At 70.8% G+C, this 228,683-nt stretch carries 199 protein-coding genes and 2 pseudogenes (1 of these 201 running past the window's edge); 93 read left to right on the top strand and 108 right to left on the bottom strand.

The window, feature by feature from the left end; translation table 11 throughout:
• The 4 genes from ACIHFD_RS29605 to ACIHFD_RS29620 form a co-directional block, all read right to left on the bottom strand.
• On the bottom strand, positions 1–1,448 hold a 1,448-nt coding region (locus tag ACIHFD_RS29605), incomplete at its 3' end, for a DNRLRE domain-containing protein (RefSeq protein ID WP_397369818.1).
• A 235-nt stretch (positions 1,449–1,683) separates the two neighbouring features.
• On the bottom strand, positions 1,684–2,388 hold the full coding sequence (locus ACIHFD_RS29610) for an alpha/beta fold hydrolase (RefSeq protein WP_350730048.1): 705 nt from the start codon (positions 2,386–2,388) through the stop codon (positions 1,684–1,686).
• Positions 2,389–2,402: 14 nt separating this feature from the next.
• The gene (locus ACIHFD_RS29615; protein ID WP_319720101.1) at positions 2,403–2,693 is read right to left on the bottom strand and encodes an ATP/GTP-binding protein; all 291 of its coding nucleotides are present in this window, start codon (positions 2,691–2,693) and stop codon (positions 2,403–2,405) included.
• A complete protein-coding gene (locus ACIHFD_RS29620; RefSeq protein WP_397369666.1) occupies positions 2,690–4,135 on the bottom strand; it encodes a 3-hydroxybutyryl-CoA dehydrogenase in 1,446 nt (481 codons plus the stop codon). The genes ACIHFD_RS29615 and ACIHFD_RS29620 overlap by 4 nt, the downstream gene beginning before the upstream one ends.
• 36 nt (positions 4,136–4,171) lie before the next feature.
• Here ACIHFD_RS29620 and nucS point away from each other — a divergent pair, with 36 nt between their 5' ends.
• The 4 genes from nucS to ACIHFD_RS29640 all read left to right on the top strand — a co-directional run bounded on the left by nucS (position 4,172) and on the right by ACIHFD_RS29640 (position 7,169).
• Positions 4,172–4,834, top strand: a complete 663-nt coding sequence (gene nucS, locus ACIHFD_RS29625; protein WP_350730045.1) for an endonuclease NucS — start codon at positions 4,172–4,174, stop codon at positions 4,832–4,834.
• Positions 4,835–4,941: 107 nt separating this feature from the next.
• Positions 4,942–5,145, top strand: coding sequence for a hypothetical protein (locus ACIHFD_RS29630; RefSeq protein WP_397369667.1), 204 nt, complete (start codon positions 4,942–4,944; stop codon positions 5,143–5,145).
• Between the two features lie 28 nt (positions 5,146–5,173).
• Positions 5,174–5,908 carry a hypothetical protein gene (locus ACIHFD_RS29635; RefSeq protein ID WP_397369668.1) on the top strand — a complete coding sequence of 245 codons (735 nt, stop codon included), beginning with the start codon at positions 5,174–5,176 and terminating at the stop codon, positions 5,906–5,908.
• 46 nt (positions 5,909–5,954) lie between these two features.
• Positions 5,955–7,169, top strand: coding sequence for a GNAT family N-acetyltransferase (locus ACIHFD_RS29640; protein WP_397369669.1), 1,215 nt, complete (start codon positions 5,955–5,957; stop codon positions 7,167–7,169).
• A 111-nt stretch (positions 7,170–7,280) separates the two neighbouring features.
• On the opposite strand, the gene ACIHFD_RS29645 is transcribed toward ACIHFD_RS29640, so the two are convergent.
• The 7 genes from ACIHFD_RS29645 to ACIHFD_RS29675 form a co-directional block, all read right to left on the bottom strand.
• Positions 7,281–8,453 carry a nucleotide disphospho-sugar-binding domain-containing protein gene (locus tag ACIHFD_RS29645; protein ID WP_397369670.1) on the bottom strand — a complete coding sequence of 391 codons (1,173 nt, stop codon included), beginning with the start codon at positions 8,451–8,453 and terminating at the stop codon, positions 7,281–7,283.
• Between the two features lie 35 nt (positions 8,454–8,488).
• The gene (locus ACIHFD_RS29650; protein WP_397369671.1) at positions 8,489–9,100 is read right to left on the bottom strand and encodes a dTDP-4-dehydrorhamnose 3,5-epimerase family protein; all 612 of its coding nucleotides are present in this window, start codon (positions 9,098–9,100) and stop codon (positions 8,489–8,491) included.
• A 27-nt stretch (positions 9,101–9,127) separates the two neighbouring features.
• On the bottom strand, positions 9,128–10,522 hold the full coding sequence (locus ACIHFD_RS29655; protein WP_397369672.1) for an NDP-hexose 2,3-dehydratase family protein: 1,395 nt from the start codon (positions 10,520–10,522) through the stop codon (positions 9,128–9,130).
• Between the two features lie 15 nt (positions 10,523–10,537).
• Positions 10,538–11,647: a DegT/DnrJ/EryC1/StrS family aminotransferase gene (locus ACIHFD_RS29660; RefSeq protein ID WP_397369673.1), complete on the bottom strand. Its 1,110-nt coding sequence runs from the start codon at positions 11,645–11,647 to the stop codon at positions 10,538–10,540.
• A 27-nt stretch (positions 11,648–11,674) separates the two neighbouring features.
• Positions 11,675–12,208, bottom strand: coding sequence for a hypothetical protein (locus tag ACIHFD_RS29665; RefSeq protein WP_397369674.1), 534 nt, complete (start codon positions 12,206–12,208; stop codon positions 11,675–11,677).
• A gap of 78 nt (positions 12,209–12,286) precedes the next feature.
• Positions 12,287–12,673 (bottom strand): flavin reductase family protein, encoded by a 387-nt coding sequence (locus tag ACIHFD_RS29670; protein WP_397369819.1) that lies wholly within the window; start codon positions 12,671–12,673, stop codon positions 12,287–12,289.
• 18 nt (positions 12,674–12,691) lie between these two features.
• Positions 12,692–13,714, bottom strand: coding sequence for a class I SAM-dependent methyltransferase (locus ACIHFD_RS29675; RefSeq protein WP_397369675.1), 1,023 nt, complete (start codon positions 13,712–13,714; stop codon positions 12,692–12,694).
• Between the two features lie 200 nt (positions 13,715–13,914).
• On the opposite strand from ACIHFD_RS29675, the gene ACIHFD_RS29680 reads away from it, so the two are divergent.
• From ACIHFD_RS29680 to ACIHFD_RS29715, 8 genes are all read left to right on the top strand, one after another.
• Positions 13,915–15,144, top strand: coding sequence for a methyltransferase domain-containing protein (locus ACIHFD_RS29680; RefSeq protein WP_397369676.1), 1,230 nt, complete (start codon positions 13,915–13,917; stop codon positions 15,142–15,144).
• Positions 15,145–15,245: 101 nt separating this feature from the next.
• Positions 15,246–15,536, top strand: a complete 291-nt coding sequence (locus ACIHFD_RS29685) for a hypothetical protein (protein WP_397369677.1) — start codon at positions 15,246–15,248, stop codon at positions 15,534–15,536.
• Positions 15,537–15,558: 22 nt separating this feature from the next.
• The gene (sbnA, locus tag ACIHFD_RS29690; protein ID WP_397369678.1) at positions 15,559–16,560 is read left to right on the top strand and encodes a 2,3-diaminopropionate biosynthesis protein SbnA; all 1,002 of its coding nucleotides are present in this window, start codon (positions 15,559–15,561) and stop codon (positions 16,558–16,560) included.
• Positions 16,554–17,537 (top strand): 2,3-diaminopropionate biosynthesis protein SbnB, encoded by a 984-nt coding sequence (gene sbnB, locus ACIHFD_RS29695; RefSeq protein WP_397369679.1) that lies wholly within the window; start codon positions 16,554–16,556, stop codon positions 17,535–17,537. Before sbnA ends, sbnB begins: the two co-directional genes overlap by 7 nt.
• A 17-nt stretch (positions 17,538–17,554) precedes the next feature.
• Positions 17,555–17,758: an MbtH family protein gene (locus ACIHFD_RS29700; protein WP_397369680.1), complete on the top strand. Its 204-nt coding sequence runs from the start codon at positions 17,555–17,557 to the stop codon at positions 17,756–17,758.
• A gap of 22 nt (positions 17,759–17,780) precedes the next feature.
• Positions 17,781–30,122: an amino acid adenylation domain-containing protein gene (locus ACIHFD_RS29705; RefSeq protein WP_397369681.1), complete on the top strand. Its 12,342-nt coding sequence runs from the start codon at positions 17,781–17,783 to the stop codon at positions 30,120–30,122.
• On the top strand, positions 30,119–37,333 hold the full coding sequence (locus ACIHFD_RS29710) for an amino acid adenylation domain-containing protein (RefSeq protein ID WP_397369682.1): 7,215 nt from the start codon (positions 30,119–30,121) through the stop codon (positions 37,331–37,333). The genes ACIHFD_RS29705 and ACIHFD_RS29710 overlap by 4 nt, the downstream gene beginning before the upstream one ends.
• Positions 37,330–38,256, top strand: a complete 927-nt coding sequence (locus tag ACIHFD_RS29715) for an ornithine carbamoyltransferase (protein WP_397369683.1) — start codon at positions 37,330–37,332, stop codon at positions 38,254–38,256. The genes ACIHFD_RS29710 and ACIHFD_RS29715 overlap by 4 nt, the downstream gene beginning before the upstream one ends.
• On the opposite strand, the gene ACIHFD_RS29720 is transcribed toward ACIHFD_RS29715, so the two are convergent.
• The 13 genes from ACIHFD_RS29720 to ACIHFD_RS29780 all read right to left on the bottom strand — a co-directional run bounded on the left by ACIHFD_RS29720 (position 38,257) and on the right by ACIHFD_RS29780 (position 49,984).
• Positions 38,257–39,612: an alkaline phosphatase family protein gene (locus ACIHFD_RS29720; RefSeq protein WP_397369684.1), complete on the bottom strand. Its 1,356-nt coding sequence runs from the start codon at positions 39,610–39,612 to the stop codon at positions 38,257–38,259.
• Positions 39,613–39,690: 78 nt separating this feature from the next.
• Entirely contained in the window at positions 39,691–40,560 is an 870-nt protein-coding gene (locus ACIHFD_RS29725; RefSeq protein WP_397369685.1) for a TatD family hydrolase, read from the bottom strand.
• Positions 40,511–41,209: an EboA domain-containing protein gene (locus ACIHFD_RS29730; RefSeq protein WP_397369686.1), complete on the bottom strand. Its 699-nt coding sequence runs from the start codon at positions 41,207–41,209 to the stop codon at positions 40,511–40,513. The genes ACIHFD_RS29725 and ACIHFD_RS29730 overlap by 50 nt, the downstream gene beginning before the upstream one ends.
• Complete coding sequence (locus ACIHFD_RS29735) at positions 41,206–42,036, bottom strand: sugar phosphate isomerase/epimerase family protein (protein WP_397369687.1); 831 nt, start codon at positions 42,034–42,036, stop codon at positions 41,206–41,208. The genes ACIHFD_RS29730 and ACIHFD_RS29735 overlap by 4 nt, the downstream gene beginning before the upstream one ends.
• Positions 42,033–42,203: a hypothetical protein gene (locus ACIHFD_RS29740; protein WP_397369688.1), complete on the bottom strand. Its 171-nt coding sequence runs from the start codon at positions 42,201–42,203 to the stop codon at positions 42,033–42,035. Before ACIHFD_RS29740 ends, ACIHFD_RS29735 begins: the two co-directional genes overlap by 4 nt.
• Positions 42,200–43,342, bottom strand: coding sequence for an inositol-3-phosphate synthase (locus ACIHFD_RS29745; protein WP_397369689.1), 1,143 nt, complete (start codon positions 43,340–43,342; stop codon positions 42,200–42,202). Before ACIHFD_RS29745 ends, ACIHFD_RS29740 begins: the two co-directional genes overlap by 4 nt.
• Complete coding sequence (locus ACIHFD_RS29750; protein WP_397369690.1) at positions 43,339–44,835, bottom strand: aromatic amino acid lyase; 1,497 nt, start codon at positions 44,833–44,835, stop codon at positions 43,339–43,341. The genes ACIHFD_RS29745 and ACIHFD_RS29750 overlap by 4 nt, the downstream gene beginning before the upstream one ends.
• Positions 44,832–45,980 carry an AMP-binding protein gene (locus ACIHFD_RS29755; RefSeq protein ID WP_397369691.1) on the bottom strand — a complete coding sequence of 383 codons (1,149 nt, stop codon included), beginning with the start codon at positions 45,978–45,980 and terminating at the stop codon, positions 44,832–44,834. The genes ACIHFD_RS29750 and ACIHFD_RS29755 overlap by 4 nt, the downstream gene beginning before the upstream one ends.
• A gap of 42 nt (positions 45,981–46,022) precedes the next feature.
• Positions 46,023–46,895: a glucose-1-phosphate thymidylyltransferase RfbA gene (rfbA, locus tag ACIHFD_RS29760; RefSeq protein WP_397369820.1), complete on the bottom strand. Its 873-nt coding sequence runs from the start codon at positions 46,893–46,895 to the stop codon at positions 46,023–46,025.
• A 264-nt stretch (positions 46,896–47,159) separates the two neighbouring features.
• Positions 47,160–47,897, bottom strand: coding sequence for an LmbU family transcriptional regulator (locus ACIHFD_RS29765; RefSeq protein ID WP_397369692.1), 738 nt, complete (start codon positions 47,895–47,897; stop codon positions 47,160–47,162).
• Between the two features lie 37 nt (positions 47,898–47,934).
• A complete protein-coding gene (locus ACIHFD_RS29770; RefSeq protein ID WP_397369693.1) occupies positions 47,935–48,921 on the bottom strand; it encodes a sporulation-delaying protein SdpB family protein in 987 nt (328 codons plus the stop codon).
• Positions 48,915–49,469 carry an SdpA family antimicrobial peptide system protein gene (locus ACIHFD_RS29775; RefSeq protein WP_397369695.1) on the bottom strand — a complete coding sequence of 185 codons (555 nt, stop codon included), beginning with the start codon at positions 49,467–49,469 and terminating at the stop codon, positions 48,915–48,917. Before ACIHFD_RS29775 ends, ACIHFD_RS29770 begins: the two co-directional genes overlap by 7 nt.
• Complete coding sequence (locus ACIHFD_RS29780; RefSeq protein WP_397369696.1) at positions 49,466–49,984, bottom strand: hypothetical protein; 519 nt, start codon at positions 49,982–49,984, stop codon at positions 49,466–49,468. The genes ACIHFD_RS29775 and ACIHFD_RS29780 overlap by 4 nt, the downstream gene beginning before the upstream one ends.
• Positions 49,985–50,128: 144 nt before the next feature.
• Here ACIHFD_RS29780 and ACIHFD_RS29785 point away from each other — a divergent pair, with 144 nt between their 5' ends.
• Together ACIHFD_RS29785 and ACIHFD_RS29790 are read left to right on the top strand one after the other, a co-directional pair.
• Positions 50,129–50,518 (top strand): GntR family transcriptional regulator, encoded by a 390-nt coding sequence (locus ACIHFD_RS29785; RefSeq protein ID WP_397369697.1) that lies wholly within the window; start codon positions 50,129–50,131, stop codon positions 50,516–50,518.
• A gap of 48 nt (positions 50,519–50,566) precedes the next feature.
• On the top strand, positions 50,567–51,613 hold the full coding sequence (locus ACIHFD_RS29790; protein ID WP_397369698.1) for a hypothetical protein: 1,047 nt from the start codon (positions 50,567–50,569) through the stop codon (positions 51,611–51,613).
• Between the two features lie 52 nt (positions 51,614–51,665).
• Here the strand turns inward: ACIHFD_RS29790 and ACIHFD_RS29795 are convergent, their stop codons facing one another.
• Positions 51,666–52,025 (bottom strand): hypothetical protein, encoded by a 360-nt coding sequence (locus ACIHFD_RS29795; RefSeq protein WP_397369699.1) that lies wholly within the window; start codon positions 52,023–52,025, stop codon positions 51,666–51,668.
• A 78-nt stretch (positions 52,026–52,103) separates the two neighbouring features.
• Positions 52,104–53,075: a dTDP-glucose 4,6-dehydratase gene (rfbB, locus tag ACIHFD_RS29800; protein WP_397369700.1), complete on the bottom strand. Its 972-nt coding sequence runs from the start codon at positions 53,073–53,075 to the stop codon at positions 52,104–52,106.
• A 177-nt stretch (positions 53,076–53,252) separates the two neighbouring features.
• On the opposite strand from rfbB, the gene ACIHFD_RS29805 reads away from it, so the two are divergent.
• The 15 genes from ACIHFD_RS29805 to ACIHFD_RS29875 all read left to right on the top strand — a co-directional run bounded on the left by ACIHFD_RS29805 (position 53,253) and on the right by ACIHFD_RS29875 (position 70,761).
• Positions 53,253–53,777, top strand: coding sequence for a PH domain-containing protein (locus tag ACIHFD_RS29805; protein WP_397369701.1), 525 nt, complete (start codon positions 53,253–53,255; stop codon positions 53,775–53,777).
• Positions 53,774–55,345, top strand: a complete 1,572-nt coding sequence (locus ACIHFD_RS29810) for a PH domain-containing protein (protein ID WP_397369702.1) — start codon at positions 53,774–53,776, stop codon at positions 55,343–55,345. Before ACIHFD_RS29805 ends, ACIHFD_RS29810 begins: the two co-directional genes overlap by 4 nt.
• A 68-nt stretch (positions 55,346–55,413) precedes the next feature.
• On the top strand, positions 55,414–56,415 hold the full coding sequence (locus ACIHFD_RS29815) for an aldo/keto reductase (RefSeq protein WP_397369703.1): 1,002 nt from the start codon (positions 55,414–55,416) through the stop codon (positions 56,413–56,415).
• Positions 56,416–56,518: 103 nt separating this feature from the next.
• The gene (locus ACIHFD_RS29820) at positions 56,519–57,064 is read left to right on the top strand and encodes a GNAT family N-acetyltransferase (protein WP_397369704.1); all 546 of its coding nucleotides are present in this window, start codon (positions 56,519–56,521) and stop codon (positions 57,062–57,064) included.
• A 41-nt stretch (positions 57,065–57,105) separates the two neighbouring features.
• Positions 57,106–58,101, top strand: coding sequence for an NAD-dependent epimerase/dehydratase family protein (locus tag ACIHFD_RS29825; protein ID WP_397369705.1), 996 nt, complete (start codon positions 57,106–57,108; stop codon positions 58,099–58,101).
• Positions 58,102–58,105: 4 nt separating this feature from the next.
• Positions 58,106–59,344, top strand: coding sequence for an activator-dependent family glycosyltransferase (locus ACIHFD_RS29830; RefSeq protein WP_397369706.1), 1,239 nt, complete (start codon positions 58,106–58,108; stop codon positions 59,342–59,344).
• Positions 59,345–59,356: 12 nt separating this feature from the next.
• The gene (locus ACIHFD_RS29835; protein ID WP_397369707.1) at positions 59,357–60,598 is read left to right on the top strand and encodes an activator-dependent family glycosyltransferase; all 1,242 of its coding nucleotides are present in this window, start codon (positions 59,357–59,359) and stop codon (positions 60,596–60,598) included.
• Positions 60,599–60,610: 12 nt separating this feature from the next.
• The gene (locus ACIHFD_RS29840; RefSeq protein WP_397369708.1) at positions 60,611–61,831 is read left to right on the top strand and encodes a nucleotide disphospho-sugar-binding domain-containing protein; all 1,221 of its coding nucleotides are present in this window, start codon (positions 60,611–60,613) and stop codon (positions 61,829–61,831) included.
• Positions 61,832–61,844: 13 nt separating this feature from the next.
• Positions 61,845–63,116, top strand: coding sequence for an activator-dependent family glycosyltransferase (locus ACIHFD_RS29845; RefSeq protein WP_397369709.1), 1,272 nt, complete (start codon positions 61,845–61,847; stop codon positions 63,114–63,116).
• A gap of 24 nt (positions 63,117–63,140) precedes the next feature.
• Complete coding sequence (locus ACIHFD_RS29850; RefSeq protein ID WP_397369710.1) at positions 63,141–64,370, top strand: nucleotide disphospho-sugar-binding domain-containing protein; 1,230 nt, start codon at positions 63,141–63,143, stop codon at positions 64,368–64,370.
• A gap of 25 nt (positions 64,371–64,395) precedes the next feature.
• Positions 64,396–65,676, top strand: coding sequence for an activator-dependent family glycosyltransferase (locus tag ACIHFD_RS29855; protein ID WP_397369711.1), 1,281 nt, complete (start codon positions 64,396–64,398; stop codon positions 65,674–65,676).
• Positions 65,677–66,939, top strand: coding sequence for an activator-dependent family glycosyltransferase (locus tag ACIHFD_RS29860; RefSeq protein WP_397369712.1), 1,263 nt, complete (start codon positions 65,677–65,679; stop codon positions 66,937–66,939).
• Between the two features lie 4 nt (positions 66,940–66,943).
• Entirely contained in the window at positions 66,944–68,218 is a 1,275-nt protein-coding gene (locus ACIHFD_RS29865; RefSeq protein ID WP_397369713.1) for an activator-dependent family glycosyltransferase, read from the top strand.
• Positions 68,219–68,232: 14 nt separating this feature from the next.
• Positions 68,233–69,498 (top strand): activator-dependent family glycosyltransferase, encoded by a 1,266-nt coding sequence (locus tag ACIHFD_RS29870; protein WP_397369714.1) that lies wholly within the window; start codon positions 68,233–68,235, stop codon positions 69,496–69,498.
• Between the two features lie 18 nt (positions 69,499–69,516).
• Positions 69,517–70,761, top strand: a complete 1,245-nt coding sequence (locus ACIHFD_RS29875) for an activator-dependent family glycosyltransferase (protein ID WP_397369715.1) — start codon at positions 69,517–69,519, stop codon at positions 70,759–70,761.
• An 18-nt stretch (positions 70,762–70,779) separates the two neighbouring features.
• Here the strand turns inward: ACIHFD_RS29875 and ACIHFD_RS29880 are convergent, their stop codons facing one another.
• Positions 70,780–71,637, bottom strand: a complete 858-nt coding sequence (locus tag ACIHFD_RS29880; RefSeq protein ID WP_397369716.1) for an SAM-dependent methyltransferase — start codon at positions 71,635–71,637, stop codon at positions 70,780–70,782.
• 171 nt (positions 71,638–71,808) lie between these two features.
• Between ACIHFD_RS29880 and ACIHFD_RS29885 the strand changes: the two genes are divergently transcribed.
• Positions 71,809–73,050 (top strand): cytochrome P450, encoded by a 1,242-nt coding sequence (locus ACIHFD_RS29885; protein WP_397369717.1) that lies wholly within the window; start codon positions 71,809–71,811, stop codon positions 73,048–73,050.
• 64 nt (positions 73,051–73,114) lie between these two features.
• On the opposite strand, the gene ACIHFD_RS29890 is transcribed toward ACIHFD_RS29885, so the two are convergent.
• The 4 genes from ACIHFD_RS29890 to ACIHFD_RS29905 are packed head-to-tail and all read right to left on the bottom strand — an operon-like array spanning position 73,115 to position 77,498.
• The gene (locus ACIHFD_RS29890; protein ID WP_397369718.1) at positions 73,115–74,080 is read right to left on the bottom strand and encodes an aldo/keto reductase; all 966 of its coding nucleotides are present in this window, start codon (positions 74,078–74,080) and stop codon (positions 73,115–73,117) included.
• 10 nt (positions 74,081–74,090) lie between these two features.
• Positions 74,091–74,912: a hypothetical protein gene (locus tag ACIHFD_RS29895; RefSeq protein ID WP_397369719.1), complete on the bottom strand. Its 822-nt coding sequence runs from the start codon at positions 74,910–74,912 to the stop codon at positions 74,091–74,093.
• The gene (locus ACIHFD_RS29900; protein ID WP_397369721.1) at positions 74,902–76,197 is read right to left on the bottom strand and encodes a ferritin-like domain-containing protein; all 1,296 of its coding nucleotides are present in this window, start codon (positions 76,195–76,197) and stop codon (positions 74,902–74,904) included. Before ACIHFD_RS29900 ends, ACIHFD_RS29895 begins: the two co-directional genes overlap by 11 nt.
• Complete coding sequence (locus ACIHFD_RS29905) at positions 76,194–77,498, bottom strand: activator-dependent family glycosyltransferase (RefSeq protein WP_397369722.1); 1,305 nt, start codon at positions 77,496–77,498, stop codon at positions 76,194–76,196. The genes ACIHFD_RS29900 and ACIHFD_RS29905 overlap by 4 nt, the downstream gene beginning before the upstream one ends.
• Positions 77,499–77,675: 177 nt before the next feature.
• Between ACIHFD_RS29905 and ACIHFD_RS29910 the strand changes: the two genes are divergently transcribed.
• Both ACIHFD_RS29910 and ACIHFD_RS29915 read left to right on the top strand, forming a co-directional pair.
• Positions 77,676–79,148, top strand: coding sequence for an aldehyde dehydrogenase family protein (locus tag ACIHFD_RS29910; RefSeq protein ID WP_397369723.1), 1,473 nt, complete (start codon positions 77,676–77,678; stop codon positions 79,146–79,148).
• A 144-nt stretch (positions 79,149–79,292) separates the two neighbouring features.
• A complete protein-coding gene (locus ACIHFD_RS29915; protein WP_350730041.1) occupies positions 79,293–79,835 on the top strand; it encodes a TetR/AcrR family transcriptional regulator in 543 nt (180 codons plus the stop codon).
• Between the two features lie 104 nt (positions 79,836–79,939).
• Here ACIHFD_RS29915 and ACIHFD_RS29920 read toward each other — a convergent pair whose 3' ends face one another.
• The 4 genes from ACIHFD_RS29920 to ACIHFD_RS29935 all read right to left on the bottom strand — a co-directional run bounded on the left by ACIHFD_RS29920 (position 79,940) and on the right by ACIHFD_RS29935 (position 83,503).
• Positions 79,940–80,257, bottom strand: coding sequence for an STAS domain-containing protein (locus tag ACIHFD_RS29920; RefSeq protein ID WP_350730039.1), 318 nt, complete (start codon positions 80,255–80,257; stop codon positions 79,940–79,942).
• 76 nt (positions 80,258–80,333) lie between these two features.
• A complete protein-coding gene (locus ACIHFD_RS29925) occupies positions 80,334–81,500 on the bottom strand; it encodes a sensor histidine kinase (RefSeq protein WP_397369724.1) in 1,167 nt (388 codons plus the stop codon).
• Entirely contained in the window at positions 81,501–82,610 is a 1,110-nt protein-coding gene (locus tag ACIHFD_RS29930) for an ABC transporter permease (RefSeq protein WP_350730036.1), read from the bottom strand.
• Positions 82,607–83,503: an ABC transporter ATP-binding protein gene (locus tag ACIHFD_RS29935; protein ID WP_397369725.1), complete on the bottom strand. Its 897-nt coding sequence runs from the start codon at positions 83,501–83,503 to the stop codon at positions 82,607–82,609. Before ACIHFD_RS29935 ends, ACIHFD_RS29930 begins: the two co-directional genes overlap by 4 nt.
• A 127-nt stretch (positions 83,504–83,630) precedes the next feature.
• On the opposite strand from ACIHFD_RS29935, the gene ACIHFD_RS29940 reads away from it, so the two are divergent.
• Positions 83,631–84,221 carry a cob(I)yrinic acid a,c-diamide adenosyltransferase gene (locus tag ACIHFD_RS29940; RefSeq protein WP_357727568.1) on the top strand — a complete coding sequence of 197 codons (591 nt, stop codon included), beginning with the start codon at positions 83,631–83,633 and terminating at the stop codon, positions 84,219–84,221.
• A gap of 25 nt (positions 84,222–84,246) precedes the next feature.
• Here the strand turns inward: ACIHFD_RS29940 and ACIHFD_RS29945 are convergent, their stop codons facing one another.
• The 24 genes from ACIHFD_RS29945 to thrC form a co-directional block, all read right to left on the bottom strand.
• Entirely contained in the window at positions 84,247–84,624 is a 378-nt protein-coding gene (locus tag ACIHFD_RS29945; RefSeq protein WP_350730030.1) for a DUF2550 domain-containing protein, read from the bottom strand.
• Between the two features lie 23 nt (positions 84,625–84,647).
• Positions 84,648–85,049, bottom strand: a complete 402-nt coding sequence (locus ACIHFD_RS29950) for a F0F1 ATP synthase subunit epsilon (protein WP_350730028.1) — start codon at positions 85,047–85,049, stop codon at positions 84,648–84,650.
• Between the two features lie 101 nt (positions 85,050–85,150).
• Positions 85,151–86,599 carry a F0F1 ATP synthase subunit beta gene (atpD, locus tag ACIHFD_RS29955; RefSeq protein WP_319717043.1) on the bottom strand — a complete coding sequence of 483 codons (1,449 nt, stop codon included), beginning with the start codon at positions 86,597–86,599 and terminating at the stop codon, positions 85,151–85,153.
• Between the two features lies 1 nt (position 86,600).
• Complete coding sequence (locus ACIHFD_RS29960; protein WP_364244773.1) at positions 86,601–87,503, bottom strand: F0F1 ATP synthase subunit gamma; 903 nt, start codon at positions 87,501–87,503, stop codon at positions 86,601–86,603.
• Positions 87,504–87,506: 3 nt separating this feature from the next.
• Complete coding sequence (gene atpA, locus ACIHFD_RS29965) at positions 87,507–89,156, bottom strand: F0F1 ATP synthase subunit alpha (RefSeq protein WP_355191420.1); 1,650 nt, start codon at positions 89,154–89,156, stop codon at positions 87,507–87,509.
• A 23-nt stretch (positions 89,157–89,179) separates the two neighbouring features.
• Complete coding sequence (locus ACIHFD_RS29970; RefSeq protein ID WP_397369726.1) at positions 89,180–89,989, bottom strand: F0F1 ATP synthase subunit delta; 810 nt, start codon at positions 89,987–89,989, stop codon at positions 89,180–89,182.
• Positions 89,989–90,537, bottom strand: coding sequence for a F0F1 ATP synthase subunit B (locus ACIHFD_RS29975; RefSeq protein ID WP_397369727.1), 549 nt, complete (start codon positions 90,535–90,537; stop codon positions 89,989–89,991). Before ACIHFD_RS29975 ends, ACIHFD_RS29970 begins: the two co-directional genes overlap by 1 nt.
• 34 nt (positions 90,538–90,571) lie before the next feature.
• Entirely contained in the window at positions 90,572–90,802 is a 231-nt protein-coding gene (gene atpE, locus ACIHFD_RS29980) for an ATP synthase F0 subunit C (protein WP_344876161.1), read from the bottom strand.
• A 71-nt stretch (positions 90,803–90,873) separates the two neighbouring features.
• Positions 90,874–91,674, bottom strand: a complete 801-nt coding sequence (gene atpB, locus ACIHFD_RS29985) for a F0F1 ATP synthase subunit A (RefSeq protein WP_350730018.1) — start codon at positions 91,672–91,674, stop codon at positions 90,874–90,876.
• A gap of 73 nt (positions 91,675–91,747) precedes the next feature.
• Positions 91,748–91,963 (bottom strand): AtpZ/AtpI family protein, encoded by a 216-nt coding sequence (locus ACIHFD_RS29990; protein WP_397369728.1) that lies wholly within the window; start codon positions 91,961–91,963, stop codon positions 91,748–91,750.
• 67 nt (positions 91,964–92,030) lie between these two features.
• The gene (locus tag ACIHFD_RS29995) at positions 92,031–92,453 is read right to left on the bottom strand and encodes a hypothetical protein (RefSeq protein ID WP_397369729.1); all 423 of its coding nucleotides are present in this window, start codon (positions 92,451–92,453) and stop codon (positions 92,031–92,033) included.
• Positions 92,454–92,583: 130 nt separating this feature from the next.
• Positions 92,584–93,864: an MraY family glycosyltransferase gene (locus ACIHFD_RS30000; protein ID WP_350730014.1), complete on the bottom strand. Its 1,281-nt coding sequence runs from the start codon at positions 93,862–93,864 to the stop codon at positions 92,584–92,586.
• A 57-nt stretch (positions 93,865–93,921) separates the two neighbouring features.
• Positions 93,922–95,187, bottom strand: a complete 1,266-nt coding sequence (gene glyA, locus ACIHFD_RS30005) for a serine hydroxymethyltransferase (protein ID WP_350730012.1) — start codon at positions 95,185–95,187, stop codon at positions 93,922–93,924.
• Between the two features lie 459 nt (positions 95,188–95,646).
• Complete coding sequence (locus tag ACIHFD_RS30010; protein WP_350730010.1) at positions 95,647–96,021, bottom strand: hypothetical protein; 375 nt, start codon at positions 96,019–96,021, stop codon at positions 95,647–95,649.
• Positions 96,021–97,904, bottom strand: a complete 1,884-nt coding sequence (locus ACIHFD_RS30015; RefSeq protein WP_397369730.1) for a hypothetical protein — start codon at positions 97,902–97,904, stop codon at positions 96,021–96,023. Before ACIHFD_RS30015 ends, ACIHFD_RS30010 begins: the two co-directional genes overlap by 1 nt.
• Before the next feature lie 90 nt (positions 97,905–97,994).
• A complete protein-coding gene (locus ACIHFD_RS30020) occupies positions 97,995–98,642 on the bottom strand; it encodes an L-threonylcarbamoyladenylate synthase (RefSeq protein WP_355191410.1) in 648 nt (215 codons plus the stop codon).
• Positions 98,643–98,670: 28 nt separating this feature from the next.
• Entirely contained in the window at positions 98,671–99,525 is an 855-nt protein-coding gene (gene prmC, locus ACIHFD_RS30025) for a peptide chain release factor N(5)-glutamine methyltransferase (RefSeq protein ID WP_185071361.1), read from the bottom strand.
• On the bottom strand, positions 99,522–100,574 hold the full coding sequence (gene prfA / locus ACIHFD_RS30030) for a peptide chain release factor 1 (RefSeq protein ID WP_397369731.1): 1,053 nt from the start codon (positions 100,572–100,574) through the stop codon (positions 99,522–99,524). The genes prmC and prfA overlap by 4 nt, the downstream gene beginning before the upstream one ends.
• Before the next feature lie 80 nt (positions 100,575–100,654).
• The gene (rpmE, locus tag ACIHFD_RS30035) at positions 100,655–100,873 is read right to left on the bottom strand and encodes a 50S ribosomal protein L31 (protein ID WP_106248153.1); all 219 of its coding nucleotides are present in this window, start codon (positions 100,871–100,873) and stop codon (positions 100,655–100,657) included.
• Between the two features lie 122 nt (positions 100,874–100,995).
• Positions 100,996–101,631 carry a response regulator transcription factor gene (locus ACIHFD_RS30040; protein ID WP_185071359.1) on the bottom strand — a complete coding sequence of 212 codons (636 nt, stop codon included), beginning with the start codon at positions 101,629–101,631 and terminating at the stop codon, positions 100,996–100,998.
• A 57-nt stretch (positions 101,632–101,688) separates the two neighbouring features.
• Positions 101,689–102,954: a sensor histidine kinase gene (locus tag ACIHFD_RS30045; protein WP_397369732.1), complete on the bottom strand. Its 1,266-nt coding sequence runs from the start codon at positions 102,952–102,954 to the stop codon at positions 101,689–101,691.
• A gap of 141 nt (positions 102,955–103,095) precedes the next feature.
• Positions 103,096–105,183 carry a transcription termination factor Rho gene (gene rho, locus ACIHFD_RS30050; RefSeq protein ID WP_397369733.1) on the bottom strand — a complete coding sequence of 696 codons (2,088 nt, stop codon included), beginning with the start codon at positions 105,181–105,183 and terminating at the stop codon, positions 103,096–103,098.
• A gap of 457 nt (positions 105,184–105,640) precedes the next feature.
• Positions 105,641–106,567 (bottom strand): homoserine kinase, encoded by a 927-nt coding sequence (gene thrB / locus ACIHFD_RS30055; protein WP_350730003.1) that lies wholly within the window; start codon positions 106,565–106,567, stop codon positions 105,641–105,643.
• Positions 106,568–106,579: 12 nt separating this feature from the next.
• Positions 106,580–107,638 (bottom strand): threonine synthase, encoded by a 1,059-nt coding sequence (gene thrC / locus ACIHFD_RS30060; RefSeq protein WP_350730001.1) that lies wholly within the window; start codon positions 107,636–107,638, stop codon positions 106,580–106,582.
• 158 nt (positions 107,639–107,796) lie between these two features.
• On the opposite strand from thrC, the gene ACIHFD_RS30065 reads away from it, so the two are divergent.
• Complete coding sequence (locus tag ACIHFD_RS30065) at positions 107,797–109,293, top strand: glycosyltransferase (protein ID WP_397369734.1); 1,497 nt, start codon at positions 107,797–107,799, stop codon at positions 109,291–109,293.
• A gap of 29 nt (positions 109,294–109,322) precedes the next feature.
• Here the strand turns inward: ACIHFD_RS30065 and ACIHFD_RS30070 are convergent, their stop codons facing one another.
• Together ACIHFD_RS30070 and ACIHFD_RS30075 are read right to left on the bottom strand one after the other, a co-directional pair.
• A complete protein-coding gene (locus tag ACIHFD_RS30070) occupies positions 109,323–110,969 on the bottom strand; it encodes a glycosyltransferase (protein ID WP_397369735.1) in 1,647 nt (548 codons plus the stop codon).
• The gene (locus ACIHFD_RS30075; protein ID WP_397369736.1) at positions 110,966–112,051 is read right to left on the bottom strand and encodes a glycosyltransferase family 2 protein; all 1,086 of its coding nucleotides are present in this window, start codon (positions 112,049–112,051) and stop codon (positions 110,966–110,968) included. Before ACIHFD_RS30075 ends, ACIHFD_RS30070 begins: the two co-directional genes overlap by 4 nt.
• 223 nt (positions 112,052–112,274) lie before the next feature.
• Between ACIHFD_RS30075 and ACIHFD_RS30080 the strand changes: the two genes are divergently transcribed.
• Genes ACIHFD_RS30080 through ACIHFD_RS30095 form a run of 4 tightly spaced genes read left to right on the top strand, consistent with a single transcriptional unit; the run spans position 112,275 to position 117,908 of the window.
• Positions 112,275–112,712 (top strand): hypothetical protein, encoded by a 438-nt coding sequence (locus ACIHFD_RS30080; protein ID WP_350729995.1) that lies wholly within the window; start codon positions 112,275–112,277, stop codon positions 112,710–112,712.
• The gene (locus ACIHFD_RS30085; RefSeq protein WP_397369737.1) at positions 112,709–114,208 is read left to right on the top strand and encodes a glycosyltransferase; all 1,500 of its coding nucleotides are present in this window, start codon (positions 112,709–112,711) and stop codon (positions 114,206–114,208) included. Before ACIHFD_RS30080 ends, ACIHFD_RS30085 begins: the two co-directional genes overlap by 4 nt.
• Positions 114,205–116,220 carry a glycosyltransferase gene (locus ACIHFD_RS30090; protein ID WP_397369738.1) on the top strand — a complete coding sequence of 672 codons (2,016 nt, stop codon included), beginning with the start codon at positions 114,205–114,207 and terminating at the stop codon, positions 116,218–116,220. The genes ACIHFD_RS30085 and ACIHFD_RS30090 overlap by 4 nt, the downstream gene beginning before the upstream one ends.
• The gene (locus tag ACIHFD_RS30095; protein ID WP_397369739.1) at positions 116,217–117,908 is read left to right on the top strand and encodes a glycosyltransferase; all 1,692 of its coding nucleotides are present in this window, start codon (positions 116,217–116,219) and stop codon (positions 117,906–117,908) included. The genes ACIHFD_RS30090 and ACIHFD_RS30095 overlap by 4 nt, the downstream gene beginning before the upstream one ends.
• On the opposite strand, the gene ACIHFD_RS30100 is transcribed toward ACIHFD_RS30095, so the two are convergent.
• From ACIHFD_RS30100 to ACIHFD_RS30115, 4 genes are all read right to left on the bottom strand, one after another.
• Positions 117,905–119,194, bottom strand: a complete 1,290-nt coding sequence (locus tag ACIHFD_RS30100) for a homoserine dehydrogenase (RefSeq protein WP_397369740.1) — start codon at positions 119,192–119,194, stop codon at positions 117,905–117,907. The genes ACIHFD_RS30095 and ACIHFD_RS30100 overlap by 4 nt on opposite strands.
• Complete coding sequence (lysA, locus tag ACIHFD_RS30105; protein ID WP_350729989.1) at positions 119,191–120,573, bottom strand: diaminopimelate decarboxylase; 1,383 nt, start codon at positions 120,571–120,573, stop codon at positions 119,191–119,193. Before lysA ends, ACIHFD_RS30100 begins: the two co-directional genes overlap by 4 nt.
• 124 nt (positions 120,574–120,697) lie before the next feature.
• A complete protein-coding gene (locus tag ACIHFD_RS30110) occupies positions 120,698–121,321 on the bottom strand; it encodes an anticodon-binding protein (RefSeq protein WP_397369741.1) in 624 nt (207 codons plus the stop codon).
• Positions 121,322–121,343: 22 nt separating this feature from the next.
• Positions 121,344–123,188, bottom strand: a complete 1,845-nt coding sequence (locus tag ACIHFD_RS30115) for a hypothetical protein (RefSeq protein WP_397369743.1) — start codon at positions 123,186–123,188, stop codon at positions 121,344–121,346.
• Between the two features lie 139 nt (positions 123,189–123,327).
• On the opposite strand from ACIHFD_RS30115, the gene ACIHFD_RS30120 reads away from it, so the two are divergent.
• Positions 123,328–124,974 (top strand): asparagine synthetase B family protein, encoded by a 1,647-nt coding sequence (locus ACIHFD_RS30120; RefSeq protein WP_397369744.1) that lies wholly within the window; start codon positions 123,328–123,330, stop codon positions 124,972–124,974.
• A 263-nt stretch (positions 124,975–125,237) separates the two neighbouring features.
• Entirely contained in the window at positions 125,238–126,953 is a 1,716-nt protein-coding gene (gene treS, locus ACIHFD_RS30125; protein WP_364244700.1) for a maltose alpha-D-glucosyltransferase, read from the top strand.
• Here treS and ACIHFD_RS30130 read toward each other — a convergent pair.
• From ACIHFD_RS30130 to ACIHFD_RS30140, 3 genes are read right to left on the bottom strand one after another with little or no spacing between them, the layout of a single operon-like run.
• Positions 126,940–129,207, bottom strand: coding sequence for an FtsX-like permease family protein (locus ACIHFD_RS30130; RefSeq protein WP_397369745.1), 2,268 nt, complete (start codon positions 129,205–129,207; stop codon positions 126,940–126,942). The two genes, treS and ACIHFD_RS30130, sit on opposite strands and share 14 nt — an antisense overlap.
• Positions 129,204–129,932, bottom strand: a complete 729-nt coding sequence (locus tag ACIHFD_RS30135) for an ABC transporter ATP-binding protein (RefSeq protein WP_350729980.1) — start codon at positions 129,930–129,932, stop codon at positions 129,204–129,206. The genes ACIHFD_RS30130 and ACIHFD_RS30135 overlap by 4 nt, the downstream gene beginning before the upstream one ends.
• Complete coding sequence (locus ACIHFD_RS30140) at positions 129,929–130,435, bottom strand: PadR family transcriptional regulator (RefSeq protein ID WP_350729978.1); 507 nt, start codon at positions 130,433–130,435, stop codon at positions 129,929–129,931. The genes ACIHFD_RS30135 and ACIHFD_RS30140 overlap by 4 nt, the downstream gene beginning before the upstream one ends.
• Positions 130,436–130,565: 130 nt before the next feature.
• On the opposite strand from ACIHFD_RS30140, the gene ACIHFD_RS30145 reads away from it, so the two are divergent.
• From ACIHFD_RS30145 to ACIHFD_RS30190, 10 genes are all read left to right on the top strand, one after another.
• Positions 130,566–131,813 carry an ABC transporter substrate-binding protein gene (locus ACIHFD_RS30145; protein ID WP_355191377.1) on the top strand — a complete coding sequence of 416 codons (1,248 nt, stop codon included), beginning with the start codon at positions 130,566–130,568 and terminating at the stop codon, positions 131,811–131,813.
• A 7-nt stretch (positions 131,814–131,820) separates the two neighbouring features.
• The gene (locus ACIHFD_RS30150) at positions 131,821–133,155 is read left to right on the top strand and encodes an ABC transporter substrate-binding protein (RefSeq protein ID WP_363962772.1); all 1,335 of its coding nucleotides are present in this window, start codon (positions 131,821–131,823) and stop codon (positions 133,153–133,155) included.
• A gap of 12 nt (positions 133,156–133,167) precedes the next feature.
• A complete protein-coding gene (locus ACIHFD_RS30155; RefSeq protein WP_397369746.1) occupies positions 133,168–134,544 on the top strand; it encodes an ABC transporter permease subunit in 1,377 nt (458 codons plus the stop codon).
• On the top strand, positions 134,541–135,440 hold the full coding sequence (locus tag ACIHFD_RS30160) for a carbohydrate ABC transporter permease (protein WP_350729971.1): 900 nt from the start codon (positions 134,541–134,543) through the stop codon (positions 135,438–135,440). Before ACIHFD_RS30155 ends, ACIHFD_RS30160 begins: the two co-directional genes overlap by 4 nt.
• Positions 135,441–135,546: 106 nt before the next feature.
• Entirely contained in the window at positions 135,547–136,224 is a 678-nt protein-coding gene (locus ACIHFD_RS30165) for a uracil-DNA glycosylase (protein ID WP_350729969.1), read from the top strand.
• A gap of 10 nt (positions 136,225–136,234) precedes the next feature.
• Positions 136,235–136,558 (top strand): hypothetical protein, encoded by a 324-nt coding sequence (locus tag ACIHFD_RS30170; RefSeq protein WP_350729967.1) that lies wholly within the window; start codon positions 136,235–136,237, stop codon positions 136,556–136,558.
• Positions 136,559–136,693: 135 nt separating this feature from the next.
• Positions 136,694–136,987, top strand: a complete 294-nt coding sequence (locus tag ACIHFD_RS30175) for an MTH1187 family thiamine-binding protein (RefSeq protein ID WP_192790536.1) — start codon at positions 136,694–136,696, stop codon at positions 136,985–136,987.
• Between the two features lie 43 nt (positions 136,988–137,030).
• A complete protein-coding gene (locus tag ACIHFD_RS30180; protein ID WP_350729965.1) occupies positions 137,031–137,525 on the top strand; it encodes a SigE family RNA polymerase sigma factor in 495 nt (164 codons plus the stop codon).
• Positions 137,522–138,616: a hypothetical protein gene (locus ACIHFD_RS30185; protein ID WP_397369747.1), complete on the top strand. Its 1,095-nt coding sequence runs from the start codon at positions 137,522–137,524 to the stop codon at positions 138,614–138,616. Before ACIHFD_RS30180 ends, ACIHFD_RS30185 begins: the two co-directional genes overlap by 4 nt.
• A gap of 590 nt (positions 138,617–139,206) precedes the next feature.
• Positions 139,207–140,802 carry an FAD-dependent monooxygenase gene (locus ACIHFD_RS30190; protein WP_397369748.1) on the top strand — a complete coding sequence of 532 codons (1,596 nt, stop codon included), beginning with the start codon at positions 139,207–139,209 and terminating at the stop codon, positions 140,800–140,802.
• Positions 140,803–141,740: 938 nt separating this feature from the next.
• Here ACIHFD_RS30190 and ACIHFD_RS30195 read toward each other — a convergent pair.
• Positions 141,741–142,373 carry a hypothetical protein gene (locus tag ACIHFD_RS30195; RefSeq protein WP_397369749.1) on the bottom strand — a complete coding sequence of 211 codons (633 nt, stop codon included), beginning with the start codon at positions 142,371–142,373 and terminating at the stop codon, positions 141,741–141,743.
• A 143-nt stretch (positions 142,374–142,516) separates the two neighbouring features.
• Positions 142,517–143,662 (bottom strand): hypothetical protein, encoded by a 1,146-nt coding sequence (locus tag ACIHFD_RS30200; RefSeq protein ID WP_397369750.1) that lies wholly within the window; start codon positions 143,660–143,662, stop codon positions 142,517–142,519.
• Positions 143,663–144,581: 919 nt separating this feature from the next.
• Between ACIHFD_RS30200 and ACIHFD_RS30205 the strand changes: the two genes are divergently transcribed.
• A complete protein-coding gene (locus ACIHFD_RS30205; protein WP_397369751.1) occupies positions 144,582–145,901 on the top strand; it encodes a serine hydrolase in 1,320 nt (439 codons plus the stop codon).
• Positions 145,902–146,178: 277 nt separating this feature from the next.
• Here ACIHFD_RS30205 and treZ read toward each other — a convergent pair whose 3' ends face one another.
• Genes treZ through glgX form a run of 3 tightly spaced genes read right to left on the bottom strand, consistent with a single transcriptional unit; the run spans position 146,179 to position 152,099 of the window.
• Positions 146,179–147,894, bottom strand: coding sequence for a malto-oligosyltrehalose trehalohydrolase (gene treZ / locus ACIHFD_RS30210; protein ID WP_397369752.1), 1,716 nt, complete (start codon positions 147,892–147,894; stop codon positions 146,179–146,181).
• On the bottom strand, positions 147,884–150,013 hold the full coding sequence (treY, locus tag ACIHFD_RS30215) for a malto-oligosyltrehalose synthase (RefSeq protein WP_397369753.1): 2,130 nt from the start codon (positions 150,011–150,013) through the stop codon (positions 147,884–147,886). The genes treZ and treY overlap by 11 nt, the downstream gene beginning before the upstream one ends.
• A complete protein-coding gene (gene glgX, locus ACIHFD_RS30220) occupies positions 150,006–152,099 on the bottom strand; it encodes a glycogen debranching protein GlgX (RefSeq protein WP_397369754.1) in 2,094 nt (697 codons plus the stop codon). The genes treY and glgX overlap by 8 nt, the downstream gene beginning before the upstream one ends.
• A 193-nt stretch (positions 152,100–152,292) precedes the next feature.
• On the opposite strand from glgX, the gene mscL reads away from it, so the two are divergent.
• Together mscL and ACIHFD_RS30230 are read left to right on the top strand one after the other, a co-directional pair.
• Positions 152,293–152,712, top strand: coding sequence for a large conductance mechanosensitive channel protein MscL (gene mscL, locus ACIHFD_RS30225; protein WP_350729947.1), 420 nt, complete (start codon positions 152,293–152,295; stop codon positions 152,710–152,712).
• Positions 152,713–152,787: 75 nt separating this feature from the next.
• Complete coding sequence (locus ACIHFD_RS30230; protein WP_397369755.1) at positions 152,788–153,363, top strand: hypothetical protein; 576 nt, start codon at positions 152,788–152,790, stop codon at positions 153,361–153,363.
• A 5-nt stretch (positions 153,364–153,368) separates the two neighbouring features.
• Here the strand turns inward: ACIHFD_RS30230 and ACIHFD_RS30235 are convergent, their stop codons facing one another.
• Positions 153,369–154,271, bottom strand: a complete 903-nt coding sequence (locus ACIHFD_RS30235; RefSeq protein ID WP_397369756.1) for a threonine/serine dehydratase — start codon at positions 154,269–154,271, stop codon at positions 153,369–153,371.
• Between the two features lie 44 nt (positions 154,272–154,315).
• On the opposite strand from ACIHFD_RS30235, the gene pip reads away from it, so the two are divergent.
• Entirely contained in the window at positions 154,316–155,281 is a 966-nt protein-coding gene (gene pip / locus ACIHFD_RS30240; RefSeq protein ID WP_397369757.1) for a prolyl aminopeptidase, read from the top strand.
• Between the two features lie 82 nt (positions 155,282–155,363).
• Here the strand turns inward: pip and ACIHFD_RS30245 are convergent, their stop codons facing one another.
• Entirely contained in the window at positions 155,364–155,924 is a 561-nt protein-coding gene (locus tag ACIHFD_RS30245; RefSeq protein ID WP_363962758.1) for a phosphatase PAP2 family protein, read from the bottom strand.
• A 92-nt stretch (positions 155,925–156,016) separates the two neighbouring features.
• Positions 156,017–156,319, bottom strand: a complete 303-nt coding sequence (locus ACIHFD_RS30250) for a hypothetical protein (RefSeq protein ID WP_397369758.1) — start codon at positions 156,317–156,319, stop codon at positions 156,017–156,019.
• Between the two features lie 78 nt (positions 156,320–156,397).
• On the opposite strand from ACIHFD_RS30250, the gene ACIHFD_RS30255 reads away from it, so the two are divergent.
• Positions 156,398–157,192 carry a universal stress protein gene (locus tag ACIHFD_RS30255; RefSeq protein ID WP_397369759.1) on the top strand — a complete coding sequence of 265 codons (795 nt, stop codon included), beginning with the start codon at positions 156,398–156,400 and terminating at the stop codon, positions 157,190–157,192.
• A gap of 105 nt (positions 157,193–157,297) precedes the next feature.
• Here ACIHFD_RS30255 and ACIHFD_RS30260 read toward each other — a convergent pair whose 3' ends face one another.
• Genes ACIHFD_RS30260 through ACIHFD_RS30270 form a run of 3 tightly spaced genes read right to left on the bottom strand, consistent with a single transcriptional unit; the run spans position 157,298 to position 159,600 of the window.
• Entirely contained in the window at positions 157,298–158,413 is a 1,116-nt protein-coding gene (locus ACIHFD_RS30260; protein ID WP_397369760.1) for a glycosyltransferase, read from the bottom strand.
• Complete coding sequence (locus ACIHFD_RS30265; protein WP_350729931.1) at positions 158,410–159,381, bottom strand: glucosyl-3-phosphoglycerate synthase; 972 nt, start codon at positions 159,379–159,381, stop codon at positions 158,410–158,412. The genes ACIHFD_RS30260 and ACIHFD_RS30265 overlap by 4 nt, the downstream gene beginning before the upstream one ends.
• A 42-nt stretch (positions 159,382–159,423) precedes the next feature.
• Positions 159,424–159,600 carry a hypothetical protein gene (locus tag ACIHFD_RS30270; RefSeq protein WP_364244826.1) on the bottom strand — a complete coding sequence of 59 codons (177 nt, stop codon included), beginning with the start codon at positions 159,598–159,600 and terminating at the stop codon, positions 159,424–159,426.
• On the opposite strand from ACIHFD_RS30270, the gene ACIHFD_RS30275 reads away from it, so the two are divergent.
• Together ACIHFD_RS30275 and ACIHFD_RS30280 are read left to right on the top strand one after the other, a co-directional pair.
• Positions 159,547–160,467: a Gfo/Idh/MocA family protein gene (locus ACIHFD_RS30275; RefSeq protein WP_397369821.1), complete on the top strand. Its 921-nt coding sequence runs from the start codon at positions 159,547–159,549 to the stop codon at positions 160,465–160,467. The two genes, ACIHFD_RS30270 and ACIHFD_RS30275, sit on opposite strands and share 54 nt — an antisense overlap.
• Before the next feature lie 4 nt (positions 160,468–160,471).
• Positions 160,472–161,575, top strand: a complete 1,104-nt coding sequence (locus tag ACIHFD_RS30280; protein ID WP_397369761.1) for a zinc-binding alcohol dehydrogenase — start codon at positions 160,472–160,474, stop codon at positions 161,573–161,575.
• Between the two features lie 9 nt (positions 161,576–161,584).
• Here ACIHFD_RS30280 and ACIHFD_RS30285 read toward each other — a convergent pair.
• The 3 genes and pseudogenes from ACIHFD_RS30285 to ACIHFD_RS30295 all read right to left on the bottom strand — a co-directional run.
• Positions 161,585–162,829: pseudogene (locus tag ACIHFD_RS30285) on the bottom strand (MGH1-like glycoside hydrolase domain-containing protein); the annotation flags it as partial.
• A complete protein-coding gene (locus ACIHFD_RS30290) occupies positions 162,760–163,545 on the bottom strand; it encodes a sugar phosphate isomerase/epimerase family protein (protein ID WP_350729927.1) in 786 nt (261 codons plus the stop codon). The gene ACIHFD_RS30290 and the pseudogene ACIHFD_RS30285, both read right to left, overlap by 70 nt.
• 2 nt (positions 163,546–163,547) lie before the next feature.
• A complete protein-coding gene (locus tag ACIHFD_RS30295; protein ID WP_397369762.1) occupies positions 163,548–164,576 on the bottom strand; it encodes a zinc-binding alcohol dehydrogenase in 1,029 nt (342 codons plus the stop codon).
• Between the two features lie 377 nt (positions 164,577–164,953).
• Between ACIHFD_RS30295 and ACIHFD_RS30300 the strand changes: the two genes are divergently transcribed.
• The 4 genes from ACIHFD_RS30300 to ACIHFD_RS30315 are packed head-to-tail and all read left to right on the top strand — an operon-like array spanning position 164,954 to position 169,234.
• Positions 164,954–166,333: an ABC transporter substrate-binding protein gene (locus ACIHFD_RS30300; RefSeq protein ID WP_397369763.1), complete on the top strand. Its 1,380-nt coding sequence runs from the start codon at positions 164,954–164,956 to the stop codon at positions 166,331–166,333.
• Positions 166,330–167,238: a sugar ABC transporter permease gene (locus tag ACIHFD_RS30305; protein WP_350729921.1), complete on the top strand. Its 909-nt coding sequence runs from the start codon at positions 166,330–166,332 to the stop codon at positions 167,236–167,238. Before ACIHFD_RS30300 ends, ACIHFD_RS30305 begins: the two co-directional genes overlap by 4 nt.
• Positions 167,225–168,070: a carbohydrate ABC transporter permease gene (locus ACIHFD_RS30310; RefSeq protein ID WP_397369764.1), complete on the top strand. Its 846-nt coding sequence runs from the start codon at positions 167,225–167,227 to the stop codon at positions 168,068–168,070. The genes ACIHFD_RS30305 and ACIHFD_RS30310 overlap by 14 nt, the downstream gene beginning before the upstream one ends.
• A 3-nt stretch (positions 168,071–168,073) precedes the next feature.
• Positions 168,074–169,234 carry an ROK family transcriptional regulator gene (locus ACIHFD_RS30315; RefSeq protein ID WP_350729917.1) on the top strand — a complete coding sequence of 387 codons (1,161 nt, stop codon included), beginning with the start codon at positions 168,074–168,076 and terminating at the stop codon, positions 169,232–169,234.
• Positions 169,235–169,257: 23 nt separating this feature from the next.
• Here ACIHFD_RS30315 and ACIHFD_RS30320 read toward each other — a convergent pair whose 3' ends face one another.
• On the bottom strand, positions 169,258–170,004 hold the full coding sequence (locus ACIHFD_RS30320) for a helical backbone metal receptor (protein WP_397369765.1): 747 nt from the start codon (positions 170,002–170,004) through the stop codon (positions 169,258–169,260).
• A 100-nt stretch (positions 170,005–170,104) separates the two neighbouring features.
• On the opposite strand from ACIHFD_RS30320, the gene ACIHFD_RS30325 reads away from it, so the two are divergent.
• Positions 170,105–170,908, top strand: a complete 804-nt coding sequence (locus ACIHFD_RS30325; protein WP_397369766.1) for an SAM-dependent methyltransferase — start codon at positions 170,105–170,107, stop codon at positions 170,906–170,908.
• A gap of 34 nt (positions 170,909–170,942) precedes the next feature.
• On the opposite strand, the gene tpx is transcribed toward ACIHFD_RS30325, so the two are convergent.
• Both tpx and icmF read right to left on the bottom strand, forming a co-directional pair.
• Positions 170,943–171,443 carry a thiol peroxidase gene (tpx, locus tag ACIHFD_RS30330; protein ID WP_350729912.1) on the bottom strand — a complete coding sequence of 167 codons (501 nt, stop codon included), beginning with the start codon at positions 171,441–171,443 and terminating at the stop codon, positions 170,943–170,945.
• An 83-nt stretch (positions 171,444–171,526) separates the two neighbouring features.
• The gene (gene icmF / locus ACIHFD_RS30335) at positions 171,527–174,718 is read right to left on the bottom strand and encodes a fused isobutyryl-CoA mutase/GTPase IcmF (RefSeq protein ID WP_397369767.1); all 3,192 of its coding nucleotides are present in this window, start codon (positions 174,716–174,718) and stop codon (positions 171,527–171,529) included.
• A gap of 125 nt (positions 174,719–174,843) precedes the next feature.
• Here icmF and ACIHFD_RS30340 point away from each other — a divergent pair, with 125 nt between their 5' ends.
• Entirely contained in the window at positions 174,844–175,893 is a 1,050-nt protein-coding gene (locus tag ACIHFD_RS30340) for a glucose 1-dehydrogenase (RefSeq protein WP_397369768.1), read from the top strand.
• 23 nt (positions 175,894–175,916) lie between these two features.
• On the opposite strand, the gene ACIHFD_RS30345 is transcribed toward ACIHFD_RS30340, so the two are convergent.
• Both ACIHFD_RS30345 and ACIHFD_RS30350 read right to left on the bottom strand, forming a co-directional pair.
• On the bottom strand, positions 175,917–176,777 hold the full coding sequence (locus tag ACIHFD_RS30345) for a CHAP domain-containing protein (protein ID WP_397369769.1): 861 nt from the start codon (positions 176,775–176,777) through the stop codon (positions 175,917–175,919).
• A gap of 181 nt (positions 176,778–176,958) precedes the next feature.
• Positions 176,959–177,729 carry a protein phosphatase 2C domain-containing protein gene (locus tag ACIHFD_RS30350; RefSeq protein ID WP_363962741.1) on the bottom strand — a complete coding sequence of 257 codons (771 nt, stop codon included), beginning with the start codon at positions 177,727–177,729 and terminating at the stop codon, positions 176,959–176,961.
• A 76-nt stretch (positions 177,730–177,805) separates the two neighbouring features.
• On the opposite strand from ACIHFD_RS30350, the gene ACIHFD_RS30355 reads away from it, so the two are divergent.
• From ACIHFD_RS30355 to ACIHFD_RS30390, 8 genes are all read left to right on the top strand, one after another.
• The gene (locus ACIHFD_RS30355; protein WP_397369770.1) at positions 177,806–179,635 is read left to right on the top strand and encodes a class I SAM-dependent DNA methyltransferase; all 1,830 of its coding nucleotides are present in this window, start codon (positions 177,806–177,808) and stop codon (positions 179,633–179,635) included.
• Between the two features lie 62 nt (positions 179,636–179,697).
• A complete protein-coding gene (locus tag ACIHFD_RS30360) occupies positions 179,698–180,588 on the top strand; it encodes a serine/threonine-protein kinase (protein WP_397369771.1) in 891 nt (296 codons plus the stop codon).
• Between the two features lie 123 nt (positions 180,589–180,711).
• Positions 180,712–182,010 (top strand): extracellular solute-binding protein, encoded by a 1,299-nt coding sequence (locus ACIHFD_RS30365; protein ID WP_350729903.1) that lies wholly within the window; start codon positions 180,712–180,714, stop codon positions 182,008–182,010.
• Positions 182,007–182,969 (top strand): sugar ABC transporter permease, encoded by a 963-nt coding sequence (locus tag ACIHFD_RS30370; protein ID WP_350729901.1) that lies wholly within the window; start codon positions 182,007–182,009, stop codon positions 182,967–182,969. Before ACIHFD_RS30365 ends, ACIHFD_RS30370 begins: the two co-directional genes overlap by 4 nt.
• Positions 182,966–183,769, top strand: coding sequence for a carbohydrate ABC transporter permease (locus ACIHFD_RS30375; protein WP_350729899.1), 804 nt, complete (start codon positions 182,966–182,968; stop codon positions 183,767–183,769). The genes ACIHFD_RS30370 and ACIHFD_RS30375 overlap by 4 nt, the downstream gene beginning before the upstream one ends.
• Positions 183,766–185,136, top strand: a complete 1,371-nt coding sequence (locus ACIHFD_RS30380; RefSeq protein ID WP_397369773.1) for a GH1 family beta-glucosidase — start codon at positions 183,766–183,768, stop codon at positions 185,134–185,136. Before ACIHFD_RS30375 ends, ACIHFD_RS30380 begins: the two co-directional genes overlap by 4 nt.
• Before the next feature lie 32 nt (positions 185,137–185,168).
• Positions 185,169–186,164 (top strand): LacI family DNA-binding transcriptional regulator, encoded by a 996-nt coding sequence (locus ACIHFD_RS30385; RefSeq protein WP_397369774.1) that lies wholly within the window; start codon positions 185,169–185,171, stop codon positions 186,162–186,164.
• On the top strand, positions 186,165–187,022 hold the full coding sequence (locus ACIHFD_RS30390; protein WP_397369776.1) for a phosphotransferase: 858 nt from the start codon (positions 186,165–186,167) through the stop codon (positions 187,020–187,022).
• Positions 187,023–187,034: 12 nt separating this feature from the next.
• Here ACIHFD_RS30390 and ACIHFD_RS30395 read toward each other — a convergent pair whose 3' ends face one another.
• Entirely contained in the window at positions 187,035–187,793 is a 759-nt protein-coding gene (locus ACIHFD_RS30395) for an SDR family oxidoreductase (RefSeq protein ID WP_397369777.1), read from the bottom strand.
• Between the two features lie 62 nt (positions 187,794–187,855).
• Between ACIHFD_RS30395 and ACIHFD_RS30400 the strand changes: the two genes are divergently transcribed.
• The gene (locus ACIHFD_RS30400) at positions 187,856–188,728 is read left to right on the top strand and encodes a LysR family transcriptional regulator (protein WP_397369778.1); all 873 of its coding nucleotides are present in this window, start codon (positions 187,856–187,858) and stop codon (positions 188,726–188,728) included.
• 81 nt (positions 188,729–188,809) lie between these two features.
• Positions 188,810–190,249, top strand: coding sequence for a nitrilase-related carbon-nitrogen hydrolase (locus ACIHFD_RS30405; protein WP_397369779.1), 1,440 nt, complete (start codon positions 188,810–188,812; stop codon positions 190,247–190,249).
• Here ACIHFD_RS30405 and ACIHFD_RS30410 read toward each other — a convergent pair.
• The 5 genes from ACIHFD_RS30410 to ACIHFD_RS30430 form a co-directional block, all read right to left on the bottom strand.
• Entirely contained in the window at positions 190,160–191,674 is a 1,515-nt protein-coding gene (locus ACIHFD_RS30410) for a glycoside hydrolase family 13 protein (protein ID WP_397369781.1), read from the bottom strand. The genes ACIHFD_RS30405 and ACIHFD_RS30410 overlap by 90 nt on opposite strands.
• Before the next feature lie 4 nt (positions 191,675–191,678).
• Positions 191,679–192,632 carry a carbohydrate ABC transporter permease gene (locus ACIHFD_RS30415; protein ID WP_397369783.1) on the bottom strand — a complete coding sequence of 318 codons (954 nt, stop codon included), beginning with the start codon at positions 192,630–192,632 and terminating at the stop codon, positions 191,679–191,681.
• The gene (locus tag ACIHFD_RS30420) at positions 192,629–193,495 is read right to left on the bottom strand and encodes a sugar ABC transporter permease (protein WP_355191312.1); all 867 of its coding nucleotides are present in this window, start codon (positions 193,493–193,495) and stop codon (positions 192,629–192,631) included. The genes ACIHFD_RS30415 and ACIHFD_RS30420 overlap by 4 nt, the downstream gene beginning before the upstream one ends.
• Before the next feature lie 5 nt (positions 193,496–193,500).
• Positions 193,501–194,859, bottom strand: coding sequence for an ABC transporter substrate-binding protein (locus ACIHFD_RS30425; RefSeq protein WP_397369784.1), 1,359 nt, complete (start codon positions 194,857–194,859; stop codon positions 193,501–193,503).
• 209 nt (positions 194,860–195,068) lie between these two features.
• The gene (locus ACIHFD_RS30430) at positions 195,069–196,064 is read right to left on the bottom strand and encodes a LacI family DNA-binding transcriptional regulator (protein WP_397369785.1); all 996 of its coding nucleotides are present in this window, start codon (positions 196,062–196,064) and stop codon (positions 195,069–195,071) included.
• Positions 196,065–196,302: 238 nt separating this feature from the next.
• On the opposite strand from ACIHFD_RS30430, the gene ACIHFD_RS30435 reads away from it, so the two are divergent.
• A complete protein-coding gene (locus ACIHFD_RS30435) occupies positions 196,303–199,566 on the top strand; it encodes a discoidin domain-containing protein (protein ID WP_397369786.1) in 3,264 nt (1,087 codons plus the stop codon).
• Here ACIHFD_RS30435 and ACIHFD_RS30440 read toward each other — a convergent pair.
• A complete protein-coding gene (locus tag ACIHFD_RS30440) occupies positions 199,563–200,435 on the bottom strand; it encodes a sugar kinase (protein ID WP_350729877.1) in 873 nt (290 codons plus the stop codon). The genes ACIHFD_RS30435 and ACIHFD_RS30440 overlap by 4 nt on opposite strands.
• 176 nt (positions 200,436–200,611) lie before the next feature.
• Here ACIHFD_RS30440 and ACIHFD_RS30445 point away from each other — a divergent pair, with 176 nt between their 5' ends.
• The 4 genes from ACIHFD_RS30445 (at position 200,612) to ACIHFD_RS30460 (ending at position 203,163) form a co-directional block, all read left to right on the top strand.
• Complete coding sequence (locus ACIHFD_RS30445; protein WP_397369787.1) at positions 200,612–201,346, top strand: hypothetical protein; 735 nt, start codon at positions 200,612–200,614, stop codon at positions 201,344–201,346.
• Positions 201,347–201,483: 137 nt separating this feature from the next.
• Complete coding sequence (locus ACIHFD_RS30450) at positions 201,484–202,188, top strand: DUF4344 domain-containing metallopeptidase (protein WP_397369788.1); 705 nt, start codon at positions 201,484–201,486, stop codon at positions 202,186–202,188.
• Between the two features lie 17 nt (positions 202,189–202,205).
• Entirely contained in the window at positions 202,206–202,910 is a 705-nt protein-coding gene (locus tag ACIHFD_RS30455; RefSeq protein ID WP_397369789.1) for a maleylpyruvate isomerase family mycothiol-dependent enzyme, read from the top strand.
• 22 nt (positions 202,911–202,932) lie between these two features.
• The gene (locus tag ACIHFD_RS30460; protein WP_350729871.1) at positions 202,933–203,163 is read left to right on the top strand and encodes a DUF6343 family protein; all 231 of its coding nucleotides are present in this window, start codon (positions 202,933–202,935) and stop codon (positions 203,161–203,163) included.
• A gap of 8 nt (positions 203,164–203,171) precedes the next feature.
• Here ACIHFD_RS30460 and ACIHFD_RS30465 read toward each other — a convergent pair whose 3' ends face one another.
• From ACIHFD_RS30465 to ACIHFD_RS30475, 3 genes are all read right to left on the bottom strand, one after another.
• Positions 203,172–203,408, bottom strand: a complete 237-nt coding sequence (locus ACIHFD_RS30465) for a DUF3040 domain-containing protein (RefSeq protein WP_350729870.1) — start codon at positions 203,406–203,408, stop codon at positions 203,172–203,174.
• A gap of 112 nt (positions 203,409–203,520) precedes the next feature.
• Positions 203,521–203,772, bottom strand: coding sequence for a type B 50S ribosomal protein L31 (locus ACIHFD_RS30470; protein ID WP_350729869.1), 252 nt, complete (start codon positions 203,770–203,772; stop codon positions 203,521–203,523).
• Between the two features lie 28 nt (positions 203,773–203,800).
• Positions 203,801–204,574, bottom strand: a complete 774-nt coding sequence (locus ACIHFD_RS30475; protein ID WP_397369790.1) for an SDR family NAD(P)-dependent oxidoreductase — start codon at positions 204,572–204,574, stop codon at positions 203,801–203,803.
• Between the two features lie 98 nt (positions 204,575–204,672).
• Between ACIHFD_RS30475 and ACIHFD_RS30480 the strand changes: the two genes are divergently transcribed.
• Together ACIHFD_RS30480 and recQ are read left to right on the top strand one after the other, a co-directional pair.
• Positions 204,673–205,869, top strand: a complete 1,197-nt coding sequence (locus ACIHFD_RS30480; protein ID WP_397369791.1) for an MFS transporter — start codon at positions 204,673–204,675, stop codon at positions 205,867–205,869.
• Positions 205,870–206,142: 273 nt separating this feature from the next.
• Positions 206,143–207,954, top strand: coding sequence for a DNA helicase RecQ (recQ, locus tag ACIHFD_RS30485; protein WP_397369792.1), 1,812 nt, complete (start codon positions 206,143–206,145; stop codon positions 207,952–207,954).
• Positions 207,955–208,249: 295 nt separating this feature from the next.
• On the opposite strand, the gene ACIHFD_RS30490 is transcribed toward recQ, so the two are convergent.
• On the bottom strand, positions 208,250–208,558 hold the full coding sequence (locus ACIHFD_RS30490; RefSeq protein WP_350730364.1) for a hypothetical protein: 309 nt from the start codon (positions 208,556–208,558) through the stop codon (positions 208,250–208,252).
• Positions 208,559–209,068: 510 nt separating this feature from the next.
• Positions 209,069–209,284 (bottom strand): annotated as a pseudogene (locus ACIHFD_RS30495) (maleylpyruvate isomerase N-terminal domain-containing protein); the annotation flags it as partial.
• Positions 209,285–209,602: 318 nt separating this feature from the next.
• Between ACIHFD_RS30495 and ACIHFD_RS30500 the strand changes: the two are divergent.
• The gene (locus ACIHFD_RS30500) at positions 209,603–210,034 is read left to right on the top strand and encodes a CocE/NonD family hydrolase (protein ID WP_397369822.1); all 432 of its coding nucleotides are present in this window, start codon (positions 209,603–209,605) and stop codon (positions 210,032–210,034) included.
• A gap of 130 nt (positions 210,035–210,164) precedes the next feature.
• On the opposite strand, the gene ACIHFD_RS30505 is transcribed toward ACIHFD_RS30500, so the two are convergent.
• Entirely contained in the window at positions 210,165–210,632 is a 468-nt protein-coding gene (locus tag ACIHFD_RS30505; RefSeq protein WP_397369793.1) for a nuclear transport factor 2 family protein, read from the bottom strand.
• A gap of 136 nt (positions 210,633–210,768) precedes the next feature.
• Here ACIHFD_RS30505 and ACIHFD_RS30510 point away from each other — a divergent pair, with 136 nt between their 5' ends.
• From ACIHFD_RS30510 to ACIHFD_RS30520, 3 genes are all read left to right on the top strand, one after another.
• Entirely contained in the window at positions 210,769–211,839 is a 1,071-nt protein-coding gene (locus ACIHFD_RS30510; protein WP_397369794.1) for a helix-turn-helix domain-containing protein, read from the top strand.
• 240 nt (positions 211,840–212,079) lie between these two features.
• Positions 212,080–212,865 carry an FAD-dependent thymidylate synthase gene (thyX, locus tag ACIHFD_RS30515; RefSeq protein ID WP_397369795.1) on the top strand — a complete coding sequence of 262 codons (786 nt, stop codon included), beginning with the start codon at positions 212,080–212,082 and terminating at the stop codon, positions 212,863–212,865.
• 321 nt (positions 212,866–213,186) lie between these two features.
• Positions 213,187–213,486, top strand: coding sequence for a hypothetical protein (locus ACIHFD_RS30520; protein ID WP_350729856.1), 300 nt, complete (start codon positions 213,187–213,189; stop codon positions 213,484–213,486).
• Here the strand turns inward: ACIHFD_RS30520 and ACIHFD_RS30525 are convergent.
• On the bottom strand, positions 213,479–214,282 hold the full coding sequence (locus tag ACIHFD_RS30525) for a lysophospholipase (RefSeq protein WP_397369823.1): 804 nt from the start codon (positions 214,280–214,282) through the stop codon (positions 213,479–213,481). The two genes, ACIHFD_RS30520 and ACIHFD_RS30525, sit on opposite strands and share 8 nt — an antisense overlap.
• A gap of 189 nt (positions 214,283–214,471) precedes the next feature.
• Between ACIHFD_RS30525 and ACIHFD_RS30530 the strand changes: the two genes are divergently transcribed.
• From ACIHFD_RS30530 to ACIHFD_RS30545, 4 genes are read left to right on the top strand one after another with little or no spacing between them, the layout of a single operon-like run.
• Positions 214,472–214,960, top strand: a complete 489-nt coding sequence (locus ACIHFD_RS30530) for a methylated-DNA--[protein]-cysteine S-methyltransferase (protein ID WP_397369796.1) — start codon at positions 214,472–214,474, stop codon at positions 214,958–214,960.
• Positions 214,957–215,670, top strand: a complete 714-nt coding sequence (locus ACIHFD_RS30535; RefSeq protein WP_397369797.1) for a 2OG-Fe(II) oxygenase — start codon at positions 214,957–214,959, stop codon at positions 215,668–215,670. Before ACIHFD_RS30530 ends, ACIHFD_RS30535 begins: the two co-directional genes overlap by 4 nt.
• Entirely contained in the window at positions 215,667–215,924 is a 258-nt protein-coding gene (locus tag ACIHFD_RS30540; RefSeq protein ID WP_350729851.1) for an Ada metal-binding domain-containing protein, read from the top strand. Before ACIHFD_RS30535 ends, ACIHFD_RS30540 begins: the two co-directional genes overlap by 4 nt.
• Positions 215,924–216,550 carry an alpha-ketoglutarate-dependent dioxygenase AlkB gene (locus ACIHFD_RS30545; RefSeq protein ID WP_355191462.1) on the top strand — a complete coding sequence of 209 codons (627 nt, stop codon included), beginning with the start codon at positions 215,924–215,926 and terminating at the stop codon, positions 216,548–216,550. The genes ACIHFD_RS30540 and ACIHFD_RS30545 overlap by 1 nt, the downstream gene beginning before the upstream one ends.
• On the opposite strand, the gene ACIHFD_RS30550 is transcribed toward ACIHFD_RS30545, so the two are convergent.
• The 4 genes from ACIHFD_RS30550 to ACIHFD_RS30565 form a co-directional block, all read right to left on the bottom strand.
• Positions 216,534–217,211, bottom strand: coding sequence for a helix-turn-helix domain-containing protein (locus ACIHFD_RS30550; RefSeq protein WP_350729849.1), 678 nt, complete (start codon positions 217,209–217,211; stop codon positions 216,534–216,536). The two genes, ACIHFD_RS30545 and ACIHFD_RS30550, sit on opposite strands and share 17 nt — an antisense overlap.
• 81 nt (positions 217,212–217,292) lie before the next feature.
• Positions 217,293–218,888, bottom strand: a complete 1,596-nt coding sequence (locus tag ACIHFD_RS30555; protein ID WP_397369798.1) for a serine/threonine-protein kinase — start codon at positions 218,886–218,888, stop codon at positions 217,293–217,295.
• A 48-nt stretch (positions 218,889–218,936) separates the two neighbouring features.
• The gene (locus tag ACIHFD_RS30560) at positions 218,937–219,740 is read right to left on the bottom strand and encodes an alpha/beta fold hydrolase (protein WP_397369800.1); all 804 of its coding nucleotides are present in this window, start codon (positions 219,738–219,740) and stop codon (positions 218,937–218,939) included.
• A gap of 32 nt (positions 219,741–219,772) precedes the next feature.
• On the bottom strand, positions 219,773–220,219 hold the full coding sequence (locus ACIHFD_RS30565) for a MarR family transcriptional regulator (RefSeq protein WP_397369802.1): 447 nt from the start codon (positions 220,217–220,219) through the stop codon (positions 219,773–219,775).
• 41 nt (positions 220,220–220,260) lie between these two features.
• On the opposite strand from ACIHFD_RS30565, the gene ACIHFD_RS30570 reads away from it, so the two are divergent.
• Both ACIHFD_RS30570 and ACIHFD_RS30575 read left to right on the top strand, forming a co-directional pair.
• Positions 220,261–220,623, top strand: coding sequence for a nucleotide pyrophosphohydrolase (locus ACIHFD_RS30570; protein WP_397369803.1), 363 nt, complete (start codon positions 220,261–220,263; stop codon positions 220,621–220,623).
• Positions 220,624–220,941: 318 nt separating this feature from the next.
• Positions 220,942–221,982: a trypsin-like serine peptidase gene (locus ACIHFD_RS30575; protein WP_397369804.1), complete on the top strand. Its 1,041-nt coding sequence runs from the start codon at positions 220,942–220,944 to the stop codon at positions 221,980–221,982.
• Positions 221,983–222,032: 50 nt separating this feature from the next.
• Here the strand turns inward: ACIHFD_RS30575 and ACIHFD_RS30580 are convergent, their stop codons facing one another.
• Positions 222,033–222,626, bottom strand: a complete 594-nt coding sequence (locus tag ACIHFD_RS30580; RefSeq protein WP_397369805.1) for a TetR/AcrR family transcriptional regulator — start codon at positions 222,624–222,626, stop codon at positions 222,033–222,035.
• 50 nt (positions 222,627–222,676) lie between these two features.
• Between ACIHFD_RS30580 and ACIHFD_RS30585 the strand changes: the two genes are divergently transcribed.
• Positions 222,677–223,123, top strand: coding sequence for a hypothetical protein (locus tag ACIHFD_RS30585; protein ID WP_397369806.1), 447 nt, complete (start codon positions 222,677–222,679; stop codon positions 223,121–223,123).
• A gap of 16 nt (positions 223,124–223,139) precedes the next feature.
• Here ACIHFD_RS30585 and ACIHFD_RS30590 read toward each other — a convergent pair whose 3' ends face one another.
• Complete coding sequence (locus ACIHFD_RS30590) at positions 223,140–224,636, bottom strand: MFS transporter (protein WP_397369807.1); 1,497 nt, start codon at positions 224,634–224,636, stop codon at positions 223,140–223,142.
• 89 nt (positions 224,637–224,725) lie between these two features.
• On the opposite strand from ACIHFD_RS30590, the gene ACIHFD_RS30595 reads away from it, so the two are divergent.
• The gene (locus tag ACIHFD_RS30595; protein ID WP_397369808.1) at positions 224,726–227,881 is read left to right on the top strand and encodes a BTAD domain-containing putative transcriptional regulator; all 3,156 of its coding nucleotides are present in this window, start codon (positions 224,726–224,728) and stop codon (positions 227,879–227,881) included.
• Between the two features lie 3 nt (positions 227,882–227,884).
• On the opposite strand, the gene ACIHFD_RS30600 is transcribed toward ACIHFD_RS30595, so the two are convergent.
• Positions 227,885–228,328 (bottom strand): SRPBCC domain-containing protein, encoded by a 444-nt coding sequence (locus tag ACIHFD_RS30600; protein ID WP_397369809.1) that lies wholly within the window; start codon positions 228,326–228,328, stop codon positions 227,885–227,887.
• A 97-nt stretch (positions 228,329–228,425) separates the two neighbouring features.
• On the opposite strand from ACIHFD_RS30600, the gene ACIHFD_RS30605 reads away from it, so the two are divergent.
• Positions 228,426–228,683: the start of an amidohydrolase family protein gene (locus ACIHFD_RS30605; protein ID WP_397369810.1), read on the top strand. 957 nt of this gene lie beyond the right edge of the window; the window shows 258 of its 1,215 coding nt (coding positions 1–258); it begins with the start codon at positions 228,426–228,428; its stop codon lies off the right edge, out of view.

Raw genomic sequence — 228,683 nt, forward strand, 5'->3', positions numbered from 1 at the left:
CGGCCCTTGACCGAGTTGTCGGTGTCCTTGAGCTTGGCCCACAGCTTGGGAGTGGCCGTGCTGATGACCGGCCGCCCGTCACCGGAGACGCAGGGGCCGCCCGGGTCCGACCAGGCGTCGGCGGCCACCGGGTCGGTCGGGATCGAGTTGTACTCGATGACGGCGACCGGGTTGTTCTTGAACTTCTTCCAGGCCCAGAGGTCGGTCTCGCTGGTGGCATAGAGACCGATGGTCATGGTGTTCCACTTCTTGGCGGCGGCGTCGGCGGCCCACGACGTGACGTCGAACTCCACACCGCCGGGCGCGCAGGACCCCGTGCCATAGCCCTTGGCCACGTTCACCGTGGAGAGCAACCTGGTCTTCGCCGGCGGGTTCTTCCAGGTGGTGCTCTTGCTGATCGCGCCGGTCCCCCAGGCCTCCACCTTGCGGGCGCTGCAGGAGTACGACCACGTCTCATACGTACGCAGCGTCGCCTTGATGATCTGCTTGCCGTGGATGGTCGCGCCGGTGGCCATCTGGAAGAACGAGCGGTTCGTCTGGGTGGAGCTGATGTGGCCGACCCGGGCGATGTCACTGGAGTTGAGATAGTTGGAGGTGGGCCAGTTGCTCCAGACCGCCGTCCACGAGCCTCGCGAGGCCGAGAAGTACGGGTCCAGGTAGACGGGGAACTTGGTCTTCGGATCCGCCAGCATCTTCCTGTCCGGCTTCAGCCGCAGCTGCCTGCCCGCCAGCTCCACGCCCATCGCGGACTCGCGGGCCTCCGGGGAACGGCCTTCCCTGAGCGCCTTCAGACCGGCGATGCCCTCGGAGTCCCACATCTTCGGCGTGGGCGCGATGAAGATCGTCCCTCCGCTCTCGTCGACGGCCTCCAGGTTGCCCGCCTTGTCCGTTTTCACCGACAGGCCGGTGACCGAGAGGGGGTAGGCGAGCTCGGTCAGGCCCGCCGCGGCGTCCCGGGACTTGACCACCAGGATGTGGGAGAAGCCGTCCACGTCCGCGGTGACCTGGAGATCCACGCCGGGCATGACCTCGGGATAGGTGGCGGTGTCGCCGTTCAGCGTGGGCTTGGGCAGGGTGCCCTGCCAGCCCAGCTCCAGGGACTTGGCGCCGCGCGCCATGCGGGCGAGCGGCCCGGAACCGCCGCCGGAGAACGTCAGGTCGGCCGCCGTGGCGACCGTCTCGACCGCACCGTCCGGGCGCAGGCGGAGCGTGGTGTCCACCGGGACCCAGCCGCCGGACTTGCGCACGCGCACCGGGCGGACGTACTGCTCCAGGGTGAACGTGCCGTCGGGCTTGGCCCAGACCTGGCGGGTCTCGCTGCGCTGTGTTTCCACCTCGACGGGCTTGCCGGTGCTGCGGGCGAGGGTGAGCGCGGAGTCCTCGGGTGGTTGGACGGTCTGCGGTGGTGCCACTGTCTTCGCCGCGACGGCGGGCACCGGATCAGGCACCGCCAAGATCGAGAAAGCTAACGCCGCCGCAACCAACCCACGAACTGCCCGCATACGTCCTCACCCATGGTGAGCAGGGGTTACGCGCGAGAAGGCATACCCGCCCGGCGTCTCCACGATCTTCGGTTGACGATCGGATTTTCACTCTGACAACACGAGAGGTCTAGAGTTTTGCTCATTCTGCTCAAATTTCCTTCATAAACCTGATTTGTCCGGAAATTTCCGTCATGGCACATCAGACGTCCGTGGGCAGCGGCGACGCGGCCGGGTTGACCCGCTTGACGATCTCGTTCAGCACGATGCGGACGTACGGCTCCCCCACCCACAGGTGCTTGGCCCCGTCCACCCCGATGACCTCCGCCTGCGGCACCCTCGCGAACCTCGCGCGGGCCTCCTCGGGCCGCAGGTAGTCGTCGAACTCGGGCACCAGCACCGTCAGCGGCCGGCCGAACCGCGCCCAGGCGTCCAGGTCGTGGTCGGTGGCCCGGTGCAGCGGGGGCGAGAGCAGGATCGCGCCCTCCACCAGCGGGTCGTGCGCCCACTTCAGCGTCAGCTCCGTGCCGAACGACCAGCCGACCACCCACACCTGGGGCAGGTCGTGGTACTCGGCGTACTCCAGCGCCGCCGCCACGTCGAACCGCTCGCCCTCTCCCCCGTCGAACGTCCCCTCCGAGGTGCCGCGCTCGGAGGACGTGCCCCGGGTGTTGAAGCGCAGCACGGCCAGGTCGGCGAGGGCGGGCAGCCGGTTGGCGGCCTTCTTGTAGACGTGGCTGTCCATGAACCCGCCGTGGGTGGGCAGCGGGTGCAGCGTCACCAGCGTCGCGACGGGGGGACGGTCGAGGGGCAGTGCCAGCTCGCCGACCAGGGTCAGGCCGTCGCCCGTCTCCAGCTCGATCGGCTCGCGCCGGGCGGGCAGCACGGTGGCCGCGCGAATCTCCACTTCGGGGGTTCCCTTCAATAACGGGTGCGGCCGGGGCCGCGGTCGAGTCTCTTGCGCCAGCAGGCGGTGTGCCAGTGACGGCGCTCCTCGTCGCCTCCCGGCCAGTTGGGCCAGGCGACGAGGTGCGACTGGCCGCTGCGGATCTCCTGGTCGCAGCCCGGACATCGGTAGTCCTTGGTCGAGGAGGCGCCGGTGAGCATGCGCACCTTCCACTCGCCGTCGGGCCATTCCTCCACTTTGTCGAGCCCGGTCGGGAAGCCGAAGGGACGGGAGGACTCCCTGCGGCGGGCGCGGCGTGGGCTCATGGACGCGGGAATCGGCTGACACCGGCGGTGACGAGCTGGTCGAGCAGAGGGGCGGGCGCGAAGGCGGGCTCGCGGTATTCGGCGTAGAGGGCTCTCAGCCCGTCGCGGACCTTCGCCAGGCCCAGCGACTCCAGCATCTCGAACGGCCCGGCGGGATAGCCGCAGCCCAGGCGCATGGCCGCGTCGATGTCGTCGATCGAGGCGTACCCGGAGTCGTGCATCCGCACGGCGTCGTTGAGGTAGGGGAACAGCAGGGCGTCGACCACGAACCCCGCCCGGTCCTTGCACGGCACGGGCGTCAGCCCGGCGATCTTCACCAGGTCCCTGGCGGCGCTCGCGGCCTCCTCCGAGGTCAGCACCGTGGCGGCCAGCTCGGCCACCTGGTCGCCGGCGAGGTGCACGCCGACCATCCTGGCGGGGTCGGGGAGGCGTACGGCGTGCTCGATCACGGGACGGTCGGCCAGGTGCAGCACGACGTCGGGGTCCTCGGACTCCTTGAACCCGGCCGCCCGCAGCCGCTCCGCCAGCCCGTCGCCGCCGGCCCCGGCCACGCCGAACGTGCCCAGCCTCGACTTCGCCGGCTCCTCCTGCGGCGAGTCACCGTAGAAGCCCCGGCCCGACTTGCGGCCCAGCAGCCCGGCCGTGACCAGCTCGCGCAGCAGCGGCGCGGGCGCGTGCCGCCGGTCGCGCGTCTCGTCGAACAGCACCTCCATCACCCCGTACGCGGTGTCGAGGCCGATCAGGTCGAGCAGCGTGAACGGCCCCATCGGCAGCCCCACGCCCAGCTTCATCGCGGCGTCGATGTCGTCGCGCCCGGCCACGCCCAGCTCCATGAGCACCGCTGCCTGGTTGAGGTAGGGCAGCAGCAACCGGTTGACCACGAACCCGGCCCGGTCGCCCACCGGCACGGCCGTCTTGCCCAGCCTGCCCGCCAGCGCCGCGACGTCCGCCACGAGGCCGGGCGCGGTCACCACCGTCCCCACGACCTCGACCAGCTTCATCACCGGCGCCGGGTTGAAGAAGTGCATCCCCACGACCTGCCCCGGGCGGCCGGTCGCGGCGGCGATGGCGGTGACGGACAGCGAGGAGGAGTTGGTGGCCAGGACGGTCCCGGGCTCGCAGATCCGGTCGAGGTCCTTGAACAGCGCGATCTTGTAGTCGAGGATCTCGGGGATCGCCTCCACCACCAGATCGACGTCCCGCAGGTCCTCGCGCGAGGTGGTCAGCGTGATGCGGCCGAGGATCTCGTCGCGCTGCCCCGGGGCCAGCTTGCCCTTGTCGACGGCCCTGCCGGTGGAGCGCTCGAGATGCCCGCGACCCCTGGCCAGCGCCTCGGCGTCGGCCTCGACCCCGATCACGCGCAGGCCGGCCCGCGCGAACACCTCGGCGATCCCGGCTCCCATCGTGCCGAGCCCGACCACTCCCACCCGTTCGAACGCCATGCGTCCAGTTTTCCAGAGCCGCTAAGGTGGGGCGTCATGCGGCTGGTCATCGCGCGATGCAGCGTGGATTACATCGGACGACTCACGGCGCACCTCCCCATGGCGCCCCGACTCGTGTTGATCAAGGCGGACGGGAGCGTGAGCATTCACGCCGACGACCGCGCCTTCAAGCCGCTCAACTGGATGAACCCGCCGTGCAAGCTCAAGGAGGACGACGGCACCTGGACCGTCACCCACGGCAAGACCGGCGAGAAGCTGGTCCTGACGATGGAGGAGATCCTCCACGACTCCAGCCACGAGCTGGGCGTCGATCCCGGGCTGATCAAGGACGGCGTGGAGGCTCACCTGCAGGAGCTGCTCGCCGAGCACATCACGACGCTGGGGGACGGCTACTCGCTGATCCGGCGCGAGTACATGACGGCGATCGGGCCGGTGGACATCCTGTGCCGGGACGCCCTGGGGGCGACCGTGGCGGTGGAGATCAAGCGGCGGGGGGAGATCGACGGCGTCGAGCAGCTCACGCGCTATCTGGAGCTGCTCAACCGCGACCCGCTGCTGGCGCCCGTGCGCGGCGTCTTCGCGGCACAGGAGATCAAGCCGCAGGCGCGCGTGCTCGCCACGGACCGCGGCATCGACTGCGTCACCCTCGACTACGACGGGCTGCGCGGCATCGAGCCGGAGAATCCGACTCTGTTCTAGCGCCGAACTCAGCCCTTGACAAGCTGTCAGACGCCGCCGTTTTAACGGCGGCGTCCGTGCGCCGTTGAGTTGCGCACGGCACGAACTCCTGGGCTAGCCTTTGGGCCATGAGAAAACTGGTCGAAATCCTGGGTGCGTTACTCGTCATTCAAGGCGCGGCCGGGCTGGTGCACGAATGGATCGGCTGGTTCCGCTTCTGGGTGCTCGTGCCGTACCTGGAATTCCTCAAGGGCTATGAAATCTGGGCCAACATCGGCCTCCTCGTGCTCGGCCTCATCGTGTTGACGGTGGCGGGCGCCATGAAGAAGTGAGCTTCTGGATCCTGCGGAGGGATACCGAATGGCACCGGAGACGGCCGAGACTTCCGGGTCCGACGTTGTCACGGTCGTGGGTGAGCCACCCTGGCTGACCGCGCTGGCCTGGACCGTGCTGCCCGTCGCCGGGTTCGGCCTGGCGTGGCTGGTGAAGATCGTCGCGGTCTGGGCGGATGACCTGCCCTGGGCGCCCTACCAGGAGATCATCACGTTCGTGCTGAAGGTCGTGCCGGAGCCGTACCTCACGGTCGCGGTGTGCGCGATCGGCGCGGTCGCGGGGCTGGTCGCGGCCGTGCTGCTGCGCCGGGCCGGGCTCGGCGTCACCCTGTCCGGCGACGTGGTGACGCTGCGCAGAGGCGGCCACCACCAGGAGGTGGACCGGGCCGAGGTCGAGTCGGTCTTCTGCGCCGGCAACCAGCTCGTGCTGCTGCGGCCCGACGGCGGCGAGGCCGCGCGCGAGCCCTGGGACCTGCGCGTGGAGCCGGTCGCCGGCGCCTTCCGCAAGCACGGCTACACCTGGCTGGAGGACGATCCGCACGACGCGGACTTCCGGGTGTGGCGGCCGGACGAGCCGGAGCTGCCCGCCGCCGCCAACGCCGTGCTACGGGCGCGGGAGCTCCTGCGGGAGAAGCTCGGCGACGGCGGCCCGGTCCGGGAGCTGCGCCGCGAACTGGCCAAGATGGGCATCGTGGTTCGCGACGAGGAGAAGACCCAGCAATGGCGCCGGGCCGATCCGCCCATTCACAAGTCCGGGAGCTGACCCCGATTTCTTCGGCCCGCCGATAAATGCCCGCAGAATTGTCGGCATGGCGGAAATCGAGATCCGGGAACTGTCAGACGGATATCCGGCCGTTCGCGAGCTGCTCAGCCTGTCGTTCGGCTTCGAATGGCCGGACGGGCCCGGCGACCCCTTCAGCCGATTGTTCGAGTCACGGCGCAGCCTGGCCGCTTATGACGGCCGGGACCTCGTCGGGCACGCCGGCATCCTGTCCGTGGAGCAGCGCGTGCCCGGCGGCGAGGTGCCCACCGCCGGCGTGGCGCTCTGCGCCGTGCTGCCCACCCATCGGCGGCGCGGGATCCTGGGCGGGCTGATGCGCCGCCAGCTCGCCGGCCTCTGGGAGGCCGGTGCCGAGCCGGTCGCCGCGCTCACCACCAGCAGCGCGGGGATCTACGGCCGGTTCGGGTACGGGCCGGCCGGCCGGCAGATCGCCGTGGACATCCCCCGGGGTGCCGCGCTGCCGCCGGTCGAGGGGGCCGACGACGTGCGGCTGCGGTACGCGGCGGCGGAGACCGTACGGGCGGTGTGCGCGGACGTCCACGACGCGGCCACCGCCGGCCGGCCGGGGACCATCCGCTACACCAGCCTGTGGCGGCGGCAACTGGAGAACGACCCGTCCACGATGACGCCGGGCTGGCGCTCGCCGGTGCGATGCGTGCTGGCCGAGCGCGGCGGGGCGGTCACCGGGTTCGCCTACTACCGCGCCGAGACCGCGGGCGACGGGGACGGCGCCGTGGAGGTGGACCGCGTGCACGCCACCGACCTGGCGTCGTACGTGGCGTTGTGGCGGCTGCTGATCGACCAGGACCTGATGGCGACGACCAGGCACGGCGGGCTGGCCGTGGACGATCCGCTGCTCGTCCTGCTGTCGGAGGCCGAGCCGACCGCGATGTGCCTGTCCGACTACCGGATCCGGCTGGTCGACGTGGGCAGGGGGCTGGCGGCGCGGACGTACACGGTCCCGGTGGACGTGGTGCTGGAGGTGCGTGACGAGGTCTGCCCGTGGAACGGCCGGCGCTGGCGGCTGAGCGGCGATGTCGGGGGCGCCACCTGCGAGCCGACCACCTCCTCCCCGGACCTGGCGCTCGACGTGCGCGAGCTCGGGTCGGCGTACCTGGGTGGCCACTCGCTGGCCGCGCTGGCGCGGGCGGGCCTGGTGCGGGAGCTCCGCAAGGGGGCGCTCGAAACCACGTCCCTGGCCATGACCCATGCCGTCCCGCCGTGGCGGGACACCATGTTCTGAGCCCGGGGGTCGCGGCGGCTCCCACCCCGAGCGCCGCTCGCCCGTACCCGCCACCTGGGAAAGGCGCGGGATGCCCAGCGCGGGGCGCTCGATCGGGCGGGCGCGGCGGGATCAGGCGGCGAGCTTGTGCAGGATGTCGGCGATTTCCTGGGGGTCGGGCAGGGCGGCCATTTCGGCGGCGGCGGCCGAGGCGGCGCGGCCGTACCCGGGGTCGGAGAGGAGCGCGCGGCAGCGGTCCGCCACCGCCTCCGCCGTGAGCTCCTCCGGCGGCAGGCTCAGCCCCGCGCCCGCCCGGACGACCGCGTCCGCGTTGTCGAACTGGTCGTCGAACTGCGGCAGGACGAGCTGCGGGCAGCCGGTGGCGAGCGCCGTGAGGTTGCTGCCCTGCCCGCCGTGGTTGATCGCGACCGCGCAGCCGGGCAGCACGTGGGCCAGTGGCATCCGCCCGGCGGCCAGGACGGCCGGGGGCAGCGGCGGCCAGCCGGCCACGACAGCGTCGTCCACCGCCACCAGCAGCTCCACGTCCAGCTCCGCCAGGCGCTCCAACATCGGGAGCACGAGCTCGCGCACGCCGCGCGGGCCGAGCCGGGGGATGAGCGTGCCCATGGTGACGCAGACCCGCGGCCTGCGCCCCTGCTCGAACGCCCACGCCGGCACGTGCGCGTCCCCGTTGTACGGGATGTAACGCAGGCTCTGGTGCCCGGCGGCATGCGGCAGCCGCAGGCTCGGCGGCCAGGGGTTCAGCACCTCGTCCGGCTCGGGGAGGGCGGCCAGGCCGGCTGCCGCGAGCTCGTCGCGCAGCGCCTCCGCCGCGCCCGCCCGGTACGCGTCCAGCGGCGCCACGCCCCACTGGTACTCGACGAGCGGCACCCCGTGCGCCGCCGCCGCAAGGGGACCGGCGAACTCCGCCCGCTCGCTCACCACGAGGTCCGGCCGCCAGGCCGCCACCAGCGCCCGCATGCCGGGCAGGCCGCTGGCGGCGAGCCGGCCGAAGCGCCGCCCGTGCCCGCGCGCGCCCTCCTCGCCCTGCGGAATGCCGCCTGCGCCGGGAGCTCCGGCGCCCTGCGAGATGCCGTCGGCGCCCCGTTCCTCGGCCGCCAGCGTCACGAAGTCGGCGGCCGGGCCGCAGGTGGCGACCGGGAGGCCGGAGCGGCAGACGGCAGGCACGAAGTTCTCGGCGGCGGCCACCAGGACCTCGTGGCCGAGCGAGCGCAACGACCAGGCCAGGGGCACCAGCGGGAAGAAGTGGCCCGGCAGGGCGACGGTCGTGAACAGGATGCGCATCGGTCTCCCCCATTGGACGGCACAGGTCAGCACGGCTAGCCCGCGGGCAGGCTCAGCCCGGACTCGATCTCCCTGCAGGTGGCGTAGTCGGGCAACAGACCGGCCGCCGCGGCCTCGGCCAGCGTAGGGGCGGCCAGGTCGCGCTGCGACATGATCGGCTCGATGTCGGCGGGGATGGGCAGCCCGAGCGCCGGGTCGAGCGGGTCCACCGCGAGCTCGTGGTCCGGCTCGTACGGCTCCGACAGCAGGTAGGTCATCATGGTCTCGTCCTCCAGCGCGACGAACGCGTGCCCCACCCCCACCGGCAGGTAGAGCGACCGGTACGAGACCCCGTTGAGGACGGAGGAGTCCCAGCGGCCGTAAGTGGGCGAGCCGACCCTGATGTCCACCACGATGTCGATCGCCTTCCCCCGCACACAGCAGGTGTACTTCGCCGTGCCCGGCGGGGTGAGCGTGTAGTGGACGCCGCGCAGCACCCCGCGCCGCGAGGTGCTGACGTTGGTCTGCGTCACCGGGAACAGCGGCCTGCCGACGGCCTCGACGAAGGCGCGGTGCTGGTGCGGCGAGACGAAGGACCCGCGGTCGTCGGGGAAGACCTTGGGTGTGAACTCGAAGGCGCCCTCAACGGCCAGCGCGCGAGCATGCATGGAAATCAGCCTCCTCGGTCCGCGCCGTCAAAGCGCGCTCTGCAGGCACGCCAGCAGACTCCGGGCCTCGATGTTGAGATAGTGACCGTGCCGGAGCAGGTCGGTGAGCTGGCGGACGGTCATCCAGCAGAAGTCCTGGGGGACCTCGACCGGGAAGGCGTCGTCCACCTCGACGATCCGGTAGCGGGTGAGCGCGTGGTGGAAGCGCCCGCCCTCCTCCGAGAGCACCGCGTCGTACCGCACCCGGCCCGCGTCGGCGGAGACCAGCTCCTTGAGCAGCGGCTCCTTGACGTCGGTGAGGCTCTCGCCCGGCAGCAGGTGGATGGTCGGCGCCATCTCCACCAGGTCCATGAGGCCGAACTCGATACGGGCGCGGACCAGCGCGTGCAGGACCCCGTCGATGGCCCGGGTGACGAGCCACGCCTCCCCCTGGCCGCGCGGCGCCAGCAGCGGCTGGCTCCACCGGGTGACCTCCCGGGTGACGGCCTCGACGCGGACGCCGATGATCCGGAAGAGGCGGCGCTCGTCGTCGGCGAGTTCGTGGTCGTCACGCGACCAGCGCCGCACCCGCGAGAGGGGGATCAGGCGGGCCGTCCAGTCGCAGCGCGTCTTCGCCTCGGTGAACCAGCTCAGGATCTCGCCCGCCGTGTGCAGTCCGGCGCCGGACCCGTGCTCGTAGGAGCGGGCGAGGGCGTCGGTGAACTCGTCGCCGTACGGCTGCGACGGCTCCCGCGGCAGCTCGAACGGCATGCACGACAGCACGGTGCGCGCGTCCATGTTCACCAGGTTGTCCACGCGGAGCAGCGCCCGGACGTCGCGCAGGCTCAGCCAGCGGAAGTCCTCGTGCACCGGGATGTCCTCGGTCACCAGCACGACGATGTTGCGGTTGCGCTTGCGCCAGAACCACGCGCCCTGCTCGGACTGGAGCACGTCCACCACGACCTGGCCGCGGCCCGGGCCGACGAAGTGCTCCAGGTAGCGGGTGGTGCCGCCGCGGTGGACCTGCGTGTAGTTGCTCCTGGTGGCCTGCACCGTGGGCGAGAGCTGGAGGGTGTTGACGTTGCCCGGCTCCATCTTGGCCTGCATGAGGCAGTGGAGTACCCCGTCGAACTCCTTGACCACGATGCCGAGGATGCCGATCTCCGGCTGGTTGATGATCGGCTGCGACCAGGCGTCCACCCCGGCCTCGCGGGCCTGGAGCCCCTCGACGGTGAAGAAGCGGCCGCTGCGGTGCGCCAGGTTGCCGGTCTCCGGCTGGAAGTCCCACTCGCCGAGCTCCCGGAAGGGGACCTGGACCACCTCGAACCGGTTGGCCCGGCTCCGCTCGTCCCACCAGGACCAGAACTCGTCGAGAGAGGCCACTGGCCGGGCCGGTGGGTACGTCGTGGCGATGCCGTCGCCTGCGGAGTGTCGCTCAGTCATATCGCCGCTTCCTCGTCAGAGCGTCGCCAGCACGTCCCGCAACGTGTCGATGAACTTGTCCAGCTCCGAGTCCGACAGCGACGGGTACATCGGCAGCGAGAAGATCTCGTCCGCGAGCTTCTCCGTGACCGGCAGCGAGCCCTGCTGGTAGCCCAGGTGGAGGAAGCCCTTCTGCCGGTGCACGGGCCACGGGTAGCTGACGTTCAGGAAGATGTCGTGGGTTTTGAGCGCCTCGAGCACCTTGTCGCGCTCCGGGTGCCGGACGACGTGCACGTAGTAGACATGCTCGTTCCCGGGAGTGGTGGCGGGCAGCACGAGCTCGGTGTCGCTCAGCGCCTCGCGGTAGTGCTGGGCGATCTCGCGGCGCCTGGCGACGTAGGCGTCCAGCCGCCGCAGCTTGCGGCGCAGGATCTCCGCCTGCACCTCGTCGAGGCGGCTGTTGTGGCCGGGCGTCTCGACCACGTGGTAGACGGACTCCATGCCGTAGTAGCGCAGGCGGCGCAGGGCCGCGTCCACGCCGGCGTCGCTGGTGATCGTCGCGCCCCCGTCGCCGTACGCGCCGAGAACCTTGGTCGGGTAGAAGGAGAACGCGGCGGCCAGTCCCATCGAGCCGGCGATCTCGCCGTGATGGCGAGAGCCGTGCGCCTGCGCGCAGTCCTCCAGGATGGGGATGCCGTGCTTGGCCGACAGCGCCCGCAGCGGCGCCATGTCCACGCACTGGCCGTAGAGGTGCACCGGCAGCAGGCACCTGGTCCGCTCGGTGATCACGGCCTCGACCTGCGAGACGTCCATGAGGTAGTCGTCCTCGTGAACGTCGACGAAGACCGGGGTGGCGCCCACCGCGTCGATGGCCACGACGGTCGGCGCCGCGGTGTTGGACACCGTGATCACCTCGTCGCCCGGCTTGACGCCGAGGGCCTGGAGGCCGAGCACGATCGCGTTGGTGCCGTTGTCGACTCCCGCGCAGTGCGCGACGCCGTGGTAGCCGGCGAACTCCTCCTCGAACCGCCGCACGCTCGGGCCGAGGATCAGGCTCCCCGAGCGGAAGACGCTGTCGACGGCGTCGAGGAGGTCGTCCCGCTCGTCCTCGTACTCCTGCAGGTAACCCCATACGTACTGGCTCATGTTGCGACGCACCTCCGGGACGCGTGATCAGACGATCTCTTTGACGAGCGGCACACCCTGCTCATCCCATTGCTCACGCCGGATCGAATGGATGTGCATATCCCAGGTCCGGCCCTGGAAATACAGGTGGTCGGCGAGAGTCGCCTCCTGGCGGACCAGCAGAGCACGTTCACCGGAGAAACCCAAACTTTCCAGGCCCTCCTCGTGCGTCTGGAAATATACTTTCCGGATCCGCCACATGGCGAAGGCGAAATTAACGGTGAGCACGGCGGCGTCCGCCGCGATTTTCTCGTCCTGTCCCCGGCGGATGTTCACGGCGGCCTGCACGTGCCCCGCGGGGGTCGCCTCGGACAGCTCGGTGAACCCGGCGACCTCGCCGGATCCCTTGTTCACGACGAGGAACTGGGCCGCGACTCCCCTGGTGAAGACGTCGAGGTAGGCGTCGACGGTGGGCAGCGTGACCCGGCCGAGCTCGAACAGCACGTCATAGATCGCGCGGCCGTCCGCGACGGTCGCCGGTTTCAGCTGAATTAGCGCGGACTCGGCATGAGGAAAGAGCACGAGATGCCTTCCTTGGTGAGCGGAGAATGGGGGGGCGTTACTCGGCCTGTCTCGCCGGCGAGACGAACTTATTTCCCGTCATTGGAATGGGGCGGCGGAATTCTGGCAAGAATCGGGGCCGGCTCGCACTCGGCCGTCGCGTACGCGTCCTCGACCGGCAGCGGCAGCCCGGTGCGCGGCGACCCGCGTGAAGGGGCCCGGCGTCGCCGAGGAGAAGAGCTCCGCCGCGCGCGGGCCGCCGTCGTGGAGGAGGTTCACCGCGAACGCCCTCCGGCTGAGCACCGCCTCCAGGGTCCCGCTGCCGCCACCCACAGAGACCAGGAGCGTCGGCGGCGACAGCGTGATGCTGGTGAGCGAGTCGCACGTGAGCCCGTGCGGCCGCCCCTCGCCGTCGACCGAGGCGACCAGCGCCTCGGCGTCCGCCCTGACCCTGGCGAACTCGGCCCTGGCCGCGGCGGGGTCGATGTGATCGGACGCCGGCGGTCAGCTCAGCTCGTAGATCACCGAATCCGTCGGCACCTCGACGTGGTGGACCTGGTCCAGCTTCCAGCCGCTCTCGGTGAACACGCCCTCCCACTCCTCGAGCGTGGGCAGGTAGACGCCCATCAGGTCGTGGGCCACCTCGAAGGCCAGGGTGAACACCGGCATCTCGGCCTCCGGGATCCCGCGGGTGCGGGCGGTGTCGCCGAGCAGGAACTTGCGGGCGTTCGGGAAGGCTTCGCGCAGCCGCCGCAGCGAGGCCACGCACTGCTCGCGGGGCCAGAAGTCGTGGCCCATCATGAAGCAGGTCAGCAGTTCCACCTCGGCGAAGCGCGGGTCGGGGTCCAGCGCGGTGGCGTCCGCCTCGATGAGCTCCACCCGGTCCCCGAGGCCGAGCCCGGCCAGATAGCCCTGCGCGTCGGTCAGCGCGGACGGCGCGATGTCGAGGCCGACCCCGCGGGCCCCCGGATAGCGGTCGAGCAGCTGCACCAGCCGCTCCCCGCTGCCCGTGCCCAGGTCCGCGACGGCCGCCGGGGTGAAGCCGATCTTGTCGAGGGCGGTGAAGAAGACCGGCTCGAACGACAACCGGTTGATGTCGCGGCAGGCGTAGCCGATGGCCGGGGCGTTGCGGCTGTAGAAGCGGCCGACCCGGTTGTCGGTCCGCGCCACGTTCGCCATGTCGGCGAACAGGCTGACCGATCCGACGGTCAGCCAGTGGAAGAACGCCTTGTGCCGGTAGACCTCGTCGAGATGCGGCCCGGCGAGGACCTTCGCGTCCTGGCGCGTCACCACGTCCGCCGCGGCCAGCGCGGCGAACATCGCCCTGGCGGCGTTGTCGTCCAGGCCGTGCTCGGCGGCGAACTCCAGCGGGTCGATCACGCCGCGCTCGCGCAGCGCGTCCAGCGCGCCGATCTCCCAGGCGGCGCTGATGGCGAAAGCCGCGACCGCCGAGTTGTAGATTCCGGCGACGGCGGCACCGGCCGGGCGGGGCTCCTGCCGGGGCGGATCGTGTTCGATTATTCGCACCGCTAGCTCCCTTTTTGAAATGGGTGGCTTTTCGCGCTGGCAGCATACGCGCACATCCGGTCGGCGGCGCGAATCAGGAGCGGTCCCGTGTCTCGCCAGCGGTACAGGGGACGGCTTTTGGCAGACCCGGTTTTTTGCCTGCCGGGGGCCGCCGTACTTTACTCGGCGGCATCCCCCGGAATCCGAATCGAGGAGACCTCATGCCCGCGACGACTCATTGCCGAATTTGCGGCGGCACCGTGCGTGAATTCATCGACTTCGGCCGCCAGCCGCTGTCCGACGCGTTCGTCGACCCGGACCGCGGCGGCGAGCAGGAGTTCTTCTACCGGCTCGCGACGGGGGTCTGCCAGTCCTGCCGCATGGTGCAGCTCATGGAGGAGGTGCCGCGGGAGCGCATGTTCCACGAGAGCTACCCGTACCTGTCGTCGGGCTCGTCGTACATGCGGGCGCACTTCGAGGGCGTCGCCAAGCACTTCCTGACCGCCGAGCTCACCGGCGAGGACCCGTTCATCGTGGAGCTCGGCTGCAACGACGGCGTCATGCTCAAGGCGGTGGCCGACGCGGGCGTGCGCCACCTCGGCGTCGAGCCGTCCGGCGGCGTGGCCGACCGCGCCGCCGAGAAGGGCATCCGGGTGCGCAAGGACTTCTTCGAGCAGGCCACGGCCGCCGACGTCAAGCGGACCGAGGGTCCCGCGGACGTCATCTACGCGGCCAACACGCTGTGCCACATCCCCTACATGGACTCGATCCTCAACGGGGTCACCGAGCTGCTCAAGCCCGGCGGGGTGTTCGTCTTCGAGGACCCGTACCTGGGCGACATCGTCGATCTGACCTCCTTCGACCAGATCTACGACGAGCACTTCTTCCTCTTCAGCGCCCAGTCGGTGCAGGCGATGGCCGCGCGCCACGGCCTGGAGCTCGTGGACGTCGAGCGCATCGGCGTGCACGGCGGCGAGGTCCGCTACACACTGGCCCGCCAGGGCGCGCGCACGCCCTCCGCCGCGGTCGCCGAGCTGCTGGCCGAGGAGGAGGCTCGCGATCTGGCGGGCCTGGCCACGCTGGAGCGCTTCGCCGGCAACGTCCGCAAGATCCGCGACGACCTGGTGGCGCTGCTGACCCGGCTGCGTGCGGAGGGCAAGCGGGTGGCCGCCTACGGGGCGACCGCGAAGAGCGCCACCGTGACGAACTTCTGCGGCCTCGGCCCGGAGCTGGTGCCGTTCGTCTGCGACACGACCCCGGCCAAGCAGAACCGGCTCACCCCGGGGACGCACATTCCGGTGCGCGCGCCCGAGGCGTTCTCCAGCCCTTATCCGGACTACGCGCTGCTGTTCGCGTGGAACCACGCCGACGAGATCATGGCGAAAGAGCAGGCGTTCAAGGAGGCCGGCGGCCGCTGGATCCTCTATGTGCCGGAGGTCCGCATCGTCTGAGCGCGGCCCGAATCCTGTCCCGCTGGCGGGACCACGCCTTTACGAGCCGGCGTTGACGCCGCACCGGACGCTGATTACGGTCGGCCGACGGAAATAACCGAATGAAAGGCACGGCAAATATGCGCGACAAAGCACAACTGACCGAGCTGGTCCGGGAGACCGCGCGAATGATCTGCGCGGAACAACCGGACATGCCGGAGCCGCAGAACCTCAAGGACCTCGACTCGTTCTCCTTCGTACAGGTCGCGCTGGAGCTGGAGAACAGCCTGAACATCAAAATCCTGGAAAAGCTGGAGAACTTCAAGGGGGAGCAATTCGAGGATCTCGCCGCGTTCATCGTCGAATGCCAGGAGTCCTCCGGCGGCCCGGACGAATCGCCGGCCGGCGCGTAGCCGGCCTGGAGGACGAGGCGCCGTGACCACGCACCTGGCCGCGACAGGCGGTGTCCTGTCCGCGATCGGCGGAACCCCGCTCGTTCCGCTCGACCGGCTCTTCCCCGACTCCCCCGTCAGGTTCTTCGGCAAGCTGGAAGGACTGAACCCCGGCGGCAGCAGCAAGGACCGCGCCGCGCTCAGCATGATCCTGCACGCCGTGGAGACCGGCGAGATCGTCCCCGGCCGTACCGTTCTCGTGGAGTCGAGCTCCGGCAATCTCGGCATCGCGCTGGCGCAGATCTGCCGGCGCCTGCGCATCCGCTTCATCTGTGTCGTCGATCCCAAGACCACCGCGCAGAACGTCGCCCTCCTGCGTACGTACGGCGCCGAGGTGGACCTCGTCACCGAGGCCGGCAACGACAACGGCGACTACCTGACCGCCCGGCTGCGCAGGGTGCGGCAGCTGCGCGACGAGCTGCCGAACACCTACTGGACCAACCAGTACGCCAACCCGCTCAACGCGCACGCCCAGGAGAGCATCATGCGGGAGGTCGTCACCGAGCTGGGCGGCCCTCCCGACCACATGTTCATCGCGGCCGGCACCTGCGGAACACTCCACGGTTGCCGCAACTACGCCCGGCGCAACGCTCTGCCCACCCGGGTCGTGGCCGTCGACGCCGAGGGCAGCGCCATCTTCGGACACAGCGCGCGCCGCCGGCTCATCCCGGGCCACGGCGCCGCGATCCGCCCGCCGCTGTGGCACGACGACCTCGCCGACGAGGTCGTGCACGTCAACGACCAGGACTGCGTCGTCGGCTGCCGGGTGCTGGCCGCCACGGAGGCCATCCTGTGCGGCGGCTCCTCCGGCGCGGTCGTCAGCGCGGTCGAGCAGCTGCGGACGCGGATCCCCGACGGCTCCACCTGCGTGCTCGTCCTGCCGGACCGCGGCGAGCGCTACCTGGACACCATCTACTCCGACGCCTGGGTCCACGACCACTTTGGGGAGATCATGCATCTGTGGAAGAGGAGGACTCCATGTTGATCCTCCGCAGGAAGGACGTCCTCGACCTCCTCGACGGCGCCGAGGAAGCGCTGATCCGGACAGTCTCCCGCACGTACGTCGCGCACGCCGCCAAGGACACCTCGGTGCCGCACGCCGCTTTCCTGCGCTTCCCCGACGAGGCGCGCAACCGCATCATCGCGCTTCCCGCGTACGTGGGCGGGGAGCGGCCGGTCGCCTCGGTGAAGTGGATCGCCTCCTTCCCCGGCAACATCGACCAGGGACTCGAACGCGCCTCCGCCACCATCGTGGTCAACTCCACGCGCACCGGCCGGCCCGTGGCGATGGTCGAGGGCTCGGTGATCTCCGCTCGCCGTACCGCCGCCAGTGCCGCGCTCGCCGCGGACACGCTCACGGCCGGCGCCCCCGGCGGGGTGCGGGACGGCGTGACACTCATCGGCTGCGGGGTCATCAACTTCGAGATCCTGCGTTTCCTGCGCTCCCGGCTGCCCGAGCTGGCCGCGGTCACCCTCTTCGACACCGACCCGGCACGGGCCGAGGCTTTCGCGGCCCGCCTCGCGGGTCTCCACGTGGAGATCGCGGACGACGTCGAGAGCGCGCTGGCCGCGCACCGGCTGGTCTCCGTCGCGACCACGGCCGCGGCCCCGCACCTGTCCACGGCGTCCTGCCGGCCGGGCACGGTCCTGCTCCACATCTCCCTGCGTGACCTGGACGTCCCGTCGATCCTCGCCGCCAGGAACGTGGTCGACGACACCGATCACGTCTGCAAGGCCGCGACCTCGCTGGACCTGGCGCAGCAGACGACCGGCGACCGCGCCTTCGTGCACGCCGAACTGGGCGACGTCCTGTCCGGGAAGGTCGCGGTCCCCTACGACGCCGCGTCCGTCACCGTCTTCTCCCCCTTCGGGCTCGGCGCGCTGGACGCCGCCGTCGCCGCGTACGTCCTCGACTCGGCGGCCGGCAAGGAGCTCGGAATCCGGGTTCCCGACTTCTTCTGACGCATTGAGGAGGATCCATGCCCGCTCGGGATCACTACCTGGTCGTGGTGAACCACGAAGAGCAGTACTCGATCTGGTTCGCCGACCGTGACCTCCCCGCCGGGTGGCGGAGCGAGGGCACGTCCGGGACCCGCGACGAGTGCCTGAGCCACATCGAGAAGGTCTGGACAGACATGCGCCCGCTCAGCCTGCGACGGCGGATGGCCGCCGACGCGGACTGATCACCTACCGCACGAGGTATTCATGACCGGGTCCTCCCCGCCCAGCATCACCCCTTTCGCCGTAAGGCTGCGCGGCGCACTGGACGAGACCGCGCTGGCCGAGGCGCTCGACGAGCTCGCGGCACGCCGTCCCGCGCTGGGCACGCCGACCCTGACGCGGCCGGACGCGACCGCCCCCGCGCCGAACACGGCGACCCTGACGCGGCCGGAAGCGGCCCGCCCCGACGACCTGGCGCGGCTGTGCGCGGATCTGGGTCGCGACCCGCGCGGGCCGCTGGCGGTCACCCTGGCGGCGGCGGGACCGGACGACCACGTCCTGCTGCTCGGCCTGGACCGGGCCGTCGGCGGCCCCGCGACCGTCGCCCGCCTGGCCGCCGACCTCGGTGCCCTCTACGCGGGCCGGGTTCACGGCCCTGTACGCCCGCCCACGGCCGATCCGCCGCTCCCGGCGGGGCCGGACGCGTGGGCGGACGGGCCCGGCAGCTGGCCGGCCGACCTCCACGCGGACGGTCTCCCGCCGAAGCACTGGCCCGCCGCTGGGTTCGCCGTCCCCTTCACGCTGCCCGCCGTCCCCTTCGCCCCGCCCGAGCCCGCAGCGGGGTACGCCGTTCCCTTCGCCCTGCCCGAGCCCGGGGCGGAGTCCGTCGTTCCCTTCGCGGGGCCCGGACCCGGCGAGGACCTCGGCGCGGGCTTCCTGGTGGTCGTGCACACCTTGCTGGCCCGGCACAGCGGGCGGTGGGCCGGTGGGCTCGTCCTGGCCCTCGGCGGTGCCACCACGCCGGTCCTGCTGGACCTGCCGTCGAGCCTGCCCTTCGACGAGGCGGTGGCCCGCGTACGGTCGCTGCTCGGCGAGACCCCCGTCACCAGCCGGGAGCCCGGTCCGCTGGTGGAGGTCGTGGACGAACCGCCACTGGACTTCGGCCCGCTCGCCGCCGAGCTGGTATTCCTCCGTGACAGGACCGCGCACCGCGCCCTGACGGTGCGCTTCATCAGGCGGAACGGCGGCTGGACGGGCGAGATCGAGCTCCCCGCCGCGCTCCTGGACAGGCGGGCCGCCGAGCGCATGGCCGCGCGGCTGAGGCTGCTGTGCGAGAGCGCCGCGACCGATCCGACCGTCCCCCTCGGCCGGTTGGAGCTGCTGCCGGCCGAGGAGCGGGCCGCCGCACTGCCGGCACTCCCCGAACGCCGACCGGCCCCGCCGCTCGTACCGGACCTGATCGCGCGCCAGGCACGCAGGACCCCCGGCGCCGCGGCGGTCGAAGGGCAGGACGCGCGGCTGACCTACGCCCAGCTGGCGGCCGCCGCGGACGCGCTCGCCGGGCACCTGCGGCGGCTCGGCGTGCGCACCGGCGACCTCGTCGGCGTCGCCGTGCCGCGCGGCACCCGGCTGGTCAGCGCGCTGCTCGGAGTGATGCGGTCCGGTGCCGCGTACGTGCCGATCGACCCCGAGCATCCGAAGCGGCGGCTCGCGCACATCCTCGCCGACGCCGGCGTCCGCGTCCTGCTGACGACGCGCGAGGCCCGGGCGGCGCTGCCCGCCCTGCCGGGCGAGGTCGCGGTCGTCGAGCTCGACGACCTGCCCGCCGGCGGCGGGGTGACGCCGCCGAACCCGCTGCATGACGACGGCGCAGTGACACCACCGAGCCCGCTGCCGGGCGATCCCGCGTACGTGATCTACACCTCGGGGTCCACCGGGCGGCCCAAAGGAGTGATGGTGTCGCACGGGGCGCTGGCCAACTTCATGGCGTCGATGGGCGAGCGCCCGGGCCTGGCCGAGGGCGCGGTCTTCCCGGCGATCACCACCGTCTCGTTCGACATCGCCGCGCTGGAGTTGTTCCTGCCGCTGATCCGCGGCGGCCGGGTCGTCGTGATCGGCCGTGCCGACGCCCGCGACCCCGAGCGGCTGGCCGCGGCGCTCGCCCGCGCGGACGCGCGGGTCATGCAGGCCACCCCGGCGACCTGGCGCATGCTGCTGGACGCGGGCTGGCGTCCGCCGGCGGGATTCGTCGCGCTCTGCGGTGGCGAGAAGCTGCCCGGCGAGCTCGCCGACCGGCTCTGCGCGAGCGGTGTGCGGCTCTGGGACCTGTACGGGCCCACGGAGACGACCATCTGGTCCTCCGTCGCCGCGCTGGCCGAGGGCGAGGTACGGGAGTTCGCCCCGGTGGCCGACACCACTCTTTACGTGCTCGACGAGGGCCTGGCGCCCGTGCCGATCGGCGGGAAGGGCGAGCTCTACATCGGCGGCTCGGGCCTCGCGCTGGGCTACCTGTCCCGGTCAAAGCTGACGGCCGAGCGCTTCGTCCCCGACCCGTACGGCGGGCGGCCCGGCGAACGCCTCTACCGGACGGGTGACGTGGCCCGCCGCCACCCGGGAGGCAGGATCGAGATCCTCGGCCGGTCCGACGACCAGATCAAGATCCGCGGATTCCGCGTCGAGCCGGGCGAGATCGAGAACGTCCTGGCCGAACACCCCCGGGTGCGGGCCGCGGTGGTCCACGCGGTGGGTGCCGGTCCCCGGCTGGTCGGCTACCTCCGTGTGGAAGGCGAGGAGCCCACGGCGGCGGAGCTGCGGTCGCACTGCGCGGAGCGGCTGCCCCCGTACATGGTCCCCGCCCAGTTCGTGGTGATGGCGGCGTTCCCCATCACGCCCAACGGCAAGCTCGACCGCGCGGCCCTGCCCGTCCCCGCCGCGCCGCCCGCCACCCCGGCAGGCGGACTCCGCACCGGCGGGGGGACGATCGCGCGGATCTTCGCCGACGTCCTGGAGTTGCCCGAGGTCGGGGCGGGCGACGACTTCTTCGCGCTCGGCGGCCACTCGCTGCTCGCGGCCAGGGCCACGAACCGGGTCCGCGCCGAGTTCGACGTGGATCTGCCGGTGTCCGCGCTGTTCGAGTCGCCCACGGCCGAGGCGCTGAGCCGCAGGGTCACGGCCGCCCGCCGTCCGGTGCCGATCACGGCCGTCCCGCGCGGTGGGCCGCTGCCGCTGTCCTTCGCGCAGCGGGCGCTGTGGTTCCTGGACCAGCTGGAGCCGGGCGGGCGGGAGTACCTGGAGCACTTCGCCGTACGCCTGACCGGCCCGCTCGACCTCGCGAGGCTGAACGACGCGCTCACCCTCCTGGTCGAACGCCACGAGATCCTGCGGACCCGGTACGGGAGCGGCCCCGGCGGGGATCCCGTGCAGGTCGTGGACCCGCCCGTGCGGGTGCAGGTGCCGGCCGAGCGGGCCGACCCGCGCGAGGTGCTGGCCGAGGAGCTGGCGCGGCCCGTCGACCTGGCGGCGGGGCCGCCGTTCCGGCTCAGGCTGGTCGAGCTGGGGGCGGAGGACCACGTGCTGCTGTTCGTGCTGCACCACATCGCCACCGACGATCGCTCGCAGGAGATCCTCGCGGAGGAGCTGCGCGCGGCCTACGACGGTCACCCGCTGCCGCCGCTGCCCGTCCAGTACGCCGACTTCGCGGCCTGGCAACGCGCGCGGCTGAGCGGGGAGGGGCTGGAGCGCGGGCTGCGGTTCTGGCGCGCACGGCTGGCCGGCGCCACGCCCACCGAGCTCCCCCCGGACCACCCCCGCCCTGCCGGCGCGGGGCGGGACCGGGCGGGCGGGAGCGTGCGTTTCGAGGTGCCCGGCGCGCTCGCCGGCAAGCTGGCCGAGGTCGGTGGCGGGCAGGACGCGACCCCGTTCATGACCCACCTGGCGGCCTTCTTCGGGCTGCTCTTCCGCGTGACCGGCCAGAGCGACCTGTCCGTCGGCGTCCCCCTGTCGAACCGTGGCCGCCCGGAGACCGAGCGGCTCGCCGGGCTGTTCGTCAACCCGGTCGTGATGCGGGCGGACCTGTCCGGCGCGCCACCGTTCACGCGGCTGCTCCGCGACGTCCGCGACAGCGCCGTCTCCGCCTACGACCACGACGACGTCCCGTTCGAGCTGCTGGTCGAGGAGCTGGCCCCGGCGCGCGAGCTGGGCCGCAACCCGCTCTTCCAGATCATGTTCACCATGCACGGCAGGCAGGAGTCGCCGGGCTTCGACCCGCCCGGAGTGCCGGGCGCCAAGTTCGACCTGAGCTGGCACCTCACCGAGCGGGCGGACGGCGGGTTCGACGGGCGGGTGGACTACGCGGCGGCGCTGTTCGAGGCCGGGACGGTGGAGCGGTTCGCCGCGTGGTACGTCAGGGTGTTGCGGGCCGTCGCGGCCGAGCCGGAGGTACCGGTCGACCGGATCCCGCTCCTGTCGGCGGCGGAGGCGGAGGGCCTGGCCGGGACGGGCCGCGCCGCCGCGCCGGCGGTCCTGGGACCGGCCGTGCACGAGATGATCGAGCGGCGGGCCGCCGCGGACCCCGACGCCGTGGCGGTGGCCGGGGCGTTCACCTACGCCGAGCTGGAGCGGGAGGCCAACCGGCTGGCGCACCGGCTGCGGGAGCTCGGCGCGGGCCTGGGCACGCTGGTCGCCGTACGGCTGCCGCGCACGCCCGAGCTGATCGTGGCGCTGCTGGCCGTGTTGAAGTCCGGCGCCGCCTACGTCCCCCTGGATCCCGCGTACCCCGCCGACCGGCTGCACGGCTCCCCCGCCGCGCTGCTCGTCACGAGCGGAGCCGGGGACGGGTCCGCCGCCGCGGTGCTCGTCACGCGAGCCGGGTCGGGGTGGCTGGTGGCGATGGACGATCCAGCCGAGCGCGAGCGGATCGCCCGGCAGCCGGACACCCCTCCCGGTGTCACGCCGAGCCCGGACGACCTCGCGTACGTCGTCCACACCTCCGGCTCCACCGGCCGACCCAAGGGCGTCATGATCACCCACGGCGGGCTGGCGAACTACGTGGCCTGGGCGGTCGCCGAGCTCCGCCCGCGCGGCGTCGTCCCGCTGCACACGTCCCTCGCCTTCGACCTCGCGCTGACCTCCCTGTATCCCACGCTCGCCGCCGGCGCCACGCTCGCCCTGGCCGACGAGTCGGCCGCCGGGGTGGACGGGCTCGTCGAGGTGCCGGGACGGCCGTTCGGGATGGTCAAGGTGACCCCGACGCACCTGGACCTGCTCGCGGCCACGCTCGCGGAGCAGGAGCTGCCCGGCTTCACGCGCTGCCTCGTCGTCGGCGGCGAGCAGCTGCGGGGCGGGCAACTGGCCCGATGGGCCCCGGACACCCTGGTCGTCAACAGCTACGGCCCCTCCGAGATCACCGTCGCGTGCTCGGTGAACGTGCTGCGGGCCGGTGACGCGCGGCCGGGGCCGGTGCCGATCGGGCGCCCGCTGCCCGGCGTGACGCTGCACGTCCTGGACGCGGCCATGCGTCCCGTCCCCGCGGGCGTCTGCGGCGAGCTGTACGTGGGCGGCGCCGGGGTCGGGCGCGGCTACCTCGACCGCCCGGCGCTGACCGCGGCGAGCTTCGTCCCGGACCCGTACGGCCCCGCCGGCTCGCGGTTGTACCGCACCGGCGACCTCGTGCGGCGGCGGGCGGACGGCGAGCTGGAGTTCGTCGGCCGGGTGGATCAGCAGGTCAAGGTGCGCGGCCACCGCGTGGAGCCGGGCGAGGTCGAGCACGTGCTGACCGGGCATCCCGGGGTGCGGGCCGCCGCGGTCGTGCTGTCCGGGCCGGACGGCGACAGGCTGAGCGTGTACGTCGTGCCCGAGGGGCCGGAAACGCCCGACTTCGGGGAGCTGCGCGCGTTCCTGGCGCGGCGGCTGCCCGCCCACATGGTCCCGGAGCTGTGGGGGATGCTGGCGGAGCTGCCGCTGACCGGCAACGGGAAGCTGGACCGCAGGGCGCTCCCGCCGCTCGCCCCGATGGCGAGTGCCCGGCCGCACGTCGCCCCCCGTACCCCCGCCGAGCAGGCGATCGCCACGATCTGGGCGGACCTGCTGGGCGTGGCGCGGGTCGGGACGGACGACGACTTCTTCGAGCTCGGCGGGCAGTCGGCGCTGGCCACGAAGGTGGCGGCCCGGCTCAGGGAGCGGTTCGGGGTCCAGGTCCCGGTCCGGGACGTGTTCGCCACCCGGACCGTCGCGGCGCTGGCCGAGGTCGTCGCCGCGCGGGTGATGGCCGGATTCACCGAGACCTTCGGCGAGACGTCCCGCCAAGAGGAGCCGGAGGCTCCGGTGCCCGCCGTCACGCGGACCGGCCGATCCGCACCCCTGCCGTTGTCGTACGCGCAGCGGCGGCTGTGGTTCCTCGACCAGCTGGTGCCGGGCCGGACCGACTACCTCGTCGTCACCGCGCTGCGCCTGCGGGGCCCGCTCAACGTGACCGCCCTGTCCAGCGCGCTGGCCGCGGTCACCGGCCGGCACGAGGTGCTGCGCACCCGGTACGTCACCGGCCGCGACGGCGACCCGGTCCAGGTGGTCGACCCGCTGCCCGCCCCGCGGCTGGAGGTCCAGCGCCGCGACCCGGACGAGGTGCTGGCCGAGCGGCTGTCGGAGCCGGTCGACCTCGCCACGGGGCCGGTGTTCCGCGCCGACCTCGTCCGCGCCGGCGCCGACGACCACGTGCTGATCCTGCGTACCCACCACATCGCGACCGACGGCTGGTCGAGCGGCGTGCTCGCCGCGGACCTGGCCGCCGCCTACCGTGGCGAACGCCTGCCCGACCCGCCCGTCCAGTACGCGGACTACGCGCACTGGCAGCACCGGACGTACTCGGGCCCGCACCTGGCCCGCGAGCTGGACTACTGGTCCGGCCGCCTGTCCGGCCTCGAACCCACCGAGCTGCCCGCCGACCGGCCCCGCCCCGCGGTGCACCACCCACGCGGTGCCGCCCACGGGTTCACCGTGCCGCCGGCGCTGGCCGCGCGCCTGGCCGAGCTGGGCCGCCGCCACGGCGCGACGCCGTTCATGACGTTCCTGACCGGCTTCTTCGCGCTGCTCGCCCGCCACACCGGGGGCACGGACCTCTCCGTCGGCACCCCCGTCTCGGGCCGCGACACCCCCGAGACCCACGACCTCGTGGGCTTCTTCGTCAACACGATCGTGCTGCGCGCCGACCTGTCGGCCGACCCGACGTTCGAGGCGCTGCTCCAGCAGGTGCGCGAGCGCGCCACCGAGGCGTACGCCCACGCGGGGCTGCCGTTCGAGCGGCTGGTCGAGGAGCTGGTCCCGGACCGCGACCTGTCGCGCAACCCGCTGTTCCAGATCCTGTTCGCCTACCGTGACGAGGGCGAGGAGCGCTTCCGGCTGCCCGGCCTGGAGGTGACGCCATGGCCGGTGCCGGGCCGGACGTCCAAGTTCGACCTGACGATGGAGCTCACCCGCCGCGCCGACGGGGGGCTGGACGGTCTCGTCGAGTACGCGACGGCGCTGTTCGACCCGGCCGGCGTCGAGCGGCTCGTCACGAGCTTCCTGCGCCTGCTGAACAGCGCCGCCGCGAACCCCGGCGGCCCGGTCGCGGACCTGGCGATCCTCGACGAGGCCGACTCCCGCGCGCTGGCGCGCCTCGCCGAGGGACCGGCGAGGCCCCGGGGGGCGGCCGGGATCCCCGAGCTGATCGCGGCGCAGGCCGGGAGGACCCCGGACGCGGTGGCCGTGCTCAGCGGGTTCGGGCGGCTGACGTACCGGGAGCTGGACGCCCGCGCCGAGCGGCTGGCCCGCCGGCTGCGCGCGGCGGGGCTGCGCCGGGACGACGTGGTCGGCGTCTGCCTGCCGCGCCGTCCCGACCTGGTGGTCGCGATGCTGGCGGTGCACCGGGCCGGGGCCGCGGTCCTGCCGCTCGACCCCGAGCACCCCGCCGACCGCTCGAACTGGATGCTCGCCGATTCCGGCGCGCGCCTGCTGATCGCCGACCCCGGGTCGCCCCTCACCGGCCCGCCGCTGGTCACGCCCGCCGCCGAAGAGGGGGACGACGCGCCGGAGGCGGCCGCCCGGCCCACCGATCCGGACACGCTCGCGTACGTCATCTACACCTCGGGCTCCACCGGCCGCCCCAAGGGGGTCGGCGTCCCGCACCGGGGCATCCTGAACCGGGTCCTGTGGGCGGTCGAGACGTTCGGCTTCTCCGCCGCCGACAGGATGTTGCAGAAGACGGCCATCACCTTCGACGCCGCGATGTGGGAGGTGTTCGCGCCGCTGGTGTCCGGCGGCGCGGTCGTCCTGGCCCCGCCGGGCGTCGAGCGCGATCCTGCCGCCATGGTCGAGGCCGTGCGCGCCGACGCGGTCACGATCCTGCAGGCCGTGCCGTCGATGTGGCGGCCCCTGGCCGACGAGCCCGGCCTGCGGGACCGCGGTTCGCTGCGGCTGCTGCTCTCCGCCGGCGAACCGCTCCCCGGCGAGCTGGCCGACCGGCTGCCCGCCCAGGTCGTCAACACCTACGGGCCCACCGAGTGCTCGATCGACGTGACCGCGTGGCCGTACGCGCGCGGCACCGCCGAGGGGACCGTGCCGATCGGGCTGCCGCTGGACAACACCCGCGTCCACGTGCTGGGGCCCAGGAGCGAGCCGGTGCCGCTCGGGGTCCCTGGAGAGCTGTGCGTCGCCGGGGACGGGCTGGCGCGCGGCTACCTGGGGCAGCCGCGCCGGACCGCCGAGTCGTTCGTGCCCGACCCGTATGGCCCGCCCGGTTCGCGGCTGTACCGCACGGGCGACGTCGTACGGCGCGACGCCGACGGCGTGCTGCACTTCCTCGGCCGCAAGGACCACCAGGTGAAGATCCGCGGCGTGCGGGTCGAACCGGGCGAGGTCGAGGCCGTGCTGTCGGAGCACGACGCGGTGGCGGCGGCGGTGGTCGTGGCCGGGCCGGGAGCGGACGGGCAGCCCCGCCTGATCGGATACGTGGTGCCGAAGGGCGCCATGCCGGCCGAGCCGGAGCTGCGCGCGCACCTGCTGGCCAGGCTGCCCGCGCCGTACGTGCCCTCGGTCTTCGTCGAGCTCGACCGGATCCCGCTGACCTCGACGGGCAAGACCGACAGGAACGCGCTCCCCGCGCCGGACGAGTCCCGCCAGGGCCGCACGCTCGTCCCGCCGGCCACCGAGGCCGAGAAGGCCGTCGCCCGCGTCTGGGCGGACGTCCTGAACCTGGACGAGATCGGCGCCACCGAGGACTTCTTCGCCCTCGGCGGCCACTCGCTGCTGGCGGCCCGGGTCACGGCCGGCCTGCTCGCCGAGTGCGGCGTGCGACTGCCGGTGCGGGCGGTGTTCGAGGCCCGGACGGTGGCCGAGCTCGCCGGGCGGCTGGAGAGCGCGGGAGAGAGTGCGGGGGGCGACGACGGGCCGGCGCTCGGGCCGCGGGCGCGCACCGGGCCGGTGCCGCTCTCGTACGCCCAGCGCCGCCTGTGGTTCCTCGACCGGCTGGCGCCGGGCAGCACCGAGTACCACGTGACGTGGGCGTTCCGGCTCACCGGAGAGCTCGACGTGGCCGCGCTGTCCGGCGCGCTGGCCGGCCTGTTCGGCCGCCACGAGGCGCTCAGGACCCGCTACCCCAAGGGGCCGGACGGCGATCCCGAGCAGATCGTGGAGCCCGCCGGGCCGATCACGCTCCCCGTCGAGAACCTGCGACCGGGCGAGCGGGTCGACGACCGGCTGCGGGCGTTCGCCGGCGAGCCGTTCGACCTGGCCGAGCGCCCGCCGGTGCGGGCCCGGCTGTTCCGGGTGGCTTCTGCCGAACATGTCCTGGCCGTGGTGCTCCACCACATCGCCTGCGACGGCCGGTCCGAGGAGATCATGGCTGCGGAGCTGCGGGAGCTGTACGAGGCGGAGATCGAGGGCCGGGACGCGCGGCTCGCCCCGCCGCCCCTGCAGTACGCCGACTACACGCTCTGGCAGCGGGAGAGCCTCGCGGGCGAGAGCCTGGAACGTGAACTCGGCCACTGGCGCGAGCGGCTGTCCGGCCTGCCCCGGCTCGAACTCCCCACCGACCGGCCCCGGCCGCCGATCAGGGACGGCCGCGGCGCGACCGCGGGGTTCCGCGTGCCCGCCGAGGTCGCCGACGCGCTGGTCACCCTCGGGCGCCGCCACGGCGCGACGCCGTTCATGACCTTCCTCGCCGTCTTCGCCGCCCTGGTGCACCGCTACACGGGCGGGGTGGACCTGCCGATCGGCACGCCCGTCGCCGGGCGGGGCCACCGGGAGCTCGACGGCACCGTGGGCTTCTTCGTCAACACCCTGGTGCTGCGCTGCGATCTCGCCGGCGATCCGACGTTCACCGAGGTGCTCGAACGGGTCAGGGACGTAGCGCTCGACGCGTTCGGCCATGACGAGGTGCCGTTCGACCTGCTCGTCGAGGACCTGGCCCCGCAGCGGGACCTCGCCCGCACGCCGCTGTTCGACGTGATGTTCGAGCTGCGCGAGACGCCTGGGAGCACGCCGCGCCTGGCGGGCCTGGACGTGCGGCGGGTGGCGGCCGAGCCGGCGACGGCCAAGTTCGAGCTGACCCTCGCGCTCACCGCGGATGCCGCGGGTGGCTACCGGGCCGAGCTCGAATACGCGACGGCGCTGTTCGACCGGGCGACCATAGACCGGCTGGCCGGGCACTTCACCCGCCTCGCGGAATGCGCGGCCCGCCGCCCGGACTCCCCGATCGGCCGGCTGGACCTGCTGGATCCCGCAGAACGCCGCCGGCTCGTGAGCGAGTGGAACGAGGAGAGCGCACCGGCGGCGACTCCCGAGTGCCTGCACGAGGCGTTCGAGGCGCAGGCCGCCCGCACCCCGGACGCCGTGGCCGTGGACGGGCCCGGCGGCCCGATCGGCTACCGCGAGCTGTCCGAACGGGCCGCCGGGCTGGCGGGGCGGTTGCGGGCCGCCGGGGTCGGGCCCGAGCGGCCGGTGGCGGTGCTGCTGGAGAGGTCGAGCCGGGCGGTGGTCACGCTGCTGGCCGTGCTGCGCGCCGGGGGCGTGTACGCGCCGCTGGACCCGGCGCAGCCCGCCGAGCGCCTGGCGCTGCTGCTCGACGACCTCGCACCGGCCGCCGTCGTCACCGCCTCCCACCTCCTGGACCGGCTCGGCCCCATCCCCGCGCCGGTGCTGACCGTGGACGACGACGAAAGGCCAGGTGAAGGCTCGCGGTCCCCGGCGGCCGACCCGGAGCAGCTGGCGTACCTCATCTACACCTCGGGCTCCACCGGGCGCCCCAAGGCGGTCATGGTGCCGCACCGGGCCTACACCCACCACTGCCGGGTCATCGCCGACGCCTACGACATCCGCGCGGGCGACCGCGTGCTGCTGCTCGCCGCGCTGACGTTCGACGTCGCGATGGACCAGATCGCGGCAACGCTGCTGGCCGGCGCCACGGTGGTGATCGGCGAGCCGCGCTTCTGGACGCCCGCCGAGCTGCCCGACCGGCTCGGCGAACGGCGGGTGACCCACATGGAGATCACCCCGGCCTACTACCGCGAGATGATGGCCGGCGTCCGCCCCGGAGACCCGCGGCTCACCGGTCTCCGGCTGATGAACGTCGGCAGCGACGTGATCACCCACGACGACGCCCGCCGCTGGACGGAGACCGGCCTCCCGGGCCGGTTCCTGTGCACCTACGGCCCCACCGAGGCCACCATCACCTCGGTCGTCCACCCGGTGACCAGCCAGGACACGGCCGCGTCCGCCCCCGACGCGGTCCTGCCCATCGGCCGGCCCGTCCCGGGCACCCGCTGCTACGTGCTGGACGCCGCGATGAACCCGGTGCCGATCGGCGTCCCCGGCGAGCTGTACCTCGGCGGCGCCCGCGTCAGCCGCGGCTACCTGGGACGGCCCCGCATGACGGCCGACCGGTTCGTCCCCGACCCGTTCGGCGGCGTCCCGGGCGACCGGCTCTACCGCACCGGCGACCTCGTCCGCTACCGCCCGGACGGCGTGATCGAGTTCCTGGGCCGGATCGACGACCAGGTGAAGGTCCGCGGCTTCCGCATCGAGCTGGGCGAGATCGAGGCCGCGCTGGCCGAGCACCCCGGCGTGCGCGCCTGCGCCGTGACCGCGCAGCCGGTCTCCACCGGTGAGCGCCGGCTGGTGGGCTACGTGGTGCCGCGCGACGGTGTGAGCTGCTCCGCCGCCGGGCTGCGCGCCCACCTGAGCGACCGGCTGCCCGGCTACATGGTGCCAGGCCTGTGGGTGACGCTGGACGAGCTGCCGCTGACCGCGAGCAAGAAGGTAGACCGCCGCGCGCTGCCCGCGCCCGGCCCCGGCCTGGCCGAGGCCGGCCGCGAACGGGTGGCGCCGCGCAACGAGATCGAGGCGGCGATCGCCGAGGTCTGGTCCGGCGTGCTCGGCACCCCCGACGTGGGGGTGCACGACGACTTCTTCGAGATCGGCGGGCACTCGTTGCTCGCCACCAGGGTCATGACCCGGCTGGAGGACCTGTTCGGCATCGAGCTGCCGCTGCGCGTGCTGTTCGAGGCGACGACGGTCGCGGCGCAGGCCACAGCACTGGAACGGATCGCCGAGACGGAAGCGGAGAGTGACTCATGAATTCTGGTCCCGACACGACGGGTGCCGGCGCGAGGCTGCTGCGGGACCGGCTGCGCAACCGCCCCGCAGCCGCCGCTGGGCGCGGCGGCATCGCGCCGGCGCCCCGGGACACCCCGCCGCCGCTGTCCTTCTCCCAGCAGCGGCTGTGGGTGCTGGACCGGCTCCGCCCCGGCGGCACCGACTACCTGGTGCCCATCGTGCTGCGCCTGACGGGCGAGCCCCGGCTGCCGGACCTGGTCCGCGCACTCACCGCCGTCGTCGCGCGGCACGAGATCCTGCGTACGCGCTACCGCACCGACGCCGGTGGGAACCCGGTGCAGGTGATCGACGAACCCGGCGAGGTGCCGATCGAGTTCGTGGACCTGTCGGGGCGGCCGCACGAGCTGGAGTCGCTGCTCGCCGAGGAGGGCACCCGGCCCTTCGACCTCGAGTCCGGCCCCGTGCTGCGGGCCAGGCTGATCAGGCTCGCGCCCGGCGACCACGTGCTGGCCGTGATCGTGCATCACATCGCCGTGGACGGCTGGTCGACGAGCGTGCTCGTACGCGACCTCGCGCGCTTCCACGCCGCCGAGGGGCCCGCCCCGCTCCCCCTGCAGTACGCCGACTTCGCCGCCTGGCAGCGCGAGCACGTGTCGGGGCCGCGGCTGGAGAGCGGGCTCGCGCACTGGGTGGAGCGGCTCGATGGGCTGCCGCCGCTGGAGCTGCCGGCCGACCACCAGCGGCCCGCGGTGTGGAGCTCGCTCGGCGACACGGTGACCTTCGAGATCCCCGCGGAGACGGCCCGGCGCATCGTCGCGCTCGGCCGCGAGCACCGGGCCACGCCGTTCATGGCGTACCTGGCGGCGTTGTGGGCGCTGCTGTCGCGCTACAGCGGCCAGGAGGACTTCGCCGTCGGCACGCCCGTGGCGGGCCGGACCCGTACGGAGGTCGAGGACCTCGTCGGCGTGTTCATCAACATGCTGGTGCTGCGGGCCGACGTGAGCGGCGAGCCGTCCTTCCGCGAGCTGCTCGACCGCGCCAGGGCCACCGCCGTCGACGCGTACGGCGGCCAGGAGGTCCCCTTCGAGCGGCTGGTGAGCGCGCTGGCCGTGGACCACGACCTGTCCACGCACCCGCTGTTCCAGGTCAACTTCGTGATGCAGAACACCGAGCCGGTGACCTTCGAGTCGGGTGGTCTGAGCGGCACCGAGCTGCCGGTGATCTCGCAGGGCGCGAAGTTCGACCTCACCTGGACGCTGGAGGAGCGGCCGGACGGCTCGGTCGCCGGCGAGGCGACCTTCGCGATCGCGCTGTTCGATCGCGCCACCGTCGAGCGGATGGCCGGGCACTACCTGCGGCTGCTCGACGCGGTCGCCGCCGAGCCGGACCGGCGGCTGGCCGACCTGGCCCTGCTGAGCCCTGCCGAGCACGCCGAGCTGGTCCGCGGACCCGCCGGGACCGCACCGGACGGGCCGTGCCTGCACGAGCGCTTCGCCGAGCGGGCCAGGAGGGCCCCGGGGGCGATCGCGCTGCGCGCCGGCGGGGAGAGCGTCACGTACGCCGAACTCGACGCGCGGGCGAACCGGCTGGCCCACCGCCTGCGCCGGCTCGGGCTCGGCCGGGAGGACCTGGCCGGCATCTGCCTGCGGCGGGGGCCGGAGGTGGTGGTGGCGCTGCTGGCCGCGCTGAAGGCGGGGTGCGCGTACCTGCCGGTCGACCCCGACCACCCGGCGGAGCGGATCGAGTACATGCTGGCGGACGCCGGAGCCCGGGTCGTGATCACCGAGCGGGAGCTGGCGGACCGGCTCCCGCCGGCGCTGGAGACGGTCGCGCTGGACACCCCGGAGGAGTCCGGGCGGCTGGCGGGGCTGCCGGCGACCGCGCCGGAGATCGCCTCGCACCCCGGCGACCTGGCCTACGTCATCTACACCTCGGGCTCCACCGGCCGCCCCAAGGGCGTGCAGGTGACCCACGCGAACGTGGTGCGGCTGCTCACGGCCAACGAGGAGACGTACGGGTTCGGGCCGGACGACCGGTGGGCGCTGTTCCACTCGTACGCCTTCGACGTGTCCGTGTGGGAGATCTGGGGCGCCTTCCTCTACGGCGGGCGGCTCGTGGTCGTGCCGTCGGCGGTGACGCGCTCCCCGTGGGACCTCGTGGAGCTGCTGGCCGACGAGGGCGTCACCGTGCTCAACCAGACCCCGTCGGCCTTCCACGGCCTGGTCGAGCTGGCCGAACGCGGCGAGCGGGCGCTCGACCGGCTCCGGCTGCGCCTGGTGATCCTGGCCGGCGAGCCCGTGGACGTCACGGCCCTGGCGCCCTGGTGGAACCGCTTCGGCGACACCTCGCCGCAGATCGTCAACAAGTACGGCATCACCGAGACCACGGTGCACGTGACCTACCGCGCGCTGGGCAAGGCCGACCTGGGCGGCGACCGCAGCCCGATCGGGCGGCCGATGCGCGACCTGACGATGCACATCCTGGACGCCCGGATGAACCCGGTCCCCGTCGGCGTGCCCGGCGAGATCTACGTCGGCGGCCCCGGCGTGGCCCGCGGCTACCTGGGCCGGCCGGAGCTGACCGCGGCCCGCTTCGTGCCCGACCCGTTCGGGCCGCCGGGCGCACGCCTGTACCGGTCGGGCGACAAGGCCCGCGTGCTGCCGAACGGCGACATCGGCTTCCTCGGCCGCTTCGACCACCAGGTGAAGATCCGCGGCTTCCGGATCGAGCTGGGCGAGGTGGAGTCGTTCCTGGCCGCGCATCCCGACATCGAGACCGCCGTGGCCGTCGCCCACCAGCCCGCCTCCGGCGAGCGGCGGCTGGTGGCCTACGTCCGGCCCAAGGACGGCGCCGCGCTGACGCCGTCCCAGCTGCGGGCGTACGCCGCCGAGCGGATGCCCGCCTACATGGTGCCGTCGCTGTTCGTCTCGCTGCCCGAGCTGCCGCTGACGGTCAACGGCAAGGTGGACCGCAGGGCGCTGCCCGACCCCGGCGAGGTCCGCCCCGACCGGGAGGAGGCGTACGTCGCGCCGCGGACCCCGGCGGAGCGGGCGGTGGCGGAGGTGTGGTCCCGGGTCCTCCAGGTGGACCGAGTCGGGGCACACGACAACTTCTTCGCGCTGGGCGGCGACTCGATCCGCGCCGTACGGCTGGTCGGTCTGCTCCGCGACGCCGGCCACGACGTGTCGGTCCAGGACCTCTTCCGGCACCCGACGGTCGCCGAGCTCAGTGGGGACGGCGTCGGCGGCGCGGACTCCGGCGAGCGGGCGGGGGTGGCCCCGTTCGCGCTGGTCAGTGCGACAGACCGCGCGCGGCTGCCGGACGGGCTGTCCGACGCCTACCCCATGGCGGTCGGGCAGGCCGGGATGGTGTACGAGCTGCTCGCCGACCCCGAGCTGAACCTCTACCACAACGTGACGAGCTACCTCATCCGCGACAACGGCCCGTTCGACCCCGCGGCCCTGCGGCGGGCGGCCCAGGCCGTGGTGGACCGGCACGAGGTGCTGCGCACGTCCTTCGACCTCGGGACGTACGAGCAGCCGATGCAGCTGGTGCACCCGCGGGCCACCGTACGGGTCGGCCACGAGGACCTGCGCGGGCTGCCCGCCGAGAAGCGCGACGAACGGCTGGCGGCCTTCCGCGCCCACGAGCGGGCCGAACCCTTCGACCTGGCCGAGCCGCCGCTCGTGCGGATCAGCGGCCACCAGATCTCCGGGGACCGCTGGTTCCTGAGCTTCACCGAATGCCACGCCGTCCTCGACGGCTGGAGCCACAACTCGATCATCTCCGAGCTGCTGGCCTGCTACCGCGCGGCCCGGGCCGGCCAGCCGCTGCCCGCCGAGCCGATCTCCCCCTCGGTCCGCTACGCCGACTTCATCGCCCAGGAGCAGAGCAGCCTGCGCGATGAAGTCCACGCCGCGTTCTGGGCGGACCGGCTGTCCGGCGCCGAGCCGCTGGCCATCCCGTCGGCGTGGGCCGATCCGGCGGACCCCGGCCTGTACGAGCTGCCGGTCCCGCTGGCCGACCTCGACCCGGGGCTGCGGCGGCTGGCCAAGAGCGCCGGTGCCTCCTTGAAGAGCGTGCTGCTGGCCGCCCATCTCACGGTGTGGCGCTCGGTCACCAGGCAGCGGAGCTTCCACTGCGGGCTGGTGTGCAACGGCCGGACCGAGGTCAAGGACGGCGACCGGGTCAGGGGCATGTTCCTGAACCCGGTGCCCTTCCTCGCCCCGCCGGCCGCCGCCACGTGGACGGATCTGGTGCGCGCGGTGTTCGCCGAGGAGGTGGAGCTCTGGCCGTACCGCCGGTTCCCGCTGGCCGAGATGCAGCGCCGGCACGGCGACGGCGCCCGCCTGTTGGAGGTGGTCTTCAACTACCTCGACTTCCACGTGCTGGACCGTGAGGCGGTGGACACGGCCGGGAGCAGCGAGATCAGCCCCAACGAGTTTCCGCTGGCGGTGTCCACCGAGGGCGACTCGCTGGTGATCACCGCACGGGCCGAGCGGGTGGGGCGGCCGTACGGGGAGTTGCTGGCCCGGATGTACCGCACAGTGCTGCGGGCGATGGCCGCCGACCCCGGCGGCGACGCCCTGGCGCCCGTGCTCCCCGCTGAGGACCGCCGGCGGCTGCTGGAGCAGGGCGTGGGGCCGCGTGCTGACGGGCCGGGGCTCTCGGTGCACGAGCTGTTCGCCGCGCAGGCGGCCCGGACGCCGCACCAGGTCGCCGTACGGGCCTCGGCGGGCTCCGCCACCTACGGCGAGCTGGCGGAGCGGGCCCGCGGCTGGGCGGCGCGGCTGCACGACATGGGCGTGGACGGCGGCGTGGTCGCGGTCTGCCTGCCGCGCACGGCCGACCTGGTGGCGGCCCTCATCGCGACGCTGAGCGTGGGCGCGGCGTACGTGCCGCTCGACCCCCGCGATCCGGCGGGCCGGCTGGCCTCGCTCGCGCGCGACGCCGGCGCCCGGGCGATGATCACCCTCCCCGAGGTCGCCGACCGCCTGCCCGGCGACCTCCCCGCGGCGGTGGCCCCGCTGAGCGGCGGCGCCGCTCCCCCGCCGGTCTCGCCGCACCCCGACGAGCTCGCGTGCGTGATCTACACCTCCGGCTCCACCGGCCGGCCCAAGGGCGTGATGGTACGGCACGGCGCGCTGGCCGGCCGGGTGGCGTCGAACGCGCTGACCCCCGGCCTCGGCGCGGACGACGTCCTGGGAGCCGTGGTGCCGATCGTCACGGACGTGGCGCAGCTGGACCTGTTCGGCGCGCTGACCTGCGGCGCGACCGTCGTGCTCGCGGAGGAGGACTTCGCCCGCGACCCCCTGTCGCTGGCGGCCCTGCTGGAGGCGGAGCGGGTCACCTGGATGCAGGCCACCCCCACCACCTGGCGCATGCTGGCGGAGTCGGGCTGGTCGCCGCCGCCGGGGTTCCGGCTCGTGTCGGGCGGCGAGGCCATGACGCGGGCGCTCACCCGGCGGCTGGCCGCCACCCCGGCCCAGGTCTGGGACTTCTACGGCCCCAACGAGGCGACGGTCTTCTGCTTCGGCACCGCGATCTCCGGCGACGGGTCGCCCCTGCGCTGGGCCGTGGCCCACGGCGCCACCGCCCACGTGCTCAACAGCGCGCTGGAGCCGGTCCCGCCCGGCGTGCCGGGTGAGATCCACATCGGCGGCGACGGCCTGGCGCTCGGCTACCTCGGCATGCCGGGCCACACCGCGGGCTCCTTCCGCCCCGACCCGCACGCCGCGACGCCGGGCGCCCGGCTGTACGCCACCGGCGACCTCGGCCGCAGGCACCCGGACGGCCGGATCGAGATCATCGGCCGCATCGACCACCAGCTGAAGGTCCGCGGCTTCCGCGTGGAGCTGGGCGAGATCGAGAACACGCTGGTCTCGCACCCCGGGGTGCGGGCGGCCGTCGCCCATCCGGTGCCGGGGCCCGACGGCCTGCCGAACCTGGTGGCGTACGTGATCCCCGAGGGCACCGGGCCGGCCCTGGACGACCTGCGGGCCTTCGTCACCCGGACGCTGCCCGGCCACATGGTGCCGTCGTTCTTCCTGCTCATGGAGTCCTTCCCCAGGCTGGCGAACGGCAAGGTGGACCGGGCCGCGCTGCCCGCCCCCGACGGCGCGCGCCGGGCCGTCACCGGCTACGCCGCGCCGCGCGGTCCGAGAGAGGAGGCGCTGGCCGCCCTCTGGGCCGAGGTGCTCGATCTCGACCGGGTGGGGCGTGACGACGACTTCTTCGCGATCGGCGGCCATTCGCTGCTGATGATGCGGATCATCGTCCGGCTGCGCGAGGAGCACGGGATCGACCTCACCTTCCGTGACTTCCTGGAGCACCGGACCGTGCGGGGCCTGGCCGCGGCCGGGCCGGACCGGGCGCCGCGCTCGCCGCTGCTCTGGCTGGGCCGCTCCGGCACGGAGATCCCGCTGTTCTGCGTGCATCCCGGGGGCGGCAGCGGGCACTGGTACCGGGCTCTGGCCGAGGAGCTCGCGCCCGACCGGCCGCTGGCCGCGTTCGAGTGGCCGGGGCTGCACGGCGGGCACGAGCCGGCGGGCGGCGTGCCGGACATCGCGGGCGGATACCTCGCGGCGCTGCGCGTGGCCCGCCCGGCGGGGCCGTACCACCTGCTCGGGTGGTGCGGGTCCAGCGGCATCGCGTGGGAGATGGCGCGCAGGCTCCGCGCGGACGGCGAGCAGGTCGAGCTGATGCTGCTCGACCCGGTGCTCGACGTCTCCGAACGGGACAACCAGGCGCACCTGGCCAAGCTGGAGGTGTTCCGGCGGGCGGAGCGGCTGTTCGCCGCGTTGCGCTCGGACCTGCCCGAGCGCGAGGCGGGCGCGATCAGGGCCGAGCTGGTCACCGTGCTCGGCGACGTGGTCGACGGGGAGGACGGCGAGATCCGCGCCGAGGAGATCGGCCCGGAGTGGGGCCACCGGCTGCGGTCCTGGCGCGAGCTGCTCGAGGCGCGGCTGTCCTACCCGTTCCGGCCCTACGAGGGCAGCGTGCATCTGATCCTCTGCGACGAGCTGGTGCGGGAGAAGCACGAATCCATCCGGGGCCAGACGTACGCGGCCTACCTCGAGCACTGGGTGCGGCTGGCCGACCGGCTGCGGCTCCACCTGGTTCCCGGCGACCACCTCGGCGTGCTGCGCCGACCCCACGTGACCGAGCTGGCCAAGGCGGTGGCGCGGGCCATCGGGCAGGAGACCACTCAACGGCTGGAGGCCGACTCATGACCGACGTCCGACACCTGATCTCCCTCAACGACCTCACCGACGACGAGCTGGAGCACGTCGTGCTGCGCGGGGTGAAGCTCGCCGAGGACGTCACTGCCTCCGGCGACGTGCTGCACGGCAGGGTCATCGGGATCTACTTCAGCAAGACCTCGACCCGTACCCGCACGGCGTTCACCTCGGGCGCGCTGCGACTGGGCGCGCGGGTCATCGCGTACGGGCCGGGCGACCTGCAGCTCAACACCGGCGAGACCGTCGAGGACACCGGGCACGTGCTGTCGGGGATGCTCGACGGCCTGGTGCTGCGCACCGCCGGGCCGCCCGAGGAGATGCGCGCGCTCGCGGCCCACACGATGCCGGTGGTGAACGCGATGAGCGCGGAGGAGCACCCCACGCAGGCCCTCGCCGACCTCACCACCATGATGACCAGGTTCGGGCGGATCGAGGGGCTGCGCGTGTTGTACGTCGGCGAAGGCAACAACACCGCCGCCGCGCTCGCCCGGGCCCTGCCCCGCTTCCCCGGGGTGGAGCTGGACTTCCGCACCCCGCCCGGCTACGGCCTGCGACCCGGCATCCTGGCCGAGGCCGTGGCCCTGGCCGGACGGTCGGGCGGCGTGGTGCGCGAGCGGCACGACATGGCCGGCCTGCCCGAGGCGTGCGACGTCGTCTATACCACCCGCTGGCAGACCACCGGCACCTCCAAGCCGGACCCGGACTGGCGGACGGTCTTCGAGCCGTTCCGGGTGGACGCCTCGGTGATGGCGGGCTGGCCGCGGGCCGTCTTCATGCACGACCTGCCCGCGCACCGCGGCGAGGAGGTCACCGCCGACGTGCTGGACGGCCCGCGGAGCATCGCCTTCGACCAGGCGCGGCACAAGCTGCACAGCGCGATGGCGGTGCTGGAGTGGACCCAGGGAGCGTCCTGATCAAGTCCGGACGAGTCTGAGCATGAGGTCCTTGATGTCCGTGGCGGCGTACTTCTCGCGCGCCTCCGCGGGCTCGGAGCAGATCAGCAGCGGGCCGTCCGCCTCCGTGTCCGGCAGGCGGCCGTGGCTGCCGCGGACGGCCGACGGGTCCAGGCCGACGACGTTCATCGTGTAGCGCAGGCCGGCCTTCTTGCGCAGCAGCGCGCCGGCCGCCCGCAGGCGCGCGGCCCGCGGCGCGGCCGGGTCGAAGAACAGCTCTGCCGGGTCGTAGCCGGGCTTGCGGTGGATGTCGACGGTACGCGCGAAGTCGGGGGCGCGCTCGTCGTCGAGCCAGTAGTAGTAGGTGAACCACGCATCCGGCTCCGCGATCGCGACCAGGTCGCCGGCACGCGGGTGGTCGATGCCGTACGCGGCCTGCTCGGCGCGGTCCAGCACCGCGTCCACGCCGGGCAGCTCGGCCACCACCGCGCGCACCCGAGCCAGCTCGGCGGGGTCGGCGACGTAGAGGTGCGCGCACTGGTGGTCGGAGACCGCGAAGGCCCTGGAGGTCCAGGGGTCGAGGTACTCCATGCCGGCCTGGGTGTGCACGCCGAGCAGCCCGGCCCGGCGCAGCGCCCGGTTGACGTCCACCGGTCTGGAGGCGGGTGTGATGCCGTACTCGGAGACCACGAGCACGCGGCCGAGCTCGCCCGACAGCTCCAGCAGGGGCCGCAGCTCGGCGTCCACCGCGCGGGCCGCGGCGGCGGCCTCCGGCCCGTCCGGGCCGAAGCGCTGCAGGTCGTAGTCGAGGTGGGGAATGTAGACCAGCAGCAGGTCCGGCCGGTGGCGCTTGAGCACCCGCCCGGCCGCGGCGATGATCCAGCGGCTGGAGCCGAGCGCGGCCGTCGGGCCCCAGTACTCGAAGAGCGGGAACGTCCCCAGCCGGGCGGTCAGGTCGTCGCGCAGCCCGGGCGGCCAGGTGTAGCAGTCGGGGTCCTTCCTGCCGTCCGCCCGGTAGACGGGGCGCGGGGTGACCGTCCAGTCGACGCGGGCGCCCATGGCGTACCACCAGCAGATATTGCCGGTCGTGGCGCCTGGGGGCAGCTCCTCCCAGACCTTCGGGCCGGCGACCAGGGCGTTGTGCTGGCGCCACAGCAGGACCTCGCCCAGGTCCCGGAAGTACCAGCCGTTGCCCACCACGCCGTGCTCGCGCGGCTGCAGGCCGGTGAGCATCGACGACTGCACCGAGCAGGTCACGGCGGGGAACACCGGCGCGAGCGGTGCCCGGAAGCCGCCGTCGGCCAGCGCGCGCAGGTTCGGCATGTGCCTCAGCAGGCGAGGGGTGAGCCCGACCACGTTGAGCACGACGAGCGTCATGCGATCTCCTTCGGTCCGGTCGCCGGCAGGGCCTCGCGCAAAACGTTGGTGCAGTAGGCGAGGTGCACCAACGTCCCGTCAGCGTGCCGGAATCCCATCGTCCACCCCGCCTCTCAGGATCGAGTTGCCGGCGAAGGCGGGCTCGGGGCTCTCTCCGGACAGCTCCAGGCGCCCGCTCTGACGGTAGAAGTCCACCGGGTTGCGCCAGAGCACCCGGTCCACCTCGTCCTCGCCGAACCCGGCCGCCAGCAGGTGCAGGCCCGTGGCGCGGGTCTTCAGCGGGTCGCTGCGGCCCCAGTCGGCGGCGGAGTTCACCAGCATCCTGGCCGTCCCGTGCTCGCGCAGGACGACCGCCATCCGCCGCTCGCTCATCTTGGTGTCGGGGTAGATCGAGAACCCCATCCAGCAGCCGGAGTCGGCCACCATGCGGACGGTCAGCTCGTTGAGGTGGTCGACGACCACGCGCTCGGGCGGGACACCCGACTCCCTGATCACGTCGAGGGTGCGGCGCGTGCCCTCGACCTTGTCGCGGTGCGGCGTGTGGACCAGCACCGGCAGCTCGAACTCGGCGGCCAGCTCCAGCTGCGCCGCGAACGCCGTGTCCTCCTCCGGCGTCATGGAGTCGTAGCCGACCTCGCCGACGGCGACCACCCGGTCCTTGCCCAGGTAGCGGGGCAGCACGTCGAGGACGGGACGGCAGCGGGGGTCGTTGGCCTCCTTGGGGTTGAGCGCGATCGCGCAGTGGTGGGCGATGCCGAACTGGCCGGCCCGGTAACGCTCCCAGCCGATCAGCGCGTCGAAGTAGTCGACGAAGCTGCCCACGTTCGTGCGCGGCTGGCCGAGCCAGAAGGCCGGCTCGACGAGGGCCCGCACCCCGGCGGCCGCCATCCTCTCGTAGTCATCGGTCGTCCGTGACGTCATGTGGATGTGCGGATCGAAGATACGCATCAAGGCTCCCTGAGGCCTCGGGAAAGCGGTCGATGTACTCGCGGACGTCTTCGGGCACGTCCCGCCCGGCGACCGTCCGCTCCGCGGCGAACCCGGCCAGGTCGCGGGCCAGCTCGCCGTCTCCCCTGCGCTGCAGGCCCGCGACGCGCGCCAGCGGCACGCCGGCGAACACGCACTTGAGCACCCCGTGCCGGTAGGCGTCGTCCGGCAGGTACGCGGCCCCGTACAGGCCGAGCGCCGTCTCGGCGAGGCGGGGGTCGTTGGTGCGCAGCGCGTCGTGGACCATCGGCAGGCCGTGCTCGCCGACGAGGACCAGGTCCAGCGCGCGCAGCACGGCCCGCTTCTCGGCGGTGTCGCCGTCGCGGTAGAGCCGTTCCATGTCGCCGGCCAGCGCTTGACCGGTGGCCGGGAGCGCGGTGACGAGCAGGGCGCGCGTCGCGTCCTCGACCAGCCAGCCGGTCTCGCCCAGCGGCCCGCGGCCCCAGCGCCGCCCGGCAGCCGGGAAGAGCGTCCGGATGGCCTCGGGCCGCCGCCGTACCTCCGCCATGGCCGCGCGCACGGCGGCCGCGGCGGGAACGGCCGCCAGCAACTCCGCCGGCGTCACCAGCCGCCGCTCCCGGCCGGGGTCCGGCGGGTCCGCCCGGGTCACGGGACGCCTGCCGGGGTGTGCGCCCGCAGGAACGCCAGCGACCTGCGGGCCACGTCGACCGCCGCGTGCGAGTGCCTGGGCAGCTCGACCGAGACCAGCCCGCCGTAACCGCCGTCGCTCAGCGCCGCGAGCACCGGCCCGAACTCGATCTCCCCCTCGCCGAACTCCAGATGCTCGTGCACGCCACGGCGCATGTCCTCGATCTGCACGTTCACCAGGTACGGCGCGGCGGCACGCACGCATTCGGGCACCGGCCGCGGCTCCAGGCACCGGCAGTGCCCGATGTCCAGCGTCAGGCCGAACTCCTCGGGCCCGCCCAGCCTGGCCCGCAACTCCAGGTAACGCTCCAGCGTGTCGACGAACATGCCCGGCTCGGGCTCGAAGCCGAGGCGCACGCCGCGCCGCCCGGCCTCCTCGACGACCTCGGCGCACGCGTCCTGGAGCCGCCGCCACGCCTCGTCGTCCCCCATGCCCTGGGGCGGGACGCCGCTCCAGAACGACATCGCCTCGGCGCCCAGGTCGGCGGCGACCGCGACGGCCCGCTTGAGCAGGTCCACCCGCCGCCCGTCCTCGAACAACGTGGGCCGGTGCTTGCGCCAGGGGTTCAGCAGGTAGCGCGCGCCGGTCTCGACCACCCGGTCCAGCCCGAGCCGGTCGAGCCGGGCCGCGACCCGGGCGACCTCGGCCGCCAGCCCGGGGGCGAACGGGTCCAGGTGGTGGTGGTCGAGCGTGATGGCCACACCGTCGTAGCCGAGGTCGGCCAGCACGGTGAGCGCGTCGTCGAGCCGGTGGTTGTCGAACCCGTTGGTGCCGTATCCGAACCTCATGTGGTCGACACCCGTGCGGACAGGCGCTTGGCCAGCGGGTGGGCGACCGCGACGGCCAGCGCGGCCCGCGGCCGGCGGACGGCCCCCGCCGCCGTCGCCCCGGCCAGCACGTCGCCGGGGACCGTCAGCGCCGCGGGCGCCCGCACCAGCTCCACGAGCGCCCTCACAGGCCCTCCGCCCAGGCGTGCAGCCTCGCGTACTGCTCCGCGAGGGAGTGCTGGTCGGTGGCCACCGGGTCCTTGAAGAAGAAGCCCAGCTCGGCGATCGCCCCGGAGCGGCCCGCGCGGCCCGCCGCCGCCATGAGCCTGGCCAGGTCCAGCACCAGCGGCGCGGCCAGCGCCGAGTCGCACCCCTGCCAGGTGAACTGGAGCGTCATGCCCGCCCCCAGGAACCCCTCGAACGCGACGTGGTCCCAGGCCGTCTTCCACTCCCCCAGCCCGGGGACGTAGTCGATGTGTGTCACGCCGTCCACGGGGTGGCCGAACGTCTCGCCGAGCAGGCGGGACTTGGAGCCGGTCTTGCTGCTGGCCGGGCCCGCGGCCGCGAGCGTGGCCCCATCGCCGCCGCCCAGCAGGTTGCTGCCCGACCACGAGCGCACCCGGAGCGCCCGCTGGACGAACATGGGCGCGAGCGCCGACCTGACCAGCGTCTCGCCGGTCTTGGCGTCGCTGCCCGCGTACGGCGCCCCGGCCTGCTCGGCGAGCTCCTGCAGCGCGGGCAGCCGGCCGCCGGGCGAGGGCGTGAAGTCCACGTACGGATGTCCCGCGCCGAGCGCCGCGTAGGCGTAGACGGAGCTGGGCGGCAGCACGTCCGGCCCGCCCGCCAGGGCCGCCCGGAGCTCGGCGAGCGAGGCGTGCGCGGGATGCGCGACCGCCGGCGGCTCGGTCGACGCGAGGTTGACCACGACGACCCGTTCGAGGCGGTTGCGTTCCCGGAAGAGGGCGATGTCGGCGGCCAGCCCGGCCGCGGCCTGCGCCTGCCCGCCCGCGTGCCCGTGCCCGCCGTACCCCGGCCTGATCCGGGACTCGGCGCGTTCGAGCGGCTCGCGTACCGGTTCGAGGAGGCGGCCGGGCAGCACGCCCGCGCCCGCCAGCTCCTCCGCCCGCTTCACCAGGGGGACGGTGCCCAGGTCGTGGCCGCCGAAGACCAGCTCCCCCACGTCGGGCAGGCCGAGCCCGGCGAAGCCGGGCAGCTCGGTGACCAGGCCCACCGGATCGGTGAGCCCGGCCTGCAGGGCGGCGGCGCCCACGATCGTGGTCGTCGCCACCGACCCGCGGGCGCCGATCAGCCAGACGCCGGTGCTCACTGGCGCCCTGCCCGGTCCAGCAGTTCCCGCGCGGCCCGCACCTCGGCGCCCATCGGCCGGTCGGCGTCCAGCGGCGGCGAGATCTCCGCGAGCTCGGCCCAGACCCCCTCGGGCCGCTCGCCGGTCATCACCGCGAGCTGGGCGACGCCCAGGCCCAGCGAGGCGACCGTGAGCCAGGCCAGTTCGAGCGCGTCGGAGACGCCGTTGGCGCCGTTGAGCGCCATGGGGACGTGGTCCTGGTTCCAGCCGTTGGTCGGCAGCGTGGTGAGCGAGGCCGGGTAGACCAGCTGCCTGATCCTGGAGACGAACGAGGTGGCACTGATCTGCACGCCGGCCAGCCCGCAGCCGCGGCCGGCCCGCGGGGTGAGCATCATCGGCAGGTCGCCGTTGGTGGCCGGGTTGAGGAGCAGGTTGAGCTGCCGTTCGGCGAGGTAGGCGGCCATGTGGACGGCGAGCCCGATCTGGTCGGAGGCCAGGCCCACCGGCATGGCGTGGAAGTTGCCGCCGTGCATGACCTGGTCGTCGAACGTGATCGGGTTGTCCTGGCAGCCGCCGGCCTCCCTGGCGAGCACGTCCCCCGCGGCCGTGAGCTGGTCGAGCACCGCGCCGAGCACCTGCGGGGCGCAGCGCAGGCTGTAAGGCTCCTGAAGCGGCCTGCGCTCGTCGCGGGTCAGGCCGGCGGGCAGCTCGCGCCTGATCCACCGGGCCGCGGTGAGCTGCCCGGCCTGGCCCCTGGCGAAGGCGTGGGCGTCCTCGTAGTGCTCGGGGTTGGCGCGCAGGAGCGTGGCCAGCCGCCCGGTGAGCATCGCACCCGCTTTGACCAGGCGCAGGGCGGACTGCTGGTTGAGAATGGAGACCGCGAGGCTGGCGCCGGTGCCGTTGACGAAGGCCAGCGCTTCGCGTACGGGCCACTCGAACGGCTCGGTGCCGAGAGAGGCGAGCACCTCCGTGGCCGGGCGCCGCTGCCATTGCCCTTCGCCGTCGCGCCGCCACGCCTCCCCGAACCCGGTGAAGGTCAGCGCCGCGTGGGCCAGGGGCTGCAGGTCGCCGCTGGCGCTGACAGTGCCGTCCCTGGGGATCACCGGCGCGTAGCCGGCGTTCCACAGGTCGGCCAGGGTCTGCCAGAAATCGGGCGAGACGGCCGAATATCCCTTGCGCATGCTGTTCAGGCGCAGCCAGAGGATCAGCCGGGAGACGTCAGGCGCCAGCGGCGCGCCCTGCCCGGTGCCCAGGTGGGAGATCAGCGAGCTGCCCTGCTCCATCTCCGACTCGGCCGAGTACAGCACCAGCGGGCCGAAGCCCTGGGTGAGCCCGTAGATGGGCTTCTGCTCGGCGAGGTGCTTGGCGATGGTCGCCGCGCTGGCCTCCATGCGTTCCACGTCGACCGCGGTGCAGGGCTCGATCGTGGCGTCCCAGGCGGCGCTGCTGACGATCTCGGCCAGGCGGTCGGAGCCGGTGGTCTCGCTGTCGGGTCTGTCGTCGATCAGTGTCACGTCGCTACCTCTGCGTCGATGGGTGATGCGGGGTCGATAGGTGCCGCGGGGTCGATGGGTGCTGTGGGAAGGTGCCGCAGCTTGCCCAGCTCGGACCGTTCGATCCGGGGTACGGCATGCACGCGCCGGGGCCGCACGCCCAGCCGGGCGAAGGCCGTGGACAGGTCGAGGCCGGCCAGCTCCGTGCCGGGCCTGAGCACGACCAGCAGGTCCAGGTGCTCGCCGATCATCCGGTCGGTGACCGGCACGACGGCCAGGTCGGCGCAGTCGAGGACGCCGCGGAGCGTGTGCTCCGCCTGGTCCAGGTTGATCCGGCGGCCGTTGACCTTGACCAGGCGGCTGCGGCGCCCGGCCAGCAGGAACGTGCGGTCGCCGATCACCCGCACGTGATCGTCGGCCTCCCAGAGGGGAGGCGGCTGCCCGCCCGGCCGGTAGGCCAGACGGGGGCTGGTGACGGTGAGCGGGGCCTCCTCGCTGGTGGTGGGGCCGGCGAAGGTCACGTCGCGGAAGAGCGACCACGCGGGCGGCTCGCCCTCCCGCCAGCGCCGGGTGGCGATGCCGCCGGCCTCGGTCGAGCCCATGACCTCGACGACCATCGCCTTGTCCGGGCCCGCGGCCTTCAGGAACTGCCCGGCGGTGTCGGGCAGCATGGCGCCGCCGTACAGGACGGTGACGTGGTCCAGTTCGCGGACCCACGGCATGTGCTGCAGCAGGAGCGTGAAGATCCACGGGGTGGCGACCACGACGACCCGCCGCCGGCCCGTGTCCGGCATCGCGCCGAAGAAACTCGGCCGGTACCACGCGGGCACGCCGAGCCTGGCGGGCACGAGGACACTCGTCAACGCCCCGTACAGGTGGACGGTGGGCACGAAGGAGACGACCGCCTCCGGCTGTTCCTGCTCGACCAGCTCGGCGAGCAGGCCGGCCTCGTACCAGACCTTCTCCCTGGTACGCCGCCAGGTCTGGCTCGGCCCGGTGCTGCCCGAGGTGTGGAAGTCGATCTCCGGGGGCAGCGAGTCCAGCACCAGCGCGCCGGGGTCGGCGCCGTGTTCCTCCCAGCGCACGCTCCACGCCCGCTCGGCCAGCTCGGGCGCGGCGAAGTCGTGGGACAGCAGTGTCGCCGGGGTCAGATCCTGGTTTTCCACGCAAGGCTCCTCACCCTGGTCCCGCCAGCGGGACAGCGTCTGTCAGCCCAGCGTCTGGGCGATTTCCATGAGGTAGCAGCCGTACTCGGAGCTCTTCATCCCGGCGCCGAGCCGGTGGCAGGTGTCCGCGTCGATGTAGCCCATCCGCAGGGCGATCTCCTCCAGACAGGCCACCCGCACGCCCTGCCGCTTCTCGATGACCTGCACGTACTGGCTGGCGGCCAGCAGCGAGTCGTGGGTGCCGGTGTCGAGCCAGGTGAAGCCGCGGCCGAGCCGGATCAGCTGGGCCCGGCCCTGCTTGAGGTACGCCTGGTTCACGTCGGTGATCTCCAGCTCGCCCCGGTCGGACGGCGACAGCCCCTTGGCGATCTCCACCACGTCCGAGTCGTAGAAGTAGAGCCCGGTGATCGCGTTGTCGGAACGCGGTCGCAGTGGTTTCTCCTCGATCGACACCAAGGCGCCGTTGCTGTCGGTCTCGCCGATGCCGTACCGCTCGGGGTCCGAGACGGGGTAGCCGAAGAGCACGCAGCCGTCGAGCCGGTCGCGGCAGGCGCGCAGGATCCTGGGGAAGCCGGCGCCGTGGAAGAAGTTGTCCCCGAGGATCAGCGCCACCTGGTCGTCCCCGACGTGGTCGGCGCCGATGAGGAACGCCTCCGCGATGCCCCGCGGCTCCAGCTGCTCGGCGTAGGTGATGTTCAGCCCGATGTGGGAGCCGTCGTTCAGCAGGTTCCGCAGTCCGGGCAGGCTGTCGGGGGTGGAGATCACCAGGATGTCGCGCAGTCCGGCCAGCATCAGCACGGAGAGCGGGTAGTAGATCACCGGTTTGTTGTAGATGCCCAGCAGTTGCTTGGACGTGCCGAATGTAAGGGGATACATCCGTGTGCCGCTGCCACCGGCAAGTACGATTCCCTTCATCATTTCGTCCGTTCTTCGGTTTCGCCGATTCGCTGATTTCGCCGGAAGACTAATCACACGGCGGGCGTGGGCGCCAAACACTGGGAAATGGCATTGATTTCGCGCGGGCGGCATTGTCCGCCGGGGACCCGCGGGCGCGGCGGATCAGGCACGCGCGGGAAAGGGCGCGGTGGAGGGGGGGGGGGGGGGGGGGGGGGGGGGGGGGGGGCGGGCGGGGCGCCCCCCCCCCCCCCCCCCCCCCCCCCCCCCCCGATTCTCCGGGGGTCAGCCGCGGGCGGGCGCCATGATCTCGGCGGTGGTCGCCGGCTGGTCGCCGATCACTTCCGCGGCGATGTTCTCCAGCGACTCGACCATCCAGTTGGCCAGGTCGCTGTTCTGCAGGCGAGCGGCGAGCTTCCAGCGTTCGAGCTGCTCGCGGGAGGCCAGCTGCACGTTGACGTCCACGGCGGCCTTGGCGGCCGCCTCGCCGCCCGACCGCCGGCCCGTGGAGCGGCCTTCGAGCTCCGGGGCGCCCTCGGCCATCCGCGCGATCCTGGTCGCGCCGCGCAGCTCCCTGCGCAGCCGGTTACGCGACCAGCCGTTCTGCTCGGCGCGGCGCAGCCACAGGTCCTGCTCCTCCTCCGGGAGCGCGGCCACCTCCGCGTGGTGGGCGAAGCTCAGCTTGTCCCGGCGCCTGGTCAGGCTGAAGCGGCGCGCGACCCAGGCGTAGTTGCGCAGCGTCTGGTAGTCGAGCGAGGTCTGCTCGATGGCCATCCGGTAACGGTCCGCATAGGCCTGCTCGCCATAGATGAGCCAATCTCCCAGCCACCACGCGGAGGAGTCGCAAATGAGCGAGATTTGCTTGCCGATGCGCTCCCAGATGGGGTATGAGAGCTGATTAGGAAATTGGAGGCCAGTTCTTCTCGTGACGACGGATCGGTCCAGTCCGAGCCGCTGGCGGGGCTCGGCCGGCCCGCTGCCGTCATTCTTCGCTAAGCCGTTCACTGAGCGGGCATTCATCATGCACCTCCGTTTGCCCCGACACCTGGTAAAGGAGAGATCAGGGACTTCGGTTTTCTTCGAGCGCCCTCCGGGTGGCGACGGTTCGTCGGCGTCCCCAGAAGGGTTGCGGCACTACGGAAAGGTGGCTCCGCAGTGACTTGACTGTGCGCATCAGAGAGTCGGGGAGCGGCCACGGCTGGTCGAGCGGCCGCAGGTAGAGCACCAGCGAAGCGATCATCGCCAGTGCGAAGCTGCCAAGGCCCATGAGCAGGGCGATCGACACGTGCAGGAGCACACCCGCCCCCAGCAGGTACGGCCTGGCCGCGCGCCGCGCGAACAGCCCGAACACCAGGGCGAACTCGACGGCCACGGCCCCCCACGTCAGGATCGTGACCCCGGCGGCGTCGGCGAGCACGGGCCGTAGCAGCGGCGCCGCCCAGCCGGGCGCGCCGAACAGCGGATCGCTCAGCCAGTAGTACATGGCCGTGCCGTTCGCCCATTCCTCCCGGCCGAGCTTGGCCATGGAGGCCTGGAGATAGATGCCGGCGACCTGGACCCGGATGACCACGAGCGCCGACCAGGCGACGAGCGAGGCGGTGACGTCGCCCACCGGGCGCGTGCGCTGCCAGTGCCAGGCCCGCCCGTCGGTCAGGGCGATGGGCAGCAGCAACAGTGTCAGCACGGCGGCCACTTGGTCGCCGCCGTCGGGGATGGTGGACGAGGCCTGGAAGCTCACCGTCGCCCACCAGTGCGGCAGCGCGGTCAGGCGCGGCCGCCAGCCGGAGGCGGCCACCAGCAGGACGACGATCGCGATCCGGTGCGCCCAGGCGGGCTCGGCGACGCAGAACAGCCCGTAGGCGGCCGCGCCGTCGCAGTAGGGGAAGCCGGGGTCGCCCGCGGCCGGGCGGAAGAGTGTCGAGGTCTCGCTGGCCAGCAGCGTGACGAGGGTGCTGAGGGCGATCAGGGTCCTGGCCAGCCCGTACACGTTGGTCCAGGGGCTCGTCTCGGCGACGGCCCGTACGGACGCCCCGAGTCTGCTCAGCATGCGACCTCCAGTCGCACGGCCGAGATCGGCATCCGGGTGGTGCCCGCCGCGTCCGCCCAGGCCCACGGAAGGGGTTCCTGCTTGGTCAGCGCCAGCTCGCCGCAGAGCAGCGGCTCGGGCGCGGGATTCCTGATCGGTACGGGTGCTCCGGCCACGTCCAGGCACTGGGCCGGTACTCCGGCCGCGCATTTCGACCAGCGTTCGGCCGGCACGGCAGCGGTGAGAACGCCGAGGTCGACGGCCTGAGCACGGGAGCGGCGGTCGAGGCCCCACAGGTTGCGGGCCTCGGAGTGCGGACCGAGCAGCGCCGGCTGCCAGGTACCGTCCGCGCCGCGCCGCCAGGCGAGCTCGCGAGGCGTCCGCGCGGACTTGGTGAAGAACGCCCACCCCTGGGGGGCGATCAGCCGGGCCTGGTCGGTCACCGAACGCTGGGCGGGCAGCTCGACCGCCGTGGTCGGCAGCTGGCCGATCACCGTGTAGCCGATCACCACGGCCCAGCCGAGACCGAGGGCCACAGCCGTCGCGCCGAGGCGGCTGTTGGAGCTCACCTGGCCAGTTGCTCCGCCACGTCGTCGGCCCATCGCTCCTGGGCGAGCTCGCTGCTGCCCGGGTCGGGGCCGTGCCAGTACTTGTTCTTGTTGACGACGACGTGGGACTGCTTCATGACCGTCCTGTCCACGACGATGAAGGCGCCTTGGGGACTGTTCGCCCCTCCGGTGCCCCCGGTGGAGGCACGGGCCGCCAGCTGACCGGCGGCGTCGGAGGCCCGGCTGACCCGGATCCGGTCCCCGCTGGTGATGTCCGTCTTGAAGGTGGCGAAGAAGTTGGGATCCAGGTGCTGCATCCGCGCGGTGAGGTCCCGCGCCTCCCCCGGCGTCCAGCGGACGCCCGAGTGTGGACCCTTGAGGTCGGGGAACGCCTGCGCCACCGGTCCCTGGTCCAAAAAGAGCCCCATGAACAGCTCTTCCCCGCCGAATTCCGGTGGTCGTGAGGCGGCCCCCGCGGTGGAGGCGGTGGAGGCGACACTCAGGGCAAGGATGGTTCCGACGATCGCAGGTCGCATGCCAACTCCAAGTCAGTGACCGTCTCGATCCGACTCGAGTTGTTATATAACTACTCGAATAATCTTGTAAATAGGGACTAACCTTGACGGCATGCGCCGTCGTCTCACCCCCCACACGGCCAGGCCTCTGGCCAGGAGCCACGCATGCGCTTGAGCATCGATCCGAGCTCTGCGGAACCTTTGTTCGACCAGATCGCCAACGGACTGAGATACGCCCTGGCAACGGGAGTACTCGGCCCCGGTGATCGGCTGCCGCCCGCCAAGGATCTGGCGAATGACCTCGGGGTGAATCTTCACACCGTGCTGCGGGCGTACGCGCTGCTCAGGGACGAGGGGCTGCTGGAGGTCCGCAGGGGAAAAGGCACGGTCGTGGTCGCGCACTCACCGGGAACGGGGGATCCCAGATTGGCACGGTCCGCGGCTCATCTCGCCATGGAGGCACACCGCGTCGGCATCTCGGAAAGGGAGCTGATCGATCTGGTGGTTCTGGCCTTCCGAAACCATCTGCCCTATGGCAGGATCTCGGACCGGTGATGACCATTTCTTGTCACGGAAGCGGATAGCACAATGGGGTCACGCTTCGTGCGGATCGTGATACTCATCCCGGCCCTCTCTCACCTGGCGGCGATCGCGGTCCCGTTCGCGTTACAGCACCGCTTGCCCGACCCGGTGGCCGTTCATTTCGTCGACGGACGCCCGGACGCGTCGGCGCCCCTGTGGGCCACGATCATGGAGGACCTGGCGCTCGGCAGCCTCGGCTGGTTGATCCTCGGCCTGGTCGCCTGGTTGCGGCCCATCGGATCCATCGGGCGCAGGTCCGGCGCCGGCGGCGCCCTGGGCGTGGTCGTCCTGCTCGACATGGCCGTGATCATGGGGACGGTGGCGAGCAACCTGGACGCCGAGATCTGGCAGGAGGCCTACTCCCCCTCCTACGCGTCGACCGTCGTGATCGGCTCGGCCGTGGTCGCCATGCTCTTCGGCGCCCTGGCCGTCAGCCCGCTGGTCCGCTCCGCCGACGACGGCGACGTCCTGCCCGAAGACCCCGTCACCGGTCCCCCGCGCACGGGGCAGACCGTCTGGCTGGGCAGCGCGCGCAATCCCGCCTTCTACCGCAAGACCCTGGCCGCCACCTGCATCATGGTCGTGCTGGCCGTGGTGGGCACCTGGTGGATGGCCGTGCCGGCGCTCCTCTCGCTGCTGACGCTCCACCTGTGGTCCGGGGTCATCGCGGTCTTCAACGGGCGCACCCTCGCCGTACGCGGGCGCCTGCCGTTCATGCCCAACCGGCGCATCAGCCTGTCGCGCATCGAGACCGCGGAGGTGGTCCAGGTCAATCCGCGCGAATGGGGCTGGGGTTGGCGCTTGCGCAGCCTGCGCAAGCACTCCGTCGTCATCAGAAAGGGCGAGGGTCTCCTGGTGGCGCTGCGCGACGGCGGCGAGTTCGTCGTGACGGTGGACGACGCGGCGCTGGGCGCCGAGGAGATCAGGCGCGCGCTGCGCGCCGAGACCGCCGTCGACGGCCGCAGCCCCGCCAGGGGCAACGGTCCGGCCCTCCCCCCTGCCACCGGCGGCGGCCCGGCCCGCCCTCCCGCGGGCGGCGGCCCGGCCCTGCCACCCGCCACGACCTGAGGCGCGGCCCTCCCACTCGGCACGACCTGAGGCGCGGCCCTCGCGGCGCCCGTCACCTGGCCCACCTGCCGGACGTTCCGGAAGGTCCCGCGCAGGTGGTCACCGTCGGCGCCGACGAGCAGCACGCCGCCCATCTCCCCGGCGAGCGGCACGCCCGCCCCCGGCACGAAGACGTCGGGAAGGCGCCGGGCGCGAGGGCGGCCAGGGGCCGTTCGTGCCCCTGGCCGGCATATCCCCGATCCGGGAACCGGCCCGCCGCCACGAAATAGAGCTCCTCCTCGGTGCGGCAGAATTCCCCGACGGCCGGCACCAAGGGCACGGCCACCGCCGCGCCAATCGGCGACAAATCCTTCCAGGCGCGGGGCGCGTATGCGCCGACCGGCGTCAACCGGCCATTCTCGAGCACGCTCAAGCGGAGCTCCATTTCTGGTTCATAGCATTCGGCGGGTCCCGCTGGCGAGACATTCAGGGGCCGCCTTCACCGTCATTGTCAAGGCTTCAGCGGCTCCCACCAGGCGCGATTTTCGGCGTACCACTTCACGGTCTGCGCCAGCCCCTCGTCGAAGTCGACCTCGGGGCGGAATTCGAGCTCCTCGCGTGCCTTGGTGAAATCGAGCGCGTATCGGCGGTCGTGTCCTTTGCGGTCGTCGACCTGACGCACCATCTCGGGCCCCGCGCCCACCACGTCCAGCAGCCGCCGGGTCAGCTCCAGGTTGGTCAGCTCGACGCCGCCGCCGATGTTGTAGACCTCGCCCGGCCTGCCGCGCTCGGCGGCCAGCTGCACCGCGCGGCAGTGGTCGTCCACGTGCAGCCATTCGCGCACGTTCAGCCCGTCGCCGTAGAGCGGCACCGGCCTGCCGTCGAGCAGGTTGGTCACGAACAGCGGGATGACCTTCTCCGGGTACTGGAAATGTCCGTAGTTGTTCGAGCATCTGGTGATGACGACCGGCAGGCCGTGCGTGCGATGGAAGGCCCGTACCAGGAGGTCCGAGGCGGCCTTGGAGGCCGCGTACGGCGAGTTGGGGGCCAGCGGGAAGTCCTCGGTCCAGGCGCCCTCGTCGATGGAGCCGTACACCTCGTCCGTCGAGACGTGCACGAAGCGCCGGACGCCCGTCTCCAGCGCGGCCTGCAGCAAGGTCTGCGTGCCGGCGACGTTGGTGAGCACGAACTCCGCCGAGCCGGCGATCGAGCGGTCCACGTGGGACTCCGCGGCGAAGTGCACCACAAGGTCCGCGCCGCGCATCGACTCCAGCACGGCGGCCCGGTCGCGGATATCGCCTTTGACGAACCTGAGCCGCGAATGGCCATTCACCATGGCGAGATTCTGCTCGTTTCCGGCATAAGTCAGGGCGTCCAGGACCACGATCTCGGCGTCCGCCAAGCCGGGATAGGCCCCCGACAAAGCTTTACGCACGTAGTTCGACCCGATAAACCCCGCCCCGCCGGTCACCAGAACGCGCATGGGTGTCCCCTCTCATTATCACGGACGGCTGTGCCGACCCCATCGGACCGGAAACCGGGCGGCCGGATCAACGAATCCCGCCGCCTCTGTCCCGCCATGGCGAGACAGCCCGGACGGCGATTCCACGGGTCAGCTCCCATTGGCTGATTTTCCGGATACTGCGGCAAGCTCCTGCCCATGAGCGAAACCCGAATCCAGCGCGAGGAGGCTCCCCCGGACCTGCTGCCGCGCCCTCCGCGGCACCGGGTCGAGCGGCGCTCCGTGACCTGGTGGACGCTCCGGGCGTTGATCGGCAGCGGCCTCCTGCTGGGCCTGCTCGCGTTCCTGACCTCGCAGCTGGAGCCGGCCCGGCCCTGGCTGGAGCCGGTCATGGTCGTGGTCGCGGCGCTGAGCGTGCTCCGCATAGCGATCATGCCGACCTGGCGCTACCGGATCCACCGGTGGGAGACGACCGACGAGGCCGTGTACGCCCTGTCGGGCTGGCTCGTACGGGAGTGGCGGGTGGCGCCCATCTCCCGGATCCAGACCGTGGACACCAAGCGCGGCCCGCTGCAGCAGCTGCTCGGGCTGGCCACCGTCACGGTGACGACCGGCTCGGCGCACGGCCCGGTGCAGCTCGCCGGCCTCGACCGCGAGACCGCCACCCGGGTGGCCGGGCGGCTCACCGAGATCACCCAGCACACGCCCGGAGACGCCACGTGAGCACCGCGCCCCCTTCGCTGCCCCGCCCCGAGGCGGAACCGGCGGCCGGCAGTCCCCCGGTGGAGCCGCTGCGGCGGCTGGACCGGCGGATGATCTGGGTGGACGCCATCCAGATGGTCATCTCGCTCGTCCCGACCTTCGTCGCCGTCGTGATCTTCGACATCGAGCCCCGGCCGTCGGTGATCTGGCCCGCCGCGGTCGTCGCCGTCATCGGCTTCCTCACGGCGGGCCACGACCTGTTCCGCTGGCTGAAGACGCGCTACCGCGTCACTGGTCACCGGGTCGAACGGCACAGCGGCTTCCTGGTCAGGAGCACCCTGTCGGTCCCGCGCGACCGGATCCGCAGCGTCGACACGACCGCCAACCTCAAGCAGCGCCTGGCCGGGCTGCGCGTGGTCACGATCGGCACCGGCCAGAACGCCTCCACCGGCGAGGGCATGATCGAGCTCAACGCCGTCTCCAAGGCCACCGCGGCCGAGCTCCGCCGCGTCCTGCTGGCCGACCGGCTCGGGGCCGAGGCCGGTCAGGAGGCCCCCGCCGACGACGGGCGCGAGACGCTCATAGCCGGGCTGAAGCGGCACTGGCTGCTCTACAACATGTTCAACATCTGGGCGTTCGTGACGGCGATGTTCGTCATCTGGAGCGCGTACTGGCTGCTCAACAACGTCGGCGTCGACCTGAACAAGATCGTCCTGGACCTGGTCGACTGGGAGGCGCTGGGACCGGGGTGGACGATCGCCATCGCGACCGCGGCGGTCGCGCTGGTCGGCGCCGCCGGCCTCACGATGGGCTTCGTCTCGGAGTTCTGGAACTTCCGCCTGACCCGCGTGCGGACCGAGCGCGGCACCACGCTGCGCACCTCGAACGGCCTGCTGAAGACCCGGGAGGTGAACCGCGACGATCATCGCCTGCGCGGCGTCCACCTCGCGGAGCCGCTGTTCTGGCGGTGGATCGGCGCGGCCGACACGGCCGTGATCTCCACCGGGCTGGCCAAGGCCGGGCTGGGCTCGGAGCCGGCCTCCACGATCCTGCCGAGGTGCCCCGTCGGAGAGGCGCGGCGGGTGGCGGCGGCCGTGCTCGACGACGGGGACCTGCCCTTCGAGGCGCCGCTGCGCGCGCACCCGCGCGCGGCGCTGCGGCGGCGGGTCGTGTGGGCGGTCAACACGAGCCTGGTGCTGACCGGGCTGCTGCTGTGGTTCGGGCTGACCATGGAGCCGCTGCCCGACTGGCTCTGGCTGGCCGGCGTGGCAACGCTGCCGGTGACGGTGTTCCTTGCCGTGGTGGCCTACCGCTCGCTCGGGCACACCATCGTCGGCCGCTACCTGGTCACCCGGTGCGGCCTGCTCACCCGCTCCACCGACGCCCTGCAGCGGCGTGCGGTGATCGGCTGGAAGCTGCGTCAGTCGCTGCTGCAACGGCGGCTCGGGCTGATCACCGTCATCGCCACCACCGCCGCCGGTTACGGCCGCTACCGGGCGCCCGACATGGACGTGCGCACCGGCCTCGCATTTGCCGACGAAGCGGCGCCGGGTATGCTGTCGCCATTTCTCCGGGAAAACACGGATTAGCCGCATTTCCACATCTTCGGCCATTTCCTCGTATCCGCGAAGACCGCTCCGATGAATGTGCAGGAAAAATGCAGAAGATCTCTCTGGCAACCAATCTCAAGGTGAGTTCGCTCGGCCTCGGATGCAGCTCCATGTCGCACGGGTACGGCCCGCGCCAGCGCGACGAGGAGACCTCGAAAAAAGTGCTCCTGCGCGCCGTCGAGCTCGGCATCGACCTGTTCGACACCGCCGACGTCTACGGCCCCTGGAGCAATGAGGAGCTCATCGGCGAAACGCTGCGGGACCATCGCGACGAGGTGCTGATCGCCACCAAGTGCGGGCTGGTCCCCGGCCCCGACGGAAAGTTCAGCCGCAACGGCCGGCCGGAATATCTGCGGGCCGCCTGCGAGGGCTCGTTACGCCGGCTGCGCACGGACGTCATCGACCTTTACCAGCTGCACCGGGTGGATCCCGAGGTGCCCATCGAGGAGACCTGGGGCGCGCTGGCGGAACTGGTCACGGAAGGAAAGGTCCGGGCCCTCGGAATTTCGCACGCCACGGTCGAGGAGCTCGCTCTCGTGCACCAGGTGTTCCCCATCGCGGCCGTGCAGTACGAGCTCTCTGTGTGGGCGAAACACAACCGCGACGACATATTGCCGTGGTGCCGGGAGAACGGCGTGGGCTTTCTGGCGTTCGCGCCGATCGGCCGCGGGTATCTGACCGGCCGGCTGACCAACTCGGCGCTGGACCGGCACGACTCCCGCTCGGGCGACCCCCGCTTCAGCGCCATCGCCATGGCTGCCAACCACGACATCGTCGCAGGTCTCACGGCCGTCGCCGCCCGCCACGACGCGACGCCCGCCCAGGTGGCGATCGCCTGGACGCTGGCGCAGGGCGACGACATCGTGCCCATCCCCGGCACCAAGACCCGCCGCTGGCTGGAGGAGAACGTGGCCGCCACCCAGTTGCGGCTGACCGAGCGGGATATGCGGGAAATCGAGGAACTGCCCGCCTCCGTGGGACACATGAGCTGGGACAGGGCGCGAATCGGGGCTCGCTTGCCGGAACGCGTGGGCAAAGAGCAGGGTTGAGGCCGCTCGCCCTTTCCGTCCCGCCAGCGAGACACTCCGGCTATCGCGATATCGAACAGATGGGGAAGTCGTCGTGCTTTTTCCGCATACCCGTTCCCGGCGCGTGGAGCTCCGCCCGGCGTCCGCCTCCGACGGCGCCGTCTTCCTGCAGACGCTGCTCGAGGCCGGACTGGAGAGTTTCCGGTTCGCGGCGAACACCGCGGAGGGCTTCAAACGGCTCAACGCGATGTTCCTGGTGGTGCACAGAAACAGCGGCGACGTGCTCGGGTTCAGCACGCTGCACGGAATCAGCCAGGCCGGGCACATTCGCAACGGCGTTTATCTCGACCCGCGCCGCGCCAAGCTCGGAATCGGCTCCGAGGCGGTGCAGCTGACCATCAATTACGCGTTCGCGATGTTCGACATCGCCGCCATGATCGTGCAGACCACGGAGGCCAGTTTCGCCGGTTTCGGGCTGACCGACGACGACAGCCAGAAAGAGGGCGTGCTGGCGGATCATCTTTACTTCCGGGGGCGGCTCTGGGACCTCCACAGCTATCGCGTCCGCCGGGCGGACTGGGAGAGCTACGTGGACTGGTCGCCGGACCGCCTCTCGCCGCTGGACGCGGTGCTGCCCGCTCCGCTTTCCTGGCGCGAGGCGCCGAATTAGTTGGAAATTTGCCCTTAAGAATCTGCGTATTGGGGAATCCAATGACGAACAGCATCGCAAAGCCCTCGATCGTGGTGCTCGGCGCCTCGGGTCTCCTCGGAACCGCGGTGACGAGGCTTCTGTCGGAGCGTCCCGTCCGGCTCCGCGTGGTAGGGCGGCGGCCCACCGCCGTGCCCGCGAACTGCCGGGCCGAGGTGGAGGTGCGCACCGCGGACCTCACGGAAGGCACCCACCTGGCCGACGCGGTCGCCGACGCGGACGCGGTCATCCACCTGGTCGCGCACATCGCCGGGCCCGGCACCTGGCGGGTGGCGAGCGGCGACCGCACCGCGGAACGCGTCAACGTCGGCCTGGTGCACGACCTCATCGCCGCCGTCGAGGCCCACCGCAAGCCGGAGCCTCCCGTGGTGCTGTTCGCCGGCTCGATGTCGCAGGCCGGCAAGGCGCTCGCCACGCGGATCGACGGGAGCATCCCCGACGAGCCGCTGACCGAGTACGACCGGCAGAAGCTGGCGGCGGAGCAAGCGCTGGAGGCGGCGACCGGACGGGGCGTCCTGCGCGGGGCGACGCTGCGGCTGGCGACGCTGTTCGGCCAGGGCACCGACTCCACCCTGCTGGACCGGGGCGTGGTGGCCGCGATGATGCGCCGGGCGTACGCCGGCCAGCCGCTCACCATGTGGCACGACGGCACGGTCAAGCGCGACCTGCTCTGCATCGACGACGCGGCGCGGGCGTTCCTCGCGGCGCTGGACCACGCGGACGTGGTCACCGGCAAGCACTGGCTCGTGGGCAGCGGCCAGGTCGTCAGCATCGCCGAGCTGTTCGCCACCATCGCCAAGCTGGTCTCGGCCTGCTCCCGCAGGCCGCCGGTGCCGGTGATCTCGGTGCCGCCCGCGGAGCACGCGATGCCGACGGACCTGCTCGACTTCGCCCTCGACCCGTCGCACTTCCAGCGGGCGACCGGCTGGCAGCCGCAGGAGACGCTGCTCGGCGCGCTGGAGCGGGCGGCCGTGGCCTACGCGAAGGAGCAGGCGTAGCGCCATGCGGGTCCTGCTGGTCAGCTATCCCGAGAAGACGCATTTCCTGGCGATGGCGCCGCTGGCCTGGGCGCTGCGCACGGCCGGCCACGAAGCGGTCTTCGCCGGCCAGCCCCGCTTCGCCCAGGTGATCAACCAGGCGGGCCTGACCGCCGTACCCGTCGGCCGGGACAGCGACCAGGCGCGGATGATGGAGCTGGACCGGAACGTTGCCGCGTCGGGCAGGACGGGCCTGCCGGAGCCCTACGACGCGGCGGAGGCCCCGGAGCGGGCGACGTGGGAGTACCTCAGCGCGGCCTACCGGCAGGCCACCACGTGGTGGCACAAGATGGAGAACCTGCCGCTGATCCCCGACCTGGTCGAGTTCGCCCGCGGCTGGCGCCCCGACCTGGTCGTCTGGGAGCCCACCACGTTCGCCGGTGCGATCGCCGCCCGGGCCTGCGGCGCCGCCCACGCCCGGCTGCTCTTCGGCCCCGACGTGTACGGCGTCACCCGCGCGCACTTCCTGCGCCTCAAGGGAGAGCGCGGCGAGGACCCCCTGGCGGAGTGGCTCGGCTCCTACGTCGAGTTCAGCGAGGACCTGGTCACCGGCCATTTCACCATCGACCAGCTCCCGCCCTCCCTCGCCCTGCGTGCCGACGGCCTGCGGTACGTCCCCCTGCGCTACACCCCGTACGGCGGCCCCTCGGTCATCCCCGGCTGGCTCCGCGAACCGGCCGGCAAACCCCGGATCGCCCTCACCCTCGGTCTGGTCGCCACCGAACGCTTCGACGGCTACGCCCTCGACCCCCAAGACGTCCTCACCGCCCTGGACGGCCTGGACATCGAGCTCGTCGCCACCCTCCCCGAGCACGAGCAGCGCAAGCTCACCCACGTCCCGGCCAACACCCGCCTGGTGCCGTACGTGCCGCTGCAGGCCCTGGCCCCCACCCTGGCCGCCGTCATCCACCACGCCGGCTTCGGCACCCTCGCCACCACCGCGCAGCACTCGATCCCGCAGCTCGTGGTGCCCGGCGACACCGACAGCCCCGCCATCGCCCGGCGGCTGGCCCGGCAGGGCTCCGCCATCACGCTCCCCCACCCCACCCCGGCCGCCATCCGGGAGCGGCTCCAGCGGCTGCTGACCGACCCCGCCTACACGGAGCGGGCAGGCAGCCTCGCCGCCGAGATCCACGCCGCCCCCACCCCCAACGACCTGATCCCGCACCTCGAAGACCTCACCGCCCACTACCGAGCCCAGTGACAGGGGACCGCGATGCGCGTGCTGTTCACCACCTACGCCGAGAAGACCCACTTCTTGGCCATGGCGCCGCTGGCCTGGGCACTGCGCACGGCCGGGCACGAGGTGGTCTTCGCGAGCCAGCGCAAGTTCGCCGGGACGATCAACCAGGCCGGCCTGACGGCGGTGCCGGTCGGCAGCGACCGGGATCCCTGGCGCCTGCTGGAGGCCAACCCCGGCTGGCTCGACGGCGGGCACCTCACCGTGACCCCGCCGTACGACGTGGCCCAGCAACCGGAGAAGGCGACCTGGGACCACCTGCTGACCGGCTACCGGGAGGCCGTCACCTGGTGGCACAAGCTGATCAACGTGCCGATGATCCCCGACCTCGTGGAGTTCGCCCGGCACTGGCGGCCCGACCTGGTCATCTGGGAGCCGCTCACGTACGCGGGCGCCGTCGCCGCCAAGACCGTCGGGGCGGCGCACGCCCGGCTGATGTGGGGGCTGGACGTCTTCGGCGTCACCCGCGACCACTTCCTGCGGCTCAAGGGCGAGCGCGACGAGGATCCCCTGGCGGAATGGCTCGGCTCCTACGTCGAGTTCAGTGAGGACCTGGCCACCGGCCACTTCACCATCGACCGGCTGCCCGGATCGCTGCGGATCGAGGCCGATCTGCGCTACGTGCCCATGCGCTTCGTCCCGTACGGCGGCGCGGCCGTCGTGCCGGACTGGCTGCGGACGCCGCCGAGCCGGCCCAGGGTCGCGATCACCATGGGGTTCAGCGCCACCGACCACTTCGGCGGCTACCTGTTCGGGATGCAGGACATCCTCGACGCCATCGGCGACCTGGACATCGACATCGTCGCGACCATCCCGGACGAGGAGCGGCGCAAGCTCACCCGCGTGCCGCCCGGCGCCCGGCTCGTCCCGTACGTGCCGCTGCACGCCCTCGCCCCGACCTGCGCCGCGGCGATCCACCACGCGGGGCCGGGCACCCTGGCCACCTTCGCGCTCGACGCCGTCCCGCAGCTCGCGCTCCCGATGCACTACGACGAGCCGCCGCTGGCCCGCATGCTCGCCGAGCAGGGTGCCGCGCTCGCGGTGGACCCGCGCGAGGCGACCGGCGAGATCGTCAGGGACGCCCTGCTGCGGCTGCTGAAGGAGCCGTCGTTCACCGAGGGCGCCGAGCGGCTGCGCGCCGAGATCCTCGACCTGCCCTCGCCCGGCCGGCTCGTCCCGCGGCTCGAAGAGCTGACCGCCGAGCACCGCGCCGCCTGAGGGGAGGTCCGCATGCGTGTGCTGTTCACCTGCTACGCCGAGAAGACGCACTTCATGGCGATGGCGCCGCTGGCCTGGGCGCTGCGTACGGCCGGGCACGAGGTGGTCTTCGCCGGCCAGCCCCGCTTCGCCCAGGTGATCAACCAGGCGGGCCTGACCGCCGTGCCCGTGGGCAGCGACCGCGAGCCCTGGCGGGCGATGAGCTGGCGGCCGGAGACCAGGGCGGCGATCAGGAACGGGCTGCCGGAGCCGTACGACGTGGCGGACGCGCCGGAGAGGGCGACCTGGGACCACCTCGTCAACGGCTACGCCAAGGCGGTCGCCGGCTGGCACCGGGTCATCAACGTGCCGCTGATCCCGGAGCTGGTGGAGTTCGCCCGGCACTGGCGGCCGGACCTCGTCATCTGGGAGCCCACCACCTACGCCGGCGCCGTCGCCGCCAAGACCGTCGGGGCGGCCCACGCCCGCATCCTGTTCAGCCCCGACGTCTCCGGCGTCACCCGCGAGCACTTCCTGCGCCTCAAGGGCGAGCGCGGCGAGGACCCCCTGGCGGAGTGGCTCGGCTCCTACGTCGAGTTCAGCGAGGACCTGGCCACCGGCCACTTCACCATCGACCAGTTCCCGCCCTCCCTCGCGATGCGCGCCGGCAACCTGCACTACGTCGCGATGCGCTACACGCCCTACGGCGGGCCGGCCGTCGTGCCCGGCTGGCTCCGGACGCCGCCGCGCAGGCCGCGCGTCGCCCTCACCCTCGGCCTCGTGGCCACCGAACGCTTCGACGGCTACGCGCTCGACCTGCAGGACGTCCTCACGGCGCTGGACCGCCTGGACATCGAGCTCGTCGCCACCCTGCCGGAGCACGAGCAGCGCAAGCTCACCCACGTCCCGGCCAACACCCGCCTGGTGCCGTACGTGCCGCTGCAGGCGCTCGTCCCGACCCTGAGCGCGATCATCCACCACGCCGGCTTCGGCACCCTCGCCACCACCGCGCAGCACTCGATCCCGCAGCTCGTGGTGCCCGGCGACACCGACGGCCCCGCCATCGCCGGCCGGCTCACCCGGCAGGGCTGCGCCCTGGCCCTCCAGAGCGCCGGCACCGTCCGTCAGCGCCTGACGCGGCTGCTCACCGACCCGTTCCACCGGCACCGGGCCCGCGCGCTCGCCACCGACGTCCACTCCATGCCCACCGCCAACGAGCTGGTCCCGCACCTCGAACAGCTCGCCGCCCACTGAGAGAAACCACGAAATGCGCGTTCTTTTCGCGAGTTATCCAGAAAAGCCCGTCTTCCAGTACCTCGTGACACTGGCCTGGGCGCTGCGGACCGCCGGTCACGAGGTGCGCTTCGCCAGCCAGGCGAACTTCGCCGGGGTGATCAACCAGGCCGGGCTCACCGCCCAGCCCGCGGGCGACAACCCCGAGCCGTGGCGGCTCACCCATCTGTCCGCCGAGCAGCGGGAGGAGGAACGCCCCGGCCTGCCGGCGCCGTACGACGTCGTGGACAATCCCGGGAACATCACGTGGCCGTACCTGCGGGACGGTTACGCGGGCCCGGTGGTGGGCCGGTACGTGATGGAGAGCCTGCCGATGATCCCCGACCTCCTGGAGTTCGCCCGCGCCTGGCGGCCCGATCTGGTCGTCTGGGAGCCCAACTGCTACGCCGGCCCGCTCGCCGCCAAGGTCAGCGGCGCCGCCCACGCCAGGCTGCTGTTCGGCCTGGACATCTTCGGGCTGGCGAGGACGCACTTCCTGCGCCTCAGGGCGGACCAGCCGGCCGAGGAGCGGGTCGATCCGCTGGCCCAGTGGTTCGACAAGCAGCTCGCGCCGTACGGCGAGGAGTTCACCGAGGACCTGGCCACCGGCCACTTCACCGTCGACCAGTTCCCCGCGTCGCTTGCGGAGCCGGCCGCGGACCTGCGCTATCTCCGTATGCAGTACATCCCGTACGGCGGCCCGGCCATCGTGCCCGGCTGGCTGCAGGACCCGCCCAGGAAGCCCCGCGTCGGCCTCACCATGGGGCTCAGCGCCACCGACCACTTCGGCGGCTACACCATCGGGCTCCAGGACGTCCTCGACGCCCTGGCCGGGCTCGACATCGAGGTCGTCGCGACCGTCGCCGACAAGGAGAAGGCCAAGCTCGCCCGCATCCCGGCGAACACGCGCGTCATCCCGTATGTGCCGCTGCACGCGCTCGCCCCCACCTGCAGCGCGGTCATCCACCACGCCGGCGCCGCGACGATGGCCACGGTCTCCCGGTACGGCGTGCCGCAGCTCGCCCTCCACCTGCACTTCGACCAGCCCGCGCTGGCCAGGAGGCTGGCCGGGCAGGGCGCGGGCCTGGCCATCGCCAACGACGAGGCCACCGGCGACGCGGTGGCGGCCGCCGTGCGGCGCCTGCTCACCGAGCCGGCCTTCACCGAGCGGGCCACGGCACTGGCGGAGGAGATCCGGCGGCTCCCCAGCCCGAACCAGCTCGTCACCGAGATCGAGCAGCTCACCGCGGAACACCGCAACTCCTGACCGGCACGACCCCAGGAAGAGGCCATGCGAATCCTTTTCACCATTCATCCGAACAAGACGCTCTTCGAGTACCTGGTGCCGCTCGCCTGGGCCCTGCGTACGGCGGGGCACGAGGTGCGCGTCGCGAGCCAGCCGGCCTTCGCCGACGTCATCACGCAGGCCGGGCTGACCGCGCAGCCCATCGGCAAGGACCACGACCCGTGGGACGTCCCCGACCCCGACCAGCCCCTGGCCGGGCGCGCGGGCCTGCCGCGGCCGTACGACGTGGCGGCCGACCCGGGCGCGGCGGACTGGGAGCACCTCCGGGACGGCTACGCCGGCGCGATCGACACCTGGCACAAGCTCGAGACCTTCTCCTCCGTCCCCGACCTGGTCACCTTCGCCCGGTTCTGGCGGCCCGACCTGGTCGTCTGGGAGGCCACCACGTACGCCGGCGCCATCGCCGCCAAGGCCTGCGGCGCCGCCCACGCCCGCTTCATCTTCGGCCTGGACCTCTTCGGCGTCACCCGCGAGCACTTCCTGCGGCTCAAGGGCGACCGCCCTGAAGATCCGCTGGCGGAATGGCTGGGCAAGTACGCCACCAAGTACGGGCTCAGGTACTCGGAGGACCTGGCCACCGGCCAGTTCACCATCGACCAGTTCCCCGGCTCGCTGCGGCTGTCGGCCGACCTGCAGTACGTGTCGGCGCGCTTCACCCCCTACGAAGGGCCGGCGCTGGTGGCCAAGTGGCTGTGGGGCAGCCCCGAGCGCACGCGGGTCGCCCTGGTGCGCCCGATCGAGGGCTACCCCGTCGCCCCCCGGGAGCTGGTGGCGTCCCTTGCGGAGCTGGACGCCGAGATCGTGGTCAGCACGTCGCAGGAGTGGGGGCCGGTCCCCGACAACGTCCGCGTCGTGGGCGACGCCCCGCTGCACGCGCTGATCCCGACGTGCTCGGCGGTCGTGCACCACGCGGACTTCGGCAGCACGGCTCTCGCCGCCGCGTACGGCGTGCCGCAGGTGACCCTGCCCTGGCACTTCGACCAGCCGATCTACGCCGGACGCCTGGCGGCGCAGGGGGCCGGGCTGAGCATCGCCCCCGAGGACGCCGGCGCGGCGGCCGTGGCCGGAGCCGTGCGCCGGGCGCTGACCGACCCGTCCGTCCGCGACGGCGCCGCGCGGCTGCGCGCGGAGATGCAGGCGCTGCCGACGGCCAACCAGGTGGTCGGCCGGCTGGAGGAGCTGACCGTCAAGCATCGTGTCCCCTCCGTCGGCTGACCGGACCGCCCGCGAGGAGAGAACCATGCGTGTGCTGTTCGTCAGCTACCCGGAGAAGACCATCTTCCAGTACCTGGTGCCGATGGTGTGGGCCATGCGCACGGCGGGGCACGACGTGCGCTTCGCCAGCCAGCCGGGCTTCGCCGACGTGATCACCCAGGCCGGGCTGACCGCGCAGCCGGTGGGCCGCAACCACGACCCGTGGCGGATGGCCGACATGGACCGCGACGCGGTCGAGGCCGAGCGCGCCGGGCTGCCCGCGCCCTACGACGCGGCCGACGACCCCGAGAAGGCGACGTGGGAGTGGCTGCTGAAGGGCTACACGCAGGCGGTCGCCATGTGGCACAAGATGGAGAACTTCCCGATGATCGCCGATCTGGTGGAGTTCGCCCGCGGGTGGCGGCCGGACCTGGTGATCTGGGAGCCCACCACGTTCGCCGGTGCCATCGCCGCCAAGGCCTGCGGCGCCGCGCACGCCCGGCTGCTCTACAGCCTGGACGTCTTCGGTGTCACCCGCGGGCACTTCCTGCGGCTCAAGCAGGAGCGCGGCGAGAGCGAGGACCCCCTCGCCGACTGGCTCGGCTCGTACGCCCGCAAGTACGGCGGCGAGTACACCGAGGACCTGGCCACCGGCCAGTTCACCATCGACCAGTTCCCCGCATCCCTCACCATGCGGGCCGACCTGCACTACCTGCGCACCCAGTACATCCCCTACGGCGGCCCCGCCGTCGTCCCCGCCTGGCTCAGACCCCGGCCCGAAAAACCCCGCGTGGCCCTCACCATGGGCCTCAGCGCGACCGAGAGGTACAACGGCTACACGATCAGGCTCCAGGACATCTTCGACGCCCTGGCCGACCTCGACGTCGAGCTCGTCGCAACCATCGCGGACAAGGAGAAGGCCAAGCTCGACCGCGTCCCGGCCAACGCCAGGATCGTCCCGTACGTGCCGCTGCACGCGCTCGCCCCCACCTGCAGCGCGGTCATCCACCACGCCGGGCTGGCCACGCTGGCCACCGTGTCCAGGTACGCGCTGCCGCAGCTGGCGCTGCACTGGCACTTCGACCAGCCCGCGCTGGCCGGGAACCTGGCGCGGCAGGGCGCGGGCATCTCCGTGGGCTGCGGCGAGGCGACCGGCGAGATCGTCAGGGAGAGCGTGCTGCGGCTGCTCAACGAGCCGCTCTTCACGGAACGCGCGCGCCTGCTCCGCGACGAGATCGAGAGCGTGCCGACCCCGAACCAGCTCGTGCCCCGGATCGAGGAGCTCGTCGCCCGGCTCCGCACCACCCAGAGCATCCAGGAAGGCTAGATGCGCGTCCTCTTCACCACGGTCCCGGAAAAGACCATCTTCCAGTACCTGGCGCCGTTCGCCTGGGCCATGCGCACGGCCGGCCACGACGTGCGCTTCGCCAGCCAGCCCAAGTTCGCCGACGTGATCACCCAGGCGGGACTCACCGCGCAGCCCGTCGGCAGCGACCGGGACCTCTGGCGGATCGCGAACATGTTCCCCGAGCAGCGCGAGGAGGAGCGCGTCGGCCTGCCGGTGCCCTACGACGTCGCCGACGACCCGGAGAAAGCCGTCTGGGAGTCCATGCTGGACGGCTACCGGGAGGCGGTCGCCGACTGGCACAAGATGTGCAATTTCCCGATGATGGCGGACCTGGTGGCCTTCGCCCGTGAGTGGCAGCCGGACCTGGTCATCTGGGAGCCGCTCACCTTCGCCGGGGCGATCGCCGCCAAGGCCTGCAGCGCCGCGCACGCCCGCCTGCTCTACAGCCTCGACGTCTTCGGCGTGGCCAGGGAGCAGTTCCTGCGGCTCAAGCAGGAGCGCGGCGAGAGCGAGGACCCCCTCGCCGACTGGCTCGCCCCCTACGCCCGCAAGTACGGCAGCGACTACACCGAGGACCTGGCCACCGGCCAGTTCACCATCGACCAGTTCCCCGCCTCGATCACCATGCAGGCCGACCTGCACTACCTGCGCACCCAGTACATCCCCTACGGCGGCCCCGCCGTCGTCCCCGCCTGGCTCAGACCCCGGCCCGAAAAACCCCGCGTGGCCCTCACCATGGGCCTCAGCGCCACCGACCACTACGGCGGATACACCATCAAGCTCCAGGACATCCTCGACGCCCTGGCCGACCTCGACATCGAGCTCGTCGCCACCATCGCCGGCGACGCGTCGTCGGTGCTCGACGTGCCGGACAACGCGCGGATCGTGCCCTTCGTCCCGCTGCACGCGCTCGCCCCCACCTGCAGCGCGGTCATCCACCACGCCGGGCTGGCCACGCTGGCCACCGTCTCGCGCTACGGCGTGCCGCAGCTCGCCGTGCCCCTGCACTTCGACCAGCCCGCGCTGGCCAGGAACCTCGCCGAGCAGGGCGCCGGCCTGGCCATCCCCAACGGCGAGGCCACCGGGGAGAGCGTGCGGGCGGCCGTGCGGCGGCTGCTGACCGAGCCCGCGTTCGCGCGCGCGGCGGGCAGGCTGCGCGAGGAGATCGAGAGCGTGCCGGCCCCGAACCAGCTCGTGCCGCGGATCGAGGAGCTCGTCGCCGAGCACCGGGAAAGGGGATGAGCGCATGCGGGTCCTGTTCACGACGCGGCCGGAGAAGACCCCCTTCCTGACGATGGCGCCGCTGGCCTGGGCGCTGGTCGCCGGCGGGCACGAGGTGCGGTTCGCCTGCCAGCCCAGGTTCGCCGGGGTGATCACGCAGGCCGGGCTCACCGCCGTGCCGGTCGGCAGCGACCGCGACCTCTTCCAGCTCCTGGAGGCCGACCCGGAGTCGCTGGAGGAGGGGCGCTCCGGGGTCCCGGAGCCGTACGACGCGGCGGTGGAGCGGGCGAAGGCGACCTGGGACCACCTGGTGAACGGCTACGACGTCGCGGTCACGTGGTGGCACAAGCTGGAGAACCTGCCGATGATCGCCGATCTGGTGGCCTTCGCCCGCGCGTGGCGGCCGGACCTGGTCATCTGGGAGCCCACCACGTACGCCGGGGCGATCGCCGCCAAGGCCAGCGGCGCCGTCCACGCCCGCCTGCTCCACAGCCTCGACGTCTTCGGCGTCACTCGCGAGCTCTTCCTGCGGCTCAAGGGCGACCGCCCTGAAGATCCCCTCGCCGACTGGCTCGGCTCGTACGCCGCCAGATACGGCGCCGACTACACCGAAGACCTGGCCACTGGCCACTTCACCATCGACCAGCTCCCCGGGTCGCTGGCGCTGCGGCCCGGCCCGAGCCACCTGCGCATGCGCTACGTCCCGTACGGCGGGCCGGCCGTGGTCCCGGACTGGTTGACGCGGCCCCCGGACAGGCCCCGCGTCGCACTCACCCCCGGGCTCGTCTACCACGAGTCCGACGAGGAGGACGAACGCTTCGACGACTACGTGGGCGAGCTCCAGGGGCTGCTCGACACGATCAGCGCGCTCGACATCGAGATCGTCGCGACCCTCGCGGACAAGGAACGGCGCAAGCTCGCCCGGGTGCCGCCCAACCTCCGCATCGTGCCGTACGTGCCGCTCCAGCCGCTGCTGTCCACCTGCGTCGCCGCCGTGCACCACGCCGGCCCCGGCACGCTGGCCACGGTGTCCCTGATGGGCGTCCCCCAGCTGGCGCTCCCCTGGGAGGTGGACGAGCCGGCGCTGGCCGAGCGGCTGGCGCGGCACGGCGCCGGGCTGGCGCTGGACTCCGGTGAGGCGACCGACGAGCTGGTCCGCGACAGCCTGGCCCGGCTCCTCGACGAGCCCTCCTTCCGCGAGCGCGCGGCCGACCTGCGCGAGGAGATGCTGGAGCTCCCGTCCCCGAACCAGCTCGTACGGCGGCTCGAAGAGCTGGTCGGCGAGCACCGAGTCCGCTGAGCCAGAGGGAACCCATGCGCGTCCTCTTCACCACATATCCGCAAAAGACGCACTTCCTGATGATGGCGCCGCTGGCCTGGGCCCTGCGCACCGCCGGGCACGAGGTCCGCGTCGCCAGCCAGGCGCACTTCGCCGACGTGATCACCCAGGCCGGTCACACGGCCGTGCCGGTCGGCCGGGACCACGGGTTCTGGCGGCTGATCGACCTGCATCCCGACTGGCTGGGCGGGAGCGAGCACGGGTTGCCCGACCCCTACGACAGCGCGGTGCTCGACCCGGACGAGATCACCTGGGAGCACGTGAAGGCCGGGCTGCGCCGCCAGATCCAGCGCTGGCACAAGGTCGTCAACTTCCCGATGATCTCCGACCTGGTGGCGTTCGCACGGAGCTGGGAGCCGGACCTGGTGATCTGGGAGCCGACCACGTACGCCGGGGCCATCGCCGCCCGGGCCTGCGGCGCCGCGCACGCCCGCCTGATGTGGAGCCTGGACGTCTTCGGCGTCACCAGGGACCACTTCCTGCGGCTGAGACGGCTGCGCGGCGAGACGGGCGACCCCCTCGCGGAATGGCTCGGCCCGTACGCCGCCGCGCACGGCGCCGGCTTCGCGGAGGACCTGGCCTTGGGCCAGTTCACCATAGACCAGCTCCCGGACTCCATGCGGCTGGAGGCGCGGACGACGTACGTCCCGATGCGCTACGTGCCGTACGGCGGGCCGGCGGTCGTCCCCGACTGGCTACGCGAGCCGCCGGCGCGGCCGCGGGTCGCGCTCACCCTCGGCCTGAGCCTCACCGACCACGAGGACGGCGGCTACGCCGCCGGCGTGCAGGACATCCTCGACTCGCTGGCCGATCTGGACGTCGAGATCGTGGCCACGATCGCCGAGCACGAGCAGAAGCGGCTCGAACGCGTGCCGGGCAACACCAGGCTGGTGTCCTTCGTCCCCCTGCACGCCCTGGTCCCGACGTGCTCGGCGGTCATCCACCACGCCGGTCCGGGAACCCTCAGCACGACCGCCCTGCACGGAGTGCCGCAGCTGGCGCTGCCGCACGACTTCGACGAGCCGGCGCTGGCCGCCAGGATGGCGGCCCAGGGCGCCGGGCTCAGCATGCTCGCCGGCGAGGCCACCGGCGCCCAGGTGCGCGACGGCCTGCTCCGCCTGCTCGAAGAGCCGGGCTTCCGCGCACGCGCGCTCGACCTGCGTGCCGAGATGCTCGCCCTGCCCACACCGAACGAGCTCGTCCCCCGGCTCGAGGAGCTGGCCGGACGGCACCGCCGCTGACCCCCAGGAGAAGTGTCCATGCGCGTCCTGTTCGCCACCTATCCCGCCAAGACGCACTTCCACGCCATGGTGCCGCTGGCCTGGGCGCTGCGCGGCGCCGGCCACGAGGTGACCGTGGCCGCCCAGCCCGGCTTCGCCTCGGAGATCAACCAGGCGGGTCTCACCGCCGTCCCGGTGGGAGCCGACCGCAGCCTCGGGAGGATGCTGGAGGCCAACCCGGCGCTGCTGGAGGAGCTGCGCGCGGAGGGCGACGCGCCCGCGGCCGAGCTGACCTGGGAGGACGTCAAGGACGAGTACAGCGAGAGCGTCACCTGGTGGTACAAGATGGAGAACGTCCCGATGGTCCACTCGCTGGTGACGTTCGCCCAGCGGTGGCGGCCCGACCTGGTCGTCTGGGAGCCCACCACCAGCGCCGGGGCCATCGCCGCCAAGGCCTGCGGCGCCGCGCACGCCCGCCTGATGTACACCCCGGACAGCTTCGGCCTCACCCGCGCGAACTACCTCCGCCTGCGCCCGCCGAACCCGGCCCCCGGCGAGAGCGACACCCTCGCCGAATGGCTGGCCTCCTACGCCGGCAAGTACGGGGCGCGCTTCTCGGAGGACATGGTCACGGGGCAGTTCACCATCGACCACTTCCCGGACTCGCTCCGCCTGGACGCCGGGCTGACCTACCTCCGCACGCGGTACGTGCCCTACGGCGGAGCCGCGGTGGTGCCGGACTGGCTCACCACGCCGCCGCGGCGGCCGCGGATCGCGATCACGCTCGGGATGGACGCCTTCGCGGCCGAGCTGCGCGAGATCCTGGGCTCGCTGGCCGAGCTCGACGTCGAGGTGGTGGCCACCGTTCCGGACGACCGGCGCGCCGCCCTGGGCCCGGTCCCCGGCAACGTCCGGCTGGTGTCCTACGTGCCGCTGCTGGCGCTGGTGCCCACCTGCTCCGTGGTGATCCACCACGCCGGCGCGGGCACGCTGGCGACCACCTCCCTGTACGGCGTGCCGCAGCTCGTCCTGCGGCTGTCGCTGGAGGGGGACTTCGACGAGCCGGAGTTGGTCGACGGGCTGACCGGGCAGGGCGCGGGGGTGGCCGTGCGACCGGGTGCCGGGATCGGCACCGCGGTCAGGGACGACGTCGTGCGGCTGCTGGCGGACCCGCGCTTCCGCGAGCGGGCCGCCGCGCTGCGGGCGGAGATGCTGGCACTGCCGTCGCCCAGCGAGAGCGTGGGAGAGCTGGAGCGGCTGGCGGCCGAGCACCGCGGCCGCTGACCGCCCGCAGCGCCCCGGTCATTCCGGCAGGTGGGCCACCACGATGATGACGCCCTCGGTGGGCTCCTCCTCCAGCACCCACTTCATCGCCTCCTCGCCGGGGGCGGCCTCCAGCAGGCGCGCCATCTCCGGGGGGATGTCGTCGTGGGTGCGGGCATAGTCGTACATCGGCTGGTACGTCTTCGGATAGGTGTACTTCGTGTGCTCGGTGACGTCGACGATCTCGTCGATCACCAGGCCGGCCGCCTCGGCGAACCCCGGGTAGTCGGCGACGTCGACGAGCGGCGCCGAGCACCAGGAGGCGAGCGCGTCGACCAGCGCCTGCCGCTCCTCCGGGTCCTCGGGAGGCGCGCCCTTGGTGATGAAGTCGGTCAGCGCGACCCGCCCGCCCGGCTTGAGCACCCGGGCGATCTCCTTGAGCACGGCCGCCCGGTCGGGGATGTGCACGATCGACTCGAAGGCCATGACGTGGTCGAAGGAGTCGTCCTCGAACGGCATCTCCAGCATGTTGGCGTGCCGGAACCTGACCCGGTCCTGCAGCCCCTCGGCCCTGGCCCGGGCGTTGGCCAGCTCGACGTCTCCGGTGCTGATCGAGATGCCGATCACCTCGGCGCCCGTGGCCTTGGCGAGCTGCACGCCCGGTTTGCCCGGCCCGCACCCGCAGTCGAGGACCCGGTCCCCGGCCCGCGCCCCGACCTTGCCGATCATGATGTCGGTGAACCGGTCGGACGCCTGCTCGAAATCGCTGTCGTCGTCGGGGCCCGTCCAGTATCCGTAATGCATGCTGCCACCCTGAAATCGGATGATCAGTCGGTTGGCCTGGTTGTAGAAATCGCCGACCTCTTCCGGGGTCGGGATCACGAAATCAGCGGTCATGTGCTCTCCCGGGGATTTTCACAGAAGTCGATTGATAATTATCCGGCAGGCGTCCTCGAGTGCCAACGAAAAAGGCTGTCCCGCCGGGCGAGACGGGCATATTAGTTGCACCGCGCGGGCGTTCTCCGATTAATTGGGAATGCCATTCTCCGCACTCCGAGGAGCCGCCGTATGACCCCGGATCTGCCCGACCCGATCGCCCTGCCGACCAGGCGTGCCTCCGGCGCCGTGTTCGACCCGCCGCCGGAGCTCGGCACGCTGCGCGAGAAGCATCCGGTCACGCCGCTGGCCTATCCCGACGGGCACCTCGGCTGGCTGGTCACCGGGCACGCCGCGGCGCGCAAGGTGCTGTCGGACCCGCGTTTCAGCAACCGGCCCGAGCTGCGCCACATCCCGGTGCTCGAATACACGCCGGAGGCCGAGTCGAACACCGAGCCGATCGCGGAGCACGAGAGCGACGAGGCGCTGCCCGGCTGGTTCGTCAACATGGACCGCCCGGAGCACACCAGATACCGGCGGCTGCTCACCAGGTTCTTCACGGCGGGCCGGCTGACCGCGCTCGAGCCGCGCATCGAGGAGATCACCGACCGGCAGCTGGACGTGCTGGCCGCCGCCGATCCCCCGGCGGACCTCATGTCGCTGCTCGCCACGCCGGTCTCCTCCGTCGTCACCTGCGAGCTGCTCGGCGTGCCGTACGAGGACCACGAGCTCTTCCAGGAGAACACGCGGATCGTCGTGGACCTGGAGTCGCCCCGGCCGGCCGCCGAGCAGGCGTTCAAGACCCTGACCGGCTACCTCGGCGAGCTGGTCGAGCGCAAGCGCGCCGAGGAGCCCGCCGAGCTGCTCGGCGAGCTGGCCGCGACCGGGGAGCTGGGCACGGAGGAGCTGGCCAACATCGCGCTGCTGCTCCTGGTGGCCGGGCACGAGCCGACCGCCAACATGATCGGACTGGGCGTGTTCGCGCTGCTGGAGCACCCCGATCAGCTCGCCGCGCTGCGCGCCGACCCGGGCCTGGCGGACGGCGCGGTCGACGAGCTGATGCGGTACGCGACCCTCGCCCACCAGGGCGCGCCCAACCGCTCGGCGCTGGAGGACGTCGAGGTGGAAGGCGTGCTGATCCGCGCCGGGCAGACCGTCACGGTGTCGCTGCCGGCCGCCAACCGCGATCCGAAGGTCTTCGGTGACCCCGACGCCCTGCGGCTGGCGCGTGATGACGCCCGGCACCACGTCGGCTTCGGCCACGGGCTGCATCTGTGCCTCGGGCAGCAGCTGGCGAAGATCGAGATGCGGATCGTGCTCCGCAAGCTGCTGGCCGCCCTGCCGGGTCTGCGCCTCGCGGTCCCCGCCGCCGACGTCCCGCTCCGGGAGCACTCCACCAACCGCGGCGTCCGCGAACTCCTCGTCACCTGGTGACCCACCCGGCCCCTGCCCGCGTCCGGCGGCCACCGGAAGCGGGACGGGCGGGGCGCGGGCCCGGTCACTCGTGGCCGAGGACCGGGTGGGGACGGTAGGGCGCCTCCAGGCGGGCCAGCTCCTCCTCGTCCAGCTTGACGCCGAGGGCCCCGACCGCGTCATCGACGTGCTCCACCCTGGTCGCCCCCACGATGGGCGCCACCACGCCGGACCGGCTCAACAGCCACGCCAGCGCGATCTGCGCCGGAGGCACCCCCCGCTCGCCGGCGACCGCGCGCACCGCGTCCACCACCTGCTCCTGGTCCGCCTCGCCGTACAGCATCGCGGCGAGGCGGTCGCTGCCCGCGCGGGCCGTCTCCCGCCTGCCCGTGAGGCGCCCGCGAGCCAGCGGGCTCCACGGCAGCACGCCGACCCCCTCGTCCAGGCAGAGCGGGAGCATCTCCCGCTCCTCCTCCCTGTAGAGCAGGTTGTAGTGGTTCTGCATGGCCGTGAAGCCCGTCAGGCGGCCGGCCCGCGCCGTGTGCTGCGCCTTGGCGAACTGCCAGGCGAACATGCTCGACGCCCCGAGATAGCGCACCTTGCCCACGCGCACCAGGTCGTGCAGGGCCTCCAGGGTCTCCTCGATCGGCGTCTCGTAGTCCCAGCGGTGGATCTGGTACAGGTCGATGTAGTCCGTGCCGAGCCGGCGCAGGGAGTCGTCGGCGGCGGCCATGATGTGCTTGCGCGACAGGCCCCGGTCGTTGGCCCCCTCCCCCACGGGGAAGAAGACCTTGGTGGCCAGCGCGTAGTCGTCCCGCCGGCGGAACAACCCGCGCAGCAGCCGGCCGGTGATCTCCTCGCTGGCGCCGCCGTCGTACATGTCGGCGGTGTCGAAGAAGGTCACGCCCGACTCCACGGCCCGCCGCACGATCGGCTCGGCCCGCCCCTCGTCGAGGTGCCAGGGGGTCTTGGCGGGGTCGCCGAAGCTCATCATGCCCAGGCAGATCCGCGAGACCCGCAGCCCCGAACGGCCCAGGCGGAGGTGTTCCACAGCTCGTCTCCTAGTCTTGTCCCGGCGCAGGGCCCGGCCCTGCGGTCAAGGTGCCCTGGACGAATCCGCACAGGGAGTCGAAGTCCCAGCCGCCCATCCAGAACCGGATCGGCCAGGGCCGCTCCGCGTCCGCCCGGGACAGCTCGGGGACCAGGTCCAGCCCTTCCACCGGGCCGTGCAGGTCCGTCGCGTAGGACGAGCGCAGGCCGTAGTCGCCGACCAGGTAGTCGTTCTCGCGCATGAAGTCGATCCGGCACCGGCAGGCCTCGGCCAGCGCCTCGTCCTCGGTGGCCGCGATGACCTCCGCCAGGCGGCGCTGCCGCTCCTGCCAGAGGAGGCCGAGGTCGGCGATGCCGGTCGCCTTGGCGACGTCGGCCCTGGCCTCGTCGCTGAAGTCGATGCCCTTGCCGCGCAGGTCGGCGTACGGGAACTCGTACCGGTCGGCGTAGGAGCGGCCGAACCAGCGGCCGTCGCGCTGGAAGAGCAGCCGGAAGGGCACGATCGGCTCGAACCCGGCCTCGGCCACGATCCCGTTGCGGCCCTCGAACTTGGGCTCGCCGGCCAGGTTGACGGCCGCCCCGGTGAGGGGGTGGCCGGCGGCGACCTCGCCGTCCACCCTGACCTCCGTCACGGACACGCCGATGCGGATCTCGGGGTCGCAGGCCACCCGCGGGTACGCGCCCGCGGGCTGGAAGCGTACGGTCCGGTCGAAGTCGGGCTCGCCCGGGTAGGCCCAGGTGAATCCGGAGACCCCGCGCGGCTCGTCATGAGGGTCGGGGTCGGTGGCCAGCCGCAGCTGGAACCATCCGCCGAAGTCCAGCTCAACGGGCACCGCCGGCTCCTTCCGTGAGATTCTGCCGCAGCCAGCCGGCGTGTTCGGCGAGGACGCCGAGCCGGGCGATGCCGGTCTCGCCGGCCAGCTGCTTGCAGTCGTGCTCCAGCGCGGTGAGCGCCTCCATCACGATCGTGAAGCGCGGCTCGTGCCGTGGCGAGAGCCGGACCTCCTCGTAGACCTCGAACGGGATGCCCGCCACGCCGTCCGCCGGGTCGTCACGGACGGGCAGCTCGGTGAGGATCTCCCCGATCGCGCGCAGGAACGACGACATCAGCTGTTTGGCGGTGGCCTTGACCAGGTCGCGGTCCGTCAGCATGGGCGGGCCCGAGGGCGGCGGCGGGTCGTAGCTGAACATCTGGAGCATCAGCAGCATCAGGATGCGGTAGGCGTCGTTGGCCACGGCCGCGACCCGGCGGGTCAGCTCGTTCTCGATGTACGTGCCGGGCAGCGGGGTGTCGCGATGGCTGGCCCAGGTACGCGGGTTGTCCACGACGTTCCTGGTCGGCACGAAGCCCTTCGGCAGGTCGGCGAGCTCGCGCCGCAGCCGCCGGAAGCGCTCGTAGTGGGAGTCCTCGCGGTTCTCCGGGGCGCCTTCGCCCTGCTCCACCACGAGGTCCAGGGCCTTGAGCGCGGAGGTCAGGTCGGTCACCGCCGGGATCGCGCGTACCTGGAGTCCCCAGCGGGTCTCCTTGTCGAGCCCCGTCGGCACCAGGAACGCCTCCTCCCCGAGGCGCACGAAACCGGCCCTGATGATGTCGTACAGCTCGCCCAGGTAGTCGAACTCGATCACGGTGCGCAGGGCGCCCGCCGGCCGCGCGTTCGCGGGCTCGGGCGGCAGCGGCTCCCCCTGCGGCAGTTCCATCCGGACATAGCGCCACAAGGTGTGGTCGTCCCATTTGGTGAGGCTCAGCTCGAACGGGCTCTCCGGGCTGAGGGCCTGCGGGAAGTTCGGCCGGTGCAGGACGGGGGCCGCGCCGAGCACGTTCAGCAGGTTGATGATGATCCCGAGGTGGATCATCTCCTCGTGGGACACCCGGAGCATGGTCTGGCCCCAGGAGCGGAGCAGGCGCTCGAGCTTGGGGTCCAGCCCCTCGTCCGGCCGCCGTTTCAGCGTCCAGGCGGTGTAGAGGTACTGCAGCAGGATGGCGTGCTCCAGGGAGGCCGCCACGCTCAGGGCGTCGATCAGCTGGGTGCGGCTGGTGATCACCGCGGGGATGCGCCGGGCGAAGCCTGAACTGCCCGGCGGGCCGACATATCCCGAAATTTGCCTGGATTCACTCACGCGTCGCTCCCGCGGTACTTCTCCGTCAGCCGTTCCAGCTCGGGCACCAGGTCGTTCGGGGTGGGCAGGGCCAGCATCTCCTCGCGCAGCGCCTGGGCCCGCTCCCGGAAGACCGGCTCGCGCAGCAGCCTGAGCAGCGCCTCCCGTACGGTCTCGCCGGTGGCCTCGCGGTAGTCGATCGCGATCCCGGCGCCCTGCCTCGTCAGCTTCTCCGCGTGGAAGGGCGCGTCGTGCCGCTCCGGCAACGACAGCTGCGGCACCCCGTACAGCGCGGTCGTCGTGGCGGTGCCGAACGCCCCGTGGTGGATGATCGCCGAGCAGGTCGGGGCCAGCGTGTGCAGGGCGATGAACGAGACGATGCGGGTGTTGCCGGGGACGCGCGCCAGCTTGCCCGCCTCGCGCTCCGGCAGCGTGGCCACCACCTCGATGTCCAGGTCGGACAGCGCGTCGAGGAGGTCCTGGACGCTCACCGCGTAGCCGTCGAAGCGCTCGGCCGAGGTGCTGCCCAGCGTCAGGCACACCCGCGGCCGGCGCGGCTCGTCCCGCAGCCACGGCGGCACCACGGCCGGCCCGTTGTAGGGCACGTACCGCATGGGGACGTAGTGCAGGTCGGCCTCCATCCGCAGCGAGTCGGGCTGCTGATCGAGGGTGAACCGGCCGACCGCCAGATCCTCGGAGAAGCCGACGCCGTGCCGCGCCGCCCTGTCGGTGAGCCACTCCTGGAGCGCGTCCTCCCTCTGGCCGGGCGGCCGCGCGGCCTTCAGCCGGACGTAGTGGCCGCGGGCGACGCCGAACATGTCGAGGTTGCACAGCAGACGGGCGTGGGCCGCGCCGACCGCCTTCGCCGCCACAGCGCCCGCGTACGTGGAGGCCTCCCAGACGACGAGATCCGGCGTCCAGTCGCGGGCGAGGCCGACCAGGTCGTCGATCATGGGATCGTTCACCATCTTGTACCAGGAGGGCACGATGTCGTCGTAGCCCGCCTTGAGATGGCTCCAGGTGATGTTCTCGGGCGGTTCGCCGGCGATGTCGAAAGGCGGCTGTTTCACGCCCCGGACTTTCCGGTAGGTGGCCGGATCCACGCTCGCCATGCGCGGGGTCAGGAAACGCCGCGCGGCCCGCCAGAGATTGTGGTCGCGGCCCACCGGAACGGCGGTGAGACCGGCTCGGGTAATGGTGTCCACGAGCTCGGGCTGGCTCGCCACGCGCACTTCGTGGCCGGCCGTGCGCAAGGCCCATGCCAACGGCGCCATCGGCTGCAGATGCGTCTTCTCCGAATAGGTCGTGAACAGAACCCGCACAGCCCCCCCACGGTTGAAATAAAGGGCTTTTGAATCGCGCCACATATTCACACGAATGGGGCCCGGCCCGCCAATTCCCCGGCACACGTCCCGCCGCGGCGAGACAGCACTCTGCGTGGTCGCAGCACTGCGGAGCGTGCTCTAGTAAGCGATGGCTTACCGGACTATCGTGACGTCATGACGACACTCACGTTCGACTCGCTCAACCCGGCGACCGGTGAGGTCGTCGGCACCCATCCCCGGCAGGGCCCCGACGCCGTACACGCGGCCGTGGGCCGCGCGGCCGAGGCGGCGGCCTGGTGGGCCGGGCTCGGCCACGCCGCGCGCAGGCAGCGGCTGCTCGACTACAAGGCCGTCCTCACCCGGCACCTGAGAGAGCTGAGCGGGCTCGTGCACGAGGAGACGGGCAAGCCGGTGGGCGACGCGACGCTGGAGATCGTGCTGGCGATCACCCACCTCGACTGGGCCGCCCGCAACGCCCGCAAGGTGTTGGGCCGCCGCCGGGTGAGCACGGGAATGATCGGCCTCAACCTGGCCGCCACGCTCGAATACCTCCCTCTCGGCGTGGTCGGGGTGATCGGCCCGTGGAACTATCCGGTCTTCACCCCCATGGGCTCCATCGCCTACGCCCTCTCCGCCGGCAACGCCGTGGTGTTCAAGCCCAGCGAGCTCACCCCGGGCATCGGCGTGCGGCTGGCCGAGCTGTTCGCCGAGTCGGTGCCCGAGCATCCGGTGTTCCAGGCCGTGACCGGGCTGGGCGAGACCGGGGCCGCGCTGGCCGCCGATCCGAGGGTCGGGAAGGTGGCGTTCACCGGCTCGACCGCCACCGCCAAGCGGGTCATGGCGGCCTGCGCCGAGAACCTGACGCCCATCGTGGCCGAGTGCGGCGGCAAGGACGCGTTCATCGTGGACGCCGACGCAGACCTCGCCAGGGCCGCCGACGCCTGCCTGTGGGGCGCGATGTCCAACGCCGGCCAGACCTGCGTGGGCGTCGAACGCGTCTACGTCGTCGACGCCGTCTATGAAAGTTTCATGCGCGAGCTGTCCGGCCGGGTGACAAAGGTGAGGGCCGGCGAGGACTACGGCCCGATCACGATGCCGGGCCAGGTGGACATCATCCGGCGCCACATCGACGACGCCACCAAGTCCGGAAAAATCGTGACCGGCGGCTCCGACTCCGTCCGCGCTCCCTACGTGGAGCCCGTGATCGTCGAGGACGTGCCGGAGGACTCCCCCGCGGTGCGCGAGGAGACGTTCGGCCCGACGATCACCGTCCGCCGCACCCGCGACGCCCAGGAGGCCCTGGAGCTGGCCAACGCCTCCGCGTACGGCCTGGGCGGGACGGTCTTCTCCGGGAACACGCGCAGGGCGATGGAGCTCGCCCGCAGGATGCGTACCGGGATGACCGCCATCAATTCGGTCATCTCATTCGCCGGAGTGCCTGCGCTGCCCTTCGGCGGAGTGGGAGACTCGGGGTTCGGACGGATCCACGGGGCCGACGGTCTACGCGAGTTCGCCAGGCCCAAAGCGATCTCCCGCCAACGCTTCGCGATGCCGGGGATGAACCTGACCTCGTTCACCCGAGGGCCCTCCGAGCTTGAGCGGCTGATCAGGCTCGTGACCTTCTTGCACGGGCGACGTAAAAGATAACATTCTTACCCTTTCCCAAAACGGATCATCCGTCCATAATTGTGTGCTCTGGGGGCCACGATCATGTTGGACGGGTGGAATGTGAACCGGTCTTACCGGGGAATGTCAGCTGAGCAAAGGCTGGCAGACAGACGGGAGCGGCTGATGACGGCCGCCTACACGCTATACGCGAAGCCGGGGTTCACGGCGACGACCATCGAAAGGCTGTGCTCGGAGGCGCGGATCTCCAACCGCGCCTTCTACGAATGTTTCGGTGGACGCGAGGAACTCCTCCAGGCGCTGCACGAGCGCTGCGTGGAAGAAAGCCTGGCCGTGGTGGCCAAAGCGGTCCAGGAGGCGCCGAAGACACTTGACGATCGAGTCAAGGCGGGGATTCGCGCCTATATCGAGTTCACCACGGCGGACTGGCGGCGGGCCCGCATCATGCATGTTGAGGTTCGCCGATCAGGAGATGTCCTGACACTGTCCCGTCAACGCGCGGTGGACGCGTTCGCGCGGCTGGTCGAGGAGGCATCGGCCGATTTCCCCCAGGCTGCGGGGCTGAATCGGCGGCTGGTGGCACTCGGAGTAATTGGAGCGCTACAAGAGTTACTCATCGAGTGGCTGCACTCGGACGAGCAGCCGCCGATCGACGAACTCGCCGACGTGGCCGTGCACATCTTCATCCGCAGCCTCGGCACACCGTGACCATTCGCCGGCCATTCATAATGGACGGCCCGGAATCACCATTTTGCGGCACGCAATAAAAGAGCGGGCAACGGCTGATCGTTGCCCGCTCTCGATATGTCACATCAGGCCACCGCGGCCGCGGGAACCTCCATGTGCAGCACCCGATTCAGCCGGGTCACCGCGAGTATCCGCATGATCCGCGGGGGCACCCCCCGAAGAACGAGGCGGCGCTGCACGCTGAGCGCGCGCCGATGCGAGCCCACCAGCACTCCGAGGCCGGTCGCGTCGATCATCTCCAGCCGGGAGAGATCCAGGATCAGGTCGCCTTCACCGGAATCGAGAGCCTCGTGCAGGCGCTCCCGCACACCGGCCGACGTGCCGGCGTCGAGTCTGGCGCCGATCCGCACCACCTGGGCACTCGGATTGCCCCGGACGCGCATGCCACCTCCTCAATCAACACGGTGTAGTCACCTCCGCACGCGGAGCGTTCAGAGAGGTGAACCCGTGTTCTCTCCCCTACCCACCCAGCGGAAGTGACACGACTGCGTTCAGGATGAACTCTCCGCCTTCCGTCGGATGGGCGCTCAGCTTCCCGCCCACGGCGGCCAGGCGCTCCCCCATGCCCGTCAGCCCGCTCCCGAGGTCGGCGGCCCGCCGCCGCCGCACCCCGTCGTTGCGGACGCTCAGCTCCGCCTCCTGCGCCGTGAAGCGGATCGAGATGTCGCAGAACGTCGCGGTGCTGTGCTTGAGCACGTTGGTCACCGCCTCGCGGACCGCGTACGCGAACACCGGCGCCACTCCGTCGGGCAGCTCCCGGTAGGGCAGGTGCACCTCGCAGCGGACCCCGGCCGCTTCGAGCACGCTTTTCACGCTGTTCAGCTCGGCGGCCAGGTCAAGCTCGCGGTAGCCGCGTACGGCCTGCCGCAGCTCCCTGAGCGCCTTCCTGGTCAGCGCGTTGACCTCGGTCATCTCGGCCTTGGCCCCGTCGGCGTCCACGTCCGACAGCCGTACGGCCAGCTCGGTCTTGACGGCGATGGCGGACAGCTGGTGGCCGACCAGGTCGTGCAGGTCCCTGGCGAAGCGCAGCCGCTCCTCGGCCAGCGCCAGCCGCGTGTGCGCCTCGCGGCCCTCATGAGCCTGTACGGCGAGCGACCAGATCCACATCCACATCCGGTTGGACGGCGGCATGATCGCGCACCAGATGGCGTACATGACCATGTAGATGACCAGCGCCTGACCGATGCTCAGCTCCGAGCCCATGCTGGCCGCCCCGAGCGCCAGGGCCGGCACACCGATCCCGACGCCCGCCGCCCACGTGCCGACGGCCACCAGATAGACCGTGCGCCTGGGGACCTGGAGCGTGGCCAGGCCCAGCCAGCAGACGAGCACGAAGCCCCAGCCGAACGGCTCGCCCCCGCCCAGCGCCGCCGCGACCACGGCGAAGACCCCCGCCAGCACCACCTCGCGGGTGGGGTAGCGGCGGTCCAGCGCCGCGGTGATGATGCGCGGGCAGAGCCAGGTGAAACAGATCAGGGCGATCACAGCGGGCACGGCCCGCCACCACTGGAGCCTCCCCTCCCCGAAGGCGACCACCGAGGCCATGATGACCAGCAGCCACACCGCGACGAAGTTCGAGAGGAGCACTTTCCAGGTGAGGCGCCGCGCCCGCTTGATCGCGTCCATCTAGCCCGCGCGCAGCACGTCGGCGAGCTTGAGCCGGGCCCCCGTCCGGAGCACGGCCCGCTCGTAGATCTTGGCGCCGAAGCCCAGGACCGCGAGCACGGCCAGCGCCATGGCCCCCATCGACAGCGCGACCTGCCACATCGGCACCTCGGTCGCCGCCATTCGCACCGGCATGATCATGGCGGAGAACGGCGGTATGTACGACAGGACCGTGGCCAGCGTGCCCGTCGGGTCGTTGGTGGCGTAGAAGGCCACGAAGTACGTGACCATGATGAGCATGGTCAGCGGCGTCATCACGCTGCTCACCTCCTCCTGGCGCGAGACCAGCGAGGCGAGGGCGGCCGCCAGCGTGGCGAAGAAGGCGTACCCGAGCACGAACCACACCAGCACGCCCACCACCAGCCCCGGGAGCCCGGGCGGGAAGTCGGAGGCGATCCCGGAGGCCGCGGACGCGGCCAGGCCGACGGCCAGGATCGTGACCAGGTTGATCAGGCCGAGCACGCCCAGGCCGATGATCTTGCCGCCGAGCAGCTGCCACGGCCGGATCGTGGAGAGCAGGATCTCCACGATCCTGCTGCCCTTCTCCTCCACCACGCCCATGGCCACCATCATGACCTGACCCATGAGCAGCATGAAGAGCACGAGGACGAGAACCACGGCGATCCCGGCGCGGGCGGACTCGTAGCGGGTGTCGGCGCCCACGGACTCCATCTTCAGCGGCGGGATCGACATGCCCGCGGCGCCCAGCTTCACCTCGCGGTTGACGCTCTGCAGGAGCACGCCGAGCTGACTGTCGATCTCGCCGTCCGTGAGCACCCGGGTGCCGTCGACCAGCACCGCGTCCACGTCCCCGTCGAGCACGGCCTTCTTGGCGGCGGCCTCGTCGGGGAAGCTGCGCCACTCGATCTGCGCGTCCGGCGCGGCGGCCTTCAGCGGGAGCTGCTGGGAGTTGACGGTGCCGAGCGTGTACTCGTCCGGCCCGCCGAGAATCTTGGGTGCGAAGGTCACCGCCGCCACCAGCACGGCCGTGATGAGCAGGCCGATCGCGAACGCCTTGGTCCGCACCTGCGTGGTGATCTCCCGCCGGGCGACCAGCATCAGTCCGTTCACGCCACGGCCTCCTTGAAGATCTCGGTGAGGGTCGGCTGCTCGACCCCGAAGTGCTCGACGTGCCCCGCCTTCATCGCGCGGCGCAGGATCTCCTGGTCGTCGCCGTCCGTGGTGTGCAGGACGTGCCTGTCGCCGTTCACGGTGACCGTGCCCGGCAGGCCGTCCGCCCAGCCGGGGGACGGGTCGCGGACGACCACCCGCAGCGTGTCGCCCTCGGCCGCCCGCAGGTCGGACACCGTGCCGGTGGCCACCATGCGGCCGGCCGAGACGATGCCCACCGAGTCGCACAGCCGCTCGACCAGCTCCAGCTGGTGGCTGGAGAAGATCACCGGCACGCCGCCTCGGCAGCGCTCCTGCAGCGCCGTGGCCAGCGCGTCCACCGCGATCGGGTCCAGCCCCGAGAACGGCTCGTCCAGCACCAGCACCTCGGGGTCGTGCACCAGCGCCACCGCGAGCTGCACGCGCTGCTGGTTGCCCAGCGAGAGCGTCTGCACCGCGTCGCCCCTGCGCTCGGTGAGCCCGAGCCGCTCCAGCAGGTCGTCGGTGGCCTGCTTCGCGGCCGGCGCGCTCAGACCGTGCAGACGGCCGAAATACTCGATCTGCTCGGCGACCCGCATCTTCTGATACAGCCCCCGCTCCTCCGGCATGTAGCCGAAGCGCCGCCGGTCGTCGTAGCCGAGCGGCCTGCCCTGCCAGCTCACCGAGCCCGAGTCGGCCTGAAGCACGCCCATCACGATGCGCATGGTCGTCGTCTTGCCGGCGCCGTTCGCGCCCACGAAGCCGAACATCTCGCCAGGCCGTACGGTGAAGCTGATGCCGTCCAGTGCGACCTTCCCGCCGGGGGACTCGAGGCCGCCCGCGAAGCGCTTGCGCAGCTCGCTGATCTCGAGCATCAGGTCATCTCCTTCGTCATGGGTAAATCGTGGCTTTGAAGGCGTTCGCCCTGCTAGTCGCGTAAATCACCGGCCCGACATGGATCCCGCGTCCCTTCCGGATGACATTTGTCATTAATCTGAAGCCATGACGCGCGCCGACAAGGACAAACCTGTCGTTCTCTCCCGGATCTACACCCGCGCCGGCGACGACGGCACCACCTCGCTGAGCGACATGAGCCGGGCGTCCAAGACCGATCCGCGGCTGGCCGCCTACGCCGACGTGGAGGAGGCCAACGCCCACCTGGGGCTCGCGCTCTCGTTCCGCACGCTGCCCGCGGACCTCGTCGAGGTGCTCGCCCGCGTCCAGAACGAGCTGTTCGACGTGGGGGCGGACCTGGCCACGCCGGTGGTGGAGAATCCGGAGTTCCCGCCGCTGCGGGTGGAGCAGTCGTACATCGACTGGCTGGAAGAGCAGTGCGACCGGTTCAACGCCGACCTCAAGCCCCTGCGCAGCTTCGTGCTGCCCGGCGGCGACCCCGCGACGGCCGCGCTCCACGTGGCCAGGGTCACCGTCCGCAGGGCCGAGCGGTCGACGTGGGCGGCCCTGCAGGCGCACGACGACATGAACGCGCTGACCGCGAAATACCTCAACCGCCTGTCGGACCTGCTCTTCATCGCCTGCCGGGTCGCCCACGCGGGCGAGGAGATCCTCTGGAAGCCCGGCGGCACCCGCTGAGACGCGCGGCCTGCCCTCGATCGGGCTAGGCGACGTCCAGGTAGGCGCTGGGCGGCGCGGACTCCAGCCATGCGAGGAAGCCCGTCATCGCGTCGGCGCTCATCGCGAGCGAGATCCCGCGGGTGGTGCCTCCGCAGTCGACCGCGAAAAGCCCGCCCTCGATCTCGCGACGGGCGGAAACGACGAGGCCGCGCCTCGCGATAGCGTGGCGCGGCCTCAGTCGCACACCCAGGAGCGGGATCCAGTGGAGCTCCCCGTCGGCGTAGCGGGCTACCCCGCTCTGCCAGCCCCGGTCACCCTCCCGCAGGCGACAGGGCACACTTCCCCTGGAACGGGCCAGCGTGACCCCGCGCAGGACGATGAGGGCGGCAAACAATACGAGAATCAGAACCGTCGTAGCCATGCCGCCCCCAAAAGCCTGATCTGTTAAACCTCTTCGCCTGCCGCGCGGAGCCGGGCCCTGGCACGCTTGGCCTCGATCGCCGCGTCGGCGTCTTCCTGGTCGGCCTCGATCGAGGCCTGAGCCCGATCGAGAGCGTCACGGGCAGCCGCGACGTCGACCTCGGAACCGAGCTCGGCCACCTCGGCGAGCACCGACACCTCGTCGTCGGCCACGGAGATGAAACCGCCGTGCACGGCCGCCACGAGGTCGCCTTCGCCCTCCCGCTTCACGCGAAGCACGCCGCCCTCGACGAGGACGCCGAGCACAGGTGCGTGTTGCGGCATAATACCGATCTCGCCGTCCACGGTCTTGGCAATCACCATGTCGGCCTCGCCCGACCAGATCTCACGCTCGGGTGAGACAACCCCTACGCGTAGCTTCGCCACTTGTGTAGGTTCCTTTCCGATCTGGTGGTGGTGCCCCGTTCCTACCCCAAAGCACCACCGTAGGTGCAGCGGGCCGCCGAAGACGACCCGCTGCAGGGCGATTAACTACGCTCGAGTTCCTTGGCCTTGGCCACGGCCTGCTCGATGCCACCGACCATGAAGAACGCCTGCTCGGGCAGGTGGTCGTACTCACCCGCGCACAGGCCCTTGAAGGAGGCGATGGTCTCGTCCAGCGGAACGGTCTCGCCCGGCTGGCCGGTGAAGGCCTCGGCCGCGTACATCGGGTGCGACAGGAAGCGCTCGATGCGGCGGGCCCGCTGGACGGTGACCTTGTCCTCCTCGGACAGCTCGTCGATACCGAGGATCGCGATGATGTCCTGGAGCTCGCGGTACTTCTGCAGGATCCGCTTGGTCTCCTGGGCCACCCGGTAGTGCTCCTCGCCCACGATCTGCGGGTCGAGGATCCGGGAGGTGGAGTCGAGCGGGTCCACCGCGGGGTAGATGCCCTTCTCCGAGATCGGCCGCGAGAGAACGGTCTGCGCGTCGAGGTGCGCGAACGCGTTGTGCGGGGCCGGGTCGGTGATGTCGTCCGCGGGCACGTAGATCGCCTGCATGGAGGTGATCGAGTGACCACGCGTCGAGGTGATGCGCTCCTGGAGCACACCCATCTCGTCGGCCAGCGTGGGCTGGTAACCCACGGCGGACGGCATACGGCCGAGGAGCGTGGAGACCTCGGAACCGGCCTGCGTGAAGCGGAAGATGTTGTCGATGAAGAGCAGCACGTCCTGCTTCTGCACGTCGCGGAAGTACTCCGCCATGGTCAGCGCCGACAGGGCGACCCGCAGACGGGTGCCCGGCGGCTCGTCCATCTGACCGAAGACGAGCGCGGTGTCCTTGAGGACGTCCGCCTCCTCCATCTCCAGCCAGAGGTCGTTGCCCTCACGGGTGCGCTCGCCGACACCGGCGAAGCACGAGGTGCCACCGAAGTTACGGGCGACGCGGCGGATCATCTCCTGGATCAGAACGGTCTTGCCCACGCCAGCGCCGCCGAACAGACCGATCTTCCCACCCTGCACGTACGGGGTGAGCAGGTCGATGACCTTGATGCCCGTGACGAGCAGTTCGGTACGGGACTCGAGCTGGTCGAACGGCGGCGACGGACGGTGGATGCCCCACCGCTCCTCGATCTTGAGCGACGCGGTCGGCACGTCGAGCGTCTCGCCCAGCGCGTTCCACACGTGGCCCTTGACGACGTCGCCGACCGGCACCGAGATCGGGGCGCCGGTGTCCTGCACCGCCTGGCCGCGGACCAGGCCGTCGGTCGGCTGCATCGAGATGGTCCGGACCAGGTTGTCACCCAGGTGCTGGGCGACCTCCAGGGTCAGGGTCTTGGTCTCCTCGCCGAGGGTCACCTCGACCTTGAGCGCGTTATAGATCTCCGGCATCGCCTCGACGGGGAACTCCACGTCGACGACGGCGCCGGTGACACGTGCCACGCGGCCTGTGCCGGCCGCCGCGGCCTCTACAGTTTCAACAGCCTCTGCAGTCATTTCACTCTTTCCCCGCTGCGGCGTCAGCGAGCGCGTTGGCGCCACCGACGATCTCGCTGATTTCCTGGGTGATCTCGGCCTGGCGAGCCTGGTTCATCTGCTGGGTGAGCACCCGCATCAGCTCGTTGGCGTTGTCTGTCGCGGACTTCATCGCGCGCCGCCGCGCGGCCTCCTCGGAGGCCGCAGACTGCAGCAACGCCGTGAAGATGCGCGACTCCACGTAACGCGGCAGGAGCGACTCCAGCACGTCGGCAGCGGTCGGCTCGAACTCGAAGTACGGCGGGATCGCGGTCGTCTCCGTCGCCTCGGTCTCCTCGACCTCCAGCGGCAGAACACGCTTGACCACGACGTTCTGGGTCAGCATCGAGACGAACTCGGTCGAGACGATGTGGATCTCGTCGATCCCGTTCTCGTCCTTGAACGAGTCGATCAGCGTCTGCGCGATCCCCTTGGCGTCGGCGTAGGACGGGTTCCTGGAGAAGCCGACCCACTGCCCGCCCATGTCGCGGCCGCGGAAGGAGTGCCAGGTGACACCCTTGCGCCCGGTGACGAACGGGACCACGGTCAGGCCGCGGGTCTCCAGCAGCCCGCGCAGGGCCTCGGCCTCGCGCAGCACGTTGGCGTTGAAGCCGCCGCAGAAACCGCTGTCGCTGGTGACGATGAGGACGCCCGCCTTGGTGGGGTTCTCCTTCGCCACGGTCAGCGGATGGTCGACGCTGGCCGCGTTGCTGACGACGCCGGTGACGGCGCGAGTGATCTCACGCTCGTACGGCAGCGCCGCCTGCATCCGCAGCTGCGCCTTCACGATCCGCGAGGAGGCGATGAGCTCCTGGGCGCGCGTGATCTTCGCGGTCGACTTGACCGAGCTGATCCGCCGCCGCAGCAGCCTTAGCTGGGCACCCATGTCCTACTTCTTCTCCGCCGGACGGACGACCTTCTTGATCTTCTCCTGGCCGACCTCTTCGGCGCCCAGCGGCGCCACCGGCTCGTCCTTGACCAGCAGCTCGCCCGACGAGGTGGTGAAGCTCTTCTTGAAGTCCGTGACAGCGTCCTTCAGAGCGGTCACCGTGTCGTCGGACAGGTCCCTGGTCTCACGGATGGTGTCGAAGATGCCCTTGTGCGAGGCCTGGATGAAGTCCAGGAACTCCGACTCGAAGCGACGGACGTCCTCGATCGGCACGTCGTCCAGCTCGCCCGTGGTGCCCGCCCAGATCGAGGCCACCTCGCGCTCCAGCGAGAACGGGCTGTACTGGGGCTGCTTGAGCAGCTCGACCAGCCGCTGACCGCGCTCCAGCTGAGCCTTGGACGCGGCGTCCAGGTCGGAGGCGAAGGCCGCGAAGGCCTCCAGGTCACGGTACTGCGACAGCGACAGACGCAGCGTGCCCGCGACCTTGCGCATGGCCTTGGCCTGCGCGGAGCCGCCGACTCGGGAGACCGAGACGCCGACGTTGATGGCGGGCCGCACACCGGCGTTGAACAGGTCGGTCTCGAGGAAGACCTGGCCGTCGGTGATGGAGATGACGTTGGTCGGGATGAACGCCGAGACGTCGTTGCCCTTGGTCTCGATGACCGGCAGGCCGGTCATGGAGCCGGCACCCATGTCGTCGGAGAGCTTGGCGCAGCGCTCCAGCAGACGGGAGTGGAGGTAGAAGACGTCGCCGGGGAAGGCCTCACGGCCCGGCGGGCGGCGCAGCAGCAGGGAGACGGCGCGGTACGCGTCCGCCTGCTTGGTCAGGTCGTCGAAGACGATCAGGACGTGCTTGCCCTGGTACATCCAGTGCTGACCGATCGCCGAGCCGGCGTAGGGCGCGATGTACTTGTAACCAGCGGGGTCGGAGGCGGGAGCGGCGACGATGGTGGTGTACTCCATCGCGCCGGCCTCCTCCAGCCGAGCGCGCACCTGCGCGATGGTCGAGCCCTTCTGGCCGACCGCGACGTAGACGCAGCGGACCTGCTTGGTGGGGTCACCGGAGGCCCAGTTTTCGCGCTGGTTGAGGATGGTGTCGACGGCGATCGCGGTCTTGCCGGTGCCACGGTCACCGATGATCAGCTGGCGCTGACCACGGCCGATCGCGGTCATGGCGTCGATCGCCTTGATGCCGGTCGCCAGCGACTCCTTCACGGGCTGCCGCTGGACGACGGTGGGGGCCTGAAGCTCGAGGGCGCGAACGGCCTCGGCCTCGATGGCGCCCTTGCCGTCGAGCGGGATGCCCAGGGGGTCGACCACGCGGCCGAGGAAGTTGTCGCCGACGGGCACGGACAGGACCTCGCCCGTCCGGCGGACCGTCTGGCCTTCCTCGATCTTGCTGAAGTCGCCCAGGATAACGACACCGATCTCGCGGGTGTCGAGGTTAAGCGCCAGGCCGCGCGTGCCGTCCTCGAACTCGAGCAGTTCGTTCGCCATCGCCGAGGGAAGGCCGGAGACATGGGCAATGCCGTCGCCGGCGTCGACGACGGTCCCGATCTCCTCGCGCGCGGCGCCTTCCGGTTCGTACGCCTGGACGAAGCGCTCAAGCGCGTCCCGGATCTCGTCCGGCCGGATCGTAAGCTCCGCCATCTCTACTCTGTCTCCCTATTCGCCTAGCCGGCCAACCGGCGGCGGACTTCTTCGATTCGTCCCACAATGGTGGTGTCGATGATCTCGTCGCCGATGCGGACCGAGAACCCACCGAGCACTCGCTTGTCCACCTCGACGTTCAGGTGCACGTCACGGCCGTAGGAGGCGCTCAACCACGCCGTGAGGCGCTGCTTCTGCGCCTCGGTCAGCTCGACCGCGCTACGTACCACCGCCACGAGGCGCTGGCGCTGCTGGGCCACGAGCTGGATGAACTCCTCCAGGCCCGACTCCAGGCTACGCCCACGCGGGTGCACCGCGACCTGCTTGAGCAGGCGCAGGCTGGTCGGCGCGACCTTCCTGCCGATCAGGTCGCCGAGCAGTTGCTCCTTGCCCGCCTCCGGCGCGGCCTGGTCGGCCAGCGCGCGGCGCAGGTCGGGGTTGGCGGCGACGATGCGGCCGAAGCGGAAGAGCTCGTCCTCCACGTCGTCGAGCCTGGACTGGCTCTCCGCCTCCGCGGCCGCGGCGACGACGCCGAGCCGCTCGATCGCGTCGGCCAGGTCACCGGCCCGCGACCACCGGACCGAGACCGCGGCCTCGGTCGTGGCGATCGCGGCCTCGCTGACCTTGCCCGCGAGCAGCGCGCGCACGGTGGCCGCCTTCTGCTCGCCGGGCCTGGCCGGGTCGGACAGCGCCCGGCGCAGGCCGTGTTCGCGGTCGAGCAGATCCGCGATCGCGAACAGCTCGTCGGAGAGCGTCCCGAGGTCGGCACTACCGGCGACCGCGTTGAACCGCTCCTCGACCTCTGCCAGCGACGTCCTGCTCAGACCTCGCATTAGCGCACCGCCTGCGGCGTGGACTCGAGCTCGTCGAGGAACCGGTCGACGATGCGGCTCTGCCGGACCTCGTCCTCGAGGGACTCGCCGACGATGCGGCCGGCCAGATCGGTCGACAGACGGCCGATCTCGGTGCGGAGCTGGGCGAAGGCCGCCTGGCGGTCCGCCTCGATCTGCGCGTGCGCGGCCTCGACGAGGCGGCGGGCCTCGGCCTGCGCCTCCTCACGGAGCTCGGCCTTGATCTGCGCGGCCTGCTCGCGAGCTTCCTCGCGCAGCCGGGCCGCCTCGTGCCTGGCCTCGGCCAGCTGGTCGCGGTACTGCTGCTGCAGGGCCTGCGCCTCGGCCTGGGCCTCCTCGGCTCTCTTGATGCCACCCTCGATGGCGTCGGTGCGCTCGCCCAGCGTCTTCTGGATACGCGGGACGAGGATCTTGCCGACGACGACGAGGACGACGAGGAACGAGAAGATGCCGACGACGAGCTCGAAAGTGTGCGGAATGAGCGGGTTAGCGCCCTCTTCCGCCGCGAGGAGCGTAGCTGCCTTAGTCATGGTTGCAGCCTTTCGTCAGGGGTTTCTTCTGGCCTTAGATGTTCGCGAAGATGAACGGCGCGACCAGACCGAGCAGGGCGAGGGCCTCGGTGAGAACGAAGCCGAGGAGCATGTTCTGGCGAATCAGGCCGTAAGCCTCGGGCTGACGCGCGATGGCCTGCACGCCCTGACCGAAGATGATGCCGACGCCGATGCCGGGGCCGATGGCGGCGAGACCGTAACCGATGGCGGTGACGTTGCCGGAGACCTCAGCGAGAACGCTCATTGCTGTATTCCTTTACTGGACGGCCGGTGAAGCGGAGTCTCACCGGTCATGGATATTCCGGTACGTGGATCTCAGTGCTCTGCGTGCAGGGAGCCGCCGATGTACATCGAGGCCAGCATCGCGAAGAGGAACGCCTGCAGGAACTGGATGAACATCTCGAAGGCCGTGAAGATGATGGTCATGACCACGCCGATCACGCCCACCCCGGCGCCGAGCGGCGTCAGCTTCTCGAACAGGAACCAGAAGCCGACCATGCTGAAGAATGCCAGCAGCATGTGACCGGCGAACATGTTCGCGAAGAGTCGGACCGCGTGCGTGAACGGCGCGATGATCAGGTTCGACAGGAACTCGATCGGCGAGAGCAGCAGGTAGATCGGCTTGGGCAGTCCCGGCGGGAACATCAGGTTCTTGAAGTAGCCGATCGGGCCCTGGTGCTTCATGCCCAGGTAGACCTTGAGCACGTAGATCGAGCCCGCGAGGACGATCGGGAAGGCGATGTGCGAGGCCACCGGGAACTGGAGAATCGGGATGACGCCCATGATGTTCCAGATGAAGACCAGGAAGAACAGCGTCAGCAGCAGGCCCATCCACCGGTCGGCGTCCTTGCCCAGGAAGGGCCGGGCGACCTGGTCGCGGACGAACATGTAGCCGTACTCGGCGACGTTCTGCACACCCCTCGGGACGATCTTGGGGTTGGCGAAGGCGGCCCAGCAGAAGCCGATCACCAGGACCGCGCTGAGGATGGCGAGAAGAACCGGCTTGGTGAACCAGTCGACCCCGGGAATGATCGGGGTAAAGGAGTTGAACAGCTCGTCAGGCGTTGGGGCCCGGAACTGGTCTTCAGGAGGAGCGAGGACCGTCAGCGCAATCACGCGGCGTTCCCTTCAACGTCGTAGTGTGGATCACAAGGGTTTTCCTCAGCGAAGCGATCTACTGCCGTATGGGCTAGCGACCGAACTTCCGGTATGCCAGGTAGCCACCGAGCACCAGCCCCAGGACGATGCCTATGGGGAAGAACGCGGACATGTCCAACCACCGGTCCAGCAACCAGCCGGCGCCTCCGTAGATAGCCATCCCGGCGATCAAGTAGCTCGGGACTGACCACATGGCGTCGGCGAAGTCGCGACCGTCCTTTTCGGGTCGGCGTTCGTGTGCGCTCATCGCGGCCTTGACGATAGCAGGCAAGTAGCGGACTAGTCATATCGGACCCCGCCCGTTTTACCTGCCGTCATGAATCGCCCTTCCCCGGGACCCCGGCTTCGGGGTCGACATAGAGGATCTTGGTCTTCATGAAGGCACGTACTTCGAAGCCGGTCCAGACAAGGGTGCAGACCACGACGGTCCAGGCGAACGCCTGGGTGTTCCAGGCCGTGGTGTCGCGGAACGAGGCCAGCACCACCATGATGGCGACGACCTTGACGAGGTAGCTGACCATCGCCGCGATCGCCATCATCTGGGGGGAGACCCGAGCGGCATAGGACACCGCTACCACGCTGATGCTGAAGAAAACCCCGACGAGCAAGGTGCCGATCGCGGCGCCCAGCGCTCCCTTGCCGCCAACCGTCAGGAGCGACACAGCCACGGCGACCACCCCAACCGCGAAGGTCGGAATCGCGGCGCTCTTGAGTACGCGCACGTCGTTGGCCTGCATCGGTGCTCCATCAACAAGTTATCAAGCGAGCGTTTGCTACCTCCAGAACCGGTGGGTCTGGAGTCCCTGCTCGTGAAAGATATCACAAGCTCACGGAAGACCGCTTTTACCTGCCGTTTCTAGTTCGCGATCAAGAACGGCTCGGAAAGGCAGGAATGACCGGTTTACCCTCGGCGCTCGCGCGAGCGCCGTCCGAAGGCGGCGCCTGTCTCCTGACCTGGGGGTCCTCGGGCAGGATCGGCGGCATCGGCCCCGTGGGAGGCCCGTCGTCGTCGGGGTTGTCGTCGCGTGGCGCCGCGTGCGCCCCGCCCCTGCCCCGCCAGCGCGGCAGGGCCATCAGCACCAGGACGGCCAGGGCGAGCACGATGACCGCGGGGAAGAGCAGGACGGGCACGCCGACCCTGGACATGCCGACGATGCCGAACGAGAACAGGAACGTCCAGGCGTACATGATGAGCACCGAACGCCGGTGCGAGTGGCCGATGTCCATCAGCCGGTGGTGCAGGTGACCGCGGTCGGGCGCGAACGGCGACAGGCCCTGCGACGTGCGCCGCACGACGGCGGTGATCAGGTCGATGAGCGGCAGCACCAGCACCGCCGCGGGGACGAGCAGCGGCAGCAGCACGGGGAACTTGTTCATCTCCACGATGGCCGACGTGTCCACCGGCGTCACCGTGACGATGGAGGATGCGAGCACGAGCCCGATCAGCATGGCGCCCGTGTCGCCCATGAAGATTTTCGCCGGGTGGAAGTTGTGCGGCAGGAAGCCCAGGCAGGCGCCGATGAGGACGGCGGCGATGGCGGCCGTCGCGGTGATGTTGCTGCCGGTGATGTCCTGGCTGATGATGATCGAGTAGGCCCAGGTGGCCATGCCCGCGATGCACACGATCCCGGCGGCCAGGCCGTCGAGCCCGTCGACGAAGTTGACCGCGTTGATGGTCACGACCACGACCAGGATGGTGATGATCGTGCTGAGCGTGTAGTCGAGGCTGGTCGAGCCGCCCCAGCTCTCCGGCAGCGGGATCGAGGTCAGCCGCATGTCGAAGAAGACCAGCACCCCGGCCGCCGCGATCTGGCCGGCGAGCTTGATGAGGGCGTCCATCCCCCACCAGTCGTCGAGGAAGCCGGTGAACGTGATGAGCCCGCCCGCGATGATCAGCGCGGGCACCGGATTGGCGCCCGTACCGGCCAGAGCCTCGCCCGAATGGGTCAGCTGACCGGCCAGCAGCAGCCCCACGACCAGGCCGCCGTACATGGCCAGGCCGCCCAGCCTGGGCGTCGGCGTGGTGTGCACGTCGCGATCGCGAATCTCCGGCATGGCGCCGATGCGAATGGCGAAGCGGCGCACCAACGGGACCAGCAGATAGGTCACCGCCGCGGCGATGAGCGCCATGAACAGGTATTCGCGCACGGACCTAGTTTCCCGGATCCTCCGGCCCACTGGGACCGGAAAACGACACAGACCAGCTTAATATTCGCTGAGATATGGCTGATGGATGGCCAGAAGGGCCGAGACTCTCTCCCGAACCTCCCCAGCGTCGGCCGGATGTCGCACCGCCCGGGTCACCAACGTCCCGACCTCCTTCAATTCCTGGGGCCCCATGCCCTGGGTGGTCACACACGGCGTGCCGACGCGGATCCCCGACGTGATCGACGGGGGCTCGGGATCGTACGGGATCACGTTCCGGTTGAGCGTGATGCCGGCCGCCGCGCACCTGCGCTCCGCCTCGGCGCCCGACACGTTGAGATCCCGCAGGTCGATCAGCGCCAGATGGGTGTCCGTACCGCCGGACACGGGCCGCATCCCCTGCCCGGCCAGCGCCTCCGTCAGCGCCCGCGCGTTCGCGACCACCTGCCTGGTGTAATCGGCGAACTCCGGGCGCATCGCCTCCGCGAACGCCACCGCCTTGGCCGCCACCACGTGCATCAACGGCCCGCCCTGAATGAACGGGAACACCGCCCGGTCGATCTTCCCGGCCAGCTCCTCCGTGCACAGGATGGCCCCGCCGCGCGGCCCGCGCAGCGCCTTGTGAGTGGTGAATGTCACGACGTCCGCGTACGGCACCGCCGACGGGATCGCGCCGCCGGCCATCAACCCGATCGGGTGCGCCACGTCGGCCATCAGCCACGCGCCCACCTCGTCCGCGATGCCGCGGAAGACCGAGAAGTCGATCAGCCTGGGGTACGCCGTGGCGCCGCACACGATGAGCTTCGGCTGATGCCGCAGGGCCAGATCCCGGACCTCGTCGTAGTCGATGAGTTCGGTGTCACGCCGCACGCCGTACGACACGACGTCGAACCATCTTCCCGAGAAATTCACCTTGGAGCCGTGGGTGAGATGGCCGCCGTGCGAGAGCGCCATGGCCAGCATGGTGTCGCCGGGTTGCAGGAGGGCGGCGTAGGCGGCCAGGTTCGCGGAGGCGCCGGAATGGGGCTGCACGTTGGCGTGCTCCGCCCCGAACAGCTCACGCGCCCGCTCGATCGCCAGCCGTTCGGCCCGGTCCACCACCTCGCACCCGCCGTAGTAGCGCCGTCCGGGGTAGCCCTCGGCGTACTTGTTGGTGAGGGTGGAACCGAGGGCGGCGAGGACGGCGGGCGAGGTGAAGTTCTCACTCGCGATCAGCTGGATCCCGCCGCGCACTCGCTCCAGTTCGTCGAGCAGCACCTGTGCGAGCTCCGGGTCCTGCCTCTGCAGCAACCCGAAGTCGGGACCGTAATAGGGTTCCCCACCCATTTCCCCACTGTACGACCTAATGTCCGTTTCTCCCAGACATGCCCCTCCCCCACCCCTCACCGGCAACCCACCGCGCCGCCCCGCAGGCCGCTCCCGCAGCCCGCTCCCCTGAAGCGGCTCCCTCAGCCCGGCGCCCCATAAGCTGCTCCCTCAGGCCGCGGCCCCAAACCCTTCCTCAGCCTGCCGCCCACGCTCTTTTCTCAGCCCGCGCCCTCAAGCCGCTCCCCCGGCCCGCGCTCGTCTGAAACGACCCCTCAAGCCGCACTTTTCCCTGCTGTCCCTCAAGCGGGTTCGCGCCACTGCGCCATAAGCGGCCATCTCCCCTGCCCCTCAAACAGCACTCTGAGCCGCTTCCCCCAGAGGACGCTCGGCCGTTTCCCGCAAAGGGCACGGCGGGCCGCTTCCCCTCAAGGGACCTCCCGGGCACCTCCCTCGAAAGGACCTCAGCCGGGCAGCGGGCTACTGGAACGCATGCGGCGCGTTGGCCGTCGTGGGGATCCACCTGGGCGTGTCCGCCGCCTCGTCGCTGATGGCGGTCAGCACGGAGTGGCGGTAGACGGCCAGCCGGGTGCGCCATTCGCGGATGTCCTGGACATAACGCTCGCCCACCGGCGCGTCCCACGTCTGAGGGCTCTTGGCCAGGCCGTACGCCTTGTCCAGCGCCGTTCTGAGCGTCTCCAGCTGGGGCAGGACGGTGTTCCAGGCCAGGACGAGGCGCTGGTAGTCGGGGTTGAACTCCCAGGCCCTCTGAGGGCTGTCCAGGGCTCCTGAGGGGGAGGCGGGCGGGGTCTCGTCGCGCTCCCTGGGCCTGGGCGCCGGCGGGTCGACGTACATCACGCGCTCCTTTCCGGCGTACCGGGGTCGATGTCGCCGGGCGGGCCGTCGGGCCGGATATCCCTGGGCGCCCACTCGCCCTTGCCGTACTCGCCGGGCGGAACCTCTACGGAGGGCATGTCGAGGGGCTGGATCTCGCGGTGGTGATCCATGACCGTCCGCAGGGCGTCCAGGCTGGGTGGGGAGACGTCCACGGAGACGACGTCGCTGCCGTCGTTGGCCCAAACGTTGATGTCGGATGCGGCGGGGGAAGCGGCTTCCGTCCCGTATGCGATCTGCACCTGGACCGAGGGATTGGTCGGCGGGATCGCAACGGGCGCCCCTTGGCCTCGCGTCCCCTGATCACCGGTCGCCGGGCTATCGCCTCTCCCCAGCCCTCCCTGCTCCCCCGCCCCTTGACCACCCTGGCCACCCTGGCCGCCCTGGCCGTAGGTTCCCTGGTCGCCCGTTCCTCGGCTTTGGTCGCCGGTCCCTCGGTCACCCGTCGGCTGGTCACCGCCCGTCCGCTGACCCGCGTCACCGCCTGAGGGCTGATCCGGCGTCGTGTCCTTGGCACCCGGCGTGGTGTCCGTGCCTCCAGGCGTGGTGTGCGAGCCGCCGTGCCTGTTGTCCGTGCCGCCGTGCCTGTTGTCCGTGCCGCCAGGCGTCGTATCCGTGCCGCCGGGTGTGGTGTCCGTGCCACGGGGGGTGTCTGCGCCGCCGGGTGTGGTGTCCGTGCCGCCTGAGGTGCAGGCGTCGTTCGCGCCCGCGGTGGGAGCGGTGCCGTCCGTGGGGGTGGTGTCGTAGCCGGAGGTGTCCGCTAATCCCGGCATGTCCAGTGGCGGAATTTCCCGGTGGTGTCCCACCACCGTCTTCAGCGCGTCCAGGTTGGGCGGATCGGTGTTGACGGAGACCACGTCGCTGCCGTCGTTCGCCCAGGCGTTGACGTTCGCGGCGGTGGTGCTGTCGGCGGAAACCTTCGGCATGTCCGCCGGTTGCACCTTGTCGGCATTCTCGAGGAGGTCTTCCAACTGCTCGGCCGTGGGCGGGTCGATGGGTATCTGCAGGACCTTTACGCCGTCCACTTCCACGATGTGCGGCTTGGTCGGATCCTGCTGGTCCTTGGCCGGAGTGTTGACCGCACCGCCGTCCGCCTCGGCGCCGCGGTCGCGCCTGCTGCCCACATCGTCGTCCTTGGGCTGGTCTACGGGCTGATCTCCGGTCTTACCGTCGCCTCCGGTGTCCTGGCCGGTCCCAGTGTCCTTGGCACCGTCGCATGTCTTCCCATCGGCGTCGGAATCCGACTTGCCGTCGGCGCCGGTCTTGCCGTCCGAGTCCGACTTCCCGTCAGCACCCGTCTTGCCGTCGGAATCCGACTTCCCATCGGCACCCGTCTTGCCGTCCGAATCCGACTTCCCATCGGCACCCGTCTTGCCGTCCGAATCCGACTTCCCATCGGCACCCGTCTTGCCGTCCGAATCCGACTTCCCGTCAGCACCGGTCTTGCCGTCGGAATCCGACTTCCCATCGGCACCCGTCTTCCCGTCCGAGTCCGACTTCGCGTCGTCGTCCTTCGACGGGGGCTCGTCGGCGCGTGGGTTGTCGTACTTGTCCCGATCCCCCCGCACCTGCTTGGGATCGTCGTCCTCAGTAGCCCCCGCCCCCATCCGGGGCGGTTCGACGCGCTTCTCCAGCACCCCGAGCCGGACGTTGACGTCCTTGACCATCCCATCGACGGCGTCCGCGACCTGGGCCGGGCGGTGGGTGGTCTGGGCGGACAGCCCGGCGCGGTGCATGGCGGCCCTGACCTGGTCCTCGACCGTACGCATCTGCGTGGCCGCGTGTTTCACCTCGGTCAGCAGGTCACGGACCAGCTTGGGATCCATGCCGTCGAACTTGCCCATGGGCCACTCCCGGACGTAATCGCCGCTCCGGGCCTCACCGTAGTGTCGGCCGGAGCGCGATCGCAGCCGGGATAAGCAGACGGTATGGCGTCAGTCGTCGGTGGCGACGTATCCGATGATGCCGCGCAGCTTCTCCACCGGGATCGCCCCGCGCCGCAGCAGCCGGGGCACGGCGGTGGTGAGGTCGATGATGGTGGAGGGCGTGTTGTCGGTGGTCTTGCCGCCGTCGAGATAGACCTCGATCGAGTCGCCGAGCTGCTCCTGGGCCTCCTCCGCCGTGGTGGCGGCGGGGGCGCCGGAGCGGTTGGCGCTGGAGACGGCCATGGGCCCGGTCTCCTTGAGCAGGTCGAGCGCGACCGGGTGGAGCGGCATGCGGACGGCCACCGTCCCCTTGGTCTCCCCCAGGTCCCAGGAAAGGGCCCTGTTGGCCTTGCAGACGAGCGTGAGCGGCCCGGGCCAGAAGGCGTCTATCAGGTCCTGCCCGTACGGCCCGAGGTCGTCTATGAGCGCTGTGGCGGCTCTGACGGTGCCCACGAGCACGGGCGGCGGCATCTCGCGGCCCCGGCCCTTGGCGTCGAGCAGTGCCGTGACCGCCGCCGGCGTGAACGCGTCGGCGCCGATGCCGTAGACGGTGTCGGTCGGCAGCACCACGAGCTCGCCGCGCCGCACGGCGGCCGCGGCCTCCATCACGCCCACGGTCCGCTGCTCCAGGTCGGAGCAGTCAAAGCGTCTGGCCATCGGTCCTGTCACCTCGCTCGCATGGATCCTAGTCCTGGCCCAGCCGGGCCGTGACGAAGCGGTCCCTTCTGGTGAGGTCCTGGCGAAGGCGCACGTCGCGCCAGCCGTTGTCCTCGGGGAACGTCAGATAGACCGCCCTGCCCTGCTGGTCGGCGTGCTCGACGACCACCCAGCCGCCGGGCCGCAACAGGCGGCGGGCCGTGCGCTCGACCGCGCGCACCTCGCCGAGCCCGTCCTCGCCGGAGCCGTACAGCGCCCTGGTGGGATCGTAGTCGCGCACCTCGGGGTCGCGCGGGATCGCGCCGGGCGGGATGTAGGGCGGGTTGGAGATGACCAGGTCGACCTTGCCGTTGAGCTCGGGCAGCGCCTCGGCCAGGTCTTCGGGGTGCAGGTGGGTGCGGCCCTGGCCGAGCTCGGAGATGTTGCGCTTGGCCCACGTGTACGCCCCGGGGTCGACCTCCACGGCGTGGACCTCGGCCAAGGCCACCTCCTGGGCGATCGACAGCGCGATCGCGCCCGAGCCGGTGCCGAGATCGACGACGAGCGGGGCGGTCACGTCCATCGCGCGCAGCGTCTCGATGGCCCAGCCCGCCACCACCTCGGTCTCGGGCCGCGGCACGAACACGCCGGGCCCGACCGACAGCTCGAGGTAGCGGAAGTAGGCGTGGCCGGTGATGTGCTGCAGCGGCTCGCGGGCCTCGCGCCTGGCCACGCCCTCCCAGAACAGCGCGTCGAAGTCGGAGTCCTTGACCGTGTGGAGCTCGCTCCTGCGCACGCCGTGGACGAACGCCGCGATCTCCTCAGCGTCGGTGCGCGGTGAGGGAACACCTGCCTCGGCCAGCCGGGCGGTGGCGAGGGCGATCTCGTCCAGCAGAAATGTCATGAGTGTTGTGCGAGCTTCTCCGCCAACTCGGCGTCGATGAGGGCCTGGGTGACGGCGTTGAGCTCACCGTCGAGAACCTGGTCGAGGTTATACGCCTTGAAGCCGACCCGGTGGTCGGAGATGCGGTTTTCCGGGAAGTTGTAGGTGCGTACGCGCTCGGAGCGGTCGACCGTGCGGACCTGCGACTTGCGCTCGGCCTGCGCGGCGGCCTCGGCCTGCTCCTGCGCGATGACCAGCAGCCGGGCCCGCAGGATGCGCAGGGCCGACTCCTTGTTCTGGAGCTGGCTCTTCTCGTTCTGGCACGAGACGACCACGCCGGTGGGCAGGTGGGTGATGCGGACCGCCGAGTCGGTGGTGTTGACGCTCTGGCCGCCGGGGCCGCTGGAGCGGTAGACGTCGATGCGCAGGTCGTTGGGGTCGATCTGGACGTCGACGTCCTCGGCCTCGGGGTAGACGAGCACGCCCGCGGCGCTGGTGTGGATGCGGCCCTGCGACTCGGTGACGGGCACCCGCTGCACGCGGTGGACGCCGCCCTCGTACTTGAGCCTGGACCACACGCCCTCGTCGCCCTTGGCCTTGATGCCGACCGTGACGTCCTTGTAGCCGCCCAGGTCGGAGGGCTGGCTGTCGATGACCTCGGTCTTCCAGCCGAGCCGCTCGGCGTATCTCAGGTACATCCGCAGCAGGTCGCCCGCGAACAGCGCGGACTCCTCGCCGCCCTCGCCCGCCTTGATCTCCATGATGATGTCCTTGTCATCGTTGGGATCGCGCGGGATGAGCAGGTGCCTGAGCTTCTCCTCGAGCTGGGGGATGCGCTCCTCCAGCTCGGCCGCCTCGGCCGCGAACGCCTCGTCCTCACCGGCCAGCTCCTTGGCGGCGGTCAGGTCGTCGCGCGTCGAGTCGAGCTCGCGGTACGTCGTGACGATCGGCGTGAGCTGCGAATAACGCCTGCCGAGGGTGCGGGCCTTGTTCTGGTCAGCGTGCACGGCGGGATCGGCGAGCTGCAACTCCAGCTCGGAATACTCCTTGAGCAACTCGTCGAGGTTCACCGTGTGTCCTTAGTCTTGGGGCTTACACCAGCAACGCCGGCCCAGCGCACGCGCGTGCGTCCGGGCCGGCGTCGGTGAAGCTACTTGCCCGTGGCCTTCTTGCCGAAGCGCTTCTCGAAGCGGGCCACCCGGCCGCCGGTGTCGAGGATCTTCTGCTTGCCCGTGTAGAACGGGTGGCAGGCCGAGCACACGTCGGCGTGGATGACGCCGTTCTTGGCGGTGCTACGGGTGGTGAACGTGTTGCCGCAGGAGCAGCTCACCTGCGTCACGTTGTAGTCAGGGTGGATGTCGCGCTTCATCGCTGTCCTTTCGGGGTGCGGCCGCCGGGTCGCCTTCACGCACGGCGTGAACCGGAACCGCTAAATGGTCAGCTACCAGTGTGCCAGATCGTCCAACCATCCCAGGCCATCGCGCATTCCCGTCAGCGCCCCAGATAGGTGAGTACGGCCAGCACACGGCGATGATCCTCGGGCGCCGGCCCCAGGGCCAGCTTGGCGAAGATACCGGAAATATGCTTCTCCACCGCGCCTTCCGTGACGACCAGCCGGGCGGCGATGGCGGTGTTGGAGCGGCCCTCGGCCATCAGGGCCAGCACCTCGCGCTCGCGGGGGGACAACGAGTCGAGCGGGGCGCCCCGGCGCTGGCGGCTCAGCAGCTGCACGACGACCTCGGGATCGATGACCGTGCCGCCGGCCGCCACCTGCCGCACCGTCTCCAGGAACTCGGCCACGTCCGCCACCCGCTCCTTCAGCAGATAGCCGACGGCCCTGCCGATGAGGTCGCCGGCATAGCGCTCCTCGACGTACTGCGACAGGACCAGGATCGGGAAGTCCGGCCTGGCCACGCGCACCTGCAGCGCCGCCCGCAGGCCCTCGTCGGTGTGCGTCGGCGGCATGCGTACGTCGACGATGGCCAGGTCGGGCTCGTGCTCCAGGACCGCGGACACCAGCGCGGGCCCGTCGGAGACGGCCGCGACGGTCTCGATGCCGCCGTCGGCGAGCAGGCGCGCGAGCCCCTCGCGCAGGAGTACGGAGTCCTCGGCGATGACCACGCGCATGGCCACATGACTACAGTGGACAGCGTTCAGCTGTCCACTGCAGGCCGCGGTATGCGCCTACCACTCGCAGGGCAGCTCCGCACGCACGAGAGTGGGCCCGCCCACGGGGCTGTGCAGGACGAGCACGCCGTCGATGGTGGCCGCCCGGTCGGCCAGCCCCGACAGGCCGCCGCCCGGGCAGACGACGGCCCCGCCGATGCCGTCGTCCCAGACGTCCACGACCACGCCTCGATGGTCCCTGAGCACCGTCACCGACGCCTCGGTGGCGCCGGAGTGCTTGGCCATGTTGGTCAGGCTCTCGGCCACGATGAAGTACGCGATGCTCTCGACCGCGGCGGGCGGCCGCTCCCGCAGCTCGACGGAGACGTCCACGCGGATGGGCGCCCGCGCGGCCAGCCCCGACAGCGCCGCGTCCAGGCCGCGGTCGCTCAGGATGGCCGGGTGGATCCCTCTGGCCAGGTTGCGCAGCTCGGCGATGGCAGCCTTGGTGCCTGCGTGGGCCTGCGCGATGAGCATCCTGGCCTCCTCGGGCTCGCTGTCGAACTTCGACTGCGCCCGCCCCAGGTCCACCGCCACCGACAGCAGCCGCTGCTGCGCGCCGTCGTGCAGGTCGCGCTCGATCCGGCGCCGCTCCGCCTCGGCCGCGTCGATCCCCCTGGCCCTGCTGGCTCTCAGCCGCTCCTCCTGGCTGCCGCCGAGCAGCACCGTCGCCAGCGTCCCGTGCAGCCAGGCCATCCCGCGTACGAGGTACGCCGCGAGCACGAACACCAGCATCCCGAAGACCATGGCGACGACGGCTCCCGGCCAGCTGTCGATGGTCAGCTCCGTGTAGACGTCCGCCACCGCCCACAGCGCCATCAGGACGGGCTGGATGATCAGCACCACCGCCGTGAACCACAGCACGACCGACACGGCGGTCTCGACCAGGCCGAGCGGGAGCAGCATCAGCAGGTAACCCAGGTCCTGCCAGGTGGCCGCGTCCCCCAGCAGCCAGCGGAGATGCGCGCCCAGCCCGCGTTCGGGCCTGGCCCGGTACGGGTCGGCGATCTTCACGCCGAACGCCGCGTACATCAGCCGCCTCTCCAGCATCGCCCCGCCGCGCCACATCAGCACCGTGGCCATCATCAGCGGCACGCCGACCCAGACGACGGTGAGCGTGAGCGACGTGGGCACGGAGACGGACAGCGCGACGAACCAGCCGATCCCGGTCACCCCCGTGATCAGCAGGTACGGCGCCGCCCGCCACGTCATGGGGTCCACCACGACCCCCAGCGGCCCCTTGGCCCCGAACGGCACCCGATCCTTCAACGCGGCTGATCGCATGCCTTCAGCCTGCACGCGCGAGAGGCCGCCGTGAATCCGGATGGCAACCGGCGTAGGGGTAGGGCTACCCCCACCTACCGAGCCGGCGCGCGAAAGGGGCGGCACGGGGCCGGACCCCATGCCGCCCCTCTCAGTGAGCCGCTAGTCGCGGTCGTTGCTCACCGTGGTCTTCTGGACCTGCAGGAGGAACTCCGCGTTGGACTTGGTCTCCTTCATCTTCTCCAGGAGCAGCTCGAGCGCCTGCTGCATGTCGAGCGCGTGCAGCACCCGGCGCAGCTTCCAGACGATCTGGAGCTCGTCCTTGCCCATGAGGATCTCTTCCTTACGCGTGCCGGACGCGTCCACGTCCACCGCGGGGAAGATGCGCTTGTCGGCCAGGGAGCGGTTGAGCTTGAGCTCGGCGTTGCCGGTGCCCTTGAACTCCTCGAAGATGACCTCGTCCATCTTGGACCCGGTCTCGACCAGGGCCGTGGCGAGGATCGTCAGCGAGCCGCCGTTCTCGATGTTGCGGGCGGCGCCGAAGAAGCGCTTGGGCGGGTAGAGCGCCGTGGAGTCGACACCACCCGACAGGATGCGCCCGGACGCCGGGGCCGCCAGGTTGTAGGCGCGGCCGAGGCGGGTGATCGAGTCGAGCAGGACGACCACGTCGTGGCCCAGCTCCACCAGGCGCTTGGCCCGCTCGATGGCGAGCTCGGCGACCGTGGTGTGGTCTTCGGCCGGACGGTCGAAGGTCGAGTGGATGACCTCGCCCTTGACCGACCGCTGCATGTCGGTGACCTCTTCGGGCCGCTCGTCCACGAGCACGACCATCAGGTGGCACTCGGGGTTGTTGCGGGTGATCGCGTTGGCGATGGCCTGCAGCACCATCGTCTTACCGGCCTTGGGCGGCGAGACGATGAGGCCGCGCTGGCCCTTGCCGATCGGCGAGACGAGGTCGATGATCCGCGTGGTGAGGATGTTCGGCTCGGTCTCGAGGCGCAGGCGCTCCTGCGGGTAGAGCGGCGTCAGCTTGTTGAAGTCAGGCCGGTTGCGGGCCTGGTCCGGGTCCATGCCGTTGACGGTGTCGAGGCGGACCAGGGCGTTGAACTTCTCGCGCCGCTCGCCGTCGCGGGGCTGCCTGACGGCGCCGGTGATGACGTCGCCCTTGCGCAGGCCGTTGCGGCGGATCTGGGCGAGCGAGACGTAGACGTCGTTGCTGCCCGGCAGGTAGCCGCTGGTCCTGACGAACGCGTAGTTGTCGAGGATGTCGAGGATGCCGGCGATCGGGATGAGCACGTCGTCTTCACCGACGACGGGCTCGCTGCCCTCGAAGCGGTCACGGCCGCGGCCGCGGTTGCGCTCCCTGAAGCGGCCCCGGCGACCGCGCCCGCGATCGTCGTCGTCGCTGCCCCCGCCGCGCTGGTCGCCGCGCTGGTCGCCGCGCTGGTCGCTCCGGCCCGCGTCGGCGGCGCGCTCGCGCTGCTCGCCGCGGCCACCGTCACGTCCACCGTCGCGTCCACCGTCACGGCCGAGGTCACGACCGCTGTCGCGCCCGCTGTCACGGCCGAGGTCACGGCCGAGGTCACGGCCACTGTCGCGCCCGCCGTCACGGCTGTCACGGCTGTCACGGCCGCCGTCGCGGCTGCTCTCGACACGACCGCCCTCACCGCGGTCGCTGCCGGAGCGGTCGCCCCGCTCGCGGCGCTCACCGCGGCTGCGGCGCTCGCGACGGCTCTCGCCGCGCTCGGCGCGCGTGTCGCTCTGGCCGCTCTCCACGGCCTGGGCCTGCGGCTCCGCGACCGGCTCGGCCGGCGCGGCGGCCGCGACGGGCTCGGGGGCCACGGCGACGGGCTCCGCCGGCTGCGCGACGGGCTGGGCCGCGGGCTCCTCGGTGGTCTTGGCGCGGGAACGTTCCCTGCGCGTACGGGTGGGCCGCTCAGCGGCCGGGGCGGCGTCAGCCGCGGCGGCGGCGGGCGCCTCGGTGGCCGCGGCGGGAGCCGAAGCCGCCTCGCCGGAGCCGCCACCCTGCTTCTCCTGGATGGCCGCGATCAGCTGGCTCTTCCGCATGCGCCCGGTCCCGCTGATGCCCAGCTCCGCTGCCATCTTCTGCAGCTCGGGCAGCACCTTGGCGGACAGGCCGGTGCCGGAGCGACGCGCACGGGTGGTCTTCGCCGGTGCGCGGGTGGGGGTGTCGCCGGACGCCGGCTCTGCGCCTGATGCGTCGGAGAGGAGTTCGGTGGTGTCGCTCAACTAAAAGGTCCTTCCCAGGGGTCGGGCGCCGGTTTCGTTCTGCCGGGCGTCCCGGAGGTGCTTGCGATCCGGCGGGACAGACCGGGTCGGGGTGCACTCTGCGATCTTCGGCTGTCGCTGTGGACGGCCGCCACTCTTGGGGAGAGGCTCGTCCAAGCCGCCACAGGGCCGTGGCGCGTGGCTGACACCCCCCAGATTGCTGTCGCCAACCAGATGTCGATGTGATTCGAACGCGCAGATCCCCGTCGTCGCCGCCTCGTTTCGAGCCAACCGGGTGTGGGCCAACCGGAGGCAACGGAGTCCGGGGAGACAGCCGCGCTGCTCACGCCTCGCGACGTGAAACATGATGCAGCGATGTGTGGCTGACAAGCACGCACCCACCAAGGGGGCATCTGGTGCGGCTACCAGCCTAACATCACCAGCGCACACGGCTATTCCCTGAAGGTCTAAAGAGGCATCAGCGTGTCTCGGGGAACTGAACGTTCGCACCAACCGGGTCGACGTCCATTTGCTGGATGTGCCAGTCATTACCCACTTCTGGCGCGATCAAATCCTGCGTATCCGATGTCGAAAACGCAAGGACCGTGGGACCCGCTCCCGAAACGACGGCGGGCACGCCCACTGCACGGAGACGTTCTACCAGATTCGCGGTGTCCTGCATCGCAGGCGCGCGGTAATGCTGATGGAGTCGATCTTCGGTGGCGGCGAGCAGCAGCCCGGGCTCCGGTTGCCGGGTCAGCGCCGCGATCAGCAGCGCAGCCCTGCCGGCGTTGAACGATGCGTCCTTGTGGGGCACGTCCTTCGGCAGCAGCCCCCGTGCGGTCTCCGTGGCCAGCCGGGTGACAGGAACGACCACGACCGGGCGGATCCGCTCGTCAGGAGCCAGTTTCACCATATGCGGCGCCCCGGAGTGGTCGTACCAGGCCACGGTCAGTCCGCCGGCCAGACAGGGGGCCACGTTGTCGGGATGGCCCTCGATCTCCGTGGCCAGCGCGAAAACGTCGTCGTCCGAAAATCGCCCGCGCTCAGAAAGTTGTTCGCCCTCAGCCAAAGCGCGGGCCGCCAGGATGCCCGCGCAAAGGGCGGCCGACGAGGATCCCAGCCCGCGCGCGTGCGGAATCCTGTTACGGCAGTGCAGGCGGATCCCGCTGGGCTGCGTGATCCCCATGCGATCGAAGGTGGCCCGCATCGCCTTGACGACCAGGTGACCTTCTCCGAGATCCAGCTCACCCGCGCCCTCGCCCTCGACGGTGACGCGAACCCCGGCCTCGTCGGTGAGCGCGGCCTCGACGTCGTCGTACAGGCTCAGCGCCAGCCCGAGCGCGTCGAATCCGGGACCCAGGTTCGCCGAGGTGGCGGGCACGCGAATCTCAACGGTCCGCACATGAACTCCCTGTCAGGCGAGGTTGAGCGCCGCCGCGGCGGCGTGGACGTCGATGGGGATGACGACGGGCGCGGGCGCGCCCGAGATCGCCCAGTCGGGGTCCTTCAGCCCGTTGCCGGTGACGGTGCAGACGATGCGCCGGCCCGGGTCGACGAGCCCCTGCGAGTGGGCCTGGAGAAGCCCCGCGACGCTGGCGGCCGAGGCCAGCTCCACGAACACGCCCTCCTCCTGCGCCAGCAGCTTGTACGCCGCCGCGATCTGCCGGTCGGTCACCGCCTGGATGACGCCGCCCGACTCGTCGCGCGCCGCGGTGGCCAGCGACCAGGAGGCCGGGTTGCCGATGCGGATGGCGGTGGCGATCGTGTGCGGATGGGACACGGGAGCGCCCTGGACGATCGGCGCCGCCCCGCTGGCCTGGAAGCCGAACATGCGTGGCCGCTTGGTCGACACCCCGTCGGCCGCGTACTCCTGGTAGCCCATCCAGTACGCCGAGATGTTGCCCGCGTTGCCCACCGGGATGCAGTGGATGTCCGGGGCGTCACCCAGCGTGTCGACGATCTCGAACGCCGCCGTCTTCTGGCCCTGCAGCCGGAACGGGTTGACCGAGTTGACCAGCGCGATCGGGTAGCTGGACGACAGCTTGCGGGTCATCTCGAGACAGTCGTCGAACGACCCCTCGACCTGCAGCAGCGTGGCGCCGTGCACGAGCGCCTGGGCCAGCTTGCCCATGGCGATCTTCCCCCGTGGCACCAGCACGGCGCAGGTCAGCCCGGCGCGTACGGCGTAGGCCGCCGCCGACGCCGAGGTGTTGCCGGTGGAGGCGCAGATGACCGCCTTGGCCCCCTCCTCGACCGCCTTGCTGATGGCCATGGTCATGCCGCGGTCCTTGAAGCTGCCCGTCGGGTTGGCTCCCTCGACCTTCAGGTAGACGTCGCACCCCGTCAGCGCCGACAGACGGTTCGCGGGGACCAGCGGCGTGCCACCCTCGAGCAGCGTGATGACAGGCGTCTTCGGAGTGACAGGAAGACGCTCGCGGTATTCCTCGATGAGGCCACGCCACGACCTGCTCATGATGACTCCCTACCTGCGGTGTTGGGCACAGAGTGTACGGGGTGCGGCAGGCCGCCGCGGATCCGCGTCCACCGGCCGGACACATCCATTGGACAGGGGCACTATTCAGGAAATTCTCAGCATCTCCCGATAAGGTCTCGGGGCAGGGGGTCACCACCATGGACGCGCGTCCTGCCTTGACGCAGAACGACTATTCGCCGATCGCGGCGCCGGAGCTCGGCACCTGGTCACCCGCCCTTTCCGTGAGCGTGGTGATACCCGCTCACGGCGGGCAGGACCGGCTCGACCTGACACTCGCGGCGCTGGCGGCGCAGACGTACCCGGACCATCTCATGGAGGTCCTCGTCGTCGACGACGGCAGCGAGCCTCCCATCCTGCTGCCCGAGATCCGGCCCGCCAACACCCGCGTCGTACGGGTGCGCGACGGCTGGGGCATCTCCAACGCCGTCAACACCGGCGCCAAGGCCGCCGACGGCGAGATCATCCAGCGTCTCGACGCCGACATGGTGGCCTGCCGCGAGCACATCGAGGCCCTGGCCCGCTGGCACCACGTGACGGACTATCTCGTCACGATCGGGATGAAGAAGTTCGTGGACGCGCCGCCGGTCACGCCGCGCCAGGTCTTCAGGGCGGGCCATCTGGGAGAGCTGTTCGACCTGGCCGGGGCCGTGTCCAGCTCCACCGAGGCGACGATCGCCAAGACCGACGGGCTGCGCAAGAGCCGCAACCCGTACCACGTGTGCACGGGCCCGACCTTCGCCCTGCCCCGGGAGGTCTTCCACGCCGTGGGCGGTCTCGACCCGAACGTGGCGCGGGGCGAGGACACCGAGTTCTCCTACCGGCTGGCCATGCACGGCGTGGTGTTCGTCCCGGACATGGACGCGCAGGCCGTGCACCTGGGGCTGCCCGCGCAGCACCGCGACAGGGAACGCGCCGTACGGGCTGTGGAGCCGTACCTGGCGCACCGGATCCCGCTGCGCAGGGACCTGCGCAAGGACCGGGGGCGGCGGTGGCTGGTGCCGTACGTGGAGATCGTGCTCGACGTCACGGACACCTCCGAGTCGGTGGTGCGGCAGGCCGTGGCGGCGGCGCTGGACGGCAAGCTGCAGGACGTGGTGGTGACGCTGGTGGGGCCGTGGTCGCGGCTGAACTCCGGGCGCCGGTCCGTCCTGTCGGATCCATGCTTCGAGCTGCGGCTGATGCGTGACCTGTTCGCGCACGACGATCGCATCCGCCTGATCGACGAGGCCGCCCCCACGCCCGCGCCCACGCCGTTCCGCTACCGGGGGCCGGTCGACGTGCCGCTGCACCGGGCGACGCTGGAGCGCATGATCGAGTCGGTGCAGAAGGACCTCACCGGCGTGCTGATCGTCGACCTGCCCGACGGGCGCACGGCCCGGCTGGAGCGCACCTCCGCCCTCGGCCGCGCCGTCCTGCTCGCCGACCCGGGGACCGCCGACGTGGACGACCTCATCGCCACCACCCACGGGGTACGCCACGAGCCGCCGGACCGCTACTGGCCCGTGCCGGCTCCCGCGCGACCCGAACCGGTCACCATCCCCGCCCCGACGTCGGCCGCCGCCCCGGTGACCGTCTCGGTGCCGCCGGAGAACACGCTGCTGCGCCGTCTCAAGTCCGCCCTCCGCCCCAGCTGACCCCCCAGGCACGCGAAGGGGCGGGCGGGTCAGCCGCGCAGGCGTTTGCGCAAGGCGCGTTTCATGGTCGTCGACACCAGGACCCGCAGGCTCTGCTGGGCGCGGCCGGCCGCGGCCAGCTGGCGGCGCAGCGTGCCGACCTCGCGCCGCAGCTCCACGGTCGACTTGCGCCAGCGCCCCGCCTCGTCCCGCCACTTGGCCACCTGCGCCCGCAGCCGCTCCGCCTCCTTGGCCAGCCGGGCCGTCTCGGCCTGCGCCTCCAGGCGCGCCCGGTACGCCCCCCGCCGCCCGAGGATCGCCCCCGGCTCGGTCGTGAAGCCGTACGTCTCCGCCTCCACCCAGGTGACGCCCGACACCGAGTCCACCGCGTCGTCCAGGTCCTCCCCCGGCGTCACCACGATGCGGGCCCGGGCGAAGGCTGACGCGCGTTCCAGGCGGGCCGCGAGGACCCCCTGGGACGACTCGCGGAGCAGCACGTTCACCAGGCCGAGCCCCTCGTCGCGGGCCAGGTCGAGCAGGCGGGCGAGCGAGTCGTCGCCGGGGACCCAGCCGGACGGCAGGCGCAGCACGAAGGGCACGGCGGGGTCGACGGAGTCCGTGGCGGACAGGCGTACCCGGCCTTCGTGGCGATAGTGGCCCTGGACCAGCACCAGGTCGAGGTCGGGATCTTGCAGGGGGGAGCGACGGTCGCGGTCGAGGGTGTCCCAGGGCCCGAGGACGAGCACGGACAGGTCGGGTAACGTGCCGGCGAGCAGCGCGTCCACCGTCGCGCGCACCGAGTCGTAGCCTGCCGTGCCGTCCACCACCACGGTGACGTACGGCACCTGCCACTGCCGCCCGGGATGCCCCCGCAGCCACCGGTAGGCCGGGATGCGGTCGGCCACGAACGCGTGGCTCACCCGGTCGATCGGCTGCTTGCCGCGCATCCGCATGGTGGGCCCGAGGTGGTAGGCGCGGGCCGTGGGCTCCGGCACGAAGACGGCTCCCGCCTGGCCGAGCCGGTAACCCATCTCGGTGTCCTGGCCCAGGATCAGCTCGTCGTCCATGGGCCCGGCGGCCTCGATCAGCCGGGCGTTGACCGAGGTCGCGCCCCCGACGTGCAGGCTGAACGGGCGCTGGGGGTTGTCGGTGAGGCCGTCGGTGCGCTCGACGAGATCGACGATCCAGGCGTGCGGCTCCGCGGGTTCGAAGTGCCTCTCCAGGTCGTCAGGGAGCTCGCGGGGCACCTCGGCGTCGGTGAAGCGGATGTAGCCGGTGACGACCAGGTAGGGGGCGGCGTGGTGCCAGCGCATGTGGGCCGCGATCGCTCCCGGGGTGAGCACCACGTCGGAGTCGAGCCAGTGGATCACGTCGCCGGTCGCCTCGGCCAGCCCGGCGTTGCGGGCGCTGGCCCGGCCCGGCTCCGCGCAGACGATCAGGCGCGTCCGCTCCGGGCGGACGGCGGGCAGGCGCAGCGGGGGCGCGCTGCCGTTGTCGACGACGATGACCTCGGTCAGCTCCGCCGGGTACGTCTGCCCGGCCAGCCCGGCGAGCACCAGGTCGAGCTTGTCCTGCCCGCCGTAGGCCGGGATGACCACGCTGACCGTGAGCTCCGGGGTGAGGTCTTCCTGGAGGGGTTCGAGGGTCCGGTAGTCGTTGCCGCGCACCCTGGCCGCACCGGTGACATCGGTGGTCATGCGGCTTCCATCAGCAGGCTCGGGCGGAAGCCGCGCCACTGGTTGGCGGCCACCTTGAGGAAGTGGGCGAGGGGCAGCTGCCAGGTGTGCTCGTCGCCGAGCCCCCGGCGCAGGACGTAGCCCAGCCCGTGGGTACGGTAGACACGCGCTCCAGCCTTTTGCGCTGCTTTGAGAAACTCGAGATCAACTGCCCGCGATAGCCTGGGAAATCCCCCAATTTCTTGAAATTTCGCCCGGGAAATCAAGATCGTCCCTCCGGCCACATGATCGGCCCACACCTCGCTCGGATACGCCGCCCCACTCGCGAAAGTCGTCCGCCGCACCGTGGCCCGCAGCGGCTCCAGGTAGAAGAACTCGGCCGTCGTCCCCACCACGTCGGCCCCCGAGTACGCCAGCGCCATGAGCAGATCCCCCAGGTGGCGCGGCCCGTACCAGTCGTCGTCATCCCATTTCACCAGGTAGTCGCCGCGCGCCAGGGCCGCCAACCGGTTGAGCGCCTCTCCGAACGGAACGTCCTGCGGGACCTCGATCCATTTCACGGGCAGCGAACACGACTCGACCGCCTCCCGCACCTCCTCGAAGCCCACCCCGTGCAGCCCGAGCAGCACCTCGACCTCGACGTCCCGCTGCCGGCCCATCTGGGCCAGCGCCGTCCCCACCATCCCCGGCCGCTTGCTCGACATCACAATGCTCACCGAAGGGCTGACCGAGGGCCTGGACACGCGGTGCCCCAGGCGGCGCAGGCGTACGCTGTGCTCCTCCCGCCGCAGGTCGGCCAGCGAACGCGCGGTCCCGTCGGCCGCGTGGCCGAGCCAGTCGCGGTCGGTGAGCAGCGCGGCGAGGTCGCCGGGCACCCACGGCGCGGCGCGGTCGGCGGTCAGCGGGACCCCGGCGGCGGCCAGCCGCAGCAATCCCTCCAAGGGCACCTCGGCGGCGGGCCACTCGATCTCCAGACCGCGCAGCGGGCGCAGCGCGGGCACATCGGGGCGCTGGCCCTCCACCGCCCAGCCGTCATGCGTCCAGTGCAGGCGGGCCAGCCCCTTCTCCGGCGTACGAGCGAAGCCACAAGGGGTGATGGACATGGGCCTCCTTGGGACTTGGTCGGCGCCTACCTTACGCCCGTTTTACTCACTGGTAGACGCGGCCTCCACATTCGGCAGGCCCTACGCCGCAGGTGGAGTGGAGGTGATTCTCAGTTTTCCTCCAGGAAGGTGTGGCACGGTAGGTGCCTGTTGTTTATTAAGGTGTCAATAATCCCGTGATGTCCTCGACGCCTCTGATGTTCCAAACGAAAGGTATGCGCGGATGCTCTCGCCCCGCCGACTGGCAGCGACCGCCGCACTCCTCGCAGCTCTCACCGCCGGCGTGCTCGCCCTGCTCGTCCTCGCCGGCCTGATCACTTTCGGCGCGGCAGCGGTCACGGTGGCCTTCCTGGTCACCCTGGCGGCCCTCGCCTTCCTCGTGCTCACCGTGCGCCGCCTCGACGGCAAGGCGCACCGCATCGATCTGCGGATCAAGAAGTACGAGGCCGAGCTGGCGAGGACCACGACCGCACTCAAGAACATCGAGACCAGGCTGGACCTGCTGGTGCAGGCCGTCGAGGACTCCGCCGGACGGCGGGCCGACGACCTCGGCGCCATCCTGGCCTCGCTCGGGGAGGACCGGGTCAACGCCATGGCGCGGGCGCGAGAGGTGGAGGAGCTGCGCGCGGAGGTTCGCGCGCTGGCCAGGGACTCCGTATGACGCGGGTCAGGCACAACGACTACGGGGCGCTGCGGCCGCCGGCGGTGGGGGCGTGGGAGCCCACGCTGCGGGTCTCCGTGGTCATCCCGGCCTACGACTGCGCGGAGGCGCTGGAGCGCACGGTCCCGGCGCTGGCGCGGCAGACGTACCCGGCCGAGTTGGTCGAGGTCGTGGTCGCGGACGACGGCAGCGAGCCGCCGCTGGAGGTGGCGGGCGCGCGGGTCGTACGCGTGGCCGACGGGTGGGGACGCGGCGCGGCCCGGCAGGCCGGGCAGCTCGCGGCCACCGGGGACGTGATCCACTGGCTCGACTCCGACATGCTCCTCGCGGACGACCACATCGAGGCTCATATGCGCTGGCACCACCTGATCGACCACGCGGTGGTGATCGGGGACGTCCGGTTCGTCGAGGAGCCGGGCGAGGAGGGCGTCCAGTCCGAGTACACGAGGAAGACCTTGGAGTCGACCCGGTGGCTCAAGGACGCGGGCACCAGTGCGTATCTGCTGCACACGGGCGCGTCCACGTCCGTACGGGCCGAACTGCTGCGCGCGGCGGGCGGCGTGGACACCTCCCTGAACATGGCGGAGGACACCGAGCTCGGGTACCGGCTGGCGCAGGCGGGGGCGGTGTTCGTCCCCGACGCGCAGGCCAGGGCCTGGCACGTCGGCGCCTCCACCGTGATGCTGCGGGAGAAGGAGGTGCACCGGCACAACTGGTCCTTCCTGGGCGATCTCATCCCCGATCTGCGCTGGCTGCGCAGCCACCCCCGGCGTCACTGGCGGGTGCCGTACGTGCAGGTCGTCGTGACGGCGACCACCTACGAGCAGACGCGGGCGAGCGTGGACTCGGCCCTCGCGGGCACCCTCGCCGACGCGGCCGTCACCCTCGTCGGCCCCTGGGCCAAGCTGACCGGCGAACGCCGCTCCAGCCTCGACGACCCCCTCCTCGACCTGCGCCTGCTGCACAATCTCTACGCGCACGAGCCCCGGGTCATGTTCGCGGAGAGCGTACCCGCCTCCGCCGCGCCCGCTCCCTTCCTGCTCCGCGTTCCCACCGGGTGGACGCTGGGCGCTGACACGCTTTCCCGGCTGGTGAGCCACGCGGACGGCGACCTGCTCGGCCTGGTCAGCGTCGCGCTGTCGGAGGACGCCTCCGGGGTCGCGGCCGCCCGCCTGGAGCGCACGGCCGCCTTCTCCCGCGCCGCGCTCCACGAGGGCCGGGCCGACGACCTGGTGGACGAGATGTTCGGGTCGGAGTGGGTCAGCGGGAGCGAGTACGGGTTCGCGCCGGCGGAGGAGGCCGAGCCGCTGGCCGGCGAGCCCGCGAAATGGCGGGCGCTGGCCGGGGAGCGGCAGCGGGAGGTCAAGGAGCTGCGGACGGAGGTGGAGCGGCTCGCGGCCGAGGTCGAACGGCTGTCCGCCGAGCCGCCCGCCGACGAGGCCGCGGGACGGGGCGGGCTGAGCTCGCTGATCAGGCACCTGCGGAGCGCCGGATGATCCGTCAGCTGCTGGCGGAGCTGCCCGGAGCGCGGGTCTTCTTCGCCGGGATCGACGACGTCGCCCCCCTCTACGCCACACCCGCCGGGGTGGGCGCGACCGCCCGCCGGCGCTCCTCGGGAACGTCCTGCGAGGCCCGGCAGGTCGTGGACCTCGATCGGGACCTGCTGGAGCCGCCCCACGAGGCCGAGCAGGTGGGCGAGGTCCTCGTGCTCGCCAGGACACCGGCCGACCTGCGCAGGATCGCGACGCTGCACAAGCTGCTGCCACAGGCCGAGCGGGTGGTCGTGGCCGTGCTCGACACGCCCGCCGCCCATCCCGCGCCGGTCCCCACCCCCACTCCCGCGCACCGGTGGCGGTCCTTGACGGATCTGCGGGTCTACCAGCCCAGGAACCGGGTCTGGGTGGTCGACGCCCGGTTCTCCTCCGTCACGCCCGCGGGCCGTACCGTGACCGCGACGGCGCGGGCGTTCGCGGGCCACCGCCTCGACGTGATCGCGGCCCCGGCGGCGGCGATCGCGGGCGTCGGGGCGGCCGACTGGCGCCCCGGCGACCCCAACGCGACCCCCGCCGAGGTGACCGGGCCGGTGCCCGAACGGGTCGGCGCGCCGGGCAGCGACGTGGTCCTGCGCACCCTCGGCCACCCGTCGATGGAGAGCGCGAGTGCCATTCAGGACGCCGTGGCATCGACCGATGACGACGCGGAAAGCGTGGAGTGGGCAGGGGACCAGACGCCCATCGAGCGGCCGACGTTGCGGGCGGTGACCTGGGAGCACCTCGGACGGCCGGGCATGGCCGACTCCCCGCTGGCCGATCCCGACGTGCTGGGCGAGCCCTCCATGGTCCCGCCCGTGGACGAACGCCTCGTGAACCCCCAGGGTTTCGTCACCACCCCCTCCCGCGGCCTGGCCTCCCTGGTGGAGCGGGACGGCCGGTGGTCGGTGGTGCTGGACGACAAGGTCGTGACGTCGTTCGCCGAGTCCGGCGGGGTCACCGACGCCGACGTGGCCAGGCTCCGGCAGATCCGCGGCGTCGACGTGGACTGGCGGCACGCGCACAGCGGTCCCCTGGCCGCCGTACGGGTGCTGACCGGCCTGGCCGCCGCCGGGGTGCCGCTGCGCGCGCAGGCCGTGCCGCGCTGGGCGGGCGCGCTCGGCAACGAGATCGTCGAGCTCGTCGAGCACTGCCCGGACCTCTCGGACGACCTCCGGCGCGAGGAGCACAGCATCCGCCTGCGCCGCGCCGCGCTCCGTACGCACGGCGTCGCCGCGAGGTGGGAGCAGCTCGGCGCGCCCGCTCCCGCGCCCCCGCTCACCTCGGTCCTGCTGGCCACGCGCCGCACCGACATGGTGTCGTTCGCGCTCGACCAGGTCGCCCGCCAGCGCGGCGCCGAGCTCGAGGTGATCCTCGCGCTGCACGGCGTCCCGAAGGGCCACCCGGACGTGGCCAAGGCGATCGAGGCGTTCGAGGGCCAGCTGAGCGTGTTCGAGGCGGATCGCCAGGACGTGTTCGGCGAGGTGCTGAACCACGCGGCCGCCAGGGCCTCGGGTTCGTTCCTGCTGAAGATGGACGACGACGACTGGTACGGCCCCGACTTCCTGTCCGACCTGCTGCTGGCGCACTCGTACTCGGGCGCCCAGGTGGTGGGCACGGTGCCGGAGTTCGTGTACCTGACCTCCATCGACGTCACCGTGCACCGCAGGCAGGTCACCGAGCAGATCACCAGCTTCGTCGCCGGCGGGACGATCCTGGTGGAGCGCTCGGCCTTCCAGGCGGTGGGCGGGTTCCGGCCGCTGCGGCGCTCGGTGGACACCCAGTTCCAGGAGGCCCTGCAGGCGGCCGGGGGCCAGATCTACCGTACGCACGGGCTCGGCTACATCCTGCGCAGGGGCCCGGCGGCCAACCACACCTGGCAGGAGCCGATCGGGACGTTCCTGCAGCGCAACAGACAGCAGTGGCGCGGCTTCCGCCCGAACGCCCTCATGGCCCTGGACGGGAGCCCCCTCCCATGACCGGCATCCCCCGCATCCGCCGCAACGACTTCGGCGTCCTCGCGCCGCCCGCCCTGGGCGCCTGGGAGCCCACGCTCACCGTCACCGTCGTCATCCCGGCCCACGACCGCCAGGAGACGCTGGACCTCACGCTGGCGGCCCTGTCCGCCCAGAGCTACCCCGAGCACCTGCTCGACGTCATCGTGGTGGACGACGGCAGCGCCACCCCGATCCACCTCCCGGAGCTCGTCCCGGCCAGGACCAAGCTGATCTCCAGCCCGCCGGGCGGCTGGGGCCGGGCGTGGGCGGTTCAGGCGGGCCTGGACACCGCGACCGGCGAGGTCGTTTTCGTCCTGGACGCCGACATGGTCCCGCACCGGCGCCACGTGGAGGCCCATCTGCGCTGGCACCACCTGGCCCCGTACGTGGTGGTCCTGGGCTGGATCGACTTCACCGCCGCGACCGACCTCCCGACGCAGGAGCGGGTACGCCAGGCGCTGGAGTCGGACGAGGAGGGCGAGCTCTTCCCGCTGTCACCGCACCGCCACGACTGGGCCGAGCAGATCATCCACGACCACGACGGCCTGCGTACCGCCCCCAGCTCCCTGGCCACCCGCATCCACGTGGGGGCCACGGCGTCGTACCCGGCCGCGCTCCTGCGCTCGATCGGCGGCCTGGACACGTCCCTGGTGCTGGCCGAGGACACCGAGCTGGGCTACCGGCTCACCCAGGCGGGCGTGGTGTTCGTCCCGGACCCGGAGTCCCGCGCCTGGCACGTCGGGCTGCCGACGGCGATGCGCGACTTCGCGGTGCTGAAGCGCTACAACGACCCTTTCGTCGCCGACCGGGTCCCCTACCGCCGCTATCTCCGCACGGATCCGGGCCGCCAGTGGCTGGTGCCGTACGTGGACGCGACGGTGCCGGCGGGCCCGTACGAGGACGTGCGGGCGACGGTGGACGGCCTCCTGGCCGGCACGATCCCGGACGTCAGGGTCACCGTCCCCGGCCCCTGGGAGTCCCTGACCGCCGGACGCCGCTCCCCGCTCGCCGACCCGCACCTCGACCTCCGCCTCATCCAGGCCAACTTCGCCGGCGACCCCCGCGTCCACCTGACCAGCCCCCTGGAAGGGACGGCCCCGTTCAGGCTCTCGGTGCCGCCCGGCTGGGTCCCGTCGGAGGACACGGTGGAACGCCTGGTGGACCACATGGAGCAGTACGACCTGGGCGCCCTCTGCCTGGCCCTGGACGAGACGGCGCACGGCGTCACGATGGCCAGGCTGGACCGCACGGCCGCCGAGTCGAGAGCCGCCCTGGTGGCCGCCCCGGACGACGACTGGGACGACCTGATCGACGCCCTCTTCGGTCTGGAGTGGCTGGACGGGGAGAGCTGGGGATTCAAGCGCCGCCCCGCCGTCTACCCGCCGCGCAGGAGGCCCGTCCCGGAGCTCGACCGGCTCAGCGCCGAGCACGAGAAGAAGATCGCCCTCTACCGCAAGCGCACCGCCGCCCTCCGCGCGGAGCTCGCGCAACTGCGGCGGGAGACGGGCAAGAACGCCAGGGACGCGGCGCGCTGGCGCGAGAAGGCCGAGGCCTGGCGCAGGGAGGCGGTCCGCCTCGCCCGCGCCCAGAACCGCACGGTGCTCAAGCGAGCCGTCCGCAAGGTCCGCGCCCTGGCCTTCCCCGACGACTCCCCCGCGCGCGAAGGCTAGTCGTCGCCCTCCACGCGCATGACGCCGGCGACGGCGCGGACGACGTCCAGCTCGCGCAGCCCCTCCATGGTCGCCGACAGCGCGGCGTCCGTGGCGCGGTGGGTGACGATGACGAGCTGGGCGTCGTCGCCGTGCCCCTCCTGGCGCACCGTCTGGATCGACACGTCGTGCTTGGCGAACAGCTCCGCCACCCGCGCCAGCACGCCCGGCTTGTCGGCCACGTCGAGCGCCACGTGGCAGCGCGTGACCGTGTCGCCCATGGGATGGGCCACCAGGTCCGCGTACGTCGACTCCTCCGGCCCGCGCGTGCCCGCCAGGCGGTTGCGGGCGACGGCCACCAGGTCGCCGAGGACCGCGGAGGCCGTCGGCGCCCCGCCCGCCCCCTTGCCGTAGAACATCAGCTGCCCCGCCGACTCCGCCTCCACGAAGACCGCGTTGTACGCCTCCCGCACCCCGGCCAGCGGATGCGAGCGCGGGATCATCGCGGGGTGCACCCGCACCCCGAACGAGCGGCCGTCGTCGGAGCGGGCGCAGATGGCCAGCAGCTTGATGACGTAGCCCATGGCCTTGGCCGAGGCCACGTCGGTGGCGGTGATCTCGGTGATGCCCTCGCGGTGCACCTCGGCGGCCGTGACGCGGCTGTGGAAGGCGAGCCCGGCCAGGATGGCGGCCTTGGCGGCGGCGTCGAAGCCCTCGACGTCGGCCGTCGGGTCGGCCTCCGCGTAGCCGAGCGTCTGGGCCTCCTCCAGGGCGTCGGTGAAGGACGCGCCCGTGGTGTCCATCTTGTCGAGGATGTAGTTGGTGGTGCCGTTGACGATGCCGAGCACGCGCTTGACGTGGTCGCCCGCCAGCGACTCGCGCAGGGGGCGCAGCAGCGGGATGGCGCCGGCCACGCTGGCCTCGAAGTAGAGGTCGCCGTTGCCCTGCCTGGCGGCCTCGTGCAGGGTGCCGCCGTCCTCGGCCAGCAGCGCCTTGTTGGCGGTGACCACGGACTTGCCCTTGGACAGGGCCGCGACGATCAGCGCGCGGGCGGGCTCGATGCCGCCGATGACCTCGATGACGATGTCGACGTCGTCGCGCGTGACCAGCGCCTCGGCGTCGGTGGTGAGCAGCGAGGGGTCCACCTCGACGTCGCGCTTGCGGCCGAGCCGGCGTACGGCGACCCCGGCCAGCTCCAGCGGGGCGCCGATGCGCGCGGCCAGGTCGGCGGCCTGTTCGTGCATGAGCCTGATGACCTGCGAGCCGACGACGCCACAGCCCAGCAGCGCCACTTTCAGCGGTTTCACAGCTGCCCCCTCAACAGGTCGTCCTCGGTCTCGCCCTGCACGATCACGCGCGACTTGCCGCCGGAGACGGCGACCACGGCGGGCTTGGGCAGGTAGTTGTAGTTGCTGGCCAGCGACCGGCAGTAGGCGCCGGTGGCCGCCACCGCGATCAGGTCGCCGGGGGCGAGGTCCGCGGGCAGGTGGAAGTCGCGCACGATGATGTCGCCGCTCTCGCAGTGCTTGCCGACCAGGCGGCTGAGCATGGGCTCGGCGGTGCTCTCGCGGCTGACCAGCGCCGCGGTGTATTCGGCGCCGTAGAGGGCGGTGCGCACGTTGTCGCTCATGCCGCCGTCGATGCTCACGTACGTGCGCAGGCCCTCGACGTCCTTGACGGTGCCGACCGAGTAGAGGGTGATGCCGCCGGGCCCGACGATGGTGCGCCCCGGCTCCACGGTCAGCCTCGGCACGGGCAGGCCGGCGTCCGTGCACACCTTGGTGACGATCTCGCGCAGCCCGTCGGCCAGCTCCTTGATGTCGGGCGCCTCGTCGCCCTCGACGTAGGCGATGCCGTAGCCGCCGCCCAGGTCGAGCTCGGGCAGCACGACGCCGTGCTCTTCCTTGATCTGCACGAGCAGCGCGGTCAGGCGCCTGGCCGCCACCTCGAACCCGGCCGTGTCGACGATCTGGGAGCCGATGTGCGAGTGGAGCCCGACGAGCTCGAGCTGCGGCAGGGCGAGGATCCGGCGTACGGCCTCCGCGGCCGCCCCGGTGTTGAGCGACAGCCCGAACTTCTGGTCGTCGTGCGCCGTCGCGATGAACTCGTGCGTGTGCGCCTCGACCCCGGTGGTCACCCGGATCATCACCTTGGGCCGCTTGCCCAGCTGCTGGGCGAGGTGGCCGAGCCGGGCGATCTCCTCGTACGAGTCGACCACGACATGGCCGACCCCGACCTCCAGCGCCCTGGTCAGCTCGGAGACGGACTTGTTGTTGCCGTGCATCGTGATGCGCTCGGGCGGGAACCCGACGCTGAGCGCCACCGCCAGCTCGCCGCCGCTGGCCACGTCGAGCCCGAGGCCCTCGTCGTCGAGCCAGCGGACGATCTCCTTGCACAGGAACGCCTTGCCCGCGTAGTGGACCTCGGAGCCGGCGAAGGCCGTGGCGTAGTCGCGCATGCGCGAGCGCACGTCGTCCTCGTCGAGGACGTAGAGCGGCGTGCCGTGCTCGCGAGCCAGCTCGCGCACGTCGACGCCGCCGACAGTGAGCGTGCCATCGGTCCGGGTCGACGTTCGCGGCCAGATCGCTGGGTTGATCCGGTTGAGGTCGGCGGGCGCCAGCGGAGGGCGCTCGTGGGGCAGCATCTCGGCGTGCCGGTCCCCGGCGGGATGGACGAATCGACTCACCTGATCGAGGCTATCGGAACCGCAACTAAGCCATGACCCTCTGCCCACGTATCGAGACGCGATCAAGCACCAGAAGGGATATTTTTACGATTTTTCGCCGTTTGGCCGAATATTTTGCGACCCGCTACATCCGTTCCGGCCCAGGAAGCACACCCGTCACAGCCTCGGCCAGCCGCACCCGCGCCGTGTGCACCGGCCCCGGCGCCTCGTCGCCGACCGGGACGGCGGGCGCGTGCTCGTGCGCGTCGTGATAGGCCAGAGCCAGCCGCACGAGGTACGTCTCCCACCCCGGCTCCCTGCTCACCTTCCGGCCGGGCAGCTCGGCCAGCACCCGCAGCACCCGCCGGTCGTACGGGCCGTCTAGCAGCTCCCCCCTGAACCCCTCCGACGGCACCCCCAGCTCCCGCGCCCACCTGAGCACCGCGCGGGCCCGGGCGTGCCCGTACCGCACCACGAACCCGGGGTTGTCCCAGATCCGCGGGAAGTCCGGCCACGGGGGCTCCGGGATGTCGAGCGGCTCGACGCCCGCCACCAGCTCCCCCGGCTCGCCGACCACGATCCGCAGGAACCCGTTCCGCCGGACCTCCACCAGGGACACCCCGTCCAGCTCCCGCACCCGCCCGGCGAGCGACTCGGCGGGGACCTTCCGGCGCAGCGCCGCGGCGGAGACGTAGACGGCCTCCCCCTCCCACGTCCCCTCGGGAACCGGCGGGTCCCCCAGCACCTCGGCCAGTTCCGCGGGTGTCATGGCCGAACCCTAGCCCGTGGGCTCAGATGAGCGCGTGCGGCTCGGCGGAGCCGTACTCGACCAGGTGGGCCGCCCCGAGCAGCCAGCGGTCCTCGTCGCGTACCCGCACGTAGCCGAACCGGTCGGCCGAGAACACCTTGATCCCGTCCGTCCGGCACTGCCGCATGAGCACCTCGTCCCACCCGTCCGTGAGGTCGGCGAACCCGATCTCACGCAGGGTGTTGCGGCGGGCCAGGAGGGTCGCCCCGGCGACCTCGGGGAGGTAGGCGTACTCGGCCTCGGGCTGCTTGAGCAGCGTGGCCTGCGGCTTGCGGAGGTGGGCGTAGAAGGCCGCCTTGCCGACGATGTCGGCGGTGCTGAAGAGGAAGGCCCGCCGCAGGTCCGACAGGTAGTGCGGGCCGTAGACGTCACGCGGGTCCATGACCGCCACCAGGTCGGCCTCGCACAGGTCGATGCCGGCGTCGAGCATCGCGCCCTCGGTCATCGCCGGGTGCGGGCGGCGGTAGACGATCTCCACGTCCGGCAGCACGTCGCGGGCCCGCAGCTCCGACTCCGGCGGCCCGATGACGATGAGCTGGTCGACCCCCGACTGCTTGGCGACCTGCGCCAGCGCGTGCTCCATCAGGTACGGGTCCATGATCGGCAGCAGCACCGAGGTGTTGAGCGTGGCGCGGGCGCTGGGCAGGCCGATCGCGTCGAGGAGCTCGTCGACCCGCTCGGTCATCGTGCCCATCTGGTACGCCCGCCGCAGCGCCACGTGCGCCCGCCGCGTGTCGGCCTCGGTGCCGATGGGCGTGCCGCACGCGGCGAGCTCGGCCAGCCGCCACTGGGGCGTGCCCGGCGGGCAGTCCACCGCGGCCGGCCAGCGGTAGGAGGTCAGCACGTCGGGGTACGTCAGGTGCCCGGGCAGGAGCTGGTCCAGCGTGAGGAGCCGGTCGATGCGCCCGCCGGAGAGCGGCAGCGGGTTGTGCACCCGCGGCTGCACCCCGAACTGCAACCGCGGCCAGGCCACCGTGAGATCGGTCGTGAACCGGTGCTCGAACAGCTCGGCCGCCGCCGCGTACGCGGCCACGTCGCCCCGCGTGTGCCAGAAGACCGTGCGGATGCCGCGCTCGGCGCACCAGGCCAGCAGCGCCTTGAGCCCTTCGCCCGGCTCGCCGGTGATCTCCTCGGCCCACGGGCCGTGCTCGACGGACTCGACCACCAGCAGGTGGGGCACCTCCAGCGGGAGCACCCTGGCGAAGTCGCGCGGCGTGAAGCCGGTCGTCTGCCGCCACTCATACCGCAGCAGCGCCTCGGCATGCGGGTCGGCGATGACCGCGGCCGTCAGGTGCGGCCTGGTGTTGGGCCCCGTCGGCACCCGGAAGGGCTTGAGCTTGAAGGAGGCGCCCCCGAGCGTCCTGGTCGTGGTGGTGGCCTGGAACGCCGCCCCGGGGCGCTCGTCCTTGGCCTTGGCGGCCGTGGGGGGCTTGCGCTTGGGCGCGATGGGCCGCTTGACGGGCTTGGCCGCGCCCCTGAGCCCCTTGGCCAGCCTGACCGGGTTGCTCTTGCCGCTCCTGATCGCGTCGCCGAGGCGGTTCCAGCGGGCGACCTTGATCGAGGACAGCTTCCAGTTGGCCACCTCGGCCTGGAAGCGCTGCTCGGCCAGCTCCCTGCGCAGCTTGTCGGCGGCCGCCTGCTCGACCTCCAGCCGATCCTCGGCCTCGCTCAGCCGCTCGGCCAGCGACCTGGCCTCCGCGGCGCTCTGCTCGGCGGCGGCCAGCTTGGCCTCGGCGGCGTCCAGCAGCCTGGCCAGCTCGGCGGCGCGCTCGGCCTGCGCGACGGCATCCCGCAACGCCCGCCGCGTGCTTTCCAGCTCCGTAGTCACCGGGCCTCCTTCGTCGGCCCGGCGCCCAGGACGCTGTATTGAATGGATCGCTCGCTCCGCTCGCTCACGTACCCTCCGCTCCCTCAGCCCGGCAAAGGATACTCTTTTTGCCTGAAGCGTCTCGAAGGGATGAGATCCGGTGCAGTTCAACGTGCGGCCCTACGTCTGCGGCGCTCTCGGCCGGATCGACCCCGCCATACTCGGCAAACTGACCGCGGCGGGCCCGAGGCTCCTGCCCGCGCTCCAGTCGGCCGACGCGGCGCTGTTCAGCTCGGCGCCGCTGCCGCCCTACCACCGCCTGGGGCAGGCGTACGCGTTCTCCTGGGGCGAGCGCAAGCCGGCCCCAGGAAACGACCGGGACGACGACTGGATGACGGTCGCGGAGACGTTCGAGACTCCCGGGCTGATCGGCGACGCCGACAGTGTCACGCTCCACACGGGCGCCCTGGGCCTCGTGGACGTCTACTACGTCCGCCTCGGCGACGCGGTCTACTTCTCGTCGCAGATCCAGCCGCTGCTCAGCCTGGTGCCGGTCGAGATCGACTGGTCGGCGTGGGCGTCGATCCTGCAGGTCACATTCCCGCTGGGCGAGGCGACGCCGTACGCGGGCGTCAAGCGGCTGCCCGGCTCCAGCGCCCTGGTGTGGCGGCACGGCAGGATCGCGACCGAGCGCAGGCTGCCGCGCTGGCTGCGTTCCGAGCCGTACGAGCGGTGGATCAGCCCGCGCGAGATCGTCGAGTTGCTGGACGAGGTCTACCAGGACTACGCGGGCCGCAAGCTGCTCGTGCCGGTCAGCGGCGGCTACGACTCGCGGCTGCTGGCGAGCGTGGCCAAGGCCCGCGGCATGGACGTCGAGTCGTGGACGACCAGCCCGGACGACGGCACCGACACCGACATCGCGTTCGCCAGGTCGATCACCAGGGAGCTGGGCATCCCCCACCGGGTGATCACCCAGGACGCCGCCGACTACCCGGACGACGTCGTGGAGGTGGCCCGCAGGCTCGAATACCTGACGCCGCACCACGCCTGGTACGCGCCCTTCGCCAAGGAGGTGCACAAGGCGGGCCGGATCCTGGTCGACGGCCTGGCCGGCGGGCCGCTGCTGAAGAACTTCATGGTCAGCGGGGCCGCGCTGGAGGCCACGACGCAGGCTGAGCGCTCGGCGGCCGTGCTCGGCTCGCTGTCCCTGGGGGCGCCCTCGCAGCCGTTCCTGTCCAAGGCCGCCGCCCAGTGGATGGAGGAGACCGTGCGCGAGCAGTTCCTGGCCGCCACCTCCATGCTCCACGGGCACCGCGCCGAGCTGCCGCTGTCGGTGCTGCACACCAGGACCGTGCGCGGCATCGCGCGCTCCGCGGTGAACCTGGTGGGGCCCGAGGCGTCGTTCGCGGCGCCGTTCATCGACCCGCGCTTCTTCGACGCCGCGTTGTCGGTCGGCGTGGCCCGCAAGGACAAGGGCCGTTTCTACCGCGAAGTGCTCCACGCGGCCAATCCACGGGTGGCCGCACTCCCCTCGACGAATGTGGTCAAGCAGCCACTCCAAAGGGTGCCGCTGCGTTCGACGGCCGCCCCCGCCCGAAATTATTCGCACCGCATGCTGGAGACTGTGGTGAGAAGCGTGCCGGGACTGCTGTCGGACGAGCTGCACGAGGTGGTCTCAGGCGGCCCCGACGCTCTGACCAGGTTCAACGGCTGGAACGATCGTTTCTGGGTGCGGGGGTTGGTGCTCTTCGGGCTGTGGCTGAGCGACTTCGAGAACGACCTCTCGGACCTCGCGCCACCTTTTTAGTGAACTCTCGGTAACAGGGCGATTACGTACGGATCTCACGGGTATTAACCCTGGTACAGCAGAAGCGGGTTCCGGAAAGCCAACGGGCTGGTAGTGTTCGGCCCGTAAGCGCCGCACAAACGGGCACCAGATCACAAATCCGGTCTCGTTCCAGGGCAGTGGAGTTCGCAGGGATGACGACTCCACGCGGCGCGGTCACCAGCTAGTAACGCCGGGGTAACCGGTGACTTCGTCCTGCCCACATCTCTTCCTGTGAGCGACATATGATCAACGCATCCCCATTGCCGGAGCCGATCTCCGAGGCGTTCGTCTCGGAGGATCCTGCCTGGTACAAGCGGGCGGTGTTCTACGAGATTCTCGTCCGGGGGTTCAAGGACTCCAACGGCGACGGCACCGGCGACCTTCGCGGTCTCATCGAGAAGCTGGGCTACCTCGAGTGGCTCGGCGTGGACTGCCTGTGGTTGCTGCCGCTGTACGAGTCGCCCCTGCGCGACGGCGGATATGACATCTCGGACTACATGAAGATCCTCCCGGACTTCGGGGACCTGGGTGACTTCGTGCAGCTGATCGAGAAGGCTCACGAACGTGGCCTGCGGATCATCACCGACCTCGTGATGAACCACACCAGCGATCGCCACCCCTGGTTCCAGGCGTCCCGGCACGACCCCGAGGGTCCGTTCGGCGACTTCTACGTGTGGTCGGACCATCCTGGCGCCTATCCCGACGCCCCGATCATCTTCATCGGCGCCGAGGAGTCCAACTGGACCTACGACCCGGTGCGCAAGCAGTACTACTGGCACCGTTTCTTCCACCACCAGCCGGACCTGAACTATGACAACCCGGCGGTGCAGGAGGCCATGCTGGAGGTCCTGCGGTTCTGGCTGGACCTGGGCATCGACGGTTTCCGGCTGGACGCGGTGCCGTACCTGTTCGAGCGTGAGGGCACCGCGTGCTCGGGATTGCCGGAGACGCACGCGTACCTGAAGAAGGTCCGGGCCGAGGTGGACCGCCTCTACCCCGACCGGGTGCTGCTGGCCGAGGCCAACGGCTGGCCCGAGGACGTGGTCGAATACTTCGGCGACCCCACCACCGGGGGCGACGAGTGCCACATGGCCTTCCACTTCCCGCTCATGCCGCGCATCTACATGGCGGTCAAGAAGGAGACCCGCGAGCCGATCTCCGAGATCATGTCGCGCACGCCCAAGCTGCCCGACAAAGCGCAGTGGGGCATCTTCCTCCGCAACCACGACGAGCTCACGCTCGAGACGGTGAGCGAGGAAGAGCGCGACTACATGCACAAGGAGTACGCCAAGGACCCGCGCATGCGGGCCTACCTGGGCATCCGCCGGCGTCTGGCCCCGCTGCTCGAGAACGACAGGGACCGGATCGAGCTGTTCACGGCCCTGCTGCTGAGCCTGCCGGGTTCGCCGGTCATGTACTACGGCGACGAGATCGGCATGGGCGACAACATCTGGCTGGAGGACCGCGACTCGGTCCGCACGCCGATGCAGTGGAGCCCCGACCGCAACGCCGGGTTCTCCTCCGCCGACCCCGGACGGCTCTACCTGCCCGCGGTCATGGACCCGATCTACGGCTACCAGGCGGTCAACGTGGAGGCCCAGCAGCGCCATGAGGGCTCGCTGCTCCACTTCACCCGCAAGATGCTGGAGATCCGGCGCAACCACCCGGTGTTCGGCGTGGGGGCGTACACGGAAATGTGGTCGTCGAACCCCTCCGTGCTCACCTTCGTCCGCGAGGACCGCGACGACATCATGCTCTGCGTGAACAACCTGTCGAAGTTCCCGCAGCCGGTCGAGCTGGACCTGCGCAGGTTCGAGGGGATGGTCCCGGTCGAGGCGCGGGGCGGGGTGGAGTTCCCGCCGGTCGGCGAGCTGCCGTACCTGCTGACGCTGCCGGGGCACGGCTTCTACTGGTTCGCGCTGAAGAAGAAGGAAAAGGCCGCTCTCAGCGCGACGTGACCGGCACCTGGGCACGGGCCGCGCGGCGGGCGGGAATGAGCGCCACCGCGAGGGCCGTGCCCACGGCTCCCACGACGGCGACGGCCAGTGTCAGGGCGGAGGGCGCGCGCCCGATGCCCGCGCCGACGCCGCTCGTGTGGCCCTGCAGGTCGATCAGCCCCGTCACCACGGACATGCCCGCCGCGGCGCCCACGCCGACGCCGAGCACGACCAGCAGCCCGGTGCCCGTCACCAGCGTGGCCATGACCTGGCGCGGTGTCAGCCCCATGGCCTTGAGCACGGCCAGGTCGAACGCGTGGTCGCGCAGCCCGAGCGCGCTGGCGGTGAGCAGGTTGGCCAGGCCGATCAGCATCAGCACGGCGATCAGCGCCACGATCACCACCCGGATGATCGACAGCCGGTCCGCCGGGTTGACCGCGGCCTGCACGTCGAGGCTCTCGGCCGACTCCGACAGCAGCCGCCCGCGCACCTCGGCGGGGTCCGCCCCCTTCTTGAGGGCGAGCGCGTAGTACTCCGGCGGCACCGAGTCCTTGGCCGCCAGGCTGTCGAGCCCGACGGAAATCACCTCGCCGTCGAGGTCGGGCTCGACGGTCCTGCCGACGATCCTGACGATCAGCGGCGTGCCGCCCACGGTCAGCCGCACCCGGTCGCCGATCTTGATGCCCAGCAGGTCGAGCAGCCCCTGCCCGGCCACCGCCTCCCCCTGACGGCCGTACATGCGCCCCTCGACCACCGGGAACGGGTACGGCTCCGTCGAGCTGCCGATGGCCCGCACGCGGACCGAGCGGGCCATGCCGGGCGCCAGGGCGTCCACGTCGGTGCCCGGATAGACCGTCTCCACGCCCTCGTCCAGCTTGGCGACACGCTCGGCCTCGGCCGGCTCCGCCTTGCCCGGCCTGACGTACAGGCTCGCGTGCTGGCCGACCTGCTCGGGGTGGTCGGCGAAGTTGTCGAGCGTCGCCCAGACGCCGAGCCCGATCGTGACCATCATCATCGGCACGGCCAGCCCGAACGCCGTCAGGAACGCCGGCACGCGCCTGGTGAAGGCGTCCCTGGTGCCGAGTACGAGGGCGGGCGGGAGGCGTACGAGGAGGGCCAGCCGGGCCAGCCTGGACAGGCGGCCGCGCGGCGGCAGGGCGGGCGCGTCGGGGATCGGCGGCGTGCGGCCGCCGCGCCACGCGGGCAGCCCCACGGCGGCCAGCACCACCAGGGCCGTGCCCGCGACGATGGCCAGCACGGGGATCGGCGCCACGGACGTCGCGCCGAGCATCGCCGCCATCACGCCCCAGCCCACCACGGCGCCGATCGCGACGCCGAGCAGGCCCAGCGCGCCGTGCTCGGCCAGGAGCAGCAGCGCGAGCTGGCCCCTGGTGAAGCCCATCGACTTGAGCGTGGCCAGGTCGCGGAGCTGGGCCAGCACCCGGCCGCCGGCCGCGTTGGCCAGGGCGAGCGCGGCGGCCACCAGCCCGACCACGCCGAACAGCGCCAGCAGCGTGCCCAGCAGCCGGTTGTCCAGCTCCATGGCGGCCCTGACCTCGCGCCAGGTGTAGACCCGCTGGAGCTTGTCCTCCAGCATGACGACCACGCGCTGCGAGACGACCTGCGTGGCGTCGGGGTCGGCCAGGCGCAGCCCGGTCACCCACTCGCTGCGGCCCAGCATGGGCTCGATGCGGTCGAGCATGACGGGCAGCACGTAGGCCAGGCCGGGCGTCCACTGGGGATAGAAGCCCTGCTCGGCGGAGTCGGCGATGCCGCGTACGTACAGGGTGTGGCGCTTGCCGTCGAGCGCGATGATCGTGAAGGGCGCGCCGATCCTGAGCCGCAGCGAGGTCGCGAACGAGCGCTCGACGACCACGCCGTCGGGCTGGGAGGGGTCCAGCCACCTGCCCTCGGCCACCAGCGGGTGCGCCACCTGCGGCGGCGCGGCGGGCATCGCGCGCAGCGCCGCGGGCTCCTTCTTGCCCTCCTGCGCCACGGTCACGGGCGCCGAGCGGTACGGGCCCGCGATCTGCGTCACGCCGTCGATGCCGCTCAGGTCAGCCTGAGGGCTGTCGTCGGTGTAGAGCCAGACGTGGGCGCCGTCGGTCTGGGCGAACAGGCTGCGCCACGGGTTGGTGCCCTCCTCGAGCAGGGTCGCCGCGGTGATCAGCGCGGCCACGATCCCGGCCACGGTCAGCACCGTCAGCACCGCCTGGCCCTTCCGGGCCCGCAGGTCGGCCTTGATCCACCGGCTCCCCGCCAGAGACGCGCTCATCGGAGGTCGATCACCTCGCCGGCCGTGCGCGTGCGGCGGCGCGCGATGCGGCCGTCGTCCACGATCTCCCCGTCGAACAGCGACACCAGCCGGTCGGCCAGGCTCGCCACGCGCGCGTCGTGGGTGACCATCACGATCGTCTGGCCCTCCTTGTGGACGTCGCTGAGCAGGCGGAGCACGTCGCGGGTGTTGCGGCTGTCGAGGTTGCCGGTGGGCTCGTCGGCCAGCAGCACGCTGGGCTGGTTGGCCAGCGCCCTGGCCAGCGCGACCCGCTGCTGCTCGCCTCCGGAGAGCTGGGCGGGCGAGGCGTCGGCGCGGTCGGTGAGGTTGAGCGCGCCGAGCAGGCTCTCCCTGCGCTCGCGGGCCACCTTGGGCGAGGCCCCGGCCAGCAGCGCGGGCAGCTCGACGTTGTCGCCCACGGTCATGTTGGCGACGAGGTTGAAGAACTGGAAGACGAACCCGACCTTCTTGCGCCGCAGCAGCGCCCAGGCGCTCTCCGAGAGCGTGTCGACGCGCTTGCCGTCGAGCCAGATCTCGCCGCTCGTCCTGGTGTCGAGCCCGCCCAGCATGTGGACGAGCGTGGACTTCCCGGAGCCGGACGGACCCATGATCGCGACGAACTCACCCGGCTCGACCTGCAGGTCCACGCCGCGTACGGCAGGCACGGGCACTGCGCCATCCTGGTAGATTTTGACCAGATTGACCGTTTTCACAACCGCGCTCATGCCAGATCCTCCTGGCAACGCTCCAGCCAGTCAAGGTCCGCCTGCAGGTGGAGCATGGCGCCCTCGATGAGGAGGATGGCCACCCGGTCGGTCGGCGCAGTGCGGGCCAGGAGGTCGTTGAGATCGCCCATGAGCGACAGGTAGTGGCGGCGCTGACGACTGATCAGCGCCATCCGGTCGGCGATGCCGGTGAGTGGGGCCAGCACGAGCTTCATGAAGAACTCGTCGCGCACCCTGGGGCCCTCGGTGGGCTCGTCCACCCAGAGGGTGAGCACGTCCCGGCCCTTGGCGGTGAGGTAGTAGACCTTCTTGTTGGGCCGATTGGACTGCTCCACGTCCACCGCCCGGACGAGGCCGTCCTTCTCCAGCCTGCCGAGCGTGACGTAGATCTGGCCGATGTTGGGGGACGGATAGGCGCTGCCGAACGTCTGCTCCAGCGCCTGTTTGAGCTCGTACCCATGGGCCGGCTCCTTAGCCAGGAGCGCCAGCAGGTGAAGTCGCACCGCCCCACCTCCCCACCGTGTTACGAACGCGTTACGTATCTAGCCGTTGACCTACAGATTACATGTGTGCATAACATGAATGCATCTACCTAACACGTATGTAAATCACTCTGAACGTGGAGGAAACAGAGTGCGCTCGCTCACGCTCTCCCTGGTCGTCCTCCTGGCGGCGGCCGGCTGCGCGCCCGCGAGCAATGAGGGCGGCGGCGAAACGGGCACGGGCGGCACAGGCCCCATCACGTTCGCCACCGGCCGCGACACCACGGCGTACCTGCAACCCTTGCTGGACCGCTGGAACCAGGCCCACCCGGCCGAGAAGGTGACGCTGCTGGAGCTGCCCGAGGCCGCCGACGAGCAGCGCGCTCAGATGGTGGCCAACCTCCAGGCCAAGAGCAGCCGGTACGACGTACTGGGGCTCGACGTGGTGTGGACTGCCGAGTTCGCGGAGAACGGCTGGATCATCCCCCTGGAGCGCGGGTTGTTCCCGCTCGACAGGTTCCTGCCGCCCGTCGTGGAAACGGCGGTCTACAAGAACAAGCTCTGGGCCGTCCCGTACACGAGCAATGCAGGGTTGCTCTACTACCGGACCGACCTGGTCAAGAAGCCGCCACGGACGTGGGCCGAGCTTCGCGACCAATCCCGACAAATAATGAAAAAGAACGATATTGGAGGCTATGCCGGGCAGTTCCTGGCGTATGAAGGGCTCACCGTCAACTTCTCCGAGGCGCTGCAGTCCGCCGGCGGGCAGATCGTCAGCAAGGACGGCACCGAGGTGACCCTCGATCCGGCCAAGACGCGCATCGCACTCGACTTCCTGCTCCAGGGCCTGCGCGAGGGCTGGATCCCCAAGGAGTCACTGAGCTACAAGGAGGAGGAGACGCGCCTGGCCTTCCAGGAGGGCCGGCTCGCCTTCGCCCGCAACTGGCCGCACGGCTACGGCCCGGCCAGGGCGAAACTGGGCGACAAGCTGGGAGTGACCCGGCTGCCGGGGCTCAACGGCCCCGGGTCCAGCACGCTGGGCGGCGCCAACCTCGCCATCAGCGCGTACTCCAAGCATCAGCACACGGCGCAGGAGTTCATCCGCTACTTCACCAGCCTGGAGAACGAGCGCCGTGTCCTCACCGAGGGCTCCTTCCCGCCCGTGTGGACCGAGCTCTACGACGACCCCGCCCTGATCAAGCGCTTCCCCTACCTGCCCGTGCTCAAGGAGAGCATCCTCGCCGCCAAGGCACGGCCGGTGAGCGCCAACTACAACCAGCTGAGCCTGGTGATCGCCAGTTCGGTCGCCAAGGCGCTCGGCAACCCCTCCACGGAGTCCGCGGACGACGCCGCGGTCTCCATGAAGTCCGAAATCGAAGAGATCATCAGAACACAGTGAGGCAGCCATGCGAAACGCCAGAGCAGCAGCAATCCTGGCCGGGCTCGCGGTAGCCGTCGCCGCCTGCGGCAACGCCCCGACGACCACCTCGCCGTCCACCGACGCTTCCGGCTCCGCGTCGGCCCCCGCCGCCGGCGCCAAGCCGCTGCAGGGCGTGAAGCTCGAGGTCGCCGCCAAGTGGACCGGCGACGAGCAGAAGAACTTCCAGCAGGTGCTCAAGGCCTTCACCGAGAAGACCGGGGCGGAGGTCACGTACGCCTCCACCGGTGAGGACACCGGCGCCTACCTCGGCCCGCGCATCCAGGGCAAGAACCCGCCGGACGTCGCGATCCTGCCGCAGCCGGGCCTGGTGCAGCAGTACGCCGACCAGAGCGCGCTCATCCCGCTGACCGACGACGTCGTCAAGGAGGTGGACACCAACTACACCCCGTACTGGAAGGAGCTCGGCTCCGCCAGCGGCAAGGTGTACGGCGTGCTCATCAAGGCGGCGCACAAGTCGCTGGTCTGGTACCGGGCGCAGGCGTACGACGACGCGGGCGTGCAGCCGGCCACCACCTGGGACGAGCTGGTCAAGAACGCGCAGACCATCGCAGACTCCGGCACCGCGCCGTTCTCGTTCTGCGGTGCCTCCGGCTGGACGCTGACCGACCTCTTCGAGAACGTCTACCTGTCCACCGCCGGGCCGGAGAACTACGACAAGCTCTCCAAGCACGAGATCCCGTGGACGGACCCGACCGTGACCACCGCGCTGGAGAAGATCGCGCAGATCGCGGGCAAGAAGGAGTTCGTGGTCGACGGCAACGCCGGCGCCCTGCAGACCGACTTCCCCGGCTGCGTGACCAAGGTCTACGGCGACAAGAAGGCCGCCATGGTGATCGAGGCCGACTTCGTGGCCGTCTCCGCGGCGCAGTCGAAGGCCAAGGTGGGCGAGGAGGCCAAGTACTTCCCGTTCCCCAAGGCCGGTGACACGGCCCCCGTCGTCCTGGGCGGCGACGTCGCGGTCGCGATGAAGGACTCCCCCGGCGCGATGGCGCTGCTGCAGTTCCTGGCCTCCAAGGAGGGTGGCGAGATCTGGGCCAAGCTGCCCGGCTACCTGTCGCCCAACAAGAACGTCTCCCCCGACAACTACCCCGACGAGCTGACCAAGCAGCTCGGCCAGACGATCGTCTCGGCCGGCGACGCCGTCCGCTACGACATGTCCGACCTGGCGCCGAGCGCGTTCGGCGCCACCGACGGCAAGGGCGAGTGGAAGGCGCTGCAGGACTTCCTGCGCAACCCGAGCGACATCAAGGGCACTCAGACCACACTGGAAGCCGAGGCCAAGAAGGCCTGGAAGAAGTAAAGAGGTAAGGCCGTGACCGAACGGTTGGACGGCCCGCAGGTCTCGTCCGCGGACACCGCGGACGAGCCCTCCACCGGACCGGCTGAAACCCCCCGTACGCAACGACGCCTCGGCCCCTCGCCGGCGGTCGCCATAGCCTTCCTCCTCCCGGCGGCGGTGCTGCTGGGCATCTGGGTGGTCTACCCGATCGTCTACTCCATCTTCCGGAGCCTGTTCGACTCGGCGGGCACCGGATTCGTGGGGCTGGGCAACTACGCCACGATCTTCACCGACTCCGGCATGCTCACCACGATCCGCAACAACCTCATCTGGGTTGTCATCGCGCCGATCGTGGTGACCACGCTGGGCCTGATCTTCGCGGTCCTGACCGAGCGGATCAGGTGGTCGACGGCGTTCAAACTGATCGTGTTCATGCCCATGGCGGTCTCCCTGATGGCGGCGGGCGTGATCTTCCGCTTCGTCTACGAGCAGGACCCCGCCAAGGGCGTGGCCAACGCCGTGCTCACCACCGTGCACGACACTTTCTCCTCCTCACAGGGCTACCCGGAGGCGCGCCCGCGCGAGGGCGAGCAGTCGCCGGTCGCCGCCGACGGCGGCGCGGTCGTCACCAAGCAGCCCGCCCAGGCGGGTCAGCCGGTGCTGATCCCGATCGTGGGCGTCAAGCCGAACGCCCTGCCGAGCAACGCCCAGGCCGCCAAGGCCCCCTCGGCCGGCGACGGCCTCTCGGGGACCGTGTGGTTCGACTTCACACCGGGAGGCGGCGGCAAGAACGGCGAGGTGGACACCTCGGAGAAGGGCCTGCCGGGCATGACCGTCGAGGCGGTGCAGAACGGCAAGGTCGCCGCGACCGCCACGACGGCCGACGACGGCTCGTTCCGCTTCCAGGGCCTGTCCGCCGGCTCCTATGTCGTACGACTCCCGCAGTCGAACTTCCAGGCCGCCTACAAAGGCCTGAGCTGGCTCGGCCCGACACTCATCACCCCGGCGATCATCGGCGCGTTCGTGTGGGTGTGGGCCGGTTTCGCCATGGTGCTGATCGCGGCGGGGCTCGCGGCGATCCCGCGTGACGCGCTGGAGGCGGCCCGCATCGACGGCGCCTCGGAGTGGCAGGTGTTCCGCAAGATCACCGTGCCGCTGCTGTCGCCGGTGCTGCTCGTCGTCTTCGTGACGATGATCATCAATACGCTGAAGGTGTTCGACCTTGTCTTCATCATCGCCCCGGCCTCGGTCCAACCCCAGGCGAACGTGGTCGCGCTGGAGATGTGGCGCGTGGCGTTCGGCGGCGGGAACAACCAGGGTCTGGGCAGCGCGCTGGCCGTCTTCCTGCTCGTTCTGGTCCTCCCCTTCATGATCATGAACATTCGCCGGTTCAGGAGGGACGAATCATGACGACAGCCACGGCTACCGCCCCTTCGGGGCTGGAGACGGGCGCGCCACGCAGGAGCGTGGTGAGCAAGATCGTGGACCGGATCGGCGGCGGCGCCGTCCAGGTGATCATGATCCTGCTCGGCCTGTTCTGGCTGGTGCCGACGCTGGGCCTGCTCGTCGTCTCGATGCGTACGACGGACGTCAACACCTCCGAGGGCTGGTGGACGATCTTCACCAAGCCTGCCGAGCTGACCCTCGCGAACTACAAGGACCTGCTGGCCAGCGGTTTCACCGCGTCCTTCTGGAACACCGTGCTGATCACGGTGCCGACGACGGTCCTGGTGATCGGCATCGCGGCCATGGCCGCCTACGCGTTCGCGTGGATGGAGTTCCCCGGGCGTGACGGGGCGTTCCTCGTCGTGGTCGGGCTGCTGATCGTGCCCATCCAGATCGCGCTGATCCCCGTCGCGTCCTTCTACGGAGGCATCGGGATCTTCGGCTCGATCCCGGGCGTGGTGCTGTTCCACACGGCGTTCGGCCTGCCGTTCGCCATCTTCCTGCTGCGCAACTTCTTCGTCGGCATCCCGTCCTCGCTGCTGGAGGCGGCGCGGATGGACGGGGCGCCGGAGTGGAAGATCTTCGTGTCGGTGGTGTTCCCGCTGGGCAAGCCCGCCATCGCCTCGCTGGGCATCTTCCAGTTCCTGTGGGTGTGGAACGACATGCTCATCGCGCTGGTCTTCGCCAACACCGACAACCAGCCGATGACCAAGGCCCTGCAGTCCCAGATGCGGCAGTTCGGATCGAACGTGGACATCCTCTCGTCCGGTGCGTTCCTGTCGCTGCTCATCCCGCTGGTCCTGTTCTTCGCCTTCCAGCGGTACTTCGTCCAGGGCATGATGGCCGGTTCCGTGAAGTGATCAAGGTGCCCGCGCGAACCGCGCGGGCACCTTGTGATCATTCTGGTACGGCTGGACCCGACGTTTCGGCAGTAAGCCGTACCAGACCTCGATAAGCTCATCGGCCATGGCCGGTCGTCCACTGAACGAAGTCGTCGAAGCCGGATGGGCCAGTGCGCTTGAGCCCGTCTCCGAGCAGATCTCCCTGATGGGCGAATTCCTGCGCAAGGAAATCGCCGATGGCAGGCAGTACCTGCCCGCGGGCACGCACGTGCTGCGTGCCTTCAACCAGCCCTTCGACGACGTCAAGGTGCTGATCGTGGGCCAGGACCCCTATCCCACGCCCGGTCACCCGGTCGGGCTGTCGTTCTCGGTGGCGCCCGAGGTGCGACCGCTGCCCGGCAGCCTGGTCAACATCTACAAGGAGATGGAGACCGACCTCGGCCTCCCCCGCCCCGCCAACGGCGACCTGACGCCGTGGGCCGAGCAGGGCGTCCTGCTCCTCAACAGGGTCCTCACCGTGATGCCCGGCAAGCCCGCCTCCCACCGGGGCAAGGGCTGGGAGCAGGTCACCGAGCAGGCCATCCACGCCCTCGTGGCACGCAACAAGCCGATGGTGGCCATCCTCTGGGGCCGCGACGCCCGCAACCTGGCCCCGATGCTCGGCAATGTGCCCCGCATCGAGTCCGCCCACCCCTCCCCTCTCTCCGCGCGCAGCGGCTTCTTCGGCTCGCGTCCCTTCAGCCGGGCCAATGAGCTGCTGGAACAGCAAGGCGCGGCACCTGTCGAGTGGAAGCTGCCCTAGAGTCGTCGCCATGAGTGATGAACCGAAGTTCCTGCGTCTCACGGTCGAGCTGACCGTCGAGGTGCTTGACGTGGACGCTTTGCAGGCGGCGGCGCTGGCCGAGATCCGGCACCCGGACGCCGACCTCACCGCCGAGGAGCGCACCGAGCAGGCCGAGCTGGTCAGCTCCGACGAGACGGGCGCCTCGGCGCTGCAGTGGCTCATCGAGCCGGACCACGTGCTGCAGCTTGTCGACCACATCAACGAGATCGAGCCGCGCGAGGCCGTCCTCGGGGTGGAGCCCTCCGAGGGGCCCAGCGAGGACGAGGACGAAGAGGAGCACGACCACGTGTGACGCGTGGGTGAAGTACGGCGGTGGCCACGGCGTTCTGGTGAGGCGTCGTGGCTTTTCGCTTCTCTCTGACGGCTCGTCGAGACCCGACGGCTCGTTAGGATCGGTACCCTCCGGCCCGCCGCAAGGAGGCACGCAGTGATCGTCGCATTCTCCATCACCCCGCTGGGCGTCGGCGAAGGAGTCGCCGAGCCCGTCGCCCGCGCCGTCAAGGTGGTCCGCGACAGCGGCCTGCCCAACCGTACGGACGCCATGTTCACCACGATCGAGGGCGAGTGGGACGAGGTCATGGACGTGGTGAAGCGCGCGGTGGACGCGGTGGCGGAGGTCGCGCCCCGGGTCAGCCTGGTGCTCAAGGCCGATCTCCGGCAGGGGGTTACCGACGGGATGACCAGCAAGCTCGAGTCCCTGGAACGCCACCTCTCCGAATAGCCGATTTTCCAACCTTGGACCCTTCGGCGAAGTTGTTTTATGCATGGACCGTTACGAGGGGTTCCACGAGTTCGTACGAACCCGCCAGCAATCGCTGATGCGGACGGCGTACCTGCTCACCGGGAACGCCCACCTCGCCGAGGACCTGTTGCAGACGGTCCTCACGCGCGTCGCCTCCCACTGGGCCAAGCTCGCCAAGGGTGGCAACCCCGAGGCGTACGCGCGCAAAGCCCTGGTGAACCAGACCATCTCCTGGCGCAAGCGCAAGCGGATCGAGCTCTCTGAGGCCGAACTGCCGGAGTTCGCGGCGTCCGGGCAACCGCACGACGAGGCGACCGTACGCCGGATCGCCCTGCTCCACGCACTGGCGCGGCTCACGCCGAAACAGCGGGCGCTGATCGTGCTGCGCTTCTACGAAGATCGCACCGAACACGAGACCGCGCAGCTCTTGGGCGTCTCGGTCGGCACCGTCAAGAGCCAGACCCACTATGCGCTGTCGAAACTGCGCGCGCTCGTCCCCCAGGAGGTGTACCGGTGAACCCGCTGCGCGAAGACCTGCACGCGCTGGCCGAACAGGCGCCCGCCGTCGACCTGGCGGCCCAGGCGGTGCGAGGCGCCCGCCGTCGGCGCGCCACCCGCCTGGCCGTGGCCATCGCCGCGGCGACCTGCCTCATCGCGGGCGGCGGCACCGTGCTCCTCCAACAGCTACGCCCCGAGCCCCCGGTCATGCTCACCCCGCCGGAGACGACGGTCTCTCCGCTGCCCCCGGAAGGCGTCGGGCCGATCGAACAGGCGTACCGGCCGGAATGCCGCACCACCACGTGCGCGAAGAACGCCTGGCGGCTCGTGACCCGCGACGGCGACACCTACGAACTGACCACGGCACCGGAGACCGGCCCCCTGGCGGTCACGGCGGACGGCCGCCGGCTGGCCTACTACAGCTCGAAGCAGCGCACGATCGTGGTGCGCGACCTGGCGAGCGGCAGAACCTGGAAGTCCCCGCTGAAGCAGCCCGCGGAGGACTTCTCGCGCTCGGCCGAACACACCCTGCGGCTGTCGCCCAGCGGGCTGCGGTTCATCGTGTCGAGCTGGGGCGGGCGGCGGGAGCCCAACAAGCTGGTGGACGTGGAGGGGGGCACGGTGTCCGACCTCCCGCGCGGCTGGTGGCCGGTGAGCGTGTCGGACGGATCCGGCCCCGTCGTGCTCGTCAAGCCGTACGAGAACTCCAGCCAGGTGCGGGTGCTCGGCCACGACCCGATCACCATCCCGGACTTCACGTACGACTACAGCGCCCTCGCCCCCGACGGCCGCACCCTCACCCGACTGGGCCAGACCTACGACCCGAACCGCCGCCCGATGGTGCAACTGGACGGCTCGATCGTCGTCTTCGACCCGGTGCGGGGCGGCCGCGAAACCCGAGTCCCGATCTCCGGCATGCCGGAAGGGCTCCAGCCGTCGGGACTCGGCGGCTGGCTGAACTCCACCGAGGTGACCGTGGTCGCCACCCCCGAGTCACCACGCGGACCCAAGCCGATGGTCTACGCCATGGACGTACGAACCGGCAAAACCCGAGAACTCTTCGCCCTACGCAACTACGGAAAAACCCTGGTCCCAGGCCTGGTCCACTAACACCAACCCACACACACCCACCCATCAACCCACGGACCCGCCCACCCCATGCGCGGGTCCACCCCAACCCCCACAACGTCGGCATCCACCACGCACACTCGCCCCACACACCCCCAGGCCGGCCGCGCACACCCTCCAAGCCCCTGCACCGGCCGGGCCGCGCACGCCTCACTCCGCACCCCCCTGCCAGCCGCACCCACCCCCACAAGCTCCGGCGCCAGCCGCGTTCGCACCCCCACCACCCACAACCCCCGGCACAGGCCGGGCCGCGCGCACCCCCGCTCCGCACTCTCTCCCAGCCGCGCGTACCCACACCCACAAGGCCCCCTGTGCCGACCACGCACCCCCACAAGTAGCCCTCGGCGCCGGCCGGGCCACGCACACCCCACAACCACAACTCCCTCCGGCGCCGCCCAGGCCGTGCGCACCCCACACCCCGGTACCCCGCGCCCCTGCAGTTAACATCCCCACCCCCACTCCCCCACCCACTCCACCCCACAACGCGATATGTCTTGACCGCTTCCCCGGACGCGACATATCGTGTCCTCGACCATAGACGCGATACTACGCGTTCCCGGAGGTGGACAAGCATGGAACAAGAGCGGGTGCCCGTCCTGGTGGTGGGCGGTGGGTACGCAGGCCTGAGCACGGCAACACTCCTGGCTTGGCGCGACGTACCCGTCATGCTGGTGGAGAAGCATCCAAGCACCTCGATCCAACCCAAGGCGTTCGGTGTCGGCCCGCGAGCCATCGAGCTGCTGCGCCCCGTCCCCGGCATCGAGCAGGAGCTCCGCGAGACCTGGGCAGGCATCGGGGACAACATGCGCATAGCGATCGCCAAGAGCCTGGCCGACCCGAACCCCCACATGCTCATCAACGATGAGCAGGAGGAAATGGCCTTCCTGGCCGACATCACCCCGGCGGCGCAGGTGGGGGCGCCCCAGGCCGCGATCGAGCAGCTGCTGCGGTACACGGCCGAGGAGCTGGGCGCCGACCTGCGCTTCTCCACCGAGCTGGTCTCGCTGGAACAGGACGAGGACGGCGTGATCGCGCTGATCCGCGATGCCGACGGCGACCGCCTCGTACGGGCCGACTACGTGGTCGCCGCGGACGGCTACCGGAGCCCGCTCCGCCGCCTCCTGAACGTCCCCACCTCGGGCAAGGGCGAGCTGGGCCGGATGTGCTCGATCATGTTCGACGCGGACCTGAGCGGGCTGGTACGCGAGCGCGAGGTCACACTCTGGTACCTGCAGAACGACCTCTTCACCGGCGTGATCGTGACCGGCACCGGCGTCGGGGCCCACGTGCTGGGCGTCAACTACTCCGACGGCCAGAGCGAAGCCGACTTCACCGAGGAGCGCTGCAGAGAGCTGGTCCGCATCGCAGCCGACCGACCTGACCTGGACGTCCAGTTACTGGACAAGACGTCGTTCACTCTGGGGCACGTGGTGGCCGACACGTACCGCGCCGGCCGGGTGTTCTTCGCCGGGGACGCGGCCCACACCATGCCGCCGACCGGCGGGCAGGGCGGCAGCACCGCACTCCAGGACGGCTGCGACCTCGCCTGGCGGCTCTGGCTCGTCGTCACAGGCCAGGCCGGGCCCGACTTCCTCGACACGTACGACGCCGAACGCCGCCCGATCGGCACGCTGACGGCCGACGCCCAGCTCGCCAACCTCGGCGTACGCATGCCTCCAACCGTCCGCGTCGGCTACCCGGAGCCCATCGAGGACTTCATGAGCGTCATCATCGGCTATCGCTACCACTCCACAGCCATCCTGGACGAACCCGGCGACGACGGCTCCATCCTGGAGGACCCACGCGTACCCACCGGCCGTCCGGGCAGCCGCGCCCCACACGTGGTGCTCGACTGGGAAGGCCAGCGCATCTCGACCATCGACCTCTTCGGCTCCGGCTTCGTACTGCTGGCCGACAGACAGGGCGGCCAGGCCTGGATGGACGCCGGACGTCTGGTCAAGGAGCGCCTCGGCGTCCAACTCACGCGCTTGGTGGTGGACGAGGAACTGAAGGACGTGGAGGGACACTTCCGGAAGCGGTACGGCGTCAGCGGGGGCGGCGCCGTCCTGGTCCGACCGGACGGCTACGTAGCCTGGCGCTCCCCCGGCCCCGTCCCAAACCCGGCAGCCACCCTCGACCAGATCATGACCCAACTCCTGAGCCGCTAGCAGCCATCCCCCAACCACTCAGAGCAGATCCCAACCCATCCCCCAACCACCCCAAACCAGATCCCAACCCCCTAACCACCTCGAACCAGGTCCCGAGCCATCCCACCCGACCACCTCGGGCCAGACCCGAGCCATCCCACCCAACAACCTCGAACCCGGTCCCGAACCATCCCACCCGACCACTTCGAACCGCCGCGGCCGGGCCCCGCCCAGACTTCCGCGCCCCGTGGCCGTCCAGGTCCCAAGGCATGAACCCGACCAGCTCGAACTAAGTCCCGAGCCATGTCACCCGACGACCTCGGGCCAGGTCCCGAGCCATCCCGCCCGACCCACGTCGAACAGGTCCCGAGCCATACACCGACCGCTGGCCCCACGGCCGCCCCACCCCTGCTCCACGGGCAGCCGTAACCCACCGGAACAGCACCCTCCGGAGGACCGGCCCCCATGAGCACGCACGCGCATCGCTGAGCGCGACTCCCTAAATGCCGGATTGTCGGCCCCTTCTGCCAGTCCCCACCGACAGGGCCCTCTACCGGGGTCTCTCCCAGTGCCCTGGACCGGGACCTCTACCGGAGCCCTCCGCCAAGCCCTTCTGCCCAACCTGCCTGCCGTGGCCCTGCTGGGCCCCTCTCCTGGGGATGGCTGGAGGCCGATGGATGGGGACCGTTGGCCAATGCCCGTCGTTGGCCAATGCCCGTCGTTGCCCGTTGGCCGTTGCCCGTTGGCCGTTGCCCGTTGGCCGTTGCCCGTTGGCCGTTGCCCGTTGCCGTTGGCCGTTGCCTGTGGCCGTTGCCTGTGGCTGGTGGCTGGTGGCTGGTGGCTGGTGGCTGGTGGCTGGTGGCGAGTGCTTTCGATCACTGCACTAGCCCAACTCACTCAATTGGGCCTTAGCTGCTGGTCCAACCGATCTCGAACGGGACAGACCACGCAGGACCGGCTCAGCCGAGCAGCAACTCCTCTCGGCGAGCCCGCAACCTGTCACGGAGCTGCGCCAGTTCCCGGCAACGGTCCTCGAGTTGCTCCGCGACTTGCCGGACACCGCTCATCCCCTGAACGCTGTCTTCCGCCATCAGGCCGAGTGCCTCCACCTGCCGGACGAACTCGCCCACCGTCCCCCGGCCGTGCAGGGCGGCGAGACCGGCCGCACGTGCCCGTTCCCGAGCAGGCAGCTCCACATCCAGCTCGGCGAGCAACCGCCCGATCTCCAGCAGCTCGGCACCTCGGGGATCGGCCGATGCGGCCACTCGCTGCTCTTCACGTGCCAGCAACTCCTCGTAGAGCTCCCGCGCCGGACCCACCTCGGCCAGGTCCCGTTCCACCTCCGCGAGCGCTGACGTGTACGCGCCCAGCCTCGTTTCCGCGACGGCTACCTGCTCTTGATCCCACACCCCGACCGCATCGAGCTCCCGCCGGGCCTTTCTCACGAGGGCGACGACCGCCGTGTGGCGCTCGCTCAGCCCCTCCCAGCGACGCACCCGCCGACGCGCCGTACGCAGATCTTCATCGATCATCTCAAAGGGGATCACGTCACTTGGACGGTCGAATGTCTCGATTCGGTTCAGGACGAGCATGCACTTTTATTAACAAATCCGGTCAGAACAGGCATCACTCCTGTGCTTCCCTTGCTCTCTCCTGCACGTGAGTGCGTAAGAGGAGGGTGTCCGTCGACGCCGTAGCCGGGTCGCGCCGGGGTCGCTGGGGCCCAGGGTCGGGCTCAGGCTGCTGCACGTTCGACCTCCGCGCGCGGGGGATGAGCGGGGGTCGGAGTCGGTGCCATGGCCAGGATTGGGGCTGGCCTCGGCTCCGTGAGCGGAGCTTGCGGGACGGCTCGAGTTGGTTCGAGAGGGTGTTGCGGGGTCGGGGGTGTTGGAGCGAATGGAGCTGGGAGTGAGGGGGTGGGTGGGGTTGAGGGGTGGCAGTTGATCAAGGTGAGTGAGGGGTGGGCGGGTTTTTGGGTGGCGCATAGCCAGTCGTTCAGGGAGCCGGGGAAGCCGGATGGTGGGCCGACCTTCAGGCAGGTGATCTGGCCGGCGCCTGGTGGTGGGCCGATCTTGAGGCGGCGGATGGTGCCTGTGCGGCCCAGTTCGCCCTGGTCCGCGTCGTAGGGCGTCAGCTGGACGCCGAAAGGGAGGCCGCCGTCCGGCTGGTCTGTGGGGCTTATCTGGAGGAAGTCGTCGATTTTGCGGTCGGTGGCCTCCGGGTGAGCGGCTACGTAGGCCAGGTGGTCTGTGACAAGGCGGTGGGCCACTGTGCGGAGGAGGTTGGTCGCGCACAGGTTGTGGGCGCAGGCGGCGCCGTCGAGGGTGATCTCGGGGAGGGCGAAGCGGCGCAGGCCTCGGGATGTGACGCGCAGGCAGTCGCACACGCCCATGTCGGACGGATCCCAGGGTGGACAGGTCGCCGCGTCGTGGACCTGGACGTCCCAGGACAGCCAGTCGTCGGTGAGGCGGAAGTCCGGGGGCTCGCCTGCGCATCTTCCGCAGGTGAGGATGTTGGTGCCTGTCAGCGGGTCGATCAGGAGGCCGTCGCACTCCCTCGCCAGGGCCCGGGCCGTCGCCCTCGCCGTCTGAATGCTGGTCGGAAGCTTGTGCGGGGGTGCGGTCGTGGACACCACCACGTGTTGGCCGGTGCGGCGTAGGCGGCGTCTTTCCTCGCTTGTGAGGTTGGTCGCGGTTGGTTTCCAGGGAGTCTGGTGGTGGGTCACCGTCAAGGAGCCGCTGCCTGCTGCGGTGATCGCGGCTCTTCTGTACGGGCCGGATATGCGCCAGGGGACGAAGGAGTCGACGTCGAACGGCAGGCGCTCCGTGGCCACGATGAAGAGGGAGGTCAGCGTGGCGGGCAACGGCAGGATGATCTTCATGGTGTATGTACTCCGGGTTGTCTCTGGCTCCGCACGAACCGTGGCGTTGAGGGCGTTGGTGGGTTTGGCGTGTTGAGGGTGTTGGTGGTTTGGGGGCGTTGAGGGTCGTCGCGGCGTTAGGGGGTCGCGGCGTGGCGCTGTTGGTGGTGTCGCGGTATGGAAGCCGCGATGTTGAGGGCTTGCGATGTTGGGGGGTGCTGGAGGCGCCGGGAGTGCCCGGGGTGTTGGTGGGTGTAGCGGTGTTGGGGGTGTCCGGGACTATCTGGACGTCGGGCGAGTTGGGGGTCTGGGGCGTGATGTGGGTGTCGGGCGAGTTGGGGGTCTGGGGCGTGATGTGGGTGTCGGGGGTCGGGCCGGTTGAGGTGTCCGGCTGGTCGGGGGCTTCTCGCGAGTTGGGGATGTCCGGCCGGTTGAAGGTGTCTCGCGAGTTGGGGGTGCCCGGCGTGTTGGGGGTGTTCGGCGTGTTGGGGGTGTTCGGCGTGTTGGGGGTTTCAGCGGGTGTTTGGAGGTCGGGGTTGGTGGGGCACTCAGGATCATCGGTGATCGCGGGGGGCTTGGGCGGGGTGGAACGGGGTTCTGTGGATAATGCTTGGGGCTGTGCTCGCCCTTGTGGATGACGCTCCGCTCCGGCAGCTGTGGGTGGCCGGTCAGCAGGCTCGTAGTCTGCATCGGTGGGCGTGGACGTGCCGGAAGAGTCGGCCGTGCGCTTGGCGCGCCGGAGGATGGCGCTGCTCGTCAACGCTCAGGCGTAGTAGTTTTGCGCCGCGCCGGCTCGCTCGCTGGCTAGAGTGGCGCGGTGAACCTCTCAAGATCCAGAAATCGAAGTCGAGGTCTCGCCGGGCTTGCCGCCGCAGCCGTACTGCTGGGCGGTTTGGTCGCGCCGCCTCCGGCTGCCGCATCAGAGGACGGCTCCGCGAGCGTGCTCGCGCATCACTTACGCCGGGCACTCGACCAGTCGCAGTTCGAGCAGGTCCTGGACACCAATCCGCCGACCGGCACGGCCGAGTTGAACGCGCTGCGGCAGGACAGCGTCGACAAGGAGGCCAGGAAACCGCCGAAGAAGGCTGACCTGCTCGCGGCCGTCGCGGCGGCCGAACCGATCTCGCAGCAGCCGCAGATCGACCTGACCGTCATCGAGCTGAACCGGGCGGGCCGCCCCGTCTCCTCGGGCACCGTGCTGATGAGCCCGCAGTATCCGGACGGGAAGGTCGTACCGGTCGACCGCAATCTGCACACCACCGACGTCCGCTGGCGCCAGTGGGACGACGCCGGCTGGTACGCCAACCACGGCCAGGGCACCATCGACGTGGTGCCGGGCCGCGAGAACGCCTCCATCGACTTCATGAGCCCGTACCCCGCGTCGGTGCTGAAGCTGATGGTGGCCTTCGGGGTGCTGCGCCTCGTGGACCAGGGGCAGATCTCGCTCGACGACACCTACAACTACGAGCCGATCGCGCCGATCAGCTCGCTGTGCGGGCCGGGCAGCAGCAACACGATCCGCGGCTACCTGGACGCCGCGCTCACCTGGTCGTCCAACAACGCTGCTTGCGCCATGGTCAAACTGCTGCACGACCGCGCAGCCGTCGACGGCCTCAACCAGACCTTCCAGGACCTGGGCCTGGAGACCCTGCAACTGAAGAACACCAACCCGAACACCGGCGGACGCTGGGGCAACCCCGTCACCATGAGCTCGCTCGACACGGCCAAGCTGCTGATGCTGGTCAACGGCGGCCTGGGCACCCTGTGGACGGCTCCCAACGGCACCGGCGTCACCGCCGCCGTCCTCAGCGACGCCTCCCGCGAGTTCTTCAAGAGCAAGCTCGGCGACCAGGGCATGAACCTCGCCCTGTCAACCACCAACTGGTGTGGCGCCACCTACCCCGCCCCGGGCATCCCGCAGCTCACGCCCTCGCGTTGGATCGGCGCCGACGGCACCGTGACCATCCCCGGCCAGGGCATCGCGTACGGCCGCGACGTACGGCCGTGCAACGACGCGGCCGAGGTGACGTACGCCCACAAGAACGGCTGGGTGAACAACTCCGGCGCTGACGCGGGCATCGTGAAGGCCCTGCCCGGCAAGGGAGGCCGCACCTACGTCGTCACCATGTTCTCCAACCTCGGTTACCAGTACGTGGACTCCAACCGCCCGCCGACGGGCGCCGAGAACGTCTGGTTCACCGAGAAGCTCGCCAAGCTGGGCAAGGTCATCGACGACTACGAGAAGCGGCGCTATCCCTAGCGCATGAGATCTTGACCGAGTGGGGCCTGCCCAGCCCGGGGCAGGCCCCAGCGCTGAGCAGGCCCCAGTGCTAGACAGGCCCCGTTGCGCAGGCTCGCGCTGGGTAGCCCGCGCTGGGCAGGTGCGGGGCAGGTGCGCGGAGAGCGTGAGAAATAGTGCAGGGCGGTCTCGGGGTGGGGCCGATAAGGGTGCTACGGATGCCGGCCGGCGTCACCGCGTGATCGGACAGCGCCGGAGAACCCGCCTGATGCCCAACGCCCCCACCACGAATGAGCTGTCACGCCGAGTGGGGTTTGCAGATGGCCATGGATTGGGCGGGAAGGCGCAGGGAGCGGCCGTCCGCCATGACGGGGTCGTCCGAGGCCAGCAGCACCGTTCCAGAGGGCACCGGCACCCTGGCCGACTCCTGGGCGAAGTTCACCGCCACCGCCAGCGACCCCCGCCACATCACCAGCCACTTCCCCAGCGGATCCACCTCCACCCTGACCCGGTCCATGCGCGGGTCGGACAGCTCGGGCAGGGCCTTGCGCAGGGCGATCAGGTCGCGGTACCAGCACAGCAGCGACCAGTGCTCCTCCTCCTTCACCTCGCTCCAGTCCAGTTTCGAGCGCAGGAACGTGTCCTCGTCCGACGGGTCGGGCGCGTCCCAGACGTACCCGAACCCCTCGAACTCCCGCTCCCGGCGCGCCGCCTCGCTCTCCCGCAGCGCGGTCTCCAGATGATCGGAGAAGAACAGGAACGGCGTGCGCGCCCCCCATTCCTCTCCCATGAAGAGCATGGGGGTGAACGGCGAGGTCAGCAGCAGGCCCGCGCCCAGCTTGAGCGCGGGGACGGGCAGGCGGTCGCCGCCGGGGCGGTTGCCGATCTGGTCGTGGTTCTGGAGGCAGGCGACCAGCCGGTGGCCGGGTACGCCCGTGAAGGGACGGCCGTGGGAGCGGCCGCGGAAGGAGGAGTAGGTGCCGTCGTGGAGCAGTCCCGAGGTCAGCACTTTGGCCAGCGCCGACAGGGAGGCGAAGTCGGCGTAGTAGCCGTGGGACTCCCCGCTCACCGCGCAGTGCAGGGCGTGGTGGATGTCGTCGCACCACTGGGCGGTCATGCCCAGGCCGCCGGCGTCGAGCGAGCGCACCATGCGCGGGTCGTTCAGGTCGGACTCGGCGATCAGGGACAGCGGGCGGCCGAGCGAGCAGGCCAGCGCGTCCACCTCCCCCGACAGCTCCGCCAGCAGGTGTTCGGCGCGGCGGTCGTGCAGCGCGTGTACGGCGTCCAGCCGCAGCCCGTCGATGTGGTAGTCGCGCAGCCACTGAACCGCGTTGCCGATGAAGTACCGCCGCACCTCGTCGGAGCCCGGCCCGTCCAAATTGACCGCATCGCCCCAATAACTGCCCTTAAATCCGGAAAAATAGGGGGCGAAGGGGTGCAGGAAGTTCCCCGACGGGCCGAGATGGTTGTAGACGACGTCCAGGATGACCCCGATCCCCGCCTGATGGCACGCGTCCACGAACGACTTGAGCCCGTCAGGCCCCCCGTACGTCTCGTTGACGGCGTACAGATCCACCCCGTCATAGCCCCAGTTCCGCCCCCCGGGCACGGGCACGACCGGCATGACCTCGACGAAGTCGACCGACAGCTCCACCAGGTGCGGCAGCTTCTCGATGGCCGCCGAGAACGTCCCCTCCGACGTGAATGTCCCCACGTGCAGCTCGTAGATCACCGCCCCACGCAGGTCGCGGCCCTTCCACTCGTGGTCGGACCACGTGAAGCGAGCGTGCTCGTACACGGCGCTCTGCCCGAAGATCCCCTCCGGCTGCCGCCGCGACCGCGGATCCGGGTACGGCCCTTCGCCGTCCACCTGGTACGCGTACCGCGTGCCGTGCGAGGCCCCCGCCACCTCGACCGACCACCAACCCCCTTCCCCACGCGACATCGCGTGAGGTCCGCCCGCGGCGAACAGTTCGACAGCCGTGGCCTTCGGTGCCCAGACCTCAAAGATCATGTCGCTCCAGCAGTGAGACCGGATACTGACCGAGCAGGTGCGCGAGCGGGATCCGCCCCGTGTAGACGCCGCCGGTGAGCAGGTCGCGCCAGATCCCGCCGGGCAGCGTCAGGGACGTGGTGCCCCATCCGCACCGGGCCAGACGCGCGGGAAGCCGGGTGGCGACCGCGACGGCCTGCGGCCGCTCCCCGCGGGCGAAGGCGATCACGTGCGAGGCCGCCGGCCCCTCCGCCCACAGCGGCCGGTACGGCGCCGCTCCCCCGAGACGGCGGCGCAGCCGCAGCGCCTGCGCCGTCACCAGCAGCTTGGCCGCGTCCCACGCGGTCTCGGGTTTGCGGGGGTACGTCACCGGCCGCCGGTTGTCCGGGTCGACCAGCGAGAAGTCGGTCGTCTCGTTGCCCTGGTACACATCGGGCACCCCCGGCATCATGAGCTGCACGAGCTTGGCCCCGAGCGAGTTGGACATGGCGTAGGGCTCGATCCGCGCGGTGAACTCGCCGACCGGCTGCCGCACCGCCGCAGCCGCAAACTCCCGCAACCCGCGCTCATAGGACGGATCCGGATTTATCCAGGAAATGGCGGTCTTGGCCTCCCGCGCCGCCTTGAGCAGGTAATCCGTGAACCGCTCGACCGAGATCGGCCAGGCCGCCATGAGGTTCTGCCAGCCCAGATAGTCCAGATGGGGGTCGAAGCGCACCGAGGCCGACCACGACGCCACCGCCGCGGCCCACTCCTCGGGCAGCTCCGACAACACCGACAGCCGCGCCCGCACGTCCTCCGACCGCTTCGTGTCGTGCGTGGACAGCGTGGTCATCGTGTACGGCCGCAACTCGGCGCAGAAGTCGTGGAAGTCCTCCACCGCCACCCCGAACGCGTCCGGCTCCCCGCCCACCTCGTTGAGGCACGCCAGCGGATACCACCGGTAGAGCGCCGTGTCCTCCACACCCTTGGCCATGACGGGCCCGCACGCCTGCTGGAACCGTATGACCGCCTCGTCCGGGCCGTACAGGACCTCGCGGGCCAGCGGCAGCACGGCGGGCGAGCACGCCTCGGCGGCCAGCTCGACGATCTCGACGGACTCGGGCGGCGGCGGCTCGCCGGGCACCACGTACGCGCGATAGACCGGCATCGCGGCGAGCAGCTCGCGCACGGCGGCGGGGTCCTGCGCGGCGGCCCTGGCCAGGCGTGCGACCTCGGCGCCGAAGAACAGGTCGATCACCTCCCGCTTGGCCTGCGCCATCACGGGCCGGTACTCGGAAGGCTGCCCGGTTATATCGGCAAAAAGCTGGACGAGTGGGGCTTTGCCGTCGGGATCGACGAAGAGCCCGTTCACCCGGTTGAGCACGTCGTAGCCGCTGGTGCCGTCGCAGGCCCAGTCGCCCGGCAGCCGCTCGGGCCCGATGAGGATCTTCTCGACCACGGTCCAGGTCTCGCCCACCCTGGCGCGCAGCCGTTCCAGGTAGCCCCGCGGGTCGGCCAGCCCGTCGGGATGGTCGACCCGCAGCCCGTCCACCAGCCCCTCGTCGAGCAGCCAGAAGATCACCTCGTGCGTGGCGAACAGCACCGACGGATCCTCCACCCGCAGGCCGATTAAGGAGGACACGTCGAAGAAGCGCCGGTAGCCGGGCCCCTCGCGCCAGTCGACCAGCCGGTATTGGCCGGGGTAGGGGTAGGTGTGCCCGTGGTAGCGCACCACGTCGCCGTGCACGTACGGCTCCGTGTCGTCGCCGAGCACGGGCAGCGCGACCTTCCCGTCCTGCCAGTCGATGTCGAACCAGCTCGCGTACGGCGAGGCGGGCCCGTCCTTCAGCACGGACCAGAACTGCGCGTTGACCGTGTTCATGTGGTTGGGCACGATGTCCACCACGATGCTCAGGTCATGGGCGGCGAGCTGCTGCGCCATCTCCCTGAACCCCGTCGCCCCGCCGAACTCCTCCCTGATCCTGGAGTGGTCGGTGACGTCGTAGCCGTGCCGCGACTCCGGCGTGGACTGCAGGATCGGCGACAGGTAGACGTGGCTCACGCCGAGGTCGCGCAGGTAGCCGGCGATCTCGGCCACCTGGGCGAAGCCGAAGTCGGGGGTCAGCTGCACCCGGTAGGTGGAGGCCGGCCTAGACACGGCGCAACACCCGCACACTGCGTCCGGGCACCTCGATGGCCTCCCCGCCGCGGCACATCGGCGCGTCGAGCATGATCGGCATGGCGGTGTCGATCTCCGTGTGCCACATTTCGCCGTAGTCCTTGGGGATCGTGAACTTGATCATGTCGTGGTGCGCGTTGAACAGCAGCAGGAACGAGTCATCCCTGATCGGGCGGCCCCGCCGGTCGGGCTCGGTGATGGCGTCGCCGTTGAGGAACACGGCCAGCGACTTCGCGTATCCAACGTTCCAGTCGCCGTCCGTCATCTCCTCCCCGGACGGCGTGAGCCAGGCGATGTCGTTGAGCCCGCGTACCGGCTTGCCGTAGAAGAAGCGCCTGCGGCGGAAGACCGGATGCCGCTTGCGCAGCGCGGCCAGGCTCTGCGTGAACTCCAGCAGTAGCCAGTTCTCCCGCACGTCGGACCAGTCGACCCAGGTCAGCTCGTTGTCCTGGCAGTAGCCGTTGTTGTTGCCCTTCTGCGTGCGGCCGAGCTCGTCGCCGTGGGAGAGCATCGGCACGCCCTGCGACAGGAAGAGCGTGGTCAGGAAGTTGCGTTTCTGCTGCTCGCGCAGCGCCTCGACGGGGTCGCCCGCCGGGCCCTCCTCGCCGCAGTTCCAGGACCTGTTGTCGTCGGTGCCGTCGCGGTTGCCCTCCTTGTTGGCCTCGTTGTGCTTGCCGTTGTACGAGACGAGGTCCTGCAGGGTGAAGCCGTCGTGGCAGGTGACGAAGTTGATCGAGGCCGCGGGACGGCGGCTGTCGTCCTGGTAGAGGTCGCTCGACCCGGTGAACCGGGACCCGAACTCGGGCAGCGTGGCCGGCTGCCCGCGCCACAGGTCGCGGATCGTGTCGCGGTAGCGGCCGTTCCACTCCGTCCACCGCGACGGGAAGTTCCCGACCTGGTAGCCGCCCGGCCCCACGTCCCACGGCTCGGCGATCAGCTTGACCTGCGACAGCACCGGGTCCTGCTGCACCAGGTCGAAGAACGAGCTCAGCCGGTCGACCTCGTGCAGCTCCCGGGCCAGCGTCGAGGCGAGGTCGAAGCGGAACCCGTCGACGTGCATCTCGATGACCCAGTAGCGGAGCGAGTCCATGATCATCTGCAGGACGTGCGGCGAGCGCATGAGCAGGCTGTTGCCCGTGCCCGTGGTGTCCACGTAGTAGCGCGGGTCGTTGTCGACCAGCCGGTAGTAGTCGGGGTTGCCGATCCCCTTGAGCCCCAGCGTGGGCCCGAGGTGGTTGCCCTCGCCGGTGTGGTTGTAGACCACGTCGAGGATGACCTCGATGCCCGCCTCGTGCAGCGCCCTGACCATGGCCTTGAACTCCAGCACCTGCCCGCCGCGCTGCCCCTGGCTGGAGTAGCGGTTGTGGGGCGCGAAGAACCCGATCGAGTTGTAGCCCCAGTAGTTGGACAGGCCGCGCTGCTCCAGGATGTGGTCGGTCACGAACTGGTGCACCGGCATGAGCTCCAGCGCCGTGACGCCGAGCTTGGTGAGGTGGTCGAGGATCTCGGGGTGGCCGAGCGCCGCGTACGTGCCGCGCAGGTGCTTGGGGATCTTGGGGTGGCTGACCGTCAGCCCCCGCACGTGGGCCTCGTAGATCACGGTGTCGTGGTACGGCGTCGCGGGCGGCCGGTCGTGCCCCCACCCGAAGAACGGGTTGATCACGATGGACCGCGGCACGTACGGGGCCGAGTCGGCGTCGTTGCGCGTGTCGGGCTGGCCGAACCGGTAGCCGTAGACCGCCTCGTTCCAGGCCACGCCGCCCTCGATGGCCATGGCGTACGGGTCGAGCAGCAGCTTGGCCGGGTTGCAGCGCAGCCCGCGCGCCGGCTCGTACGGGCCGTGGACGCGGTAGCCGTAACGCTGGCCCGGCCCGATCCCCGGCAGGTAGCCGTGCCAGATGAACCCGTCGACCTCGGTCAGCGGCACCCGCGACTCGACGTTGTCCTCGTCGAACAGGCACAGCTCGACGGCGTCCGCGACCTCGGTGTAGAGCGAGAAGTTCGTGCCCGCGCCGTCGTAGGTCGCCCCGAGCGGATAGGGGTCTCCCGGCCAGATCTCGATCATCGAGGCTCCCTTGCGGTCTCTCCCCATGTTCCGTTCCCCCGCTCACCCGGACAAGCCGCTTTGTTCCTTCCCATCCTCACCAGGTCGTTATTCCAGTTGAACGAGGTGAGCCGTCCCCGACGGCGCGGTATCAGAGGCGGCCCACGCTCAAAGCATGGTTTGCCGGCGCCGATCCCGGCAACGTGGTGGTGCCATGGGCGGCTTCAAGAGCTTCTTACTTCGCGGCAACATCGTCGAACTGGCCGTGGCGGTGATCGTCGGCGCCACCTTCAGCGGCCTGGTGCAGGCGCTCGTCTCCGACCTGATCACTCCGCTGATCGGCGCCGTCACCGGCGGCAGGCAGCCGAACTTCGCCGACTACTCCTTCACCGTCAACGGCAGCCGGTTCAAGTACGGCGACTTCCTCAACCACCTCGTCACCTTCCTGATGGTCTCCGCGGTCGTGTACTGGCTGATCGTGGCCCCGATGACCCGGCTGATCAGCCTGCTCGACCGGAACAAGGACGCCACGACCAAGCAGTGCCCCGAATGCCTCACCGACATCCCCGCCGAGGCCCGGCGATGCGCCGCCTGCACGGTCGAACTGGTGCCGGATTCGGAGAAGCCCGCCTAACTTTGTCCGGCACGGCTTTCCGGTACATGGGTGCCGTGTCGCGCGAGTACGGTGCTTGTCCGTCAAGATGGACCGATGAGCGTTGAGTTGATGGTGTGGGACGAGCCGGTGCCCATCAGCAGGGACCAGGCCCGGGCCACCTATCTGGCGGTCAAGCGGGACTCCCCTGTGACCGGGGAGGCACCCGACGTCGCCAAGGAGCTGCCCGGGGAGGTCACGATCTACCCGGGCCATGTGCTGGTGACGATGGACCTGGACACGATGGACGAGATGTCCGCGCAGGTGTTCACGATCGCGCGGGCGCACGGGCTGGTCTGCTACGACCCTCAGCGCGACCTGGTGCACAACGTGGCGCCCCTGGGGGTCTACGAGGGCATGCAGCTCCACACGGGCGACGGCATGCTCGTCCACGACCCGGACCTCGGCCTGATCCACGACGTCCTCGCCACGCTGACGGCGCAGAACCCGTTCGTGGCCCTGGTCAACTTCGGGCGGCACTTCCTGCAGGTGTCACCCGGCTACGAGCTGGAGTACAAGGAGGGCACGCTCATCCGCACCATGGTGCCCGAGCTGGCGGAGGTGCAGGCCGCCTTCAACGAGTACGCCACGGGCGACCGCTCGTTCCTGACGCGCCACGAGTGGGCCTCCTAGATCACCTACCTGAACAGCTCGGGGTCCACGTTCCCCCCGGACAGCACGACCACCGTGCGCCCGGTCGCGACGCGGCCGGACAGCAGCGCCGCCGTGGTGACCGCCCCGCTCGGCTCGGCCACCAGCCGGGCCGAGCGCGCCAGGTGCCCCATGGCGGCCTTGATCTCGTCTTCCGACACGGTGACGATCTCGTCGACCCGGCGGCTGATGTGCGCAAAGGTCAGCTCGGACAGCGCCGTACGCAGCCCGTCGGCGACGGTCCGGAACGTCCGGGCCGTCCCCCACTCCACGGGGTGGCCGGCGGCCAGGCTCTCGGCGGCGTCGGCGGCCAGCTCCGGCTCGACCCCGATCACCCGGACGTCGGGCCGCAGCGCCTTGACGGCCGTGCCGACCCCGGACGCGAGCCCTCCGCCGCCCACCGGCACCAGCACCACCTCGACGTCGGGCAGATCCTCGACGATCTCCAGCCCGACGGTGCCCTGCCCCGCGATCACCGCCCGGTGGTCGTAGGGCGGCACCAGCGTCAGCCCCCGCTCCGCCGCCAGCTTCTCGGCCACGACCTCCCGCTGCTCGGGCGGTACGACGACGACCTCGGCACCCCACCCTTCGATGGCCGCCGTCTTCACCCGGGGCGTCCCCTCGGGCACGACGACCACGCACGGCACCCCGAACTCCCTGGCCGCGAAGGCGAGGGCCTGCCCGTGGTTGCCGGACGAGTGCGTGACCACACCGTCGGGCCGCAGCGAGGCCACGGCGTTGTACGCGCCCCGGAGCTTGAACGCCCCGACGGGCTGCAGGCTCTCGGGCTTCACCCACGCCTCGCCCATCCGCACGAGCGGCGTCCGCACCGCCACTCCCTTGATCCGCCCGGCCGCCGTCCGAATGTCGTCGATCGTCACCAGCTCCATGCGATCACCCTACGGGCCGCCGGGATGAGGCAGGATCGGAGACTATGAGAACGCTGTACCCGCCCATCGAACCCTACGAGTCTGGCCTGCTCGACGTGGGAGACGGCAACCAGATCTACTGGGAGGTCTGCGGCAATCCCGAGGGAAAGCCCGCTGTCATGCTGCACGGCGGCCCCGGCGGCGGGTGCTCTGCCAAGCACCGGCGCCAGTGGGACCCGGAGCGCTACCGGATCGTCCTGTTCGACCAGCGCAACTGCGGCCGCAGCCTGCCCCACGCCAGCGACCCCGCCACCGACCTCGCCGCCAACACCACCTGGCACCTCGTGGCCGACATGGAGAAGCTGCGCGAGCACCTCGGCATCGACAGGTGGCAGGTCTTCGGCGGCTCGTGGGGAAGCGCGCTGGCCCTGGCGTACGCGCAGCGCCACCCCGACCGCACGACCGAGCTGATCCTGCGGGGGATCTTCACGCTGCGGCCCCACGAGCTGCACTGGTTCTACCAGGACGGCGCCTCCTACCTGTTCCCCGACCGGTGGGAGTCGTTCCTCGCGCCCATCCCCGCCGGGGAGCACGGCGATCTCATGGCCGCCTTCCGCAGGCGGCTCGAAGGGCAGGACGGGGAGGCCAGGCTGGCGGCGGCCAAGGCGTGGGCGCAGTGGGAGGCGGGCGCGATCACGCTGCTGCCCGACCCCGAGCTCGTCGCGTCGTTCGGCGAGGACAAGCTGGCCGTCTGCTTCGCCCGCATCGAGAACCACTACTTCCACCACAGCGGCTGGTTCGAGCCCGAGCAGCTCATCAGGGACGTCGACAAGATCCGGCACATCCCCGCCGTGATCGTGCAGGGCCGTTACGACGCCTGCACGCCCGCGGCCACCGCCTGGGACCTGCACAAGGCCTGGCCCGAGGCCGACTTCCACATGATCCACGACGCCGGGCACGCCTTCAGCGAGCCGGGCATCCTGGACCGGCTCATTGAGGCGACAGACCGCTGGGGTGGATCCGCAGCGTAGCGAGGACATCCACCCCAGCCCGCCGAGCGGGGCTCGGCCAGGTGGACGCCGCTGGATCCGCAGCGTAGCGAGGACATCCACCTCAGCCCGCCGAGCGGGGCTCGGCCAGTGAACGCCGCGCAAGTCGCACCGCAGGGGTGACGGCCCCCACCGACAGCAGCGCGAACAGCGGCGCCAGCGCCAGGCCGAGCAGGAACCCCGCGGCCACGTCGTGCGGATAGTGCACGCCCACGAAGACGCGGGAGAAGGCCATGACCGCGGCCAGCGGCAGCACCACCCACGCGAGCGCCCGCCAGGCGAGCACGAGGGTGGCGGCGGCCCCGGCCGCGATCACCGAGTGGTTGCTGGGGAAGGACCAGTCGCCCGAGGGCGGGCAGGCGGAGATCGTCGTGACCCCGCCCCGGCACGGCCGGTCCTCCCTGATGACGGTCTTGACGACCTCGCTCACCACGTACGCGAACACGACCCCGGCCGGACCCGCGATCACCAGTGCCAGGTCGCGGGCCGGAGCCCGCCACGCCCGGAACGCGGCCGCCGCGTACAGCGCCACGAACAGGAATAACCCGGCATCCGTCCCGACTTCGGCGAGGGTGTGCAGCCACCCGGGCGTGGTCAGGGCGAAGTCGACGATGTCGCGGTACACGTGTGTCCAATCCGTGAATGGGCAATGGACACGACCTTACGAACTCCCGCGGTCAAACACCTCGACCATAAGGCCGAAAGTCGGGAAATATCCTAAGAAAGAAGTTTGCGCGCGAGGGCGGCGTGCTGCATCTCCAGCTCGGCCCTGGTGATGAGCCCCCGGTCGAACGCCTCGGAGGTGGCGTCCCGCTCGGCGACGTAGTAGGCGGCCATGATCTCGCTGCGGAGCGGCGTGAACCCGCGCTCGACGCAGGCGGAGAAGATGGTCACTTTCTGCTCCACGGTGTCCGCGGCCACCGTGCAGGCCAGATCCCGCTCTTTGAGCTGTTGAACCGCTTCACGGAGAGTGACCGGACCATGGGTCCCGTTGAAACTGATGTCGAGGGTGATCTTCACTTCTTTGCCCTTCCGATGGTTTACAACGTTCCGATCAAGGCCGCGTATTCCCAGCTCAGAGCGGGTAGGAGGGCTCTCGTGATCGGAGAGCACGTGATCGTCGGCTACACGAACGACCCGGGCGGGCGCGACGCCCTGGCCCTGGCCGCCGCGATCACCCGGGTCACCGGCGGCGAGCTCACGGTCGCCACGATCTACCCGCCGGGCAGCCCGGGGCTGGCGGTGGAGGCGCAGGCCAACCTGGCGCACGCGGCGGAGGAGCTCGGCCCGATCCCCGCCGGCTACCTCACGTACGAGAGCAGGGGCTCAGGACGCGGGCTGTCGGTGCTGGCCAGCCGTATCAGGGCCGACCTGATCGTGGTCGGCTCGGCCGACGGCGGCCGGCACGGCCGCATCACCATCGGCGCCACCTCCAACCACCTGCTCCACCTGTCGTCCGAGGCGGTCATGCTGGTGCCCGCCCGGTACGTCCCGGACGACGGGCCCGAGCGCCTGACGCTGGCGTACGTGCACCGGCCGCAGTGCGACGAGGCGGTGGAACGGATGGCGCAGGCGGCGCTGCGGCTGGGCATCCCGCTCCGGCTGATCACTCTCGACCTGCGCACGGAGGATCCGGGCAAGCTCAGGGACGACCTCGCGCTGGCCGTGCGGCTGGCCTGGGAGACCACCGGCATCGAGGCGGAGTCGGAGGTGGCCGAGGGCCACGACGTGACCGCCGCGCTGGCGGACGTGGAGTGGCTGCCGGGCGAGCTGCTGATCTGCGCGGCCAGCGAGGACGCGCAGCCGCACCGGGTGTTCCTGGGCGAGCTGGCCATGAAGGCGCTGCGGGCCTCGCCCTGCCCGGTCATCGTGCTCCCCCGCGGCTTCGCCTGACACCGCGCCTGATACCGCGCCTGATACCGCGACTGCCACTGGCGCGCGGAGGCGCCCGAGCCGGCTCCCCGACCGGCTCGGGCGCCTCTTCAGCGCGGCACGAGGTCAGCGGGCCGTGGTGGCCTCGTACAGCTCCAGGTAGCGCTCCGCCATGACGGACGGCGAGAACCGGCGGCGGGCCTCTCTGCGGCACTCCTCCGGGTCGATCTCGTCCACCCGCAGCACCCACTCCGCCAGCTCCGCCTCGGAGTCGGCCAGGAAGCCGGTGCGGCCGTGGTCGATGATCTCGGGCAGGCAGCCGCGGCGCAGCCCGACCGGCGGCACCCCGAGCGCGAGTGCCTCGACGACGGCCGTGCCGCCGGGCTCGTCCCACTGGATGGGGAAGAGCGCGGCCCTGGCCTTCGCGTAGAGCTGGTCCCTGGCCTCGCCGCCCACGGCGCCGACCCACCTGACCAGCTCCCCGTCGAGGTACTGGGACACCTGGTCGAGGTGGTAGCGGACGTCGGGATGGCTGTGCAGGGGGTGGTACGGGTTCTGGACCACGTCGTCCAGCTCGGCGGGGGTGTTCCGGCCGCTGACCGGCCCCGCCAGGATCAGCGGGAGCCCCAGCTTCTGGCAGATCCTGGCCGCCACGTGCTGGCCCTTGAGCCCGCAGATTCGGCCCATGACCAGCATGTACTCACCCCGATCGACCCGCAGGTCGCGGTCGGCGAGCGGGCTGGCCAGGTAGACGGCCCCGAGCGAGGCCGCCCGCAGGGCGTCGGGGGCGCGGGCGAGCTGCGACTCCGAGACGCCGTTGACCGCGATCGACGGCGGGAACGCGCCGTAGAACGCGGGATGCTTGCGCAGGTCCCAGTGCAGGGTGTGCAGGACGGGAGGCCCGCCGAACGCCGACAGGACCGCCGGCCCGACCACCTCGACGTGGTCGTGGACGAGGTCGATGTCGCCGCGGGCGCGCAGCTCGGCCGCCACCCTGGCCTGGTGGGCGTGCGCGATGCCCATGACCTGGTTGTACGGCTTCTGCAACTCGGTGAACTGGCCGTCGTCGTACACGCTGATCAGCTCGTCCACCTCTAGCGTGCTGGCCCCGACGGAGGCCAGGACGACCTCCACGCCGCGCTCGCGCAGCGCGGGCACCAGCGTGGCCACGACGTTCTCGATCCCGCCGTAGCCGGGGGGCGGGACCGCGAGCCACGGCCCCGCGTTGACCAGGACTTTCATGCCACATCCTCCTCTTGTACGAGGGAGGCGAGCGGAGGTCGCTCCGCCACGGCCACGTCCACCAGGTCCGCCCCGTCGATCCCGAACTGCAGCATCGTGTGCGCGGGGCGCTGAGCCGCCAGTACGCGCCCCTGGCGCTCCAGGCGGGACCAGGCGGTGAGCATGATCTGCCCGGCCATCCGGCCGAGCGCGCTCATCGACTGGTGCGTGTGCGTACGGCTGCCCAGGTCCACCTGGGCCATCGCGTCCAGGCCGACGAGCTGGAGCAGGTCGACGAGGAGGCCGAACTCCACCCCGTACTCGGTGACGAACGGCACCTGCTCCAGGACCTCGCGCCTGGCCGCGTACTCTCCGCCGAGCGGCTGGGCGAACCCGGCCAGCTCCGGCCAGAACATATTGATCAAGGGTCGGGCGACCAGCTCGGTCACCCGGCCACCCGCGGCGCGGCGAACCACGCCGTCCTCGCCCGTGAACGGACGTTCGTAGGTCGCCTTGACGAAGCTGATGTCACTGTCCACCAGCAGCGGCCCCACCAGGCCGGACACGAAGTGGGCGCCGAAGTTGAGCAGATCGGCGTCCACGAACACGACGATGTCGCCCCTTGAGGCGGCCAGCCCCTTCCACAGCGCCTCCCCCTTGCCCGTCAAGGGCGGCAGGTGGGAGAGCACCTGGTTCTGCGCCACCACGCGGGCGCCCGCCTCGCGGGCGCGTTCGGCGGTGGCGTCGATCGAGTTGGAGTCGACGACGAGGATCTCGTCGACGAGCGGAACCCGTTCGACGAGGTCGCGGCGGATCACACGGACGATGTCACCCACTGTGCGCTCTTCGTCACGAGCAGGCAGGATGACACTTACCGTGGTGGATCCCTTGGCCAGCATCAAGGCGTCGACCGGCCACTCGGCTGCCGTGCTCGAGTGCGGACCGTACCATTCCTGGATTCTGGCCAAGGCTCGCAGGTTTCTCTCCATGCAGTAAGCCCCGATCTCACGAGGTCACGACTTCTGCCCGATCTATGCGCCTTTGAACCTCTTTGTTTGATGGCGATCAGATGTGGCATATGCCGGAATGTGTCCCCAATGACCCACGTCGGCATCATCGGTGCCGGAAATGTCGCCGCTCGCCACGCAGATGTACTGTCCGGCTTCCCAGATGTCTCGATCGCGGGAATCGCCGACATTGATCTCCACAGGGCCGAGGCTTTGGCCTCCCAGCACGGCGCCCCCGCCTATGGTGACCATGCCGACCTACTCAGCGCCGGCGGTCTCGATGCTGTTTACGTCTGTGTGCCTCCTTTCGCGCACGGCACCCCCGAACATGATGTTCTGGCGTGTAATCTACCGTTTTTTGTGGAAAAACCCCTTTCGCTCGACCTCCAAACCGCAGAAAACATCGCGTCCGAAATCGAACGGAGATCGCTGCCGACCGCGGTCGGCCATCACTGGCGTTATCTCGACATCATCGAACACGCCCGTGACCTGCTCGCGGAGCGCCCCGTACGGCTCGCCCTGGGCCACTGGCTGGACAAGGTGCCGCCGGTCGCCTGGTGGCTGAATCCGAACATGTCCGGCGGCCAGATCATCGAGCAGGCCGTCCACGTGCTCGACCTCGCCCGGGTCCTGGTGGGCGAGGTGTCGATGGTGCACGCCGTCCCCGCCGCCAACCACAGCGACGGCGAGGTGGACCGGGCCACGGCGGCGGTCCTGCGCTTCGCCGACGGCGCGGCCGGGCTGCTGGCCACCTCCTGCCTGCTCACCCAGAAGCACCGGGTGGGGCTGGAGGTGTGCGCCGACGGCCTCGCGCTGGAGCTCAGCGAGACGCGGCTGCTGGTGGACGGCCGGCGGGTGATCGAGGACGACGGCCAGGCGAAGACGCGCGTGGACCGGGAGTTCATCAACGCGGTGCAGGGTAAGGACGCCGACGTACGCGTACCGTACGGGGAGGCGCTGCGGACGCACCGCCTGGCGCTGGCCCTCGCGCAGTCCGCGGCGGAACGGAGGCCGGTGGTGCTGGATGACAGCGACGGACCCCAGCGACCGAGCCGCCGAACGGAGTGAGGCCATGGGCACAGTCCTGAGTATCGAGGCGCCGGGCGAGGTTTGCCTGGTCGAGGAGAAGTTGCCGGGCATTCCCGAGGGTGGGTTCATGCTGGCCACCACCCACAGCGGGGTCTCGGCCGGGACCGAGCTGACCTACGTCAAGGGCACCAACCCGTACCTGTCCTCGACCTGGGACCCGGCGCTCGGGCTGTTCGCCGAGGGCACGCCGTCGATCGCCTACCCGGTGCGCGGCATCGGCTACATGCAGGTCGGCCTGGTGGTCGAGACGCGTACACGGGCCGTGAGCGAGGGTGCGCTGGTCGCGATGTGTTACGGACATCGCACGGCGTACGTGGCGGACCCGATGGCCGACCGGTTCGTGGAGCTGCCGGACGACCTCGACCCCATGCTCGGCGTCTACGTCGCCCACATGGGCCCGATCTGCGCCAACGGCCTCCTGCACGCCGCGCACGACCTGCACGGCCCGGCCGTGCAGCGGCTCGGTGACGGCGTGCGCGGGCGGCGGGTCGCGGTCGTGGGAGCGGGCGTGGTGGGGCTGCTCACGGCGTGCTTCGCGATGGCCTGCGACGCGGCCGAGGTCGTGGTCGTGGACGAGACCCCGGCCAGGCTGGCGATCGCCGCGGCGCTCGGCGCGAACGTCCTTACCGCCGACGAGGATCCCGCCGTGGACCTGAAGCGCCGCTGGCGGCACGGCCGCGACGACCGGGGCGCCGACGTGGTGTTCCAGTGCCGCGGCCAGACCAGGGCGCTGGCCCTCGGGCTCAGGATGCTCCGCCCTCAGGGCACGCTGGTGGACCTCGCCTTCTACACCCAGGGCGCACAGGAGGTGCGGCTGGGCGAGGAGTTCCACCACAACGGGCTGACGCTGCGCTGCGCCCAGATCGGCCGGGTGCCGCGCGGCCTGGCGCACTCCTGGGACAGGGAGCGGCTCTCGCACGAGACGATCGCCCTGCTCAGGCGGTACGGAGGGCGGCTACGCGAGCACGTGATCACCGATGTCGTCGGGTTCGCCGAGGCCCCCCAGTTCCTGTCCGACCTCGCGGCCAGACGCCGGCAGACCGTCCAGGCCGTGCTCAGCGACCACGTCGAGGAGGAGGGCGGCTGACCAGCTGAAGTCGTGGCTGCCGTGGCCGTGCAGGCTGAAGGGGTCGAAGTACTCGCGGAAGCCCGATCGCGCGACCGCGTTGACCATCCCTTCGGCGACCAGGTCGCCGAGGTCGGGGCGGCGGTCCTTGAGCCCCTGCCAGACGAGCCAGGTGAGGTTGACCCAGCTCGGGCCGCGCCAGTAGCGGGCCGGGTCGAAGTCGAGCGCCGCGGGAGAGTAGCTGGGCAGCGCCCCGTCCTTGAAAGCGAACCGGTCGAGCGTGGTGCCGATCAGCGCCTCGGCGACCTCGTCCGGCAGGTGCGGGAGCATGAGCGGGGTCAGCCCGGCGGTGCTGGCGGAGTGGAGCGGCCGGCCCGTGCGCACGTCGCGGGCCTGGAAGAGGCCGCCGTCGAAGAGGTGCTCGACCATGGCGTCGGTGATGGCGGCCGCCTCGCGCTCGTGCGGCTCGGGGTCGAGGCCGCACTCCTCCGCGATCAGGGCCAGGGTCGACTCGGCGACGCCGTACGCGGCGTTGAACAGGGGGCACTCGACCTGGAACTCCCCCGGGCTGCGATAGGCGGAGTCGCGGTAGGCGCGGGCGAGCGAGACGTAGCGCTCGTAGTCGCGGTCGGTGGGCCGCTCGTCGGCGCTGACCGTGGCGAGGTCCCGGCGGACGAAGCCCACGGTGTCGGGCCGTACGGCCCGCAGCGGCAGGTCCCAGGCCGGGCTGTTGTCCATGCCCGACTCCCAGGGGTGCACGATCGAGATCAGCCCCTCAGGGGAGCGCCTGGCCGCGCGCAGGAACTCCTGCTGGGCCACGAGCCGGGGGTAGATCCGGCGCAGGAACGCCGGGTCGGGCTCGGCCAGGTGCGTCTTCCACGCGGCCAGCGCGTGGACCGGTGGCTGGACGATGCCGGAGGTCGCGGAGCCCGACGGTGCGTGCGCCTGCCAGAACTCGGGCCCGGGGAAGTAGGCCCCTTCGGGCACCGCGGGGTTGAAGACGATGTGCGGCACCCTGCCGTCGCGCCACTGCGCGCCGAACAGGGAGAGCAGCTCGATCCTGGCCCTTCGCGGCGACCACTGGGCGTTGCCGATCGCGATGAAGGCGGAGTCCCAGCTCCACTGGTGCGGGTACAGGCGCCGGGAGGGGACCGTGTAGCTGCCGTCCCAGTTGGTCACCAGGACGCGCACGGCGTCGCGAAGGATCATAGGTATTTCCTGACGAAGGCCGCGGTCTGGGGGAGGACGATCTCGGGTTCGCCCCGCAGGCGGCATTCCAGGGCGAGGTAGCCGTCGTAGCCGACGGCGTCGAGCGTGGCCAGCTGCGCGCCCCAGTCGATGTGACCGGTGCCCGGCTGGTTGCGGTTGGACTCGCTGATCTGCATGTGCGCGAGGTAGGGGGCGGCCTCGACCAGCGAGCGGCAGGGGTCGTCCTCCTCGATGTTCATGTGGTACGTGTCGCCGACGATCCTGATCGAGTCCATCGAGCAGTAGGAGACGGCCTCGGCCAGGGTGTTGACCATGTGGTTCTCGTACCGGTTGAGGGGTTCGAGCATGATCAGCACGCCGTTGCGCTGCGCGTGCTCGCCCAGGACGCCCAGCGCCTCGGTCAGCACCTCGCGGTCCTCCGCCGCGCTGCGCGGCGGCTCGAACGGCGGCAGCCGGAGCGAGAACTGCCCCCAGGAGGCGGGCGTCATGACGCCGATGCCGCCCAGCTCGGCGATCACCGTGAGCTGCGACCTGAGCTGCTGGATGGCGTCCTTGCGCTTGGCCGGGTCGAAGTCGCCGATGAAGTGCGGCATGTCCACGCACACCGTCGGCATGACCACGCCGTCGGCCCGCGCCCGCTTGAGCTCCGTCAGGCGGCCCGCGAAGTGGAAATCGCCCTTGCCGCGCAGCTCGATGGCGTCGAACCCGGCATCGAGCGCGAACGCGAACTTCTCCTGCAGCGTACGGCCGGGCAGAAGCTGCTCCTGTACGGCGAGCTTCACTGTCACTCCTCGAAGGTGAAGACGAGCTGGAGCACCTCGGACTGGTGCTTGTCGATCAGGTCGAAGGCCTCCTCGGCCCTCTCGACGGGGACCACGTGGCTGATCAGGTCGCCGACCTCGACCTGGCCCTCGTGCACGAGCGCCATGAACGTGCGCTGCAGCCGCTCGACGTCCCACCGGTGCGCCAGCCACGAGGCCACGCCGCCGATCTGGGAGGAGACGAGCTGGACCTGGTTGTGGTGGAACTCCTCGCCCAGCCGCAGCCCGACGCCGTCGCCCTGGTAGAAGCCGGCGGCCACGACCCTGCCGCCCTTGCGCACGGTCCTGATGGCCTCGTGCAGGCCCTGGTGGGTGCCGCTCAGCTCGATGACGGTGTCGGCGCCCTCGACGCGCTTGCGCATGAACTCGGCCACCGACCCGGAGCGCACGTCGAACACCTCGGCCGCGCCGAACCTCCTGGCCAGCTCCAGCCGGTCGGGAATGGCGTCGGCCGCGACCACCCGGGCGCCGCTCAGCACGGCCAGGCGGGTGGCGAGCAGCCCGATGACACCCTGCCCGAAGATCGCGATCTGGTCGCCGAGGTGCACGTCGGAGGCGTGCACCGCGTTGAGCGCGATGGCCCCGACCCGGGCGAACACGCCGGTCAGCGGGTCGGCGCCGGGCGGCATCACGTGCCCCACCAGCTTCTCCGCCGGCACGACGGCCTCGGCGCGGTGGCCCCAGATGCCCCACACGATGCTGCCCACCGGCGGGTCGGCGACGTCGGGCGCGGCCTCGACGACCTCGCCGACCTCCTGGTAGCCCCAGCCGGTCAGCGGGTACGCGTGCGTCTGGCCATCGACGAAGAGGCGGCGCTCGGTGTCCCAACGACGGTTGAGATATGGATTTGTGCCGCGATAGGCGGTGAGCTCCGTGCCTGCCGAAACGCCGGAGTAGATCGTACGGACTCGTACGGATCCCGGCGCCAGGTCGGCTGGCGATTCCAGGCTGACGCGGACACGGCCTGGCTGCTCGAACGTGATGACGCGCATTCTCCACACTTACGCTTAATGATCAAACAAAAGTCAAAGCTTTAGTACTTGTTTGCATACGATAGTTGCGCTCGTAACACTCTTAAGTCTACGACTTCCGCCGGGGGCGGCTGGTGAAATTGGGGTTTCTGCCAGCGTGTCTTCCGGAAAGTGACCTTACCGACATCGCCTGCCAGGCCGCACACCTGGGCTTTCTAGCTAGTGCGGTGACCTCCGGATGACCGAAATACCCCAAAGTAGATCTTTTGCGACAAAGATCCAATTATGGCCGTGTAGGCACGGAGTGAGTACAGACCGGTCTCGTTATCGACTACCGAACGTTGCCAAGGTCATGGCGAGGGTAAGGGCGGCATATCCCCGAATCGGAGGAGCGTGCCATGCCGAAGAAGGTAACCGCCGTCCTCTCCGTCGCGCTGCTGGCCGCCGCCTCGCTGGCGGCGTGCGGCGACGGTGGCGAGTCGTCCGCCGGCAACCAGATCACCGTCTGGACCGAAGAGAACCTCAACGACCGGATGGCCGTACAGAACCAGATCGCCGCCGACTTCACCAAGAGGACCGGGATCCAGGTCAAGCTGGTCGCCATGGCCGAGGACCAGTTCAGCCAGGCCGTGACGGCCGCCGCCGCGGCCGGCGACCTGCCGGACGTGATCGGCGCGCTGCCGCTGGCGGCGGTGCGCGAGCTGGAGGCCAACGACCTGCTCGACACCGAGACCCCCGGCAAGGTCGTCGACCAGCTCGGCCGGGACTCCTTCTCGCCGCGGGCCCTGGAGCTCGACAGCTCGGGCGGGAAGCTGCTCGCGGTGCCGAGCGACGGGTGGGCGCAGCTGATCCTCTACCGCAAGGACCTGTTCGACAAGGCCGGGCTGCAGCCGCCCGACACGTACGAGCGGCTGGAGGCGGCGGCCGCGAAGCTCAACACAGGGCTCAACACGGGAGGCGTGGCGGGCATCACGCTGGCGATCGCGCCGAAGGACTCGTTCACCGCGCAGAGCTTCGAGCACGTCGCGCTCGCGAACGGGTGCCAGCTCGTCGACAATTCCGGAAATGTCGCTCTTGACTCGCCGCAGTGCGTGAAGGCGTTCGCGTTCTACGGCAAGCTCGCCAAGGACTACTCGGTCAAGGGCAAGCAGGACGTCGACTCCACCCGGGCCACCTACTTCTCCGGCAAGGCGGCCATGACGATCTGGTCGTCGTTCATCCTCGACGAGCTGGCCGGGCTCCGTAAGGACGCGCTGCCGAGCTGTCAGGAGTGCCGCGCCGACCCCGAGTGGCTGGCCAAGAACACCGGCGTGGTCACGGCGCTGAAGGGGCCCGACGGGAGCGCGCCCGCGCAGTACGGCGAGATCGTCTCCTGGGCGGTCACCCGTGACGCCGCCAAGGACCCCGCGGCGAAGTTCGTCGCCTACATGATGAACGAGGGCTACGAGCGCTGGATCGGCATGGCGCCCGAGGGCAAGTTCCCGACCCGCAAGGGCTTCGAGGACAAGTGGAACAAGCTGCCCGCCGGGGTCGACTCCAAGAAGCCGCTGGCCGACATCTACCCCGCCGACGTGCTGGACGCCCTGCGCAAGAGCCCGGACACCTTCGCCCGCTGGGGGATCCCGCAGGGGCAGGGCAAGCTGGTCGGCGCCACCATGGGCGAACTGCCCGTGCCCAAGGCGCTCAGCGCGGTCGTGGACGGCTCCCTGACCCCGCAGGCCGCCGCCGCCCAGGCCAAGACCGACGTGGAGACGATCAAGCGCGGGATCCGCCAGTGACCCGCACTCTGCGGCAGCAGGAAGGGCGGGCCGGGCTGGCGCTCATCTCGCCGACGCTCGTCATCACGCTGGTCGTGGTGGTGCTGCCACTGCTGTGGGCGATCATGCTGGCGTTCCAGGACGCCCGGCTGATCAACATCCGCCGGGCCGGCGTCTTCGGCCACTACACGCTGGAGAACTTCTCGTACGTGGTCTCCGAGCCCGGCTTCTGGTCGTCCCTGGTCAACACGCTCGTCTACACCGTCGCGGGCACCGCGCTGTCGATCGCGATCGGGCTGGTGGCGGCGCTGGCGCTGCGTGACAGGTTCAGGGGACGGACCCTGGTCAGGGCCTCCATCCTGATCCCGTACGTGGCGCCGGTCGTGGCCGTGGCGTTCCTGTGGGAGACGATGCTCAACCCCCAGTACGGCATCGTCAACACCTGGCTCCACGAGCCGATCGCGTTCCTCACCCAGGCCAGGGGCGAGCTCCTGGGCGTGCGGGTGCCGGTGGCGCTGTTCACGGTGATCGCGTTCGAGGCGTGGCGGTACTTCCCGTTCGCGTTCCTGTTCATCCTGGCCAGGCTGCAGGCGCTGCCCGCGGAGCTGGACGAGGCCGCGGTCGTGGACGGGGCCACGCCGACCCAGCGGTTCCGATACGTGATCATGCCGCAGCTCTGGCGGATCATCGCGCTGCTGTCGGTGCTGCGGTTCGTGTTCACGTTCACCAAGTTCGACGACGTCTACCTGCTGACCGGCGGCGGGGCCGGGACCGAGGTGGTCAGCGTGCGGGTCTACAACTTCCTGACCGCCCGCGACGACATCGGCGCCTCGGCCGCGCAGGCGATCGTGCTGGCGGTCTTCCTGGTCGCGTTCCTGGCCGTCTACCTGCGGTTCTTCGGCGGGGGTGAAGGTGAGCAGAGATAGGTTCGAGCGAGTTCTCTTCCGGGTGCTGAAACCGCTGGTCATCGCGGTGCTCTTCGTGATGACCGCGTTCCCCTTCCTCTACATGGTGATGCTGTCCGTACGCGACATCCAGGAGCTGATCCTGGAGCCGGGCTCGCTCTGGCCGCGCGGCTTCACCCTGGACACGTACGTGGACGTGCTGACCCGCCAGGGCTTCCTGAGCTTCCTGAGGAACAGCGCGATCGTCGCGCTCGCCTCGGTGGCGGTGACACTGCTGATCTCGATCCCGGGCGCGTACGCGGTCGCGCGGCTGCGCTTCTTCGGGCGGCGGCAGGTGCACTTCCTCTTCCTGGCGGTGTACCTGTTTCCGGCGATCGTGCTGGCCATCCCCCTCTTCGTGCTCTTCACGATGCTGGGGCTGCGCGGATCGCTTTTCGGACTGGTCCTCGTGTATATCGCGCAAACCGTGCCCGTCACGGTATACATGCTCCGCAACTACTTCGAGACCGTGCCGCAAAGCGTGGAGGAAGCGGCCGCGATCGACGGGTGCACGAGGCTTTCGACCATCTGGCGCGTGGTGCTGCCGCTGTCCAAGCCCGCGCTGATGGCGACTGGTCTCTACGCGTTCATGATCGCGTGGAACGAGTTCCTGTTCGCCCTGCTCTTCCTCGTGGAGAAGCGGGAGAGCTGGACGGTGTCCCTGGGCCTCTCGCAGCTGGCGGGAAGCATAGAGATCCCCACGACGGTCCTGATGGCAGGTTCGGTGGTGCTCACGCTGCCCATCGTGATCGTGTTCTTCGCCAGCGAGCGGCTGCTGACGGAGGGCCTCACGGCAGGAGCAGAGAAGGGATAGACCATGCTGACGGCAGGGCAGATCCTCCAGCTCATCCGCCATGGCACCTGCCGTACGCGCAAGGAACTGATCGAGTACACCGGCCTGTCCCGGTCGACGATCACCGACCGGGTCGACCGGCTCATCGACGCCGGATACATCCACGAGTCCGGCGTCGCGGCCTCCGGGGGCGGGCGACCGCCCTCGGTGCTCGACGTGGACGCCGGCCGACGCCTGATGCTGGTGGCCGACCTGGGCGCCTCGCACGCCGGCGTGGCGCTCACCGACCTGGCCGCCAACACCCTGACCGAGGAGCGCGCCGAGATGCGCATCGAGCTCGGCCCGGAGGCGGTCCTGTCGTGGGTGCGGGAGGCGTTCCAGCGGCTGCTCGACCGGGCCGGGCGGCCGGCGAGCGACGTGTGCGGCATCGGGCTCGATCTGCCCGGCTCCGTGGACCACACCACCGGCCGGATGATCAGGTCGTTCCTGATGCCCGGGTGGGACGGCTATCCGGTGGGCGAGGCGATCGGCGAGACCTACGACGTGCCCGTCCTGGTCGAGAACGACGCCAACGCGATGGCGCTGGGCGAGTGGTGGTCGTCGTGGCGCGACACGGACTCGCTCATCCTCATCAAGGTGTCGACCGGGATCGGCACCGGGATCGTGATCGACGGGCAGATCTACCGGGGCGTCGAGGAGGCCGCCGGGAACATCGGGCACGTGCGGCTGAACGAGCACGACGACCGGGTCTGCACGTGCGGCTCGCGCGGCTGCGTGGCCTCGCTGGCCAGCGGCCACGCCCTGGCCACCGACCTGGGCCAGGGCTCCAGCCGCGACGTCGTACGCCTCGTGCAGGCGGGCGATCCGGCGGCCATCGCCCGCACCCAGGAGGCGGGGCGCACGCTGGGCCTCGTGCTGGCCACCGCGGTCAGCCTGCTCAATCCGGGCGTGCTGGTGCTGGCCGGGGACATGGCGGAGACCAGGGAGCATTATCTGACGGGGATCAGGGAGGTCGTCTATCGGCACAGCCTGCCGTACACGACCAGGCACCTGGAGATCGTGCCCACCTCGCTCGAGGACCGGGCCGGGATCGTGGGTATGGCGGTGATCGTCATGGAGCACGTGCTCTCCGCCGCCTCCGTGGACGCCGCCCTGGGCATCACCGGACGCGTACGGGTGCGCTGAGCCGGCCCCTTGAGGCGGCAGGGTCAGGCGAGGGCGCTCCGCAGCAGGGCGGGCGCCTCCACGAGCGAAGGGCCGTACCAGGTGAGCAGCCGCCCGCTGACCAGCGCGCAGGCGAGCCCGGGGAAGCACTCGGGGCCGTCCGTCTCCGAGAACGCGTACGGCTCGTCCGGCAGCACCACCAGGCCGGGCCGCCGCTCGACCAGCTCGGACAGCGGGATCTTGGGGTAACGCTCCTCGTGACCGGCGTAGAGATTGTCCACGCCGAGGCGCCTGAGCACGTCCCCGGTGAACGTGTCGCGCCCCACCACCATCCACGGCCGCCGCCAGATCGGGACGACGGCCGTGCGCCGCGCCCCTTCCGCGGGCGCGCGCCACGCCTGCTCCGCCGCGTCCAGCCACCCGGGACGGCCGGTACGGCACGCCTCCCGGAACATGCGCTCCAGCGACACGAAAGCCTGATCCAGCGTCTCGATCTTCGTCACCCAGACCGCGATGCCCGATGCGCGCAGAGCCTCGATGTCGGGCGCGCGGTTCTCCTCGGCGTTGGCGAGGACCACGTCGGGCCGGAGCCTCCTGATCGCGTCGAGGTCGGGGTTCTTGGTGCCCCTGACCCTGGTCACGTCCAGGTCGGCCGGGTGCGAGCACCAGTCGGTCGCCCCGATCAGCGCCTCCGGCACGGTCGCCGCCACCGACTCCGTCAGCGACGGCACCAGGGACACGATCCGCCGCACGGTGCCGGGAATCTTCACGGGTACGCCGGTGTCGTCCACAACATCAGCCTAGATCCGACGGGTATTCGGCAGTGAATGTCGGTATAGATCCGTAGAATCCAGGTCGAAGATCGTTAACTCTTGATCGGGGGAATGACGGTTGGAACGAGAGTCGCCAGCCTTCGATCCGCACACTCCCAACGTCGCCCGGCTCTACGACTACCTCCTGGGTGGCAAGGACCACTTCCCTGCCGATCGGGCGGCGGCGGAGAAGCTGCTCGAGGCGGCTCCGGAGTTACGGGCGGCGGTCCGGGCGAATCGCGCGTTCCTGGGGCGCGCCGTTCGGTACCTCGCCGAGTCCGGCATCACGCAGTTCCTGGACATCGGCACAGGACTGCCCGGCCAGGACAACGTGCACGAGGTCGCCAGGAAGATCACCCCGGGGGCCAGGGTGGTCTACGTGGACCGGGATCCGGTGGTGCTGGTGCACGCCAGGGCGCTGCTGGCCGGGCAGGGTGACACGACGGCGGTGGAGGGTGACCTGCGCAAGCCCGAGGGCATCCTGCGCAATCCCGAGGTGATGGCGGCGATCGACTTCAGCCGCCCGGTCGGCGTGCTGCTGACGGCGACCATGCACTACATCGCCGACTCCGACCACCCTCGGGAGATCGTGGCGAGCCTGCGTGACGCCATGGCCCCCGGCAGCTGTCTGGTCATGTCCCACTGCACCGGCGACGCCCGCGCCGCGGCCGTGGAGGCGATCACCGAGGTCTACCGGGGCACCAACGCTCCGCTCACGTTCAGGAGCCGGACGCGGATCGCGGCGCTGTTCGAGGGGTTCGAGCTGGTCGATCCGGGTCTCGTGTGGCTGCCGGAGTGGCGTCCCGACCAGGCCGACATGATCGACTTCGTCGACGGGCCCGAGTCGTCGCTGATCCTGTGCGGCGTGGCCAGGAGGAACTGAGATCGGGGGTCCACGTCGTGGACCCCCGGCTCACTTACTTGAGCGCCGTCAGCGCGGCGTCGTAGTCGGGCTCCTGGGTGATCTCCGGCACCAGCTCGGAGTAGACCACCTGGTTGTCACCGTCGAGCACGACCACCGCGCGCGCGGTCAGCCCCGCCAGCGGCCCCGACTCCTGCGCCACGCCGTAGTCGGTCAGGAACTCACGGCCCCGCATGAGTGAGAGCGTGACCACGTTGTCGAGCCCCTCGGCGCCGCAGAACCGCTTCTGGGCGAAGGGCAGGTCGGCGGAGATGCAGAGCACGGCCACCTCGGGGTGCTCGGCGGCCACCTCGTTGAAGCGCCGCACCGAGGCCGCGCAGACGCCGGTGTCGAGGCTCGGGAAGATGTTGAGCACCTTGGTCTTCTGGCCGTACTCCTCCAGCGAGTGCTCGGCCAGGTCGCCGCCCACCAGCTTGAACGCGGGCGCGCTGTCGCCGGGCTTCGGGAAGGTGCCGCCCACGGCGACGGGCGTGCCCTTGAAAGTGACGTCGGACATGAAAGCCTCCTGGATAGCGATGTTCCCCGACCCGTGATCCTATCCGCGCGGCTCCCGCGCCCCCTCATCACCCACGCACGTGGTCAGACGTTGCGGCGGTACTGGCCGCCCGCCTCGAACAGCGCCTCCGTGATCTGGCCGAGCGAGCAGACGCGGGCCGCGTCCATCAGCACCTCGAACGCGTTCGCGTCCGACATCGCCACCTCGCGCAGCCGGGCGAGCTGCGCCGGGGCCTCCGAGCGGTTGCGCTCGTGGAAGGCGCGCAGCCGGTCGAGCTGCGAGCGCTTCTCGTCCTCGGTGCCCCTGGCCAGCTCCAGCTTGTGCGCCGGCGGCTCGTCCGTGCCGTTGCGGAACGTGTTCACCCCGACGATCGGCAGCGAGCCGTCGTGCTTGCGCATCTCGTACAGCATGGACTCGTCCTGGATCTTGCCGCGCTGGTAGCCGGTCTCCATCGCGCCCAGCACGCCGCCCCGGTCGGACAGCCGCTCGAACTCGGCGAGCACGGCCTCCTCCACCAGGTCCGTCAGCTCCTCGACGATGAACGAGCCCTGCAGCGGGTTCTCGTTCCTGGCCAGGCCCCACTCGCGGTTGATGATGAGCTGGATCGCCATGGCCCTGCGCACCGAGTCGGCCGACGGGGTGGTCACGGCCTCGTCGAAGGCGTTGGTGTGCAGGCTGTTGCAGTTGTCGTAGACGGCGATCAGGGCCTGGAGGGTGGTGCGGATGTCGTTGAAGTTCATCTCCTGGGCGTGCAGCGACCGGCCCGAGGTCTGGATGTGGTACTTCAGCTTCTGCGACCGGTCCCCGGCGCCGTAGCGCTCCCGCATGGCCACCGCCCAGATGCGGCGGGCCACCCGCCCGAGCACGCTGTACTCGGGGTCCATGCCGTTGGAGAAGAAGAACGACAGGTTCGGGGCGAAGTCATCGATCTTCATGCCCCTGGCCAGGTACGCCTCCACGTACGTGAAGCCGTTGGCCAGCGTGAAGGCGAGCTGGCTGATCGGGTTGGCCCCGGCCTCGGCGATGTGGTAGCCGGAGATCGAGACCGAGTAGAAGTTGCGCACACCGTTCTTGATGAACCACTCCTGGATGTCGGCCATCATCCGCAGCGAGAACTCGGTGGAGAAGATGCAGGTGTTCTGGCCCTGGTCCTCCTTGAGGATGTCGGCCTGCACGGTGCCCCTGACCGTGGCCAGCGTACGGGCGCGCAGGGCGGCGGCCTCCTCGGCCGACGGCGGGCGCCCCTGCTCGGCCTGGAAGCGGTCGAGAGCCTGGTCGACGGCGGTGTTGAGGTAGTAGGCCAGGATCGTGGGCGCGGGGCCGTTGATCGTCATGGACACGGACGTGTTCGGCGCCGCCAGGTCGAACCCGTCGTAGAGCACCTTCATGTCGTTCAGCGTCGCGATCGAGACACCCGAGGTGCCGACTTTTCCGTAGATGTCGGGCCGCAGGTCCGGGTCGTGGCCGTAGAGCGTCACCGAGTCGAACGCCGTGGACAGCCGGGTCGCGGGCTGGCCCTCGGACAGCAGCTTGAAGCGCCTGTTGGTGCGGAACGGGTCGCCCTCACCGGCGAACATCCTGGTCGGGTCCTCGTCATCGCGCTTGAACGGGAACACGCCGGCGGTGAAGGGGAACGAGCCGGGCAGGTTCTCGCCGCGCAGGAACCTCAGCAGGTCGCCGTGGTCGCTGTAGCGCGGCAGGGCCACGCGCGGGATCCGGTTGCCGGACAGGGTCTCGCGCCAGAGCGGGGTGTGGATCTCGCGGTCGCGCACCTTCACCACCAGCTCGTCGGCGGTGTAGCGCTCCTTGACGGCGGGCCAGGCATCCAGCAGGGCCCGGCTCTCCTCGCTCAGCTCCCGCTCCGCCTGCGCCTCCAGCTCCTCCAGGCGGGAGTCCTCCAGGAGGGAGCGCACGGCGGCCAGTTGCTGGCGGCGGCGGGCGACCTCGGCCTGCGCGAGCGTCTCGGCGTGGTACGAGCGCACGGTCTCGGCGATGTCGGCCAGGTAGCGGACCCGGGCCGGCGGCACGATGGCGGCCGACGCCTGCGAGGTGCGCCCGGACACCTGCGGCAGCAGCCCTGGCCCCGGCTCGCCCAGCAGGAGGGGCTTGAGGTGCTGGTAGAGGGCCGTGACCCCGGCGTCGTTGTAGCGGGCCGCGATGGTGCCGAAGACCGGCATGTCCTCCGGCCGGACGCCGAACGCCTCGCGGTTGCGTACGAGCTGGCGGCGTACGTCGCGCAGGGCGTCCTCCGCGCCGCGCCGCTCGTACTTGTTGATCACCACGGCCTCGGCGAAATCCAGCATGTCGATCTTCTCGAGCTGGGAGGCCGCCCCGAACTCGGGCGTCATCACGTAAATCGGCACGTCCACGTGGGGGACGATCCCGGCGTCGCCCTGGCCGATGCCGGGCGTCTCCACGATCACCAGGTCGTGGCCCGCTGCCCGGCAGGCGGTGATCACCTCGTCGAGGCAGGCGGGCACCTCGTTGGCGGCGCCCCTGGTGGCCAGGGAGCGGAAGTAGGTCTGGGGGCTCAGGCTGTTCATCCTGATGCGGTCGCCGAGCAGCGCGCCGCCGCCGCGACGGCGGGTGGGGTCGATGGCGATGACCGCGATGCGCAGCTTGTCGTCGTTGTCCACACGGAACCTGCGGACCAGCTCGTCGGTGAGCGAGGACTTGCCGGAGCCGCCCGTACCGGTGATGCCGAGCACGGGGACGCGCTTGTCCGTCGCGGCGGCCTTCAGGCCCTCGACCAGCCCCTCCGGGGCGCGGCCCGACTCGATGAGCGTGATCGCGCGGGCCAGCGCCGCCTGGTCGCCCGAGACCACGGCCTCGACCGACGGGGAGCCGTCCAGCTCGACGTCGCAGTCCTCGATGAGCTGGTTGATCATCCCGGGCAGCCCATACCGCTGGCCGTCCTCGGGCGAGAAGATACGGGTGACGCCGCGCGAGTGCAGCAGCTCGATCTCCTCGGGGACGATCACTCCCCCGCCGCCCCCGTACACCTTGACGTGCCCGGCCCCGCGCTCGCGCAGCAGCTCCACGAGGTAGGTGAAGAACTCCACGTGGCCGCCCTGGTACGAGCTGATCGCCACGCCCTGGACGTCCTCCTGGAGGGCGGCCGTGACGATCTCGTCCACCGAGCGGTTGTGCCCGAGATGGATGACCTCGGCCCCCTGTGACTGGAGGATGCGCCGCATGATGTTGATCGCCGCGTCATGGCCGTCGAACAAGGCCGCGGCGGTCACGAAACGGACTGGGTGTACCGGGACGTGCACGCCTGTTCACTCCTTCGTGAGGGCTCTCCCTTCCGAAGATACTAGGACGTCCTACTAATAGGCACTAGGACGTCCTACTATTTCCTTCCGCCATCCGGGTAGGGGGCCCGAGGGGGTGACGTCGCATGCGCGCACTGACGTTCGCACCGGGCAAGAAGGGGACGCTCGCCGTCGAGCAGGTCCCCGATCCCGCACCGGAGAAGGGTGAACTGCTGGTCCAGGGGCTGGCGCTGGGGGTCTGCGGGACGGACAGGGAGTTGATCACCGCCGATTACGGCTGGCCGCCGCCCGGCAAGGAGCGCATGGTGCTCGGGCACGAGTCGCTGGGCCGGGTGCTGGAGGTGCCCGACGGGTCCGCGTACTCGCCCGGCGACCTGGTGGTCGGGGTGGTACGGCGGCCCGACCCCGTGCCGTGCGGGGCCTGCAAGCGGGGCGAGTTCGACATGTGCCGCAACGGCGAGTACACCGAGCGGGGCATCAAGCAGATCGACGGGTACGCCTCCGAACGCTGGACGGTCGAGGGCGGCTACGCCGTGCGCCTGGATCCGTCGCTGGAGAGCGTCGGCATGCTGGTCGAGCCCGCGTCGGTGGTCGCCAAGGCGTGGGAGCAGATCGAGCGGATCGGGTCGCGGGCCTGGTTCGAGCCCCAGACGCTGCTGGTCACGGGGGCCGGGCCCGTCGGGCTGCTGGCGGCGCTGATGGGGCGGCAGCGGGGACTGGAGGTGCACGTGCTCGACCGCTCGGCCGCCGGGCTCAAGTCGCGGCTCGTGGAGGATCTGGACGGGGCCTACCATTCCGGCTCGTCGCTGAAGGAGCTCACCACGGTCAGGCCCGACATCATCATCGAGTGCACGGGGGCCGGGTCGCTCGTCATCGACGCCATGGTCGGCACGGCCGCCGCGGGGATCGTCTGCCTGGCCGGGCTCTCGCCGGGTGGGCGTGAGCACCGGGTGGACGCGGGGCTCATCAACCGGGACATCGTCCTGGAGAACGACGTGGTCTTCGGCTCCGTGAACGCGAACCTGCGGCACTACAGGGACGCCGCCGACGCGCTGGCCAAGGCCGACACCGGGTGGCTCGAACGGCTGATCACGCGGCGGGTCCCGCTGTCGCGCGCCCTGGACGCCTTCGAGCGCGACCACGACGTCAAGGTGGTCATCGACCTCACGTCCTAGCACTTCGCGGGCTGGAACGCGGGCTAGTCGGGCTCGTAGGGCTTGCGTCTCGTCGAGGTCGAGTGCCTGGTGGCCGCGGAGGCCGTGACGCGCGTCCTGGCCGGGCGGGCGGCCGGCGCCGGGGCGGGACGGGGCTTGGCCTGCACGTGCTCCGCGGGCTTGGCAGGGGCGGGCTTGGCAGGGACCGTCACCCGTTCGCGAGCGGGAACGCCGTCCCGAGCCGGAGCCGCTTCACGCTCGGTGGTTGGTGCGTTCCAGGGCAAGGCTAGGCGGCGGTGGGTGCCGCGGCGGCGGCCGGTGATGCGGAGGGACAGGACGACGGTCATGAGCACCATCGCGGTCAGCAGTGCGGGCGGCGTGCCCAGGACGTCCAAGGGTGATCCCCGCCCGGTCTCCACACGCGGCGCCGGCACGAAGGGCCGCTCGGTCGAGCGGATCTCCCCGAGTTTGTCGGCACTGGCCTTGACCAGGCGCGGAATTCCGTAGCCGACGACTTTGTCCGTCTCCCGCGTCTTGCGCTTGAGCCAGATCCGGTCCACGTTCGCCTCGATCGTGTGGATCTTCTTGCCGCTGACTTTCTCCACGATCCCCACGTGGTCGATGCCCTTGTAGCTTTTGCCGCCCTTCCAGTCGAAGAAGACGAGCGCACCCGGCTCGGGCTTCTGCGTCCACGCCCCCTGTTTCATGAACCAGGCGGCATGGGAGGGCGTCCAGGCGAACTCGCCCACAAATTGGCTGAGGTCGGCCTTGTCCGCGGCCCAGGCGATGAACATGTCGCACCAGGGCCCGTTGCGGTACTGGGTGTCTTGGACGCGATCCGCATACCACTGGCCGAACTTGGTGAACTGGCCGTTCTTCTCCTTGTAACCGAGTTCCTGCCGCACCGTCTTCAGCAGCTCGTCCGCGATCGGGTCCAGGGTGACTCCTCCCAGAAAACCGATAAATCACGATGGACTGTAGTAGCGCCATCGGGAAATTGCGCGAATCACTCGGAAAGTGTCGTGCTATTAACCAATATTTCGGTTTTGTGACTGGTGAGGCAGGTGAGACTGATGACCACTCCCGTTAGGCGCCGGCCCCCACGCGATAGACGGCCGCCTCGCCCGAGCCCGGCGCGACCACGTCGGCCACGATCACGGTCACGTTGTCCGGCGAGCCGCCCTCGTTGGCCAGATCGATCAACCGCTGGACGGCCGCGCCCGGGTCTGCCACCGTGGTCAGGACCTCGTGCAGGACCTCGGGACCGAGTACGGTCGTGAGGCCGTCGGAGCAGAGGAGGTAGCGGTCATCAGGCTCGGCTTCGCGCAGCGCCATGTCAGGCTCCGCCCTGCCCTCGCTGCCCAGCACCCGCAGCACCATCGAACGCCGGGGGTGCACGGCGGCCTGGTCCTCGGTTATCCGTCCTTCGTCCACCATCGACTGCACAAGTGTGTGATCCTTGGTCATCTGGTAGAGCGCACCATCGCGAAGCAAATATCCGCGGGAGTCACCGAGATGAGCCAGGGCGAACCGGTAGCCGTCCCACAGCATGGCGGTCACCGTGGTCCCCATCCCCCTGCGCGCGGGGTCGATGTCGGCCAGCTCGACCAGCCTGCGTGCCGCCTCGTGCACGGCGCCCTCCAGGGCCGCCTCGAGGTCCGAGCCCGTCTCGGGAAGCGTGGCATCCAGCTCGCGCATGACGGCGATCGCCGCCGAGCTCGCCAGCTCGCCGGCCGCGTGCCCACCCATCCCGTCGGCCACCACGAGCAGCCGGCCACTCGCATAGCCGGAATCCTCGTTCTGCTCCCTGCGGCGGCCCACGTCTGATCCGGCGGCATAGCGGATGTTGTGCTTCATACCCAGCAGTAAATCATTGGTTGAAAGACTTCACAAGCAGATGCGCTGAAGACTCTTGTGAACTACTCTGGGCACCATGAGCCACGACCCGACCGTCAACGCCGGGGACATCGCCCGGCTCGCCGGCGTCGGGCGTGCCGCGGTGAGCAACTGGCGCCGCCGCCACGACGACTTCCCCGATCCCATCGGCGGCACGGCCAACCAGCCGCTCTTCTCGCTCCGGCAGGTCGAGTCCTGGCTACGTCGCTATGGGAAGTCCTACCAGGTCTCGCTGGGAGATCGGGTGTGGCAACGCCTGAAAGCCGCGGGCGATTTGCGCCTGGGCGAGCTGGTCGCCCAGGCCGGCGCCCTGCTGACCCGCCCGGCCACCCCGGGTGAGCCGAGTCCCGAATCGCCCGTGAAGGGCGGGTTGGAGCCGGAGCTGGCGGAGCTCTTGCTGGAGCTGGCCGAGCAGCTCGGCGCGCTGACCGCGTACGAGTTCCTCTGTGAGCGCTACCTCGAAGCGCACTCGCGGCAGCTCTCCGTGACCCGCGAGGACGTGGCCGGGCTCATGGTCAGCCTGGTACGGCCGGGCGGCTCGACGATCCTCGACCCGGCCTGCGGCGTCGGCACGCTGCTCCTCGCCCCCACCCACGACCGGCACGCCCAGGCGGAGCCGGGGGCGGCCAGGATGCTCGGGCAGGAGCTCAGCGAGACCTCGGCGGCCATCACCGCCTCCCGGCTCCGGCTGCGCGGCATCGAGGCCGAGGTCGTGGCCGGCGACTCGATGCGCGACGACGGGTTCGCCGGCGAGCGGGCCGACGCCGTGGTGTGCGACCCGCCGTTCAACGAGCGGGCCTGGGGCTACGAGGAGCTGACCGGCGACCCGCGCTGGGAGTACGGCCTGCCGCCGCGCGGCGAGCCGGAGCTGGCCTGGGTGCAGCACTGCCTCACCCACGTCAGGCCGCGCGGCCTGGTCGCCATCCTCATGCCCCCGGCCGCCGCCAGCCGCAAGGCGGGCCGCCGCATCCGGGCCAACCTGCTGCGCGCGGGCGCGCTGCGGGCCGTCATCGCGCTGCCGGGTTCGGACCTCTGGCTGCTGCGCCGGCCGGCGGCGGGCGAGCGGCCGCCGTCCGAGGTGCTGATCCTCGACGCCGCGGCCGACCTGGCGAGCGTCGAGCCGGCCTGGGAGGCGTACCTGGAGGACCGTTCCGACCAGACCGTACGCATCATCGACCTGCTGGCCGACGAGGTCGACATGACCCCGGCCCGCCACCAGCGGCGCGACGACGTCGGCAAGGCGTACGCCGAGGCCCGCGACCGCTTCATGGCCGCCACCTCGGCGCCGCCCGACCTGAAGGTCCTGGAGCAGCCGCTCGACCAGCCCGCGACCACGCTGGGCGACCTGATCAAGGAAGGTCTGGTGGCCACGTCGCAGGCCCCGCCCAAGATGGCCGCGGACGGTGGCGAGGTGCCCGTGCTGACCTCCGACGACGTGCTCAACGGCACGCCGCCGTCCGGCTCCACCACCATGCAGCAGGGCCTGATCGCGATCCGCCCGGGTGACGTGGTGGCCTCCTACTCCAGCGTGCGCGTGATGGCCGACGGCGGCGCGGTGCTGGGGCCCCACCTGACGCTCTACCGGGTGGACGCGCGCCGGCTCGACCCCGACTTCCTGGCGGGCTTCCTGCGGGCCGCCGGCGGCCGGGCGACCACCGGCTCCAGCAGGTTCGACGTGCGCCGCACCCGGCTGCCGCGCCTGTCGCTGAAGGAGCAGAAGGCGTACGGCGACGCCTTCCGGCAGCTCGCCGTGCTCGAAGACGCCATCCGCGAGACCTCGACGCTGGGGCAGGCGCTGATCAGGCTGGGCCTCGACGGCCTCGCCGACGGCCACCTGCATCCGCGCGCTCATGACCTCACCCCATGACGCGACGGCATTCCCTCGCGTGACGGTGTAGTTTTTTCCCGGAAGGCTGCGGGGAGGGGCGAATGGTCATCGGCGACCGCTATGTGCTCGACGACCTCCCTCTCGGGCAAGGCGGCATGGGTGCCGTCTACGCGGGCCACGACCGCCACCTGGACCGCCGGGTGGCGGTGAAGCTGCTCAGGTTGCCCAGCGGGCACGATCACGAGCTGGAGCGCAGGTTCATCCGCGAGGCCCGCATCCTGGCCCGGCTCGAGCATCCGGGCGCGCCGGTGCTCTACGACTTCGGCACCCACGAGCAGCGGCTCTACCAGGTGATGCAGTTCATCGAGGGCGTCACGGTGGCCGACGTGGTCAGCGAGCACGGCCCGCTGCCCGTCTGCTGGGCCGCCGCGATCGCGGCCCAGGCGTGTGCCGTGCTGTCGGCGGCCCACGCCCTGGCGATCTGCCACCGCGACCTCAAGCCCACGAACCTCATGCTCTGCCCCGACGGCAGCGTGAAGGTGCTCGACTTCGGGCTGGCCATGCTCCGGGACGCCGAGGTCACCACGTTCACGAGGATCGGGCAGATCCTGGGCACGCCGGCGTACATGGCTCCCGAGCAGATCAAGCACGGCGTCGCCGAGCCGCGCAGCGACCTCTACTCGCTCGGCTGCGTGCTGCACGAGATGCTGACCGGGCAGCAGCTGTTCACCGGGCCCACCGACTACACGGTCTTCGAGAAGCAGGTCAAGGAGCGCCCGCCGGCCATCCCCGGGCTGCCCCCCGAGCTGGACGCGCTGCTGTCGCAGCTGCTGGAGAAGCTGCCGGACGACCGGCCCGCCGACGCGAACGAGCTGTACGAGCGGCTCGACCCGTTCGCCGTCGAGCTGCCCGTGCTGCCCGGCTTCCTCACCGAGGCCCCGAGCCCCGGCCGCATGTACGCCCGCATGGCCGGCCGCGCGCTCAACGCGTGAACGCGCTCTCTCACTAAGCCGGATCGTTATTTAGCCTCCGTTGACAGGCCGGTGTTATCGCCGCGAATCTCTTGAGAGAGCGCTCTCTCACATACCTCGCAAGCACCGACCAAGGAGGGTTCCATGACCCCTCGCGTCCGGCGATTCGCCATGCCCTTGATCACCGCGTCCCTGCTCGCCCTCGCGACGGCCTGCGGCGGCGGAGGCGGCGGCGGGAGCACCGCCACGGAGAGCGCCAAGCCGGGAGAGAAGATCAAGCTCACCGTCGGCCTCTTCGGCGACTTCGGCTTCAAACCGCTCTACGAGGAGTACAAGAAGACCCACCCCGACATCGAGATCGTCGAGAACGTCACGCAGTTCAACGACCACCACAGCAACCTCGTCAAGCGGCTGGCCACGAACGCCGGCGCGGGCGACATCGAGGCGGTCGAGGTCGGCTACATCAGCACGTTCACCGCCCAGCCGGGCAAGTTCGTCGATCTCAAGCAGTACGGGCTGGACAAGCGGCAGCCCGACTACCTCGACTGGAAGTGGCAACAGGGCCTGAGCAAGGACGGCACGCAGGTGCTCGGCCTCGGCACCGACGTGGGCGGCCTGGCCATGTGCTACCGCAAGGACCTGTTCAAGAAGGCCGGGCTGCCGACCGACCGGACCGAGGTGGCGGCCCTCTGGCCGACGTGGGAGCAGTACATCGCGACCGGCAAGAAGTTCGGCGCGGCGAACGTGGCGGGCGCCAAGTTCGTGGACTCCCCCGGCGAGATCTTCCGCGCGATGGTCAACCAGGCGCCCACCGGCCTGTACGACGCCCAGGACAACATCATCGTGGCCTCGAACCCCGACGTGAAGAAGGCCTGGGACCTGTCCAACCAGCTCACCCAGGAGGGCCTGACCGCCAAGCTGGCGGCCTTCACGCCGCCGTGGAACACCGGCTTCGCCAAGGGCTCGTTCGCCACGATCATCTGCCCGGCCTGGATGACCGGCTTCATCCAGGAGCAGGCCAAGGACTCGGCCGGCAAGTGGGACATCGCGACCGTGCCCGGCGGCTCCGGCAACAGCGGCGGCTCCCACCTCATGGTGCCCAAGCAGAGCAAGCACCCGAAGGAGGCGGCCGAGCTGATCGACTTCCTGACCTCCAAGGACAACCAGGCCAAGGTGTTCAAGGAGGAGGGGACGTTCCCGTCGATCCCGGCCCTCTACGACGACCCGTCGATCCAGAACTTCACCAAGCCGTTCTTCGGTGACGCCCCCATCGGCAAGATCTACTCCGACGCCGCCAAGGCGCTCAAGCCGCAGCACCTCGGCCCCAAGGAGGCCGACGTGCGCACGGCCGTCGGCAACGGTCTCGGCCGCGTGGAGCAGGGCAAGCAGTCACCCGACGAGGCGTGGACCCAGGTGCTCGAGGACGTCAAGAAGATCAAATGAGCTCCCTTCCCCTCGCGGTCTCGCGACGGCGTCGGCGCAGCGTGCGGCACACCCTCGACCTGAGGGTGTCGCCGTACGCCTACGTGGCGCCGTTCTTCCTGCTCTTCTGCGCCTTCGGGCTGTTCCCGCTGGTCTACACGGCCTGGGTGAGCCTGCACGAGTGGTCGCTGCTGTCGGAGACCCAGACGTTCATCGGGCTGGACAACTACTCGACGCTGCTCAGCGACGGGTACTTCTGGAACGCCACGTTCAACACCCTGTCCATCGGCGTGCTCTCGACCGTGCCGCAGCTCATGCTGGCCATCTGGCTGGCACACCTGCTCAACCGGCGGCTGCGGTTCCAGACGCTGTTCCGGGTCGCGCTGCTGCTGCCGAACGTCACGAGCGTGGTGGCCGTCGTGGTCATCTTCAGCCAGCTCTTCGGCCGGGACTTCGGGCTGATCAACTGGGTGCTCTCGTGGTTCGGCGTCGGCAGCATCGACTGGGCGGCCGGCACCGCGACCTCGCACCTCGCGCTCTCCGTGATGATCATGTGGCGCTGGACCGGCTACAACGCGCTGATCTTCCTGGCCGCCATGCAGGCCGTGCCGCGCGAGCTGTACGAGGCCGCCACCATCGACGGCGCCAGCGGCTTCACCCAGCTCCGCAGGATCACGATCCCGATGATCAGGCCGACGATCGTCTTCGTGGTCATCGTCTCGACGATCGGCGCCATGCAGATCATCGCCGAGCCCCTGCTGTTCGGGCAGAGCAGCGGCGGCGGGGGCGGCATCGCCACCGGCGGGCCCGACCGGCAGTTCCAGACCCTGGCGCTGTTCGTCTACGAGCAGGGCTTCGCGAACTCGACGTTCGACTTCGGCTACGCCTCGGCCGCCTCCTGGCTGATGTTCCTGGCCGTGGTGATCGTCGCGCTGGTCAACTTCCTGATCACCCGCAGGGTGAGAGGGGGCCTGATATGAGGCTGCGTTATCTGACCCTGACCGCGGTGGCCTTCTTCTCGGCCTTCCCGCTCTACTACAGCGTCGTGGTGGCCTCCCGGCACAACTCGGCGCTGGGCCAGGTGCCGCCGCCGCTGATCCCCGGCGGCAACTTCTTCGCCAACGTCTCCCGGGTCTTCGACACCGTCCCCTTCGGGCTCGCGCTGCTCAACTCCGTCATCGTGGCGGGGTCGATCTCGATCGCGGTGATGTTCTTCTCGACGCTGGCCGGGTTCGCCTTCGCCAAGCTGAAGTTCAGGGGCAGGAACGTCATGCTCGTGATCACCGTGGCCACCATGATGGTCCCGGCGCAGCTCGGCATCATCCCGCTCTACATGCTCATGGTGAAGCTGGAGTGGACCGGCACCACCTACGCGCTGATCGTCCCGGCGCTGGTCAACGCGTTCGGCGTGTTCTTCATGACCCAGTACCTGTCGCGGGCCCTGCCCACCGAGCTGCTGGAGGCGGGCCGGGTGGACGGGTGCTCGACGTGGGGGCTGTTCTGGCATGTCGTGCTGCCCGCCGCCCGTCCGGCGGCGGCAGTGCTCGGCATGCTGACGTTCATGTCGGCCTGGAACGACTACTTCTGGCCGCTGGTCGTGCTCAACCCGGACAACCCGACGGTCCAGGTGGCGCTGTCCACGCTGGCCAGCGGGTACGTCAACGACTACGTGCTCGGGCTGGCCGGGACGGCGATCGGCACGCTCCCGCTCGTGGCCGTCTTCGCCCTGTTCGGCAGGCAAATCATCGGTGGAATCATGCAAGGAGCTGTTAAGGGATGATCTTTCCCGAGGAGTTCGTCTGGGGCGCCGCGACGGCCTCGTACCAGATCGAGGGGGCGGTCAAGGAGGACGGGCGGGGCCAGTCGATCTGGGACACCTTCTCCCACACCCCCGGGAACGTGGCGGACGACGACACCGGCGACGTGGCCTGCGACCACTACCACCGCTACCGCGAGGACGTCGGGCTGATGCGCGAGCTGCGGCTGGGGGCCTACCGGTTCTCGGTCGCGTGGCCGCGCGTCCAGCCGGACGGCGCGGGCCCGGTCAACCCGCGCGGGCTGGCGTTCTACGACCGGCTCGTGGACGAGCTACTCGCCGCCGAAATTTCGCCTTATGTCACGCTTTATCACTGGGATCTTCCCCAAGCCCTCGAAGATCGTGGTGGGTGGACAAATCGCGATACGGCGTACCGGTTCGCCGACTACGCCCAGGCCGTCCACGACCGGCTCGGCGACCGGGTGGGCGACTGGACCACGATCAACGAGCCGTGGGTGTCGGCCTTCCTCGGCTACGGCAACGGCGTGCACGCGCCGGGCCGCCGCGACCCGGCCGACGCCCTGCGCTCGGCGCACCACCTGCTGCTCGGCCACGGGCTGGCCGCACGGCGGCTGCGCGCGGCCGGCGCCCGCAGCCTCATGCTGGTGGTCAACTCCTCCCCGGTGCTCACCCCCGCCCAGGTCAACGACCCTTCGGCGGTGGCCGGCGAGGCGGACGCGGCCGTCGCGGACCGCGTCCACGCGCTGCTGACCAGGCAGTTCCTCGACCCGGCGGTGCACGGCACGTACCCGCCGGAGATCCTGGAGGCGGCGGCGCGCAACGGCGGGACGGAGCACATCCTGGACGGCGACCTCGCGCTCATCAACGCGCCGATCGACCTGGTCGGCGTCAACTACTACAACCCGTGCGTGGTCGAGTCGGGCCCGGGGCTGCCGGCCGACGCGGCGTGGCCGGGCTCGGAGGACGTCAGGTTCGCGGCGGCGGACGCGCCGACGACCGCGATGGGCTGGCCGATCGTGCCGGACGGCCTGTCCAGGCTCCTCGTACGGCTCTCGCAGGACTATCCGCAGGTCGGCCTCATGGTCACGGAGAACGGCGCGGCCTTCGACGACGTCGTGGCGGACGGCCGGGTGCACGACGACGAGCGGGTGGCGTACCTGGAAGGTCACCTGCGCGAGGTGCACTGGGCCATCGGGGCGGGCGCTGACCTGCGCGGATATCTGGTCTGGTCGCTGCTCGACAACTTCGAGTGGGCCGAGGGCTACCGGCGCCGGTTCGGCATCGTGCACGTCGACTACGCGACCCAGGCCAGGATCCTCAAGGACAGCGCTCTCTGGTACAGAGACGTCATCACCAGGAACGGCCTGTAGATTTTTTCCGTGCTCTCCCACTTGGTGCAGTCATGAGACGCCCGACCCTTGAGGCGGTCGCCGCCCGGGCGGGGGTCTCGCGCGCCACCGCCTCCCGGGTCGTCAACGGCCAGACGACGGTGGCGCCCCACATCCGCGACGCCGTGCAGCGCGCGATCGACGAGCTGGGCTACGTGCCCAACTCGGCCGCGCGCAGCCTGGTCACCCAGCGCACCGACTCGATCGCCCTGGTCGTCAGCGAGCCGGGCACCCGGGTCTTCTCCGAGGACCCGATGTTCTCCACGGCGATCAGGTCGGCGTCCGTGGCGCTCGAAGCGGTGAACAAGCAGGTCGTGCTCATGCTGGCCTCCTCCGCCAAGAGCCACGCCCGGGTGGAGCGTTACATCGCGGGCGGGCACGTCGACGGGGTCATGCTGATCTCCATGCACGGCGCCGACCCGCTGCCGGCCGCGCTGTCGCGCCTGCGCGTCCCCGTGGTCTCCTACGGGCGGCCCGCCGTCCCCGTGGACATCCCGTACGTCGACAACGACAACGTCGGCGGAGCGGAGATCGGGGTCCGGCACCTGGTGGAGACGGGACGGCGCAGGATCGCCACGATCGCGGGCCCGCAGGACATGATCGGCGGCCAGGACCGCCTGGCCGGCTACCGCAACGTGCTGCGCGACTCCGACCTCAGGTCGATCGTGGCGATCGGCGACTTCACGCGGGAGTCGGGCGCGGTCGCGATGCGGCAGCTCCTGCGCGACGACCCCGACCTGGACGCCGTCTTCGTGGCCAACGACCTGATGGCCGTCGGCGCCCTGCAGTCACTCCGCCAGTCCGGGCGCCGCGTACCCGGCGACGTGGCGGTGGTGGGCTTCGACGACATCGAGGCGGCGAAATACACCGAACCGCCGCTGACGACGCTCAGGCACCCGGTGGCCGAGCAGGCGGCGGCCATGGTCGGGCTCCTGCTCGGGCTGTTCGAGGGCGGACCGGCCGAGCCGGTGATCATGCCCACCGAGCTGGTGATCAGGGAGTCCGCTTAGATGATCCCCGCCGTGGCCGCCGCCGTCTCCCTGGCCGAGGAGCACGGCATCCGGGTGGCGGATCCGGTGGTCCTCAACGACTCGTTCAACCTCCGGGTCCACCTGCGCCCGGCGCCGATCGTCGCGCGGGTGCCGACGGTGACCGCGCTGGGGCGGGCGCGGCCCGCCGACGCGTTGCGGCGGGAGCTGGACGTCGTGTCCTACCTGCACGGGCAGGGCGTGCCGGTCGTGCCGCCGAGCGACCTGCTGCCTGCCGGGCCGCATCTGCGTGACGGGGTCGCGGTCTCCTTCTGGAAGCACGTCGAGCACGACCCCGGCCATCGGATGGGCCCGGAGACGGCCGGGCGGGCGCTCGCCGAGCTGCACGATGCGCTGCGGGGCTTTCCCGGCGAGCTGCCCTATCTCGGGCCGGTGCTCGACGAGCCGGTGCGGCTGCTGGAGCTGCTCGACGGGGAGGTCCCGCCCGACGTGCTGGCGCGGCTGCGGGACGCGCACTCGGGCCTGGCCGAACGGCTGGCGGACCGCACGGCGCAGGCCGTCCACGGCGACGCGCATCCCGGCAACCTCCTCGCCACCCCCGCCGGGCTGCTGTGGAACGACTTCGAGGAGAGCATGGCCGCGCCCGTCGAGTGGGACCTGGCCTGCCTGCTGCGCACGCAGCGGCTCGACGGCCGGGCGGCCGTCCAGGCCTATGGGCACGATCCCGACGATCCCGAGCTGCGGGAGTTCCTGGCGGCGCGGGCGCTGCAGGGGACGCTGTGGATGCTCCTCAGGGGGCTGCGGCTGCCCGCCGGGGCCGCCGACGCCCGCGCGACGCTGGAGGCGTGGCTCCGGGACCCCAGCGGCGCCACCCGCTAGACCGCTCCCCCGCTAGACCGGGATCACGCCGCCGCGCGGGCCGAGGAAGTAGCCGCCGGTGACGTCCAGGACGTGCCCGGTGATCCACCGGGACTCCTCGCTCGCGAGGAGCGCCACGGCGTCCGCGATGTCCTGCGGGCGGCCTATGCGGCCCAGCGCGGTCACCTCGGTGACCGCGCGCTCGGCGGTGCCGTCGTCCTCGTGGAGCCAGGCGTTCATGTCCGTCTCCGTGACGCCCGGGGAGACGGTGTTCACGGTGATGTTCCGGTCTCCGAGGAGGGGCGCCAGGCTGAAGCCCAGCGTGTCCAGGGCTCCCTTGGTCATCGAGTAGACGAGGTCCGGGAGGGCGATGCGGACGACGGCCGAGGAGATGTTGATGATCCGGCCGCCGTCGTTGAGGAGCGGGAGGGCACGTTCGATGATGAAGTACGGCGCCCGTACGTTCACCGCGAAGACCCGGTCGAACTGCTCCTCGCTCACCGTGCCCAGCACCCCGGCGAGGATGGCGGCGTTGTTGACCAGGATGTCCAGCCGCTCCCCCCGGAGACCCTCGAACAACGCGTCCACGCCGTCCTCGAAGGCCGCCTTCACCGCGTACGCCTGCCCGCCCGCGCCCTCGATCGCGGCCACCGTCTCCTTGGCCAGGTCGTCGTTGCTGGCGTAGTGGACGATCACCCGGGCCCCGTCGGCGGCCAGCCGCTCCGCGATGGCCCGCCCGATCCCGCGCGAAGCTCCGGTTACCAATGCCGTCTTTCCCGACAAATCTCTCATGCGCTCCATCGTGGGTCTCGGCTCCTCCACCCGTCCAAGACTGGCTGTTATAGCTTTTTGCTATGGATGCCCATATTCGGGATCTCAGGTATTTCGTGGCGGTCGCCGAAGAGCTGAGCTTCACCCGGGCGGCGGCCGAGCGGCTCTTCATCTCGCAGCCCTCGCTGAGCAGGCAGATCAGGCAGCTGGAGCTGTCGCTGCGGGCCAAGCTGTTCGAGCGCGACCGCCGTACCGTGGCGTTGACGGCGGCGGGGGCGGCGCTGCTGCCCGAGGCCCGGCGGATCATCGAGCAGTGGGAGGGCGCGCAGCGGGCGGTGGTGGCGGCGCGCGAGGAGCGGACGCTGGTCGTCGGGTTCCAGACGCGGATCGGGCGCGGGCTCGTGCCGTCCATCTCCTCCGCGCTGCCCGGCTGGGACCTGCGCTTCCGGCAGGTGCCGTGGAGCGACCCCACCGTGGGGCTGGGCGACGGCCACGTCGACGTGGCCGTCGCGTGGCTGCCCATGCCCGGCCACGACTACGACTGGACGGTGGTCAGCACGGAGGAGCGCTGGGTGGCGCTGCCCGCCGCCCATCCGCTGGCCGTCCGCCCCGAGGTCACGCTCGCCGACCTGGCCGGGGAGGCGTTCGTGGCGATGCCGGTCTCCGCCGGGCCCATGCGGGCCTTCTGGCTGGCCGACGACCAACGGGCGGCGCCCGCCGTGGTGGGGGCGGAGGCGGAGACGGCCGAGGAGGCGCTCGAGCTGGTCGCGTCGGGGCGGGCCGTGGTGCTGGTCTCGGCCGGGAACGCCGAGCTCTACCGGCGCGACGACGTGGTCAGCAGGCCCGTGACGGGGCTGCCGCCGAGCAGGCTGGCCGTCGTCTGGCGGCGTGACGACCGGCGGCACGCCGTACGGACGCTGGTGGACGTGTTCGTCACGTGCATGTGCGTCCCCTGATCGTCTTTTGTTGACACCGTATACCTTGCTGTTTACGGTGTATACATGATGCTCAGAGCAGTCGCCCCGCTTTTATCCGCGGTGCTTTTCTATTTCGGTACGGGTTTCGCGCCGATCCCCGCGCTGACCTGGCTCGCGCCGCTGCCGATGCTGCTCCTGGCGTCACGGGCGAGCGGCAGGGCGACGTTCACCCTCGCGTTCCTGGCCTTCCTGGCGGGAATGACGAACCAGCTCGACTTCTTCCTGCGCACCCCGTCGGTGCCGCGGCCCATCGGGATCGGCATCATCGTCGGCTGCTCGCTGCTGTTCGGGCTGGTGGTCTGGCTCTTCAGGGCGCTCGCCCGGCGCGGGCTGCCGCTGCTCGCCGCCTGCGCGCCGCCCGCTCTGTGGGTGGCGTTCATGTACCTGACCGTGCTGGCCAACCCGACGGGCATCATCTGGCCGCTCGCCACGTCCGTGGCCGACGTGCCGGTGGTGACCCAGATCGCCTCGGTGACCGGCGCCTGGGGCGTGGAGTACGTGGTGATGCTGGCGCCGACCACCTTGGCGGCGGTGTTGTGGCCGGGGACTGTCGCGGCGGCGCGGCTGCGTACCGGCGTGGTGGGGGCGGCGGCGTGCCTGCTCGTGCTCGTCTTCGGGGCCGTGCGGCTGGCCGGCGCTGACTCGACCGGGTGGCGGCAGGTGGCGGTGCTGTCGGCCACCCGCTACCAGTGGGCGCCCGACGCGGCGAGCCCGGCGGGCAAGGCCCTGGTCGGCGAGTACGTCAAGGAGATCGCCGAGCTGCCCTCGGGGACCAGCACGGTGGTGCTCCCCGAGGGCACGCTGGGCACGGACGAGGCGAGCCTGAACCCGGCGCTCGCGCCGCTGCGCGAGATCGCCCGCGATCGGAACATCGACGTGGTGATCGGGGTCGTCCACACGACCCCGGAGATCAAGTACAACTACTCGGTGGACCTCCCGGCAGGCGGACTCGCGCCGGTCTACTACACGAAGTGGCACTTCGCGCCCGGGGAGCCGTTCCGGCGCGGGGACCAGCTCGTCTTCGCGCGTGACCACGTCGGGCTGGCCAACTGCATGGATCTCAACTTCCCCGCGCCGATCCGCGACTACGCCCGCGCCGGGGCGCGGCTGATGGCGGTGCCGGCCGCCGACGAGTTCGGCAACGGCTGGCAGCACAGCCGGATGGGACTGCTGCGCGGCGTGGAGACCGGACTCTCGGTGGCCTGGGCGGCGCAGTGGGGCACGCCGATGATCTCGGACCCCTGGGGCCGGGTGCTGGCCGAGCGGGACACCGAGGGCACGCGGCAGCCGTTCGTCACGGCCTTCGCCGACGTGCCCTCGGGCCCGGGCCCCACCGTGTACGCCCGGTTCGGCGACTGGTTCGCGTGGCTGTGCCTCGCGCTGGCCGCCGCCGGGCTGGTGGCGCTGCGGTCAGTCCCGCGTGAGCCAGGCCGTGGTGTCGGCGGGCAGGGCGCCGTCCTCCAGGGCGCCGCTGGCCAGGAGGAGCCGGCCCGCGGGTAGCGGCACCGGGCCGGGGCCCAGGTTGGTGACGCTCGTCAGGCCCGAGTCCCTGGTGAAGGCCAGAACCTCGCCGCCCGTCGGGAGCCAGGTCAACGTGCCGTCCCCCAGCAGGTCGCGGCGCAGGCCCAGGGCCGTCCGGTAGAGGTTGTGCATCGAGCCCAGGTCCGTGCGCTGGGCCTCGGCGGTCAGCTTGCGCCAGCCCTCCGGCTGCGGCAGCCACGGCGTGCCCGCGCCGAAGCCGAACGGGGGCTCCTCGCCCGACCACGGCAGAGGGATGCGGCAGCCGTCCCGGCCCGGGTTCGTGCCACCCGACCTGGCGTACATCGGGTCCTGGCGGAGCTCGTCCGCGAGATCCTCGACCTCGGGGAGGCCCAGCTCCTCGCCCTGGTAGACGTACACGGAGCCGGGGAGCGCCATGGCCAGCAGGGCCGCCGCCCTGGCCCGCCGGTAGCCCAGCTCCAGGTCGGAGGGGGTGCCGTGGAGGCGGCCCCCGTGCGCGAACGTGGTGTCGGCGCGGCCGTACCGGGTGACCGGGCGCGTCACGTCGTGGTTCGACAGCACCCACGTCGGCGGGGCGCCTATGGGGGTGTGGGTGGCGAGGGTCAGGTCGATGACCCTGCGCAGCTCGGCCGGGTCCCACGGGCAGGACAGGAAGTCGAAGTTGAAGGCCGTGTGGAGCTCGTCGGGCCGCAGGTAGCGTGCGAAACGCTCCTGGTCGGGGAGCCAGACCTCCCCGATCAGGATGCGCTCGCCGTACTCGTCGGCCACCTCGCGCCACCGACGGTAGACGTCGTGGACCTCGTCGAGGTCTTCGTACTTCGTGTCCGACTTGATCAGCAGGGCGGCGGAGTCGATGCGCACGCCGTCCACGCCTCGGTCGAACCAGAACCGCAGCACGTCCTCGAACTCCTGGTGGACCTCGGGATTGGTCCAGTTGAAGTCCGGCTGCTCCGGGGCGAACAGGTGGAGGTACCACTGGCCGTCGGGGACCTGGGTCCAGGCCGCGCCGCCGAAGATGGACTGCCAGTCGTTCAGCGGCTCGTCGGCGAACCAGAAGCGGTCCCGCGCCGCGGGGTTCTCCAGCGCCTCCTTGAACCAGGCGCTCTCCGTGGAGCTGTGGTTCGGCACCACGTCGATGATGACCTTGATGTCGAGCTCGTGCGCCTCCTCGATGAACCTCTCGGCCTCGGACAGCGTGCCGAAGACCGGCTCGATGTCGCGGTAGTCGGCCACGTCGTAGCCCCCGTCGGCCATCGGCGACGGGTACCACGGGTTCAGCCAGATGGCGTCGATCCCGAGATCCTTCAGGTACGGCAGGCGGGAGCGCAGGCCGGCCAGATCGCCGATCCCGTCACCGTTCCCGTCGGCGAAACTACGCAGGTAGACCTGGTAGATCGCGGCCCCCCGCCACCACGTTTGCGACATGCGCTTATCCCTTGATGCTTCCGGCGGTGAGCCCCGCCATGATGTGTCGTTGGAAGACGAAGAAGACGATGATCATGGGGATACTGGCGATGACCAGGCCGCCCATGATCTGGTTCTGGGTCACCGCGCCCGCCGTCTGCGACAGGCCCACGCTGATCGTCATCTTCTCGCTGTCGGTCATGACCAGCAGCGGCAGGACGAAGTCCTTGAACGCGGTGACGATCGTGAAGATGGAGACCACGCCCAGGATCGGCCTGGAGACCGGCAGCACGACCGACCACAGCACCCGCAGCGGGCCCGCGCCGTCGATCTGCGCCGCCTCGATCAGCTCCCGCGGGATCGAGTCGAAGAACCGCTTGAGCAGGAAGATGTTGAAGCCGTTCGCCGCCGCCGGGAACCACAGGCCCCAGGCGTTGTTGAGCAGCCCCAGGTCCACGATCGTGACGTAGAGCGGGATGAGGATGACCATGGGCGGGATCATCAGCGTGGCCAGCATCGCGCCGAGGATCACGTTGCCGAACATCGGGCGCAGCTTCGACAGCGCGTACGCCGCCGTGACGTCCACCGCCATGGAGAACAGCCACGCGCCCAGCGAGTAGTACGCGGTGTTCGCCAGCAGCGTGCCGATGTCGAACAGGTCCCAGGCCTCGAAGAACGCCTCCAGCGACGGGTCGGCCGGGACGAGCGACGGCGGCATCTGGGCGATCTCCTCCGGCGTCTTCATGGCGCCGGTGATCATCCAGTAGAGCGGGAAGACGAAGGCCAGCGTGAAGACCACGATGACGGCGATCAGCACCAGCCAGTAGATCCGCCGGCCCCACCTGCTGTTGAGCTGGTGCGGCGAGACGATCGTGCGGAACTGCACCTGGATCGGCTTCGGCGACTTTCGCCGGCGCTTCGGCCTCGCGCCGCCGGGCGGCTCGGACACCGGGGCCCGCCTGTGTTCGGTCGCCGTCATGCCCTGTCCTCACGGGTCGTCCTGAGCTGGAAGGCCGCGAAGACGAGGAGCGCGAGCATGAGCAGCATGCCGAGCGCGCCCGCCTGGCCGTAGTTCATCTGCGAGAACGCGAACTGGTACATCAGGTACGCGACGCTCACGGTCGCGTTCTCCGGGCCGCCGCCGGTCAGCATGTACGGCTCGATGAACACCTGCATGGTCGCCACGATCTGCAGCATCAGCATGAGCAGCAGGATCAGCCGGGTCTGCGGGATCGTGACGTGCCTGATCCGCTTGAAGATCCCGGCCCCGTCGAGCTCGGCGGCCTCGTACAGCTCGGGCGGGATGTTCTGCAGCGCCGCCAGGTAGATCAGCGTCGCGCTGCCCATGTTCATCCAGGTCGAGACGAGGACCAGGGAGATCAGGGCGGTCGACGACGAGTCCAGCCAGGCCAGCGGCGGCAGGTGGAAGAAGTCCAGGACCTGGTTGAACAGCCCGGGCCCCGGATCGTAGAACCACCTGAACAGCAGTACCGCCACGATCGGCGGCAGCATGACCGGCAGGTAGACCACGAACCGCAGGTAGGCCCGGGCGTGGCGCAGCTCGTTGAGGACGAGCGCGACGACGAACGGCACGGCATAGCCGCACAGCAGCGCGAGCAGCGTGAACTCCACGGTGTTCAGCCAGGCCTCGCCGAAGGCCGGGTCCTGGACCGCCGCCTTGAAGTTGTCCAGCCCCACCCAGGTGGGCGGGTTGATCAGGTCGGTCTTCTGGAAGCTCAGAATGAACTCCCTGACCATCGGATACCAGGCGAACACCGTGAAACAGATCAGGGCCGCGCAGAGGAACCCGTAGGCCGTCAGGTTGCGCCGCAAGATTCCCATCAAGGTCAGCCCTTGGCCGCCAGCATGGAGTTCGCCTTGGTCTCGGCGTCCGACAGGAGCTGGTCGACGCCGGCGTCCTTACGGCTCAGCACGCCCGACATGACCACGTCGAGGATGGCGTACAGCTCCTGCGCGTGCACCGGCTCGGCCTTCGGCGGGATCGTCGCGGCGGCCTGCACGTAAGGCGCGTAGTTCGTGACCGGCAGCGAGGCGTTCTTCTCTCGGTCGGCCTGGATGGCCTTGCCCGTCGCCGAGTCGCCGTAGACGGCGTTGTCGGGCACGCCGACCGGGTTGCCGATGGCCTTGCCGCGGGCGAAGTCGAAGCGGCCCTTGCCGACGGTGTTGTAGCGGAAGTCGACCCATTCCAGGCCCGCCTTGGCCTCCTCGGGGGTGGCCTTCGGGTTGATCATGAAGGCTTCGCCGCCGCTCAGTGACGCCTTGGCCTCGGGGAAGCCGGTGATGCCGTAGTCGGCGACGTTGCCCTTGAACTTGTTGACCACATCGGTGACCACGTCGGGCGCGCCCAGCATCATGCCGACCTTGCCGCTGCCCATGGCCATCATGAGCGACTCCCAGCCGACCAGGAGCTTGTTGCCCATGCTGTTGTCGACCCAGCGCATGTCGTGCAGGTTCTGCAGCACGGCCTTGCCCTCGGGCGAGTTGAACGCGGCCTTCTTGTTGTCGGGGGCCAGGATGCTGCCGCCGCGGCCGTAGATGGCCTGGGTGAAGTGCCAGCCGCCGGTGTTGCCGCCGGAGTACTCGCCGTAGCCGACGTAGCCGGCGCCGAGCGCGGCGATCTTCTTGGCCGCCTCGCGGACCTCGGCCCACGTCTTGGGCGGGGTGTCGGGGTCGAGTCCGGCCTTGGTGAACAGGGCTCGGTTGTAGACCAGGCCGACGCCGTAGTGGACGTTCGGGACGCCGTACACCTTGCCGTCCTTCGTCACCAGCTCGCGCACGTCGGGGCGCAGGTCGTTCCAGTTCTTGATGGTGCTGGTGTACTGCGTGATGTCGAGCGCCTGGCCCTGGCCGATGACGTCGTTGTAGTTCGTCACCGGGACCACGAAGACGGTCTCCATCTGGCCGCCGGCCAGCTTGGGGCCGAACGTCTTGGGGTCGAAGCAGGGCTGCTGGTCCGTGCTCTTGACCGTCACGCCCGGGTGCGCCTTCATGAACGTGGCCACGTCGTCGTCCCAGGCCTGGCGTTCCTTCGGCGCGGACTTGGCGGGCTGGCAGGCCACCGTGATCGTCACGGCCTTGGCGCCGCCGCCGGCGCCGGCTGACGGGGTGGCGGGGTTGCTGGAGCCGCAGGCTGTGGCTGAGAGGCCGAGCACGGACACGAGCAAGAGCCCAGTGGATCTCCGCATGGTCTGACCCTTCTGATGCGAGGTGCCCACACCATAGGATCGGGGACGGATGTTCGCAATATTTCGACTGCATATTGCAAGATAACGACTGGATTACGCCTGCGTAGCGACGCCTCTCACCCACCGCACGGGCTGAGGTCCCTTGGGGAGGAGAGGGGGCACCGGCCGAGATCCCCAGGGAAGAGGGGGAACGGGCCGGGCTCAGGCTCCTAGACCGCCGCGCGGGCGCGGGCGGTGGAGGCGCGGACCACGAGCTCGGGCTCGAACAGCAGCTCGTCCGCCGGCACCACCGCCTTGTCGATCTGCGCGACCAGCAGGTCCACGGCGGCCCGGCCCATGGCGTCGATCGGCTGGCGGACCGTGGTCAGCGGCGGGTCGGTGCAGTTCATCAGGGCCGAGTCGTCGAAGCCGATGACCGAGATGTCCCCCGGCACGGTGAGCCCCGCCCGGCGGGCCGCCCTGATCGTGCCCAGCGCGAGCAGGTCGCTGGCGCAGATCACGCCGGTCACCCCGCGCTTGACCAGCCGGGCGGCGGCCGCGTGCCCGCCCTCCAGCGAGAACATCGTGTGCTCGACCAGCCCGGGGTCCCCGCCCTCCGCCTGGAACGTCTCCAGCTTGCGCCGCGACGGCATGTGGTCCTTCGGCCCGAGCACCATGCCGACCCGCTCGTGGCCGAGCGCGCGCAGGTGGGCCAGGGCCATCTCGGCGGCCACCGTGTCGTCGCACGACACCTGCGGGAAGTCGAGGTGCTGGACGGCCGCGTTCACCAGCACGGTCGGCAGCTTGCGCTCGTGCAGCAACTCGTAGTGCCCGTGCGCGGCGTCGGCCTGGGCGTAGAAGCCGCCGGCGAAGACGACGCCGCTGACCTGCTGCTGGAGCAGCAGGTCCACGTAGTCGGCCTCGGAGACGCCGCCGACCGTGCGGGTGCACAGCACGGAGGTGAACCCCTGCTGGGCCAGCGCGCCTCCGACCACCTCCGCGAAGGCGGGGAAGATCGGATTCTGCAGCTCGGGGAGCACGAGGCCGACCAGCCGGGCCCGGTCGCCGCGCAGCTGGGTGGGGCGCTCGTAGCCGAGCACGTCGAGGGCGGTCAGCACGGCCTCGCGGGTCGCGTCGGAGACCCCGGGCTTGCCGTTGAGCACCCGGCTCACCGTCGCCTCGCTGACTCCGACTTTCTTGGCCACCTCTGCGAGTCGTCGCGTCATGCGCAAACTATACGGCCTTCAGCGCAAGCGCTTGCAACGGCTTACGTCGATCCGACGTCAGGCTTTGCGCGCCCTCCACGGCGGATCTGCCGGTCCTGCCGGGTTCCTGACCAGCACGGAGAGACCGCCCCGACGAATTCCTGTCAGTCAACTGTTTGCGAAATCTCGTCGAAATATTGCGGCAATCTGCTTGGCATCCTATGGTTCGGCCATCCGCCTTACCCGGAGGGCCACCCCCATGAGAGCTGTCTTAGCCGCCCTTTCGTTAGTCATCGGAGTCCTGGCCGCGCCCGCCTACGCGGCGGCCGACACCAACCTCGCGGCGGGCAGAACCGCCACCGCGAGCAGCTTCACCGAGGTCTACGCCGCTCCCAACGTGACCGACGGCAACCAGGCCACCTACTGGGAATCGGCCAACAACGCGTTTCCGCAATGGGTCCAGGTCGACCTCGGCGTCAACGCGAGCGTCAGCAAGCTCGTGCTGAAGCTGCCGTCCGGCTGGCCCAGCCGTACCCAGACGCTGACCGTCCAGGGCAGCACGAACGGCTCCGCCTTCAGCACGATCGTCGCCTCGGCGACGTACACGTTCAACCCGACCGCGACGATCACCTTCGCCGCTGCGACCGCCCGCTACGTCCGGCTGCAGATCACCGCGAACACCGGCTGGCCCGCGGGCCAGCTCTCCGAGTTCGAGGTGTGGGGCAGCGCGCCGGACAACCCGCCGCCGAGCGGCGCCAACCTGGCGCTCGGCAAGGCGATCACCGAGTCCTCGCACACCCACACGTACGTGGCCGCCAACGCCAACGACGACAACCTCCAGACGTACTGGGAGGGCGCGGCCTACCCCAACACGCTGACCGTGCAACTCGGCGCCAACGCCGACCTGACCTCGATCACCCTCAAGCTCAACCCCGACCCGGCCTGGGCCAGGCGGACCCAGACCATCCAGGTCCTCGGCCGTGAGCAGAGCGCCGCCGGCTTCACCAGCCTCGTCTCCTCGGCCACGTACACCTTCGACCCGGCCACGGGGAACTCGGTGACCATCCCGGTGACCGGCAAGGCCGCCGACGTCCGGCTGCAGATCACCGCCAACTCGGGCGCGCCGGGCGGGCAGGTGGCCGAGTTCCAGATCTTCGGCACGCCGTCGGCCAACCCCGACCTGACCGTGAGCGACCTCTCGTCCTCCCCGGCCGCGCCGGTGGAGACCGACGCGGTCACGCTGTCGGCCACGGTCAGGAACGCGGGCACCGCGGCCGCCGCCGCGACCTCCGTGAACTTCTACGCGGGCGCGACCAAGGTCGGCAGCGCGAGCGTGGGCGCGCTGGCCGCGGGGGCGTCGACCACCGTGTCCGCGAACATCGGCGCCAGGGACGCCGGCACCTACCAGCTCTCCGCAAAGGTGGACGAGGACGGCAAGGTCGTCGAGCTGAACGAGGCCAACAACACCGCCACCGGCACCCTGACCGTGAAGCCGGTCGACACGGCCGACCTGGTCGCCTCCCCCGTCGCCTGGACGCCGGGCAACCCGGCCGCGGGCAACACGGTGACGTTCTCGGTGGCGATCAAGAACCAGGGCACGGTGGCCTCCAGCGGCGCCTCCCACGGCATCACGCTCACCGTCACGAACGACTCCGGCACCGTCGTCAAGACCCTGACGGGCTCGACCGGCGGCGCCATCGCGGCGGGCGCGACCACGAGCCCGGTGAGCCTGGGCACGTGGACCGCGGCCAACGGCAAGTACACGGTCAGGACGGTGCTCGCCGACGACGCCAACGAGCTGCCCGTCAAGCGCGCCAACAACACCAGCGAGCTGCCGCTGTTCGTGGGCCGCGGCGCGAACATGCCGTACGACACGTACGAGGCCGAGGACGCCGTGATCGGCGGCGGGGCCACGCGCGTGGGCCCGAGCAGGGACATCGGCACGATCGCCGGCGAGGCCTCCGGGCGGCGCGCGGTGACGCTCAACCAGACCGGCGCCTACGTCGAGTTCACCACCAGGGCGGACACGAACACCCTGGTCACCCGCTTCTCCATGCCCGACGCGGCGGGCGGCGGCGGGCTCAGCTCGACCCTGAACGTCTATGTCAACGGCTCGTTCCTCAAGGCCGTCAACCTGACCTCCCGCTACGCCTGGCTCTATGGCGCCGAGGCCAGTCCGAGCAACTCCCCCGGCTCGGGGCCGCCCAGGCACATCTACGACGAGGCGAACGTGCTCCTCGGCGCCACCGTGCCCAAGGGCAGCACGATCAGGCTGCAGAAGGACTCGGCCAACAGCCAGACGTACGCGATCGACTTCGTGGACTTCGAGCAGGCGACCCCGGTCGCGAACCCGGACCCGGCGAAGTACGCCGTACCGACCGGGTTCACCCACCAGGACGTGCAGAACGCGCTCGACAAGGCCCGCATGGACGCCAACCTGACCGGCGTGTACCTGCCGCAGGGCGACTACCAGACGTCGAGCAAGTTCCAGGTGTACGGCAAGTCCGTCAAGATCGTCGGCGCGGGCCCCTGGTTCACCAGGTTCTCCTCCCCCGCCGGGCAGGACAACACCGACGTGGGCTTCCGCACCGAGGCCTCGGCCAACGGCTCGACGTTCGCGAACTTCGCCTACTTCGGCAACTACACCTCGCGCATCGACGGCCCCGGCAAGGTGTTCGACTTCTCGAACGTGGCGAACATGACGATCGACAACGTCTGGGCCGAGCACCAGATCTGCCTCTACTGGGGCACGAACACGGACAACATCACGATCAAGAATTCACGGATCCGCAACCTGTTCGCCGACGGCCTGAACATGACCAACGGCAGCACCGGCAACCACGTCACCAACGTCGAGGCCAGGGCCACGGGCGACGACAGCTTCGCGCTGTTCTCGGCCACCGACAACAACCCCGGCGAGCAGACCGGCAACGTCTTCGAGAACCTGACCTCGCTGCTCACCTGGCGGGCCGCGGGCGTGGCCGTGTACGGCGGCTACGACAACACGTTCAGGAACATCTACGTCGCGGACACGCTGACCTACCCGGGCGTCACGATCAGCTCGCTGGACTTCGGGATCCCGATGAACGGGTTCGGCGCCAGCCCGCCCACGACGTTCGACAACATCTCGCTGGTCCGGGCCGGCGGGCACTTCTGGGGGCAGCAGACGTTCCCGGCGCTGTGGCTGTTCTCCTCGTCCAAGGTGTTCCAGGGCATCCGCGTCAACAACCTGGACATCGTGGACCCGACGTACAGCGGGATCATGTTCCAGACCGGCTACTCCGGCAGCGCGCCGCTGAACCCGGTCAAGGACACGATCCTCACGAACGTGTCGATCAGCGGGGCGCAGAAGAGCGGCGACGCCTTCGACGCCAAGTCCGGGTTCGGCATCTGGGTGAACGAGCTGCCCGAGCCCGGTCAGGGCCCGGCCGTCGGGTCGGCCACGATCAACAACCTGAGGTTCGCGAACAACTTCCAGAACATCAAGAACACGACCTCGACCTTCACCCTGACCACGAACTAGAGCTCTGACCTGGTGGGCAACCCCTGCCAGTCGCTGACGCTCGTCACCGCGGCGGCGCTCAACAGCGCCCCGCGGTGCAGGCGTTCCTGGGGGATGAGGCCGTCGAGCGCGGCGCTGATGTAACCGGCCGCGAACGCCTCCCCCGCGCCGGCCGTGTCCACGATGGGGACCTGCCAGCCCTGCACGTCGTAGCGCATCCGGTCGGCACGCACGCTCGCGCCCTTGGCGCCGCGGTCCACCACGACCTCGCGCTCCGCCGTGAGCGCGGGCTTGACCAGGTCGAGCTCGTCCTGGCGGAGGAAGAGCAGGTGCGAGTCGCAGGCCAGCTCGCCGAGCACCTCCTCGGCCTCGCGTACCGACGGCCACAGCTCGGGCACGTAGTCGACGGAGAAGGAGACCATCACCCCGGCGTTCTTCGCGGCGCTCACGGCGGTGCGCACCGCGTCGAGCGCGTCCCGGCCGAGGCCCGCCGTGAGACCGGTCACGTGGAGCATCTTCGACGCCGCGATCCGGTCGATCGGCACGTTGCCCGGAGTGAGCCGCGAGCCCGCCGAGCCCGCGCGATACTGCGTCACTCTCTGTGAGCGGCCGACACGGGTCTCTCTGAGGATCAGGCCCGTGCGCAACCCCTCGGACACGCGCATGTCCGCGACGTCCACACCCTCTCCCCTGAGCGCGGTGAGCACCCTCGCGCCCAGCTCGTCATCGCCCACCTTGCCCAGGTAAGCGGTGCGGTGCCCGAGCCTGGCCAGCGCGATCGCCAGGGTGAACTCGGGCCCGCACACGTCCAGCCGGGCTTCGCTCTCGTGGCGAACCCGGCCGCTGGAGACGATCCCCAAGGGCTCGCCGAGCGTGTAGACGTCGGTCATGCGCCAGACTGTAGCCGGTCAAGTACTTTTCCCGCATAACCCCTGGTTGCCAGGTTGATCAAATATTTTCTGTAACATTAGCCAACCTTTTCCCCTTCTCGTGGCTCAAAGTAGTAAAGGGGTCGGCCACCCCGAGCCGGCTCCAAGTCAATACGGGGAGAGGAATCAGCACCCTCATGAGAAAGATCGCACTTGGTATCGTTTCCGCCCTTGTGGGCGGGGCCATGCTGATGTCGGGCGCGAGCACTGCTTCGGCGGCCACCAAGGTGGACACCCAGCTCAAGATCCGCGACATCGACCCTAATCCGGTCGTGGTGGAGCCCGGCTCCGAGACGACCGCGTACTTCGACATCGGGGCCAGCTCCGACGTCAAGAAGGTCGAGCTCAGCGTGGCGCCCGAGGGCGCTCGCACGCTCCGCGCCAAGGACGTCAAGGACCTCGAGGGCTGGCGCTTCGCCGTCGGCTTCACCGAGGGGGACCCCCAGGGCAAGTGGCAGGCCACCGCTGTAGCCTTCGACTCCGCAGGCAAGGAGATCGCGAAGGACACGGCGTTCTTCTCGGTCGAGCTCGAGAAGAGCAAGTCCGAGACGCGTATCTCGCGCTTCTCCGCCGACCCGTACAAGATCCGCAAGGGTCGTACGATCGAGTTCTCCGGCCGTCTCCAGGTGGATGACGACGGCTGGGAGGGCGTCCGCGGCGAGAAGGTGGACGTCTACTTCCGCGCGAACGGCTCCAGCGGCTGGAAGTGGGTCGCCTCCGCCAAGACCAAGTGGGGCGGCAAGTTCTACGCCGAGACCCGCGCCTACAAGAGCGGTACCTTCCGCGCCGTGTTCGACGGCAACGACGAGCTCGACGGCTCCAAGAGCCGCACGGACTACGTGCGGGTCTACGGCAGCTGGTGGCGTCGTTAATCCATAAGACGGAGGCCCGGTCCCTTGTCAGGGGCCGGGCCTTCCGGCTTTTCGGGGGCCCTCAGGTTTAGGGATCACGCTTTGCGTGCATGGACAGTCGCATTGCGTGGATCTACCGACCCCCGAAGGAGCCTCGTATGCCGCATCCCCTCATCGCCCTCGTCCTGAGCATGACGAGCACGCTGGGGGCGGCGCCTTCGTCCGATCTGTCCGTACGCTACGAGCAGCCGGGCTCGCCGGGCGCCGAACAGGCCAGAAAGCTCCTCAAGGACGGCGACACGCTCAAGACCCGGATCCGGCTGCCCGCGTCGGTCAAGGTCGTCGCCCGTGACTGCGACGCGCCGGAGGCCACCTGGGACCTCGAGGAGCGCCGGATCACCATCTGCTACCAGCTGGTGGACAAGGTGCGCCACGTGATGGACGGCATCTCCGAGACCGAGGAGACCGACGCCCGTACCAGGTCCGCCCGCATGGACGGCGCGCTGGCCGTGCTCTTCCACCACCAGCTCGGCCACGCCCTGACCACGCTGAACGGCCTGGCCGACAGCGAGGAGCAGGCCGACCAGTTCGCGGCGCTGACGCTCGCGTCCGACGCGCCCAAGCGCGTGGTGGCCGCCGCCGAGGCCCGCCACCTGCTCGCCGGCCACTCCGGCATCGACCACCTGTCGGGGCCGCCCGAGTCGGCCACGTTCTCCTGCCTCCTGTACGGCGCCGACCCCGGCAAGTACGACCGGATCGCCCAGGGCGGCTGGGTCCCGCCCGAGCGGGCGCCCACCTGCGCCGACGAGTACGACCGGGTCAGGTCCTCCGTCGGATCGATGGCCGTGAAAGCGGGCACGTAGCGGGTAGCGTCCGGAGTATGGCCGACGAGCTGCTCAAACACTTCAATCCGTTCGACATCTTCGACACGGAGGCCGCCCGGCTCGACCGGTTCTTCAGCGGGCTCGACGAGGCCGGCTGGCAGCGGCCGTCCCGGTGCGAGGGATGGTCGGTGCGTGACGTGCTGGGCCATCTGGCGGGCGAGGAGCTGTACAACCACGCCTGCCTCGACGGGACCGTGCAGGACCTGCTGACCCGGCTCTCCAAGGCCGGCGTGTCCGGTTACAACGACTTCAACGAGTGGTCGGTGCGGCAGCGGCGCCACCTGCCCGTGGCGGAAGTGCTGGAGGAGTGGCGGGTCCAGAACGGCGAGACGCGCCGCCGCATGCGCGAGCTCGGCCCCGGCGGGCTGATCGACACCATGGCCGGGCCCTACCCGTGCGGCCGGCAGGCCTTCCACTACGACTCCGAGTACGCCACCCACGCCGACGACGTCGGCGCGCCCGTCCCCGACGCCGAGGTCGACGACCGGACGCTGTGGCGGGTGGCGGTGGGACAGTTCGTGCTGGCCGAGCAGGAGGCCAAGGTGCAGGTGGAGCAGACGGCCGACGAGATCTGGGCCGCCGTGAACGGGGTCACGGCCTCGCTGTCGTACCCCGAGTTCGTGGAGGCCACGGTGGGGCGGCTGCCTGCGTCGCACGGGATCGACCCGCGCGTCGTCGCGGCCCTGAGGTGCCTCGCCTGACCGTTCGGAAGGGGGATCGACCATGTGGCTGCGTAACCGGGCGGGCACGGAGCCGCTGAGCGCGCGCAGCCCGCTGCGCACCCGGCGGATCCTGTCCCTGGTCGCGCTGGTGCTGGGGATGGCGGCGGCGGTGTTCTTCGCGGTGCTCGCCGCGAGCACGGGGGCGGAGGTCTGGCGCTGGGAGGCCGCGATCGCGGCCGCGGTGGCCGTCGTGGCCGCCGCCGACCTGGCGCTGCTGCGCCGGCGGCGCTGACTGTGCTGTCAGGTGGTCAGTACGGCGAGCAGGAGCAGGACGATCACGAGCGCGCCGGCCGTGAAGATCATCCAGACGTGCGCCAGCACCCACCTGCGCAGGCGATCACCATACGCGTGGGAGAAGTCCCCGTCTGATTCGATCTTGTTGATCGCCGCGACGCGCCTGGCCAGCTCGGGGTCCTCTCGCTCAAGGGCCTGCTCGATCTCAGCGAGAATGCGGCGTTCCTTTCCAGAGAGACTCATGGCCATCACCACTGCTCCGATGCCGGTGACCACCTTTTACCCAGCAGTAGCGCAGGCATGCCCCCTCAGGCCGATCCCCCGCAGGCGCTTACATGCCTGCGGGGGCCGCCCGTCACTTGCGGCGGTTCGCGTAGCGCTGATTGAAGCGCTCGACGCGGCCCGCGGTGTCGAGGATGCGGCCGCGGCCGGTGTAGAAGGGGTGGCTGGCGGACGACACGTCCACGTCGACGACCGGGTACGTCTTACCGTCCTCCCACTCGACCGTCCTGTCGCTGGTGAGGGTCGAGCGGGTGAGGAACGCGAACCCGACGCTCGGGTCACGGAAGACGACGGGGCCGTACGCGGGGTGCAGGTTCTTCTTCATGGCCTGCACAACCAGGTGACAACGGTTTTCATTCCCGAGCTTCCGGGTCGAGTCCCAGCACCGTGCGGCCGCCGTCCACGGGGATGGTGGCGCCGTTCACGAACGCCGCCTCGTCCGAGAGGAGATGCGCCACGACGGAGGCCACCTCGGCGGGGGTCGCGACCCGGCCGAGCGGGTGCAGCATGGCCAGCTGCTCCTCGACGGCCTGCCGCGCCTGCGGGGTCTGCGACTCCAGGAACGCCTCATATCGTTCGGTGGCCACCGAGCCCGGGGCCACGGCGTTGACCCTGATGCCGTGCCTGCCGTACTCCACGGCCAGCGCCCTGGTCAGGCCCTCCGTGGCGGCCTTGGCGGTCGAGTAGGGGAGGCTGCCGGGCACCGCCCTGGTGGCCTGGTGGGAGGTGACGTTGACGATGGCGCCGGGCGTACCGGCCGCGAGGAAGTGGCGTACGGCGGTGGCGCAGCCCACCACGGCGAGGTCGAGATTGGCCGCGATCAGAGCTCTGACCTCGGCGATCGGGGACGTGTGGACGGAGGCGTCGCGGAACACGGCGGCGTTGTTGACCCAGCCGCGCAGGATGCCCGCCTCCTGGGCCAGGTCGGCGGCCCAGGCGGCGACCTCCTCGTCGGCCGCGTCGCCGATCAGCGGGATGACTCGAGGGCCGGCCCAGGCGAGGGCGTCGGGGTCGCGTTCGACGGCCACCACGGTGCTCTTCTCGCCGCCCTTCTCGCCGAGGAGCCGTTCGACCACGGCCTTTCCGATGCCACGCCCGCCGCCGGTCACCACATAGGAAAAGGTCATGACTCGACGCTATTACGCTTTTACCGTGCGCTATTCCTGACGCGGCGAAGTGACATTTATCACCGTATTTCTGACCGGTGAACGGGAACGATCCTGGAGTGATCGACGCCACCGTGCCGAAGTCTCCCATGTGGATGATCGGCGCTCTCTCGATCACGCAAACCGCCGGATATGGCGTGCTCTATTACGCGTTCTCGGTGTTCATCCCACCGATGTCCCGCGACCTCCACGCCGGGGTCGCACAACTGACCGGAGCGATCACCCTGGCCGTCCTGGTGTCGGGGGTCGCGGCGCCGCTCATCGGCCGCTGGCTGGACCGGCACGGCGGGCGCGGGCTCATGACCCTCGGGTCGGTGCTGGGCGGGCTGGCGGTGCTGGCGTGGTCCCAGGTGCGCTCTGTGGCGCAGTTGTACCTGGTCTGCGGGGTGCTGGGCGTGGCGTCGGCGATGGTGCTGTACGAGGCGGCCTTCGCCGTGATCGTGGCCTGGTTCGACGCGACCAGGCGGGCGCGGGCGTTACTCGCGGTGACCGTCGTGGCGGGCTTCGCGTCCAGCATCTTCCTGCCGCTGACGGGCTTTCTCGTGGACCTGTACGGGTGGCGCCAGGCCCTCGTCATCCTGGCCGCCGGATACGCCCTGACCTCGGTGCCGCTGCACGCCCTGGCCGTCCGGAGCCGGGCCGCTCCCCCGCACGTGAACCGGCGCGAGATCGTCGGGGCGGCCCTGCGCGAACGTCCCTTCTGGCTGCTGGCGGCGGCCTTCCTGACCCAGACCGGCGCGGTGTCGGTCATGGGGGTCCTGCTGGTCACGTACCTGATCGCCCTCGGCCACACCCCCCTCTTCGCCGCCGGGGTCGCGGGCCTGCTCGGGGTGCTGTCGGTCACGGGCCGGCTCGTCACCACCGGCCTGCAGGGCCGCTGGTCGGTGGCGTTGATCACGGCGGTGATGTTCGGGGTGCAGGGGCTCGCGGCGGTGCTGCTGCCGCTGGTCGGCAGGAGCACGGCGGGGGCGGTGGCGGGGGTGGTGCTGTTCGGGCTGGGGTTCGGCGTGGGCACGATCGCCCGCCCTGCTCTTCTGGCCGACCGGTACGGCACGGGAGCGTACGCGTCCCTGAGCGGGGCACTCGCGCTGCCCATCACGGTCGCCAAGGCCGTCGCGCCGCTGCTGGCGGCAGGAATCGCGCAGTTCGCCGGGTATCCGGCGGTGATGGGAGCGGTGGCAGCGGCCTGCGCCCTGGGCGCCCTCTCCCTGATCGCCTACCACCGCAACGCCCACCCCAACCCCGCCACCGCCTAACCCACCTCCACTCCTTCACCCCCACAACCCTCACCCTGCCCACATCTCGGCAACCCCCTCAATGGGACCCTTTAAGGACCGACCCCAGCCCTCACCATGGCCGGAGCGCGGCCGGAGCGCGGCCGACCGGGCTCGAAGGGCGCCTTGTGGGCTGGCTCACGGACCGATCACCGTCGGGCAGACTGGGGGATGCCAAGGCGAGCGCGTTGGAGCCCCCGATCGCCGTCGGCGGAACTCACGAAACGCTCACCCGCGAACACGTAAGGTAGCCACATGGATACCCCCACCGACGTTCTGCACCGCGTATTCGGCTACGACTCGTTCAGGGCGGGGCAGCAGGAGATCATCGACCACGTCGTGGCCGGCGGCGACGCGCTCGTGCTCATGCCCACCGGCGGCGGCAAATCGCTCTGCTACCAGATCCCCGCCCTGGTGCGCCGCGGCGTGGGGGTCGTCATCTCACCCCTGATCGCGTTGATGCAGGACCAGGTCGACGCGCTGCGGGCGCTCGGCGTACGCGCGGGGTTCCTCAACTCGACGCAGGACTTCGACGAGCGGCAGCTGGTCGAGTCGGAGTTCCTGGCCGGCGAGCTCGACCTCCTCTACCTCGCCCCCGAGCGGCTGCGCGTGGACGCCACGCTGCGGCTGCTGGCCAAGGGCGAGATCTCGGTGTTCGCCATCGACGAGGCCCACTGCGTGGCGCAGTGGGGGCACGACTTCCGGCCCGACTACCTGGAGCTGTCCACGCTGCACGAGTGCTGGCCCGATGTGCCGCGCATCGCGCTGACCGCCACGGCCACCCCGGCCACGCACGCCGAGATCTCCTCCAGGCTCGGCCTGAGCGAGGCCCGCCACTTCGTCGCCAGCTTCGACCGGCCCAACATCCACTACCGCATCACGCCCAAGAGCGAGCCCAAGCGGCAGCTGCTGGAGTTCCTGCGCACCGAGCATCCGGGCGATTCCGGCATCATCTACTGCCTGTCGCGCTCCTCGGTCGAGAAGATCGCCGAGTTCCTGGTCGACAACGGCATCGCCGCCGTGCCGTACCACGCGGGTCTCGACGCCCGCACCCGCGCCACCCACCAGTCCCGCTTCCTGCGCGAAGACGGGCTGATCGTGGTGGCCACGATCGCGTTCGGCATGGGCATCGACAAGCCCGACGTACGCTTCGTCGCCCATCTCGACCTGCCCAAGTCGGTCGAGGGCTACTACCAGGAGACCGGGCGCGCGGGCCGCGACGGCCTCCCGGCCACGGTGTGGATGGCGTACGGCCTCCAGGACGTCGTCCAGCACCGGCGGATGGCCATGGAGGGCGACGAGGCCCACCGCCGCCGCCAGGTGGTCCACCTCGACTCCATGCTGGCGCTGTGCGAGACCGTCGGGTGCCGCCGGGTGATGCTGCTCGACTACTTCGGCCAGAAGGGCGCCGAACCCTGCGGAAACTGCGACACCTGCCAGAATCCGCCCGAATCCTGGGACGGCACCATCCCCGCTCAGAAGGTGCTGTCGGCGGTGTTGCGGCTGGCGCGGGAGCGGCGGCAGAAGTTCGGGGTGGGGCAGGTGGTCGACATCCTGCTCGGCAAGAAGACCGCCAAGGTGCTGCAGCACGGCCACGAGACGCTCACCGTGTTCGGAGTGGGCACTGACCTGGGCAACGCGGAGTGGCACGGGGTGGTGCGGCAACTGCTGGCGCAGGGACTGCTGGCGGTCGAGTCCGACTACGGAGCGCTGGTGCTCACGGACGACAGCGCTTCGGTGCTCCGGGGACAGCGCGAGGTCCTGCTGCGCCGCGACGCTCTGCGCCCCGCCCGGGCCAAGGCAGCCTCCTCATCGAAAGCCCAGGCGGTGGCCGAGCTATCCGCCGAAGCGGCCCCGCTCTTCGAGCGGCTCCGATCGTGGCGGGGCGCCATCGCGAAGGAGCAGGGGGTGCCCGCGTACGTCATCTTCCACGACGCGACCCTGAGAGAGATCGCCACCGCCCGACCGTCTTCACTGTCGGAGCTGAGCAACATCAACGGCGTCGGCGAAAACAAACTGGCGAAGTACGGCGAACTCCTCCTGGAGGTCCTCCAGGACGACACCTGACCCCCACCACCCCGGCCCCTGCCGCCCGCCTCAGGCGTGCGTTCACCTTGTGCAGGAAGGGCGAGGCGTGGTGGTGGCGACGGCCGCACGAAGAACGGTCGTCGCCACCACGTTGGTCGGCCGGGTCACGGCGATCGGGTGTCGCCGCCCCGCTGACGACCGGCCGGACGTGTGCTGGGCTCTGTGGTCGGTGTCCCCGACGTGGTTGCGGTACAGGATGATCGTACGGCGTGTGAGCGGGAAATGCTGGATGGGCTGGATTGTTCTATCTTTGAGGTTGGGGTCGTTGAGCTGGTCAGAGGGCTGTTGGCCAGTTCGGGTCACGGCCGAGATAGGCCAGAAGGTAGTCCTGGGCCGAGGCGCGCGGGGGCAGGGTCCTCGGCGGGGCGAACCTGTGCGGCCGGTCAACGTCCGTGACGAACAGATGGGCCAGGTCCAGCAGTTCCTCGGCCATGAGATCCGGGATCGGGTGCTGTTCGCCGCAGGCCCTGGCCACGTCCCAGCCGTGCACGGCAATCTCGATCGCACCGGCGGCGGCCACCATGGGCGCGGTCAAATGGCGATCGCCTATGGAGACCATCCCGGGATGGGTGACCGCGCCCACCCACACACCCAGCACCTCTGTGGCGCGGTCCCGGAGAAGGAGCGCCGGGTTGGCCCCGCATCCCTGCCTTCGCGGCGCAGAGCCGCTGAAGCACAAAGCGGCGCTGTCTCCCTCTCCGGTCGCGGACGCAGCCACCTCACGGGCACCAGAGCGCGAAGAGGCGCTGTCTCCTCCCCCGGACGCGGATGCGTTCGACCCGCGAAAGCCGGTTCCCGGTGAGGCGCCGCACCCTCCACCCGACGTGGACGCAGCCGAACCACGAAGGCCCGTGCCCGATGAGGCGCCGCACCCTCCGCCTGACGCAGACGCAGCCGAGCCGCGGATGCCGGAGCGCATTGAGGCGGTGTCTGCACGGCCGGACGTGGGCGCTGTCGGCCTTCGAAGGCCGCGCTGTGGAGGAGTGCCGATGCCGTCGCCTGGTGCGAGGGTGGTCGGCCTTTGGGGGGCCGGGGTGGGCGGCATGCGTGGGTTGGGGGGTCTTGGCGTTGGGACAGGGGTGACGGGTATACGCGGCGGTGCTGGGGGGATGTGGCCGGAGGCGGCGTCGTTCAGGGTTCGGAGTGAGTCGGCCATGTGGTCGAGCAGGTGCTGGAGGTTCCAGTCCGCGCAGGGAGTGGGACGGCAGAGGGCGGCCGGGGTGACTACGCGGAGGCTGCCCAGCGCGTGGTCGATCGCCCGTTCCAGCAGCGCAACCCCCGCGGCCAGTGCCTTTTCTTGATCGCACATATCGCCTCCTCTCTCACATGCAGACCCGCGTGCCCGGGAAAAATCATCGGCCCCGCATACGCTTGGGAGCCGGAGCCGGAGCCGGAGCCGGAGCCGGAGGGGAGATCTGTCACCGACTCGCCGAACGTCGGCGTGACCGCAGCCGGAGGGGAGTTTCTGCCTTGGGCCTGATCAGCGGACTGCTCGACCGTTTCCTCGGATTGCCCGAGGCCACGACGCCCGACATCGAGGTCACCCACGGCTGAGCGTTCCGATGCCCGATGGCGTGGTGCTGTTCGCCTTGCCGCTATCGACTGCGCGGTGCGGCCGCTGCGTGTGGTGCTCGTACGGACTCCGTACGGCAAGCACGAGCTCGACGCCAAGGGCACCGCTCGCGTGCCGGGCAGGCGCGGCATGCGGGTCTTCGTGCAGAACGTACGCGGCGCGTTCGGATCCGGTGGCCGGTTCGCGGCCTTCCAGCAGGAGAGGGAGGACGGGCTGTCCGCGGGTGCCTGGTTGCCGCGAGCAGGCGTGGTGCGACGGGCGGCTGGCGACGGCGGGGGCCAGTTACCTGGATACACGCACGCGGTGGGCGGTCGGGCCGTACTTCGATCCGCAGCTGGAGGCGATGTGCCTGAGGTTACAGCCGTCGCCCTCAGCCTGGAGGTTATAGCTGCCAGCCCTCGGCCTGGGGTTGCGGCCATCGCCCCCAGCCTGAGGTTGCTGCCATCGCGCCCCGGCCTGGAGGTTCCGCCATCGCCCCCAGCCTGAGGTTGCCGCCGTCGCGCCCCGGCCTGGAGGTTCCGCCATCGTATCCCGGCCTGAGGTTGCGGCCGTCGCGTCCCGGCCTGAGGGCCCCAGCCCGGGGTTATGATCGCCGCCCCCAGCCGGGGCTTTCGGGCTAGTGATGGGTGGTGGTCGCTTCGGGTTGATCCTGCCGGTCCGACGTCGTGGGTGAGCGGAACCATGCCGCGCCGCGTTGTGTGTCCATGTACTCGCGGACCCGCTTGACCAGGCCGGACTCCAGTTCGAAGATGAAGCAGTATTCGTTGTCGTAGTGGCCGCCGTGGGCAAGGGTGGCCTGCAGTCTCATCTCGACGACCACGGTGTCACCGTCGGCGTAGAAGCCGGCGAACTCGATGGACACGTTGTCGACGAAGACCGTGGAGAATTCCTCGGTCAGGAAGCGCACGATGCGGTCCCGGCCGATGAGATGGTGGGTTCCATCGATGGCGCGGGAGGTCGCGTTGTCGGCAGGGGCGAGCCACTCCGCGTCAAGGGCGAAGACGTCGCGGACCTGGTCGGCATCACGCGTGGCGAAGATCCGCCAGGCGTCGATGATGAGTTGCTTGTTCGATGCGGCGCTCATGGAATGTCCTTAAGGAGATGGGTGAGCCCGAATTCTCGCGGGGCCCTGATCAGTAGGTCTGGTCACATTCGGCCAGGACGGGCAGCCTGTCCGGATCTGTCCGATCCGGTGAGCCGGTGGATGCCATGCTGGAAGCGTGAACGCAGTCGGCGCCGTTCGGACCACCGGTATCTACTGTCGGGACGACTGCCCGGGCCGCCCCCTCCCGGCGAACACCACCCGCTACCCTTCCGCGGCCGCGGCGGAGGCGGCCGGGTACCGCGCCTGCCACCGGTGCCGCCCGTACCGGCAGGAACCGGCCACCGTCGCGGACATGCCCGAGCTGGTGTGCCACGGGGTCGAGCTCATCGCCGGCGGAGCCCTGGACGACGCGACGGAGAGCAGTCTCGCCGGTCGGCTCGGCGTGTCCCCACGTCACCTGCGGCGCATGTTTCTTCAGCATGCCGGGGTCACGCCCGACCAGCTCGCCCGCTCCAGGCGCGCGCACTTCGCCCGCCAGCTGCTCGACGACACTGACCTTCGCATAGCCGACATCGCCTTCGCCGCGGGTTTCGGCAGCGTTCGGCAGCTCAACCGGGTCCTCATGGGCACCTTCCGCGGCGCCCCGCGTGAGCTGCGGGCCCGACGGCGGGTCACCGACCGCCTCCAGGCCGATGGCGGACTGGCCCTCCGGCTCGCTCACGACAAGTCACTCGATTTCGCGACCGCACTGCGCCACCTGGCCGCACGCGCGACACCGACCGTCGAAGCGGTCTCGTGCAGCTCTTATCGGCGCACCATCCTGATCGATCACGACCCCGGCATGATCGAGATCACCCAGCGATCCCCGGCCGAGCTCCTGCTCGTCGCCCATCTCCCCCGGCTCAACGGACTCATCCACCACGTCCACCGGGCCCGGCGCATCTTCGCCCTCGACGACTCTGCGAGGACGTGCGGTTCGTGGGATCCGTTCGAAGTCGGCGTGCATGACATCGTGCGTGCCGGGGTTCCGGACGCCGCACGGGCACGGGCGATCCTGGGTGACCTCGCCGGCCGGTTCGGCGCGGTCGTGCCCGGCCTCGCCCCTGTCGGCCTCACCAGGATGTTTCCACGACCCGACGTCCTCGCTCGGGCCGATCTCGATGTGCTGCCCATCCCCGATGCCACCGTCCACGCACTACGATCGTTCGCGCAGGCGGCCGCGGACGGCTCGGCGACCCGTCGATAGAAGCCGGAGCCCGCCGCGTTCGCTCCGGCCGGCTCGAGACCTTCAACGGTCGCGAGATCGGGGAGGCCGAAGCTGCAAGCCACGGCGCCTGCTGACCGTCGAAGCCGCAAGCCACGGCGCCTGACGACCTTGGGCGTGGATGCCCGCGAGAGCGTCCAGGGGCGGTCGACTCGCGCCGGGTGGCAGGAGCTGGTTGGCTTGGGGCCGTCAAAAGCGGTCGATCCGAGCGGGGGGCTCTCCATGCGCAGTGTCGAACCCGAGGTCTTCATCGTCTCCCGTCCGTCGCTGGACTACGACGAGCTGGCCCGCTACCTGGCCGAGGTCGGCGGCGAGAGCTGGCTGGAGCGGCTCGATCGCGGCGACCTCGACGCGCAGAACCTCGCCGAGTTCGCCGGTCGGCTCTGCTACCGCTCCTTCGAGCCCGGCCTCAATCCCAACGTGGTCAGGATCAGGGAGAACCAGGACGATTACCTGCGCAACATCCTGGCCAGCGCACACGGCTCGGTCCTCGAGCACGTCAGCTTCAGCTTCGTGCTCCACAACGTCAGCCGGGTGCTGACCCACGAGCTGGTGCGGCACCGCCCGGGTGTGGCCGTCTCGCAGGAGTCGCTGCGTTTCGTCCGGCTGGACGAGCTGCCGTTCTGGTTCCCGGAATGGGCACGGGAAGACGACGAGCTGATGAAGCGGGCCACGGCGGTGCTGGAGCAGCTCGAGCAGTTCCAGCTGTGGATGGGCGAGCACTTCGGGCTCGATGAGGAGGGCGTGCCGTTCTCGGAGAAGAAGCACCGCACGTCGTTCATGCGCAGGTTCGCCCCGGAGGGTGTGGCGACCGGGCTGGTGTGGACCGCGAACGTGCGCACGCTGCGGCACACGATCGAGGCCCGCACCGCCGTCGGCGCGGAGGAGGAGATTCGCCTGCTGTTCCAGCGCATCGGCGAGTTCATGCGTCAAGAAGCCCCCGCTCTGTTCGGCGACTACGTCGTCGAGGAGGGCGGGTCCTGGGTGCCAGGCTGGCGCAAGGTCTGAGCGGTCGCGTCAGGCTCCAGGCTGTTGGCGCTCATGCTTCCAGCGAGTCCGGGTCGCTAGCCGGAACCTCCCGGTATCGCCCGGAGTACAGGTTGCATGAAGTGGTTGATGATGGTGACGCTGTTGGTGGTCGCGGCTGGGTGTTCGGCCGAGGTGCCCGCGCCCGTGGCTCGGTCGGCCGTCCCGAGTCCCTTAAGCCCGAGTCCCGCGAGCTCCAGCGCCGTAGGCCCGAGCGCCGTAAGTCCCAGCCCGACGGTTACCAGGGCTGCGTGTAACGGGACCTCGGTGCTTCTCGGCGGAGGGTTTCCCGAGGTGCGGGGGGTGGGGCGGGATGCGGAGCTGTGGGGGCTGTTGTTCGTGGCGGGTCCGCCGCTGGCGCGCGGCGAAGAGATCAAGATCGTGTGGCGGATGACGGGTGAAGGGCCGCTGCGGGTCAAGGCGACGCTTCCCGACGGTACGCCCGCCAAGCTCGCCTGGGGGCCCGAGGAGCATGGCGGGTCGAGCTGGCACAAACCCGGCGAGGAGTGGGGTACGGGGTTCGTCTTCCCGAAGCGGGGCTGCTGGAAGATCGAGCTCACCCGTACGCGGGGCTCCGGGTACGTATGGCTGCCGGTCAAATAGCCCGGTCGATGAAGGCCGTCACGTCGTCCAGGACCTCGGCCTTGTTGGTCTCGTTGAAGACCTCGTGCCTGGCGCCCTCGTAGATCCGTTCGGTCAGGTCCGTACCCTTGATCGCCTCGACCCCCGGACGGCTCCCGTTCAGCGGGACGAGCTCGTCGTCGGCCCCGTGCACCCACAGCGTGGGCAGGGGCCCGAGCCTGCCGCCCTTGGCGATCGTGGCCAGCGTCGTGGCGAACGCCTCCAGCGTGGCGCGCTTGAACGGGCCGTGCCACACCAGGGGGTCGGCGGCGTAGGCGGCGCCCACCGAGAGGTCGCGGGAGAGGGTGGCCGGGTCGATCGGGACGTCCGGGGGCTCCTCGTAGGCCAGGAGGGTCGGGACGACCGCCCATTCGCCGATCACCGGGCCTGACAGCACGAGCGCCGCCAGGCCGTCGCCGTAGCGCTGGGCGTAGCGGGCCGCGATCATGCCGCCCATCGAGTGGCCGATCACCACGACCGGGACGCCGGGGTGGTCGTCCCTGGCCTGCTCCTCGATGGAGTAGACGTCGGTGACCACGTCCTCGAAGTCCGCGATGTGCACCCGGTCGCCGGCCGACTTGCCGTGGCCCGTGTGGTCGAGGCCGTAGACGGCGGCGCCGTGGCGGACGAGCCGATCCGCCACGTACTCGTAGCGGCCGATGTGCTCGCCGTACCCGTGGATCAGGACGGCCACGTAGCGCGGCCGGCCATGGGGCCATACGCGGACCGTGTTGAGGCCCGTGGTGCCGGTGAAGGTGTGCTCGCGCGACTCGGCCATGGTCACCGAGCGTACGCCCATGATCGCGTGATCGTCCACCGACTGGGACGCGGCTTGAGGTGTGCGGGTGGCGGGGACGGCCGGAGGCGGGAGGCGGTGGCGACGGGGGAAGCCGAGGCGCGGGGATGAGGGGGGCTGTGATGTCCGAAAACCGCTGACTTTTGGGGGCTCGGCGGTGTTGAAGAAGGTATGGACATCCACAGCATCATCGAAAGCCCGTTGGGCCCGATCCTGCTCGTCGGTGACGGCTCCGCGCTGACGCGCGTGTCGTTCGACGTGGGCGGAGGAGCTGGTCTGCGGTGGGAGCCGGCCGCGTTCGAGGAGGTCGAGCGCCAGTTCGCCGAGTACTTCGCGGGCGAGCGGGTCGCGTTCGACCTGCCGCTCGCCACCCGCGGCACCCCGTTCCAGGAGCAGGTGTGGGCGGCCCTGGATGAGCTGCCGTACGGGATCACGACGAGCTACGGCGCGCTCGCCGCGCGGGTGGGCGCGCCACGTGACCGGATCCGCGCGGTCGGCGCGGCCGTCGGCGCGAACCCGCTGCTCGTCGTCCGCCCCTGCCACCGCGTCGTCGGGGCGGACGGCTCGCTGACCGGGTACGCGGGCGGCCTCGAGCGTAAGCACGAGCTGCTCACGCTCGAAGGCGCTCCGCAGCCGCAGCTCTGGAGCGTCGTCGGATGAGCTCGGCGAAGCTGACGGAGGAGGTCAAGATGGACTGGGCGAAACTGACGGAAGAGGTCAACTCGTACGGGTGCGCGCTGACGCCGCCGGTGCTCACCCCCGAGGAGTGCAAGGAGATCGCCGGCCTGTACGACGAGATCGGGCTGTTCCGGTCCACGATCGACATGGAGCGGCACCGGTTCGGCGCCGGGCAGTACCGCTACTTCAGCCGGCCGTTCCCGCCGCTGGTGGAGAAGTTGCGGGCGGAGTTCTACCCGCGACTGCTGCCGATCGCCCGCGACTGGGCGGCCAGGCTGGGCCAGCCGGCGCCGTGGCCGGACGACCTCGACGAGTGGCTGGACATGTGTCACAGAGCGGGGCAGACCAGGCCGACGCCCATCCTGCTGCGGTACGGACGGGACGACTGGAACGCGCTGCACCGCGACCTCTACGGCGACCTGGTGTTCCCGTTGCAGGTCGTGATCGGGCTGGACCGGCCGGGCGAGGACTACACCGGCGGCGAGTTCCTGCTGGTGGAGCAGCGGCCGCGGGCCCAGTCGCGGGGGACGGTGACGCTGTTGCCGCAGGGGCACGGGCTGATCTTCACCACCCGCGACCGGCCCGTGCGCTCCTCGCGGGGCTGGTCGGCCTCCCCCGTGCGGCACGGGGTGAGCACCGTCCGGTCCGGGCTGCGGCATACGCTGGGGCTCGTCTTTCACGACGCGAAATGACGTACACGCTGGTGGGGGCCGACGGCCGCCCGTATGCGAGTCCGGTGCCCGGCACGCTGGGCGGGCATCGAGGGGCCCGGCTGTACGGGCGGCTGGACTGCCCCTCGGCGCTGCGCTCGATCGCTCGTGGGGGATATATCCGGCATCGTGTCTTCTTCGCGGACGCCGGTGACGCGGTGGCGGCCGGGTACCGGCCGTGTTCGAGGTGCTTGCCGGAGGCGTACCAGGCATGGAAGGGCCGGGAGACAGCGTGATGCGGGAGATCGCGCCGGGCGCGGTACACGTGCCCGGCTGGCTGACGCTGGACGAGCAGCGCCACCTGGTCGAGGCGTGCCGCGGATGGGCCATGGGGCCGGTGCCGATCCGGCACACCGTGCTGCCCCGGGGCGGCGTGATGTCGGTCCGGACGGTGTGCGTGGGATGGCACTGGCAGCCGTACCGGTACACGCGCATCGCCCACGACGTGAACGGCCGGCAGGTGGCCGAGTTCCCCGCGTGGCTCGGTGAGCTGGGGCGGCGCGCCCTGGCCGACGCGTACGGACGCCCCGGCGACACGTACGAACCCGACACGGCCCTGATCAACTTCTACGACGGCCAGGCCAGGATGGGCATGCACCAGGACAAGGACGAGAAGTCCGACGCCCCGGTGGTGTCGCTGAGCATCGGCGACCGGTGCCTGTTCCGCTTCGGCAACACCGAGACGCGCGGCCGGCCGTACACGGATGTCGAGCTCGCCTCAGGCGATCTGTTCGTGTTCGGCGGGCCGTCGCGCTTCGCCTACCACGGCGTGCCGAAGGTCCATCCGGGCACCGGCGATCCCGCCACCGGCCTGGCCTCCGGCCGCCTCAACATCACGATGCGCGTCACCGGCCTCCGGTGACATAGTCGAAGTCCTCGTCGGAGAGCGTGCGCCGCAGCGTCCGCAGCACCTTCGCCGGGTCGTCGTCCGGCCCCTGCGCGTAGAAGGGCCTGCCGTCACGGCCGAACGTGATCGCCGCGTCCCCCTCCCACTTGCCCAGCACGTCGGCCGCCGGAGCGAAGTCCTCCGTCGGCTCGAACCCGAGCGTCCGCGCGTAGTCGACGGACCCGAACACCAGGTGCCGGGCCAGCTCGATCGGCGCCTCCTGGAAGCCCGCGTACTCGCCGAAGAAGTACTGGCGGAAGCGCCGCAGGTCGCGGTCGTCGAGCACGTCGGGGCCGATCGCGTTCTTCGCCCCGAGGCAGTAGACGTCGGCGAGGTAGCCGGCCACCGTCATCCTGTCCCAGGTGTGCCGCCGCGCGACCAGCACGCACACCAGGCCGCCCAGGCCCGCGTCGGGGCCCTCGTCCACCCATCCGCGGGCCGGGTCGACGGTGAGCCCCTCGCTCCAGCCGATGTTGACCCAGCACCCGACCACCTCGGGCTCGGCGGTGGGGGCCTCCGAGGCGATGGCCCGCACCAGCGGCGCCACGACGGACGGCGACACCTTCAGCGCCTTGGCGATCTCCTTCGGGGAGCGGCCCTCGGCGCGCAGCTCGCGTACCCGATCCTTCAAGTCCATTCGGGCAGCCTAGCCGTCCTGGCCACCGCCGGCCGCGCCACCATGACGGTCAGGGCGGCGTGGCGAGAACGATGGACGCCGTCAAGCTCCCCGGTGGAAGTAGGACCGGCGCGGCTCCTGGCTGGTCAGGCGGCCGATGCAGCGCAGGAAGCGCGTGCCGGTCTCGAACTGCGCCTGCGACGGCGGCATCACGTCCGCCATCCAGCCGGCCGCGCCGATGTTCCTGGCCGTGCCGACCCTGCTGGCCAGGAGCACCGCCCGGCTGCAGATCCGCTTGATCGTGGGGTGCTTGGCGAGGTCCTGCTGCACGTAGGTGTCGGCGTCCGACGGGATCGGGACGACCGCGAACGTCTCCCACGAGTGCAGCTCCTCGCACCCGACCCGCCTGGCCTTCGTGTCGCCGGAGATGATGACCAGCCCGCCCCAGCACTCCGACTCCTGCACGCACGCCGCCTCACCGCCGCGCACCTTGCTCGCCGGGCAGTTCTCCGTGTACGTCTTCAGCCCCTTGAACACGGTCTTCGCCTCTTCCGTGGCGCTCGTGGAGGCCGACGCGCTGGGAGTCGACGCCTGGTTGCCGCCCGGCTCCCTGGTGACGTACGTGTAGACGACCACGCCGACGCCTATCGAGATCACCAGGGCCAGGGCCGCGGCGATCGAGACCAGCGCCCTCGAGGCACCGCGCCGGGCGGGTGGCATGGTGTCCGCGTGGCCGCCCGGCGGCGGGCCGGTGACCGGCGGACCCATCATCGGCTGCGGCCCCGGGTGACTCGCGTGCTGCCCCATCGGCGGCGGCCCCGGCCGGCTCAGGTGCTGCCCCATCGGCTGGGAGGGGGTCAGCGGTGCGGCGTGCCGTCCCCCGGAGGGTGCCGGGGCGGGCCCGAGCGGGACGGCGGCGAGGGCGTCGCGGAACGCCTCCGCGGTGGGCGTGCGCTCGCGCGGGTCGCTGGCCAGCGCCTGGCGCAGCACGGCGGTCAACTGGGGCGGCACGCCGGGAATGTCCGGAACGGGCAGGCGGTGCAGGGCCAGGATCATCGCCAGGTTCGGCACGCCGCTCTCGGGGAAGCGTGGCGGGCGGCCGTTCAGCAGCGCGTAGACGGTGGCGGCCAGCGCGTACACGTCACCGGCCGGGGTCGGCTCGGCCAGCTCGAACGCCTCGGGCGGCGCGTACGACGGCGTCAGGGACTCGCGCGTCACCGACGCCTCGGGCCCGGACGCGGGCATGGTCGCCAGCCCGAAGTCGGACAGCGCCACCTGGCCGTACCGGTTGACCAGGATGTTGCCCGGCTTCACGTCCCGGTGCAGCACCCCCTGCGTGTGCGCGGCGGCCAGCGCGTCGGCGATCCGTACGCCCACGTCACGCGCCTCGACCGGCGAGAGCCTCCGTCCGGACAGCGACCCGCCCGGGCACAGCTCAAGCACCATGTACGGCCGCCCGTCGGGCAGCAGCCCCGCGTCATAGACGGCCACGACGTGCGGGTGACCGGACAGGGCCCCGGCGGCCGTGACCTCGCGCATGAACCGGCGCCGGTCGCGGTCGGACAGCAGCACCCGGTTGTCGACCTTGAGCGCGACCTCGCGACCCACGGCCGACTGCACGGCGAGGTAGACGACACCGAAGCCGCCCTGGCCGAGAACACCCTTGATCTCATAGCCAGAAACCGATAATTCGGACACGCGCGGAAGCGTACAGGTTCGGGGCGACACCCACTGGAGCGAGGTGATTCAGCCGACGGTCTGGAGGACCTCGCGGAGCCGGGCCGCATACGCCCGGGGATGGCTGGTGTTGCCGTTGTGGCCGCCCGGGAACTCCACCAGCTCCGTGCCCAGCAGCTCCGCCAGCTCGACCGCGCACCGGCGGTCGAAGACGTGCTGCGGGGTGGCGTGCCCGGCCGCGGGCAGGATGCGGGTACGGCACCCGCTCAGGTCGAGCTCGTCCTCGACGACGGCGGTGAAGTCGTGGCGGATGAAGAAGTCGAAGTTCGCCTGCCGTTGCGGCGTGATGGGCTGCGGGGTCAGGTCGGTCTCGGCGTCCTCGGTGATGCCGAGCACCCGCTTCACCTGGCCGATCGCCGCGGGCAGGCCGCCTCCGCGATAGAGCGACTGGAGCTCGGCCAGCTCCTTGCGGTGTTCGGCCCGTTCGGGCTCGGGCAGCAGCCACGGCGAGACGGGCTCGTGCGCGATGAGCAGGCTGAGCTGTTCGGGGTGCTCGACGGCCAGGTGCAGCCCGATGGAGGCGCCCAGGCTCTGCCCCACCATGATCACGGGCTGGTCGGTGAGGTGGGCCAGCAGCCGGTGCACGTCGTCGGCGTGCTCGCGCACGCTCACGCCGGTGCCGGGGACCGTGCTGCGGCTGAGCCCGCGCCGGTCGTACGTGATCACCGTGTACGCGTCCACCAGCCGGTCGACCAGGTCAACGGTGCGACCGGCGTCGCCCTCGCCGCTCTGCGAGATCAGCAGGAGCGGGCCGTTGCCGCGCACCTCGTAGTAGAGGTCGACGCCTGGGATGCGCAAGATGTCTGCGTTCATGACCTCAAAGATAATCCATCAAATCTGATACATCAAGTTCGATGCATTATTCCGGGGATCAGTTTGGCGGCCAGTTCCTCCAGGACCGCCACGGTCTCCGCCACGCGTCGCGGGTCGTCCGTGCCCAGCGCGATCCCCAGCGCGGCGTCGATCGGGGTGTCCCTGACCTGCGTCACCCGTTCGGACACCCCAGGCGCCTCACGGATGATCGTGCGCCGCCGATCCGCGGGATCCGTCTCGGCGATCACCGCGCCCACGGAGCGCAGCCGCGCGATGGCCGCCGACACGGCGCTCTGCGGCAGCCCGGTACGGGCGGCGATCTCACCCACGGTGGTGTCGGGATGTCCGCGCAGGTCGCTCACCACGATCAGCACCGTGCGCACGCTCGTGGAGTGCTCACCGATGCCCTCGGTCGGCATGGCCTCCTCGCCGATCTTCATCAGCGTCCGGCCCAACAGGAACAGCTCGACCCCATTCACGAGCAGCAACATACCGGCGGTGATGGGTAGGGTCGTGCGACGTGACGACGGACTTGGAACGCCTTGCCGAACGCCTGCGCGAGTTCGCCAGGGTCAGGGACTGGGAGCAGTTCCACACACCCAAGAACCTGACGATGGCGCTGGCGGGTGAGGTCGGGGAGCTGGTGGCGGAGTTCCAGTGGCTCACGGCCGACGAGTCCGCGCAGCCCGATCCCGATGCGCTCGCCCGGATACGTACCGAACTGGGCGACGTCACCCTCTACCTGGTCCGGCTGGCCGACGTGCTGGGCGTGGACCTGGTGGAGGCGGCTCAGGCCAAGCTGGACGACAACGACCGCCGCTACGACGCCGACCGCTACCGCGGCTCGGCCAGGAAGGCCCCGCCCTCCTCGCACTCCGGCTGAAACCCGGCAGCACTCACGACCTTACAGACTGCGTCCTTTGCTGTAAGTTCGCTGGGAATCGGATCAAGGACGCGATGACGAGCCGTCGCGGCGACCTGGACCTTTCACTCCGCGTGACCGCCGAGCCGCATCGGCCCTGGAGCGGATCTTCGCAGCATGAGAGCCGACCACGCCACGTTCGACACTGTGTTCGATTCTTGGGTAGGTCACTTTCTGTACTTCTTGACCGAATGTGCCATTTTGTGGCGTGATGCGGATGTTTTGGATCGAGAGATCTTTAGATCCTCCTTATCTGCAACAAGAACGGAAAGATCAACTATGAGACGCACACTGACCGCGTTAGGCATCGGCCTGAGCCTGCTGGGATCCACCGCCATCTCCACCCCGGCGCAGGCCGAGGGCGAGATAACGGTGGCCCCTCTCGCCACTGTGTCGGCCGCTCAGGAGATCGCGCGGTTCTGGCTCGCCGACGGAGCCGCCAACCTGAAGAACGCCACACCCTATGCCGTACAGACCGAGGTCCAGGGGGAACGCGTGTCCACCCCCGTCTCCCCGGACACCAAGCCCGGCTCGGTCGCGCCGGTGGCGGGCCCGGCCGAGCCGAAGGGCAAAACGCCCACGAGCACGGGCAAGGTGTTCTTCATCGGTGGTGACGGGCAGCCGCACTGGTGCACGGGCACCGCACTGCAGTCGCAGTACCGCAACCTCGTCGCCACGGCCGGTCACTGCGTGTACGACATCGAGCGCTCCGACACCACACTCGGCAAGTGGGTCTTCGTCCCCGGCTACACCGCCGGCACCACTCCGTGGGGCCTGTACGTCGGGAAGCAGGCCTTCGCCCACTTCGACTTCTCCACGTACCAGAACTACGACCGCGACTTCGCTTTCGTGAACGTCTACAACGGCGTGGTCTCGCCCTCCCCCGACGTGCTGACCAACACCGGGAGGCTGGTCGACAACGCCGGCGGGCAGGGCTTCGCCTGGAACCAGCCGACGGACTCCATGATGGACGTCTTCGGCTACCCTGCCGGACCCAACCCTGACGGACGGCGGCCCTACACGGGCGAGAACCTGGAATGGTCCACCGGGTCGATCTCCACCATGACGCTGTCCGGCCTCCCCGACGACCTGTTCCTCGGCGTCGAGTCGCCGTTCACCGGTGAAGGCTCCCTCGGTTCTTCCTGGCTGTACAAGTACAGCAGCGACTACCGTGCCGGCTACCTCAACGGCATCACGATCAGCGTTGCCGACACCAATGGCGACGGCCGCTACGACACCGGCGTCTCGCCGTACTTCGACGGCGCGGTGAACGTCATCTACAAGGCCGCCGCAGCGGCCTGGACCGGCTCGATCGCGTAGAACAGCCACCGCGGCCGCTGCGCCTGCCCGGACAGGCGCAGCGGCCGCTGTCACGGACCGTCGCCCTCTCCGGTCAGGAGGCGGGCCACGTCGGAGGCCAGCGTGTTCGCCAGGGCATCCAGTTGGCCAGGGTCTTCCGACAGGAGGAAGAGCCAGGCGAAGATCGATCCCAGGAGCATGGCGTGGACGCGCGCGGGATCCGGCCGGGACGGCAGTTCGCCGCGCGCCACCGCCCGGTCCAGCACCTCGGTCACGCACTCCCGCTCGGCCCTGACGAACGTCCCCGCGAACGCGGCGGCCATCCCCTCGTCCGCGTGCACGTCCGCCAGCAGTCCCGGCACGACTCCGGGTGGCGGCGTGCTCAGGGTGGTGGCGATGACGTGGGTGACGGCGGCCAGGTCGGTGGCCAGGGAGCCGGTGTCGGGGGGTGTCTCCAGCTCCAGGTCGTGCATGACGGCCGCGAAGATCATGGCCTGCTTGGTGGGGTGGCGGCGGTAGATGGCGGCCTTTCCGACGCCTGCCCGCGCCGCCACCGCGTCCACGGTGAGCTGTGCGTATCCCTGCTCGGCCAGCAGTTCGCGGGCCGCCGCGGCGATGGCCCCGTCCACGCGCCCGTCCCTGGGGCGGCCCACCGGCTGTCTCATGTGCGCCAGCTTATTACGGAACCGACGGATCCGTAATACGATTCGGACCTATGAGTTCCGATACTTCCGTTCTCGTAAGGCGGGCGGGCGGGATGCTGGTGTTCCTGGGCTGCGTGCACCTGGTCGCCACCGCCGTGCTGAGCGCCGAGCACATTCCGGGCTGGTTCGGCGGGAGCATGTGGTTCTTCCCGCCGGGGCCGGAGGACCTGTCGCGGCTCGCGCCCGGCGTGGGGGCGTTCTGGCTGGTCTGGGGGAGCTTCGCGGTGCCGCTGGGGCTGGTCGGGGCGCTGGTGGTGGGGTTCGGGCGGCGGGGGCAGGTGCCGCCGGCCTATCTCGGGATCGGGGTAGGGGTGTGGGCGCTGGGTGGTGCCGCGCTGTTCGAGCCGTCGCCGTTCGTGCTCGCGGTGGTGCCGGCCGTGCTGCTGCTGGTCGCCCATCGCCGGGAAACCGTGGAACGCGACGACGCCGGACGGGCCTCGGGGGCCGGTCCGGCGTGAGTCGCGGTACAGGAGGTCATGCCGCGTGGCGCCTGAGGATGGCGAGCGTGAGGGCGGCCAGGCCGATGAAGGTGATCGCGCTGACCAGCGCCACCGTGTTGAGCCCCGTGGTGAACGCGGCCCGCGCCAGGTCCAGCAGGTCGGGCTGGTCCTTGGCGGCGATCACCGCGGCGGTGATGCTCTCGCGGACCGCCTCCACCGGCAGGTGCTCGGGGAGCTGCCCGCGGTAGACGGCGCTGCCGAGGCTGCCCAGCGCGGCCACGCCCACCGCGACACCGAACTCGCCGCCCGTCTCCGACAGCGAGGCCGCGGAGCCGGCCTTCTCCGCCGGTGCGGCCGTCATGATGACGCCGTTGCCCACGCCCATCGGCAGCGCGATGCCCGCGGAGGCCAGGACGAGCCCGGTCACGACCAGCCCGGTGCCACCGGCGCTCGGCACCTGCGTGTGCAGGAACAGCCCGACCGCGCCCACGGCGAATCCGCCGGCCATCACGTACGCGGTGCCGACGCGGCGGGCGAGGGCGGGGGCCAGCGTCAGGGCGACGATCATGGCGAGGTTCTGCGGCACGAGCCAGAGACCCGCCTCCAGCGGGGACATGGCCTCGACGGTCTGCAGGTACTGGGTGGTCATCAGCGTCGTCCCGGCCATCACGACGCCGCCGAGCAGCATGGTCCCGAGCGTGGTCGCGAAGGCCCGGTTGCCGAACAGGCGCAGGTCGAGCAGGGGGTCGGCGAGCCGGCGCTGCCGCCGTACGAACACCACGGCGAACGCCGCCCCGGCCACGACCGCCGCCACGGGCACCGGGTGCCAGCCGCTCCTCGCGATCTCCTTGAGCCCGTACACGACCGGCAGGATGGTCGCGAGCGACAGCGCGACGCTGGCGAGATCGAGCCGGCCCGCGTTCGGGTCGCGGTACTCGGGCAGCAGCGTCCGCCCGGCCACCAGCAGCGCCACCATGAACGGCACCCCCATCAGGAAGGCCGCCCCCCACCAGAAGTGCTCGAGCAGCAGCCCGCCCACGATCGGCCCGGCCGCCATGCCCAGCATGAAGCAGCTGAACCAGAGCCCGATCGCGGTCCCCATCTGCTTGGCGTCCTGGAACATGTTCCTGATCAGCGCCATCGACGACGGCATCAGCGTCGCCCCCGCGATGCCGAGCAGCGCCCGGGCCACGATCAGCATCTCGGCGCTCACCGAGTACGCGGCCACCACCGAGGCCGCGCCGAACGCCGTCGCTCCGATCATCAGCAGCCGGCGCCGCCCGATCCGGTCGCCCAGCGTCCCCATGGTGACCAGGAACCCGGCCAGCATGAAGCTGTAGATGTCCATGATCCAGAGCTGCTGCGGAGCGCTCGCCCCGAGGCCGGTGCTGAGGTGCGGCAGCGCCAGGTAGAGCACGCTGACGTCGACCGAGAGCAGCAGGGCCACGGAGGCCAGGACGGCCAGCCCGGTCCATTCCCGGCGGCCCGCGCGGGTGCCGGTGGGCGTGCCCTCGAGTGTGGTGGTGTTCATCTCGTTCCCCTTTCAGTTGTCTTCACCGTGCTGTAAGGGGCTTCCGATGTTCTTTTCGTGGACTTAAGGCCGCACATAAGGTGACGGTCATGCGTTTTGGGGTGCTGGGTCCGCTGGCCGTGTGGACGGATGCCGGCGAGAGCGTCACGGTTCCCGGGCTCAAGGTACGGGCGCTGCTCGTGGACCTGCTCGTCCACGAGGGCCATCCCGTGTCCGTGGACCGGCTGGTCGACGACCTGTGGGGCGCGGAGCCGCCGGGCAATCCGCCCGGGGCGCTGCAGGTGCGTGTCTCGCAGCTGCGCAAGGCGTTCGAGGACGCCGAACCCGGCGGCAAGAACCTCGTCGTCTCCCGCGCCCCCGGCTACCTGCTGCGCCACGAGGCCGGGGCCGTGGACGCGGCGCGCTTCGCCGGCCTGCTGGCCCGGGCGGAGGCCACCGACAGCCCGCGGACCAGGGCGGGGCTGCTGGCCGGCGCGCTGGCGCTGTGGCGGGGGCCGGCGTACGCCGACTTCGCCGACGAGGAGTACACCAGGTCGGCCATCCTGCGCCTGGAGGAGCAGCGGCTGTCCGCGCTGGAGCAGCACGCCGAGGCGCGGCTGGAGCTGGGCGAGCACGGCCTGCTGGTGGGCGAGCTGGGCGATCTGGTGGCCAGGCATCCGCTCAGGGAACGCCTGCGCGCCGTCCACATGCGGGCCCTCTACCGCGCGGGACGCCAGAGCGAGGCGCTGGCCTCGTACGGCGAGCTGCGGGACCGGCTGGCCGACGAGCTCGGCCTGGACCCGGGACCCGAGCTGGTCGCCCTGCACCAGGCGATACTCGGGCAGGACCCGGCCCTGAGCGTGCCCGCCGACCGCCCCGTCACGAACCTGCCCGCCTCCGTCAGCAAGCTCATCGGCCGGGACGAGGCGCTGGCCGAGGTGTGCGCGCTGGTCGGCGACGAACGGCTGGTGACGCTCACCGGCAGCGGCGGGGTCGGCAAGACCCGGCTGGCGCTGGAGGCCGCGAACCGGCTGGTGGACGGGTTCGCGGACGGGGCCTGGCTGGTCGCGCTCGACCAGGCGTCCCGCTCCCCCGCCGAGGCCGTGCTGGCCGCCCTGGACATCCGCGAGGACGCCGGCGCGCCCGCAGGGGAGCCGGCCTCCCAGGGGGACCGGGCGCTGGAGCGGCAGCTCGGCGCGGCGCTCAGGGCCAGGCGGATGCTGCTGGTCCTGGACAACTGCGAGCACGTGGTCGAGCAGGTCGCCGAGCTGGCCGAGGCGCTCCTGCGGGCCTGCCCCGACCTGCGGATCCTGGCCACGAGCCGGGAGCCGCTGGCCGTGGCCGGCGAGGTGCTGTGGAGTGTGCCGCCGCTCGACGTGCCGGGCAGCGCCGATCTGGCGGTCATGGCGCGCTCGGACGCGGTCAGGCTGTTCGTGACCAGGGCCGCGGCCTCCGCCCGCGGGTTCGCGCTCGACGCGCGCAACGCGGCGGCCGTGGCGCAGCTCTGCCTGCGGCTCGACGGCATCCCGCTGGCGCTGGAGCTGGCCGCGACCCGGGTGCGGGCGCTGGGCGTCCAGGGCGTGGTGGCCAGGCTGGACGACCGGTTCAAGCTGCTGGCCTCGGGGCAGCGGGGCGCGCCGGCCCGCCAGCAGACGCTCACCGCGGTGATCGACTGGAGCTGGGACCTGCTGTCCGAGGACGAGCGCCGCGTCCTGCGCCGCCTCGCCGTGCACGCCGACGGCTGCACGCTGGAGGCCGCCGAATCCGTCTGCGACGCCGCCGAGCTCGACGTGCTCGACCTGCTGGCGCGCCTGGTCGACCGCTCGCTCGTGGTCGTCGTCGAGGCCCCCGCCGGTGTCCGGTACCGGCTGCTGGAGTCGGTGTCGGAGTACTGCCGGGCCAAGCTGTCCGACGCGGGCGAGCTCGACCGGGTACGCCTCGCGCACCTGCGCCACTACCTGGCGCTGGCCGTACAGGCCGAGCCGGAGCTGTACGGGCACGACCAGCGGGACTGGCTGCTGCGCCTCGACGCGGAGGCCGCCAACCTGCGGGCGGCGCTCGACACGGCGGTCGCCGGCAAGGGCGCCGACAGCGCGGCCCGGCTGGTGAACGCGCTGGCCTGGTACTGGTTCCTGCGCGGCCGGCTGGCCGAGGGCCGCCGGTCGCTGGCGGCGGCCCTGTCCGTTGATGGGCCCGCCTCCCCCGTCCGGGCGAGGGCGGCGGCCTGGGAGGCCGGGTTCGCGCTCATCCTGGGCGAGGAGGTCGACTGGGAGCCCGTGCTGGCGGCGGTCGAGGACCCGGGCGAACGGGCCAGGGCCGAGCTGTTCGTGAGCATGCACGTCAAGGACATGCCGACGGGGCAGGAGCTGGTGGGCCGGGCGCTGCCCACGTTCAGGGAGACCGGCGACCGGTGGGGCGTCGCGGCGGCGCTCGCCAGGCAGGCCAGGGACGCGTTCACGACGCGGGACATCGAGACGCTCGAACGGACCGGCGAGGAGAGCGCGCGGCTGTTCACCGAGCTCGGCGACCGGTGGGGGCTGCTGCAGGCCACGGCCTGGCTGGCGTCGCTGGCCGAGATGGCGACCGACGCGGAGCGGGCCACCCGGCTGTTCGGCGAAGGGCTGCGGATGGCCGAGGACCTGGGGCTGTGGCCGGAGGTCTCCACGCGCATCGCCTGGCTGGGCTGGATCGCGATGCAGACCGGCGACTACGACCGCTCCATGGAGTTCTGCGAGCGGGCCATGAAGCTGGCGCAGAGCCAGGGCTACATGGAGGGCGCGATCATGGGTGAGATGGGCCTCGCCTTCGCCGCGCGCCGGGCCGGGCGGCTGGACCTGGCCGAGACGCATCTGCGCCGGCTGCTCGAAGGGGTGCCGCGCGGCGCGGACGTCGAGCCCCCCTTGTACGTGCCGGACACGCTGATCGAGCTGGGCTACCTCACGGAGCTGCGCGGGGACCCGGCCGCGGCCATGGAGCTGCACGTGGAGGCACTGGCCGCGGCCCGCAGGATGGGCGACGTCAGGACGATGGCGTTCGCCGTGGAGGGCGCGGCCTCGGCCGCCGGGCCGACCGAGAAGGCGGCCGTGCTGCTGGGGCTGGCGGCCGCGGCCAGGGAGCGGAACCAGACCCCGGCGGGGGCGGCCGAACGGGCCGACGCCGAGCGGGCGGCGGCGCGGGTACGCGAGGCGCTCGGCGAGGAGGCCTTCGCGGCCGCGTACCGGGAGGGCGCCACCCGCAAGCTCGACGAGGCGGCCGACCTGCTCTGAGGGCTAGGCAAGGTACTCGGCCAGGCGGTCGAAGAACTCGATCCAGCCCGCCTTGGCCTGCTCGGCGTGCGCGGGGTCGGTGTTGACGCCGTACTGGTGGAAGCGCATCCCCGTCCTGCCGTCCGCCTCGGTGAGGTCGATCGTGACGACCGACGCCGGCCCCTCGCCCGGGTTGTCCGGGTCGCCCGTGGTGAACACCAGCCGCTCCGGCTCCGTCACCTCGCGGTAGGTGCCGTCCAGCGTCGCCTCGAACCCCTCCTCGCCCACCAGCGTGGCCCGCCAGACACCGCCGGGGCGGGTGTCCAGGGTGATCCGGCCGACCGGCGTGCTGAGCATCCGCGGCCCGAACCACTGCGAGAAGCGCTCCGGTTCGGTCCAGGCGGCCCACACCAGCTCGCGGGGGGCGTCGAAGAGGCGGTTGATCTCGTATTCGGCGGTCTGGGTCATTGTCGTGTCCTTTCCGGTTCGTTCGATGGCTCAAAGGTCGCAGGGCGCGCTTCAGATCTCCTTCTCGTGGCCTTAAGGCGCATGGCAGGCTGGCGGTATGAGGATCATTCGCGCCGCCAGAGTGCTCACCGGCCGGCCCGGAGAGGTGATCGCCGACGGCGAGGTCCTCGTCGACGGCGACCGGATCGTCTCCGTGGGGCCGCGCGGCAGCGGGGGCGAGGCCGCCGAGGTCCTCGACCTGCCGGGCCACACGGTGCTGCCCGGGCTGATCGACGCGCACGTCCACCTGGGGTTCGACGCGAAGGTGGACCCGGTGACCCGGCGCAGCTCCGAGAGCGACCACCACCTGCTGTTA

Source organism: Nonomuraea sp. NPDC051941, from assembly GCF_044593615.1.

Excerpts from the sequence above, each read along its gene's own strand:
- ACIHFD_RS29615 (WP_319720101.1), bottom strand. The coding sequence starts at position 2,693 with ATGAGCCCACGCCGCGCCCGCCGCAGGGAGTCCTCCCGTCCCTTCGGC.
- ACIHFD_RS29620 (WP_397369666.1), bottom strand. The coding sequence starts at position 4,135 with ATGGCGTTCGAACGGGTGGGAGTGGTCGGGCTCGGCACGATGGGAGCC.
- nucS (WP_350730045.1), top strand. The coding sequence starts at position 4,172 with ATGCGGCTGGTCATCGCGCGATGCAGCGTGGATTACATCGGACGACTC.
- ACIHFD_RS29630 (WP_397369667.1), top strand. The coding sequence starts at position 4,942 with ATGAGAAAACTGGTCGAAATCCTGGGTGCGTTACTCGTCATTCAAGGC.
- ACIHFD_RS29635 (WP_397369668.1), top strand. The coding sequence starts at position 5,174 with ATGGCACCGGAGACGGCCGAGACTTCCGGGTCCGACGTTGTCACGGTC.
- ACIHFD_RS29640 (WP_397369669.1), top strand. The coding sequence starts at position 5,955 with ATGGCGGAAATCGAGATCCGGGAACTGTCAGACGGATATCCGGCCGTT.
- ACIHFD_RS29645 (WP_397369670.1), bottom strand. The coding sequence starts at position 8,453 with ATGCGCATCCTGTTCACGACCGTCGCCCTGCCGGGCCACTTCTTCCCG.
- ACIHFD_RS29650 (WP_397369671.1), bottom strand. The coding sequence starts at position 9,100 with ATGCATGCTCGCGCGCTGGCCGTTGAGGGCGCCTTCGAGTTCACACCC.
- ACIHFD_RS29655 (WP_397369672.1), bottom strand. The coding sequence starts at position 10,522 with ATGACTGAGCGACACTCCGCAGGCGACGGCATCGCCACGACGTACCCA.
- ACIHFD_RS29660 (WP_397369673.1), bottom strand. The coding sequence starts at position 11,647 with ATGAGCCAGTACGTATGGGGTTACCTGCAGGAGTACGAGGACGAGCGG.
- ACIHFD_RS29680 (WP_397369676.1), top strand. The coding sequence starts at position 13,915 with ATGCCCGCGACGACTCATTGCCGAATTTGCGGCGGCACCGTGCGTGAA.
- ACIHFD_RS29685 (WP_397369677.1), top strand. The coding sequence starts at position 15,246 with ATGAAAGGCACGGCAAATATGCGCGACAAAGCACAACTGACCGAGCTG.
- sbnB (WP_397369679.1), top strand. The coding sequence starts at position 16,554 with ATGTTGATCCTCCGCAGGAAGGACGTCCTCGACCTCCTCGACGGCGCC.
- ACIHFD_RS29700 (WP_397369680.1), top strand. The coding sequence starts at position 17,555 with ATGCCCGCTCGGGATCACTACCTGGTCGTGGTGAACCACGAAGAGCAG.
- ACIHFD_RS29705 (WP_397369681.1), top strand. The coding sequence starts at position 17,781 with ATGACCGGGTCCTCCCCGCCCAGCATCACCCCTTTCGCCGTAAGGCTG.
- ACIHFD_RS29710 (WP_397369682.1), top strand. The coding sequence starts at position 30,119 with ATGAATTCTGGTCCCGACACGACGGGTGCCGGCGCGAGGCTGCTGCGG.
- ACIHFD_RS29715 (WP_397369683.1), top strand. The coding sequence starts at position 37,330 with ATGACCGACGTCCGACACCTGATCTCCCTCAACGACCTCACCGACGAC.
- ACIHFD_RS29720 (WP_397369684.1), bottom strand. The coding sequence starts at position 39,612 with ATGACGCTCGTCGTGCTCAACGTGGTCGGGCTCACCCCTCGCCTGCTG.
- ACIHFD_RS29725 (WP_397369685.1), bottom strand. The coding sequence starts at position 40,560 with ATGCGTATCTTCGATCCGCACATCCACATGACGTCACGGACGACCGAT.
- ACIHFD_RS29735 (WP_397369687.1), bottom strand. The coding sequence starts at position 42,036 with ATGAGGTTCGGATACGGCACCAACGGGTTCGACAACCACCGGCTCGAC.
- rfbA (WP_397369820.1), bottom strand. The coding sequence starts at position 46,895 with ATGAAGGGAATCGTACTTGCCGGTGGCAGCGGCACACGGATGTATCCC.
- ACIHFD_RS29765 (WP_397369692.1), bottom strand. The coding sequence starts at position 47,897 with ATGATGAATGCCCGCTCAGTGAACGGCTTAGCGAAGAATGACGGCAGC.
- ACIHFD_RS29770 (WP_397369693.1), bottom strand. The coding sequence starts at position 48,921 with ATGCTGAGCAGACTCGGGGCGTCCGTACGGGCCGTCGCCGAGACGAGC.
- ACIHFD_RS29780 (WP_397369696.1), bottom strand. The coding sequence starts at position 49,984 with ATGCGACCTGCGATCGTCGGAACCATCCTTGCCCTGAGTGTCGCCTCC.
- ACIHFD_RS29785 (WP_397369697.1), top strand. The coding sequence starts at position 50,129 with ATGCGCTTGAGCATCGATCCGAGCTCTGCGGAACCTTTGTTCGACCAG.
- rfbB (WP_397369700.1), bottom strand. The coding sequence starts at position 53,075 with ATGCGCGTTCTGGTGACCGGCGGGGCGGGGTTTATCGGGTCGAACTAC.
- ACIHFD_RS29805 (WP_397369701.1), top strand. The coding sequence starts at position 53,253 with ATGAGCGAAACCCGAATCCAGCGCGAGGAGGCTCCCCCGGACCTGCTG.
- ACIHFD_RS29815 (WP_397369703.1), top strand. The coding sequence starts at position 55,414 with ATGCAGAAGATCTCTCTGGCAACCAATCTCAAGGTGAGTTCGCTCGGC.
- ACIHFD_RS29825 (WP_397369705.1), top strand. The coding sequence starts at position 57,106 with ATGACGAACAGCATCGCAAAGCCCTCGATCGTGGTGCTCGGCGCCTCG.
- ACIHFD_RS29830 (WP_397369706.1), top strand. The coding sequence starts at position 58,106 with ATGCGGGTCCTGCTGGTCAGCTATCCCGAGAAGACGCATTTCCTGGCG.
- ACIHFD_RS29835 (WP_397369707.1), top strand. The coding sequence starts at position 59,357 with ATGCGCGTGCTGTTCACCACCTACGCCGAGAAGACCCACTTCTTGGCC.
- ACIHFD_RS29840 (WP_397369708.1), top strand. The coding sequence starts at position 60,611 with ATGCGTGTGCTGTTCACCTGCTACGCCGAGAAGACGCACTTCATGGCG.
- ACIHFD_RS29845 (WP_397369709.1), top strand. The coding sequence starts at position 61,845 with ATGCGCGTTCTTTTCGCGAGTTATCCAGAAAAGCCCGTCTTCCAGTAC.
- ACIHFD_RS29850 (WP_397369710.1), top strand. The coding sequence starts at position 63,141 with ATGCGAATCCTTTTCACCATTCATCCGAACAAGACGCTCTTCGAGTAC.
- ACIHFD_RS29855 (WP_397369711.1), top strand. The coding sequence starts at position 64,396 with ATGCGTGTGCTGTTCGTCAGCTACCCGGAGAAGACCATCTTCCAGTAC.
- ACIHFD_RS29860 (WP_397369712.1), top strand. The coding sequence starts at position 65,677 with ATGCGCGTCCTCTTCACCACGGTCCCGGAAAAGACCATCTTCCAGTAC.
- ACIHFD_RS29865 (WP_397369713.1), top strand. The coding sequence starts at position 66,944 with ATGCGGGTCCTGTTCACGACGCGGCCGGAGAAGACCCCCTTCCTGACG.
- ACIHFD_RS29870 (WP_397369714.1), top strand. The coding sequence starts at position 68,233 with ATGCGCGTCCTCTTCACCACATATCCGCAAAAGACGCACTTCCTGATG.
- ACIHFD_RS29875 (WP_397369715.1), top strand. The coding sequence starts at position 69,517 with ATGCGCGTCCTGTTCGCCACCTATCCCGCCAAGACGCACTTCCACGCC.
- ACIHFD_RS29880 (WP_397369716.1), bottom strand. The coding sequence starts at position 71,637 with ATGACCGCTGATTTCGTGATCCCGACCCCGGAAGAGGTCGGCGATTTC.
- ACIHFD_RS29885 (WP_397369717.1), top strand. The coding sequence starts at position 71,809 with ATGACCCCGGATCTGCCCGACCCGATCGCCCTGCCGACCAGGCGTGCC.
- ACIHFD_RS29910 (WP_397369723.1), top strand. The coding sequence starts at position 77,676 with ATGACGACACTCACGTTCGACTCGCTCAACCCGGCGACCGGTGAGGTC.
- ACIHFD_RS29915 (WP_350730041.1), top strand. The coding sequence starts at position 79,293 with ATGACGGCCGCCTACACGCTATACGCGAAGCCGGGGTTCACGGCGACG.
- ACIHFD_RS29920 (WP_350730039.1), bottom strand. The coding sequence starts at position 80,257 with ATGCGCGTCCGGGGCAATCCGAGTGCCCAGGTGGTGCGGATCGGCGCC.
- ACIHFD_RS29925 (WP_397369724.1), bottom strand. The coding sequence starts at position 81,500 with ATGGACGCGATCAAGCGGGCGCGGCGCCTCACCTGGAAAGTGCTCCTC.
- ACIHFD_RS29935 (WP_397369725.1), bottom strand. The coding sequence starts at position 83,503 with ATGCTCGAGATCAGCGAGCTGCGCAAGCGCTTCGCGGGCGGCCTCGAG.
- ACIHFD_RS29940 (WP_357727568.1), top strand. The coding sequence starts at position 83,631 with ATGACGCGCGCCGACAAGGACAAACCTGTCGTTCTCTCCCGGATCTAC.
- ACIHFD_RS29945 (WP_350730030.1), bottom strand. The coding sequence starts at position 84,624 with ATGGCTACGACGGTTCTGATTCTCGTATTGTTTGCCGCCCTCATCGTC.
- atpD (WP_319717043.1), bottom strand. The coding sequence starts at position 86,599 with ATGACTGCAGAGGCTGTTGAAACTGTAGAGGCCGCGGCGGCCGGCACA.
- ACIHFD_RS29960 (WP_364244773.1), bottom strand. The coding sequence starts at position 87,503 with ATGGGTGCCCAGCTAAGGCTGCTGCGGCGGCGGATCAGCTCGGTCAAG.
- atpA (WP_355191420.1), bottom strand. The coding sequence starts at position 89,156 with ATGGCGGAGCTTACGATCCGGCCGGACGAGATCCGGGACGCGCTTGAG.
- ACIHFD_RS29970 (WP_397369726.1), bottom strand. The coding sequence starts at position 89,989 with ATGCGAGGTCTGAGCAGGACGTCGCTGGCAGAGGTCGAGGAGCGGTTC.
- ACIHFD_RS29975 (WP_397369727.1), bottom strand. The coding sequence starts at position 90,537 with ATGACTAAGGCAGCTACGCTCCTCGCGGCGGAAGAGGGCGCTAACCCG.
- atpE (WP_344876161.1), bottom strand. The coding sequence starts at position 90,802 with ATGAGCGTTCTCGCTGAGGTCTCCGGCAACGTCACCGCCATCGGTTAC.
- ACIHFD_RS29990 (WP_397369728.1), bottom strand. The coding sequence starts at position 91,963 with ATGAGCGCACACGAACGCCGACCCGAAAAGGACGGTCGCGACTTCGCC.
- ACIHFD_RS29995 (WP_397369729.1), bottom strand. The coding sequence starts at position 92,453 with ATGCAGGCCAACGACGTGCGCGTACTCAAGAGCGCCGCGATTCCGACC.
- glyA (WP_350730012.1), bottom strand. The coding sequence starts at position 95,187 with ATGGGTGGGGAACCCTATTACGGTCCCGACTTCGGGTTGCTGCAGAGG.
- ACIHFD_RS30010 (WP_350730010.1), bottom strand. The coding sequence starts at position 96,021 with ATGTACGTCGACCCGCCGGCGCCCAGGCCCAGGGAGCGCGACGAGACC.
- ACIHFD_RS30015 (WP_397369730.1), bottom strand. The coding sequence starts at position 97,904 with ATGGGCAAGTTCGACGGCATGGATCCCAAGCTGGTCCGTGACCTGCTG.
- ACIHFD_RS30020 (WP_355191410.1), bottom strand. The coding sequence starts at position 98,642 with ATGGCCAGACGCTTTGACTGCTCCGACCTGGAGCAGCGGACCGTGGGC.
- prmC (WP_185071361.1), bottom strand. The coding sequence starts at position 99,525 with ATGACATTTCTGCTGGACGAGATCGCCCTCGCCACCGCCCGGCTGGCC.
- rpmE (WP_106248153.1), bottom strand. The coding sequence starts at position 100,873 with ATGAAGCGCGACATCCACCCTGACTACAACGTGACGCAGGTGAGCTGC.
- ACIHFD_RS30040 (WP_185071359.1), bottom strand. The coding sequence starts at position 101,631 with ATGCGCGTGGTCATCGCCGAGGACTCCGTACTCCTGCGCGAGGGGCTC.
- ACIHFD_RS30045 (WP_397369732.1), bottom strand. The coding sequence starts at position 102,954 with ATGCGATCAGCCGCGTTGAAGGATCGGGTGCCGTTCGGGGCCAAGGGG.
- thrC (WP_350730001.1), bottom strand. The coding sequence starts at position 107,638 with ATGAGCAGGTCGTGGCGTGGCCTCATCGAGGAATACCGCGAGCGTCTT.
- ACIHFD_RS30065 (WP_397369734.1), top strand. The coding sequence starts at position 107,797 with ATGGACGCGCGTCCTGCCTTGACGCAGAACGACTATTCGCCGATCGCG.
- ACIHFD_RS30070 (WP_397369735.1), bottom strand. The coding sequence starts at position 110,969 with ATGACCACCGATGTCACCGGTGCGGCCAGGGTGCGCGGCAACGACTAC.
- ACIHFD_RS30075 (WP_397369736.1), bottom strand. The coding sequence starts at position 112,051 with ATGTCCATCACCCCTTGTGGCTTCGCTCGTACGCCGGAGAAGGGGCTG.
- ACIHFD_RS30080 (WP_350729995.1), top strand. The coding sequence starts at position 112,275 with ATGCTCTCGCCCCGCCGACTGGCAGCGACCGCCGCACTCCTCGCAGCT.
- ACIHFD_RS30085 (WP_397369737.1), top strand. The coding sequence starts at position 112,709 with ATGACGCGGGTCAGGCACAACGACTACGGGGCGCTGCGGCCGCCGGCG.
- ACIHFD_RS30090 (WP_397369738.1), top strand. The coding sequence starts at position 114,205 with ATGATCCGTCAGCTGCTGGCGGAGCTGCCCGGAGCGCGGGTCTTCTTC.
- ACIHFD_RS30095 (WP_397369739.1), top strand. The coding sequence starts at position 116,217 with ATGACCGGCATCCCCCGCATCCGCCGCAACGACTTCGGCGTCCTCGCG.
- ACIHFD_RS30110 (WP_397369741.1), bottom strand. The coding sequence starts at position 121,321 with ATGACACCCGCGGAACTGGCCGAGGTGCTGGGGGACCCGCCGGTTCCC.
- treS (WP_364244700.1), top strand. The coding sequence starts at position 125,238 with ATGATCAACGCATCCCCATTGCCGGAGCCGATCTCCGAGGCGTTCGTC.
- ACIHFD_RS30130 (WP_397369745.1), bottom strand. The coding sequence starts at position 129,207 with ATGAGCGCGTCTCTGGCGGGGAGCCGGTGGATCAAGGCCGACCTGCGG.
- ACIHFD_RS30135 (WP_350729980.1), bottom strand. The coding sequence starts at position 129,932 with ATGAGCGCGGTTGTGAAAACGGTCAATCTGGTCAAAATCTACCAGGAT.
- ACIHFD_RS30150 (WP_363962772.1), top strand. The coding sequence starts at position 131,821 with ATGCGAAACGCCAGAGCAGCAGCAATCCTGGCCGGGCTCGCGGTAGCC.
- ACIHFD_RS30160 (WP_350729971.1), top strand. The coding sequence starts at position 134,541 with ATGACGACAGCCACGGCTACCGCCCCTTCGGGGCTGGAGACGGGCGCG.
- ACIHFD_RS30165 (WP_350729969.1), top strand. The coding sequence starts at position 135,547 with ATGGCCGGTCGTCCACTGAACGAAGTCGTCGAAGCCGGATGGGCCAGT.
- ACIHFD_RS30170 (WP_350729967.1), top strand. The coding sequence starts at position 136,235 with ATGAGTGATGAACCGAAGTTCCTGCGTCTCACGGTCGAGCTGACCGTC.
- ACIHFD_RS30180 (WP_350729965.1), top strand. The coding sequence starts at position 137,031 with ATGGACCGTTACGAGGGGTTCCACGAGTTCGTACGAACCCGCCAGCAA.
- ACIHFD_RS30190 (WP_397369748.1), top strand. The coding sequence starts at position 139,207 with ATGGAACAAGAGCGGGTGCCCGTCCTGGTGGTGGGCGGTGGGTACGCA.
- ACIHFD_RS30195 (WP_397369749.1), bottom strand. The coding sequence starts at position 142,373 with ATGCTCGTCCTGAACCGAATCGAGACATTCGACCGTCCAAGTGACGTG.
- ACIHFD_RS30200 (WP_397369750.1), bottom strand. The coding sequence starts at position 143,662 with ATGAAGATCATCCTGCCGTTGCCCGCCACGCTGACCTCCCTCTTCATC.
- treZ (WP_397369752.1), bottom strand. The coding sequence starts at position 147,894 with ATGATCTTTGAGGTCTGGGCACCGAAGGCCACGGCTGTCGAACTGTTC.
- glgX (WP_397369754.1), bottom strand. The coding sequence starts at position 152,099 with ATGATCGAGATCTGGCCGGGAGACCCCTATCCGCTCGGGGCGACCTAC.
- mscL (WP_350729947.1), top strand. The coding sequence starts at position 152,293 with ATGGGCGGCTTCAAGAGCTTCTTACTTCGCGGCAACATCGTCGAACTG.
- ACIHFD_RS30230 (WP_397369755.1), top strand. The coding sequence starts at position 152,788 with ATGAGCGTTGAGTTGATGGTGTGGGACGAGCCGGTGCCCATCAGCAGG.
- ACIHFD_RS30235 (WP_397369756.1), bottom strand. The coding sequence starts at position 154,271 with ATGGAGCTGGTGACGATCGACGACATTCGGACGGCGGCCGGGCGGATC.
- pip (WP_397369757.1), top strand. The coding sequence starts at position 154,316 with ATGAGAACGCTGTACCCGCCCATCGAACCCTACGAGTCTGGCCTGCTC.
- ACIHFD_RS30260 (WP_397369760.1), bottom strand. The coding sequence starts at position 158,413 with ATGAAAGTCCTGGTCAACGCGGGGCCGTGGCTCGCGGTCCCGCCCCCC.
- ACIHFD_RS30265 (WP_350729931.1), bottom strand. The coding sequence starts at position 159,381 with ATGGAGAGAAACCTGCGAGCCTTGGCCAGAATCCAGGAATGGTACGGT.
- ACIHFD_RS30280 (WP_397369761.1), top strand. The coding sequence starts at position 160,472 with ATGGGCACAGTCCTGAGTATCGAGGCGCCGGGCGAGGTTTGCCTGGTC.
- ACIHFD_RS30295 (WP_397369762.1), bottom strand. The coding sequence starts at position 164,576 with ATGCGCGTCATCACGTTCGAGCAGCCAGGCCGTGTCCGCGTCAGCCTG.
- ACIHFD_RS30300 (WP_397369763.1), top strand. The coding sequence starts at position 164,954 with ATGCCGAAGAAGGTAACCGCCGTCCTCTCCGTCGCGCTGCTGGCCGCC.
- ACIHFD_RS30315 (WP_350729917.1), top strand. The coding sequence starts at position 168,074 with ATGCTGACGGCAGGGCAGATCCTCCAGCTCATCCGCCATGGCACCTGC.
- tpx (WP_350729912.1), bottom strand. The coding sequence starts at position 171,443 with ATGTCCGACGTCACTTTCAAGGGCACGCCCGTCGCCGTGGGCGGCACC.
- ACIHFD_RS30340 (WP_397369768.1), top strand. The coding sequence starts at position 174,844 with ATGCGCGCACTGACGTTCGCACCGGGCAAGAAGGGGACGCTCGCCGTC.
- ACIHFD_RS30350 (WP_363962741.1), bottom strand. The coding sequence starts at position 177,729 with ATGAAGCACAACATCCGCTATGCCGCCGGATCAGACGTGGGCCGCCGC.
- ACIHFD_RS30355 (WP_397369770.1), top strand. The coding sequence starts at position 177,806 with ATGAGCCACGACCCGACCGTCAACGCCGGGGACATCGCCCGGCTCGCC.
- ACIHFD_RS30360 (WP_397369771.1), top strand. The coding sequence starts at position 179,698 with ATGGTCATCGGCGACCGCTATGTGCTCGACGACCTCCCTCTCGGGCAA.
- ACIHFD_RS30365 (WP_350729903.1), top strand. The coding sequence starts at position 180,712 with ATGACCCCTCGCGTCCGGCGATTCGCCATGCCCTTGATCACCGCGTCC.
- ACIHFD_RS30370 (WP_350729901.1), top strand. The coding sequence starts at position 182,007 with ATGAGCTCCCTTCCCCTCGCGGTCTCGCGACGGCGTCGGCGCAGCGTG.
- ACIHFD_RS30375 (WP_350729899.1), top strand. The coding sequence starts at position 182,966 with ATGAGGCTGCGTTATCTGACCCTGACCGCGGTGGCCTTCTTCTCGGCC.
- ACIHFD_RS30380 (WP_397369773.1), top strand. The coding sequence starts at position 183,766 with ATGATCTTTCCCGAGGAGTTCGTCTGGGGCGCCGCGACGGCCTCGTAC.
- ACIHFD_RS30385 (WP_397369774.1), top strand. The coding sequence starts at position 185,169 with ATGAGACGCCCGACCCTTGAGGCGGTCGCCGCCCGGGCGGGGGTCTCG.
- ACIHFD_RS30390 (WP_397369776.1), top strand. The coding sequence starts at position 186,165 with ATGATCCCCGCCGTGGCCGCCGCCGTCTCCCTGGCCGAGGAGCACGGC.
- ACIHFD_RS30395 (WP_397369777.1), bottom strand. The coding sequence starts at position 187,793 with ATGAGAGATTTGTCGGGAAAGACGGCATTGGTAACCGGAGCTTCGCGC.
- ACIHFD_RS30400 (WP_397369778.1), top strand. The coding sequence starts at position 187,856 with ATGGATGCCCATATTCGGGATCTCAGGTATTTCGTGGCGGTCGCCGAA.
- ACIHFD_RS30410 (WP_397369781.1), bottom strand. The coding sequence starts at position 191,674 with ATGTCGCAAACGTGGTGGCGGGGGGCCGCGATCTACCAGGTCTACCTG.
- ACIHFD_RS30415 (WP_397369783.1), bottom strand. The coding sequence starts at position 192,632 with ATGACGGCGACCGAACACAGGCGGGCCCCGGTGTCCGAGCCGCCCGGC.
- ACIHFD_RS30420 (WP_355191312.1), bottom strand. The coding sequence starts at position 193,495 with ATGGGAATCTTGCGGCGCAACCTGACGGCCTACGGGTTCCTCTGCGCG.
- ACIHFD_RS30425 (WP_397369784.1), bottom strand. The coding sequence starts at position 194,859 with ATGCGGAGATCCACTGGGCTCTTGCTCGTGTCCGTGCTCGGCCTCTCA.
- ACIHFD_RS30430 (WP_397369785.1), bottom strand. The coding sequence starts at position 196,064 with ATGACGCGACGACTCGCAGAGGTGGCCAAGAAAGTCGGAGTCAGCGAG.
- ACIHFD_RS30435 (WP_397369786.1), top strand. The coding sequence starts at position 196,303 with ATGAGAGCTGTCTTAGCCGCCCTTTCGTTAGTCATCGGAGTCCTGGCC.
- ACIHFD_RS30440 (WP_350729877.1), bottom strand. The coding sequence starts at position 200,435 with ATGACCGACGTCTACACGCTCGGCGAGCCCTTGGGGATCGTCTCCAGC.
- ACIHFD_RS30445 (WP_397369787.1), top strand. The coding sequence starts at position 200,612 with ATGAGAAAGATCGCACTTGGTATCGTTTCCGCCCTTGTGGGCGGGGCC.
- ACIHFD_RS30450 (WP_397369788.1), top strand. The coding sequence starts at position 201,484 with ATGCCGCATCCCCTCATCGCCCTCGTCCTGAGCATGACGAGCACGCTG.
- ACIHFD_RS30455 (WP_397369789.1), top strand. The coding sequence starts at position 202,206 with ATGGCCGACGAGCTGCTCAAACACTTCAATCCGTTCGACATCTTCGAC.
- ACIHFD_RS30460 (WP_350729871.1), top strand. The coding sequence starts at position 202,933 with ATGTGGCTGCGTAACCGGGCGGGCACGGAGCCGCTGAGCGCGCGCAGC.
- ACIHFD_RS30465 (WP_350729870.1), bottom strand. The coding sequence starts at position 203,408 with ATGAGTCTCTCTGGAAAGGAACGCCGCATTCTCGCTGAGATCGAGCAG.
- ACIHFD_RS30470 (WP_350729869.1), bottom strand. The coding sequence starts at position 203,772 with ATGAAGAAGAACCTGCACCCCGCGTACGGCCCCGTCGTCTTCCGTGAC.
- ACIHFD_RS30475 (WP_397369790.1), bottom strand. The coding sequence starts at position 204,574 with ATGACCTTTTCCTATGTGGTGACCGGCGGCGGGCGTGGCATCGGAAAG.
- recQ (WP_397369792.1), top strand. The coding sequence starts at position 206,143 with ATGGATACCCCCACCGACGTTCTGCACCGCGTATTCGGCTACGACTCG.
- ACIHFD_RS30505 (WP_397369793.1), bottom strand. The coding sequence starts at position 210,632 with ATGAGCGCCGCATCGAACAAGCAACTCATCATCGACGCCTGGCGGATC.
- thyX (WP_397369795.1), top strand. The coding sequence starts at position 212,080 with ATGCGCAGTGTCGAACCCGAGGTCTTCATCGTCTCCCGTCCGTCGCTG.
- ACIHFD_RS30525 (WP_397369823.1), bottom strand. The coding sequence starts at position 214,282 with ATGGCCGAGTCGCGCGAGCACACCTTCACCGGCACCACGGGCCTCAAC.
- ACIHFD_RS30530 (WP_397369796.1), top strand. The coding sequence starts at position 214,472 with ATGGACATCCACAGCATCATCGAAAGCCCGTTGGGCCCGATCCTGCTC.
- ACIHFD_RS30535 (WP_397369797.1), top strand. The coding sequence starts at position 214,957 with ATGAGCTCGGCGAAGCTGACGGAGGAGGTCAAGATGGACTGGGCGAAA.
- ACIHFD_RS30540 (WP_350729851.1), top strand. The coding sequence starts at position 215,667 with ATGACGTACACGCTGGTGGGGGCCGACGGCCGCCCGTATGCGAGTCCG.
- ACIHFD_RS30545 (WP_355191462.1), top strand. The coding sequence starts at position 215,924 with ATGCGGGAGATCGCGCCGGGCGCGGTACACGTGCCCGGCTGGCTGACG.
- ACIHFD_RS30550 (WP_350729849.1), bottom strand. The coding sequence starts at position 217,211 with ATGGACTTGAAGGATCGGGTACGCGAGCTGCGCGCCGAGGGCCGCTCC.
- ACIHFD_RS30560 (WP_397369800.1), bottom strand. The coding sequence starts at position 219,740 with ATGAACGCAGACATCTTGCGCATCCCAGGCGTCGACCTCTACTACGAG.
- ACIHFD_RS30575 (WP_397369804.1), top strand. The coding sequence starts at position 220,942 with ATGAGACGCACACTGACCGCGTTAGGCATCGGCCTGAGCCTGCTGGGA.
- ACIHFD_RS30580 (WP_397369805.1), bottom strand. The coding sequence starts at position 222,626 with ATGAGACAGCCGGTGGGCCGCCCCAGGGACGGGCGCGTGGACGGGGCC.
- ACIHFD_RS30585 (WP_397369806.1), top strand. The coding sequence starts at position 222,677 with ATGAGTTCCGATACTTCCGTTCTCGTAAGGCGGGCGGGCGGGATGCTG.
- ACIHFD_RS30590 (WP_397369807.1), bottom strand. The coding sequence starts at position 224,636 with ATGAACACCACCACACTCGAGGGCACGCCCACCGGCACCCGCGCGGGC.
- ACIHFD_RS30595 (WP_397369808.1), top strand. The coding sequence starts at position 224,726 with ATGCGTTTTGGGGTGCTGGGTCCGCTGGCCGTGTGGACGGATGCCGGC.
- ACIHFD_RS30600 (WP_397369809.1), bottom strand. The coding sequence starts at position 228,328 with ATGACCCAGACCGCCGAATACGAGATCAACCGCCTCTTCGACGCCCCC.